Annotated in this window: 194 protein-coding genes, 3 tRNA genes and 6 pseudogenes (1 of these 203 cut by a window edge); 67 read left to right on the top strand and 136 right to left on the bottom strand. The window is 73.6% G+C overall.

The features are described 5' to 3' along the window. Positions 1–427: 427 nt before the first annotated feature. The 8 genes and pseudogenes from ACIA6B_RS19425 to rimP form a co-directional block, all read right to left on the bottom strand. Positions 428–1468, bottom strand: coding sequence for a bifunctional oligoribonuclease/PAP phosphatase NrnA (locus ACIA6B_RS19425; RefSeq protein WP_396775465.1), 1041 nt, complete (start codon positions 1466–1468; stop codon positions 428–430). 35 nt (positions 1469–1503) lie between these two features. After that, positions 1504–2010 (bottom strand): 30S ribosome-binding factor RbfA, encoded by a 507-nt coding sequence (gene rbfA / locus ACIA6B_RS19430; protein ID WP_396775080.1) that lies wholly within the window; start codon positions 2008–2010, stop codon positions 1504–1506. Between the two features lie 260 nt (positions 2011–2270). Continuing rightward, the gene (locus ACIA6B_RS19435) at positions 2271–2564 is read right to left on the bottom strand and encodes a DUF503 domain-containing protein (protein ID WP_107156020.1); all 294 of its coding nucleotides are present in this window, start codon (positions 2562–2564) and stop codon (positions 2271–2273) included. Positions 2565–2692: 128 nt separating this feature from the next. Continuing rightward, positions 2693–3736, bottom strand: coding sequence for a TRM11 family SAM-dependent methyltransferase (locus tag ACIA6B_RS19440; protein ID WP_396775082.1), 1044 nt, complete (start codon positions 3734–3736; stop codon positions 2693–2695). Positions 3737–3816: 80 nt separating this feature from the next. Then, positions 3817–6831 (bottom strand): translation initiation factor IF-2, encoded by a 3015-nt coding sequence (infB, locus tag ACIA6B_RS19445; RefSeq protein ID WP_396775083.1) that lies wholly within the window; start codon positions 6829–6831, stop codon positions 3817–3819. A gap of 93 nt (positions 6832–6924) precedes the next feature. After that, positions 6925–7261, bottom strand: a pseudogene (locus tag ACIA6B_RS19450) (YlxR family protein). Between the two features lie 15 nt (positions 7262–7276). Continuing rightward, positions 7277–8320: a transcription termination factor NusA gene (gene nusA, locus ACIA6B_RS19455; RefSeq protein WP_396775085.1), complete on the bottom strand. Its 1044-nt coding sequence runs from the start codon at positions 8318–8320 to the stop codon at positions 7277–7279. Next, entirely contained in the window at positions 8317–8976 is a 660-nt protein-coding gene (rimP, locus tag ACIA6B_RS19460) for a ribosome maturation factor RimP (protein WP_396775087.1), read from the bottom strand. Before rimP ends, nusA begins: the two co-directional genes overlap by 4 nt. A gap of 264 nt (positions 8977–9240) precedes the next feature. Between rimP and ACIA6B_RS19465 the strand changes: the two genes are divergently transcribed. The 6 genes from ACIA6B_RS19465 to ACIA6B_RS19490 all read left to right on the top strand — a co-directional run bounded on the left by ACIA6B_RS19465 (position 9241) and on the right by ACIA6B_RS19490 (position 14988). Then, positions 9241–9705 carry a hypothetical protein gene (locus ACIA6B_RS19465; RefSeq protein WP_396775467.1) on the top strand — a complete coding sequence of 155 codons (465 nt, stop codon included), beginning with the start codon at positions 9241–9243 and terminating at the stop codon, positions 9703–9705. Between the two features lie 206 nt (positions 9706–9911). Continuing rightward, positions 9912–10382: a ferritin-like domain-containing protein gene (locus tag ACIA6B_RS19470; RefSeq protein ID WP_396775469.1), complete on the top strand. Its 471-nt coding sequence runs from the start codon at positions 9912–9914 to the stop codon at positions 10380–10382. A gap of 69 nt (positions 10383–10451) precedes the next feature. Then, a complete protein-coding gene (locus ACIA6B_RS19475; protein WP_281935567.1) occupies positions 10452–11033 on the top strand; it encodes a PadR family transcriptional regulator in 582 nt (193 codons plus the stop codon). Between the two features lie 23 nt (positions 11034–11056). After that, positions 11057–11779 (top strand): ABC transporter ATP-binding protein, encoded by a 723-nt coding sequence (locus tag ACIA6B_RS19480; RefSeq protein WP_396775089.1) that lies wholly within the window; start codon positions 11057–11059, stop codon positions 11777–11779. Next, on the top strand, positions 11776–14454 hold the full coding sequence (locus ACIA6B_RS19485; RefSeq protein WP_396775090.1) for an FtsX-like permease family protein: 2679 nt from the start codon (positions 11776–11778) through the stop codon (positions 14452–14454). The genes ACIA6B_RS19480 and ACIA6B_RS19485 overlap by 4 nt, the downstream gene beginning before the upstream one ends. A gap of 66 nt (positions 14455–14520) precedes the next feature. After that, a complete protein-coding gene (locus tag ACIA6B_RS19490) occupies positions 14521–14988 on the top strand; it encodes a nitroreductase family deazaflavin-dependent oxidoreductase (RefSeq protein ID WP_396775092.1) in 468 nt (155 codons plus the stop codon). Positions 14989–15137: 149 nt separating this feature from the next. Here ACIA6B_RS19490 and ACIA6B_RS19495 read toward each other — a convergent pair whose 3' ends face one another. Together ACIA6B_RS19495 and map are read right to left on the bottom strand one after the other, a co-directional pair. Continuing rightward, positions 15138–15851: a VIT1/CCC1 transporter family protein gene (locus tag ACIA6B_RS19495; protein WP_396775094.1), complete on the bottom strand. Its 714-nt coding sequence runs from the start codon at positions 15849–15851 to the stop codon at positions 15138–15140. Beyond that, positions 15848–16705 carry a type I methionyl aminopeptidase gene (gene map / locus ACIA6B_RS19500; protein ID WP_396775096.1) on the bottom strand — a complete coding sequence of 286 codons (858 nt, stop codon included), beginning with the start codon at positions 16703–16705 and terminating at the stop codon, positions 15848–15850. Before map ends, ACIA6B_RS19495 begins: the two co-directional genes overlap by 4 nt. Before the next feature lie 93 nt (positions 16706–16798). Here map and ACIA6B_RS19505 point away from each other — a divergent pair, with 93 nt between their 5' ends. Next, the gene (locus ACIA6B_RS19505; RefSeq protein ID WP_396775098.1) at positions 16799–17113 is read left to right on the top strand and encodes an STAS domain-containing protein; all 315 of its coding nucleotides are present in this window, start codon (positions 16799–16801) and stop codon (positions 17111–17113) included. 1 nt (position 17114) lies between these two features. Here the strand turns inward: ACIA6B_RS19505 and ACIA6B_RS19510 are convergent, their stop codons facing one another. Then, a complete protein-coding gene (locus ACIA6B_RS19510) occupies positions 17115–18341 on the bottom strand; it encodes an aromatic acid exporter family protein (protein WP_396775100.1) in 1227 nt (408 codons plus the stop codon). A 147-nt stretch (positions 18342–18488) separates the two neighbouring features. On the opposite strand from ACIA6B_RS19510, the gene ACIA6B_RS19515 reads away from it, so the two are divergent. Beyond that, positions 18489–20687, top strand: coding sequence for a hypothetical protein (locus tag ACIA6B_RS19515; RefSeq protein ID WP_396775102.1), 2199 nt, complete (start codon positions 18489–18491; stop codon positions 20685–20687). Here ACIA6B_RS19515 and ACIA6B_RS19520 read toward each other — a convergent pair. The 4 genes from ACIA6B_RS19520 to ACIA6B_RS19535 form a co-directional block, all read right to left on the bottom strand. Then, the gene (locus tag ACIA6B_RS19520; protein WP_396775104.1) at positions 20684–24343 is read right to left on the bottom strand and encodes a SpoIIE family protein phosphatase; all 3660 of its coding nucleotides are present in this window, start codon (positions 24341–24343) and stop codon (positions 20684–20686) included. The two genes, ACIA6B_RS19515 and ACIA6B_RS19520, sit on opposite strands and share 4 nt — an antisense overlap. 174 nt (positions 24344–24517) lie before the next feature. After that, positions 24518–25285, bottom strand: coding sequence for a 3-oxoacyl-ACP reductase (locus ACIA6B_RS19525; protein ID WP_396775106.1), 768 nt, complete (start codon positions 25283–25285; stop codon positions 24518–24520). A gap of 5 nt (positions 25286–25290) precedes the next feature. Beyond that, positions 25291–26637, bottom strand: a complete 1347-nt coding sequence (locus ACIA6B_RS19530) for an aldehyde dehydrogenase family protein (RefSeq protein ID WP_396775471.1) — start codon at positions 26635–26637, stop codon at positions 25291–25293. 151 nt (positions 26638–26788) lie between these two features. Beyond that, positions 26789–28153, bottom strand: a complete 1365-nt coding sequence (locus ACIA6B_RS19535; protein ID WP_396775108.1) for a glutamine synthetase family protein — start codon at positions 28151–28153, stop codon at positions 26789–26791. A gap of 87 nt (positions 28154–28240) precedes the next feature. Between ACIA6B_RS19535 and ACIA6B_RS19540 the strand changes: the two genes are divergently transcribed. Next, positions 28241–29425: a PQQ-dependent sugar dehydrogenase gene (locus ACIA6B_RS19540; RefSeq protein WP_396775110.1), complete on the top strand. Its 1185-nt coding sequence runs from the start codon at positions 28241–28243 to the stop codon at positions 29423–29425. Positions 29426–29457: 32 nt separating this feature from the next. Here the strand turns inward: ACIA6B_RS19540 and ACIA6B_RS19545 are convergent, their stop codons facing one another. Beyond that, positions 29458–29709: a flavin reductase gene (locus ACIA6B_RS19545; protein ID WP_396775112.1), complete on the bottom strand. Its 252-nt coding sequence runs from the start codon at positions 29707–29709 to the stop codon at positions 29458–29460. A 236-nt stretch (positions 29710–29945) separates the two neighbouring features. Here ACIA6B_RS19545 and ACIA6B_RS19550 point away from each other — a divergent pair, with 236 nt between their 5' ends. Both ACIA6B_RS19550 and ACIA6B_RS19555 read left to right on the top strand, forming a co-directional pair. Continuing rightward, on the top strand, positions 29946–30740 hold the full coding sequence (locus ACIA6B_RS19550; RefSeq protein ID WP_396775114.1) for a helix-turn-helix domain-containing protein: 795 nt from the start codon (positions 29946–29948) through the stop codon (positions 30738–30740). Next, a complete protein-coding gene (locus ACIA6B_RS19555) occupies positions 30727–30927 on the top strand; it encodes a DUF397 domain-containing protein (RefSeq protein ID WP_396775117.1) in 201 nt (66 codons plus the stop codon). The genes ACIA6B_RS19550 and ACIA6B_RS19555 overlap by 14 nt, the downstream gene beginning before the upstream one ends. Before the next feature lie 159 nt (positions 30928–31086). On the opposite strand, the gene ACIA6B_RS19560 is transcribed toward ACIA6B_RS19555, so the two are convergent. Next, entirely contained in the window at positions 31087–32658 is a 1572-nt protein-coding gene (locus ACIA6B_RS19560) for an amino acid permease (RefSeq protein WP_396775118.1), read from the bottom strand. Positions 32659–33006: 348 nt separating this feature from the next. Here ACIA6B_RS19560 and ACIA6B_RS19565 point away from each other — a divergent pair, with 348 nt between their 5' ends. Together ACIA6B_RS19565 and ACIA6B_RS19570 are read left to right on the top strand one after the other, a co-directional pair. Further along, a complete protein-coding gene (locus ACIA6B_RS19565; protein WP_396775120.1) occupies positions 33007–33885 on the top strand; it encodes a glycosyltransferase family 8 protein in 879 nt (292 codons plus the stop codon). A 34-nt stretch (positions 33886–33919) separates the two neighbouring features. Further along, a complete protein-coding gene (locus ACIA6B_RS19570) occupies positions 33920–35284 on the top strand; it encodes a DNRLRE domain-containing protein (protein ID WP_396775121.1) in 1365 nt (454 codons plus the stop codon). Positions 35285–35347: 63 nt separating this feature from the next. On the opposite strand, the gene ACIA6B_RS19575 is transcribed toward ACIA6B_RS19570, so the two are convergent. The 4 genes from ACIA6B_RS19575 to pcaF form a co-directional block, all read right to left on the bottom strand. Next, positions 35348–35848 carry a DUF456 domain-containing protein gene (locus tag ACIA6B_RS19575; protein WP_343442911.1) on the bottom strand — a complete coding sequence of 167 codons (501 nt, stop codon included), beginning with the start codon at positions 35846–35848 and terminating at the stop codon, positions 35348–35350. 91 nt (positions 35849–35939) lie between these two features. Further along, a complete protein-coding gene (locus ACIA6B_RS19580) occupies positions 35940–38084 on the bottom strand; it encodes a putative bifunctional diguanylate cyclase/phosphodiesterase (protein WP_396775123.1) in 2145 nt (714 codons plus the stop codon). Between the two features lie 6 nt (positions 38085–38090). Beyond that, a complete protein-coding gene (locus ACIA6B_RS19585; RefSeq protein ID WP_396775125.1) occupies positions 38091–38909 on the bottom strand; it encodes an SAM-dependent methyltransferase in 819 nt (272 codons plus the stop codon). Between the two features lie 116 nt (positions 38910–39025). Continuing rightward, positions 39026–40231 carry a 3-oxoadipyl-CoA thiolase gene (gene pcaF / locus ACIA6B_RS19590; RefSeq protein ID WP_396775127.1) on the bottom strand — a complete coding sequence of 402 codons (1206 nt, stop codon included), beginning with the start codon at positions 40229–40231 and terminating at the stop codon, positions 39026–39028. A 112-nt stretch (positions 40232–40343) separates the two neighbouring features. Here pcaF and ACIA6B_RS19595 point away from each other — a divergent pair, with 112 nt between their 5' ends. The 4 genes from ACIA6B_RS19595 (at position 40344) to ACIA6B_RS19610 (ending at position 44629) form a co-directional block, all read left to right on the top strand. After that, complete coding sequence (locus tag ACIA6B_RS19595) at positions 40344–41309, top strand: glutathione S-transferase family protein (protein ID WP_396775129.1); 966 nt, start codon at positions 40344–40346, stop codon at positions 41307–41309. Then, positions 41302–41964, top strand: coding sequence for a DUF998 domain-containing protein (locus ACIA6B_RS19600; RefSeq protein ID WP_396775130.1), 663 nt, complete (start codon positions 41302–41304; stop codon positions 41962–41964). Before ACIA6B_RS19595 ends, ACIA6B_RS19600 begins: the two co-directional genes overlap by 8 nt. 236 nt (positions 41965–42200) lie before the next feature. Continuing rightward, positions 42201–43496, top strand: coding sequence for a dicarboxylate/amino acid:cation symporter (locus tag ACIA6B_RS19605; RefSeq protein WP_396775473.1), 1296 nt, complete (start codon positions 42201–42203; stop codon positions 43494–43496). A 65-nt stretch (positions 43497–43561) separates the two neighbouring features. Beyond that, on the top strand, positions 43562–44629 hold the full coding sequence (locus tag ACIA6B_RS19610; RefSeq protein ID WP_396775132.1) for an NADH:flavin oxidoreductase/NADH oxidase: 1068 nt from the start codon (positions 43562–43564) through the stop codon (positions 44627–44629). A gap of 40 nt (positions 44630–44669) precedes the next feature. On the opposite strand, the gene ACIA6B_RS19615 is transcribed toward ACIA6B_RS19610, so the two are convergent. The 5 genes from ACIA6B_RS19615 to ACIA6B_RS19635 form a co-directional block, all read right to left on the bottom strand. Further along, on the bottom strand, positions 44670–48161 hold the full coding sequence (locus ACIA6B_RS19615) for an ATP-binding cassette domain-containing protein (RefSeq protein WP_396775133.1): 3492 nt from the start codon (positions 48159–48161) through the stop codon (positions 44670–44672). A gap of 90 nt (positions 48162–48251) precedes the next feature. Beyond that, positions 48252–48845 (bottom strand): TetR/AcrR family transcriptional regulator, encoded by a 594-nt coding sequence (locus ACIA6B_RS19620; protein ID WP_396775134.1) that lies wholly within the window; start codon positions 48843–48845, stop codon positions 48252–48254. 10 nt (positions 48846–48855) lie between these two features. Then, the gene (locus ACIA6B_RS19625) at positions 48856–51006 is read right to left on the bottom strand and encodes a YhgE/Pip family protein (RefSeq protein WP_396775136.1); all 2151 of its coding nucleotides are present in this window, start codon (positions 51004–51006) and stop codon (positions 48856–48858) included. Next, positions 51003–51845 carry an ATP-binding cassette domain-containing protein gene (locus ACIA6B_RS19630; protein ID WP_396775138.1) on the bottom strand — a complete coding sequence of 281 codons (843 nt, stop codon included), beginning with the start codon at positions 51843–51845 and terminating at the stop codon, positions 51003–51005. The genes ACIA6B_RS19625 and ACIA6B_RS19630 overlap by 4 nt, the downstream gene beginning before the upstream one ends. Positions 51846–51935: 90 nt before the next feature. After that, positions 51936–52775, bottom strand: a complete 840-nt coding sequence (locus ACIA6B_RS19635; RefSeq protein WP_396775140.1) for a GNAT family N-acetyltransferase — start codon at positions 52773–52775, stop codon at positions 51936–51938. A gap of 136 nt (positions 52776–52911) precedes the next feature. On the opposite strand from ACIA6B_RS19635, the gene ACIA6B_RS19640 reads away from it, so the two are divergent. Next, entirely contained in the window at positions 52912–53499 is a 588-nt protein-coding gene (locus tag ACIA6B_RS19640; RefSeq protein ID WP_396775142.1) for a PadR family transcriptional regulator, read from the top strand. Between the two features lie 307 nt (positions 53500–53806). Here ACIA6B_RS19640 and ispG read toward each other — a convergent pair whose 3' ends face one another. The 8 genes from ispG to ACIA6B_RS19680 all read right to left on the bottom strand — a co-directional run bounded on the left by ispG (position 53807) and on the right by ACIA6B_RS19680 (position 60531). After that, positions 53807–54982 carry a flavodoxin-dependent (E)-4-hydroxy-3-methylbut-2-enyl-diphosphate synthase gene (ispG, locus tag ACIA6B_RS19645; RefSeq protein ID WP_396775144.1) on the bottom strand — a complete coding sequence of 392 codons (1176 nt, stop codon included), beginning with the start codon at positions 54980–54982 and terminating at the stop codon, positions 53807–53809. Positions 54983–54991: 9 nt separating this feature from the next. Further along, complete coding sequence (locus tag ACIA6B_RS19650; RefSeq protein WP_396775146.1) at positions 54992–56239, bottom strand: M50 family metallopeptidase; 1248 nt, start codon at positions 56237–56239, stop codon at positions 54992–54994. Beyond that, on the bottom strand, positions 56236–57450 hold the full coding sequence (gene dxr / locus ACIA6B_RS19655; RefSeq protein WP_396775148.1) for a 1-deoxy-D-xylulose-5-phosphate reductoisomerase: 1215 nt from the start codon (positions 57448–57450) through the stop codon (positions 56236–56238). Before dxr ends, ACIA6B_RS19650 begins: the two co-directional genes overlap by 4 nt. A gap of 33 nt (positions 57451–57483) precedes the next feature. Next, positions 57484–58116 carry a Uma2 family endonuclease gene (locus ACIA6B_RS19660; RefSeq protein ID WP_396775150.1) on the bottom strand — a complete coding sequence of 211 codons (633 nt, stop codon included), beginning with the start codon at positions 58114–58116 and terminating at the stop codon, positions 57484–57486. A 92-nt stretch (positions 58117–58208) separates the two neighbouring features. Beyond that, on the bottom strand, positions 58209–58400 hold the full coding sequence (locus tag ACIA6B_RS19665; RefSeq protein WP_396775152.1) for a hypothetical protein: 192 nt from the start codon (positions 58398–58400) through the stop codon (positions 58209–58211). Positions 58401–58410: 10 nt separating this feature from the next. Beyond that, complete coding sequence (locus tag ACIA6B_RS19670) at positions 58411–58758, bottom strand: Scr1 family TA system antitoxin-like transcriptional regulator (protein WP_396775153.1); 348 nt, start codon at positions 58756–58758, stop codon at positions 58411–58413. Then, positions 58662–59912 (bottom strand): PP2C family protein-serine/threonine phosphatase, encoded by a 1251-nt coding sequence (locus tag ACIA6B_RS19675; protein ID WP_396775155.1) that lies wholly within the window; start codon positions 59910–59912, stop codon positions 58662–58664. The genes ACIA6B_RS19670 and ACIA6B_RS19675 overlap by 97 nt, the downstream gene beginning before the upstream one ends. Positions 59913–59985: 73 nt before the next feature. After that, positions 59986–60531 (bottom strand): GNAT family N-acetyltransferase, encoded by a 546-nt coding sequence (locus ACIA6B_RS19680; protein WP_396775156.1) that lies wholly within the window; start codon positions 60529–60531, stop codon positions 59986–59988. Positions 60532–60582: 51 nt separating this feature from the next. Here ACIA6B_RS19680 and ACIA6B_RS19685 point away from each other — a divergent pair, with 51 nt between their 5' ends. After that, the gene (locus tag ACIA6B_RS19685; RefSeq protein ID WP_396775157.1) at positions 60583–61425 is read left to right on the top strand and encodes a YhjD/YihY/BrkB family envelope integrity protein; all 843 of its coding nucleotides are present in this window, start codon (positions 60583–60585) and stop codon (positions 61423–61425) included. A 66-nt stretch (positions 61426–61491) separates the two neighbouring features. On the opposite strand, the pseudogene ACIA6B_RS19690 reads toward ACIA6B_RS19685, so the two are convergent. Continuing rightward, positions 61492–61662, bottom strand: a pseudogene (locus ACIA6B_RS19690) (translocation protein TolB); the annotation flags it as partial. Positions 61663–61746: 84 nt separating this feature from the next. Next, a complete protein-coding gene (locus ACIA6B_RS19695; RefSeq protein WP_396775159.1) occupies positions 61747–62166 on the bottom strand; it encodes a 50S ribosomal protein L7/L12 in 420 nt (139 codons plus the stop codon). Between the two features lie 68 nt (positions 62167–62234). On the opposite strand from ACIA6B_RS19695, the gene ACIA6B_RS19700 reads away from it, so the two are divergent. Continuing rightward, complete coding sequence (locus ACIA6B_RS19700) at positions 62235–63833, top strand: phytoene desaturase family protein (protein WP_396775161.1); 1599 nt, start codon at positions 62235–62237, stop codon at positions 63831–63833. Between the two features lie 53 nt (positions 63834–63886). Here the strand turns inward: ACIA6B_RS19700 and ACIA6B_RS19705 are convergent, their stop codons facing one another. Together ACIA6B_RS19705 and ACIA6B_RS19710 are read right to left on the bottom strand one after the other, a co-directional pair. Further along, the gene (locus tag ACIA6B_RS19705; protein ID WP_396775475.1) at positions 63887–64522 is read right to left on the bottom strand and encodes a TMEM175 family protein; all 636 of its coding nucleotides are present in this window, start codon (positions 64520–64522) and stop codon (positions 63887–63889) included. 109 nt (positions 64523–64631) lie between these two features. Further along, positions 64632–66212 carry a Rieske 2Fe-2S domain-containing protein gene (locus ACIA6B_RS19710; protein ID WP_396775163.1) on the bottom strand — a complete coding sequence of 527 codons (1581 nt, stop codon included), beginning with the start codon at positions 66210–66212 and terminating at the stop codon, positions 64632–64634. 271 nt (positions 66213–66483) lie between these two features. On the opposite strand from ACIA6B_RS19710, the gene ACIA6B_RS19715 reads away from it, so the two are divergent. Beyond that, the gene (locus ACIA6B_RS19715; RefSeq protein ID WP_107155975.1) at positions 66484–66708 is read left to right on the top strand and encodes a DUF2631 domain-containing protein; all 225 of its coding nucleotides are present in this window, start codon (positions 66484–66486) and stop codon (positions 66706–66708) included. Positions 66709–66789: 81 nt separating this feature from the next. On the opposite strand, the gene ACIA6B_RS19720 is transcribed toward ACIA6B_RS19715, so the two are convergent. The 8 genes from ACIA6B_RS19720 to ACIA6B_RS19755 all read right to left on the bottom strand — a co-directional run bounded on the left by ACIA6B_RS19720 (position 66790) and on the right by ACIA6B_RS19755 (position 75645). Next, a complete protein-coding gene (locus tag ACIA6B_RS19720; RefSeq protein WP_396775165.1) occupies positions 66790–68004 on the bottom strand; it encodes a DivIVA domain-containing protein in 1215 nt (404 codons plus the stop codon). 22 nt (positions 68005–68026) lie between these two features. Continuing rightward, a complete protein-coding gene (rlmN, locus tag ACIA6B_RS19725; protein WP_281935651.1) occupies positions 68027–69172 on the bottom strand; it encodes a 23S rRNA (adenine(2503)-C(2))-methyltransferase RlmN in 1146 nt (381 codons plus the stop codon). A 104-nt stretch (positions 69173–69276) separates the two neighbouring features. Beyond that, positions 69277–70554, bottom strand: coding sequence for a phosphatidate cytidylyltransferase (locus ACIA6B_RS19730; RefSeq protein ID WP_396775168.1), 1278 nt, complete (start codon positions 70552–70554; stop codon positions 69277–69279). A 260-nt stretch (positions 70555–70814) separates the two neighbouring features. Beyond that, positions 70815–71372, bottom strand: a complete 558-nt coding sequence (gene frr, locus ACIA6B_RS19735; RefSeq protein WP_396775169.1) for a ribosome recycling factor — start codon at positions 71370–71372, stop codon at positions 70815–70817. An 82-nt stretch (positions 71373–71454) separates the two neighbouring features. Beyond that, positions 71455–72222, bottom strand: coding sequence for a UMP kinase (gene pyrH / locus ACIA6B_RS19740; RefSeq protein WP_036345766.1), 768 nt, complete (start codon positions 72220–72222; stop codon positions 71455–71457). 152 nt (positions 72223–72374) lie between these two features. Continuing rightward, positions 72375–73202 (bottom strand): translation elongation factor Ts, encoded by an 828-nt coding sequence (gene tsf, locus ACIA6B_RS19745; RefSeq protein WP_396775171.1) that lies wholly within the window; start codon positions 73200–73202, stop codon positions 72375–72377. Positions 73203–73343: 141 nt separating this feature from the next. Then, entirely contained in the window at positions 73344–74231 is an 888-nt protein-coding gene (gene rpsB, locus ACIA6B_RS19750) for a 30S ribosomal protein S2 (RefSeq protein ID WP_396775173.1), read from the bottom strand. 283 nt (positions 74232–74514) lie between these two features. Continuing rightward, the gene (locus ACIA6B_RS19755; RefSeq protein WP_396775175.1) at positions 74515–75645 is read right to left on the bottom strand and encodes a hypothetical protein; all 1131 of its coding nucleotides are present in this window, start codon (positions 75643–75645) and stop codon (positions 74515–74517) included. Between the two features lie 224 nt (positions 75646–75869). On the opposite strand from ACIA6B_RS19755, the gene ACIA6B_RS19760 reads away from it, so the two are divergent. The 6 genes and pseudogenes from ACIA6B_RS19760 to ACIA6B_RS19785 all read left to right on the top strand — a co-directional run bounded on the left by ACIA6B_RS19760 (position 75870) and on the right by ACIA6B_RS19785 (position 81515). After that, positions 75870–76229, top strand: coding sequence for a YraN family protein (locus tag ACIA6B_RS19760; protein ID WP_396775177.1), 360 nt, complete (start codon positions 75870–75872; stop codon positions 76227–76229). A gap of 1 nt (position 76230) precedes the next feature. Beyond that, a complete protein-coding gene (locus tag ACIA6B_RS19765; RefSeq protein WP_396775179.1) occupies positions 76231–77751 on the top strand; it encodes a YifB family Mg chelatase-like AAA ATPase in 1521 nt (506 codons plus the stop codon). Beyond that, a complete protein-coding gene (locus ACIA6B_RS19770; protein WP_396775181.1) occupies positions 77748–78956 on the top strand; it encodes a DNA-processing protein DprA in 1209 nt (402 codons plus the stop codon). The genes ACIA6B_RS19765 and ACIA6B_RS19770 overlap by 4 nt, the downstream gene beginning before the upstream one ends. Positions 78957–79162: 206 nt before the next feature. Next, positions 79163–79577, top strand: a pseudogene (locus ACIA6B_RS19775) (site-specific integrase); the annotation flags it as partial. Between the two features lie 212 nt (positions 79578–79789). Continuing rightward, a pseudogene (locus ACIA6B_RS19780) lies at positions 79790–80290 on the top strand (tyrosine-type recombinase/integrase); the annotation flags it as partial. 43 nt (positions 80291–80333) lie between these two features. Beyond that, positions 80334–81515 (top strand): aminotransferase class V-fold PLP-dependent enzyme, encoded by a 1182-nt coding sequence (locus tag ACIA6B_RS19785; protein WP_396775183.1) that lies wholly within the window; start codon positions 80334–80336, stop codon positions 81513–81515. Here the strand turns inward: ACIA6B_RS19785 and ACIA6B_RS19790 are convergent. Further along, a complete protein-coding gene (locus ACIA6B_RS19790) occupies positions 81449–82225 on the bottom strand; it encodes a murein hydrolase activator EnvC family protein (protein WP_396775185.1) in 777 nt (258 codons plus the stop codon). The two genes, ACIA6B_RS19785 and ACIA6B_RS19790, sit on opposite strands and share 67 nt — an antisense overlap. A gap of 132 nt (positions 82226–82357) precedes the next feature. Between ACIA6B_RS19790 and ACIA6B_RS19795 the strand changes: the two genes are divergently transcribed. Next, positions 82358–83008, top strand: coding sequence for an SAM-dependent methyltransferase (locus tag ACIA6B_RS19795; RefSeq protein WP_396775187.1), 651 nt, complete (start codon positions 82358–82360; stop codon positions 83006–83008). Then, a complete protein-coding gene (locus ACIA6B_RS19800; protein WP_396775190.1) occupies positions 83005–84111 on the top strand; it encodes a sulfite oxidase in 1107 nt (368 codons plus the stop codon). Before ACIA6B_RS19795 ends, ACIA6B_RS19800 begins: the two co-directional genes overlap by 4 nt. Positions 84112–84147: 36 nt before the next feature. On the opposite strand, the gene ACIA6B_RS19805 is transcribed toward ACIA6B_RS19800, so the two are convergent. The 12 genes from ACIA6B_RS19805 to proS form a co-directional block, all read right to left on the bottom strand. Continuing rightward, a complete protein-coding gene (locus ACIA6B_RS19805) occupies positions 84148–84471 on the bottom strand; it encodes a DUF2469 domain-containing protein (protein ID WP_007075222.1) in 324 nt (107 codons plus the stop codon). Beyond that, complete coding sequence (locus ACIA6B_RS19810; protein WP_396775192.1) at positions 84468–85316, bottom strand: ribonuclease HII; 849 nt, start codon at positions 85314–85316, stop codon at positions 84468–84470. The genes ACIA6B_RS19805 and ACIA6B_RS19810 overlap by 4 nt, the downstream gene beginning before the upstream one ends. After that, positions 85310–85777 (bottom strand): NUDIX hydrolase, encoded by a 468-nt coding sequence (locus tag ACIA6B_RS19815; RefSeq protein WP_396775194.1) that lies wholly within the window; start codon positions 85775–85777, stop codon positions 85310–85312. Before ACIA6B_RS19815 ends, ACIA6B_RS19810 begins: the two co-directional genes overlap by 7 nt. 46 nt (positions 85778–85823) lie before the next feature. Beyond that, positions 85824–86456, bottom strand: a complete 633-nt coding sequence (gene lepB, locus ACIA6B_RS19820; protein ID WP_396775196.1) for a signal peptidase I — start codon at positions 86454–86456, stop codon at positions 85824–85826. After that, a complete protein-coding gene (gene lepB, locus ACIA6B_RS19825; RefSeq protein ID WP_396775198.1) occupies positions 86453–87334 on the bottom strand; it encodes a signal peptidase I in 882 nt (293 codons plus the stop codon). The genes lepB (ACIA6B_RS19820) and lepB (ACIA6B_RS19825) overlap by 4 nt, the downstream gene beginning before the upstream one ends. Positions 87335–87505: 171 nt before the next feature. Beyond that, positions 87506–87865 carry a 50S ribosomal protein L19 gene (gene rplS, locus ACIA6B_RS19830; RefSeq protein WP_091064199.1) on the bottom strand — a complete coding sequence of 120 codons (360 nt, stop codon included), beginning with the start codon at positions 87863–87865 and terminating at the stop codon, positions 87506–87508. Between the two features lie 143 nt (positions 87866–88008). Continuing rightward, positions 88009–88797, bottom strand: coding sequence for a tRNA (guanosine(37)-N1)-methyltransferase TrmD (trmD, locus tag ACIA6B_RS19835; protein ID WP_396775200.1), 789 nt, complete (start codon positions 88795–88797; stop codon positions 88009–88011). Positions 88798–88810: 13 nt separating this feature from the next. After that, a complete protein-coding gene (gene rimM / locus ACIA6B_RS19840; RefSeq protein ID WP_396775477.1) occupies positions 88811–89347 on the bottom strand; it encodes a ribosome maturation factor RimM in 537 nt (178 codons plus the stop codon). Between the two features lie 2 nt (positions 89348–89349). Further along, positions 89350–89583 (bottom strand): RNA-binding protein, encoded by a 234-nt coding sequence (locus tag ACIA6B_RS19845; RefSeq protein WP_013732101.1) that lies wholly within the window; start codon positions 89581–89583, stop codon positions 89350–89352. Between the two features lies 1 nt (position 89584). Next, a complete protein-coding gene (gene rpsP / locus ACIA6B_RS19850) occupies positions 89585–90061 on the bottom strand; it encodes a 30S ribosomal protein S16 (protein WP_107155951.1) in 477 nt (158 codons plus the stop codon). Between the two features lie 240 nt (positions 90062–90301). Continuing rightward, the gene (locus ACIA6B_RS19855; RefSeq protein ID WP_396775203.1) at positions 90302–90949 is read right to left on the bottom strand and encodes a DUF402 domain-containing protein; all 648 of its coding nucleotides are present in this window, start codon (positions 90947–90949) and stop codon (positions 90302–90304) included. Between the two features lie 75 nt (positions 90950–91024). Next, a complete protein-coding gene (gene proS / locus ACIA6B_RS19860) occupies positions 91025–92431 on the bottom strand; it encodes a proline--tRNA ligase (protein WP_396775205.1) in 1407 nt (468 codons plus the stop codon). Positions 92432–92523: 92 nt separating this feature from the next. Between proS and ACIA6B_RS19865 the strand changes: the two genes are divergently transcribed. Further along, on the top strand, positions 92524–93099 hold the full coding sequence (locus ACIA6B_RS19865) for a TetR family transcriptional regulator (protein WP_396775207.1): 576 nt from the start codon (positions 92524–92526) through the stop codon (positions 93097–93099). A 241-nt stretch (positions 93100–93340) separates the two neighbouring features. Here the strand turns inward: ACIA6B_RS19865 and ACIA6B_RS19870 are convergent, their stop codons facing one another. From ACIA6B_RS19870 to ftsY, 11 genes are all read right to left on the bottom strand, one after another. Further along, positions 93341–94420 (bottom strand): amidohydrolase family protein, encoded by a 1080-nt coding sequence (locus ACIA6B_RS19870; RefSeq protein WP_396775209.1) that lies wholly within the window; start codon positions 94418–94420, stop codon positions 93341–93343. A 20-nt stretch (positions 94421–94440) separates the two neighbouring features. Continuing rightward, the gene (locus ACIA6B_RS19875) at positions 94441–95022 is read right to left on the bottom strand and encodes a Uma2 family endonuclease (RefSeq protein ID WP_396775211.1); all 582 of its coding nucleotides are present in this window, start codon (positions 95020–95022) and stop codon (positions 94441–94443) included. Positions 95023–95091: 69 nt separating this feature from the next. Next, on the bottom strand, positions 95092–96648 hold the full coding sequence (ffh, locus tag ACIA6B_RS19880; protein WP_281935704.1) for a signal recognition particle protein: 1557 nt from the start codon (positions 96646–96648) through the stop codon (positions 95092–95094). Between the two features lie 202 nt (positions 96649–96850). After that, positions 96851–97507 carry a response regulator gene (locus ACIA6B_RS19885; protein ID WP_396775214.1) on the bottom strand — a complete coding sequence of 219 codons (657 nt, stop codon included), beginning with the start codon at positions 97505–97507 and terminating at the stop codon, positions 96851–96853. Further along, entirely contained in the window at positions 97504–98631 is a 1128-nt protein-coding gene (locus ACIA6B_RS19890) for a sensor histidine kinase (RefSeq protein ID WP_396775216.1), read from the bottom strand. Before ACIA6B_RS19890 ends, ACIA6B_RS19885 begins: the two co-directional genes overlap by 4 nt. Positions 98632–98652: 21 nt before the next feature. Beyond that, positions 98653–99012: a hypothetical protein gene (locus tag ACIA6B_RS19895; protein WP_396775218.1), complete on the bottom strand. Its 360-nt coding sequence runs from the start codon at positions 99010–99012 to the stop codon at positions 98653–98655. 133 nt (positions 99013–99145) lie between these two features. Further along, positions 99146–101461 (bottom strand): [protein-PII] uridylyltransferase, encoded by a 2316-nt coding sequence (locus tag ACIA6B_RS19900; protein WP_396775220.1) that lies wholly within the window; start codon positions 101459–101461, stop codon positions 99146–99148. A gap of 17 nt (positions 101462–101478) precedes the next feature. Then, positions 101479–101817 (bottom strand): P-II family nitrogen regulator, encoded by a 339-nt coding sequence (locus tag ACIA6B_RS19905; RefSeq protein WP_013284578.1) that lies wholly within the window; start codon positions 101815–101817, stop codon positions 101479–101481. A gap of 25 nt (positions 101818–101842) precedes the next feature. Beyond that, the gene (locus ACIA6B_RS19910) at positions 101843–103252 is read right to left on the bottom strand and encodes an ammonium transporter (protein ID WP_396775222.1); all 1410 of its coding nucleotides are present in this window, start codon (positions 103250–103252) and stop codon (positions 101843–101845) included. A gap of 164 nt (positions 103253–103416) precedes the next feature. Next, complete coding sequence (locus tag ACIA6B_RS19915; protein ID WP_343442988.1) at positions 103417–104280, bottom strand: aminoglycoside phosphotransferase family protein; 864 nt, start codon at positions 104278–104280, stop codon at positions 103417–103419. An 8-nt stretch (positions 104281–104288) separates the two neighbouring features. Continuing rightward, positions 104289–105470 carry a signal recognition particle-docking protein FtsY gene (gene ftsY, locus ACIA6B_RS19920; RefSeq protein ID WP_396775225.1) on the bottom strand — a complete coding sequence of 394 codons (1182 nt, stop codon included), beginning with the start codon at positions 105468–105470 and terminating at the stop codon, positions 104289–104291. Positions 105471–105616: 146 nt separating this feature from the next. On the opposite strand from ftsY, the gene ACIA6B_RS19925 reads away from it, so the two are divergent. The 5 genes from ACIA6B_RS19925 to ACIA6B_RS19945 all read left to right on the top strand — a co-directional run bounded on the left by ACIA6B_RS19925 (position 105617) and on the right by ACIA6B_RS19945 (position 110561). Next, a complete protein-coding gene (locus ACIA6B_RS19925; protein ID WP_396775226.1) occupies positions 105617–107329 on the top strand; it encodes an alkaline phosphatase D family protein in 1713 nt (570 codons plus the stop codon). Positions 107330–107342: 13 nt separating this feature from the next. After that, positions 107343–107768 (top strand): MarR family winged helix-turn-helix transcriptional regulator, encoded by a 426-nt coding sequence (locus ACIA6B_RS19930; RefSeq protein WP_281935723.1) that lies wholly within the window; start codon positions 107343–107345, stop codon positions 107766–107768. A gap of 110 nt (positions 107769–107878) precedes the next feature. Further along, positions 107879–109474, top strand: coding sequence for an MDR family MFS transporter (locus tag ACIA6B_RS19935; RefSeq protein WP_396775228.1), 1596 nt, complete (start codon positions 107879–107881; stop codon positions 109472–109474). After that, the gene (locus tag ACIA6B_RS19940; RefSeq protein WP_396775230.1) at positions 109471–109959 is read left to right on the top strand and encodes a universal stress protein; all 489 of its coding nucleotides are present in this window, start codon (positions 109471–109473) and stop codon (positions 109957–109959) included. Before ACIA6B_RS19935 ends, ACIA6B_RS19940 begins: the two co-directional genes overlap by 4 nt. 65 nt (positions 109960–110024) lie before the next feature. Next, positions 110025–110561 carry a DinB family protein gene (locus ACIA6B_RS19945; protein ID WP_396775232.1) on the top strand — a complete coding sequence of 179 codons (537 nt, stop codon included), beginning with the start codon at positions 110025–110027 and terminating at the stop codon, positions 110559–110561. A 13-nt stretch (positions 110562–110574) separates the two neighbouring features. Here the strand turns inward: ACIA6B_RS19945 and ACIA6B_RS19950 are convergent, their stop codons facing one another. The 3 genes from ACIA6B_RS19950 to ACIA6B_RS19960 form a co-directional block, all read right to left on the bottom strand. Then, complete coding sequence (locus tag ACIA6B_RS19950; RefSeq protein WP_107156108.1) at positions 110575–111195, bottom strand: HAD family hydrolase; 621 nt, start codon at positions 111193–111195, stop codon at positions 110575–110577. Next, positions 111192–114791: a chromosome segregation protein SMC gene (gene smc / locus ACIA6B_RS19955; protein ID WP_396775234.1), complete on the bottom strand. Its 3600-nt coding sequence runs from the start codon at positions 114789–114791 to the stop codon at positions 111192–111194. The genes ACIA6B_RS19950 and smc overlap by 4 nt, the downstream gene beginning before the upstream one ends. A gap of 243 nt (positions 114792–115034) precedes the next feature. Next, complete coding sequence (locus ACIA6B_RS19960; RefSeq protein ID WP_107156252.1) at positions 115035–115229, bottom strand: hypothetical protein; 195 nt, start codon at positions 115227–115229, stop codon at positions 115035–115037. 379 nt (positions 115230–115608) lie between these two features. Between ACIA6B_RS19960 and ACIA6B_RS19965 the strand changes: the two genes are divergently transcribed. Together ACIA6B_RS19965 and ACIA6B_RS19970 are read left to right on the top strand one after the other, a co-directional pair. Continuing rightward, on the top strand, positions 115609–117027 hold the full coding sequence (locus tag ACIA6B_RS19965) for a CAP domain-containing protein (protein ID WP_396775236.1): 1419 nt from the start codon (positions 115609–115611) through the stop codon (positions 117025–117027). A 78-nt stretch (positions 117028–117105) separates the two neighbouring features. Beyond that, entirely contained in the window at positions 117106–117978 is an 873-nt protein-coding gene (locus tag ACIA6B_RS19970; protein ID WP_396775238.1) for an endo alpha-1,4 polygalactosaminidase, read from the top strand. A 52-nt stretch (positions 117979–118030) separates the two neighbouring features. On the opposite strand, the gene ACIA6B_RS19975 is transcribed toward ACIA6B_RS19970, so the two are convergent. From ACIA6B_RS19975 to rsmD, 10 genes are all read right to left on the bottom strand, one after another. After that, the gene (locus tag ACIA6B_RS19975; RefSeq protein WP_396775240.1) at positions 118031–119536 is read right to left on the bottom strand and encodes an MFS transporter; all 1506 of its coding nucleotides are present in this window, start codon (positions 119534–119536) and stop codon (positions 118031–118033) included. A gap of 209 nt (positions 119537–119745) precedes the next feature. Beyond that, positions 119746–121953 (bottom strand): MMPL family transporter, encoded by a 2208-nt coding sequence (locus tag ACIA6B_RS19980; RefSeq protein ID WP_396775242.1) that lies wholly within the window; start codon positions 121951–121953, stop codon positions 119746–119748. Between the two features lie 235 nt (positions 121954–122188). Further along, positions 122189–123046, bottom strand: a complete 858-nt coding sequence (gene mutM / locus ACIA6B_RS19985) for a bifunctional DNA-formamidopyrimidine glycosylase/DNA-(apurinic or apyrimidinic site) lyase (RefSeq protein ID WP_396775244.1) — start codon at positions 123044–123046, stop codon at positions 122189–122191. Then, positions 123039–123848 carry a ribonuclease III gene (gene rnc / locus ACIA6B_RS19990; RefSeq protein ID WP_396775246.1) on the bottom strand — a complete coding sequence of 270 codons (810 nt, stop codon included), beginning with the start codon at positions 123846–123848 and terminating at the stop codon, positions 123039–123041. The genes mutM and rnc overlap by 8 nt, the downstream gene beginning before the upstream one ends. After that, positions 123845–124804: a phosphate acyltransferase PlsX gene (locus tag ACIA6B_RS19995; RefSeq protein WP_396775478.1), complete on the bottom strand. Its 960-nt coding sequence runs from the start codon at positions 124802–124804 to the stop codon at positions 123845–123847. The genes rnc and ACIA6B_RS19995 overlap by 4 nt, the downstream gene beginning before the upstream one ends. A gap of 132 nt (positions 124805–124936) precedes the next feature. Beyond that, positions 124937–125110, bottom strand: a complete 174-nt coding sequence (gene rpmF, locus ACIA6B_RS20000) for a 50S ribosomal protein L32 (protein WP_107156117.1) — start codon at positions 125108–125110, stop codon at positions 124937–124939. A 5-nt stretch (positions 125111–125115) separates the two neighbouring features. Then, complete coding sequence (locus tag ACIA6B_RS20005) at positions 125116–125679, bottom strand: YceD family protein (RefSeq protein WP_396775248.1); 564 nt, start codon at positions 125677–125679, stop codon at positions 125116–125118. Positions 125680–125806: 127 nt separating this feature from the next. After that, positions 125807–126304 (bottom strand): hypothetical protein, encoded by a 498-nt coding sequence (locus tag ACIA6B_RS20010; protein WP_107156119.1) that lies wholly within the window; start codon positions 126302–126304, stop codon positions 125807–125809. 232 nt (positions 126305–126536) lie between these two features. Further along, positions 126537–127013 (bottom strand): pantetheine-phosphate adenylyltransferase, encoded by a 477-nt coding sequence (coaD, locus tag ACIA6B_RS20015; protein ID WP_107156120.1) that lies wholly within the window; start codon positions 127011–127013, stop codon positions 126537–126539. Continuing rightward, positions 127010–127573 (bottom strand): 16S rRNA (guanine(966)-N(2))-methyltransferase RsmD, encoded by a 564-nt coding sequence (gene rsmD / locus ACIA6B_RS20020; RefSeq protein WP_396775250.1) that lies wholly within the window; start codon positions 127571–127573, stop codon positions 127010–127012. The genes coaD and rsmD overlap by 4 nt, the downstream gene beginning before the upstream one ends. Before the next feature lie 248 nt (positions 127574–127821). On the opposite strand from rsmD, the gene ACIA6B_RS20025 reads away from it, so the two are divergent. Beyond that, positions 127822–128775 (top strand): cell wall anchor protein, encoded by a 954-nt coding sequence (locus tag ACIA6B_RS20025; RefSeq protein ID WP_396775252.1) that lies wholly within the window; start codon positions 127822–127824, stop codon positions 128773–128775. Between the two features lie 317 nt (positions 128776–129092). Here ACIA6B_RS20025 and recG read toward each other — a convergent pair whose 3' ends face one another. Further along, positions 129093–131294, bottom strand: coding sequence for an ATP-dependent DNA helicase RecG (gene recG, locus ACIA6B_RS20030; protein WP_396775254.1), 2202 nt, complete (start codon positions 131292–131294; stop codon positions 129093–129095). Beyond that, positions 131291–132904: a DAK2 domain-containing protein gene (locus ACIA6B_RS20035; RefSeq protein WP_396775256.1), complete on the bottom strand. Its 1614-nt coding sequence runs from the start codon at positions 132902–132904 to the stop codon at positions 131291–131293. Before ACIA6B_RS20035 ends, recG begins: the two co-directional genes overlap by 4 nt. 256 nt (positions 132905–133160) lie before the next feature. Between ACIA6B_RS20035 and rpmB the strand changes: the two genes are divergently transcribed. Beyond that, the gene (gene rpmB / locus ACIA6B_RS20040; protein ID WP_013284551.1) at positions 133161–133352 is read left to right on the top strand and encodes a 50S ribosomal protein L28; all 192 of its coding nucleotides are present in this window, start codon (positions 133161–133163) and stop codon (positions 133350–133352) included. Positions 133353–133534: 182 nt separating this feature from the next. Further along, positions 133535–134788, top strand: coding sequence for an ATP-grasp domain-containing protein (locus ACIA6B_RS20045; RefSeq protein ID WP_396775258.1), 1254 nt, complete (start codon positions 133535–133537; stop codon positions 134786–134788). 9 nt (positions 134789–134797) lie between these two features. Here the strand turns inward: ACIA6B_RS20045 and ACIA6B_RS20050 are convergent, their stop codons facing one another. Together ACIA6B_RS20050 and ACIA6B_RS20055 are read right to left on the bottom strand one after the other, a co-directional pair. Further along, a complete protein-coding gene (locus ACIA6B_RS20050) occupies positions 134798–135265 on the bottom strand; it encodes a GNAT family N-acetyltransferase (protein WP_396775259.1) in 468 nt (155 codons plus the stop codon). 96 nt (positions 135266–135361) lie between these two features. Further along, the gene (locus tag ACIA6B_RS20055; protein WP_396775261.1) at positions 135362–136300 is read right to left on the bottom strand and encodes a thiamine-phosphate kinase; all 939 of its coding nucleotides are present in this window, start codon (positions 136298–136300) and stop codon (positions 135362–135364) included. A 157-nt stretch (positions 136301–136457) separates the two neighbouring features. Here ACIA6B_RS20055 and ACIA6B_RS20060 point away from each other — a divergent pair, with 157 nt between their 5' ends. Both ACIA6B_RS20060 and ACIA6B_RS20065 read left to right on the top strand, forming a co-directional pair. Continuing rightward, positions 136458–136691 carry an Lrp/AsnC ligand binding domain-containing protein gene (locus ACIA6B_RS20060; RefSeq protein WP_013284547.1) on the top strand — a complete coding sequence of 78 codons (234 nt, stop codon included), beginning with the start codon at positions 136458–136460 and terminating at the stop codon, positions 136689–136691. Next, complete coding sequence (locus ACIA6B_RS20065; RefSeq protein ID WP_396775263.1) at positions 136692–137327, top strand: DUF3515 family protein; 636 nt, start codon at positions 136692–136694, stop codon at positions 137325–137327. 16 nt (positions 137328–137343) lie between these two features. Here ACIA6B_RS20065 and ACIA6B_RS20070 read toward each other — a convergent pair whose 3' ends face one another. Beyond that, positions 137344–138447: a D-alanine--D-alanine ligase family protein gene (locus ACIA6B_RS20070; protein WP_396775265.1), complete on the bottom strand. Its 1104-nt coding sequence runs from the start codon at positions 138445–138447 to the stop codon at positions 137344–137346. A gap of 280 nt (positions 138448–138727) precedes the next feature. Beyond that, positions 138728–138952 carry a hypothetical protein gene (locus ACIA6B_RS20075; protein ID WP_396775267.1) on the bottom strand — a complete coding sequence of 75 codons (225 nt, stop codon included), beginning with the start codon at positions 138950–138952 and terminating at the stop codon, positions 138728–138730. Positions 138953–139228: 276 nt separating this feature from the next. Between ACIA6B_RS20075 and ACIA6B_RS20080 the strand changes: the two genes are divergently transcribed. Both ACIA6B_RS20080 and ACIA6B_RS20085 read left to right on the top strand, forming a co-directional pair. Beyond that, entirely contained in the window at positions 139229–140074 is an 846-nt protein-coding gene (locus ACIA6B_RS20080; protein WP_281935775.1) for a helix-turn-helix transcriptional regulator, read from the top strand. A gap of 4 nt (positions 140075–140078) precedes the next feature. Beyond that, positions 140079–140276, top strand: a complete 198-nt coding sequence (locus tag ACIA6B_RS20085) for a DUF397 domain-containing protein (RefSeq protein WP_107156132.1) — start codon at positions 140079–140081, stop codon at positions 140274–140276. 55 nt (positions 140277–140331) lie between these two features. On the opposite strand, the gene ACIA6B_RS20090 is transcribed toward ACIA6B_RS20085, so the two are convergent. From ACIA6B_RS20090 to ACIA6B_RS20110, 5 genes are all read right to left on the bottom strand, one after another. After that, on the bottom strand, positions 140332–141366 hold the full coding sequence (locus ACIA6B_RS20090; protein WP_396775268.1) for an ROK family protein: 1035 nt from the start codon (positions 141364–141366) through the stop codon (positions 140332–140334). Positions 141367–141433: 67 nt separating this feature from the next. After that, the gene (locus ACIA6B_RS20095) at positions 141434–142225 is read right to left on the bottom strand and encodes a putative protein N(5)-glutamine methyltransferase (RefSeq protein ID WP_396775270.1); all 792 of its coding nucleotides are present in this window, start codon (positions 142223–142225) and stop codon (positions 141434–141436) included. Between the two features lie 185 nt (positions 142226–142410). Beyond that, positions 142411–143529 (bottom strand): cystathionine gamma-lyase, encoded by a 1119-nt coding sequence (locus ACIA6B_RS20100; protein WP_396775271.1) that lies wholly within the window; start codon positions 143527–143529, stop codon positions 142411–142413. Further along, complete coding sequence (locus tag ACIA6B_RS20105) at positions 143526–144533, bottom strand: NAD(P)H-dependent glycerol-3-phosphate dehydrogenase (protein WP_396775273.1); 1008 nt, start codon at positions 144531–144533, stop codon at positions 143526–143528. The genes ACIA6B_RS20100 and ACIA6B_RS20105 overlap by 4 nt, the downstream gene beginning before the upstream one ends. Then, positions 144530–145255 (bottom strand): 1-acyl-sn-glycerol-3-phosphate acyltransferase, encoded by a 726-nt coding sequence (locus tag ACIA6B_RS20110; RefSeq protein WP_281935786.1) that lies wholly within the window; start codon positions 145253–145255, stop codon positions 144530–144532. Before ACIA6B_RS20110 ends, ACIA6B_RS20105 begins: the two co-directional genes overlap by 4 nt. A gap of 96 nt (positions 145256–145351) precedes the next feature. On the opposite strand from ACIA6B_RS20110, the pseudogene cofC reads away from it, so the two are divergent. The 4 genes and pseudogenes from cofC to ACIA6B_RS20130 all read left to right on the top strand — a co-directional run. After that, positions 145352–145888 (top strand): annotated as a pseudogene (gene cofC / locus ACIA6B_RS20115) (2-phospho-L-lactate guanylyltransferase); the annotation flags it as partial. Between the two features lie 111 nt (positions 145889–145999). Beyond that, positions 146000–146197 carry a cold-shock protein gene (locus ACIA6B_RS20120; RefSeq protein ID WP_396775480.1) on the top strand — a complete coding sequence of 66 codons (198 nt, stop codon included), beginning with the start codon at positions 146000–146002 and terminating at the stop codon, positions 146195–146197. Between the two features lie 53 nt (positions 146198–146250). Beyond that, positions 146251–148551: an RNA degradosome polyphosphate kinase gene (locus ACIA6B_RS20125; RefSeq protein ID WP_396775275.1), complete on the top strand. Its 2301-nt coding sequence runs from the start codon at positions 146251–146253 to the stop codon at positions 148549–148551. Positions 148552–148591: 40 nt separating this feature from the next. Then, the gene (locus ACIA6B_RS20130) at positions 148592–149473 is read left to right on the top strand and encodes an NUDIX domain-containing protein (protein ID WP_396775277.1); all 882 of its coding nucleotides are present in this window, start codon (positions 148592–148594) and stop codon (positions 149471–149473) included. 9 nt (positions 149474–149482) lie between these two features. Here the strand turns inward: ACIA6B_RS20130 and ACIA6B_RS20135 are convergent, their stop codons facing one another. The 4 genes from ACIA6B_RS20135 to leuC form a co-directional block, all read right to left on the bottom strand. Beyond that, the gene (locus ACIA6B_RS20135) at positions 149483–151372 is read right to left on the bottom strand and encodes an endonuclease/exonuclease/phosphatase family protein (RefSeq protein ID WP_396775279.1); all 1890 of its coding nucleotides are present in this window, start codon (positions 151370–151372) and stop codon (positions 149483–149485) included. Between the two features lie 133 nt (positions 151373–151505). Next, a complete protein-coding gene (locus tag ACIA6B_RS20140) occupies positions 151506–152138 on the bottom strand; it encodes an HU family DNA-binding protein (RefSeq protein ID WP_396775281.1) in 633 nt (210 codons plus the stop codon). A 160-nt stretch (positions 152139–152298) separates the two neighbouring features. Continuing rightward, positions 152299–152886: a 3-isopropylmalate dehydratase small subunit gene (gene leuD, locus ACIA6B_RS20145; RefSeq protein WP_357301238.1), complete on the bottom strand. Its 588-nt coding sequence runs from the start codon at positions 152884–152886 to the stop codon at positions 152299–152301. A gap of 15 nt (positions 152887–152901) precedes the next feature. Continuing rightward, positions 152902–154344, bottom strand: coding sequence for a 3-isopropylmalate dehydratase large subunit (gene leuC / locus ACIA6B_RS20150; RefSeq protein WP_396775283.1), 1443 nt, complete (start codon positions 154342–154344; stop codon positions 152902–152904). 49 nt (positions 154345–154393) lie between these two features. On the opposite strand from leuC, the gene ACIA6B_RS20155 reads away from it, so the two are divergent. Further along, positions 154394–155080 carry an IclR family transcriptional regulator gene (locus ACIA6B_RS20155; protein ID WP_091084913.1) on the top strand — a complete coding sequence of 229 codons (687 nt, stop codon included), beginning with the start codon at positions 154394–154396 and terminating at the stop codon, positions 155078–155080. A gap of 81 nt (positions 155081–155161) precedes the next feature. Here ACIA6B_RS20155 and ACIA6B_RS20160 read toward each other — a convergent pair. The 4 genes from ACIA6B_RS20160 to ACIA6B_RS20175 all read right to left on the bottom strand — a co-directional run bounded on the left by ACIA6B_RS20160 (position 155162) and on the right by ACIA6B_RS20175 (position 156547). Next, positions 155162–155234 (bottom strand) — tRNA-Glu (locus ACIA6B_RS20160). Positions 155235–155417: 183 nt separating this feature from the next. Continuing rightward, positions 155418–155490 (bottom strand) — tRNA-Glu (locus ACIA6B_RS20165). A gap of 74 nt (positions 155491–155564) precedes the next feature. Continuing rightward, positions 155565–155636, bottom strand: a tRNA-Gln gene (locus tag ACIA6B_RS20170). 107 nt (positions 155637–155743) lie between these two features. Then, positions 155744–156547, bottom strand: a complete 804-nt coding sequence (locus tag ACIA6B_RS20175; protein ID WP_396775286.1) for a fumarylacetoacetate hydrolase family protein — start codon at positions 156545–156547, stop codon at positions 155744–155746. Positions 156548–156718: 171 nt separating this feature from the next. On the opposite strand from ACIA6B_RS20175, the gene ACIA6B_RS20180 reads away from it, so the two are divergent. Together ACIA6B_RS20180 and ACIA6B_RS20185 are read left to right on the top strand one after the other, a co-directional pair. Continuing rightward, positions 156719–158155, top strand: coding sequence for a hypothetical protein (locus tag ACIA6B_RS20180; protein ID WP_396775288.1), 1437 nt, complete (start codon positions 156719–156721; stop codon positions 158153–158155). 33 nt (positions 158156–158188) lie between these two features. Then, positions 158189–159070: a 3-methyladenine DNA glycosylase gene (locus ACIA6B_RS20185; RefSeq protein ID WP_396775290.1), complete on the top strand. Its 882-nt coding sequence runs from the start codon at positions 158189–158191 to the stop codon at positions 159068–159070. A 203-nt stretch (positions 159071–159273) separates the two neighbouring features. Here ACIA6B_RS20185 and ACIA6B_RS20190 read toward each other — a convergent pair whose 3' ends face one another. From ACIA6B_RS20190 to ACIA6B_RS20230, 9 genes are all read right to left on the bottom strand, one after another. After that, positions 159274–160458 carry a cellulose binding domain-containing protein gene (locus ACIA6B_RS20190; protein ID WP_396775292.1) on the bottom strand — a complete coding sequence of 395 codons (1185 nt, stop codon included), beginning with the start codon at positions 160456–160458 and terminating at the stop codon, positions 159274–159276. 84 nt (positions 160459–160542) lie between these two features. Next, a complete protein-coding gene (locus tag ACIA6B_RS20195) occupies positions 160543–161118 on the bottom strand; it encodes a GNAT family N-acetyltransferase (RefSeq protein ID WP_396775294.1) in 576 nt (191 codons plus the stop codon). 85 nt (positions 161119–161203) lie between these two features. Next, on the bottom strand, positions 161204–161629 hold the full coding sequence (gene arfB, locus ACIA6B_RS20200; protein WP_396775296.1) for an alternative ribosome rescue aminoacyl-tRNA hydrolase ArfB: 426 nt from the start codon (positions 161627–161629) through the stop codon (positions 161204–161206). Positions 161630–161639: 10 nt separating this feature from the next. Then, on the bottom strand, positions 161640–161936 hold the full coding sequence (locus ACIA6B_RS20205) for a hypothetical protein (RefSeq protein ID WP_396775298.1): 297 nt from the start codon (positions 161934–161936) through the stop codon (positions 161640–161642). 88 nt (positions 161937–162024) lie between these two features. Continuing rightward, on the bottom strand, positions 162025–162885 hold the full coding sequence (locus tag ACIA6B_RS20210) for a S1C family serine protease (protein ID WP_396775300.1): 861 nt from the start codon (positions 162883–162885) through the stop codon (positions 162025–162027). Positions 162886–162931: 46 nt separating this feature from the next. Beyond that, positions 162932–163891: a VWA domain-containing protein gene (locus tag ACIA6B_RS20215; RefSeq protein ID WP_396775301.1), complete on the bottom strand. Its 960-nt coding sequence runs from the start codon at positions 163889–163891 to the stop codon at positions 162932–162934. After that, a complete protein-coding gene (locus ACIA6B_RS20220; protein ID WP_396775303.1) occupies positions 163888–164916 on the bottom strand; it encodes a DUF58 domain-containing protein in 1029 nt (342 codons plus the stop codon). The genes ACIA6B_RS20215 and ACIA6B_RS20220 overlap by 4 nt, the downstream gene beginning before the upstream one ends. After that, positions 164913–165959, bottom strand: coding sequence for an AAA family ATPase (locus tag ACIA6B_RS20225; protein WP_396775305.1), 1047 nt, complete (start codon positions 165957–165959; stop codon positions 164913–164915). The genes ACIA6B_RS20220 and ACIA6B_RS20225 overlap by 4 nt, the downstream gene beginning before the upstream one ends. 192 nt (positions 165960–166151) lie before the next feature. Continuing rightward, positions 166152–166673, bottom strand: a complete 522-nt coding sequence (locus ACIA6B_RS20230) for a hypothetical protein (protein WP_396775307.1) — start codon at positions 166671–166673, stop codon at positions 166152–166154. A 296-nt stretch (positions 166674–166969) separates the two neighbouring features. Between ACIA6B_RS20230 and ACIA6B_RS20235 the strand changes: the two genes are divergently transcribed. Next, positions 166970–167953, top strand: coding sequence for an endonuclease/exonuclease/phosphatase family protein (locus ACIA6B_RS20235; RefSeq protein ID WP_396775482.1), 984 nt, complete (start codon positions 166970–166972; stop codon positions 167951–167953). 18 nt (positions 167954–167971) lie between these two features. On the opposite strand, the gene cimA is transcribed toward ACIA6B_RS20235, so the two are convergent. Next, on the bottom strand, positions 167972–169564 hold the full coding sequence (gene cimA, locus ACIA6B_RS20240) for a citramalate synthase (RefSeq protein ID WP_396775308.1): 1593 nt from the start codon (positions 169562–169564) through the stop codon (positions 167972–167974). Positions 169565–169839: 275 nt separating this feature from the next. On the opposite strand from cimA, the gene ACIA6B_RS20245 reads away from it, so the two are divergent. Together ACIA6B_RS20245 and ACIA6B_RS20250 are read left to right on the top strand one after the other, a co-directional pair. Beyond that, positions 169840–170304 carry a PRC-barrel domain containing protein gene (locus tag ACIA6B_RS20245; protein WP_396775310.1) on the top strand — a complete coding sequence of 155 codons (465 nt, stop codon included), beginning with the start codon at positions 169840–169842 and terminating at the stop codon, positions 170302–170304. Between the two features lie 64 nt (positions 170305–170368). Continuing rightward, positions 170369–171100 (top strand): tyrosine-protein phosphatase, encoded by a 732-nt coding sequence (locus tag ACIA6B_RS20250; RefSeq protein WP_281935824.1) that lies wholly within the window; start codon positions 170369–170371, stop codon positions 171098–171100. 75 nt (positions 171101–171175) lie between these two features. Here the strand turns inward: ACIA6B_RS20250 and ACIA6B_RS20255 are convergent, their stop codons facing one another. Further along, positions 171176–172273 (bottom strand): branched-chain amino acid aminotransferase, encoded by a 1098-nt coding sequence (locus ACIA6B_RS20255; protein ID WP_396775313.1) that lies wholly within the window; start codon positions 172271–172273, stop codon positions 171176–171178. Positions 172274–172464: 191 nt separating this feature from the next. Then, positions 172465–173496 carry a 3-isopropylmalate dehydrogenase gene (locus ACIA6B_RS20260; protein WP_396775315.1) on the bottom strand — a complete coding sequence of 344 codons (1032 nt, stop codon included), beginning with the start codon at positions 173494–173496 and terminating at the stop codon, positions 172465–172467. 219 nt (positions 173497–173715) lie between these two features. Here ACIA6B_RS20260 and ACIA6B_RS20265 point away from each other — a divergent pair. Beyond that, a pseudogene (locus tag ACIA6B_RS20265) lies at positions 173716–174579 on the top strand (FAD:protein FMN transferase); the annotation flags it as partial. A gap of 341 nt (positions 174580–174920) precedes the next feature. Then, a complete protein-coding gene (locus tag ACIA6B_RS20270) occupies positions 174921–175277 on the top strand; it encodes a hypothetical protein (RefSeq protein ID WP_199199609.1) in 357 nt (118 codons plus the stop codon). A 73-nt stretch (positions 175278–175350) separates the two neighbouring features. On the opposite strand, the gene serA is transcribed toward ACIA6B_RS20270, so the two are convergent. The 5 genes from serA to ACIA6B_RS20295 all read right to left on the bottom strand — a co-directional run bounded on the left by serA (position 175351) and on the right by ACIA6B_RS20295 (position 183411). Beyond that, complete coding sequence (gene serA, locus ACIA6B_RS20275) at positions 175351–176949, bottom strand: phosphoglycerate dehydrogenase (RefSeq protein WP_396775317.1); 1599 nt, start codon at positions 176947–176949, stop codon at positions 175351–175353. Between the two features lie 291 nt (positions 176950–177240). Further along, complete coding sequence (ilvC, locus tag ACIA6B_RS20280; protein ID WP_107156163.1) at positions 177241–178254, bottom strand: ketol-acid reductoisomerase; 1014 nt, start codon at positions 178252–178254, stop codon at positions 177241–177243. Positions 178255–178311: 57 nt separating this feature from the next. Continuing rightward, entirely contained in the window at positions 178312–178827 is a 516-nt protein-coding gene (gene ilvN, locus ACIA6B_RS20285; RefSeq protein ID WP_107156164.1) for an acetolactate synthase small subunit, read from the bottom strand. 62 nt (positions 178828–178889) lie between these two features. After that, positions 178890–180812: an acetolactate synthase large subunit gene (locus ACIA6B_RS20290; RefSeq protein WP_396775320.1), complete on the bottom strand. Its 1923-nt coding sequence runs from the start codon at positions 180810–180812 to the stop codon at positions 178890–178892. 181 nt (positions 180813–180993) lie between these two features. Further along, entirely contained in the window at positions 180994–183411 is a 2418-nt protein-coding gene (locus ACIA6B_RS20295) for a putative bifunctional diguanylate cyclase/phosphodiesterase (protein ID WP_396775484.1), read from the bottom strand. A gap of 129 nt (positions 183412–183540) precedes the next feature. Here ACIA6B_RS20295 and ilvD point away from each other — a divergent pair, with 129 nt between their 5' ends. After that, complete coding sequence (gene ilvD, locus ACIA6B_RS20300; protein ID WP_396775322.1) at positions 183541–185388, top strand: dihydroxy-acid dehydratase; 1848 nt, start codon at positions 183541–183543, stop codon at positions 185386–185388. A gap of 45 nt (positions 185389–185433) precedes the next feature. Here the strand turns inward: ilvD and ACIA6B_RS20305 are convergent, their stop codons facing one another. The 8 genes from ACIA6B_RS20305 to ACIA6B_RS20340 form a co-directional block, all read right to left on the bottom strand. Beyond that, positions 185434–187551, bottom strand: a complete 2118-nt coding sequence (locus ACIA6B_RS20305) for a DEAD/DEAH box helicase (protein ID WP_396775324.1) — start codon at positions 187549–187551, stop codon at positions 185434–185436. After that, positions 187548–188849, bottom strand: a complete 1302-nt coding sequence (brxD, locus tag ACIA6B_RS20310) for a BREX system ATP-binding protein BrxD (protein WP_396775326.1) — start codon at positions 188847–188849, stop codon at positions 187548–187550. Before brxD ends, ACIA6B_RS20305 begins: the two co-directional genes overlap by 4 nt. Then, positions 188846–191581, bottom strand: coding sequence for a BREX-2 system phosphatase PglZ (pglZ, locus tag ACIA6B_RS20315; protein ID WP_396775328.1), 2736 nt, complete (start codon positions 191579–191581; stop codon positions 188846–188848). Before pglZ ends, brxD begins: the two co-directional genes overlap by 4 nt. Then, complete coding sequence (locus ACIA6B_RS20320; RefSeq protein ID WP_396775330.1) at positions 191578–195354, bottom strand: phage resistance protein; 3777 nt, start codon at positions 195352–195354, stop codon at positions 191578–191580. The genes pglZ and ACIA6B_RS20320 overlap by 4 nt, the downstream gene beginning before the upstream one ends. A 639-nt stretch (positions 195355–195993) precedes the next feature. Then, on the bottom strand, positions 195994–197469 hold the full coding sequence (locus tag ACIA6B_RS20325) for an HNH endonuclease (protein ID WP_396775331.1): 1476 nt from the start codon (positions 197467–197469) through the stop codon (positions 195994–195996). Between the two features lie 67 nt (positions 197470–197536). Further along, positions 197537–201055 carry a BREX-2 system adenine-specific DNA-methyltransferase PglX gene (gene pglX / locus ACIA6B_RS20330; RefSeq protein WP_396775333.1) on the bottom strand — a complete coding sequence of 1173 codons (3519 nt, stop codon included), beginning with the start codon at positions 201053–201055 and terminating at the stop codon, positions 197537–197539. Beyond that, entirely contained in the window at positions 201052–205161 is a 4110-nt protein-coding gene (gene pglW / locus ACIA6B_RS20335; RefSeq protein ID WP_396775335.1) for a BREX system serine/threonine kinase PglW, read from the bottom strand. The genes pglX and pglW overlap by 4 nt, the downstream gene beginning before the upstream one ends. Positions 205162–205279: 118 nt before the next feature. After that, positions 205280–207298: a DNA/RNA helicase domain-containing protein gene (locus tag ACIA6B_RS20340; protein ID WP_396775337.1), complete on the bottom strand. Its 2019-nt coding sequence runs from the start codon at positions 207296–207298 to the stop codon at positions 205280–205282. A gap of 185 nt (positions 207299–207483) precedes the next feature. On the opposite strand from ACIA6B_RS20340, the gene ACIA6B_RS20345 reads away from it, so the two are divergent. Further along, positions 207484–208206 (top strand): hypothetical protein, encoded by a 723-nt coding sequence (locus ACIA6B_RS20345; RefSeq protein WP_396775339.1) that lies wholly within the window; start codon positions 207484–207486, stop codon positions 208204–208206. A gap of 212 nt (positions 208207–208418) precedes the next feature. On the opposite strand, the gene ACIA6B_RS20350 is transcribed toward ACIA6B_RS20345, so the two are convergent. Further along, on the bottom strand, positions 208419–208661 hold the full coding sequence (locus tag ACIA6B_RS20350) for a hypothetical protein (RefSeq protein ID WP_396775341.1): 243 nt from the start codon (positions 208659–208661) through the stop codon (positions 208419–208421). Positions 208662–209075: 414 nt separating this feature from the next. Here ACIA6B_RS20350 and ACIA6B_RS20355 point away from each other — a divergent pair, with 414 nt between their 5' ends. Then, the gene (locus ACIA6B_RS20355) at positions 209076–209594 is read left to right on the top strand and encodes a hypothetical protein (RefSeq protein WP_396775343.1); all 519 of its coding nucleotides are present in this window, start codon (positions 209076–209078) and stop codon (positions 209592–209594) included. A 9-nt stretch (positions 209595–209603) separates the two neighbouring features. Then, positions 209604–210458 carry a hypothetical protein gene (locus tag ACIA6B_RS20360; RefSeq protein ID WP_396775345.1) on the top strand — a complete coding sequence of 285 codons (855 nt, stop codon included), beginning with the start codon at positions 209604–209606 and terminating at the stop codon, positions 210456–210458. A 71-nt stretch (positions 210459–210529) separates the two neighbouring features. Here ACIA6B_RS20360 and ACIA6B_RS20365 read toward each other — a convergent pair whose 3' ends face one another. Then, positions 210530–211492, bottom strand: coding sequence for a trypsin-like serine protease (locus ACIA6B_RS20365; protein ID WP_396775348.1), 963 nt, complete (start codon positions 211490–211492; stop codon positions 210530–210532). Positions 211493–211636: 144 nt separating this feature from the next. Here ACIA6B_RS20365 and ACIA6B_RS20370 point away from each other — a divergent pair, with 144 nt between their 5' ends. Both ACIA6B_RS20370 and ACIA6B_RS20375 read left to right on the top strand, forming a co-directional pair. Next, positions 211637–212521 carry an inositol monophosphatase family protein gene (locus ACIA6B_RS20370; RefSeq protein WP_396775350.1) on the top strand — a complete coding sequence of 295 codons (885 nt, stop codon included), beginning with the start codon at positions 211637–211639 and terminating at the stop codon, positions 212519–212521. After that, entirely contained in the window at positions 212467–213750 is a 1284-nt protein-coding gene (locus ACIA6B_RS20375) for a hypothetical protein (RefSeq protein ID WP_396775352.1), read from the top strand. Before ACIA6B_RS20370 ends, ACIA6B_RS20375 begins: the two co-directional genes overlap by 55 nt. A 63-nt stretch (positions 213751–213813) precedes the next feature. Here the strand turns inward: ACIA6B_RS20375 and ACIA6B_RS20380 are convergent, their stop codons facing one another. The 4 genes from ACIA6B_RS20380 to ACIA6B_RS20395 form a co-directional block, all read right to left on the bottom strand. Continuing rightward, complete coding sequence (locus ACIA6B_RS20380) at positions 213814–216255, bottom strand: glycoside hydrolase family 2 protein (RefSeq protein ID WP_396775353.1); 2442 nt, start codon at positions 216253–216255, stop codon at positions 213814–213816. Next, positions 216252–217094, bottom strand: a complete 843-nt coding sequence (locus tag ACIA6B_RS20385; protein WP_396775486.1) for a carbohydrate ABC transporter permease — start codon at positions 217092–217094, stop codon at positions 216252–216254. Before ACIA6B_RS20385 ends, ACIA6B_RS20380 begins: the two co-directional genes overlap by 4 nt. 35 nt (positions 217095–217129) lie before the next feature. Then, positions 217130–218143 carry a carbohydrate ABC transporter permease gene (locus ACIA6B_RS20390; protein WP_396775355.1) on the bottom strand — a complete coding sequence of 338 codons (1014 nt, stop codon included), beginning with the start codon at positions 218141–218143 and terminating at the stop codon, positions 217130–217132. Positions 218144–218225: 82 nt separating this feature from the next. After that, on the bottom strand, positions 218226–219509 hold the full coding sequence (locus ACIA6B_RS20395; RefSeq protein ID WP_396775357.1) for an ABC transporter substrate-binding protein: 1284 nt from the start codon (positions 219507–219509) through the stop codon (positions 218226–218228). Between the two features lie 375 nt (positions 219510–219884). On the opposite strand from ACIA6B_RS20395, the gene ACIA6B_RS20400 reads away from it, so the two are divergent. Then, a complete protein-coding gene (locus ACIA6B_RS20400) occupies positions 219885–220904 on the top strand; it encodes a LacI family DNA-binding transcriptional regulator (protein ID WP_281935863.1) in 1020 nt (339 codons plus the stop codon). A gap of 18 nt (positions 220905–220922) precedes the next feature. Here ACIA6B_RS20400 and ACIA6B_RS20405 read toward each other — a convergent pair whose 3' ends face one another. Then, complete coding sequence (locus tag ACIA6B_RS20405) at positions 220923–223481, bottom strand: EAL domain-containing protein (RefSeq protein WP_396775487.1); 2559 nt, start codon at positions 223479–223481, stop codon at positions 220923–220925. Between the two features lie 299 nt (positions 223482–223780). Between ACIA6B_RS20405 and ACIA6B_RS20410 the strand changes: the two genes are divergently transcribed. Beyond that, on the top strand, positions 223781–224191 hold the full coding sequence (locus tag ACIA6B_RS20410) for a PH domain-containing protein (protein ID WP_396775359.1): 411 nt from the start codon (positions 223781–223783) through the stop codon (positions 224189–224191). Here the strand turns inward: ACIA6B_RS20410 and ACIA6B_RS20415 are convergent. Next, the gene (locus ACIA6B_RS20415) at positions 224185–225111 is read right to left on the bottom strand and encodes a 2-hydroxyacid dehydrogenase (RefSeq protein ID WP_281935867.1); all 927 of its coding nucleotides are present in this window, start codon (positions 225109–225111) and stop codon (positions 224185–224187) included. The two genes, ACIA6B_RS20410 and ACIA6B_RS20415, sit on opposite strands and share 7 nt — an antisense overlap. Before the next feature lie 142 nt (positions 225112–225253). On the opposite strand from ACIA6B_RS20415, the gene ACIA6B_RS20420 reads away from it, so the two are divergent. The 3 genes from ACIA6B_RS20420 to ACIA6B_RS20430 all read left to right on the top strand — a co-directional run bounded on the left by ACIA6B_RS20420 (position 225254) and on the right by ACIA6B_RS20430 (position 229960). After that, positions 225254–227059: a SpoIIE family protein phosphatase gene (locus ACIA6B_RS20420; RefSeq protein ID WP_396775361.1), complete on the top strand. Its 1806-nt coding sequence runs from the start codon at positions 225254–225256 to the stop codon at positions 227057–227059. A 63-nt stretch (positions 227060–227122) separates the two neighbouring features. Further along, the gene (locus ACIA6B_RS20425) at positions 227123–228298 is read left to right on the top strand and encodes a PQQ-dependent sugar dehydrogenase (RefSeq protein ID WP_396775363.1); all 1176 of its coding nucleotides are present in this window, start codon (positions 227123–227125) and stop codon (positions 228296–228298) included. Positions 228299–228352: 54 nt separating this feature from the next. Beyond that, positions 228353–229960 carry a metallophosphoesterase gene (locus ACIA6B_RS20430; protein ID WP_396775366.1) on the top strand — a complete coding sequence of 536 codons (1608 nt, stop codon included), beginning with the start codon at positions 228353–228355 and terminating at the stop codon, positions 229958–229960. 314 nt (positions 229961–230274) lie between these two features. Here the strand turns inward: ACIA6B_RS20430 and ACIA6B_RS20435 are convergent, their stop codons facing one another. Beyond that, positions 230275–230686, bottom strand: the 3' portion of a protein-coding gene (locus tag ACIA6B_RS20435; RefSeq protein WP_396775368.1) for a transketolase-like TK C-terminal-containing protein. It continues 1937 nt past the right edge of the window; only the last 412 of its 2349 coding nucleotides appear in the window; the start codon falls outside the window, past its right edge — the gene reads right to left on this strand; its stop codon occupies positions 230275–230277.

Genomic DNA, 230686 nt, shown 5'->3' on the forward strand with positions numbered 1-230686 from the left:
GGTCAACGCACCCGGGGGGTGCGGGCACCGTCAGGCGCACAAGACAAGTTCTGGCTGCTCGCGGGGCGGGGGCCTCAATCGCGGCGCCGGAAGTGAGTGCAACGACCGGAGACCCACCGTCATTCCCGGGCGGGGGCCGGCGGCGGGGGCCGCTTACCTTCCTCGGCCGTGCACCGGGATACAACGCCGCCACCCCGTCGACGATTCCGCCGCCAGCGTGCCGCCCACCACCCCGAAACCGGACATCCCACCCCACGCGGGAGCGCCCCGACACCCCGGCCGCCGATCTTGCAGATACGGACCGCCCAATCGGTGCGAAACCGACGTTCCAGGGGCAGCAAACGCAAGATCGACGCAGGGAAGGTCGGGGGCGGGGTGGGGCGGGGCGGGGTGGGGCGGGACCGGGCGGGGCGGCGGGACGGAGTGGTCAGGCGGGTGGGGCGGTCAGCACGGCGGGGGTGAGTGCGGCGCGGATGCTGCCGATCACGACGTCGAGCGGGCCACGACCGGTGAAACCGGCCGCGAAGCGGTGTCCGCCGCCGCCCAAGCCGACCGCCACCCGACTCACGTCCACCGCGCCCTTGCTGCGCATCGAGACCGCCCACTCGTCGTCCCCGGACTGCTTCAGCACGCAGCTCACGTCCGCCTCGGCGGTGCAGCGGACCGAGTCGATGAGCGCCTCCAACACGTACGCCGGCTGGTCGTGGCGGACCAGGTCGTCGTGGGTGGCGTACGTCCAGACCAGGCCGTGCCCGTCGGCGGCGGCGGGTTCCAACGTGGCCCGGCCGAGCACCTCGCCGAAGAGGCGGACGGCGCCGAACGGGCGGGTGTCGAAGACCCGCCGGGAGATGTCGCCGGGGCGGATGCCGGTGGCCAGCAGGCGCGCGGCCATCTCGTGCACGGCCGGCGTGGTCGCCTCGAACCGGAACGAGCCGGTGTCGGTGGTCAGTGCCACGTAGAGGCCGGTCGCCGTGGCCGCGTCCAGCGGAACGCCGAGCCGGTCCAGCAGCCCCAGCGCCACCACGGAGGTGGCCGCCGCATGCGGGTCCACCAGGTTGACGTCACCGAAGCCGGTGTTCGAGGCATGGTGGTCCAGCACCAGCGACGTGCCCGCCCCGTCCAGCCGGTCGGCCAGGTCGCCGAGCCGGGACGCGCTCGCCGCGTCGAAGCAGATCACCAGGTCCGGTGCCGGATCCGCGTCGTCCTGCGGCACCAGCAGCTCGACGCCGGGCAGCCAGCGGAACGGCTCCGGCACACCGGCCGGCCCGGGGAACGTCGCCTGGAGGTGGCGTACCCCGAGTCGGCGCAGGCCCAACGCGAAGCCGAGCATGCTGCCGAGCGCGTCCCCGTCCGGGTTGACGTGGCAGATCAGCAGCACCCGCGCGTCCGGGTGGAGGCCCCGCACCGCCGCGACGGCGGCAGACCAGTCGGCGTCGGTGGGACCGGCGGGGGCCGGCGCGCCGCTCACGGCGGTGACCGGCCCGCCGCCCGGGACGGCCTCGGTCACCGGCGGTCGCCGCCGCGCGGCGCGTCGCCCGCCGGGGAGCCACCCTCGGCGTCGGCGTCGTCGTCACCCTCCGCGTCGGCGTCGTCCTCCTCGACGCGGTACGGCTGGGCGTCGCCCGCGTACGCGGCATTGGCGGCCAGCCGCTGCACCTCAGCGTCGGCGGAGCGGGCGGCGGTGAGCAGGTCGTCGATGTGCTTGACCTGGTTCTGCACGTCGTCGAGCACGAAGGTGAGCGTCGGCGAGTGCCGCAGGCCGAGTGCCTTGCCGACGGTGCTGCGCAGCATGCCCTTGGCGCTCTCCAGCGCGGCGGCGGTGCTCGCCTGGGCCGCCGCGTCGCCGAGCACGGTGTAGAAGACGGTGGCGTCGCGCAGGTCGGCGGTGATCCGGGCGTCGGTAATCGTGATCATGCCGAGCCGGGGATCCTTGATCTGGCTCCGCACCACCGACGCGACCAGTTCGCGGATGCGCTCCGCGTGCCGGCGTACCTTGGCCGGATCCGACATGTCCCCCACCTCCAGATCACTGTCACCTCCGGCTCCGGATCGCGTCGCGACCGGGAGCCGCCGGCCGGAAACGGACAGCGCCGGGCGCCGCCGGGTCCGACCGCCCAACGTCGAAGAACATTACCCGCGCCCCGCCGGGCGACGCGCGGCGCGGCCGGGCCGCCGCCGTACGCCACGCGGGGCGGGCCGCCGCCGAACGCCACGCGGGCCGGGGCGGGCCGCCGAACGCCACGCGGGCTGGGGCCGCCACGCGGGCCGGGTCAGTCGTCCGCGCCGTGCAGACGGCGGCGCACCGACAGCAGTTCGGTCTCCGGGCGGGCGGCGACCATCCGCTCGCAGGAGTCGAGCACCTCGCGGACGTGGGCCGGCTCGGCGGCCACCACGGCCACCCCGATCTCGGCCCGGCCGTGCAGGTCGAGCGCGCCGACCTCGGCGACCGAGACCTCGAACTTGCGCAGCGCGGCGACGATCGGCCGGACGTAGGACCGCTTGGCCTTCAGGGACCGGGAGTCACCCGGCAGCAACAGGTCGAACAGCGCGGTTCCGGTATACACGGCGAGCAACGGTACGCGCCGGGACGCCGCCGGTCATCCGGATAAGACGTGACCACCGCCGGTCACCTGGATAAGACGTGACCACCGCCGGTCACCCGGATGAGACGTGACCGCCGCCGGTCCCCCGGTCATGGCGCGACCGCGACCAGCACGTCCCGCTCGATGGCCTGGTCGACCCGGTGGACCAGGTCACGCCAGCCGGGCCCGTCGACGACGCGCAGGCCGGCGTCGGTCAGCACCGCCTCGGCCGCGGCGCGCGGCGCCACGTGGGTGTTCCAGGACAGCCCCAGCGCGCCGCCCGGCCGCAGCAGCTCCCGCCACACCGGCACGGCGGCGGTGAGCAGCTCCAGCGGGCTGCGGGACAGGCCCTGGCCGGTGCGGCTGCCGTGCGCCACCCCGTACGGGGCGTCGGTGACGAGCACGTCGGCGCAGCGGGGACGGAGCACCTCGCGGGCCCGGGTGGTGTCGGTGTTCAGCACGACGATCCGCTGGGTGGCGCCGGCCCGGTGCGCGTCCTTCGACGGCGAGAGCACCGCCTCGAAGCGGCGGGCGACCAGCTTGCGGTCCCGGCGCACCGACGTGGTCTCCGCCGTGTGCTTGAGCCGCTTACGGCGCAGCCAGGTACGCAGGAACGCCGCGTACGCCTCCACGTCCTGGCTGTCGCGTTCGATGCCGATGCCGTCGTGGCCGTACATCAGCGCCTGGTTGAGCGTGGTGCCCCGGCCGCAGAGCGGGTCCAGCACCACCAGCCCGCCGTCGAGCATCCGGGGCGCGGCGGCGGAGGCGAGCAGCGTGACGTTGAGCAGCAGCCGGGTGAACTGCTCGTTGGTCTTGCCGGCGTACTTCGGGATGGTGATCAGGTCCGAGTCGTACCGGGCCAGCGGGTGCAGCGGCACTGGCCGGAGCAGGTCGTCGCCGACCCGCTCGAAGAGCGCGTACGCCGCCGACAGGTTCGCCAGGTGGGCCAGGTCCCGTGCGCCGAGGCCGGGTGCGGGCGCGGTGAACGTCAGGTACTCCACTCCGCCGAGGCGGGTGACCTCCGCGTCGGACGGCGGCGCGTCGAGCACGCCCGAGCCGGCGAACACGGCCAGTTCGGCGCGGGCCAGCCGGGCCGCCGCGTCGGCGTAGACGCGGTTGGCAGAGGGGGCGAGAAGCAGTGCGTACCCGATCACGCCGGAGATTGTCTCAGCCTGCGGAAACGGCGACGGCCGGGGCCCGAAGGCCCCGGCCGTCGACCGGTCGTGCACACCACTCAGGCGCGCGGCTTCTCCCGCATCTCGAAGGTCTCGATGATGTCGCCGACCTGGACGTTGTTGTAACCGCCCAGCGTCAGACCACACTCGAAGCCTTCGCGGACCTCGGTCGCGTCGTCCTTGAACCGCTTCAGCGAGCTGATCGTGAGGTTGTCCGCCACGACCGACCCGTCCCGCAGCAGCCGCGCCTTGGCGTTGCGGCGGATGAGGCCGGACCGGACGATACAGCCGGAGATGTTGCCGATCTTGGACGAGCGGAAGACGTCGCGGATCTCCGCGGTGCCCAGCTCGACCTCCTCGTACTCCGGCTTGAGCAGCCCCTTGAGCGCGGCGTCGATCTCCTCGATGGCCTGGTAGATGACCGTGTAGTACCGGATCTCCACGCCCTCGCGGTCGGCGATCTCGCGGACCTTGTTGGCGGCCCGCACGTTGAAGCCGATGATCGTGACCGCCTCGGACGAGGCGCTCGCGAGCATGACGTCGCTCTCGGTGATCGCGCCCACGCCCCGGTGGATGATCCGAAGCTGGACCTCCTCGGGGATGTCGAGGTTGAACAGCGCGTCCTCGAGCGCCTCCACGGAACCGGAGACGTCGCCCTTGAGCACCAGGTTGAGCGAGGTCTTCTCGCCCTCCTTGAGCTGCTCCATGAGCGTCTCGAGGGTGGCCCGGCCACGGGAGTTGGCGAACGACGCCGCCCGCCGCCGTGCCTGCCGCTGCTCGGCGATCTGCCGCACGGTGCGGTCGTCCTCGGCGGCCAGGAAGGTGTCACCCGCACCCGGCACCGTGGTCAGACCCAACACCATGACCGGACGCGCCGGCCCGGCCGTGTCGACCGGCTTGCCGTTCTCGTCCAGCATGGCCCGCACCCGGCCGTGCGCCCCACCGGCGACGATGGAGTCACCCGCCCGCAGCGTGCCCTTCTGCACCAGCACGGTCGCCACCGCGCCGCGGCCCTTGTCCAGGTGCGCCTCGATGGCCACACCCTGCGCCGGCCCGTCGATCGGAGCGGTCAGCTCCAGCGACGCGTCGGCGGTCAGCAGGACGGCCTCGAGCAGTTCCTCGATGCCGATGCCCGGCTTGGCGGCCACGTTGACGAACATGGTGTCGCCGCCGTACTCCTCGGCGACCAGGCCGTACTCGGTCAGCTGCTGGCGGACCTTGTCCGGGTTCGCCTCCGGCTTGTCGACCTTGTTGACCGCGACCACGATCGGCACGTCCGCCGCCTTGGCGTGGTTGAGCGCCTCGATGGTCTGCGGCATCACGCCGTCGTCGGCCGCCACCACCAGGATCACGATGTCCGTCACCTGGGCGCCACGGGCACGCATGGCGGTGAACGCCTCGTGACCCGGGGTGTCGATGAAGGTCACCGCGCGGTCCTCGCCCTCGTGCGGGACGTGGACCTGGTAGGCGCCGATGTGCTGGGTGATGCCACCCGCCTCGCCGGCCACGACGTTCGCCTTGCGGATCGCGTCGAGCAGCTTGGTCTTACCGTGGTCGACGTGACCCATGACGGTCACCACCGGCGCACGGCTGACCAGGCGGTCCGCCGCGACCTCGGCGTCGAGGTCGATGTTGAACTGCGCGAGCAGCTCGCGGTCCTCGTCCTCCGGGCTGACGATCTGCACGTCGAAGCCGAGGTGCTCACCCAGCAGCAGCAGGGTCTCGTCGGAACAGGACTGGGTCGCGGTCACCATCTCGCCCAGGTTGAACATCTCCTGGACCAGCGAACCCGGGTTGGCGTTGATCTTGTCGGCGAAGTCCGACAGCGAGGCGCCACGGGACAACCGGACGACCTGACCCTGACCGCGGGGCGCACCCGAGGACATGGTCGGGGCCGACAGGTTGTCGAACTCCTGTCTGCGCTGCTTCTTGGACTTGCGACCGCGGGTCGGCCGACCGCCGGGACGCCCGAAGGCACCCGCCGCGCCACCGCCACGGCCGCGACCGCCGCCACCCGGACGGCCACCGCCGCCACCGGGACGGAAACCGCCACCGGGCGCGCCGCCACCGCCGCCGGCGCCACCGCCGGGACCGCCACGGAAGCCACCGCCACCGCCGCCGCCACCGGGGCCACCGCGGTAGCCACCGCCACCGCCGCCGCCACCGGGACCGCCGCGGAAGCCACCGCCACCGCCGCCGGGACGGCCCGCGCCGCCGCCGGGGCCGCCACGACCGCCACCGGGACCGCCGGGGCGACCGGTGGTCGGACGCTGGCTCGGCATGGACGCCGGGCTCGGCCGCGGCGGCATGGACGCCGGGCTGGGCCGCGGCGGCATGCCGGCCGGGCTGGGACGGGGACCGCCCGCACCGGCGGCCGGGGGACGCTGCTGGCCGCCCTGGATGCCGAACGGGTTGTTGCCGGCGCCACGCGCCGGCGGGCGACCGCCCGGCCGGGCACCGGGGCCCTGACCCTGGCCCTGACCCGGACCGCCGGGACGCGCGGCCGGGGAACCCGGACGCGGCGGCATGGCGTTCGGGCCGGGACGCGGGCCGGGACGGGGACCGCCCTCGGCCGGGGGCTCCCGGCGGGGGGTCTCTCGCTGCTGCTGGCGGGCGGCCTGGGCGGCCTTGACCGCGGCCTCCTGCTCAGCCTTCAGCGCGGCGGCGCGTGCCTCCGCGGCCGCCACTTCGATGTCGTGCGCGCTCGCCGGCTTGGCGACCGGGGTCGCCGGCTGCGGCGGGCCGGGGACCGGGCCCTTGGGCCGCGGTCCAGGGGTCGGCGCGGCCGGCCGCCGGGGCGGCATCGGACGGGCCGAGACCCGGGGGGCACCCGGGGTCGGGGTGGGCGTGGGGGTCGGTGCCGGGCCGCTGGACGCGGCAGCCGGCGGGGCGGCGGGCGCCGGCGAACCGGCGGACGCCACGAACGCGTTCCGCAGCCGTCGGGCGACAGGCGCCTCGACGGTGCTGGAGGCGGACTTCACGAACTCGCCCATCTCCTTGAGCTTGGCGAGAACGGTCTTGCTTTCGACCCCGAGCTCCTTGGCAAGCTCGTGTACGCGGGCCTTTCCTGCCACTGCACTCCTCACTCCGAGGTCGTGCGGGCAGCACCCGCAGCGACCTCACTCGTGCACTTGAAGCCTGGTCATTTCTGCGACTTCATCGTGTGCTCATGTCGGTCGTCCTACCTTGCTAGCGACCCGCGACCGGTCGGGTTTGACCGCTCGTCGGGGGTTGCGCGTCGACGTGCTCGGCAAGCGCGCCGTGGTCGGGGACCCCGGCGACGCGCAGTGCCCGCCCGAAGGCGCGGCGCCGCACCGCCTGTGCGAAGCAGGCCGGATTGGGGTGCATGTTCGCTCCCCGACCCGGCAGTCTGCGGGCCGGATCGGGCCGGAGACTGGTCTGACCAGCCTCGTCACCGACCGCGACGACCCGCAACAACTCGCTGGCCGGCGCTCGTTTCCGGCAGCCCACACAGGTGCGCTCCGGCAGCTCGCGTCGTGCCACTGAGAAAGTCTACCCCTAGCTGCTCGAGATCGCGCCGCCCGGCTCCGGTACCTGATCGGCTCCGCTGCGGCCGGCGGCGCCGGAGGACTCCGCGTCGGAGCGGATGTCGATGCGCCAACCGGTCAGCCGGGCCGCCAGGCGGGCGTTCTGCCCTTCCCGGCCGATCGCGAGCGAGAGCTGGAAATCCGGCACGGTGACCCGGGCGGCACGGCTGGCCAGGTCGACCACCTCGACCCGCAGGGCCTTGGCCGGCGACAGCGCGTTGCCGACAAAGGTGGCCGGGTCGTCCGACCAGTCGATGATGTCGATCTTCTCGCCGTGCAGCTCGCTCATCACCGCGCGGACCCGCTGCCCCATCGGGCCGATGCAGGCGCCCTTGGCGTTCACGCCGGGCGTGGTGGAGCGTACGGCGATCTTGGTGCGGTGACCTGCCTCACGTGCGATCGCGCCGATCTCCACCGTGCCGTCGGCGATCTCCGGCACCTCCAGCGCGAAGAGCTTCTTCACCAGCGCCGGGTGCGACCGGGACAACGTGATCTGCGGCCCGCGCATGCCCTTGGCGACGTGCACGACGATGCAGCGGATCCGCTCGCCGTGCTGCGGGTCCTCCCCCGGCACCTGCTCGGACTGCGGCAGCACGCCCTCCAGCTTGCCCAGGTCGACGCTGATGATGCCCTTCTCCTTGCGGGCCTCGTGCGCCTGCACCACGCCGGTGACCAGGTCACCGTCGCGGCCCGCGTACTCGCCGAAGTGCACCTCGTCGGTGGCCTCCCGCAGCCGCTGGAGGATCACCTGCTTGGCGGTCATGGCGGCGATCCGGCCGAAGTCGTGCGGGGTGTCGTCCCACTCCCGGGTGACCGTGCCGTCGTCGTCCATCTCCTGCGCGTAGACCGAGGCGGCCCCGCTCTTACGGTCGATCTCCACCCGGGCGTGCGGCTCGGCGCCGTCGGTGTGCCGGTACGCGGTCAGCAGCGCGGTCTCGATCGCCGCGAGGATCGTGTCGAACGGGATCTCCCGCTCGCGCTCCAGGGCGCGCAGCGCCGCGAGGTCGATGTTCACCTCTCCTCGTCCTCCAGATCTTCGTCGTCGGTGTCGGTGTCGGTGTCGTCGTCGAGGTCGGCGTCGGCCAGGTCGTCCAGGCGGGAGAACTCCACCTGGACCCGGCCGGGCCCGAGCTCGGCGTACGGATGGGCGGCGGAGCCGGCGTCGGTCTCCAGCGTCACGCGCTCGTCGTCGGCGGCCGTGACCCGGCCGGTGAGCTGCCGGTCCCCGGCGTCGCCGCGGACGGTGACCTTGACCAGCCGGCCGACGTTGCGCCGCCAGTGTCGGGGCAGGGTGAGCGGGCGGTCCACGCCCGGCGAGCTGACCTCGAGCTGGTACTCGCCGGCGACGATGTCGCCACCGGCCTCCTCGGCGGCGTCCAGCGCGGTGGAGACGGCCCGGGAGACGTCCGCGACGGCGTCCAGGTTGATCCCGCCGTCGGCGTCCACGATCACCCGGACCACGTGCCGGCGTCCGGCCCGCGAGACGGAGAGATCCTCCAGGTCGTAGCCGGCGGCGGTGACCACCGGCTCGATCACCTCGCGCAGCCGGGCCCGGCGGGCGGCGAGGTCGCCACGGGGTGCGCCGCCCCGCTCCGGACCGCGGGGGCCGTCGGACCGGCGGGGCCGCCCGGCGGGCCCGGACGACCGGGTGGCACGGCCACGCTGCGTCATTCCGCGCACCTCTCTGCTGTTGCCACGGCCCCTCGGGGCCGGGTTCGTCCGGGCCGGCGTGCGCGGTCGACCCGCAATGCCGGCACGCCACCGGGGCGTTCGCGCCCGGTGGCTGCGCAGAGCGTAACGCCTGGGCCGGGTGGCGGCCCGGGCGGCGCACCGAGGAGGCTGCCCCACGGGGTGGCGGGGATGGTGTTGACTTGTCCGGTGGGGACCGGCAGAACACCATCCGACCAGGGCGGAGCGGGGCATTCCCGGCGTCGCCTGCTGCGTGCCGGCGCGCTCGTGGCGCTCGGTGGCGCGGCCGTGCCGCTGACTGGTTGTGATCCTTTCGACCGCGACGACGAGCCACCGCCGCCGGACGCGCTGGAGCCGCTGGCGGCCGAGGCGCTCGCGTTGGAGGCACGGCACCGGGCCGCCGCCGCGACCGCGCCGACGCTGGCCGCGCGGCTCACCCCGATCGCCGACGCGCACCGGGCACACGCCGACGAGTTGCGCCGGGTGATCGGCCGGCCGGCGCCCTCGGGGACGACGCCCACCGGCCCGACCGGCCCGGCGTCCGGGACACCGGCCGGCGCTCCGGACGCCCTGCTCGCCGAGCTGCGCCGGGCCGAGCAGCGGGGCCACGCGAACGCCGCCAAGGCCGGCGCGACCGCGCCCGCCGACCGGGCGGCGCTGCTCGGCTCGATCGCCGCGGCCCGGGCCACCCACGTGGAGGCGCTGGCATGAGCGAACGCACCGAGCAACGCGAGGGCCGTGAGCGCATGCCCGACCAGCACCGCATGAGCGAACGCACCGAGCGCAGCGAGGGCCGTGAGCGCATGCCCAGCCAGCACCGCATGAGCGAACGCACCGAGCAACGCGAGGGCCGTGAGCGCATGCCCAGCCAGCACCGCATCAGCGAACGCACCGAGCGCAGCGAGGGCCGTGTGGCCATGCCCGCCGGGTACCGCGTGGACCCGAGCAACGGACCGGGCAACGGCCCGGCCCGGGCGCTCGGTGACGCGCTCGCCGCCGAGTACGCGGCGGTCTGGGCGTACGGGGTGATCGGCGTGCACCTCACCGACGCGGCCCGCTCGGCCGCCCGTGCCGCCGAGGCGGCGCACCGGGCCCGCCGGGACGCGCTGCTGCTCCAGCTCGCCGAGGGGGCCGGGCAGGTGCCGGCGGACCGGGCCGGCTACGCGTTGCCCTACCCGGTGACCGACCGGACGACCGCGCTCAAACTGGCCGTGGAGGTCGAGGAACGGACGGCCGGTCACTGGCGGGCCGCGCTGCCGCACACCACCGGCGCGGACCGGAACACGGCACTCGCCGCGCTCACCGACTGCGCGCTGCGGGCCACCCGCTGGCGGCGTACGGCGGGGGTGAGCCCGGTCACCGTGCCGTTCCCGGGTCGACCGGCCTGAGCGCGACGGTGGTCACCGGGTGGAGCCTTCCGGTTGCGGCGCGCATACCAGGTATGCATACTCCAGGCCATGTCCATCCGCCACGGCCTGCTCGCCCTCCTCGAACGTGGCCAGATGTACGGCTACCAGTTGCGTGCCGCGTTCGAGGAGTCGACCGGCTCGACGTGGCCGCTCAACATCGGGCAGGTCTACACCACGCTGGCCCGACTGGAACGTGACGGTCTGGTGCGCCCGCTGCCGGAGAACGAGAGCGGGCAGCGGCCGTACGAGATCACCGACGCCGGGCGGGCCGACCTGGCGCTCTGGTTCGCCACGCCGATCAGCCGGGCCGACCGGCCCCGGGACGAACTGTCGATCAAGCTGGCGCTGGCGCTGACCACACCCGGGGTGGACGTCCGGGCGGTGGTGCAGACCCAGCGCAGCGCCACCATGCGCGCGTTGCAGGAGTTCACCCGGTTGAAGTACACCAGCGACAAGCCGGAGGATCTGCCCTGGCGGCTGGTGCTGGACGCGATGATCTTCCAGGCCGAGGCCGAGGTGCGGTGGCTCGACCACTGCGAGACCAGCCTGGTCCGCCACCGCCCGACGGCGGGCCGGCCGGTCGCCCACCCCGAGGCGGTGGACCGGGCCGGTGACGAGGCCCGCCGGTGACGGGACACGGGAGGCCCGCGACGATGAGCGGAGTGCTCGAACTACGCGACGTGCACCGGACGCACGGCGCGGGCGAGGCCGCCGTGCACGCGCTGCGCGGCGTCAGCCTCACCGTGGCGGCCGGCGAGCTGGTGGCGGTGATGGGCCCCTCCGGGTCCGGCAAGTCCACCCTGCTGGCGCTGGCCGGTGGGCTGGACCGGCCCTCCGGCGGTGAGGTGCTGGTCGAGGGCGAGGCGCTCGGCGGCCTGCCGGCCCGCGAGTTGGCCCGCCTGCGCCGCCGCCGGATCGGTTACGTCTTCCAGAACCTCAACCTGCTGGGCAGCCTGACCGCGGTGGAGAACGTGGCGCTGCCCCTGGAGCTGGACGGCACCGGGGTGCGGGCGGCCCGCCGGCTGGCCCTGGCCGCGCTGCGCGAGGTCGACGTCGCGGGGCAGGCGGACCGCTTCCCCGACCAGATGTCCGGCGGTCAGCAGCAGCGGGTGGCGATCGCCCGGGCCCTGGTCGGCGAGCGCCGGCTGGTCCTCGCCGACGAGCCGACCGGCGCGCTGGACTCGCAGGCCGGCGAGGCGGTGCTGCACCTGCTGCGCCGCCGGGTGGACGACGGCGCGGCCGGGGTGCTGGTCACCCACGAGGCCCGGCACGCCGGCTGGGCGGACCGGGTGGTCTTCCTCCGCGACGGGGTGCTCGTCGACTCGACCGCGCCGCTGGTCGGCATCGAGCACCTGCTCAGCGGCAGCGAACGGTGAGCCCCGGCCGGCTCGCCGCGGCCCGGGGGTCGTGGCGCACCGCGCTGCGGATCGCCCGCCGGGAGGCCCGCCGCTCCCGCCGCCGCACCCTGCTGGTGCTGGTGATGATCGCGCTGCCGGTGCTGGGACTCAGCTTCGCCGCGGTGAGCTACGACATGTCCGAGCTGACCCGCTCGGAACAGCTCGACCGCCGGCTCGGCGCGGCCGACGCCGAGCTGCGCTGGAACAACCTGACCCCCGTGACGCAGGACCGGTGGGGCGACAACTCCTGGCCGGTCGAGGGCGACCCGGTGCCCCGGACCCGCCCGGTCACCGCCGACGAGCTGCGGGCGCTCCTGCCCGCCGGCAGCCGGGTCCTCCGGGTCCGGCGGTGGATGCCGTTCGAGACGCCACTCGGCCGCCGGACGGTGTCGTTCGAGGCGCGCGCGCTCGACCTGACCGACCCGCTCGCCCGTCCGCTGGCCACGCTCCGGGCGGGCCGGGCGCCGGTGCGCCCGGACGAGATCGCGGTCAGCCCGGCCGCGCAACGCCGGCTGGACACCCGTCCCGGGGAGCCGGTACGCACCACCGACGGCACGCCGTACCGGGTGGTCGGGGTGGTCGAGTTCCCGGACAACCTGGGCGAGGTGGTGACGCTCTCCGGTGTCGCCCCGGACGGCCCGCCCACCGACGAGAGCTGGCTGGTGGACCTGCCCGGGGCGATGGACGAGGCGCTGGCCGACCGGCTGAACGCCCGCGGCATCCAGGTGTCCACCCGGTCCCCGCTGCCCGGCCGGCAGGAGTTCGACACCGGCGCGCCGGTGCCGGACGCCGAGGAGGCCGGCGTCTCGGTGCTGGTCGGCGGCCTGGGTCTGCTGGAGGTGGTGCTGCTGGTCGGGCCGGCCTTCGCGGTCGGCGTACGCCGGCGGCGGCGGGATCTCGCGCTGGTCGCGGTGGCCGGCGGGGACGCCGCCCACCTGCGCCGGATCGTGCTCGCCGACGGGGTGGTGCTCGGCGCCGGCGGGGCGGCCCTCGGGCTGCTGCTCGGCGTCGGGGCGGCGTTCGCCGGCCGGCCGCTGGTCGAGCAGTACCTGATCCACGAGCGCCTCGGCGCGTACCGCGTCTTTCCCAGCGCGCTGGCCGCGATCGCCGCGGTCGCGGTGCTGGCCGGTGTGCTGGCGGCGCTCGCGCCGGCCTGGACCGCGGCCCGGCAGGACGTGGTGGCCGGCCTGGCCGGCCGGCGCGCGGCGCCCCGGCCGCGCCGACGCTGGTTGCTGCTCGGCGCGCTGCTCACCGTCCTCGGCACCGCCCTGGCCGCGTTCGCCGCCTCCCAGACCTCGCCGACCGGGGTGCTGGCCGGCGTCACCCTCGGCGAGCTGGGGCTGGTCTTCTGCACCCCGACGCTGGTCGGGCTGCTGGCTCGGGCCGGTCGGCTGCTGCCGCTGACGCCCCGGCTCGCGTTGCGCGACGCCAGCCGCAACCGGTCGTCGGCTGCGCCGGCCATCTCGGCCGTGATGGCGGCGGTCGCCGGCAGCGTCGCGCTCGGCGTCTACGTGGCCAGCGACGACGCCCGGCAGCGGGCGGCGTGGCAACCCGGCCTGCCACCGGGGCACGCGCTGGTCCAGTTCGCCGACCGGGATGGGAACCCGCAGCCGACGCTCGCCGCCGTCACCGAACGGGTCCGGGCCGTGCTGCCCGCCGCTGGCGTGGCGGGACTCGCCATTCCCGAGTGCGCCCGGCCGGCCGCCCCGGACGACTACTGCGTCGCCCTGGCGGTGCGTCCGCCCGAGGAGCGCTGCCGGTACGAGCCGTTCGAGATGGCTCCCGCCTCGGCCCGCGACGATCCCCGCTGCCGACAGCCGTTCCGGGAACCGAACGACATCTCGCTGCCGGCCATCGTGGACGACGGTGACGTGTTGGCCGCGCTCACCGGCGCGCCGGCCGACGAGGTGGCCGCCGCGCGCCGGACGCTCGCCGCGGGTGGCGTGGTGGTCACCGACCCTCGCCAGGTGGTGGACGGACGGGTCCGGGTGGAGGTGAGCCACAGCTCCGGCGCCCCGTCGGCGGCCCGCCTGCTGCCCGGGTACCCGCTGCGCGGCGGCCTTCCGGTGGACCGGCTGGTCATCTCCCCCACCGCCGCGCGGGCGCTCGGCCTGGTGGCCGCGCCGTTGGGCTACCTGCTGGACACCACCGACCCGCCCACCGACGGGCAGCGCGAGCGGCTGGTCGACGAGCTGTCCGCGGGGGTGCCGGCGTCAGTCCAGGTGTCGACCGCCGACCCGCCGACCGACCAGCGTCCCCTGCTGCTCCTGCTGGCCGCCGCCTCCGGGGTGATCACGCTGGGCGCCGCCGCGGTCGCCACCGGCCTGGCCGCCGCCGAGGGCCGTCGGGACCTGTCCACGCTCGCGGCGGTCGGCGCCGATCCGCGGGTACGCCGGGTGCTGTCGCTCTGCCAGGCCGGGGTGATCGCGGTGCTCGGCTCGGCGCTGGGCATCGTGGCCGGGCTCGGCTCGGCCGCCGTCGTGCTGGCCTCGCTGAACCAGCGGTACGCGCAGTCCTGGCCGGTGCAGCCGCCGTACCCGATGACCGTGCCCGGTCTCACGATGGCGGTGCTGGTGGTGGTGCCGCTGGTGGCGATGCTCGGCGCGGCTCTGCTCACCCGCTCGCGCCTGCCCGTCGAACGCCGCCTCGACTGACCGCCGGCCGGCCGTCGGGGTGGCTCAGGGGGTGACGACGGCCGGTGGGCGCGGCACACTTGGCGAGTGTCCGCCCTGGGATCCCTCGCCCGCCACCTCGGTCACCAGCGGTGGTTCGCCGCCACCATGCGCGTGCTCGTCCCCGCCGACCGGCTGGTCGGCCGGTTGACGAAGGGGCGGGTGGTCGCGTTCGGTTTGGTGCCCACGCTGGTGCTGACGTCCACCGGCCGCCGCTCCGGCCGGCCCCGCAGCAACCCCCTGCTCTACGTGCCGGACGGCGACGCCTTCGTGGTGATCGGCTCCAACTGGGGGCAGCAGCACCAGCCGTCGTGGACGTTCAACCTGCTGGCCCAGCCGTCCGCCGAGGTCGACGTCCGGGGCCGCCGGATCCCGGTGCGCGCCGAGCAGGTGACCGGCGCCGACCGGGACCGGCTGTTCGACCGGCTGGCCCAGGAGTGGCCGGCCTACCGCACGTACGTCGAGCGGGCCGGTGGCCGCGAGATCAAGGTCTTCCGTCTCGTCCCCACCACCTGATCCGTCCCCACCCGCCCGCACCCCCTCCCCCGATCCGCGCTGATTCACGGAAAGCGTGGTCATGTCGCGCCCGATACCCACGCTTTCCGTGAATCAGCGCGCGGAGGTGGGGGTGGGGGGTGGGGTGGGTGGGGTGGGTGGGGTGGGTGTCAGCTGACGCCGCCGACGCCGATCAGGGTGCCGATCAGGTAGGTGGCGCCGGCCGCCAGCGCGCCGAGCAGCAACTGCCGCAGGCCGCTTGTCCACCACGAGCGGTAGGTGAACCGGGCCACGATCGCGCCGGCGACGAAGAGCCCCACCCCGCCGACGGCGAGCGCCAGCCAGAGGCTGGTGAACCCGAGCAGGTACGACAGCAACGGCACCAGCGCGCCGATCGAGAAGCAGACGAACGACGAGATCGCCGCCGCCCACGGGCTGGGCTGGTCGTCCGGGTCGACGCCCAACTCCTCCCGGACGTGCACGCGCAGCGCCTCCTCCGGGTTACGCCGGACCGCCTCGGCGACCTGGGTGGCCAACTCACGGGGCAGGCCGCGGGCCACCCAGGCGTCGGCCAGCTCACGCGCCTCCGCCTCCGGGTGCCGCTCCAGCTCACGCCGTTCCTTGGCCACCTCGGCGGCGACCTGCTCGTTGGCGGACCGGACGCTGGTGTACTCGCCCAGGCCCATCGAGATGGCGCCGGCGACCAGGCCGGCCGCGCCGGTCAGCACGACGCTGCGCGGCGACACCCCGCCACCGCCGACGCCGGCGATCAACGCGATGTTCGTGACCAGCCCGTCCATCGCGCCGAAGACGGCCGGCCGCAGCCAGCCGCCGGACACGTCCGCGTGGTGCGCCTCGCGCAGCGCCGCCGGGGTCTCGGTCACGGCAGCGTCAGGATCTCGTAGCCGTCGTCGGTCACGACGATGGTGTGCTCGAACTGCGCGGTCCACTTCCGGTCCTTCGTGACGGCCGTCCAGCCGTCGTCCCACACGTCGTACTGGTGGGTGCCGATGGTGATCATCGGCTCGATGGTGAACGTCATGCCGGGCTCCATCAGGTCGGTGGGGCGCGGGCTGTCGTAGTGCGGCACGTAGAGGCCGCTGTGGAAGGCCTCGCCGATGCCGTGACCGGTGAAGTCGCGGACCACGCCGTAGCCGAACCGCTTGGCGTACGACTCGATCACCCGGCCGACGACGTTGATCTGCCGGCCCGGCGCGACCGCCTTGATGCCGCGCATCATGGCGGTGTGGGTCCGCTCGACCAGCAGCCGGGCCTCCTCGCTCACCTCGCCCACGCAGAACGTCGCGTCGGTGTCGCCGTGCACGCCGTTGAGGAACGCCGTGACGTCGACGTTGATGATGTCGCCGTCCTGGAGCACCGTCGTGTCGGGGATGCCGTGGCAGATCACCTCGTTGAGGCTGGTGCAGCAGGACTTGGGAAAGCCCCGGTAGCCGAGCGTCGACGGGTAGGCGCCGTGGTCGCAGAGGAACTCGTGCACCACCCGGTCGATCTCGTCGGTGGTCACCCCGGGCTTGCAGTGCTCCCCGGCGAGCTGGGTGGCCCGGGCCGCGAGCCGGCCGGCCACGCGCATCTTCTCGATGGTCTCCGGTGTCTGCACGTGCGACCCGCGCCACTCCTGCGGGCGCTTCTTGCCCACGTACTCCGGGCGCGGGATGTGGGCGGGAACCGCTCGCCACGGGGAGAGCGTGCCGGGGGTCAGCGGCGCACGGACGGTCATGTCGTCAGCCTATCGCCGCCTCCGACGACGGCCTCGCCACGGCTCGGTGGGGAGGTTGTTGCCGCGCCGCAAACGCTGTGCCATTGTTGCTGCGTGGATCAAGGGGGTGCGCCGCCCGTCTTCTCCGTGACGGCGCAGGGTGACGGCGACCACCGTCATGTGCTGGTCACCGGCGAGGTCGACATGGCGACCGCCGACACCATGTTCCAGACCGCGCTGCGCGAGCCCGCCACCCGGCTCCTGCTCGACCTGCGGGCGGTCACGTTCTTCGACTCGGCCGCCATCCACGCGGTGGTCCGGCTCGCCCAGCGGTTCCCGGCCGCGCTCACCGTGCTGCCGTCGCGGCAGGTCCGGCGCGTGCTGGAGATCTCCGGCCTGGGTGAGCAGGAGTGGCTGGCCGACGCCTGACTCAGGGCTGCTCGCCCGCGCCGTGCGCGGGCGGCGGCCCCGACGCCGCCGGCGGGTGACGCGGCTCCGGTCCACCGGCGTCCCTCGTGGCGTCGGGGGCGAGGTTCCGCCGCAGTTCCTCGGCGTCCTGCTTGCTCACCCCGCTCGCCCGGATCGTGTTCACGGCGATGATGCTGATGTCGTTCGCCACGTTGACGCCGCCGATTCGCAGGTCGGCGGTGAGCGCCTCCTGGGCTCGGCGGATCGCGGTCAGCGCCGCGCGCTGCGAGCGGGACGGCCGGCCGGAGGACGGCGACCACTCCACGCCGACGTGCCGGACGGCTTCGGCCAGGTCGTCGACGGCCGCCGCGAGCGGCGCGGGGACCGGCTCGTCGCGGCGGAGCGCGGTCTCCAGGTTGAGGGCGAGGTCGCGGGTCTGTAGCAGGGACCGCATCATCAGCCCGGCCCCGTGTCGCCAGCCCTCCAGCGAGTTGTGGTTGTGCCACCGCAGGGGCGAGATGCGGACGACCTCGACGGCCGCCGACAGCGCCGTCTGCAGGTCCGAGGTGTCGACGCCGCGCAGGGTGTCGAGAGCCTGTTTGGCCACCTCGGCGTCGCGCGTGCGGGCGGCCTCCGCCAGCCGTTTCAGTTCGGTGGCGATGTGGTCGAGCAGGGGCCGGCCGGCCCGCCGGATCCGGTGGATCGGGTGCAGGGGCAGCACCACCAGGGCGACCAGGATCCCCACCACGCCGCCGACGACGCCGTCGACGAAGCGGGGCAGCGCGAGAGCCGTGTTGGCCGGTGAGAGCACGGCGATCACCATGGCGCTGCCGCCCACCTGGGTCACGAATGAGCCCTCGCCGCTCAGCAGCACGGCGAACAGGATCGACACGGCCACGATGGCGCCGATCTGCACGTGCCCCTGCCCGACCCAGGAGACGAGCAGATCACCCAGGGTGATCCCGACCGCCACCCCGGCGACCAGGAACAGCGTGCGGCGGAAGCGCTGACCCACCGAGCTGGCGATGGTGCCGACCGCGACGGCGGGCGCGAACAACGGCTGCGGATTGTCCAGCACGTCGTTGGCGATCCACCACGCGCCGGCCGCGGCCACCCCCGACTGGACGGCCACGAGCAGGCTCAGCCGGAGTCGTACCACCCGGTCGTGGGCCGTGGCGGAGCCGGTACGCCGGACCGCCGCCCAGGTCGCGCCGACCGGATCGTGGGTGCGACGCCGGGTCGTGCTCACCCGGATCCTCTTCTCATCACCGAACACGCTACGGCCTGTGTTCCGCCGAGCCCGGCGAAACGCGCTATCGACCACCGCCTCCGACCCGACATGACTCGGCCGGGACCGGGTACGCACCCGCGTCCTCGACACGGGAGCGGTGACCGGGTGGCGATGATCGAGCTACGGGTGCACGGGGTGGGAGGTCGCAGCTCCGACCGGATTCTGGGCGAGCGTGCCGCCCACCTCGTCGCCGGCGACGCCGAGGCGGGTTTCTACCGGCCCGGAGCCGGACCGGAGGACCCGGCGCCCCCCGGGGCCGCGTGCCTGGAGGCGTACCGGTGGAACGGGCTGACCGGCGGCACGGCGGGGCGGACGTTCTCGCTGGTGCTGCTGATGCCGTTCATGCTCGGCAACGTCGCGCTCTGGGCCCTGCCGTTGACCGGTCGCGCGGGCGCGCCGGCGCGGGCCCTGGTCCGGCTCCTGTCCGTCTCGCTGACCACGATGTACGTGCTGGCAGTGGTCGGCGTGGCGCTCGATCTGGTCGCCTGGCAGTGCCTGAGCTATCCGCGCTGCTACGAGAACCGCCGCTTCGTCTCCTGGCTGGCCGGTCTGCCCGCCGGCTGGGAACTCGCCATCCTCGCCCTCCTCCCGCTGGCGGCGATCGCCGGACTGTGGCGCCTGGGTCGCCGGACGTGGCAGCTTCCGGAGACCGCCGCGCCCGACGACGGCGACTCCGAGATCGAGAGCCTGGACGACCCGGCGTTCTGGGACAACCGCAGCCTGGTCCGGCATCTGCGCGCCGTGCATCTGGTGGCGGCCCTGGGGACACTCGACATCGCCGTGCTCAGCGCGCTGGTGCCGCACGACCGCCGGCCCACCGGCTATCTCCTGTTCGCCGCCGTGCTGGTCGTGCTCGCGGCCTCGTTGGTCACCTGCTGCCTGCCCGGCATCGAACGTCGCACCAGCACGCCCCGCTTCGACACGGCGACCCGAACGCTGGCCCGCTCGTCAGGAGTCCTGACCGCCGCCGTTCTCGCCTACTCACTCGTACCCCGCGACTCCTGGGCCGCCGCGGACAACCTGCCCGGCTACGACGTGCTCGTCGCCATCGTCTACGTGAGCCAGATGGTGCTGCTCACCGGGCTCGTCGCGCTGGTCGTGGTGACCCGCCGGCACCACGTCACCGGCTCCACCGTCCTGCGCGGGCTCGCGGCGCCGGTGCTCATCCTCGTCGCGATCGGGTTCGCGGTCTCCTACTCCTCGGGCGTGGTCTACCTCTCCGCCGACTACCTCGACCGAGGGTCCAGCCCCACGCCCGCGCGTCCGACGCCGCCGGGCGCGCCGCCCCTGACCCCGCCGGTGGCCTTCCGCTGGGCGGCACTGGGGTTCTTCCTGGCGGTGATCCTCGCGGCGGCCGTCGTCCTGACGCGCCGACTGTGGCGGCGGTCGGCACGCCGGACCGCGGCCATGCGGTTCGTGCGGGCCGAGTACGCCGAGGCGGACAAGGCTCCCCCGGTCCGGGTACACGCCGCACGCGACGCGATCGTGTCGGCGCAACTCGCCGACAAGCTCGGGCCGCTGGCCCCGGCCGCCTACGCCACCCTGGCGACGATCTCGCTCGGCGCCGCCGGGTCGGCGATCCTGCACGACGGTCCCGGCGACCTGGCCCGCCTGCTCGTCGGCGAGTCACTCGCCCGGCCCGTCATCTTCGTCACCGACCTCGGCGCCTACCTGATCGGCGCCTTCGCTCTCCTGCTGGGTGTCTTCGGCCTGTTCGCCTACCGGTCGAGAGGCATCCGCCTGATCGGCATCCTGTGGGAGCTGGCGACCTTCTGGCCCCGGGGCGCCCATCCGCTCGCCGCGCCCTGCTACTCGGAACGGGCGGTGCCCGACCTCACCCGACGGGTCCGGTACCTCATCGCCGCCGGGCACACCGTCGTCCTGGCCGGGCAGAGTCACGGCAGCGTGCTCGCGGCGGTGACCGCGCTGCAACTGCCCGCGTCCGCGCGTTCCCGGGTCGCGCTGCTCACCTTCGCGTCCCCGCTGCACCGGCTCTACGCCCGCGTGTTTCCCGCGTACGTCAACGACGCGATGCTGCGCCGCATCGGCGGAGACCTCCGATGGCGCTGGATCAACCTGTGGCGCCGGACCGACCCGGTCGGCGGGGTGATCTTCCCGCCGGACGGCGGGTCACCTGACGATCCCGCCGCCGGCGTCGACCGTCTGGTGCGCGACCCCGCGGGGCTGACCGTCGCGCCCGGCGACACCGTGCCACCGCCGATCGAACGGCACCTGTTCCGTTTCGACGACACCTACCACGCGGCCGTGCGCGACCTCGCCGCCCGGCTGCCCCGGGCCGGCTAGTCGGTCAGCCTGCGCCGCAGCGTCAGCTCGGTGCCGTCCCCGGTCCGGGTGACGCTCATCTCCCCGAGCGCCTGGATCAGCCCCAGCCCGCGGCCCCGGAACCCCGACCCGCTGGACTCGCGCCACCGGCCGCTGTCCCGGACCGTCGCGGTCACCGTGCGACCGGCGATGGTGACGTCGACCTCGATGGACTCCTCGACCGGGTCGACCGGGTGCTCGATCGCGTTCGCGGCGGCCTCCGAGATCGCCACGGTCAGGTCGAACAGGTCGGTCTCGCCGACCCGGTGGGCGACGAGGAAGTCCTCCAGGCGCTTGCGCAGCACGCTGAGTCGGGTCGGGTCGGCCGGCAGCCGCAGCGCGAAACGGTTCCGCTCGGCCGCCTCCAGCGCCAGCACCGCCACGTCGTCGTGCCGGGGCCGCCCGGCGACGCGCTCCACGACGGCGTCCACCAGGTCGGCGACGTGCTCGCCGCCGGCGGCGGCGTCGACCCGTAGTTGGCGGAGACCGACGTCGATGCCCTCCTCGCGGTCCTCGATCAGACCGTCGGTGTAGAGCAGCAGCCGGCCGCCGGGCGCGAGCTCACCCTCGGCGGTCGGATAGGTGGTGCCGGGGATCGCCCCGACCGGCGGTCCGAGGGCCCGGTCGTGCAGGAACGCCACATCGTCTCCGCGAATCAGCAGGGGCGAGGGATGACCCGCGCTGGCGTACCGGAGGCGGCCGGTGCGCGGGCAGAAGGTGAGGCAGACCACGGTGGCGAAGGAGCCGCTGCCGGTGGAGTGCACCAGCCGGTCGAGCCGGGTCAGCGCCTCGCCCGGGTCGTAGCCCTCCAGCACGTACGCCCGCAGCGCGTTGCGGAGCTGGCCCATCGCGGCGGCGGCCCGCACCCCCTTGCCGACGACGTCGCCGATGACCAGCACCAGCTCGTCGTCGGGGGTGCCCACCACGTCGTACCAGTCGCCGCCGACCTCCACGTCGGCGCTGCCCGGCAGGTAGCGGCTGGCCACCAGCGCGCCGGGCAGTTGCGGCAGCGTACGCGGCAGCAGGCTGTGCTGGAGCGTGGTGGCGATCCGGTGCTCGGCCTCGTAGAGCTGGGCGTTCTCCAGCCGTACGCCGACCAGCCGGGCCAGCTCGGTCAACGCCGCCTGCTCCGTGCCGCCGTCCTCCCGACGCCACACCCGCAGCTCGCCGAGCTGCTCGCCGGTGGTGCCGGTGAGCGGCAGCACCGCGGACGGTTCGGCCGGCAGGTCCCCGCCGGTGTCCTCCTCGTGGCGGGCGCCGGTGGCGGCCACCAGCACCCGGCCCGCCTCGGCCAGGCCGATCGCGTGTTGGGCGGCCACCCGCACCACCTCGGCGGTGGACCGGGCGGTGTTGATCGCCACCGCGGCGTCGGCGAGCGCCCGCAGCCGGCGGATGATCTGCCCGCGGAGCTGGCCCAGCTCGACGTTGGCCCGGACCCGGGCGACCAGCTCCTGGCTGGAGAAGGGCTTGGTGAGGTAGTCGTCGGCGCCGGCCGACAGGCCGGCCACCTCCTCCGCCGCGCCGGCCCGCGCGGAGAGCAGCACGATCGGCACCCCCCGGGTGACCGGATTGGCGCGCAGCGCGGCGACCAGCCCGAAGCCGTCCAGCCGGGGCATCATCACGTCCGTCAGCACCAGGTCGAACGGGCTGTCCACGGCCAGTCGCAACGCCTCCACGCCGTCCGGCACGGCCACCACCTGGTACGCCGGGGAGAGCAGCCGGCTGACGTGCTCCCGCAGGTCGGGGTTGTCGTCGGCGACCAGGACGCGGCCGGAGCCGCCCGGCGTGCCGGACGGCTCGGGCAGCCCCACCGGCCGGGCCACCTCGTCGGTCCAGAGCGCCGTCTCGGCGACGTACAGCCGGGTCTGCTCCGGCTCGGTGAGCGGCACCGGCGCGAGCGCGGACACCCGGTCGGCGGGCAGGTGCGCGTAGCCGAACGGCACGGTGACGGTGAACGTGGTGCCCCGTTCCACGACGCTGTGCGCGGTGACCGTGCCGCCGTGCATCTCGACCAGCTCGCGGACCAGCGCGAGCCCGATGCCGGTGCCCTCGTGGGTACGCGAGCGCGCGCCGGCCACCCGGTGGAACCGTTCGAAGACCTGCGGCAGCTCCTGCGGCGCGATGCCGACGCCGGTGTCGCTCACCTCCAGCACGGCGGACCCGGCTCCGGCGCGCACCCGGACCACGATGTCGCCCTCGAAGGTGAACTTCACCGCGTTCGACACCAGGTTGAGGACGATCTTCTCCCACATGTCCCGGTCGACGTAGACCGGCGCCGGCAGCGGCGGGCAGTCGACCACCAGCCGCAGCCCGGCCCGCTCGGTGGCCGAGCGGAACGTGCTGGCCAGCCGGGAGGTGTAGTCGGACAGGTCGGTGGGTTGGTAGCGGGCGGCCAGCCGGCCGGACTCCAGCCGGGAGAAGTCGAGCACGGTGTTGACCAGCTTGAGCAGGCGCAGCCCGTTGCGGTGCATGACGGTCAGCCGGTCGAGGTAGCGGTCGGGCAACTCCCGGTCGGCGAGCATGTCCTCCAGCGGCCCGAGGACCAGCGTCAGCGGGGTCCGGAACTCGTGGCTGACGTTGGCGAAGAAGTTGGTCTTGGCGCGGTCGAGCGCGGCCAGCTCGGCGGCGCGGGCGCGCTCCTGCTCGTACGCCCGCAGCTTGCCCACGGCGCGGGAGACCTGCGCGGCGACCAGGTCGACGAAGTCGCGGTAGTCGTCGCCGAACGGCAGCCGGCGGGACACGCCCAACAGCAGCGCGCCGGCCGGCTCGTTCGTCGCGGTCAGCGGCAGCAGCAGCGCCCGGTCGGCGGCGTCCGGCGGCACCGGACCGGGCAGGTCGGCGGTGGCGACCCAGCGCGGCTCGGTCAGTGGCTCGCCGACAGGCAGGCCGGCCCGGCCGGCGACGGTGGTCGGATCGACGCCGGCGCAGCCGGCCAGCGCCGGGGCGCCGTCGGCGTCGTGCAGCCACAGCGCGCTGAACGGCACGTCGTCGCGGTGCGCGTCGAGCACCCGCGTCACGGCCCGGCCCAGCTCCAGCGTGTTCGGCACGTCGCCCAGCTCGTTGCCCAGCTCGGCCAGGGCCCGCAGCCGGCGCTCGCCGAGCACCCGCCCGGTGGTCTCGTTGACGAAGCAGAAGATGCCGTTGACGGTGCCGTCGGCCTCCCGGATCGGGTCGTACGAGACGTCGAAGTAGACGTCCTCCAGGAAGCCGTGCCGGTTGATCACGAAGGGGTGGTCCGCACCCCGGTAGGGCACGCCGGTGCCGCGTACGCCGTCCAGCAGCGGGCCGAGCACGTCCCAGGTCTCCGCCCAGTGCAGCCGGGCCGACTGCCCGATCACGGCCGGATGCTTGTCGCCGATGGTGGGCCGGTAGGCGTCGTTGTAGAAGGCCAGGTGCTCGGCGCCCCAGAACACCACCATCTGGGCGCGGGAGGCGAGCATGGTGCTCACCGCGTGGCAGAGCGCGGCGGGCCAGCCGTCCGGGGTGCCGAGCGGGGTGGTGGACCAGTCGAAGCCGCGCAGCCGCTCGCCCATCTCACCGCCGGCCGCGAACGCGGCGCTCAGCAGCGGCGGAAGTGACGAATCGCCGGCCGCCGAGGACGGCCGACCGGCGTCCCCGCCCCCCTGGGCCGAGCTCATGCAGCCTCCCGCTCCGGCCTTTTTGTCCCCGACGGCCGGCGCCGCTGCGCCGACCGTCCCCGGCTACTACCCCGCCGGTGGAGCAACGTAACGCATTCGGCACGCCGGACGCTGGTTACCTCCGGCTCATCCTGTCGTAACCGGCGGGCCCGGGCGACCCCGGGTTGACCAGCCTCACAGCGGCGTGACGTACGCGCCGGTGATGCCGCCGTCGACCACGAACTGCGCGGCGGTCATGAACGAGGCGTCGTCGCTGGCCAGGAACGCCACCGCGGCGGCGATCTCGGTCGGGTCGCCGAACCGCCCCATCGGCACGTGCACCAGCCGGCGGGCGGCCCGCTCCGGGTCCTTCGCGAACAGCTCCAGCAGCAGCGGGGTGGCGACCGGGCCGGGGCACAGCGCGTTGACCCGGATGCCCTCGCGGGCGAACTGCACGCCCAGCTCGCGGGTCATCGCCAGCACCCCGCCCTTGCTCGCCGTGTACGCGATCTGCGACGTGGCCGCGCCCATCAGGGCCACGAACGAGGCGGTGTTGATGATCGAGCCCTTGCCCTGCCGCCGCATGTGCGGGATGACGTGCTTGCAGCAGAGGTAGACGCTCGTGGTGTTGACCCGCAGCACCCGCTCCCAGGCGTCCAGCCCGGTCTCCAGGATCGAGTCGTCGTCCGGCGGCGAGATGCCGGCGTTGTGGAACGACACGTCCACCCGGCCGTGGCGGGCCACCACGCCGTCGAACAGGTCGCGGACCGCCGTCTCGTCGGCCACGTCGGTGGCCACGAACTCGCCGCCCACCTCGTCGGCGGCCCGGGTGCCGGCGTCGGCGTCGATGTCCACGCAGACCACCCGCGCGCCCTCGGCGGCGAAGCGCCGCACGGTGGCCAGCCCGATGCCACTGCCCGCGCCGGTCACCACCGCCACCCGGTCGGAAAGCCGTCCCTGCACTGTGATCACTCCTCGGTGCCGATGAACACGTTCTTGACGTCGGTGAAGGCGTGCAGCGCGTCCGGACCCAGCTCCCGGCCGAGACCGGAGCGCTTCATCCCGCCGAACGGGGTCCAGTAGCGCACCGAGGAGTGCGAGTTGACGCTCAGGTTGCCGGCCTCGACCCCCCGGGCGACCCGCACGGCCCGACCCACGTCCCGGGTCCAGATCGAGCCGGAGAGGCCGTACTCGGTGTCGTTGGCGAGCCGGACCGCGTCCGCCTCGTCGTCGAACGGGAGCACCGAGACGACCGGGCCGAAGATCTCCTCGCGCCAGTGCCGGTCCGCCGCGGAGTCGGCGAGCAGCACGGTCGGGGCGTACCAGAAGCCGGGGCCGTCCGGGCGGGAGCCGGTGAACGCCACGGTCGCGCCGTCGACGTACCCGGCGACCCGGTCCCGGTGCGCGGCGGAGATCAGCGGCCCCATCTCGGCCGTCTCCCGGGCCGGGTCCTCCACCCGGAACGCCCGCACGGCCGGTTCGAGCAGTTCCAGGAAGCGGTCGTACACCTGGCGCTGGACCAGGATCCGGGAGCGGGCGCAGCAGTCCTGGCCGGCGTTGTCGAAGACCGCGGACGGCGCGGTGGCCGCCGCCTTCGCCAGGTCCGCGTCGGCGAAGACGATGTTCGCGGACTTGCCGCCCAGCTCCAGCGTCACCCGTTTCACCTGGTCGGCACAGCCGGCCATGATCCGGGTGCCGACCTCGGTGGAGCCGGTGAAGCAGATCTTGCGGACCGCCGGGTGGGTGACGAACCGCTCGCCGACCACGCTGCCCCGGCCGGGCAGCACGGTGAACACGCCCTCGGGCAGCCCGGCGTCGAGCGCCAGCTCGGCCAGGCGCAGCGCGGTCAGCGGCGTCAGCTCGGCCGGTTTGAGCACCACCGTGTTGCCGGCCGCCAGTGCCGGGGCGAGCCCCCAGCCGGCGATCGGCATCGGGAAGTTCCACGGCACGATCACGCCGACCACGCCCAGCGGCTCGTGGAACGTGACGTCGAGCCCGCCGGGCACCGGGATCTGCCGGCCGGTCAGCCGCTCCGGCGCGCCCGCGTAGTAGTCGAGCACGTCGCGGACGTTGCCGGCCTCCCAGCGCGCGTTGCCGACGGTGTGCCCGGAGTTGCGCACCTCCAGTTGGGCCAACTCCTCCAGGTGCGCGTCCACCTCGGCGGCGAACCGCCGCAGCAGCCGCGCCCGGTCCCCCGGCGCCACCCGACGCCACCCCTCGTACGCGGCAGCCGCCCGCGCCACCGCGGCGTCCACCTCCGCCACGGACGCGGACGCCACCTCCGCGATCGCCGTCCCGCTGACCGGCGAGATCACCTCACCCACGCACGCCCCTCCCTCGCTCCTCGCCTCGTCGATTCGCCTCGTCGATCTTGCAGATGATGCCCGGACAAAAGCCTCTCATGCCGCGAAAAGCGGGCCGCAAGTGCAAGATCGGCGAGGGACGGGGGTGGGGGTGGGGGTGGGGTCAGAGGCGTTCGAAGCCACGGGTCAGCTCCCAGTCCGTGACGGCGGCGTCGAAGGCGGACAGCTCGACCTTCGCGTAGTTGGCGTAGTGGGCGACCACCTCGTCGCCGAACGCCTCCGGGGCGACCGTCGAACGCTGCCAGAGGTCGAGCGCGTCCCGCAGCGTGCCGGGGACCCGCTCGGCGGCCGGGTCGTCGTACGCGTTGCCGGTGCACTCCTCGGCCAACTCCAGCTCGTGCTCGATGCCGTACACCGCGCCGGCCACCAGCGCGGCGATCGCCAGGTACGGGTTGACGTCCGCCCCCGGCACCCGGTTCTCCACCCGCATCCCCTGCCCGTGCCCGACCAGCCGCAGCGCGCAGGTGCGGTTGTCGGTGCCCCAGCGCAGCGCGGTCGGCGCGAACGAGCCCGGCTGGTACCGCTTGTAGGAGTTGATGTTCGGGGCGAAGAGCAGACTGAACTCGCGCATCGTGGCGAGCAGCCCGGCCAGCACCCGCTGCCCGGTCACGCTCAGGTGCGCCGGCCCGTCACCGAGCATCGCCGACGACCCGGACGCGTCGCGCAGCGAGAAGTGGATGTGGCAAGAGTTGCCCTCCCGCGCGTTCGGCTTCGCCATGAACGTGATCGCCATGCCCTCCTGGGCGGCGATCTCCTTCGCCCCGTTCTTGTAGACGACGTGGTGGTCGGCGCAGGCCACCGCCTCGTCGTACCGGAAGGCGATCTCGTGCTGGCCGAGGTTGCACTCGCCCTTCGCGCTCTCCGGCGTCAACCCGGCGGCGGCCATCTCGGTGCGGATGCGGCGCAGCAGCGGCTCCACCCGGGCGGTGCCGAGCAGCGAGTAGTCCACGTTGTACTGGTTCGCCGGGGTCAGGTCGCGGTAGCCGCGCGACCACGCCTCCTCGTACGAGTCGCGGTAGAGCACGAACTCCAGCTCGGTGCCGGCGTACGCGGTCAGCCCGTGCGCGGCCAGCCGGTCGAGCTGCCGGCGCAGGATCTGCCGGGGCGAGGCGACCACCGGGCCGGAGCCGTCCAGCCACTCCAGGTCGGCCAGCACCATCGCGGAGCCGGGCTGCCACGGCGTCCGGCGCAGCGTGTCCAGGTCGGGCTTCATGGCGAAGTCGCCGTAGCCGCGTTCCCAGCTCGACATCGCGTACCCGTCGACGGTGTTCATGTCGACGTCCACGGCGAGCAGGTAGTTGCAGCCCTCGCTGCCGTTCTCCAGCACGTTGTCGAGGAAGAACGGCGCGTGGATCCGCTTGCCCTGGAGGCGGCCCTGCATGTCGGTGAGGGCGAGCACCACCGTGTCGATCTCGCCCTCGGCGACGGCGACCCGCAACTGCTCCAGCGAGAACGGCGTTCTACTCATCAGGGGGCCTCCATCACCAAGGTCTACTGGCAAACCGGATCACCGTCAATGCCCCGGTGGGACCGGGTGCGAAACCGGGGAGAACACATGCGTCGTCGGATCGTCGCGGCCACCGTTGCCGTCCTCGCGATCGGGTTGGGCGCCACCGACGCCCGCGCCGACCGGCAGCCCGCCGCCGCCCCCGACCGGCCCGCCGTCGAGACGGCGCCGCAGCCGGACCTGGTCGACCTGCGCCCCGCCGACGTGGAGCGGCACGTCAGCCGCCCGCAGCGGCCGGCGACCGGCTACGACCTGGCGAACCCGCAGGTGGTCGCCACCGGGTTGGTGGTGCCCTGGGGGCTGGACTTCCTGCCCGACGGCAGCGCCCTGGTCGCCCAGCGGGACCCGGGCACCATCCTGCGGGTCCGCCCCAGCGGCCCGGCCCGGCAGGTGGCCCGGATCGCCGACGTGGTCGCCGGCGGCGAGGCGGGCCTGCTCGGGCTCGCGGTGTCCCCCACCTACCGGCGGGACGGCTGGGTGTACGCCGCCTACACCACCGCCACCGACCTCCGCGTGGTCCGGTTCCGGCTGGCCGCCACGCCGGTCCCGCAGGTGCTGCTCAGCGGCATCCCCCGGGCCACGTTCCACGACGGCGGGCGGATCGCGTTCGGCCCGGACGGCATGCTCTACGCCGGCGTCGGCGACGCCGGGGTCCCCGCCCGCGCCCAGGATCTGACCAGCCGCAACGGCAAGATCCTGCGGATCCGCCCGGACGGCGGCGTGCCGGCGGACAATCCGTTCCCCGGCTCGCCGGTCTACAGCTACGGCCACCGCAACGTGCAGGGGCTGACCTGGGACCGGCACGGCCGGCTGTTCGCCACCGAGTTCGGGCAGAACACCTGGGACGAGGTGAACCGGATCGTGCCGGGCGGCAACTACGGCTGGCCGATCGTGGAGGGCGTCGCCGGTGACAGCCGCTTCCGGGACCCGGTCGTGGTCTGGCCACCGGCGCAGGCGTCCCCGAGCGGCGCGGCGTTCACCCGGGGCACGCTCTACGTGGCCGCGCTGCGCGGTACCCGGCTCTGGGCGGTGCCGGTCGACCCCGACGGCACGGTCGGCGTACCGGTGGCGGAGCTGGTCGGGACGTTCGGCCGCCTGCGTACCGTCGCGGTCGCCCCGGACGGCGCGCTCTGGGTGACCACCAGCAACCGCGAGCCGCGCAACGTCCCACCGGCGGCCGACGACGACCGCGTCCTCCGCTTCCCGCTCACCCACCGTCAACCCACACCCTGACCCCGGGGGTACGCGGACAGCCGTCCTCGGCGTCAGTCACGCGCCCGCGCCCAGGCCAGGAATCGGCGGTGCAGGTCCGGCACGTGGTCCGGGTTCAGCCGGGCGAGGTGTTCGTGCGCCTCGGCCATCAGGCCGCCCAAATGGAACAGCAGCCCGAGGCGGTCGCCCCGGTACTCGACGAGCAGCGACAGCCGCGCCGGCTGGCAGGGCCACTCCGCGCCACAGTTGCGGCACCGCCACAGCGGGCGCGTGGGCACGTGCGGCACCCGTCGGCGACCCGTCATCGTCGGCCTCCTCGTGGTTCGGGTGGAGGGGGCCGCCCGGCGCATCGTCGGGACCGGGCGGCCCCGGGCTGGAACCCGCCCGCGCCCCTCTGCGGCGAGCGGATCCGCCTACGTGACAGTCTGCTGAGCACACCACTACGGTCGGAAGGCATCGAGCCTGGTCACGACGCACCTGTGCGGGCGTGGCCCGGCCAGCGGAAGTCGAGTGCACCTCGGATCAGATCTGTGGAGGAACTGTGGAGGAACCGACAGCGAGCCTCATCCGAACCCAGCTCCGGCGGATGCGTTCCGCATCCGGTCTCACCCAGGAGGATTTCGGCCGACAGGTGCACTACTCGGCGTCGATGGTCTCGGCGGTGGAGACCGGCACCCGCCCTTTGGACCGCGCATTTCTGGCCCGCGCCGACGAGGTGCTGAAGAGTGACGGCCTGCTGACGTCGCTGCTGCGGATGGCCGAGCGGGACAGCCAGCCGTCGTGGTTCAAGCCCTGGCTGGAGGCGGAACGCTCAGCCCGACAGCTCCGATACTTCAATCCGTGCCTGATCCCCGGCCTGTTCCAGACCGCGAACTACGCCCGCACGGTGTTGCGGTTCGACACCACCAGGCCGCCCGAGGAGGTGGAGAAGCAGGTGGCGGCGCGGATGGCACGGCAGGAGATCCTCACCCGCGAGCGTCCCCCTCTCGTCGTCGCCGTCACCGACGAGTCCACACTCCGCCGCCGGGACGCTGTCATGGCCGAGCAACTCGCCCACCTGGTGCAGATGGCCGAGCTGCCCCACGTCCACCTGCACGTCATTCCGGCCGACGCCGGCCTTCACGTCGGCCTCTCCGGGCCGCTGGCGCTGGCACACCTGACAGAGGGCGGCTGGGCCGGGCACATGGAGAATCAGCTCGCCGGCTCGGCCGTCGACGGGGAGGACGCCACGGCGACGCTTCTGGCAAAGTGGGAAGGGGTGCGCAGCGCAGCGTTGCCGCACGCCCGGTCGGTCGCCCTGATCAAGGAAGTCGAGAGTCAGCATGGACCTCAGTAACGCGATCTGGAAGAAGTCCACCCGCAGCGGCACGAGCGGCGGCGACTGCGTCGAAGTGGCCGCCAATCTGCCGGGCGTGGTGCTGGTCCGCGACTCGAAAAACCGCGACGGCGGCACCCTCCACGTCACCCCGTCGTCGTGGCGCTCGTTCATCACCCTGACCCGACAGTTCCCCGCCGCCCCCTGATCCCAGCCGCATGGGTGGAACGTCACGGGTGTCAAGAGCCCGCTTTGACACCCATGACGTTCCACTGACCGCCACGCAGCCCGTCGGGTGGAACGCTGTGGGTGTCTGGCGCGCGTTTTGACAGCCATGGCGTTCCACCGAGCGACGCGGCGCGCACGGTCAGGAGGGTGGGGTGGGGGTTGCGGCGGGCGACTCCTCGACCGTTCGGCGGGGGCCGGTGAACCAGGTGCGGGCCGAGGCGTACCACCAGATCGCTACGCCGAGCAGCACGCCTCCGATCGCCAGCGGTGCGTAGTTCACCGCCGTCCAGGAGAAGTCGGGGTGGCCCGGCACGCCGGCCGGGACGATCGGCAGCACGAAGTAGACCGAGATGACGGCGATCTCCACCACCGCGATCCAGCCGAGCAGCCGGTAACGGCGGCCGAGCGTCCACGGGCCCGGGACGAACCGGTCCCCCATCCGCAGCCGCAGGAAGATCGGGATGATGAAGGACAGGTAGAGCCCGATCACCGCCACCGACACCACCGCGTAGAACGCGACCGGGATGCCGCCGCGCTGGTAGAGCGCGGGCAGCGTGAGCACCAGCCCGGCCAGCGTGGCGCCGATGATGGCGTTGACCGGCGTGCCGTTGCGGTTGACAGTCGACCAGAGCCGCCAGCCCGGCACCGCCCGGTCCCGGCTGAACGCGTACGCCATCCGCGACATCGAGGTCACGCAGCTCATCCCGCAGAAGAACTGCCCGATGGTGGAGATGATGATGACCACCTTGAAGAAGAACGGGGTCAGCGCCGTGGAGAAGATCGCCCCGGAGAAGCCGCCGGCGTCGTTGATCGCGTCCACGTCGGTGGCGGCGAACAGGAACGCGAGCAGCAGGATCCAGCCGCCGACGGCGGAGTAGAAGATCGATCGCCACAGTCCCTGCGCGGCGGCCTTGGACGCGCCCCGGGTCTCCTCGGAGACGTGCGCGCAGGCGTCGAAGCCGGTGATCGTGTACTGCGTGAGCAGGAAGCCCAGCGGCAGCACGTAGAACCAGAACGTCAACCCGCCGGTGTCCCCGTCGCCGAAGCCGGAGTTGTTGAACCGCTCGGTGAACACGAACTGGAAGCTCTGGTGCTCGTCCGGGACCAGGACCAGGATCAGCACCACCACGGCCGCGCCGGCCACGTGCCACCAGACCGAGACGTTCTGGAGTACGTCGATGATGCGGTGCCCGTAGATGTTGATCAGGCCGTGCAGCGCGAGGATCACCACGAACAGCCCGAACGTCTGCTGGCCGGTGCCGGCCCAGCCGTCGACGAGCGCCGACAGCGTCAGGTTGAGGAACGTGGCGCAGCCGTAGTCGACCGAGGCGGTGACCGCGACCAGCCCGATCAGGTTGAGCCAGCCGGTGAACCAGCCGTGCACCGGCCGACCCATGGTCGCCGCCCACCAGTAGATCCCGCCCGCGGTTGGGTAGGCGGAGACCAACTCGGCCAGGCAGAACCCGATGACCAGGATGAACATCGAGATCAGCGGCCAGCCCCAGGACACGGCCACCGGGCCGCCGTTGTTCCACGCCTGACCGAACGTGGTGAAGCAGCCGGCCAGGATCGAGATGATCGAGAACGAGATGGCGAAGTTGGAGAAGCCGCTCCACTTGCGGCGCAGCTCCTGTTTGTAGCCGAGTTCGGCGAGTCGTCGGGCGTCGTCGTCCATCGGCTGCTCGGCGGTCGGCGCGGGCGTCGTGGCCACTGCACACCTCCTCGGGCGAGTGCTCGCAGTCTGCTCCCGCCGATCAAGGTGGTCAATACGCGTACCGGTTAAATGCGTTGTCCCGGCTCCCGGCCCGGGGCATCCTTGGAGCTGTGACCAGGCCCGACCCGACGGGCCGGCACCGGGCGCTCGGCAACGCCCGGTCCGCGGCGGCGCGCGGCGTCCACCTCTCTCTCACTGAAGTACGGCGTCTCGCCGTACCCCCGGACGCCCGCGCCGCCGCTCCCTACCGGTCGACGGACGCCGTCAGGCCGGGAAGGCCACCTCCCCCCGAACCGGCGTAGGGCCTTGGGTTGTCGACAGAAATGCAACGTTGTAAATTGACAGGTGTCCACCCCGACCGAGGAGGTAATCCTGGACTGCGCACTGGCCTTCGATGCCACCTACGCCCCGCACGCGGCTGTCGTGATGTCCACCGTGGCCGCCCAGATGCCGACCGAACCGCTGCGGTTCTGGCTGGCCGCCGACGACGACGTCACCGAGCAGGCCCGGGCCTCGCTGACCCGGGCGGCCCGGCACGCCACCGTCACCTTCCTGACCGTGGAGCCGCCCCCGATCCGCCTGCCCGGGTCCCGCGAGCCCCACCTGAGCTACCTCTCCGCCGCCATGTATCTGCGGCTGCTGATCCCGCACGCCCTGCCCCCGGGCGTCGATCGGCTGCTCTACCTCGACTCCGACGTGCTCTGCACCGGCTCTCTGGCGCCGTTGCGCGACGTGGACCTGGGCGACACGCCGGTCGGCGCGGTCCGGGACGCGTTCACCCGCCGCCTCATCGACAACGGCGGCCTGCCCGGCATCTACGGCTACCGTGACCTCGACGCCCAGGCCCCGTACCTGAACTCCGGGGTGCTGCTCATCGACGTGCCGCGGTGGCGGGAACTCGAGATCACCGCCGCGGCGCTCGACTACATCGCCCGCCACGCCCACGAGGCGCGTTTCCCGGACCAGGACGCGCTCAACCACGCGGTCTACGGCCGGTGGACCCGGCTCCCCAAGCGCTGGAACCACATGATGGCGTGGCGGCTCGACCCGAGCGTCGGCGGGAGCATCACGGACGCGTCCATCATCCACCTGGCCGGCCCGGTGAAGCCCTGGCATCCGGCCTTCCCGGACGGCGTGTTCCGGCAGCTCTACCGCAGGCACCGCCGGCGCACCGACCTGGTCGCGGCCCGGGGGGCGGGGTCACTCACCGCCTCCCGCCGGTGACGGTGGATTGACCCGGGCGACGCTGTAATGGCGCATGAGAATCCTCCGCGCCGTCACCCTCGTAGCCCTCGTCCTCGCGGTGACCCTCGTCGCACCGCCGGCCGCCGCCGAGGTCACCACCCACATCTTTCCGGCCAGCCGGGACACCTACGTCAACGCCAACGCTCCGAACACCAACTACAACGACCGGGGCCAGCTCGTCGTCGCCGGCGACCCTGACCGGATCACCTATCTGGCCTTCGTGGTCACCGGCCTCACCGAGCCGGTCCTGCACGCGACGCTGCGGATGGAGACGCTGAACACCAGCTACGCGGGCAGCACCAACGGTGGTCAGGTGTTTCCGTCCGGCAGCGCGTGGTCGGAGAGCACCCTGACCTACGCCACCCGGCCCGCCCCGATCGGCCCCCCACTCGCCCCGGTCGAGCGGGTACGACCCAACTTCATCCAGGACATCGACGTCACCGACTTGGTTCAGGGTAACGGAGTGATCAGCTTCGGCATCCTCTCCGACAACCCCGACGGCGTCTACTACCAGAGCCGGGAGAACAACAGGCCCGGCCCCGCGCTGCTGGTCTACACCGGGGTGCCCGGCACGGACGACACCGTGCTTCTCGCCGCCGGGGACATCGCCGACTGCCGCAGCGACCGCGACGAGCAGACCGCCGAGGTGCTCGACACCGAGGTCGGCGTCGTCGCGGCGCTCGGTGACACGGTCTACGAGAAGGGCACCCCCGAGGAGTACGCGGCCTGCTACGCCCCCACCTGGGGTCGGCACAAGTCCCGCACCCGTCCCGCCGTGGGCAACCACGAGTACCTCACCCCCGACGCCGCCGGCTACTTCCGATACTTCGGCGCCGCCGCCGGGCCACCGGACAAGGGCTGGTACTCCTACGACATGGCCGGCGGCCAGTGGCACGTCGTCGTCCTCAACTCCAACTGCGCGGAGGTCGGCGGCTGTCACGCCGGTTCCCCGCAGGAACGGTGGTTGCGGGCCGACCTGGCGGCCAGCACCGCCCGATGCACCGTCGCCTACTGGCACCAGCCGCTGTTCGCCTCCGGCGGTCGCGGCAGCGCCGCCTACCGGCCGCTGTTCCAGGCCCTCTACGACGCCCACGTGGAAGTCCTGCTCAACGGCCACAACCACCAGTACGAACGGTTCGCCCCGCAGACCCCGACCGGGGCCGCCGACCCCCACCGGGGGGTACGCCAGTTCATCGTCGGCACCGGCGGCCGATCGCTCCAGCCGGAGTTTCCGACCGTCGCGCCCAACAGTGAGGTCCGCAACGGCTGCGTCTTCGGGGTCCTCCGCCTGACGTTGCTGCCCGGCGAGTACCGCTGGCGGTTCGTACCGGTCGCCGGCCAGACCTTCGACGAGGTCGGCACCGGCATGTGCACCTAGTCACCGGCCCCCGAGGGGTTCGCGGTCCCGGGGCCGGGCCGCGCGGGTGGCGAGCGCCGTGGCTCAGGCGAACAGCAGGCCCGCCACCCAGAGCGCGGCGATCACCATGCCGGCCATGAACTCGACAAGCATGGACAGGCCGGCCGCCTTGAGCGCCTGCACGGTGGCCGGCCAGGCCAGCCGGTTGCTGCCCAGCCGCAGCAGCTCCGCGCCCCAGATCCCGGCGACGAAGCCGATCGGCAGCCCGATCACCGGGATGACGAAGAACCCGACCACGCCGAGCAGCGCGCCGGCCAGCAGCGACCGGGTGGGCACGCCGGTCCGCTTCAGGTTCCGCCCCGGCCAGAGGTACTTGACCACGGTGCCACCGGCGGCGACCACGGTCGCGGCGGCGAGCACCGCCCACCGACCCGGGCCGGCGTCGCCGAACAGCGCCCACACCAGCACGCCGCCCCAGCACAGCGGCAGCGCCGGCAGGCCGGGCACCACCACGCCGGCCAGCCCGGCCAGGATCGCCAGCGCGGCGACCACCGACACCACGGCCTGCGAATCGGTCAGACTCACGAGTTCTCTCTTCTCTGCGCGGGCGATGCGTAAACCGAGATGTTAAGCGGGGGCCCCTCCACTACCGGAGGCGTTGAGCGGGGGCCCTTCCTTACCCCGCCAGGCGGGCGCGGATGGCGTCGGCGGGCATCGGGGCGCCGAACCAGCGACCCTGGCCGGTGTCGCAGCGCAACGCCCGCAGCCGCTCGGCCTGCACCTCGGTCTCCACCGCCTCGGCCGTCACCGACAGCTCCAACGCGTGCGCCAACCGGACCAGCGCGTCGACGATCCGCTCGTCGCGGTGGTCGGCGACCGCGCCGTCACCACGGATGCCCTCGACGAACGGGCCGGCCAGCTTCACACAGTGGATCGGCAGCCGGCGCAGGTACGCCAGGTTCGAGTAACCGGTGCCGAAGTCGTCGATGGCCAACCGCAACCCGAGGTCGGCGAGCTGGTGCAGGGCCCGCAGCGGCTCACCCGCGCTGCCCATCACCGCGCTCTCGGTCAGTTCGAGCTGGAGCAGCTCGGCCGGGAGGCCGGTGTGCTGCAACGCCTCCGCCACGGTCTCCACGATGGCCGGGTCGTCGGCCTGCCGGGCGGCCAGGTTGACGCTGACCACCGGTGTCGACTCGTCGAAGGCGCGCCGCCACGACTCGGCGTCCCGGCACGCCTGGCGCAGCACCCAGGCGCCGAGCCGGACGATCAGGCCGGTCTCCTCGGCCAGGCCGATGAAGCGGTCCGGCCCGAGCAGCCCCAGCTCCGGGTGCTGCCAGCGGACCAGCGCCTCGACCGCCACCATGGTGCCGTCCAACAGCGACACGATCGGCTGGTAGTGCAGCACGAACTCGCCCCGGTCCAGCGCGGCGGGCAGGTTGGCGGCCAGCGCCGACCGGGCGATGTCGGCGGCGCTGCGCTCCGGGTCGTACACCGCCCAGCGGCCCCGCCCCTCGGCCTTGGCCCAGTAGAGCGTGGTGTCGGCGGCCTTCATCAGCTCGCCGGCGCTGGTCTCCGCCGCCGGGCAGTCCACGATGCCGATGCTGGCCGAGACCGCGAGCTGCTGGTCGGCGACGTGCACCGGGGCGGAGACCGCCGCGAGCGCCAGCTCGGCCACCTCCACCGCGTCGTCGAGACCGCCGCCGGAGTCGACCAGGATGACGAACTCGTCGCCGCCCATCCGGGCCACCAGGTGCCCACGGCCGGCCACGCAGTCGCTGAGCCGGCGGGCGATCACCTGGAGCAGCCGGTCACCGAGGTCGTGACCGAGGCTGTCGTTGACCGCCTTGAACCCGTCCAGGTCGATGAAGCAGAGCCCGACGCGCTGCTCGGGACCGGCCGCGGCGAAGACGCCACCGAGCGTCTCGAAGAACAGCGTCCGGTTGGGCAGGCCGGTCAGCGGGTCGTGCAGCGCCTGGAAACGCAGCCGCTGCTGAAGCTCGTACCGCTGGGTGATGTCCTCGATCATGGCCACGGTGAACCGGGGCCGGCCGTCGTCGTACCGGATCAGCGACACGGCCAGGTCGGTCCAGACCACGCTGCCGTCCTTGCGGTAGTAGCGCTTCTCCACCCGGGCGCTGTCCCGTTTGCCCTCGATCAACTCCTGGTAGAGCTCCCACATGCCGGCCGCGTCGTCGGCATACGCCAGCGCGGAGACGTTCATCTGCCGCAGCTCCGCGACCGTGTAGCCGAGCATGTCCGCGAAGGACTGGTTGACCTCGATGATGTGCCCGTCCACGCCGGCGATGCCGATGCCGATGGCCGCGCCGGTGAAGACCGCCCGGAACCGCGCCTCGCTGTCCCGCAACGCCTGCTCGACGGCGTCCCGGGCCTGCCAGGCGGAGCGGGCGATCCGTTCCTGCTGGCTGAACACCCGGTCCCGCAACGCCCGGCTGAACCCGGCGGCGACCGCGCCCTGCAACGAGGCGATCCGTTCCCGCAGCTCGGGCAGATCCTCGCGGGCCGGCAGCACCCAGGGCAGGAACCGGTCGCCGAGCGCCTGCACCGACCAGTCGAGCACGCCGGGCTCGGTCAGGTGCGCCTCCACCAGAGCCCGCCCCACCTCCTCCGCCGGCCGGGCGGAGAAGGTGGGCGCCCGCAACGCGCGGGCCAGCCGCTCGGTGAGCGACACCAGCAGGCGCTCGGTCTCGGCCGCGCTCAGCGGCACGAACCCGATGCGCCGCACCGCCCGGGCCCACTCGGCGGCGTACGCCGAGGCGCCGGGGCGGCTGAAGTCATCCCCGACGGGCTCCGGGGCGGGCACGTCGGCTCACCCGGCAGCGCGGTCGTACCGGGCGACGCCGCCGAACGCCCCGAAACGTTCCGGGTGCTCGTCCACGTCCGAGGGCGAGTCGGGCCGCCAGAGCGGCATGTGCACCACACCCGGTTCGAGGATCGTCCAGTCACCGAAGAAGCCGGTGATCTCGGCCCGCGAGCGGAGCGTGATCTCGGTGGCGGTACGCGCCGACAGCCGCTGCGCGTCCAGCATCTCCTGCGGCTGGTCCTCGAACGTGGAGTGCGAGATGACCAGGAAACTGCCCGGCGCGGCGGCGGCCCGCAGGGTGGCCAGGATGTCGGCCGGGCGGTCCGCGTCCGGCACGAAGTGCACCACGCCGGCGAGCAGGATGCCCAGCGGGCGGTCGAAGTCGATCAGGCCGCCGGCCCGGGCCTGGTCCAGGATCAGCTTCGGCTCGCGCAGGTCGGCCAGGAGCGCGGTGGCCCGGTCGTTGCCGGCCAGCAGCTCGTGGCTGTGCGCCACCGCCACCGGGTCGATGTCGACGTAGACGATCCGGGCCTCGGGGTTCGCGGCCTGGGCGACCTCGTGCACGTTGCCGACGGTGGGGATGCCGGAGCCGATGTCGAGGAACTGGTCGATGCCGGCGTCGAGCAGCACCCGCACCGCCCGGCGCAGGAACTCCCGCCCGGAGCGCATGGTGGCCGCCAGGTTCGGCGTCATGGCCGCGATCTGCTCGGCGAGCTGCCGGTCGATCTCGAAGTTGTGCGCCCCGCCGAGGAAGTAGTCGTAGACCCGGGCGGCGCTGGGCCGGCTCAGGTCGATCCCGGCGGGGGGTCCGTCCGACGTCTGCATCGCGCGATCTCCCCGGTCGTCACCCGCCCTAACGGGCGGATCATGTGGTCCAGCCCACTCTATGCGCGCCGGACCGGCAACGGGAGATCCACTTCTGGCGATGCCGCCGTCCGGGCTCAGCCGGCCGACTCCAGCAGCAGCGAGATGCCCTGCCCGACGCCGACGCACATGGTCGCGAGCGCCCGCCGGCCACCCCGGCGGCGCAGCTCCAGCGCGGCGGTCAACGCCAGCCGGGCGCCGCTGGCGCCGAGCGGGTGGCCCAGCGCGATGGCCCCGCCGTTCGGGTTGACGTGCTCGGCGTCCTCCGGCAGGCCCAGCTCCCGCAGCACCGCCACGGACTGCGCGGCGAACGCCTCGTTCAGCTCGATCACGTCGACGTCGGCCAGCGTGAGGCCCTGGCGGTCGAGCAGCTTCCGGGTCGCCGGGACCGGCCCGATCCCCATGATCCGTGGCGGGACGCCGGCCGCCGCCGCGCCGCGTACCCGGGCCAGCGGGGTGAGGCCGTGGCGCTCGACGGCCGCCGCGGAGGCGACCAGCAGCGCCACCGCGCCGTCGTTGACGCCGGAGGAGTTGCCGGCGGTCACCGTGCCGCCGTCCCGGAACGGGGTGGGCAGCGCGGCCAGCTTCTCCGGCGTGGTCTCCCGGGGGTGCTCGTCGACCTCGACGAGCTTCGTCTCGCGTCGGCCGGCCGGCACGGTGACGCCGACGATCTCCTCGGCCAGCCGGCCGTCGGCCTGCGCCTTGGCGGCCCGCTGCTGCGAGCGGTACGCGAACGCGTCCTGCGCGGCGCGGTCCACGCCGAACTCGGCGGCCACGTTCTCCGCCGTCTCCGGCATCGAGTCGATGCCCCAGCCGCGCTCCATCAGCGGGTTGACCAGCCGCCAGCCGATGGTGGTGTCGTAGACCTCGGCGGCGCGGGAGAACGGGGTGGTCGCCTTCGGCATCACGAACGGCGCGCGGCTCATGCTCTCCACGCCGCCGGCCACCACCAGGTCGGCGTCCCCGGCGACGATGGCGCGGGCGGCGGAGGCGAGCGCGTCCAGGCCGGAGCCGCAGAGCCGGTTGACGGTGCTGCCCGGCACCTCCGCCGGCAGGCCACCGAGCAGCGCGGCCATCCGGGCCACGTTGCGGTTGTCCTCGCCGGCCTGGTTGGCGCAGCCGAGAATCACGTCGTCGGTGCGGGCCCAGTCGACCGACGGGTGCCGCGCCACCAGCTCGCGGATCACGTGCGCGGCGAGGTCGTCGGGGCGGACCCCGGCGAGGGCGCCGGCGTACCGGCCGATCGGGGTGCGGACTCCGGCAACGAGGTAGGCCACGGTCATCGCGCGCACGTCCTTCGGGGGTGGGAAGGGGTCGGTCGGCGGCGGCCCGGCGGGTCGCGCCGGGGTGCCACGGCGCCAGGATATCCGCGCCCGGAGCGGATAGGTTGGCGGCATGGCCGGGGCCCAGTTCAGCGCAGAGACCAGTGGCGGCGGTTCCTTCGTCCGCCAACCCAACCGGTTCACCGGGCGGGTCACCCCGCACTCCACCTCGCCGGCCGGCGGCGGGCCGGACGAGCAGGGCCGCTGGCCGCTGGAGCCGGGCCGGTACCGGCTGATCTGGTGCCGGGCCTGCCCGTGGGCGCACCGGGCCCGGATCGTGCGTGGCCTGCTCGGCCTGGACGAGGTGATCTCGCTGGGCACCGTGGACCCGATCCGGGACGAGCGGGGCTGGCGGTTCGCGCTGGACCCGGACGGCTTCGATCCGGTGCTGGGCGTCGGGTTCCTCTCCGAGGCGTACCTGGCCACCGACGGTGACTACACCGGCCGGGTGACCGTGCCGGCGCTCGTCGACACGCTGACCGGGCGCGTGGTCACCAACGACTATCCGCAGCTCACGCTCGACCTCTCCACCGAGTGGCGGCGGTTCCACGCGCCGGACGCGCCGGACCTCTACCCGGTCGAGCTGCGGCCGGAGCTGGACGCGCTGATGGCGGAGATCCACTCCGACGTCAACAACGGCGTGTACCGGTGCGGCTTCGCCACCTCGCAGGCGGCGTACGACGAGGCGTACACCGCGCTGTTCGCCCGGCTGGACGCGCTGGGCGAGCGGTTGGCCGGGCGACGCTACCTGATGGGGGACGCGATCACCGAGGCGGACGTGCGGCTGTTCACCACGCTGGTCCGCTTCGACGTGGCGTACCACGGGCACTTCAAGTGCAACCGGCAGAAGCTGACCGAGATGCCGGTGCTGTGGGCGTACGCGCGGGACCTGTTCCAGACGCCCGGCTTCGGCGAGACGGTCGACTTCGACCACATCAAGCGGCACTACTACGCCACCCACGACATGATCAACCCGACCCGGATCGTGCCGCTCGGTCCGGACCTGGCCGGCTGGACCACGCCGCACGGGCGTGGCTGAGCGCGCGTCGCGCCGGGTCGCCGCCGCCGGGGCCGCCGCCTGCGTGCTGGCCGGGGCGGTCGCGGTGACGGTCGCCGTGGTCGCCGGTCCGGGCCCCGGCCCGACCGGGTACGTCAGCGAGGCCGGTGTCGCCGACAGCGGGTACGCCGGGGCGTACCGGATGGGGATCCTGGCGCTGGCGGCGGCGCTGCTGCTGCTCGCCGGCGCGCTGCCGGCGGTGGCGCGGGCGGCGTCCGTGCTGCTCGGCGTCGGCGCGGTCGCCACGGTGCTCTCCGGCACGGTGACGTGCAGCGCCGGCTGCCCGCTGCCGCCGTTCGAGGCCGCCACGGTGGCCGACCTGGTGCACGGCGGGGCCAGCATCGCGGCCACCGCGGCGGTGGTCTTCGCGATGCTGGCGCTGGTCCTCTCCCCCGCGGTCGGCGGCGCGCTGCGGCGGGTCGCCGCGGTCGGCGCGGCGGTGGCGCTGCCGCTGGCCGGCGCGGTCGGGCTGGCCATGCTGCTGGTCGGCCGGGGCACGCTGGTGGGGGTGCTGGAGCGGCTGCTGCTCACGGTGACCGCCGCGTGGGGGCTGGGCACCGCCGTGGTGCTGGTAAGGAGGGGGCCCCGCCTAACGCATTCGGTAGAGGAGGGGCCCCGCTTAACACCGAGGTGTTAAAAGAGGGCCTCTCCTTCCCCAAACGCCGGTTGTAAGGGGCGTCACGAGGAACGGTCCTTCCGGCGGGGCGGGCGCGGGAGTAGCGTGGTTCGGCGATGACCAATGTCTGGTGCCTCACCGAGCGCCTGTACGTCGACCTCCGACGGCAGGCCAGCGGCGTCTGTCCGGCGTAGCTCCGCTCCCCGACGCCCGCCCTTCCCTCTCCAGACCTTGGACCCGTCCTCATGGCTTCCGCCCTGCGCAAGATCCCCTTTTCCGTGCAGATCCTGCTCGGCCTCGTGCTCGGCGTGGCGCTGGGCTTCCTCGCCCGCGCCAACGACCTCGCCTGGCTGACCAGCACGCTCGACACCGTCGGCGGTCTCTTCGTCCAGCTCCTCAAGCTGGCCGTGCCGCCACTGGTCTTCACCGCCATCGTGGTCAGCGTGGTCAGCCTGCGCGGCGTCGCCAACGCCGCCCGGCTGGCGCTCAAGACGCTGCTCTGGTTCGGCATCACCGCGCTGATCGCGGTGAGCATCGGCATCGGCCTGGGCCTGCTCACCGACCCCGGTCGCGGCGTGAACCTGGACCCGGCCGGCGCCAACGCGCCGAAGACCACCGGCTCCTGGATCGACTTCCTCACCGGCATCGTGCCCACCAACCCGGTCGGCGCGTTCGTCGAGGGCAACGTGCTCCAGATCGTCTTCCTCGCCCTGGTGGTGGGCGCCGCCGCGCTGCTGGTCGGCGAGCCCGCCGAGCCGTTCGTGCAGCTCAACCGCGCGCTGCTGTCGATCGTGCAGAAGGCGCTGTGGTGGGTCATCCGGCTCGCCCCGATCGGCACCCTGGGCCTGATCGGCAACGCCGTCGCCTCGTACGGCTGGGACCTGCTGGCCCCGCTCGCCAAGTTCACCACCGCCGTCTACGTCGGCTGCGCGCTGGTGATGTTCGTGGTCTACCCGGTGCTGCTGGTCGCCGCCGGCCGGCTCAACCCGCTGCGCTTCTTCGCCGGCGCCTGGCCCGCCATCGAGCTGGCCTTCGTGTCCCGTTCCTCGGTGGGCACCATGCCGGTGACCCAGCGTTCGGTGGAGCGCCTCGGCGTCCCCCGCGAGTACGCCTCCTTCGCGGTGCCGTTCGGCGCCACCACGAAGATGGACGGCTGCGCCGCGATCTACCCGGCGCTCGCCGCGATCTTCGTGGCGCAGGTGTTCGGCGTGGACCTGGGCGTCACCGACTACCTGCTGATCGCGTTCGTGTCGGTGGTCGGCTCGGCCGCCACCGCCGGCCTGACCGGCGCGATCGTGATGCTCACGCTGACCCTGAGCACGCTGGGCCTGCCGCTGGCCGGCGCCGGTCTGCTGCTGGCCATCGACCCGATCCTGGACATGATGCGGACCGCGACGAACGTGGCCGGACAGGCCGTGGTGCCGACCATCGTGGCCGCCCGCGAGGGCACGCTCGACCGGGCCGCGTACGAGTCGGCCGGGAAGCGCGACCTGATCGAGCCCGCCGAGCCCGCCGAGCGCGAGAACGAGCGGCTCGCCCCCGTACCCGCCTGATCCACGCCCGACGGGTGCGTTCCCGGCCGGGAACGCACCCGTCGCCCTGACCGGAGGAGAACCGCATGAGCGCCCTGTTCACCCCGCTCGCCCTGCGCGGCGTCACACTGCCCAACCGGATCGCGCTGGCGCCCATGTGCCAGTACAGTGCCGGGCCCGACGGGCTGCCCACCGACTGGCACCGCGTCCACCTCGGTTCCCGTGCGGTCGGCGGGGCCGGGCTGGTGCTCACCGAGGCGACCGCGGTGGTGCCGGAGGGGCGGATCAGCCCGCAGGACGTCGGGCTCTGGTCCGGCGCGCACGTCGACGCGTGGCGGCCGGTCACCGCGTTCGTCGCCGGCCAGGGCGCGGTGCCGGCCGTGCAGCTCGCGCACGCCGGGTTCAAGGCGTCGACGTACCGGCCGTGGGCGGAGCGGCGCGGCGGCGTGCCGGACGCCGAGGGCGGCTGGACGCCGGTCGGACCGGGCGTCGACCCGTTCGTTCCCGACTACCGCACCCCGACCGCGCTCGACGGGGCCGGCGTCGCGGCGGTGGTGGACGCGTTCGCGGTCGCCGCCGGGCGGGCGGTGGACGCCGGCTTCGCCGCGGTGGAGATCCACGCGGCGCACGGCTACCTGCTGCACGAGTTCCTGTCCCCGCTGACCAACCGGCGCACCGACGGCTACGGCGGGGACCGGGCCGGCCGGATGCGGCTCACCCTGGAGGTGGCGCGAGCGGTCCGCGCCGCGGTCGGTGAGGCGGTGCCGGTGCTGACCCGGATCTCCGCCACCGACTGGACCGACGGCGGCTGGACGATCGAGGACAGCGTGGCGCTCGCCGGTGAGCTGGCCGCCGCCGGCGTGGACCTGGTCGACGCGTCCTCCGGCGGGGCGGCGGCGAAGGCGTCGATCCCGGTCGGCCCCGGCTACCAGGTGCCGCTGGCGGCCCGGATCCGCCGCGAGGCGGGCGTGCCGACCGGCGCGGTGGGCCTGATCGTCGAGCCCGAGCAGGCCGAGCAGATCGTGGCCGGCGGCGAGGCCGACCTGGTGCTGCTGGGCCGGGAACTGCTGCGCGACCCGTACTGGCCGCGCCGCGCCGCCGCCAAGCTGGGCGCCACCCCGGCCTGGCCCGACCAGTACGCCCGCGCGTTCTGACCGCGCCGGGCCCCGACCCGGTCGGGTCGGGGCCCGGCGGTCAGCCGGCCAGGTGGTTCCAGCGGGGTTCCAGGTCGGACCACGCGCCCTGGTCGGCGACCACGCCGTCGACCAGCACCACCACGTGGTCCGCGCGGACCAGCGCGGCCCGCTTGGCGGTCGAGCCGACCACGGTCACCCCGTGCTCGCGCAACGCCGCCCAGAGCGCCAGCTCCGTGGTCACGTCCAGCGCCGACGACACGTCGTCCGCGACGAGCAGTTCGGTACGCGGGGCGAGCGCCCGGGCCAGCGCCAGCCGCTGGAGCTGGCCGCCGGAGAGCCGGGTCCCCTTGTGCCCGATGAGCAGCCCGAGCCCGCCTCCGGCGGCGGCCAGGTCGTGGTCGAGCTGGGCCGTCGACACCGCGCTCGCGGCGTCGACCGGGTGGCCGAGCGCGATGTTCTCGGCCACCGTGCCGGAGAGCACCCGGGGTAGCTGACCCACGTAGCCGACCTGGTTGGGCCGCAGGAACAGCTCCGGCTCGGTGACCGGCTCGCCGTTCCAGCGCAACGCGCCGACGTGGTGCACGATCCCGGCGAGCGCACGCAGCAGCGACGACTTGCCGGCCCCGACCGGGCCGACCACCAGCACCAACTGCCCGCGTTCGACCACCAGGTCGACGTCGCGGACGGCGAGCGTGCCGTCGGAGTGCAGCGCGCCGAAGCCGGCCAGTTCCAGCCGGCGCAACGGGTGCCGGGGCGGCGGCTCCGGCGCGGGCGCGGTGCCGGCGACCAGGTCCAGCCCGGGCACCGGCTCGGAGTAGTTGGCCGTCCCGGTCATCGCCACGGTCCGCCGCGTCCACACCCGCGCCGACGGGTACTGCGAGACCAGCGCCGCGGTGGTCCACGCGAACCAGCGGGCCGCGCCCAGCGTGGAGACCGCGACCAGGGTGGCGCCGGCGGAGAGCCCGCCGGTCAGGTAGAGCGCCCAGGCCCCGATCGGCAGCAGCCCGCTGACGACCGCCGGGGTGGAGCGGGCCCACACCTGCATGGCGATCTCCCGGCGCTGCCGCTCGCTGCGCACCGCGTCCAGCCCGGCGAGGTGGGTCAGTACCGGCCGGGTGGCGCCGGCCAGCTTCACCGTGCGGGCGGCGGAGAGCGCGGAGACCAGCGCGGTGGCGAACGCGGCGCGGGCGGCGACGGTGCCGGCGGCGGTGCGTTCCAGCCGGGGCCCGAACAGCGTCGCCGCCAGCCCGGAGACCACCATCGTGCCGACGAAGAACAGCGCCGGCACGAAGCTGCCGGTCACCAGCGTCATGGTGAGCACGATGGCCAGCGAGATGAACTGGTCCATCAGGTTGTCGGCGAGCTGCACCACCCGGTCGGTGTCGCCGCCCTGCGCGACCACCTCGGCCGGGGTGTGCCCGCTGACCCGGCGCGGGCCGGTCTGCCCGTGCACCAGTCGGGCGCTGATCCGCAGCATCTGCCGGATCCACCACTGCGGGAACCACAGGTTGGTGAGGTAGGGCAGCGGCAGCACCAGCAGCAGCGCGGCGGCGATGCCGAGCGCCGGCAGCCACGGGTCGCCGCCGGCGACCAGCTCGGCCCAGAGCCAGGGCAGCACCGAACCGTCCAGCCCGAGCAGCGTCAACACGACGAACAGGCCGATCGCGGCCAGGCCGTACCGGGGATCGTTGAAGCCCAGCCGGAGGATCTCCCGCATGGTCCGCGCGGGCGGCGCGGGCGGCGCGGGCGGCGGTTCGGCGCGCGGCATCCCGGCGCGACGCGGCGCGGGGGCCGGCGCGACGACCGGGGCCGACTCGTCGGCCCAGCCGGGCGCGTCGAGCAGTTCCACGCCGCCGCGCCGCGCGGCGGTGCCCGCGTACGCCCCGGCGTGGCTGGTGGCGAGCAACTCGGCGAAGCGGGCGGACTCGCGCATCGGGCCGGCTTCCAGCACCGCGCCGTCGGCCATCACCACCACCTCGTCGCAGCGGCGCACCGAGGAGAGCCGGTGCGCGATGACGATGCCGATCCGGTCGGTGAGCAACCGCTCGGTGGCCTCGCGGACCCGGTTCTCGGTGACCGGGTCGAGCCGCGCGGTGGCCTCGTCGAGGATCACCACGTGCGGGTCCCGGACCAGGATGCGGGCGAACGCGACGAGTTGCTCCTGGCCGGCGGAGAGCACGTGCCCGCCCTCGCCGAGCCGGGTGTGCACCCCGTCCGGCAGCTCGGCGATCCAGCCGGCCAGGCCCAACTCGGCCAGCGCCCGCTCGGCGACGTCGAGCAGCTCCGGGTCGTGCAACGCGACGTTCTCGGCGAGCGTGCCGGCGAGGATCTCGGTGCGCTGGGGCACCACGGCGATCCACCGGCGCAGCTCCTCGACGTCCAGGTCGACCAGGTCGGTGTCGCCCAGGAAGACGGTGCCACGGGGCACCTCCACCGCCCGGGTGAGCACCTTGGCCAGCGTCGACTTGCCCGAGCCGGTGCGCCCGACCAGCGCGTACGAGCGCCCGCGGACGAAGTCGAGCCGCACGTCGCGCAGCGCCGGGCCGCGCTCCTCGCCGGCGGCCGGGTAGCGGAAGGTGAGCCCGCGCACGCTCAGGTCGCCGTCGGTCGGGGCGGCCCCGCCGGCCGGCTCCTGCCGCGCGCCGGCCAGCAACTGCACCCGGGCCCACGCGCCGAACGCCTGTTGCAGGTGCGGCACCCAGCGGGCGATGTGCTCGACGGTGGCGCCGAACGCGATGGCGAGCAACCAGACGGCGGTGAGCCGGGCGGCGTCGACCCGCCCGGTCGACAGCGCCCACGCGCCGGCCAGCACCACACCGGCGATGCCGGCCCGGACGCCACCGGCGGCCACCGAGGTGACCCGGGCGGAGAGCCGGAACACCCGGCGGCAGCGGGCGACCACCTCGGCCGCGCGGCGGGCGTAGAGCCGCAGCACGTACGGCCGGGCCAGGCTGGTGCGCACGTCGTCCTGCCCGTGCACCGCCTCCTCCATCACGGCCGCGAGGTCGGACCAGGCTTCCTCCTCGGCCATCCGGGCCGGGGCGATGCGGGCGGTGGGCCGGCGCAGCGCGACCGCGAGCAGCGTGGTGAGCAACACCATCCCGACGCCGGCCGGCCACCAGACGACGAGCGCGCTGACGGTGGCGAGCACACAGACGGCGATGCCCTGCGCCAGCCGTACGCCGGTGTTCCGCATCTCGGCGGCGACCTGGTAGACGTCGTTGTCGATCCGGTCGAGCAGCTCGCCGACCGGCGTGGTCTCCAGGGCCGGCAGGTCCTGCCCGAGGGCGACCCGGCAGAGCCGGCGACGCACGTCGGCGGACCAGTCGGCGGTGAGCCGGGCCATGATCAGCCCGATCAGCAGGTCGGTGACGACGGCGGCGACGAGCGCCACGGCCAGCGCGACGAACCAGCCGGACGAGCGGTGCACGAGCACCGGCCCGGCCAGCGCGGAGGCGGCGGCCTGGCCACCGGCGCCCAGCACGATCAGCAGCAGAACGGCCGCCATCCGCCGGGGTGCGGTGGCCCAGAGGTCTCGGAGCAGGCGCATAGGACGGTCCTCCGGACTCGGACGGGTGGGGGCGGTGCACCCAGCCTTCCCGGCGGCCCGGTGTGGTTCAACCGAATTACCGCGTTCCGGTCAGGTCCGGGCGACCCGGCGGACGATGCCGAGCAGCGCCTCCTGCACGTCGGTGATCGGCCGCTCGGGCTGGAACACCAGCCAGTCCACGGCCACCACCAGCCCGACGCCGAACAGCGCCGAGCTGGCCGTGCGCACGTCCAGGTCGGCCGGGAGGTCGCCGCTGTCCACCCCGGCCCGGACCGTCTCGGCGATCACCTCGATCGCCTCGCCGCGCAGCAGCCGCAGCGTCTGCTGCCACTCCCGGTTGGTGCGCCACATCTCGGAGAGCAGCAGTTGGGCGAAGGCCCGGTAGCGGCGGATGTAGTCCAGTTCGGCGCGAACCAGCGCGGCGAGCGCCTCGCGCGGCGACAACCCGTCGACCGCGGCCCGGAACTCGGCGGTGAGCAGGCCGATGCCGTGTCTCAGCAGCTCCTCGAAGAGGACCGTCTTGGACTCGAAGTTGTAGTAGACGGTCCCCTTCGCCACCCCGGCGCGGGCCGCGATGTCGTCCACGGTGGTCGCCGAGAAGCCCTGCTCGGCGATCAGGTCCACCGCGGCCACGAAGAGTCGTTGGCGGGTGTCCTCCCGCCGGCGGGTCCGTCCGTCCGTCACCGGCCCATCCTCACATGGTCAGTTCGGGGTGCAGCTTGGCCGGGGTGAGCCGGCGGGAGCGCCGCGCCGCGCCGACGCCGAGCGCCAGCGCGCCCAGCCCGAACGCGAGCAGCACCGACGCGGCGGTGACCACCGGGCCGGCCGGCCCGCCGTTGATCGTGTGCCGCAGGCCGCCGACCACGTACGTCATCGGCAGCCAGGGATGGACGGCCTGGAAGAAGCCGGGCGAGGTCTGCACCGGGTAGGTGCCGCCGGACGAGGTGAGCTGGAGCATCAGCAGCGCCAGCGCGGCCAGCCGACCGGCCGGGCCGAGCGCCACGCCGAGCAGTTGCATGATCGCGGTGAACGCCAGCGAGGTGAGCGCGAGCAGCCCGAACGTCGCCGCGCCGTGCGTCGGGTGCAGCCCGAGCGCCAGCGTCACCACGGTGTAGAGCACGGCGACCTGGGCCAGACCGATCCCGGCGGCGGGCAGCCAGCCCGCGAGCACCACCCGCCAGCCGGGCGCGCCGGACATCACGTGGCGCCGGTTGACCGGCCGCAACAGCATGTACGTGATCATCGCGCCGACCCAGAGCGCCAGCGCCAGGAAGTACGGGGCGAAGCCCACGCCGTACGAGCCGGCCGGGTGCTGCGAGTCACGGATCAGGCCGACCGGGTCACCGAGCACGTCGGCGCGACCGGCCGCGTCGTCGTACCCGGGTAGTTTCTTCTCCCCGGCGGCGAGCCCGTCGGCGAGGTCGCCGGCGCCGCCCTCCAGCTTGGTCAGCCCGTCGACGAGCGAGGTGCTGCCGGTGCCGAGCCGGGCCAGGCCGCCGTCGAGCGCGCGGGCGCCGGTGGACAGTTGGTAGAGGCCGCCGCGCAACTGGTCGGCGCCGGTGGACGCGTCGCCCAGCCCGTCGCGGAGCTTGGCGCTGCCCTGGGCCAGCGTGCCGAGCCCGCTGGCCAGCTTGTCGACCTTGGCGCGGGCGGCGGCGACGTCGTCGGCCAGGTGCGGCGCGGCGGCGGCCACCTCCCGGGCGGTCTTCGCGACCTCGGTCATCTGCTTCTTCAGCGCGGCCAGGTCGGCCCTGTCCACGGCGGACGCCAGCGCCTCGGCCCGGGTGACGGCCCGGTCGGCGGCCGTGCGGGCGGCGGCGAAGTTCGGGTCGTCGGCCAGCTCGGGGTGTTCCTTCGCGACCGCGTCGAGCCGGTCGGAGATCTCCTGCGCCAGCCTGACCACCTCGTCGGCCTTGGCGGGCAGCGCGTCCAGGCCGGCGGCGAGCTGCTGCGCGCCGGTGGCGACCGCGGTGGCCGCCTGCTGGATCTTGTCGGCGTTGCGGCGCAGCACCGGCTCGTACCTGTCGGCGGCGGCGTCGACGGTGGCGGCGGCGGCCTTCGTCTCGGTGGCGGCCCGGCCGGCGCCGTCGGCGAGCTGGGCGGCGCCGGTCTGCAACTGGTCGAGCCCCTTGGCCAGCTTGTCGGCACCCTGGACGGACGTGTTCAGCCCGCCGGCGAGCCGCCCGGCGCCGTTCTCGGCGTCGCCCAGCCCGTCGGCGAGCTGCCCGGCGCCCCGCTGGGAGGCGTCGAGCCCGTCGGAGATCTTCCCGGCCCCGTCGGCGGCGCGGCCGGTCTCGGCCTTGGCGTCGGTGAAGCCGATCAGCATCTTGTCGAAGTACGAGGCGGCGGTGCTCTCCGCGGCGGCGGCCCGGATCTCGCTGAACGCCGAGCGGGCGAGCAGCCCGGAGAGGTAGTTGGTGGCGTCGTCGTTGACCACCTTCAGCTCGCCCTGCCGGGCCGGCCGGTCCGGCTCGGGGCTGGCCGCGAGCGTGGCCGAGAACTCGGCCGGGATGGAGAAGACCAGGTGGTAGCGGCCGTCGCGGAGGCCCTTCGTGGCGTCGGCCTGGTCGGTGACGGTCCAGCCGAAGACCTTGCGGTCGATCAGTTCGTCGGCGAGGTCCCGGCCGGCGTGCACCTCGCTGCCGTCGGCCGCCTTCGCCGGCCGGTCGGCGTTGACCAGCGCGACCGGAATCCGGTCGAGGTTCCCGTACGGATCCCAGAACGCGTAGAGGTAGAGCGCGCCGTAGAGCAGCGGGACCACGGTGAGGACGGCGAGCGCGGCGCGCGGCAGCCGGCCCCGGGTCATCCGGCGCAGCTCGAACAGGGCCAGTCGCAGCACGCTCATGCGGTCACCTCGACGGTCGGAGCGGAAGCGGTCACCCCGGGACCGGTCGGATCGGGAGCGGTCGGATCGGGAGCGGTCGGATCGGGAGCGGTCACCCCGGGACCGGTCGGACCGGGACCGGTCGGACCGGACGCGGTCGCCACGGGAGCGGTCGCCCCGGGACCGGGCAGGGCGGGGGTGGGCAGCGCCGGGTCACCGATGCGGTGCACGGTGGCGGCGACGCCGGGCTCGACGGCCCGGGCGCTGGCGACCACCGCGTACCCCTGGTCGGCGAGGCGTTCCAGCGCGGCCCAGATCCACTCCCGTTCGGGGCGGTCGGCGCCGGCGTCCACGTCGTCGGCGACGATCAGGCTGGGGCCGCCGAGGCTGGCCAGCACCAGCCCGAGCACCTGCCGGTCGACCGGGGTCAGGTCGCGGCCGTACCGGTCGGGGTCGAGCGGGGCGTCGGTGAAGCCGGCGCCGGCGATGGCGGTGGCGTAGGCGTCGCGGCGGTAGGCGCGGCGGGCCCGCAACGCGGCCACCGGGACGAGTTGCCGGCGGCGGCGCGGCACCGGCCCGAGCAGCAGCAGCCGTTCGGTGATGTGCTCGGCGACGGTGAGCGTCGGGTCGGGCTCGTGCACGCCGGCCACCTGGCCGAGCGCGGCCGGGCCGCGACGGCGCAGCTCGCCGTGGCTGTGCGGGAAGCGCCCGGCGAGCGCGAGCAGCAGCGAGGTGCGACCGCTGCCGGGCGGGCCGGTGACCGCGTGCAGCTCACCGCGGGCCGCGGTGAGGTCGACGTCCCGGTAGACCCAGCCCCGACGGGTCCGTAGTCCCAATCCGCTGGCCTCGACGATTACCATGGCACCCTTCTAGACTGACTGGTCAGTACAAAAACATGACCAGCATAGCGCCGGGTGTCCGGTTCGGGGCAAGGCGAGGCGGGGTGATCCTCAGAACAGCACGGTGGCGAGCGTGCCGACCGGGCGGAAGCCGCACCGCTCGTAGACGCGCCGGGCCGGCTGGTTGAAGTCGTTGACGTAGAGGCTGACCGTGGGCGCGACCCGGGCCAGCGCGTCGCGGACCACCGCGGCCATCGCGGCGACCGCGATGCCCCGGCCACGCCACTCGGGCGCCACCCAGACCCCCTGCACCTGCGCGGTGCGCCGGGTCACCACCGCCAGCTCGGCCTTGAAGACCACCCGGCCGTCGACGAACCGGGCGTAGGCCCGGCCGGCGCGCACCAACTCGGTCACCCGCCGCCGGTACCCGCGCCCGCCGTCCTCGGCCAGCGGCGAGACGCCGACCTCCTCGGTGTACATCGCCACCGCCGCCGGGAAGAGCCGGTCCACCTCACCGACGCGCACGCGACGCACGTGCGGGTCGGGCGCCACCGGCGGCGGCGCGTCCGTGGCCAGCAACGGCTGGTTCGGGCGTACGTCCCGGGCCGGCCCCCAGTGCGCGGAGAGGCGGTCCCAGAGGCCGAGCACCGCGTCGGCGCGACCCACGATCGAGGAGCAGAGCCGCTCCTCCTCGCCCAACTGCTCGGCGAACGCGGCCACCGCCGACTCGGACGCGAGCACCGGGGTCAGGTTGCCGCCCAGCCAGCAGATCGACTCCAGGTTGCGGCGGGAGCCGTAGCCGAGGATCCGCGCCTCGGCCCGCCACCAGGCCAGGCCGCGCGCCGCGACCCGCTCGGCGACCTGCGCGCCGGCGTAGGGGTCGAGGTCGAGCAGCCGCTCGACCGAACGGCGCTCCGACTCCCCCAGTTGGCGTACCGGCATCGTGAGCACGGTTACCAGCCTGCCAGATGCAGCCCGGAGCCGGTGGGCCGACCGGGCACTCACCCGCTCCCATCATGTCTTGTCGGCGATGCGTTGCCGATATATCGTTGATGCATCAGTGATACTCCCAACGAAGGAGAGTCCGATGGGTTTCCGTCGACACGTCCACACCATGCACGACGAGATGCACCGGCACGGCGGCTTCGGCTTCCCGCCCGTACCCCCGGGTCCGCCGCCGTTCCCACCCGGGCCGCACGGCCACGGGCGCGGCCGGGGCGGCCGGGGTCGCGGCCGGCGGCCGAACGTGCGCGGCGCCGTGCTGGCCCTGCTCACCGAGCGGCCGATGCACGGCTACGAGATGATCCAGGAGATCGACGCCCGCACCGGCGGGGCCTGGCGGCCCAGCCCCGGGTCGATCTACCCGACGCTGCAACTGCTGGAGGACGAGGGCGTCATCGCCACCGCCGCCGACTCCGACGGTGGGCGCAAGCGGTTCGCCCTCACCGAGCAGGGGCAGGCCGAGGCCGCCCAGGCGGCGGAGGCCCCGCCCTGGGCGGAGTTCGCCGAGCAGACCGTCAACAGCTGGCACGACATCCGCGACGCGGGGACCCAGGCCATGAACGCGCTGCGGCAGGTGATGACCACCGGCACGGACGACCAACGCGCCCGCGCCGCCCAGGTGCTCGACGAGACCCGCCGCAAGCTCTACGCCATCCTCGCCGAACCCGAGTAACCCCGCCCGCCTCCTCCCCCTCCCGCGCCCCCGCCCGCGCGCCCCGCCCCCGCCCGCCCCCGCGCGCCCCCGCGCGCCCCGCCCGCGCGCCCCGCCCGCGCCCGCGGCCCGCGCGCCCCCGCCCGCGGCCCGCCAGATTCACGGAAAGCGTGGTCATTCCGCCCGCTATAGCCACGCTTTCCGTGAATCAGCGGGGATGCCGGGGTGGGGATGCCGGGGTGGGGTGGGGGTGGGGGGTGGGGGGTGAGACGCGCGTGCGGCCGGCCCCGACGGGGGACGGCCGCACGACGCGACGCGGACAGGTGGGTCAGTGCACCGTGACCGTGGCGCCGCCGGGCACCAGCTCGCGCAACTCTTCGGGGATCTCGGCGCCCATCTCGTCGGCGATCCGCAACGCCTCCTCGATCAGCGTCTCCACGATCTGTGCCTCCGGCACGGTCTTGACGACCTTGCCCTTGACGAAGATCTGGCCCTTGCCGTTGCCGGAGGCGACGCCCAGGTCGGCCTCGCGGGCCTCGCCCGGACCGTTCACCACGCAGCCCATGACCGCGACGCGCAGCGGCACCGGCAGCCCTTCCAGGCCGGCGGTGACCTCCTCGGCCAGCTTGTAGACGTCGACCTGGGCCCGGCCGCAGGACGGGCAGGAGACGATCTCCAGGCCGCGCTCGCGCAGGCCCAGCGACTCCAGGATCGCGGCGCCGACCTTGATCTCCTCCACCGGCGGGGCGGAGAGCGAGACCCGGATCGTGTCGCCGATGCCCTCGGCCAGCAGCGCGCCGAACGCCACCGCCGACTTGATGGTGCCCTGGAACGCCGGGCCGGCCTCGGTGACGCCCAGGTGCAGCGGGTAGTCGCACTTCTCGGCGAGCAGCCGGTAGGCGCGGATCATCACCACCGGGTCGTTGTGCTTGACCGAGATCTTGATGTCCCGGAAGCCGTGCTCCTCGAACAGCGAGCACTCCCAGAGCGCGGACTCGACGAGCGCCTCGGCGGTGGCCCGGCCGTACTTGGCCAGCAGCCGCTTGTCCAGCGAGCCGGCGTTCACACCGATCCGGATCGGCGTGCCCGCGTCACCGGCCGCCTTGGCGATCTCCTTGACCTTGTCGTCGAACTGCCGGATGTTGCCCGGGTTCACCCGCACCGCGGCGCAGCCCGCGTCGATCGCGGCGAAGACGTACTTCGGCTGGAAGTGGATGTCGGCGATCACCGGGATCTGCGACTTGCGCGCGATCGCCGGCAGCGCCTCCACGTCGTCCTGCGACGGCACGGCTACCCGGACGATCTGGCAGCCGGACGCGGTCAGCTCGGCGATCTGCTGGAGCGTGGCGTTGACGTCGGCGGTGAGGGTGGTGGTCATGGACTGCACCGAGACCGGTGCGCCACCACCGACCGGCACCGAACCGACCATGATCTGGCGGCTGGCCCGGCGCGGGGCCAGCGGCGGCGGCGGTACGGGGGGCATACCGAGACTGACAGCGGTCACTTCAGGCACTCACCTTGAGAAGAGCGTGATCGGGTTGACCACGTCCGCGGTGACGGTCAGCAGCGTGAACACGCCACCCACCAGGATCACCGCGTACGTGAGGGGCATGAGCTTGAGGTAGTCGACGCGCCCCGGGTCGGTGCGGCCGATCCGGGCGTAGAGCCAGGAGCGGGCGCGCTCGAACCAGGCGATGGCGATGTGACCGCCGTCCAGCGGGAGCAACGGCAGCAGGTTGAACACGCCGATGAAGAAGTTCAGCGACACGAAGAGCATGAAGAACACCAGCCAGGCGTTGTTCTCCACGGCCTCGCCACCGAGCCGGCTGGCCCCGACCACACTGATCGGGGTGTCCACGTCGCGCTCCGCGCCGGTGATCGCGTTCCAGAGCGCCGGCACCTTCTGCGGGATGCGCTGCATGGCGTGGAAGGTCTGCACCGCCATGTTGCCGGTGAAGTCGGCGGTGGCGCCGAACGCGGCGACCGGACCGTACTCCACCCGGGTCGGCGTGCTGGGCCGCAGCGCCACGCCCAGCGCGGAGACCGCCGAGGTGGCGCCCTTGGGGTCGTTCAGCGGCGGGCGCTGCACCGACGCCAGGTCGACGGTGGCGGTGGCCGGGGTGCCGTCGCGCAGGTAGGCGACGGTCGCCGGGCCGGGCTGTGTGCCGCGGACCACGTCGAGCATGTCGCCCCAGGTGGAGACCGGTCGGCCGTTCACCGCGGTGATCCGGTCGCCGTCCTTGAGCTGGGCCTGACCGGCCGGGCTGGCCGGGTCGCCGGCCTGGCAGGCGCGGGGGGCGTTCTCCACCACCACGCACGGGGCGAGCGCGATCACCGCCGGCTCGGCCCGGAAGCCGGCCTCGGTGGTGGGGAACTTCGGGTTCGGCAGGCCGGCGGAGACCGCGATGATCCAGAGCGCGACAAGCGCGATGGCGAAGTGCATCGCGGAGCCGGCGGACATCACGATCGTCCGCTTCCACACCGGGTAGCGCCACATGGCGCGTTTCTCGTCCCCGGGCTCGACGTCGTCGTCCTGCGGGGTCATTCCGACGATCTTGCAGAAGCCGCCGAGCGGGATGCCCTTGACGCCGTACTCCGTCTCACCCCGCCGGAACGACCAGAGCGTCGGCCCGAAGCCGACGAAGTAGCGGGTGACCTTCATCCCGAACGCCTTGGCGGTCAGCATGTGCCCCGCCTCGTGCAGGCTCACCGAGATGAGGATCGCCAGGGCGAACAGCACCACCCCGAGCAGATAGCTCATCGAGCTCCTTCCACCGACCCGACGATGATCTCCTGGGCGTGCGCCCGTGCCCACGACTCGGCGGCGAGCACGTCCTCGACGGTACCTGGTTCGTCGAAATCGGGAGCGTCCTCCAGCACCCGCCCGAGGGTGTCCACGATGCCGAGGAACGGCAGCCGGCCCGCCACGAACGCGGCCACGCACTCCTCGTTGGCCGCGTTGTAGATCGCCGGCCGGCACCGCCCCGCCTCGCCGGCCGCCTTGGCCAGCGCCACCGCCGGGAAGGCGGCGTCGTCGAGCGGGGTGAACTCCCAGGTGTGCGCCGTGGTCCAGTCGACCGCGGCGGCGGCGTCGGGCACCCGGTCCGGCCAGCCGATGCCCAGCGCGATGGGCAGCCGCATGTCCGGCGGGCTGGCCTGGGCGAGCGTGGAGCCGTCGACGAACTCGACCATCGAGTGGATCACCGACTGCGGGTGCACCATCACCTCGATGTCGGCGTACGGCACGTCGAACAGCTCGTGCGCCTCGATGACCTCCAGCGCCTTGTTGACCATGGTGGCGGAGTTGATCGTGACGACCGGGCCCATCTGCCAGGTCGGGTGCGCCAGCGCCTGCTCCGGTGTGACGTCGGTCAACTCGTCGCGCCGCCGGCCCCGGAACGGCCCGCCGCTGGCGGTGACCACCAGCCGGCGCACCTCGCCCCGGGCGCCGCCGCGCAGGCACTGCGCCAGCGCCGAGTGCTCGGAGTCGACCGGAACGATCTGCCCCGGCCGGGTCACCGCGGCCTTGACCAGCGGGCCGCCGGCCACCAGCGACTCCTTGTTGGCCAGCGCGAGGGTACGCCCGGCGCGCAGCGCGGCCAGCGTCGGCGGCAGGCCCAGCGAGCCGACCACGCCGTTGAGCACCACGTCACACGGCCACTGCGCCAACTCGGTCATCGCGTCCGGCCCGGCCACGATCTTGGGAAGCTTGAAGTCGCCGGAGGCCCAGCCGCGCCGGCTCGCCTCGGCGTAGAACGCGAGCTGGAGATCCTGCGCGGCGGAGGCCCGCGCCACCCCGACCGCCGCCACGCCCAACTCCAGCGCCTGCGCGGCCAGCAGCGCCACGTTGCCGCCGCCGGCACCGAGCGCGACCACCCGGAACCGGTCCGGGTTGCGCTTGACGATGTCGATGGCCTGGGTGCCGATGGAGCCGGTCGAGCCGAGCAGCACGAGGTCTCGGGGAGTGGTCACGCGCCCCATTGTTCCCCAGCGCCGCCCGCCGCCTCACCCGGCCTGTTCCGGCGCCTCCTCGCCCAGGAGATCGCCGGGATCGACGGTGAAATCGAACGGCTGCCGCATCACGAAGGGAGTGCCCGCCGCCGCAGCGGCCAACGGTCGGTAGTCGCCGTCGACCAGCTCGAACAAAGCGATGGTGGGCACGCGGTTACGCAGGTCGACCCGGAGGAAATACGGCACGCCGACGGCGGCGTACTCACGCGGACGGTCGATCACGTCCTTCCGCCGATTACCCGATGAGACGATCTCACCGAGCAGAACCGCGTGGCGGATGTCCATCGTCGTGCGTCCGCCCCCTGGCACATCGAGGATGACGATGTCGGGGATGAAGAGATCCCGGCCCGATACGACGTTGCTCTCCTGATAGAGCCAGAGCTTGGCGCGTTTGGCGGCCTGCTTCAGCAGATAGGCCAGATCCAGTTCGGCGTCCTGGTGGTCATAGCCGGCATGTGGTGTCACGATCACGCTTCCGCTCAGGACCTCGACCTTCGGGCCGTTGGTCTCCGGTAGGAGATCAAGAGCGAGCTGCGCGGTCCACGGCTCATCGTGCCAGCGGAGCACGTCGAACGACGGCTCGGCGGGCTGCGGTGCCGGCTCGGGCGCGAATGCGGCCTGGGCCATCGGGCTCACCCCCTCGGCGGGTAATCGTGCTACCACCCACCCTAGCGGCGCTGCCCCGTCTCGCCCTGCTCGCACACGGTGTCCGTCACGGCCTACCCGGGGATGACGCCGTCGCGCCGAGAGGCGTAAAGGTCGGCGAGAAAGCGGTCCAACTCGTCGTCCGACTCGAACAGCTCGGGACGAGCCAGTTCGTCAAGGCAGGCGACCGGTTCAACTCCCTGGCGAAGTGCGAGTTCGTCCGCCGTGAGCCCGGATTCCGCATCGGTCGGCCTGACCGCGCTCACCTTCGCCGCCTCACCGGATCGTCCGCTCTGCCGTGATCATGAAGGAGTGGAGGAAGGCCGTCCAGGCCGTCGGGTGGAAACGGAGCGCCGGGCCGACGTGCGCCACCTCGCCGCCGTCCGGTGTGCGGGCCAGGATGAACGGGCCGGCCAGCCCGGCGTGCATCCCCGCGTCGGCGGGCACGACGTGCACGGTGGCGTTCGGCTGCTCGGTCACCCGCAGCAGGTGCTCGAACTGTCCGCCATCACCGCCGGCTCCGCCGGCTAGACCTCGGGCGTGGCCACCGGGCCGGGGCGGTCGCCGCCACCGGACGCGGTGAGGTGCTCCAGGTGCCGCATGGGCAGGTGCGGCGGCTGCCACTCCAGGAACAGCGCGGTGGCGTCGTCGTCCAGCTCGTCCCGCTGGTATGCGAGGACGGCGCGGATCAGACGACGCATCGTCTCCGGGCTGGGCAACCTCTCGTTGAGGGCACGCTCGACGAAGTCGACCAGCCGGTCCAGCCCGAAGCGCTCCTTGTTGTCGCCGCGGGCGTCGGTGATGCCGTCGGTGTAGGCGAGGATGCGGTCGCCCGGGTGCAGCGCCTCCTCGTGCACCCGGGGTCGCTTCCCCGACAGGTTGCCCAGACCGAGCGGCAGCGCGGTCGGGCCGGGCAGCGCCCGGACGGCCCGGCCGTCGCGCAGCAGCATGGCGCCCGGGTGGCCCGCGTTGATGATCCGGAGCAGACCGGTACGCCTGTCGAGTTCGGCGAGCAGCGCGGTCGCGAACGTGCCGGGGTGCTCGGCGCGTACCCACCTGTCGATGCTGATCGCCGTGTCGACCAGGTCCAGGCCGGTACGCCGGGCGTTGCGGTACGCGCTGACCACGAGCGAGGCCAGCGCGCTCGCCTTGATGCCGTGCCCGCAGGTGTCGAAGAGCCCGACGCTGAGCACGTCGTCGTTGAGCGCGTAGTCGAAGATGTCCCCGCCGACGTCGTAGCAGGGTTCGAGGATGGCGGTGATCACCAGGTCGTCGGTGGCGAACGTCAGCGGCGGCAGCAGCCCCCAGACGATCTCGGCGGCGACCTGCATCGGCAGGCGGCGGCGGATCCGTTCCACGACGTCGCCGTAGAGGCGGCGGTTCACCAGAAGCTGGGCGACGTTGACCGCGAGTTCCCAGGCCGGCCGGTCCGACGCGGGGTCGTCGGCGGCCGGCGACACCACCTCCAGCACCCCCAGCCGTTCGCAGCCGAGTAGCAGGGGCACCCAGAGCCGGTCCGGGTGGGCGGGCGCGCGCTGCACCTCAAGGCTGGTGAACGCCCGACCGGCCAGCGTCGTCTCGATCGTCAGCTCGCCCCGGGCCGGGCCGGCGCCGGGCATGGGGACGAGCGACGACTGCGTGTAGTCGGCGAGGTAGATCACGATCTCGCGGGCGCCGATGGCCGGCGCGGCGCTGCTCACCAGGAGCGACAACTCGTCCGGCCCGCCCCGGGACGCGTGGAGTTGCAGCCAACGCGCTGCCTCGCCGCCGTCGACCACCGCACCTCCCCCGCGTCTCCACCACCGTAGGAGTCCGACGGCGAACTGCCAACGTACGGGCACCCGACTTCGGTCAGGCGGGCCGGTCCAGGACGAACGTCTCCAGCTCCGCGCCGCCGTACCAGTCGGTGCGCACGCCCAGGTGCGTCATGCCGAGCCGCCGGGCCACCGCCGTCGACGGCTCGTTGCCGGCCATCACCACCGCGTACACCCGGCCGGTGCCGGTGGCGAACTCCCGCTCCAGCACCGCCCGGGCCGCCTCGGTGGCGTAGCCGTGGCCCTGCGCGTCGGGGTGCAGGTGCCAGCCGACCTCCAGGTCGTCGGTGGGCGTGACACCGTCCCGGCCGGGCAGCGGCTTGAGCAGCACGCTGCCGGCCGCGCAGCCCGTCGCGTGCGGTTCGATCGCCCACAGGCCCCACCGACCGGCGTACGGCGCGTTGCGCTCGCGCCAGGAACGCACCCGCTCCAGCGCGTCGCCGGGTCGGGTCAACCGCCCCTTCCCGCCGCCCAGCCAGCGCATCACCTCCGCCCGGGAGTAGATGTCGTAGACCCGGGCGAGGTCGTCGGGTGACTCGGTCCAGTCCCGGACCACCAGCCGCCCGGTCGAGGCGATCATCATGACGCCGGATCGTAATGCGTGGCCGGCGACCGCACGGGGAACGAGGGGGCGATGGGCGACGGCTGGCAACGCACGAAGCGGATCACCTCGGCGGCGTTCCGGCCGGTCCGGGGCCGGGATCTCTCGCTGCACGCCGCCGCGATCACGTTCTACGGCGCGATCGCCGTGGTGCCGGTGGCGCTGCTGGCGATCTGGCTCACCGGGCTGCTCGCCGGCGCCGACCGGGTGCGCCGGCTGACCTCGTACGCGATCGACACGCTGCCCACCGAGATCGGCGCGCACCGGGCGGTGGCCGCGCTCGTCGAGGCCGGGTTGGGGCTGACCCCGCTGCTGGCGCTCGCCTCGCTGCTGCCGGCCTCGCTCTACGGCGAGGGGCTGCGCCGGGCGTTCGTCTCGGTGGCCGAGCCGCGCGCCGAGTCCGGCGCGCTCGTCGGCTGGCGTGGTCGGGTGCTGCTGCTGCCGCTGCTCGCGCCCGCCCCGGCCCTGCTGCTGTCGATCCTGCTAGCGCTGCCGCTGACCACCCGGCTGGTCCGGCAGGGCGGCTGGATCGGCGCGCTCGGTGTGGTGCTGTCGTTCCTGGCGGTGTGGCTGGTGCTCACGCCGGTGCTGGTGTGGGTGTTCCGGGTGGTCGGCCCGGCCTCCCCGGACTGGTTGTCCACGCTCGGCATGGGCTCGTTCACCGCCGCGAACCTCTCCGGCTTCCTGCACGGGTTCGTGCTGTTCTGCTCGCTGCCGCTGAACCTGGGCGTGCCGTTCGGCGGGTTCGACGAGATCGGCGGCGGGGTGGCGGTGCTGCTCTGGCTCTACCTGTTCCACGTGATCGTGCTGGCCGGCTACTCGGCCACGCTGGCGTTGAGCCGGTGGCGGGCCGCCCGGGAGGCGGCCCGCGCCTGAGCCGGTCAGCGCCGGAACGGGCCGCGCACCTCGTAGGTGATGCCGCCGGTGCCGGCCTTCGCGCCGCCCGGTCAGCGGCGCCGCGCCGGCCTCCACCAGCGAGTCGTCGTACGCGAGGTCGAGCCGCTCCCGCGCCGCGTCGTACGCCCACACCCGGTTGTCGCCCTTGGTGGTGAACCAGCGGGTGTCGTCCGCGTACCAGCAACCCTCGCCGCCGGCGAACGACTTCGCGGATGACCTCCCCGAGACGATGGCTCCCCGCCGACAGTAGACCCGTCGTCGCATCGACCGCTGCCGCTGCGCGGTGAACGCCGGATGACGTCAGAGTCGGTCGACGTACCGCTTCGCCTCGGCCAGCGACCAGTTCGTGTGCTCCCGCACCAGCTTGACGGCGTGGATCTTCTTCCCGGCACGTACCAGTCGGGTCGCCTCGGCGCGCACGCCGCCGCCCGGGTCGACCGGGCCGCCGGGTGGGGCCGGCAGCGGGCCGCCCGCCCGCAACGCGTCGACCGCCTGCTTCGCCTCCAGCAGCGGCAGCCCGGTCTGCTGGCGCAACAGCCGGACCGCCTCGACCGTGCGCCCCGCCCGGGCCAGCCGGAGCACCTCCCCCTGCCCACCGCCCGCCGCCGGGTCCGGGGCGACCAGATCCCGGGGACGGCCGGCGGACCGCCGGAGCGCGAACCAGAGCAGGAGCAGGACGACGAGCACGGCCGGGAGCGCGAACGGGACTGCCTCGGGCATGCCGGCCACGGTAGCGCCCGGCCGCGAACCCTCCCGCCGGGGTCGGCCCGGCAGTAGGCTCCGTTCCCATGACTGACGGGACCGAACTGCCGGCACGCGCCGACGTCGTCGTGGTCGGCTCCGGGCACAACGGCCTGGTCTCGGCGATCCTGCTGGCCCGCGCCGGCCTCGACGTGCTGGTGCTGGAGGCGGCCGAGGTGATCGGCGGCGCCACCCGCACCGAGAACCCGTTCCCGCGGGTGCCCGGGCTGCGTCACTCCACCGGGTCGTACCTGCTCGGGTTGATGCCGCCGGAACTGCTCGCCACGCTCGACGTGACCGTTCCGGTGCTGCGCCGCGACCCGCACTACTTCCTGCCCACGCCCGGCGGCCCCGGCGCGCCGTACCTCCTCGCCGGCAGCGACGTGGCGGCCACCCGGCGGCAGCTCACCGAGATGTTCTCGGCGGCGGACGTGGCGGCCGACGACGCGCTCCAGGCCGAGCTGGCGCAGCTCCGCGAGGACCTCGCGCCGGCGTGGCTGGCCGAGCCGCTGCCGGTCGACGAGACCGCCGAGCGCTACGTCCGGCCGGCCCTGCGACAGGTCTTCGTCGACCTGGTCCGCGGCTCGGTCGCCGACCACCTGGCCCGCTTCGACTTCCGCTCCGAGCTGCTGGTCAGCATGTACGCGGTCACCGACGGGCTGTCCGGGCTCAACGCCGGCCCGGACGACCCGGGCACCGGGCACAACTTCCTGGTGCACAACATGTGCCGGCTGCCCGGCGCGGACGGCACCTGGATGATCGCCGAGGGCGGCATGGGCACCGTGTCGCGCACGTTCGCCGACGCGGCCCGGGGCGCGGGCGCCCGCATCGTCACCGGCGCCCCGGTCACCGCCATCACGCTGGACTCCGGCGCCGCGTCGGGCGTGGTGCTGGCCGACGGCCGGGAGGTCGGCGCGTCAGTGGTGCTGGGCGCGTGTGACCCGTACCGGCTGATGGACCTGCTGCCCGACGGCGCGCTCCCGGCGGAGCTGGGCGCGCGGATGGCGGCGGTCCGCCGGCCCGGCACCACGCTCAAGCTCAACCTGGCGCTCACCGGGCTGCCGCGCTTCTCCTGCCTGCCGACCGACGCGCCGAGCCCGTTCGGCTCGACCATCCACCTGCTGCCCGGCTCCGACTCGCTGGTCGGCGACGGCGGTGAGTCGCCGATGACGGCGCTGCGCGGCATGTGGGCGGACGTCCAGGCCGGGCGGCTGCCGGACGAGCCGACCATCGAGTGGTACGTGCACACCACCGTCGACCCGTCGCTGCAGGACCCCGCCGGGCACCACTCGTCGGCGCTGTTCGTCCAGTCGGTTCCCTACGAGCTGGCCGGCACCACCTGGGACGCGGCGCTGCCCGGGTACGTCGAGCGGCTGGTCGCGATCTGCGAGCGGTACGCGCCGGGCACCGCCGACCTGGTCGCGGACGCGGTGCCGCTGCCCCCGCCCGGCATCGAGGCCCACTTCGGCATCACCGGCGGGCACATCCACCACGTCGACAACACGGTGTCGTTCACCGACCGGATGCCGTACGCCACCGGCGTGGACGGCGTCTACGCGGGCAGTGCCGGCTGCCACCCGGCGGGCAGCGTGATCGGCGCCGCCGGCCACAACGCCGCCCGTCGCATCCTCGCCGATCTGAAGTAAGGAGGGGCCCCCGGTTAACGCCTGCGGTATAGCAGGGGCCCCCTTTCAACACCTCACGGCGAGGCGGCCTCCTGGCCGGCGCGCGGCAGGTCGCCGGGGCCACGGATCACGTAGAGGCCGATCAGCAGCAGGTACGCCAGCAGGCTGAGGATCGGGTCGACGAACACGACCGCGAACGCGACCAGGTACAGCAGCGGGCCGAGCCGGAACCGGCGGGCCACCGCCCGGGCCAGCCGCGGGTCGAGATCCGGGTGCAGCAGACCCCGGCGGCGGGCCCACCACCAGCTCAGGTTGAAGAACACCGCCTCGCCGAGCACCGTGCCGACGTACAGCGCCGCGGTCAGCCGCTGGTCGCCGGCCGAGCCGCGCAGATTGTCCGCCAGCAGGTTCGCGGTGAACGGGATGGCGGCCACGAACATCAGCAGCAGCAGGTTCAACACCAGCAGCATCTGGTCGACCCGGCAGACGTAGCGCCACATGTTGTGGTGCGTCAGCCACACCTGGCCGACGACCGCGAACGTGATCACGTACGCCAGGTAGGCCCGCCACTCGTGCGCCAACGCGGCCGGCAGCCCCCGGCCGTCCGGGGTGTCCGGACCGAACTGGAGCAGCTCGACCGCCATCAGCGTGAGCACGATGGCGATCACCGCGTCGCTGAACGCCTCCACCCGGGAGGCGTCCCGCGCCATCTCGCTGCTGCGCCCGAACCGGTACGCCGGCTCCCGGTCCGCCCCCGTCACGCCGCCCCTCTCACCAGGAGATGGTCGCGCGCCGGGGGCGGCGGGCGGGGCGAAAGCGTCAGATGACCGGGTTACCGGCCGGCGCCGGCGTCTCCTCGTCGGCCCGGTGGGCGCGGATCTTGTGCCCGACGCTGGTCAGGCACCGACCGCTGGGCAGGTCGAACTTCCACCCGTGGAGCTGGCAGGTGAGCTGGTCACCGTCGACGATGCCGAACCGGCTCAGGTCCGCCTTCAGGTGCGGGCAGCGCCGCTGCACCACCCAGCCGTCGACCGTGATGTCCTCGGCGTCGACCGCGCGCTCGTGCTCGTCGTACCAGCCCTCGGCGTACTGGAGGCGCTCCTCGGAGAGGCACTTGAAGAACGCGTAGACGAACTCGTTGTACTGGCCGATCCGGGCCGCCGAGAACCGGCAGGAGAGGAAGAGCGAGTTGACCCAGTCGACCTCGCCGATGTGGAACAGGTGCTCGATCAGCGCCCGTTCGGTGCGGAACCGGTAGCGGACCTTCTCGTCCGCGTACGGCCGGACCTCCTTGCCCGGGAAGTCCACCACGATCGACTCGACGTCGGCGCCGTCGTAGCTCACCAGGTCGAAGCGGACCGGGCCGCCGACGCCCTTGGCCAGGTAGATCGACTCGTCGAGCAGCGGCTCGATCCGGCGCTTCATCTCGGCCAGCACGTCGATCTCCGGGTGCCGCCAGGACGCCTTCTCGGCCTCGATGACGCCACGCTTGCGCTCCCGCATCTCCTCCAGGTGGGCGACCTTGTTCGCGAAGAACTCCTCCACCGGCTGCGGGTGGGTGGTGGTCGCGCCCTCGGTGGTGATCTCGGTGACGCTGCCCGGCAGCAGCACGATGCCGTTGTGGCCGCCGACCTTCGCGTACTCGGCCAGGAAGACCGACTGGTCGGGGAAGATGTTGCCCTCGTCGCCGAAGATGTCGTTGAACTGCCACAGCTCGTCGTCGAGGAAACAGGGCGGGCCGGCGATCGGGAAGACGTGGTCGGCCTTCAGGTCGTCGATGTAGCGCCAGGTGCGGTCGAACTGCCGGTCCCGCTTCTGCTTGCCGAACGCGGTCTTCGCCGACTGCGGCAGCTCGTAGACCATCGGGTACCAGATCGCGCCGGAGAACTGGAGCATGTGCGCGTGCACGTGGCCCAACTCGGCGAAGACGGTCAGGTCGGTGGGGCGGGCGTCGTTCTGGTTGAGCAGCCGGACGCCGTCGTACTCGACCCAGAGCGACGAGTCGCCGATCGGGCCGTCGGTCGGGCTGGTCAACGCCTGGATCATGATCTTGAGGCCGCGGGGCAGCTCCACCACCTGCTCGTTCGGGGCCTTCAGGAACGTCGTGAAGCCCAGCTCCCGCAGCTCGTCCTCCATCTCGGAGGTCGGGTACTCGGGCAGCAGGACGGTGGCGTCCTTCGAGACGAAGTCCCGCAGGTGCTTCGCGTCGAAGTGGTCCCGGTGCAGGTGCGACACGTACAGGTAGTCGACCTGGCCCAGCGTCGCCCAGTCGAGCTGGGAGTTGTCGGGGAAGGGGAACCACGAGGCGAAGTAGGCGGGATTGACCCACGGGTCGCACAGGATGCTGCCCGCGGGCGTGTCGATCCGCATGCTGGCGTGGCCCGTACCGGTCACTCGCACCGTAGTCCCCCTCAAAAAGGCATCAGGCGTACGACAAGACGCTACCGGAGACAGTGTGGTCGCCGTCCCGCGACGCCCACAGTGCCGGCCGGCCCCCGCGGAACAGGTCCAACGGCCCGGGCCGATCCGCCCACCCGTCGCGCCGGCCGTCGGTCGCCCGTGCGGGTCGTCCCTGCGGGTCGTCCGACCGCGTCGGGTCGGACCCTGCGCCGGGCCCGGCACGCGGCGTGCCAGACTAACCGGAGATCCGATCGCGAGGGAAGGACCGACAGTGGCAGGAGACGAGCCGGTAACCGCGCCAGACCAGCACAGGCCCGGGCACCGCAGGTCCGGACGGATCGGTGCGGTGGTGTCGGCGGTGGCCCTGGTGTTGATGGCGCTCTGCGGCACCGAGGAGGGCCGGGTGGAGCACATCTGGCTGTTCGGGATCGCCGCGCTGCTGCTCGCCATCGTCATCGGCGACGCCGTGCTGCGCCGCAACGGCCTGCGGTCCTGACACCCGGCGCCAGCGGTACGCGGAAGGGCCCGTCCCCTCGGGGACGGGCCCTTCGTCGTCGGGTGCGTCGTCGGGCGCGGCTCAGCGGCCGAGCAGGATGTCCTGCACGTCCTTGAGCGCGGCGTCGACCTCCGCCTCGAAGTAGCCGCCGGGCACCAGCCCGAAGCGCAGCGTGTCCAACTCCTTCGGGTTCACCGGCATCGGGTTGCGCCCCTGCATGCCGCCGAGCAGCGTGTCGAAGAACCGGTCGACCTGGTCCGGGTCGTACCCGCTGCCGAACCGACGGACCTGGAAGCCGCGCCGGATCTGGTCGACCCGGTGCAGGTCGCTGCCGGGCGGACCGGCCATCGGCGGGCCCACCATCGGCGGGCCGGCGGCCGGCGGCCCGACAATCGGCGGGCCCGTCATCGAGGGGCCGCCCCCATAGCCCTGGTCCGGCGGGCCGTAGCCCGGGTCCGGCGGGCCGTAGCCCTGCTGCGGCAGCGCCGGCGGGCCGGCCGGGCCGCGCCCACGCAGCTCCCGCAGGTCCCGCTCGGGCATCCGGATCTCCGCGGTCATGTCGGCCCGACCGTGCCGGCCGGCCTCGAAGCCGTCGAAGCGGTCGCTCGGGCCGCCGTACCCACCCGGTCCCTTGTCCTGGCCGTAACCGCCCGGACCGGGGTCCTGGCCGTAACCGCCGGGGCCGGTGTCCTGGCCGTAGCCACCCGGACCGGGGTCCTGACCGTAGCCACCCGGACCGGACGGCAGGCTGCGCGGCGGCGGTCCGCCGTGCCCCATCGGGGCGCCCGGCCCGGGGCCCATCGGGCCGGGACCGGCCGGACCGCGCGGCGCGTCGTAGCCGCCCCGGGGGCCGTCGTACCCACCGGCGAACGCACCGGTCGGCTCGTCGTAGCGGTTGCCGTAGCGGTCGACGGGCGGGCCGGCCTGGGCCGGCATCTGCCGGGGCGGCATCGGCGGCTGCGGCACCGGGGACAGGCCACGGTCGTCGCGCATCGGCGGGCCGAGCCGGTCGGCCATCCGGGGATCGCCACCGCGCCCGCCGGGGGCGCCGGCGCGCTCCTCCAGCTCGGCGAGCTGCCGCTCGACCCGGTCGAGGTGCAGGTCGACCTGCCACTCGTCATAGCCGTTGAACCGGACCCGGAAAACGACGTCGTGGACCTCCTGGGACGCGACGGGCGCACCGACCGGCTGGCCGTCGAGGGTCGCCTCGACCCGGTCCAGGAAGGCGTCTACCTCGTCGACCTTGTATCCCCGACGGAGCGCCTTCCGCCGGAAACGCTGACCCTGACTCGCCACTATGTCTCCTGGTCTCGTACCGCTACGCCGTTGCCGCGCGGGGGTCGCTGTCGGTGTCCTCGGCGGCGGCGAGCTGCCCACACGCCCCGTCGATCTCGCGTCCCCGGGTGTCCCGCACCGTGGTGGACACGCCGGCGTCGCGCAACCGCCTGACGAACTCCCGCTCGACCGGCTTCGGGCTGGCGTCCCAGCGGCTGCCCGGGGTCGGGTTGAGCGGGATCAGGTTCACGTGGGTCAGCTTGCCCGCCAGCAGCCGCCCGAGCAGGTCGGCCCGCCACGGCTGGTCGTTCACGTCCTTGATCATCGCGTATTCGATGGACACGCGACGCCCCGTCGTGGCCGCGTAGTCCCACGCCGCGTCCAGCACCTCGGACACCTTCCAGCGCTGGTTGACCGGGACGAGTTCGTCGCGCAGCTCATCATCGGGGGCGTGCAGCGACAACGCAAGGGTCACGGAGAGGTCTTCGCTGGCCAACCGCCGAATGGCCGGCACCAGCCCGACGGTGGAGACGGTGATGTGCCGCTGGGACAGGCCGAGCCCCTCCGGGGCCGGCGCGACCAGCCGGCGGATCGCCGCCACCACCCGCGCGTAGTTGGCCAGCGGCTCACCCATGCCCATGAACACCACGTGCGACAGCCGCGGCGGCGAGCCGGCCACCGCGCCGGAGGCGGCCACGCCGGCCAGGTAGACGGCCTGGTCGACGATCTCCGCGGTGGAGAGGTTACGGGTCAGCCCGGCCTGGCCGGTGGCGCAGAACGGGCAGGCCATGCCGCAGCCGGCCTGGCTGGAGATGCAGACGGTGACCCGGTCCGGATAACCCATCAGCACGCTCTCCACCAGCGAGCCGTCGTGCAGCCGCCAGAGCGCCTTGCGGGTGGCGCCGTCGTCGCAGGCCAGCTCGCGGACCGGGGTGAGCAGCGTGGGCAGCAACGTGCCGGCCAGCCGCTCCCGGGTCGCCGCCGGCAGGTCGGTCATCCGCTCCGGGTCACGGACCAGGCGGCCGAAGTAATGGTTCGACACCTGCTTGGCGCGGAACGCCGGTTCGCCCAGCTCCGTCACGAGCGCCTGCCGGCCCGGCAGGTCGAGGTCGGCGAGGTGACGGGGAGGCATCGCGGGCCGGCGGCCGCGGGCGTCGGGGTCTACGGAGATCAGCGGGAGGCTCGTCATGGCGCGTCCAGTCTGACACGCGCCGAGCCGGACGCACCTGTCCACCGGCGCCGAATCGCCCCCGACCGGCCGGTCGGGGGCGTGGCGACGACGTGATCCATCCCTCAGCTCACCACCGGCACGAAGACCGCCAACAGCAGGTACGCCGTCGGCACCGCGAACAGGATCGAGTCGAGCCGGTCCATCAGGCCGCCGTGGCCGGGCAGCAGGTTGCTCATGTCCTTGACGCCCAGATCGCGCTTGATCATCGACTCGGCGAGGTCACCGAGCACCGCCGCGCAGGACATCGCCATCCCGAACAGCGCGCCCCACCACGGGGCCACGTCGAACAGCAGCCACAGCAGCAACGCGCTGCCCGCCGCAGCGGCGGTGACCGAGCCGGCGAAGCCCTCCCACGACTTCTTCGGGCTGATCTTCGGGGCCATCGGACGCTTGCCGAAGGCCACCCCGGCCGCGTACCCACCGGTGTCGGAGAGCACCACCGCCACCAGCGTGACCAGCACCCGCAGGTGACCGTCGTCGGGCGCGGCGGCGAGCAGGGCCGCGAAGCCGGCGAGGAAGGGCACGTAGACCGCGATCAGCGTGGCCGCGGTCAGGTCACGCTGGTAGTTGCCGGGGCCGTCACCGAGCCGCCAGATCATCGTGCCCAGCACGGTGACCAGCAGCCCGAGGCAGAGCGCGTCCGGGCCGGCGAACCAGGCCAGCCCGACCATGATCACGCCACCGGCGACCAGCGGCACCAGCGGCGGGTGGGCGCCGCTGCGGCGGACCGCCCGCGCCATCTCCCAGATGCCGATCGCCACCGCGGCGGCGAGCACGGCCAGGAACGCCGGCAGGAAGAAGAAGAGCGGCACCACGATCGCCGCGCCGAGAGCCGCCCCGACGCCGATCGCCGCCGGCAGGTTGCGGCCCGCCCGGGACGCCGGCGGCGCGGTGGTCGGGGGACGGTCCGCGCTCGCCCGTCGACGCCCCTTCGACCGGCGGCCGGCCGGCGGTTCGGGCGCGGGCTCGTCGCGTACCGCGGGGTCGTCACGGACCGTGGGCGCGTCGCGGACCGGTGCGAGCTGCGCGGTGGGGTAGTCGTCGTCCGGCCGGTCGTCGCCCGCCGGGCCGCGGTCGCCGGACCCGGGCTCGTCCCGCCGGCCACGCGGCGCGGCCGGGGAGCCGTCGGGCGGCCACGGCGCGTCGTGGTGCCGCTGATCCAGCGGGTACGCGTCGGTGACCGGCCCGGCGTACGCCTCCGCGTCGGGAAAGGCGTCCGGGCCGGGGGCGGGACGCCGCCACGGACCGGGCTCCAGGCCGGTCTCCGGCCAGGGCAGGGCGGGGGCCGAGCGGTCCCAGCCGCGCGGCTCGGTGCCGCCGTAGGGGTCGGGGTGGGACATCACGCACCGGCAGACGGTACGAAAGCCACCACATGACGCAAGACCAAGACCATCCCCTACCGGCGTGAGACTTCCTGTTGACCGACCGACGACCGGACGATTCCCGCCGTTCACCCGGTGGTGGTCGCCGAATCGTGCCGAGCCTACTGCAACCGCCCGGCGTCGAGGGTGGACGCCGCCGGGCACGACGACGGCACCGGGCCGCCGCCCGGGGTGCCGGGCGACGGCGGCGCGGTGCCGTGACGGAGTGCGCGGGCCGTTCAGACCTCGAGCAGCTCGCTCTCCTTGTGCTTGATCATTTCATCCACGGTGGCGACGAAGCGCTGGGTCAGGTCGTCCAGGTCCTTCTCCGCGCGCCGGCCCTCGTCCTCGCCGACCTCGCCGTCCTTGACCAGGCGGTCCAGCTCTTCCTTGCCCTTGCGGCGGATGTTCCGGACGGCGACCTTCGCCTCCTCGCCCTTCTGCCGGGCGACCTTGATCATCTCGCGTCGCCGCTCCTCGGTCATCTGCGGGAGCACGATGCGCAGCTGGTTGCCCTCGTTGTTCGGGTTCACCCCGAGGTCCGAGTCGCGGATCGCCTTCTCCATCGCATTGGTCTGCGAGGTGTCGTACGGCTTGATGATCACCATGCGCGGCTCGGGCACCGCGATGGACGCCATCTGCGGCAGCGGGGTCGGGCTGCCGTAGTAGTCGATGACGATCCGGGAGAACATGGCGGCGTTGGCACGACCGGTGCGGATCCCGCCGAATTCCTCCCTGGCGTGCTCGATGGCACGCTCCATCTTCTCCTCCGCCTCGAGGAGGGTGTCGTCGATCACCGGTCTCCTCGCCTCCTTCTGTCGCTCGTCGTGGGCTGTGCTGGGGCTGTGGCAGAGGACCGCTGCCGGTCCGGGTGGCCGGTCAGGCGGTGATCAGCGTGCCGATCTTCTCACCGCCGACGGCGCGGACGATCGTGTCGTCACCCTGGGCGCCGAAGACCAGCATCGGCAGGCCGTTCTCCATGCAGAGGCTGAACGCGGCGGCGTCGGCGACCCGCAGGTTGCGGCGCAGCACCTCGGAGAAGGTGATCGAGTCGAGCTTGCTCGCCGTCGGGTCGATCCGGGGGTCGGCGGTGTAGACCGCGTCCACGCCGTTCTTGCTCATCAGCACCACGTCCGCGCGGATCTCCAGCGCGCGCTGGGCGGCCACCGTGTCGGTGGAGAAGTACGGCATCCCGGCGCCGGCGCCGAAGATCACCACCCGGCCCTTCTCCAGATGCCGGATCGCGCGCAACGGAATGTACGGCTCGGCGACCTGGGCCATGGTGATCGCGCTCTGCACCCGGGTCTCGATGCCCTCCTTCTCCAGGAAGTCCTGAAGCGCGAGGCAGTTCATCACCGTGCCCAGCATGCCCATGTAGTCGGCGCGGGCGCGGTCCATGCCGCGCTTCTGCAGCTCGGCGCCGCGGAAGAAGTTGCCGCCGCCGACCACCACGGAGACCTGCACGCCGCGACGGACCACGGTGGCGATCTGCCGGGCGATGCCCTGCACCACGTCCGGGTCGACGCCGATCGCGCCGCCGCCGAAGACCTCGCCGGACAGCTTCAGCACCACCCGACGGGACCGGCCGGGCGGAGGGGCGGTCGGGTCATCCGCCGCCAGGCTCCGGTCACTCACAACCTGCGTCATCCGCCCCGCCCCTTCTCCCCGCGCACCGCGCGAGCGTCGCGTACCTGCCCTTGCCGACCCTATGTGACGAGGAGGCCGCGGTGCCTGTCGCGTACACCGGCGGCCTCCTCGTCCACGTTCTCGCTGCCCGGGCCCGCAGCCCGGGTGGCGGCTCAGGCCTGGCCGACCTCGAACCGCACGAAGCGGGTCACCTCGATGCCGGCCTCGGCCAGCACCTGCTTGACGGTCTTCTTGTTGTCGGCGACCGCGGCCTGCTCCAGCAGGACGAAGTCCTTGAAGAAGGCGTTCACCCGGCCCTCGACGATCTTCGGGAGCGCAGCCTCGGGCTTGTTCTCCTCGCGGGCGGTCTGCTCGGCGATGCGCCGCTCGGACTCGACCGTCTCGGCGGGCACCTCGTCCCGGGTGAGGTACTTCGGCCGCATCGCGGCGATCTGCATCGCGACGCCACGGGCGTCCGCGTCGCCCGCCTCGTCGGTCTTGCCGGAGAACTGCACCAGCACGCCGACCGCCGGGGGCAGGTCCTGGCTCTTGCGGTGCAGGTAGACCGCGGTGGTGCCGTCGAGCTTGGCGAAGCGGTTCAGCACCAGCTTCTCGCCGATCTTGGCGGACTGCTCCTGGATCAGGTCGGCCACGCTCTTGCCGTCGATGGTGCTGGCGAGCAGCTCCTCGGCGTTGGTGGCGCCACTGGTCACGCCGTGCTCGACCAGCTGCTGGGCCAGCGCGATGAAGGCGTCGTTCTTGGCGACGAAGTCGGTCTCGCAGTTGAGTTCGAGCAGCGCCTGGCCGGAGTGGGCGATGAGACCGTTGGCGGCGGTGCGACCGGCCCGCTTGCCCACGTCCTTCGCGCCCTTGACGCGCAGGATCTCGACGGCCTTGTCGAAGTCGCCCTCGGCCTCGGTCAGCGCCTTCTTGGAGTCCATCATGCCGGCGCCGGTGAGGTCCCGGAGCTTCTTGACGTCCGCGGCGGTGAAGTTGGACATGACTCTCTCTTCGGTGTCTGTGACTACTGCGGTGGGATGGTCTGACTGCCGGTTACCCGGAACCGGGCCGGTGTCGCCCGGTGTGTCCGCCGCGCCCCGCTGGCCGGCGCAGAACCGGCCAGCGGGGACGCGACGGTGCGATCACTCCGCGGCGGCGGTCGCCGGCTGCTCGGCAGCGGCCGGGGCCGGCTGCTGCTCGGCGGCGGGCTGCTCGGCGGCGGCGGGCTGCTCGTCGGCCTTCTTCGGCTCCTCGAGCAGCTCGCGCTCCCACTCGGCCAGCGGCTCGTCGGCACCGACCTGGCCCGCCTCGGGCTTCTCGTCGCCGCCCCGGCCACGGCCGGAACGCGCGATCAGACCGTCGGCGACGGCCGCGGCGACGACCTTGGTCAGCAGCTCGGCCGAGCGGATGGCGTCGTCGTTACCCGGGATCGGGAAGTCGACCTCGTCCGGGTCGCAGTTGGTGTCCAGCACCGCGATCACCGGGATGCCCAGCTTGCGGGCCTCGTCGACGGCGATGTGCTCCTTCTTGGTGTCGACGATCCAGACCGCGGCCGGGAGCTTCTGCATGTCCCGCAGGCCACCGAGGGTCTTGGTGAGCTTGATCTTCTCGCGGGAGAGCTGGAGGGTCTCCTTCTTGGTGTAACCGGCGGCGGTGCCGCTCAGGTCACCCAGGGCCTCAAGCTCCTTCATCCGCTGGAGCCGCTTGTACACGGTCTGGAAGTTGGTCAGCATGCCACCGAGCCAGCGGTGGTTGACGTACGGCTGGCCGACCCGGGTCGCCTGCTCGGCGATGGCCTCCTGGGCCTGCTTCTTGGTGCCGACGAACAGGATGCTGCCGCCGCCCGCGACGGTGGTGCGGATGAACGAGTACGCCTTCTCGATGTAGTCGAGGGTCTGGCGCAGGTCGATGATGTAGATACCGTTGCGCTCGGTGAAGATGAAGCGCTTCATCTTCGGATTCCAGCGCCGGGTCTGGTGCCCGAAGTGCACACCGCTCTCCAGCAGCTGACGCATGGTCACGACGGCCATGGTGGGTACTCCTACTTTGTCCCTGGTTGTCCGTCCGGCCGGCGGCCGGACGCCTGGCGCCCGGTCGCCGGCCAGGGTGGGCCCGGACGAAGGACCGGGACCAGGGAGGCCGTCGCTCCACGGAATGACCATGGAGAGGGCACGCGAGGTCGACCGCGCGAGGCGGTCGCCAGTTGACCAGTGTACGCGCCGTCTCCGCCCCCCGGCCCCGGGGTGCGCGGTCGCCGGCGTTCAGCGGGCCGCGAGCACGCCAGCGGTCAGCGGGCCGCGAGCACGGCGGCGGTCAGCGGGCCGCGAGCGCGGCGGCGACGAAGAGCACCAGGCCCACGGTCAGGTACGCGGTCGGCGGGCGGAGCCAGCCGCGGCTGCCCTCGGCCAGCGCGAGCCCACCGGTGCGCAGGCCGTACAGCCCGGCGCCGAAGATCGGCAGCCCGACCACCAGGAACGTGCCCACCACGACGTGCGACGTGGAGACCGGGTCACCCACCAGCCCGTGCAGCAGCACCCGCAACGCGGGCACCTCCAGCACCAGCACGAGTGCCGCCAGCAGCACCGCCAACGCCGGGCGGCGGGTCCGGTAGACGCCGTCGCCGGGCGGCGGCCCGTCCGGTCGGGGCATGACCGCCGGCATCGGGCCGGTCGGCATCTCCAGCGGGTTCACCGGCGCCGTCGGCTCGGCCGGGGCGGTCGGGCGCTCGCCGATGGTCAGCGAGGTGGCCGTACCCGGGCTCGGCCGACCGCCCACGGAGATCTGCGTCCCGCCGCCCGTGGCGGGCTCCGCCGACCGGCCGGTCTCCACGATCGGGTAGCCGCCGAGCGGGCCCGGACGGGCCGGATCGCCGCTCCCGGCGGGCGCGTCCGCGCCGAACCCCCCGAACGAGCCCGGACCGGCCGAAACGGCACCCCCGGCCGGGGCGTCCGCACCGAATCCCCCGAACGAGGCGGGTCGGGCCGGGTCGACGCCCCCGGCGAGGGCGTCGGTCCCGCGCGACCCGAGCGGGTCCGGCGCGCCACGCGACGCGGTGCCGAGCGGGTCCGGCGCGCCACGCGACGCGGTGCCGAGTGCGTCGACGCCGCTGCGCGACACCGCGCCGAGCGGGTCGTCCCCGTGCCCGGCCGCCGCCTCGCGTGCCGCCCGCCGGCCGGCCCGCCCCGGCAGCTCCCCGGAGACCTCCGGGTCGTCCGGTCGCTGTGACCGCCAACCACTCGTGTCGTCGACCAGCGGATCGGCGGCGGAGTACCGACCCGGGTCCGCGTACCGGCCCTCGCCCGCCCGCTGCTCCGGGGCGCGGTAGTCGTCGTCGCGGTAGCGCGGCTCGCCCGCGGCGCGCCAGTCCGACTCGTACCCGCGGTCACCCCACCGCGGTTCCTGCTGATCCTCGGGATAGCTCCGTCGTCCGTCCACGACGGGCACGGTATGCGACCGGCACCAGCCACGCCATTCGGGTCGGTCGGAGCGTCACCGCAGCTCATCCCCACACCGCCCGGTCGTCGTACGGTCACGGGGAGTGTCCTCGCGGATCGTCCCCTTAGCAGATCGGGCGCGAGATCGTCCGCCCGTCCACAACCTCACCCTCGTCCACAGACCGGCGGCGGCAGCTCCGCACGACCACGCCCGCCGGTCGCATCCTGACCGGCATGACGAACCGGAACCAGGCCGTCGGCGCCTACGGCGAACGGTGCGCGCTGCGGCATCTGATCGAGGCCGGGCTACGCCCGATCGCCCGCAACTGGCGCTGCCCCGACGGGGAGATCGACATCATCGCCTGGGAAGGGCCGGTCCTCGCCTTCTGCGAGGTGAAGACGCGGCGCACCGAGCGGTACGGCTCCCCCGCCGAGGCCGTGGTCCGGGCCAAGGCACGCCGGCTGCGCGGCCTGGCCGCCCGCTGGCTCGCCGAGACCGGCACCACCGCCGACGAGGTCCGTTTCGACGTGCTCTCGGTCCGGTTGCCGGCCGCCGGCCACGCCCGCGTGGAACACCTCCGGGGCGCGTTCTGACATGGGCTACGCCAAGGTTCTCAGCGTCGGGCTGGCCGGCGTGTCCGGGCAGGTGGTCGAGGTGGAGGCCGACCTCGCGCCCGGCCTGCCGGCGGTGCTCATCTCCGGCCTGCCGGACACCGCGCTGCACGAGGCCCGCGACCGGGTTCGCGCCGCCATCGTCAACTCCGGCCAGAAGTGGCCCAACCGGCGGATCACACTCAACCTGCTCCCCGCCACCCTGCCCAAGTACGGTTCCGCGTTCGACCTCGCCATCGCCGTCGCCGTGCTCGCCGGTTCCGGCGAACTACCACCGGTCGCCCTGGAGGGCACCGTCGTCCTCGGCGAACTCGGTCTCGACGGCACGGTCCGCCCGGTCCGGGGCGCCCTGCCCATGGTCGCCGCCGCTGCCCGGGCCGGCTGCCCGCGCGTCGTGGTGCCGGCCGGCAACGCCGCGGAGGCCGCCGTCATCCCCGGCGTACGGGTGCACGGGGTCGACACGCTGCACCGGCTCGTCGCGCACGTCCGCGGCGGGGTGCCACTGCTCGCCTCACCGGAGCCGCCACCGGCCGGCGCGCCCACCGGTCCCGACCTCAGCGACGTCGCCGGGCAGCCCCTCGGCCGGCGGGCACTGGAGATCGCCGCCGCCGGCGGCCACCACCTCGCCCTGCTCGGCCCGCCCGGGGCCGGCAAGACCATGCTCGCCGAACGACTGCCGTCGATCCTGCCCGCGTTGGACGACGAGGCCGCCCTGGAGGTGACGGCGCTGTACTCGATCGCCGGCCTGCTGCCGCCCGGCGGCGGGTTGCTGCGCCGCCCACCGTTCCAGGCGCCGCACCACACCGCCACGGTGCCCGCGCTGGTCGGCGGCGGCGCCGGGCTGGCCCGACCCGGCGCCGTGTCGCTGGCCCACCGGGGCGTGCTCTTCCTCGACGAGGCGCCGGAGTTCAGCAAGGGCGCGCTGGAGGCGTTGCGCCAGCCGCTGGAGAGCGGACGGGTCCGGGTCGCCCGCACCCGGGGCGCCGTCGAGTACCCGGCCCGTTCCCAACTGGTGCTGGCCGCCAACCCCTGCCCCTGCGCGAAGCCGTCCGGCGACGCCGACTGCGAGTGCGCCCCGCAGGCCCGGCGGCGCTACCTCGGCCGGCTCTCGGGACCACTGCTCGACCGGGTCGACGTGCAGGTGCAACTGCTGCCGGTGACTGCGGCGGAGCTGATGGAGACGGTGGCCGTGAGCGAGTCCTCGTCGACGGTCGCCGCCCGCGTCGCCGCGGCCCGACGGGCCGCCGCCGACCGGTGGGCCGGCACCGGGCACCGGCTCAACGCCGAGATACCGGGGCCGCTCCTGCGCCGTCCACCGTGGCGGCTCCCCGCCGACGACACCGCTGAGCTACGCGCCCGGCTGGACTGCGGATCGATCTCCGCACGCGGCTTCGATCGCGTCATCCGGATGGCCTGGACCGTAGCCGACCTGGACGGGCGAGCGCGCCCGGACCGGCAGGACGTGCTGGAGGCCCTCCAACTCAGGACGGGAGCGGGCGCATGAGCACCGGGGAGGAGGGGCTGCTCGCCCGGCTGGCGTTGACCTGGCTCGCCGAGCCCGGCACCTGGACCGTGTACCGGCTGGTGGACTCGATCGGCCCGATCGCCACGCTGGACCTGCTGCTCGACGGCGGCGCACCCGAGGACCGGCTCCGCGCCACCGTGGCGGCCCGCCGCGCCGGCGGTGACGCACGCGGCGTCGCCGCCGAGGCGCTGGCCCGCGCGGAACGGCTCGGTGCCCGCGTCATCTGCCCGGAGGACGCCGAATGGCCGGCTCGACTCGCCGACCTGAGCCGGCTCCGGCTGCCCGACGCCCGCCGGCGGGTGGACCTGGAAACCGCCCCGCCGCTGTGCCTGTGGCTGCGCGGCGCCCGGCGACTGGACGAATCCCTGGAGCGTTCCGTGGCCGTGGTCGGCGCCCGGGCGGCGACCACGTACGGCCTGCACGTGGCGACCGAACTCGGCTACGGTCTCGCCGACCGGGGCTGGACCGTGGTCTCCGGGGGTGCCTTCGGCATCGACGCGGCGGCGCACCGGGGCGCGCTGAACGCCGGCGGGGTGACCGTGAGCGTGCTGGCGTGCGGGATCGATCGGCCCTACCCGATGGGTAACGCCGCGCTCTTCGACCGGATCGCCGAGTCCGGGTTGCTGCTCGGCGAATGGCTGCCCGGGGCGGAGCCCCTGCGTCCCCGGTTCCTCATCCGGAATCGCGTGATCGCCGCCGGAACCGTCGGCACCGTGCTGGTGGAGGCGTCCGCCCGCAGCGGGGCGACCCAGACGACGAGACGGGCGCTCGCCCTCAACCGCCCGACCATGGTCGTTCCGGGTCCGGTCACGTCGGCCATGTCCGTCGGCGCCCACGAGATCCTCCGCGAGGAGCCGCGGGCCCGCCTGGTCACCGGCGTGGCACACGTGCTGGAGGAGGTGGGTCGGATCGGCGCTGACCTCGCCCCGCTCGTACGCGGGCCGAGCCGGCCCACCGACCAACTCGACGACGAGGCCACGCTGCTGGTGGAGACGTTTCCGCGCCGCGGCGTGATCGGTTTGGAGTCGCTGGCCGCCCGGGCCGGCGTGGACATCCGGACGGCCATGCGGAAGCTGTCGCTGCTGGAGGAACTCCACCTCGTGGTGCGCCGCGACGGCGGGTACGCGTTGGCTCCCCCGGCGGCGACCGACAGGCGGACGGACGCCCGAAGCGGAGAGGGGTGAGCACGCTGCGCTCCCCGATCTCCAGCTCCGCGACGAGACCCCGGATCGCGGTCAGCCGGCCACGGTGGACGGACCGTACGGCGGGCTGCGGCGGGCAGCGGCGGGCAGCGCGCGTCCGCCTGCCGGTACCCGAGCGGCTCACCCGGTGCCCGTAGGCTCATCCCGACCACGGGGCTCCGCCGGTGCGGATCGACGACGAGGTGGGCATGAGCGGACGACGCGGCGGCACCCGCGACCTCCACGCGGCGCTGCCCGCCGCCATGCGTGCGGCGGTGGACGACTTCGCCGACCACCTGTCCCGGGTGCGGAACCGCTCCGCGCACACCGTCCGGGCGTACGTCACGGACGTGGTCTCGCTGCTGGACCACGCGGCGCGGATGGGCTGCGCCGACCTGCCCGAACTGGACCTCGCGGTGTTGCGCAGCTGGCTGGCCCGGCAGCGGACCATGGGCACCGCCCGGACGACGCTGGCCCGGCGGGCCGCCGCCGCCCGGACCTTCAGCGCCTGGGCGCACCGGGCCGGCCTGCTCCCCGGCGACGTCGCCGCGCCGCTGGCCAGCCCTCGGGCCCGCCGGGACCTGCCCACCGTCCTGCGCGCCGATCAGGCCGCCGCCCTGATGGACGCCCCGGCGCGGGCCGCCGAGGCCGCCGACCGGGACACGGGACTGCCCGCCGAGACCGAACCCGACGTCGACGCGGGCGACAGGGCCGGGGCGGACACCGGAGCCGGGGCGGACGACAGGGCCGGGGCGGGCGACGGGGCCGGGGCGGGCGACAGGGCCGGGGCGGACACCGGAGCCGGGGCGGTCGACGGGGCCGGTCCGCCGGAGGCGGTGCTGCTGCGGGACCGGCTGCTGCTCGAACTGCTCTACGGCACCGGGGTGCGGATCAGCGAGGCGTGCGGCCTGGACGTCACGGACGTCGACCAGGCCCGCCGGGTGGTACGCGTGCTGGGCAAGGGCGGCCGGGAGCGGGCGGTGCCGTACGGGGTCCCGGCGCAGCGCGCCCTGGACGCGTGGCTCGACGCCGGCCGGCCCGCCCTGGTGGTGCCCGGCTCGGGCCGCGCGCTGCTGCTCGGCGCCCGGGGCGGACGGCTGAACCCGACGACCGCCCGGCGGATCGTGGCCGGCTGGACCGCCGCGGCCGGCGTGCCGCGGGTGACCCCGCACGGGCTGCGCCACTCGGCCGCCACCCATCTGCTCGAAGGCGGCGCGGACCTGCGCGCCGTGCAGGAGCTGCTCGGACACTCGTCGCTGGCCAGCACGCAGATCTACACACACGTCTCGGTCGAGCGGCTGCGGGCGGCCTACCGGCAGGCGCACCCACGGGCCTGACGGAACCGGCCGGTGGTGATCCACGGCGGGCTACCATCGACGGATGACGGTGCCGCAGCCGCCCGAGCCGATTCCCGGGGCTCGGCTGCTCTTCTCCCTCGACCCGTCCGTCAGCCACCTCAACCACGGCTCGTACGGTGCCGTGCCGGTCGTCGTGCAGCGCGCCCAGCAGCGGCTGCGCGACGAGATGGAGACCAACCCGATGCGGTTCTTCGGCCCGGGCCTGGTCGACCGGATCACCCACGCCCGGCGGCACCTGGCCGCCTTCCTCGGCGCCGACCCGGACGGCACCGCCCTGGTCGGCAACGCCACCACCGGCGCGGCCGTGGTGTTGCAGTCGCTGGGGCTGCGCCCCGGCGACGAGGTGCTGACCACCGACCACGGGTACGGGGCGGTCGCCCTGTCGGTGGCCCGGGAGTGCGAGCGGACCGGGGCGGTGTCCCGGACCCTGCCGGTGCCGTTGACGGCCACCGACGAGGAGATCGTCGAGATCGTCCGGGCCGGGCTGCGCCCCGGGCGTACCCGGTTGCTGATCGTCGACCAGCTCACCTCGCCGACCGCCCGGCTGTTCCCGGCGGCGGCGCTCGTCGCGGTGGCCCGGGAACGGGAGGTGCCGGTGCTGGTGGACGCGGCGCACGCGCCGGGCATGCTGCCGGCCACGGTGACGTCGGTCGGCGCCGACTTCTGGGTCGGCAACCTGCACAAGTGGGCGTACGCGCCGCGCGGCACCGCCGCGCTGGTGGTGGCGGAGCCGTGGCGGGAGCGGATCCAGCCGCTCGTCGTCTCGTGGGAGCAGGGCAGCGGGTTCCCCACCCGGGTCGAGTGGCAGGCCACCGACGACTACACCGGTTGGCTGGCCGCCCCGGTCGGCGTGTTCACGCTGCGCAGCCTCGGCGTGGACCGGGTGCGCGCGCACAACGCGGCGCTGGCCGCGTACGGGCAACGGGTGGTCGGGGACGCGCTCGGGGTGGCGCCGGAGCGGCTGCCGGCCCCCGGCGGACCGGCGGTCGCCATGCGTCTCGTGCCGCTGCCGCCCGGCGTCGCGACGACGCTGGACGCGGCCCGGGCGCTGCGGTCCCGGATCGCGGAGCGGCTGGCCGCCGAGGTGTCGGTGGCCGGCTGGAACGGCCGGGGCTACCTGCGGCTGTGCGGCCAGGTCTACAACACCCCGGAGGAGTACGACCGGCTGGCGGTGCGGCTGCCCGCGTTGCTCGCCCAGGGCTGAGCGCCCGGGTCGGGCGGCGTGGCCGGCGTCGGGTCGAGTGGGAGGAGTCGAACCCGGCCCAACCCGAGCAGGGCGAGCGGGTCCAGGTAGTCGTCACCGTGGCGCAGTCCCCAGTGCAGGCAGGCCGCGGCGGCACAGCCGGGGTGCCCGGCGAGCAGTTCGCCGACCGGGGTGCCGGCGGCGACCCCGGTGCCGGCGGCGAGCCGGGAGCGGACCGGCTCGTAGGTGGTGCGCAGCCCGTCGCCGTGCCCGACGGTGAGCACCGGCCGGCCGGCCACCACGCCGCCGAAGAGGACCGTTCCCGATCCGGCGGCGCGCACCTCGGCACCCGGTGCGGCGGCGAGGTCCACGCCCCGGTGCCCGGGCAGCCAGGGCCGGGGTGGCGGGTCGAACCGCCGGGCCACCCGGGGTGGGCCCGGCAGCGGCCACCGGAAACGTGCCGCCGGCCCGGTTCCCGGCGCCCCGGCCGCCGACGCCGGTGGACTTACCGGCGATGCGGCTCCGGCCGACGGGAAAGCCCGGACCGCCGGTGGCGCGGCCCCGACGGGAGACACGGCCGCGACGGGAGACACCGCCGCGGCCGGTGCTGGAGCCGCCGGACGTACGGCGCCGGCCGGGGCCGGGCGACGCGACGGCTCGGCGGCCGGGCCGGGCGTGAGGAACAGCACCAGCAGCACGGCCGAACCGGCGCGACCGATCGGGGTAGCCATGCCGCGCACTCTGCCCGCGCCGGCCGGCGTCCGGCCACCGCTCGCGGACGACGCTGTGGACGGACACCCGCTTGTGGACGACGCCCGAACTCGGGACGGATCTGCTAGGGCGGATCCGCCTATGCTGGCCGCGTGACGAAGGACTGGCACGCCTGGCACCGCGACTACGACCAGCCCGACTCGGCGCTGTCCCGGCGGCTCGCCGAGGTGCGGCACCGGATCGTCGAGGCGCTCGACGCGGCGCCGCCCGGCCCGCTGCGCGCGATCAGCCTCTGCGCCGGCCAGGGACGCGACCTGATCCCGGTGCTCGCCACCCATCCCCGTGGCCGGGACGTGACCGCCCGCCTGGTCGAGTTGGATCCGCGCAACACCGAACCGGCCCGCCGGGCCGCCGCCGAGGCGGGGCTGACCGGCGTGGAGGTCGTCACCGGCGACGCGGCCCCGACCGACCGCTACGCCGACCTGGTCCCAGCGGACCTGGTGCTGGTCTGCGGCATCTTCGGCAATATCGACGACGACGACATCCGGTCGACGGTGCGACACTGTGCGTCGCTCTGCGCCACCGGCGGCACGGTGCTGTGGACCCGGCACCGGCGGGAGCCGGACCTGGTGCCCGTCATCTGCGACTGGTTCGCCGAGGAGGGCTTCGTGCCGGTGGCGGTGAGCAGCCCGGCCGACGGGGTGGGGGTCGGCGCGCACCGCTTCACCGGCCCGCCCCGGCCGCTCGCCCCGGGGGTGCGGATGTTCGAGTTCGTGGGGTACGACGAGTTGGAGCAGCGATGACCTCTGTGGACGACGTCAGCCGCCTCTCGCGGGTCGCCGGGCCGGACGAGGCGATCAGCGTCGAGGAGCTTCAGCTCGCCGCGCGCAACCACGGCATCCCGCTGGAGGCGTTGCGGTACGACGTGACGCCGGCGGGCCTGCACTACCTGCTCATCCACTACGACATCCCGGACGTGGACCCGGCCGGGCACACGCTGACCGTGTCGGGGGCGGTCGAGCGCCCGCTCCGGCTGGACCTGGCGACGTTGCGCGCCCGGCCCCGGGTCACCCGGCAGGTCACGCTGGAGTGCGCCGGCAACGGGCGGGCGTTGCTGCGTCCACGGCCGGTCAGCCAGCCCTGGCTGGTGGAGGCGGTGGGCAACGCCGAGTGGACGGGCACCCCGCTGGCTCCGCTGCTGCGCGAGGCCGGCCTGTCCGCCGACGCGGTCGACGTGGTGTTCACCGGCGCCGACCACGGGGTGGAGCGCGGCGTCGAGCAGGACTACCAACGCGCGCTGCCGGTGGCCGACGCGCTGCGCGAGGAGGTGCTGCTGGCGTACGAGATGAACGGCGCTCCGTTGCTGCCGCAGCACGGGGCCCCGCTGCGGCTGATCGTGCCCGGCTGGTACGGCATGGCGCACGTCAAGTGGCTGCGCGACATCCAGGTGACGACGGAGCCGTTCGACGGTTACCAGAACGCGGTGGCCTACCGGCTGCGGACCGACGCCGTCGACCCGGGCGTGCCGGTGACCCGGATCGAGCCCCGCGCGCTGGTGCGTCCGCCCGGGTTCCCGGATTTCATGTCCCGCACGCGGGTGCTGCGGCCGGGGCCGTGCACGGTGGACGGTCGCGCCTGGTCGGGGCACGCGCCGGTGACGTCGGTCGAGGTGACGTTCGACGGCGGCGACACCTGGACGCCGGCGCGTCTGGACGAGCCCACCGGGGGCGGGTGGGCGTGGCGCCGGTGGTCGGTGGCGTGGACGGCGACTCCGGGGCGGTACGTGCTGGGGGCGCGGGCGACGGACGCCTCGGGGCGGACCCAGCCGGTCGAGCAGCCGTGGAACCGGGGTGGGTTCGCGAACAACCTGGTGCAGCGCGTCGAGGTGGTCGTGCCGGCGGAGTGAGCCGCGCCCGAAGGCGGGCGGTTCGGCCCGCCCGGCTCAGCCGCCGAAGCCCGAATCCGCGGGAAGCGAGATGTCGGGCTTTTCGAGCTCTTCCACATTGACGTCCTTGAACGTCATTACTCGGACGTTCTTGACGAAACGGGCAGGACGGTACATGTCCCACACCCAGGCGTCGTGCATCTCGACCTCGAAGTAGACCTCACCGTCGGAGTTGCGGACGTGCAGGTCCACCTGATTCGCCAGGTAGAAACGGCGCTCCGTCTCCACCACGTAGGAGAACTGACGGACAATGTCGCGGTACTCCCGGTAGAGCTGCAGCTCCATCTCGGTCTCGTACTTCTCGAGATCTTCCGCGCTCATCGCACTCCGCCTTCCATGACCACATCTTCCCCCACCGACACCGGAGGTCGAGGCTGCTCGCCCAACGCCACGCCGACGGTACCCCCTGGCGGGCCGGAGTGCTCCATCGGCTCGTCCCGACCCCCGGCCCCACGACCGGTGAGCGGCGCCGTCGGCTCCCCGCCGGCCGGGCGGCGGGCCCGCGGCGGCCGGCCGTCCCGCCCGGAGACGGCCGCCACGTTCACGTACGAGAACCGGTGTTCCCGGCAGGGCCCCCGCTCCCGCAGCGCCGCGCTGTGCTCCGCGGTGATGTAGCCCTTGTGCTCGGCGAAGCCGTAGCCCGGGAAGCGCCCGTCCAGCTCCACCATGATGCGGTCCCGGGTGACCTTGGCGAGCACGCTCGCCGCCGCGACGCAGGCCGCCACCCGGTCCCCCTTCCAGACCGCCAGCCCCGGCACGTCGAGCCCGTCCACCCCGAAGCCGTCGGTCAGCACGTAGTCCGGCCGGGTGTCGAGCGAGGCGAGCGCGCGACGCATCGCGGCCAGGTTGCACACGTGCAGCCCACGCGCGTCGACCTCCTCGGCCGGGATGATCACCACGGCGTACGCCAGGGCCCGGGCAACCACCTCGTGGTAGACCCGCTCGCGGGCCGCCGGGGTGAGCAGCTTCGAGTCGGCCAGCTCGTCGATCTCACCGCGCCGCCCCTCGGGCAGCACCGCGGCGGCGGCCACCAGCGGCCCGGCACACGCGCCCCGGCCGGCCTCGTCGGCGCCCGCCACGTGCCGGAAGCCGCGCCGTTGCAGCGCCCGTTCCAACGCGTAGAGGCCGCCGTCGCGGCGCACCACGGTGCGCGGTGGGGTCAGCACGTGCCACCTCCGGTCAGCACCCGGCCGAGCCGGTCGGGCAGGTCCGGCGGGTAGTAGCGCTCGGTGGTGGCGGCCAGCTCGGTCACCACCCACCAGCGGTGCCCGTGCACGCTGGCCCGCTCGAAGTCGTCGAAGCCGGCGGTGTCGACCTCCCACCCGGGCACCCGGACGAGGAAGAACTCCTGCTCCTGGCGGTACCAGACGCCGTCGAACGGGAACTCGACGGTCTCCGACCAGACCGGCGCGCCCAGCTCGGCCGGCGTCAGCCGGAGGCCGGTCTCCTCGGCCAGCTCCCGCGCCGCGCCCTGCGCCGGGGTCTCCCCCGGGTCGAGCCCACCGCCGGGGGTGAACCAGTAGCGGTGCCCCGGCCGGCCCGGATCGCTGCCCTCGAACAGCAGCACCCGGCCGGCGGCGTCGATCAGCAGCACCCGGGCCGCGCGACGAGGGGTGTAGACGGTCACCGCACCAGCCTGCCAGACGCCTCCGACGAGCGACCACGCGCTCCGGTCAGGGATTGGGGATGCCGTCGAACTGCTTGGGCACGGTGAGCCAGGTGGCCCGGTCGACCGGCCAGAAGATGGTGAAGGCCCGGCCGACGACCTCGCCCTCCGGGATGGTGGCCTCGGTGATGTCCTCACCGGACTGCTGCCAGTGCTCCAGCGAGTCGCCGGAGGCTTCCCGGTGGTCGCCCATCACCCACAGCCGACCCTTCGGCACGGTGATGTCGAAGTCCTGGTCGGCCACCTTGTTGCCGGGGAAGACGAACGGCTCGTCGATCGGCTTGCCGTTGATGACCAACCGTTCCTGGCCGCCGGTGCGGTCGCAGCAGACCACGTGGTCGCCCCCGACGCCGATCACCCGCTTGATGAAGTCCTCACCGTTGGGGTTGCCGCTCCACTCGGTGGGCGCCTTGAAGACGATCACCTCGCCACGGTGCGGCGAGCGGAAGTCGTAGACCAGCTTGTTGACCAGCACCCGATCGTCGATCGCGAGGGTGTTCTCCATGGAGGGGGACGGGATGAAGAAGGTCTGCAGCACGAAGGCACGAACCAGCACTGCGACCAGGATCGCCACACCCAGGAGGATGGGCAGTTCCTTCCAGAAGGAGCTGCGCGGCTTTTCGGTCTGCTCGTCAATCACGGGAGGAGCCTACGTCCACCGGTGCGGCGCAGTCGCCCCGAACCCGGGAGAACGGCCAGCGTGGCCGCGACCGGAAGAATCAGGACGACACCCCCCAGCGGGTCGGGATCGACCGGGACCGGACGGGCCGGCGCGGCGTCCGCGCGGGGCAGGTCCGCGAACGTCTTGGGTACGGGCAGGCTGGTCCACCGCTCGGACGGCCAGACGATCATGAAGGCCCGGCCTACCACGTTGTCGATCGGCACCGGACCCTGGCAGCGGGCGTCCTGCGACACCAGCCGGTGGTCGCCCATCACGAAGATCTGCCCCGGCGGCACCACCACCTCGGTGAACTGCCGGGAGCGGCACTCCTTCGGGTTGGGCGGCAGGTCGACCGGGGAGTCCTCGGAGACGTACGCCTGTTCCTCCAGCGGCGTGCCGTTGACCACGACGCGGCCGTTGTCGCAGCACCAGACCTTGTCGCCCGGCACCCCGATGACGCGCTTGATGAAGTCCTTCTCGCCGGGGCGGCTGACCCCGACCAGGTCGCCGAGCGTGCGGCCGACCTTGCCGGCGAGGTTGGTGGGCGGGGCGGGCGCCTCCTGGGCGACCCAGCGGTCGGTGCCCCGGAACACCACGACCTCGCCGCGGACCGGGTCGCGCATGTCGTAGACGACCTTGTTGACCAGCACCCGGTCGCCGATGAGCAGCGTGTTCTCCATCGACCCCGACGGGATGAAGAAGGCCTGGAGCAGGAACGTGCGGATCAGCACCGCGAGGCAGAACGCCACGACGAGCAGCAGCGGCAACTCCTGCCAGAGCGGCATCTGCCGGCGGGAACGGCGGGACCGCCGGCGCCAGGGATCGACGGTGCCGTCCTCGTCAAGCATCTGCACCATGCCACTCTCCGGATCGCCGCGAAAACGACACTACCGCCCGGGAGTCTCCTCGAAGACCCCACGGGCGGCAGTGGACCGCTTCGCGCCGTCCGGCTGCGCCCGTACCGACCAGGGTAATGCGATCCGGTCGATACGACATCCGCGCAGCTCGGGCGGCGTGGCGAAAGTGGATCAGTTCGCCGGCTGCTTCTCCCGCAGCTCCTTGATCTTGGCCTTCTTGCCGCGCAGCTCGCGCAGGTAGTAGAGCTTGGCGCGCCGCACGTCACCGCGGGTCACGATCTCGATCCGGTCGATGCCCGGGCTGTTCAGCGGGTAGGTCCGCTCCACGCCGACACCGAAGCTGATCTTGCGGACCGAGAAGGTCTCGCGCAGGCCGTCACCCTGGCGACGGATGACCACGCCCTGGAAGATCTGGACCCGGGACCGGCTGCCCTCGACGACCCGCGCGTGCACCTTGACGGTGTCACCGGCACGGAAGTCGGGCAGGTCGGCGCGCTTCGACTGGGCGTCAAGGGCGTCCAGGATGTTCATCGCTGCGTCCTCGTGAGGCTCACGGCGCATCGTCAGTCGATGCGCGAACGGGTGATTCTGACCCCCGGGTGGTGACCAGCGACGCCGGCCCCGGTCGAGGGTCCTCGCAGCCGCCCACGGCGTGGACGGATGCGGCAACCCCTCTACTTTGCCACATGCCCCGGCGGGGACCGAAACCCACCCCGGTCCAGCGCGGCCCGGTCCCGCTGGTCCAGGCTCTCCGGAGGCAGCGCGCCGACCAGGTCGGGGCGGCGGGTCGCGGTGCGCCGCAGCGCCTCGTCGCGTCGCCAGCGCGCGATCCGGGCATGGTCGCCGGAGCGCAGCACCTCGGGCACGTCGAGGTCACGCCAGGTCGCCGGCTTCGTGTAGAGCGGCGCCTCCAGCAGCCCGTGCGCGTGCGACTCCTCGTCCAGCGAGCCGGCGTTGCCGAGCACCCCGGGCAGCAGCCGGGTGACCGCCTCCAGGATGACCAGCACGGCGACCTCACCGCCGAACAACACGTAGTCGCCGAGCGAGACCTCGGTCACCGGCATCCGGGCCGCCGCGTGGTCGAGCACCCGCTGGTCGATGCCCTCGTACCGGCCGCAGGCGAAGAGCAGGTGCGACTCGGTGGCCAACTCGTGCGCCATCGCCTGGGTGAACGGGACGCCGGCCGGCGACGGGACGAGCAGCCGGGGCAGCGTGTGGCCGTCCGGGCTCAGCTCGTCGGGGGCCAGCGCGTCAAGCGCCTCACCCCACGGCTCCGGCCGCATCACCATGCCGGGACCGCCGCCGTAGGGCGTGTCGTCCACCGTGCGGTGCACGTCGTGGGTCCAGGTCCGCAGATCGTGTACGGCCAGCCGCAGCAGCCCGTTCGCCCGGGCCTTGCCGATCAGCGAGAGGTCCAGCGGGGCGAAGTACTCCGGGAAGATCGAGACGATGTCGACGCGCATGCGGTGGCTCCAGTCAGAGGTCGAGCAAACCGCCGGGCAGGTCGACGACGACGCGACCGCCGGCGAGATCCACCTCGGGCACGATCGCCTTGACGAACGGAACGAGCACCGGACTTCCCGCCGGACGCCGCACCACCAACAGGTCGGAGGCGGGGGCGTGGTCGATGCGGTCCACCTCGCCGAGCCGCTCCCCGTCCCGGGTGACCACGGCGAGCCCGACCAACTGGTGGTCGTGGAACTCCTCCGGGTCGTCCGGCTCGGCGACGTCCGCGCTGTCCACGCCGACAAGCGTGTTGCGCAGCGCCTCGGCGACGTCGCGACCCAGGACGCCGGCGAACGCCACGAGCAGGCGGCCCTGGTGCCAGCGCGCCGACTCCACGGTCAGTGTCGGCGGCACCCGCCAGGCGCCGGGCTCGGCCGGCACCACCCCCGGTTCGGTGACCAGCACCGAACCGGGGGCGAAGCGTGCTTCGGGCTCATCGGTCCGCACCTCCACGGTGACCTCACCGCGGATGCCGTGCGGTTTGCCGATCCGGCCGACGACGAGCAGCATCAGTACGAGTCGACGATGTCGACGCGTACCCCACGTCCGCCGATGGAGCCGATCACCTGGCGCAGCGCCTTGGCGGTCCGTCCGGACCGCCCGATCACCGTGCCGAGATCCTCCGGGTGCACGCGGACCTCGAGCCGCTTGCCCCGACGGGAATCGACCATCCGCACCCGGACGTCATCCGGGTGGTCGACGATCCCCTTGACCAGGTGCTCCAGGGCGGGACGCAGCGCCATGTCAGGCCTGCTCGCCGGACTCGGCGCCGGTCTGCGCCTCGGCCTTCGGCTCCTCCGCCTTCGGCGCCTCGGCCTCGGGCTTCGCGGCCTCCGTCTTGGCGGCCTTCTTGGCCGGCTTGGCCGGGGTGTCCGCCACACCGGCGGCGGCCTTCGCCTCGGCCTCGTACGCCGCCTTGCGGTCGGCCCGCTCCGGGGCGACCTTCAGCGGCGGCGGGGCCGGCAGGCCCTTGAACTTCTGCCAGTCACCGGTCAGCTCCAGCAGACGCTGCACGGCCTCGCTCGGCTGAGCGCCGACGGACAGCCAGTACTGGACCCGCTCCGACCGGACCTCGATCACCGAAGGGTCCTCCTTCGGCTGGTACACACCGACGAACTCGATCGCGCGACCGTCACGCTTGGTGCGCGAGTCGGCGACGACGATGCGGTACTGCGGGTTGCGGATCTTGCCCATCCGCAGGAGCCGGATCTTTACGGCCACAGTTGTTTCGCTCCTGTTGCGATCTCACCGGCCCGTCTGGGCGGTGTGGCGGGTGAGCGCCGACCGGCACAGTGGGGTTTGGGCCGGAGACTGCTCGGTGAACTGGCGACGCGCCCGGGTTAGAGGGCGCCGGACGCGTGCCGGATACCAGCGGACCATTCTGCCAGATCCGACCCGGAACGCTCGCACCGGACCCGGACCGAGCGCCCCGGACCGGCCCGGCCGTGACGAAGGACACCGTCAGCGCGCCGGCGGGCGGTCCCAACCGGGCGGCAGCCCGTCCGGAACGTCCCACTCCGCGGGCGGCGTGAAGTCGCACCACGTCCCGTCGAACGGGAACGCGCCCGACTCGGCGATCCGGATCACCCGTTCCCCCTCGGCGCGCACCGCCTTCTCGTCGGTCACCCAGTAGTGCTCCGGGAAGGCGAGCCGCTCGGCGAACTCGTCCTCGTCCTTCCACTCCCAGGTCAGGTCCGGGTGGATCACCACGTCGAGGTCCTGGTCCACCATGTCGACCCCGGCCACCGCGCCGTCGTCCCAGCGGACGCCGGGCTCCTCCAGGTTCACGTACCAGTTCTTGAACCGGCCCCGCTCGTCGGAGAACCACCACACCGAGTGGGCGGCGCCGGCGGGCAGGAACTTGAGCACCGACGGCCCGTTCCAGGTGCCGACCGCCAGGGCGTACGAGGAGACGATCCACTCGGCGAACGGCACCGCGCGCATGCCCGCCCCGGCTGCGGTCACCTCGTGCGCCACCGGCGCGGCGCGGGGCACCCAGAGCAGCAGCCCGCGCTCGTCGTCGGAGACGACGCGGGCCGTCCGGACCCACCCGATCCGCCCGTGCCGCACGTTGCGGTGCAGGACCAGCCGGCCGGGTTCGAAGCGCACGCTCACCATCCCTGACTTGTCAAGAGGGGGCCCCGCCGCTACCGAATGCGTTAAGTGGGGCCCTTCCTCACACCCTCAGTAGGCGCGGGCGAGGATGGCGACCAGGTCGGGCTCGTCCTCGGTGTCCGGCACCGAGCCGTCGGCGCGGAGCAGGCAGCGGACGGTGACGCCCTGCGCGTTCGCCTCGGCCTCACCGGGCACGCCCACCGCCGACCAGGGCACCATGGCCCAACCGGTGGCGGACGCCTCGATCGCCTCGGCCAGCGTCGACACCTCGACGGTGCGGGACCGGCGGAACTCCAGCGCCTGGTCGTGCAGCGCCCGCTGGTCGGCCTCCAGCGCGGCCAGCACCGCGCCGACCACGTCGGCCACCGGCGTGGGGGCCTTCGAGCCGTCGGTACGCCGGACCACCACCGCGTTGCCGGTGGCCAGATCGCGCGGGCCGACCTCGACGCGGACCGGGTAACCGCGCAGCTCGGCGTCGACCGCGCGGCGGCCGAACGCGGTGTCGGTGCGGTCGTCCAGCGCCACCCGGACCCCGGCGTCGCGCAGCGCGTCGCGCAGCTTGGTGGCGGCCTCGCTCACGCCCTCGCCGTCCTTGACGACCATCACGTACGCCTGGACCGGCGCCAGCTTCGGCGGCACCCGCAGCCCGTTGTCGTCGCCGTGCGCCATGATCAGCCCGCCGAGCATCCGGGTCGAGGTGCCCCAGGAGGTGGTCCAGGCGTGCTCCCGGCCGCCCTCGGCCGACGAGTAGCTGATGTCGAACGCCTTGGCGAAGTTCTGCCCCAGCTCGTGGCTGGTGCCGAGCTGGAGCGCCTTGCCGTCGCCCATCATGCCCTCGCACGTGTACGTGGCGGTGGCTCCGGCGAAGCGCTCCCGGGCGGTCTTCAGGCCGACCACCACCGGGATGCCCAGCACGTTGACCATCAGGTCCTCGTACGCCTCGTGCAGGATCCGCCGGGCGTAGGCGCGGGCGTCGTCCCGGGAGGCGTGCGCGGTGTGCCCCTCCTGCCAGAGGAACTCACTGGTACGCAGGAAGATCCGCGGGCGCAGCTCCCACCGGACCACGTTCGCCCACTGGTTGAGCAGCAGCGGCAGGTCCCGGTACGAGTCGATCCACTTGGCCATGAACTCGCCGATGACCGTCTCGCTGGTGGGGCGCACCACCACCGGCTCGGCGAGCTGCTTGCCGCCACCGTGGGTGACCACCGCCAGCTCCGGCGAGAAGCCCTCGACGTGCTCGGCCTCACGCTTGAGGTAGCTCTCCGGGATGAAGAGCGGGAAGTACGCGTTCTCCGCGCCGGCTGCCTTGATCCGGGCGTCCATCTCGGCCTGCATCCGCTCCCAGATGGCGTAGCCGGCCGGTCGGATGACCATGGTGCCCCGAACCGGGCCGTTGTCGGCCAGCTTCGCCTTGGCGATCAGGTCCTGGTACCAGCGGGGAAAGTCCTCCGCGCGGGGAGTGAGCACGCGTGCCATGACCGCACATCCTATGCGTCGCGCGGGTCGCCGCTGCGCCGGGGAGCCCGACCCGCGCCGTGTCGACCCGGCGGCCGTAGACTTCGACGTCGATGGGTGACGCACGGAACGCGATCGTGGAGGCCGCCCGGGCGCAGACCGTGGCCTGCGGCTGGGACGGCGTACGGATGGGCGCGGTGGCCAGGGCCGCCGGCGTCAGCCGACAGACGGTCTACAACGAGTTCGGCACCAAGGCCGGCCTGGCCGAGGCGCTGGCCCGACGCGAGGTGGACCGCTTCGTCGGCGACGTCCGGGCCGCGCTCGGCGAGCACGGCGCCGACGTGCGCGCCGCCGCGTACGCGGCGATCCGCCGCACGCTCGCCGCCGCCGCCGACAATCCGCTGGTCAAGGCGATCCTGACCAGCGCCCGGGGCGGCTCCGACGAGCTGCTGCCCTATCTGACCACCCGCTCCGAGTTGGTGCTCACCGAGTCGACCGCGGCGCTGCTGGAGTGGGCCGGGTGCCACCTGCCCGACGCCGACCCGGCGGCCCAGGCGTTCGCGGCGGACAGCGTGGTGCGCCTGGTGGTGAGTCACATCGTGCTGCCCCGGGCCCCGGTCGACGAGACCGCCGGCAAGCTGGCCGACCTCGCCGTCCACCTCTTCCTGGCCGCCGCCCCACCGCGCTGACCCACCCCCACCCCACCCCACCACCCACCTCCACGCCACCCCCGCGCCCGGCCCTAATTCACGGAAAGCGTGGCCATTCGACGCGGAATAAGCACTCTTTCCCTGAAACAGCAGCCACGCGGACGGGCGGGCGGACGAGCGGGCCACGCGGACGGACGAGCGGGCCACGCGGACGGACGGGCGAGCCACGCGGACGGACGGGCGGGCCGCGCGGACGGGGGCCGCGCCGGCGGATGCGGTGTCAGCGGATCACGCGACCGCGCAGCACGATCCGGCTGGGCGTCCGGACGACCCGCAGGTCGCGGCGCGGGTCCGCGGCGTATACCACCAGGTCGGCGAGGCCGCCCTCGACCAGGCCGGGGAAGCCGAGCCACTCCCGGGCCCGCCAGGAGGCGGCGGCCAGCACGTCCTCGGCGGACATGCCGGCCTGCTCGTGCAGCAGCATCATCTCCTCGGCCGCGAGCCCGTGGTCGATGCCCCCGCCGGCGTCGGTGCCCACGTAGATCGGCACGCCGGCCTCGTGTGCGGCGCGGACCACCTCGGGGAAGCGGTCGCGCAGGGCGAGCATGTGGTCGGCGTACCCGGGGAACTTGGGTCGGGCCTGCTCCGCGATGTGGCCGAACGTCCGAATGTTGATCATCGTGGGGACCAGCGCGGTGCCCTGCCGGGCCATCAGGTCGATCAGGTCGAGGCTCAGCCCGGTGCCGTGCTCCACCGAGTCCACCCCGGCCCGCACCATGATCTCCACGGCCGACTCGGAGAACGTGTGCACCGCGGCGCGTACCCCGGCGGCGTGCGCGGCGGCGACCGCCGCGGTCATCGTGTCGGCGTCCCAGGCCGGCGCCAGGTCGCCCACGCCCCGGTCGATCCAGTCACCGACCAGCTTGACCCAGCCGTTGCCGGCGGCGGCCTGCGCCGTCACGGTCGCGGCCACCTCGGCGGCGCCGACCTCCACGCCGATGTCGCGCAGGTAGCGCTTCGGCGGCGCGACGTGCCGGCCGGCGCGGGCCAGTCGCGGCAGCTCCGGCTCGTCCTCCAACTCGGGGTACGGGTACGGCGAGCCGGCGTCGCGGATCGCCAGCACGCCGGCGTCCCGGTCGATCCGGGCCAGTTCGCGGGCCTGGTCGAGCCCGGTGATCGGCGCACCGCCGCGGGCGATGCCGATGTGACAGTGCGCGTCGGTCAGGCCGGGAAGCACGAAGCCGCCGTCGGCCACCGTCTCGGCGCCCGGCACCGGTTCGAAGGTGACCCGGTCGCCGACCAGCCAGACGTCCCGGACCTCGTCGTCGGGAAGGAACACACCGCGCACATGCAGAGCCATGCGCACAGTCCTACCCGATCTCAGTCGTCCTCGTCGGCCAGCAGGTCGTTGCGTCGTGCGGTCAACGCCGGCAGGTCGACCGAGACCTTCCACGGCCGCTCGGTGACGAACAGGTCCTCGGTGTGGGTCAACTGCTCGTACTCACGGGCAGCGCCGCCGAGCGTGTACTCGGTGAGCGCGATCCGCTCGTGCTGCGGGTCCACCACCCAGTAGGAGCCGACCCCGGCGCGGGCGTAGACCCTCGCCTTGTCGTAGAGGTCGCGGAAGTGCGACGTCGGCGAGACGACCTCCACCGCGAGCAACGCGTCCTCGATCGGCACCGGTGACCGGCCGGCGTGCTTACGTCGGATGACCACCACGTCGGGTCGCGGCTCGTTACGCCGGTCAACCCGCATCGACAGGTCGATGGTGACGAGGAACTCGGGCGGGCAGTTGATGCGGAGTGCGAGCAGCAGCTCGACACACAGCTCCTGGTGCAGGGCAGTGGGGGACGGCACGATCAACCTTCCGTTGATCAGTTCGTACGGAAGGTCCTTGGGCAGGTCGCCCAGGTCGTCGACCGTCCACTCGTGCCGCTCCGGCAGGATCGGGGCCGCGGTCATTGACATCTCCTTCCAGGGGGACGGGCATCACCCTAGGAGATGATGATGTCGCCCACCGTCACCGACACGCTAGCGGGGACCCTTCTCCCCGCCCTTGCCCAGCTTGTTGAAGTCGATCTTCGGCAGCTTGAAGCCCGGGGGCAGGCCCTGCCCACCGGCCAGGTCGCCCGGGTCCAGGCCCGGCGGGAGCTGCGGCATGCCGCCGGGGAAGCCGCCCGGCATCCCGGCGCCGGTACGCGGCCGACCGCCGCCGCCCTTGGTGCCCTTGCGCTTGTTCTTCGGCGACTTGGTCGCCTTGCGCCGACCGCCGCCGGGCAGGCCCATCATGCCGCCCATCTGCTTCATCATCTTCTGCGCGTCGGCGAAGCGGTTGAGCAGCTGGTTGACGTCCATCACGGTGACGCCGGAGCCGTTGGCGATCCGGGCCCGGCGGGAACCGTTGATGATCTTCGGGTTGGTGCGCTCGCCCGGCGTCATCGACCGGATGATCGCGGTGACCCGGTCGAAGTGCTTGTCGTCAAGCTCGGCGATCTGGTCCTTCATCTGACCCATGCCGGGCATCATGGCCAGCACGTTGGCGATCGGACCCATCCGCCGGACCGCGATGAGCTGATCGAGGAAGTCCTCCAGCGTGAAGGTCTCCCCGCCCATCAGCTTGGCGGTCATCTTCTCCTTCTGATCGGAGTCGAAGGCCGCCTCGGCCTGCTCGATCAGCGTGAGGACGTCGCCCATGCCGAGGATCCGGCTGGCCATCCGGTCGGGGTGGAAGACGTCGAAGTCCTCCAGCTTCTCGCCGGTGGAGGCGAACAGGATCGGCTGGCCGGTGACCTCCCGGACGGAGAGCGCGGCACCACCGCGGGCGTCACCGTCGAGCTTGGAGAGGACCACGCCGGTGATGCCGACACCGTCGCGGAACGCCTCGGCGGTGCGGACCGCGTCCTGGCCGACCATGGCGTCGATGACGAAGATGACCTCGTCCGGCTGGACCGCGTCGCGGATGTCCGCCGCCTGCCGCATCATCTCGGCGTCGATGCCGAGCCGGCCGGCGGTGTCCACGATGACGATGTCGCGGGCGGCGCGGCGGGCGTGCTCGATCGAGTCGCGGGCCACCTGCACCGGGTCGCCGACGCCGTTGCCGGGCGCCGGGGCGTACACCTCGACGCCGGCCCGGCCGCCGAGCACCTGGAGCTGCCCGACGGCGTTCGGGCGCTGGAGGTCGGCGGCGACCAGCAGCGGCTGGTGGCCCTGGCCCTTGAGCCAGCGGGCCAGCTTGCCGGCGAGCGTGGTCTTGCCGGAGCCCTGGAGGCCGGCGAGCATGATCACGGTCGGCGGGTTCTTGGCGAACTGGAGCCGCCGCCCCTCGCCACCGAGGACGTTGATCAGCTCCTCGTTGACGATCTTGACGATCTGCTGGGCCGGGTTGAGCGCCTGGGAGACCTCGGACCCGCGGGCCCGCTCCTTGACGTTCGCGATGAAGCCCTTGACCACCGGCAGGGCGACGTCGGCCTCCAGCAGCGCCATCCGGATCTCGCGTGCGGTGGCGTCGATGTCGGCGTCGGTGAGCCGCCCCTTGCCGCGGAGCTTGGTGAAGATCCCGGACAGGCGGTCACTCAAGGTGTCAAACACGCGAACATCCCGTTTGTCGTCATCGGCGGGCACAGTGCTGCCGGGCCGGCTGTCCAGCCCACCGTTAGGGTAGCCCGCCGCCCGCACCCCCGCTCCGACCCGGCCGGGCCACCGAGTCGCTCCTGCTCTCGGCGCGACAGGCGCGGGCGCGCAGAGGTCCGTCCGCCGCGCGCTCCGACGGGCCCCGGCCGGCCCGACCGGGTCAGGAGACGACCAGGCCCGACTGGTACGCGAAGACCACCAGTTGCGCCCGGTCCCGGGCGCCGAGCTTCACCATCGCCCGGCTGACGTGGGTACGCGCCGTCGCCGGGCTGACCACCAGCCGGTCCGCGATCTCGGCGTTGCTCAGCCCCTCCCCGACCAGCCCCACCACCTCGCGTTCCCGGTCGGTGAGCGACCCGAGCCGGGGATGCGGACGCGGCACCCGGGCCGGCCGGGCGGCGAACTCCCGGACCACCCGCCGGGTCACCGACGGGGACAGCAGCGCCTCCCCGTCGGCGACCAGGCGGATCGCCCGCAGCAGGTCGACCGGGCGGGTGTCCTTGGTGAGGAAGCCGCTGGCGCCGTGCCGGAGCGCGTCGAAGACGTACTCGTCCAGCTCGAACGTGGTCAGCACCACCACCCGGGTACCGGCCAGCGTCGGGTCGCCGACGATGCGACGGGTCGCCTCGATGCCGTCGACGCCGGGCATCCGCACGTCCATCAGCACCACGTCGGGGCGTTCCCGGCGGGCCACGGCCACGGCGGCGAGTCCGTCCGCGGCCTCCCCCACGACCGTCAGGTCGTCCTCGCTCTCCACCAGGGCCCGCAGTCCGATCCGGACCAGGTCCTGGTCGTCGGCGAGCAGCACCCGGATCATGTGACCTCCCGCGTGGGCAGCGTGGCGTGCACCCGGAACCCGCCGGCCGGGGCCGCCCCGGCGCTGAACGTACCGCCGAGCGCGGTGACCCGTTCGCGCATGCCGGCCAGACCCGAGCCGGCGGACCGGGCGGACCGGGCGGAGGGCCCTCGGCCGGTGTCGGTGACCTCCACGGTGACCTGGCCCGGCGCGTACCCCACGCGGACCGCGGCGGTGGCCGGCCCGGCGTGCCGCAACACGTTGGTCAGCGCCTCCTGCACCACCCGGTACGCGGCCAGGTCCACCGCCGCCGGCAGCGCACGCGTCACGCCGGCCACCTCGACGGTGAGCGGCACGCCGGCGCCGGCCAGCCGTTCCCGCAACTGCGGGAGCTGGCTCAGCCCGGGCGCCGGGGCGCGCTCGTCGACGGACTCCTCGCGACGGACCACGGTGAGCGTGACCCGCAGCTCGTCCAACGCCTCCTGACTGGTCCGGCTGATCGCGGTGAGCGCCGCCTCGGCCTGCTCGGGCTTGCGGGCCAGCAGGTGCAACGCGATCTCGGCTTGAAGGTGGATCGCGGCGAGCCCGTGGCCCACCACGTCGTGCACCTCCCGGGCCACCCGCAGCCGCTCCGCGTCGGCCAGCCGGCGGGCCCCGTCCGCCCGGCTCCGCGCGGTGGCCTCCCGGCCGAGCCGGACGGTGACCCCGATCGCGACCGGCACCACCACCCACGCGACGACGGGCATCAGACCGAGCGGCCCCGGTGGCCGAACCCCGACGAAGACGTAGACCAGCAGCGCGGCCAACGCGACCGCGCCGGCCACCGCCACGTCGCGGAACGGCCGGTGCGCGGCCACCGCGTAGACCGCGGCGAAGAACGACAGCAGGATCGGGCCGTACGGGTAACCCAGCATCAGGTACGCCGTGGTCGCGGCGGTGACCACGGCCAGGGTCGCCACCGGCCACCGCCGGCGTCCCGCCACCGCGAGCGCGGCGACCACCACCAGCGGATAGGCGCCCAGGTCGGCCCGGACGTCCTGGTTCAGGCCGGCCGGCCCGGTGCCGGCCAGCCCGATCGCCAGCAGGGCCAGGGCGAGCAGGCCGTCGAGGGACCAGCGGCCCCGGCGCCGACGCTCGCGGTCCATCTCGCTCCCCCCGTCCACGGCTCAGCCGATGTCCCGCCGGCGCAGCAGCGCCGCGCCGACCGCCGCGAAGCCCACCAGGTACGCGGCCACCACCACCGCCGCCGGTCCGCCGCCGACGGTGGCGGCGACACCCGGGGTGCCCCCGGGAGCGCCCAGCGCGGCGGCCAACGCCCCGGCGTTCGGGCCCGGCAGCCCCGCGACCGCGAGCACGGCACCGAGCATGGCCCACATCGTCGCCACGAGCCACCCCGCGCCGACGCCGACCGCGAGCAGCTTGCCCGCGTACGCCTCGCCGGGTCGGACGGTCAGGTCGAGATGCCGCACGGCGGTCAGGCCGCCGTACCGTTTGGTGAGCGCTTCGGTCTGCCCGGGCGGGTTCATGCCGTTGAGCGTCCCGTCGACGGCCCTCCGCCGCGTCGGCCCGGCGGCGGCTGCCGGCGTACGTCAGCGGGCGTAGCGCGAGATGTTAGGCGGGGGCCCCGCCTCTACCGGAGGCGTTAACAGGGGCCCCTCCTTACACGGCGGCGAGGAGGGCGGCCTCGATGCGGGCTCGCTGTTCGTCCGGCAGGCCGGTGCCGACCAGGTAGAACGTGTCCACCACGTCGCCGCCGAGGGTGGCGATCCGGGCGGCGCGCACCTGGGCGCCGGCCTCGTCGAGCGCGCAGGTGACCCGGTAGAGCAGGCCGGCCGCGTCCGCCGCCCGCAACTCCAGCAGCACGGCGTCGGTGGCCGCCTCCCGGTGCCAGACCACGCGGGGCGCGGCGCCCCGGCTGCGGGCCGCGAGCGCCCGGCCGCGCAGCCGCTGGGTGACCGAGACGTCGCCGGCCACCGCCCGGCGCAGGTCGGCGCTGAGCGCGATCGGGTCGGGGGCGAGCCCGTAGCGCGGCTGCACCCGGCACTCGACCAGGGCGCGACCGTCCACCGTGGCGGCGTCCGCGGAGATCACTTCCAGTCGGTGCAGGGCCAGGCACCCGGCCACGGTGGCGAGCAGCCCACGCCGGTCGGCCGCGGCCACCGACACCCGGTCCTCGCCCAGGTGTACGACCGGCAGCGGGCCGGCGACCAGCGCCGGGTCGGGGGCCGGCGGGGCGGGCACCACGCCGGTGTCCAGCGTGGTGCGTACCCGGGTGACCAGGTCGGCGATCAGCCGGCCCTTCCAGCCGGACCAGGCGGCCGGGCCGGTGGCGGCGGCGTCCGCCCGGACCAGCGCGTGCAGCAGTTCCAGCGTGCCGGCGTCGCCGACCAGTCCGGCGACCCCGGCGATGGTCTTCGGGTCGGACAGGTCCCGCCGGGTGGCCACCTCGGGCAGCAGCAGGTGCAGCCGGACCAGCGTGCCGATCAGCGCCGCCTCGGCCGGGGGCAGCCCGATCCGGGCGGCCACCGCCTCGGCCAGCGGCGCTCCGACAGTCGAATGATCTCCGGAGGTGCCGACGTGCTCATGCCTGCCGGCCCGCCCGGCGGCACCTCCGCCGGGTAGTCCCTTGCCGATGTCGTGCAGGAACGCGCCGAGCAGCAGCAGGTCGGGGCGCTCCACGTCGCGGGTGTGCCGGCTGGCCTCGTACGCGGTCTGCACCAGGTGCCGGTCGAGCGTGAACCGGTGCACCGGATTGTGCTGGGGCAGGCTGCGCATCCGGGTCCACTCGGGCAGCCAGCCGTCGATCAGCCCGTACCGGTCGCAGGTCTCCCAGGCCGGCACCAGGCCGGGGCCGGCGCCGAGCAGGGTGATCAGCGCGGCGCGGGCGGCCGGCGGCCAGGGCGCGGGCAGCGGCGGGCAGTACGCGGCCAGCCACTCGCAGGTGGCGCGTGCGATGGGCAGCCGGGTGGTGGCCGCCGCGGCGGCCACCCGCAGCGACAGGCAGGGGTCGGGGCGGGCCCCGATCGCGGTCCGGGCGAGCACCAGTTCGCCGTCCTGCTCGACGACGTCCCGGGCGACCGGGCGGCGCACCGGCCGGCCCGAGGCGGCACGCTGCCGGCCGGAACGGAGTCGGTCGGCGGCCCGCCAGGCGTCGTCGAGGGCGTGGCGGACGGTCCGCGCGTCGCCGGCGATCAGGCGCAGCAGCGCGTCGCCCCCGTCGACGCCGAGGAGCTTCGCGACGCCGTCGCGTTCCTGTGCGACCAGGCGGTCGACCCGGCGACCGACCTGCTGGTGCAGGGCGTCGCGGGTGTCCAGCAGCCGCCGGTGCGCGGCGTGCACGGCGGGGCGGAGCGCGTCGGTGACGCCGGCGGTGGCGATGGCCCGCAGGATGCCGACGTCGCGCAGCCCACCGGCGGCCTCCTTGAGGTCGCCTTCGAGCAGGAAGGCCAGCTCGCCGTGGGCCTCCCAGCGGGTCGCGGTGATCTCGCGCAGCCCGGGGAGCTGCCGGATGGCGGTGCGCCGCCAGTGGTCGGTAGCGGTGCGGGCGAGCTGCTCGGTCAGGGCCGGGTCGCCGGCCACGTGGCGCGCGTCGAGCAGGCCGAGAGCGACCTTGACGTCGTCCTGGGCCACCGAGAGCGCCTCGGCGACGGTGCGTACCGAGTGGTCGAGCCGCAGGCCGGCGTCCCAGATCGGGTACCAGAGCGCGGCGGCCAGCTCGTCGACGCCGGGCACCCCGGCGTGCAGCAGCACCAGGTCGAGGTCGCCGTAGGGGGCGCACTGGCGGCGACCGAGCCCGCCCACGGCGACCAGCGCGACGCCGGGCCGGGCCGGGAAGATCCGGCGCAGCCAGGCGTCGAGCGCGTCGGCGCGGGCGGCGCGGGCCGCCGCGCCGACGCCCCCGGGCAGGCCGGTGACCTCGTTGACCACGGGTGCGCCGTCCCCGCCCGGGGCGGTGGCCGTGGTCAACGAGGTCACGTCGGCGGATTCCGTGGTCAGAGCGCGTCGAGTCCGCGCTCGCCGGTACGCACCCGGACGACCTCCTCGACGCCGGTCACCCAGACCTTGCCGTCACCGATCTTGCCGGTCCGGGCGGCGCCGACGATGGCGTCCACGATCTTGTCGACGTCCATCTCGTCGGTGAGCACCTCGACCCGGATCTTGGGCAGGAACTCGACCGTGTACTCCGCACCCCGGTAGACCTCGGTGTGCCCCTTCTGCCGGCCGTAGCCCTGGACCTCGCTGACGGTCAGCCCGGCCACGCCGAGGGCGTGCAGGGCCTCCTTCACCGCGTCCAGCTGGTACGGCTTGATGACCGCGGTCACCAGCTTCATGTCCAATCCCTCCATCCCAGGAACGTTAACCGGCGACCTTCTCGCCGACCGGCGCGGCGGACGGGTCCGCCTCGTCGGTGGGCTCCGGGCTCGGCTTGCCGCCGCCGATCCCGGCCAGGGCGAACGCGCTGGTGCTGCTGCCCGTGGTGGGCGACAGGTCGTACGCGCTCTCCGCGTGCTCGGCGACGTCGATGCCGTCGACCTCGGCCTCGGCCGACACCCGGAAGCCGATCGTCTTCTGAATGGCGAAGGCGAGCAGCCAGGCCACCCCACCCGACCAGACGGTGACGATCAGACCGGCCAGCGCCTGCCGGCCGAGCTGGGTGATGCCACCGCCGTAGAAGAGGCCGTCGGAGGCGCCGACCACGTCGCCGATCGCGCTGTTCACCGAGTTGGTGGCGAAGAACCCGAGCCAGAGCGAGCCGATCCAGCCGCCGACGAAGTGCACGCCGACCACGTCGAGCGAGTCGTCGTAGCCGAGCTTGTACTTCAGGCTGATGGCGAGCGCGCAGACCGCACCGGCGACGAGCCCGAGCAGGACCGCCGCCCAGGGGGCGATGAAACCGCAGGCCGGGGTGATCGCGACCAGGCCGGCGACCGCGCCGGAGGACGCGCCGACCATGGTCGGACGGCCGTCCTTGATCCGCTCGACCAGCAGCCAGCCGAGCACCGCCGCGGCGGTGGCGAGCTGGGTGTTGAGGAACGCCAGGCCGGCTACCGAGTCGACGGTCAGCTCGGAGCCGGCGTTGAAGCCGAACCAGCCGAACCAGAGCAGACCGGCGCCGAGCGCGACGAGCGGGATGTTGTGCGGCTTCATGCCCTCGCGGGGCCAGCCGACCCGCTTGCCGAGCACCAGCGCCACGCCGAGCGCCGCCGCGCCGGCGTTGATGTGCACCGCGGTGCCGCCGGCGAAGTCCAGCGCGTGGAGCTTGGCGCCGATGATGCCGCCGCCCCACACCCAGTGCGCGACCGGGAAGTAGACCAGGGTGGCCCAGCCGAACGCGAAGAGCAGCCAGCCAGAGAACTTGGCCCGGTCGGAGATCGCGCCGCTGATCAGCGCGACGGTGATCACCGCGAAGACCATCTGGAACGCCATGAACACGTAGAGCGGGATGCCGATGCCGCTGGGGTTCTCCGCCGTGGCGCCCCAGAGGTCGGTCTCGGCGAGGAACGTCTTGGTGCCGAGGTAGGCGCCCGGGTCACCCCAGAGCCCGTTGACGTCGCTGCCGAACGCGACGCTGAAACCGTAGAACCACCACAGAACAGAGATGAGCCCGATGGCCGAGAAGCTCATCATCATCATGTTGAGCACGCCCTTGGACCTGTTGAGGCCGCCGTAGAACAGCGCCAGGCCGGGGGTCATGAGCAGCACGAGAGCGGTCGAAACCAGCAGCCAAACGGTGTTGCCGCCGTCGATCGTCGGTGCTTCAGGCACGCTGGCCTCCTAAGGGTTAACTTCCTCCTTCGCGGCTTCCGGGGCAGCGTCGCCCGTACGCCGGTTGCGCGGAAGCTTGGTCGGCCGCTGTTTCCTGTACCGACACCGCTCGATTTCCGACGCGTGACGGGTTGTTTCCGGCGTGTGAAGAACGCCGATCTTGCTCAGCGCAGCGCGTACTCCAGGTGGTGCCGCTCGTAGTCGAGCAGGCGCAGGTCCCGCATCGGGCGGCGGAGATGGCCCTTGTGCACGATCCGGACGAACGCCGGCTCACCGGCGGCGGCCATCCGCCGGATGCCCTCGACGTGGTCGACGATGCGCTTGCGGATGGTGCGGATGAGCCGGTGCCGGTCGCGGGGGATCAGCCCGTACGCGTCGGCGAACAGGCGCAGCCGGCGCGGCCGGTCGGGGCGCTTCCAGCCGAGCGTGATCGAGTCCCGGTCGGCGAAGATCGGCACCCAGGTCCAGGCCGCGTACGCCACGTCGTAGATGCGGGCGCCGGGCGAGGCGAGGTCGAAGTCGATCAGCCCGAGCGTGCCGTCGGGACGCCAGATCACGTTGTGCGGCGCGGCGTCGTGGTGGCAGATGACCTCGGTGTCCGGCGGGGGCGGGCCGAACGAGCGCCAGACCGCCCCGGGCGGCGGGGTGAAACCGTACTGGGCGTCGTGGAACATGCGCAGCATGGTGGCCACCGTGACCAGCGCCTCGTCGGTCACCCAGTGCGGGGCCAGCGGGTACTCCCCGCACTCCCCCTCCAGGTACGACAGCACCTCCCGGTTGCGCTCGTCCATGCCGAGCGCGCGCGGCGCGCCGGTGAAGCCGACGTATTCCAGGTGGCGCAGCAGCGCGTGCACCGAGGGGGTCCAGGGGCCGGCGTTGCGCCGGACCGTGTCGCCCACGCGGACCACGGTGCTCACGTTTCCGCCGTGCAGCGGGATCTCCTGCGAAGTCACGTACGGTCTCCCGAGGCGCGGCGCGGGGTGGTGGGGGTCGCGCCACCCGGGGTAGGCGCGATCGTCGGTGGTCACGGCAGGGGTTACGCGTCCCGGCCGAGCGGCTCGGTGCCGAGCAGCGCGTCGACGAACTGCGCCGGGTCGAACGGGGCCAGGTCGTCCTTGCCCTCGCCGAGCCCGACCAGCTTGACCGGGATGCCGAGCTTGCGTTGCACGGCGATCACGATGCCGCCCTTGGCCGTCCCGTCGAGCTTGGTCAGCACCACGCCGGTGACGTTGACCGCCTCGGTGAAGACCCGGGCCTGCTCCAGGCCGTTCTGGCCGGTGGTGGCGTCCAGGATCAGCAGCGTCTCGTCGATCGGGCCGTGCTTCTCCACCACCCGCTTGACCTTGCCCAGCTCGTCCATCAGGCCGATCTTGTTCTGGAGCCGGCCGGCGGTGTCGATGAGCACGGTGTCGACGCCCACCTCGATGCCGCGCCGGACCGCGTCGAACGCGACGCTGGCCGGGTCGGCGGCCTCCGGGCCGCGGACCGTCTCCGCGCCCACCCGGCCGCCCCAGGTCTCGAGCTGGTCGGCGGCGGCGGCCCGGAACGTGTCGGCCGCGCCGAGCAGCACGGTGCGGCCGTCCGCGACCAGCACCCGGGCGATCTTGCCGCAGGTGGTGGTCTTGCCGGCGCCGTTCACGCCGACCACCAGCACCACCGCCGGCACGCCGTCCTTCGGCGTGGTCCGCAGCGACCGGTCCAGGCCGGGGTCGAGCGCGTTGACCAGCTCGGTGGCGAGCAGCGTGCGCAGCTCGTCGCCGGTGCGGGTGCCGAGCACCCGGGTGCGCTCCCGCAGCCGGTCGACGATCTCCCGGGTGGAGTCCACGCCGACGTCGGCGGTGATCAGGCTGTCCTCGATCTCCTCCCAGGTGTCCTCGTCGAGCCGGTCGCGGCTGAGCAGGCCGAGCAGGCCCTTGCCGAACGCGTTCTGCGAGCGGGACAGCCGGGAGCGCAGCCGGACCAGCCGGCCGGCGGTGGGCTCGGGGACCTCGATCGGGGGCGCCTCGACCGGCGGCGCCTCGACCACCACGCCGGTGCTCAACTCCGCCTCGGGCGCCTCCACCGGCGGGCCGGCCAGGTCCTCCTCGGTCCGGGTGTCGACCTCCGTGCGCGGCAGCGGCGGCTCGGGGCGCCGGCGCAGCCGGGGCACCACGAGGCTCAGGCCGCCGATGATGAGCACGCCGAGCAGGGCGAGAGCGACGAGGAGGTATTCCTTCATGCCGAAATCCTGTCAGATGCCGGCGACGGCGTCCCACTCACCGCCTCGGCACGCGAACAACCTGCGGGTACGCTCGCGTTCGGAAGGCGTACCGCAACCGCCGGCCGGGTAGGAACGCCCACACGATCTTGTCGGAGGTAGACGCCGTGCCCGGTTCCCGCCTGCTCATCGGCCCACTCCTGCGCCGGGTCGTCGACACGCGGGCGACGGTCTGGGTGGAGACCAGCGCGCCCGCGGTGGTCACCGTCCGCACGGCAGACGGCGCCACCGGCAGCGCGCCGACCTTCTCCGCGTACGACCACCACTACGCGATCGTGGTGGTGACCGGGCTCACGCCGGACAGCGTCACCGAATACCAGGTGCTGATCGACGACGAGGCGGCCTGGCCGCTGCCGGACAGCGCGTTCCCGCCCAGCGTGATCCGCACCCGCGCGGCCGACGACGCCGACCAGCCGGTGCGCCTGGTGTTCGGCTCCTGCCGGGAGACCACCCAGCACTCCACCGCGCGCAAGCTGCCGCCGGACGCGCTCGACGCGTACGCCCGGCGGGTGATGGCAGCGCCCGAGGAGAACACGCTGCCCGACCTGCTGGTGCTGCTCGGCGACCAGGTCTACGCGGACGAGACCTCACCGACCGTGCGCAAGCTGCTCAAGCGGCGCCGGCGGCGGCCGAAGGACGCCCCGGCGACGCAGGTGGTCAGCTTCGACGAGTACACGAAGCTGTATCTGGAGTCCTGGCGGGATCCGGAGATCCGCTGGCTGCTCTCCACCGTGCCGAGCGTGATGATCTTCGACGACCACGAGGTCATCGACGACTGGAACACCTCGCAGTCCTGGCGGGCGGACATGCGGGAGCAGCCGTGGTGGGCCGAGCGGATCCGCAGCGGCCTCGCCTCCTACTGGGTCTATCAGCACCTGGGCAACCTGAGCCCGGACGAGATCGCCGCCGACCCGGTGTACGCCAAGGTGGTGGCCGCCGAGGACGCCACGGGCGTGCTGCACGAGTTCGGCGAGCGGGTGGACACCGAGGCCGACCTGGCGCACGACACCGAGCGCTGGCGGGCCGTGCAGTACCAGTGGAGTTACGCGCTGGACCTGGGGCGCACCCGCCTGGTGATGCTGGACAACCGCTCCAGCCGGGTGCTGCTGCCGGGCAGCCGGGCGATGCTGCCGCCGGGCGAGTGGTCGTGGTTCCTGGACCAGGCGCACGGCGCCTACGACCACCTGGTGGTGGGCACCTCGCTGCCGTGGCTGCTGCCGCCGGGCATCCACCACGTGGAGGCGTGGAACGAGCGCCTGGCCGACTCCGGCCGGCCCTGGGTGGCGCGGCTGGCCGAGCAGATGCGCCGGGCCTGGGACCTGGAGCACTGGGCGGCGTTCCGGCGTTCGTTCGAGGCGCTCGGCGAGCTGTTCGCCCGGCTGGGCAGCGGCGCCGCGGCGCGCACCGGCGCCCGGGTGGGCGCCGGTCCGGCGTACCCGCGGCCGGCGTCGATCAGCGTGCTCTCCGGGGACGTGCACCACTCGTACGTGGCCCGGGCCCGGTTCGCCGACCGCGGCGTGCAGACGCCGGTGCACCAGCTCACCTGCTCGCCGATCCACAACCAGGTGCCGGCCGCGATGCGCCCGCTGATGACGCTGGGCTGGAACCCGGGTCCGGCCGGGGCGACCCGGGCGCTGGCCCGGTCGGCCGGGGTGCGCCGGCCGCCGGTGCGGTGGCGCAAGCTGGCCGGGCCGTACTTCGGCAACGCGGTGGCCACGCTCACCCACCGGGGGCGGTCGGCCGCCGTGGTGATCGAGGGCACCACCAGTGCGGGCGAGTTGCGGCCGGTGGCGCGGCAGCAGCTCAGCGACGAGGACTGACTATCCTCTGATCATGGACGAGACGCTGCGCGCCGTGGAACACGAGTTGACCGCGCTGCTGCGCCGCGGCCGGGCGCTGTCCTGGGAGATCGCCCGCGAGGTCCACCCGAACCTGGAGCCGAACGCCTACGGGTTGTTGCTCTGGCTGCGCCGTTCCGGTCAGATCCGGCTCACCGACCTGGCCGTGAAGCTGGGCATCGGCAAGGGCACGCTGAGCCGGCAGATCGGCGGCCTGGAGACGCTGGGCCTGGTGCGTCGCGACCCGGACCCGACCGACCGGCGGGCCGCCCAGCTCAGCCTCACCGAGGAGGGCACCCGGCGGTTCGACGCGGCGCGGTCCGCCCGGCTCGGGCAGATCCGGCGGTCGCTGGAGAGCTGGCCGGCCGAGGACGTGGCGGCGTTCGCCCGGCTGATGCACCGCTTCAACGAGACGTTCTGACCTGCTCCGGCGGGAATAGGAGACGCGCCACTCGCGGTTGTTGCTCAAGGCAACCAAACCGTACGGTTGCCCGAGGCACCCATCTCCCCCCCTTTCGGAGGCAACCCACGATGACCCAGGCGACCGTGTCCACCCGGGCCCCCGCCGTCGGCATGTCCCACCGGCAGATCCTGGAGGCGCTCTCCGGCCTGCTGCTGGGCATGTTCGTCGCGATCCTCTCCTCCACGGTCGTCTCGAACGCGCTGCCCCGGATCATCACCGACCTGCACGGCAGCCAGTCCGCGTACACCTGGGTGGTCACCTCGACGCTGCTGGCCACCACCGCGACCACCCCGATCTGGGGCAAGCTCGCGGACCTGACCAGCAAGAAGATCCTGGTGCAGCTCGCCCTGGCGGTCTTCGTGCTGGGCTCGGTGCTGGCCGGGCAGGCCCAGACCACCGGCGAGCTGATCGCCTGCCGCGTGGTGCAGGGCGTGGGCGCGGGCGGGCTCACCGCGCTGGCCCAGGTGATCATGGCGACGATGATCGCTCCCCGCGAGCGCGGCCGGTACAGCGGCTACCTCGGCGCGGTGATGGCGGTCGGCACCATCGGCGGCCCGCTGATCGGCGGCGTGATCGTCGACACCGACTGGCTCGGCTGGCGCTGGTGCTTCTACGTCGGCGTGCCGTTCGCCGTGCTCGCGCTGATCGTGCTCCAGAAGACGCTGCACCTGCCCGTGGTGAAGCGGAAGGTCACCATCGACTGGTGGGGTGCCACGCTGATCACCGCCGCCGTCTCGCTGCTGCTGATCTGGATCACCCTGGCCGGCGACCGGTACGACTGGATCTCCTGGACCAGCGCGGCCATGGTGGCCGGCGCGGTGCTGCTCGGGGTGCTCGCGGTCCGGGTCGAGCAGCGCGCCGCCGAGCCGATGATCCCGCCGCGGCTGTTCCGCAACCGCACCATCACGCTCGCCGTGGTGGCCAGCGTCGCGGTCGGCGTCGGCATGTTCGGCTCCTCGGTCTTCCTCGGCCAGTACTTCCAGATCAGCCGCGGCGAGAGCCCGACCATGGCCGGCCTGATGACGCTGCCGATGATCGGCGGCCTGCTGGTCGCCTCGACCGTGGTGGGCCGGATCATCACCAGCACCGGCCGCTGGAAGCGCTGGCTGGTGACCGGCTCGCTGCTGCTCACCGCCGGCTTCGCGCTGATGGGCGGCATGCGGGTGGACACGCCGTACTGGCGGCTCGCGATCTTCATGGCGCTGATCGGCCTCGGCCTCGGCATGACCATGCAGAACCTGGTGCTGGCCGTGCAGAACACCGTCGGCACGCACGAGCTGGGCGCGGCCAGCTCCGTGGTGGCGTTCTTCCGCAGCCTCGGCGGCGCGGTCGGCGTCAGCGCGCTCGGCGCGGTGCTCGGCCACCGGGTCACCGGCTACCTCGCCGACGGGCTCACCCGGCTGGGTGTGCCGGCCGCCGGCTCGGGCGGTGGCGGCGCGCTGCCGGACGTGCACACGCTGCCCGCCCCGATCCGCGCCGTGGTCGAGTCCGCGTACGGGCACGGCGCCGGGGACATCTTCCTGGCCGCCGCCCCGTTCGGGCTGCTCGCCCTGCTCGCGGTGGTGCTGATCCGGGAGGTGCCGCTGCGCCGCACCAACGCCGACCCGGCCCCGACCGGGATCGCGCCGGAGGTGGCCCCGGCCGCCGCCCCGGTGGCCCGATGAGCGCGCCGGAGCGTGAACGGTACGGCCCGCAGGGCCGGCCGCTGCCCTACGAGCGGGGCACCGACGGGCCCCGGGTGGTGCTGGTCGGCGTGGACGGCAGCCGCACCTCGATGCGGGCCGCCTCGTACGCCGCCGGGCTGGCCCGCCGGCAGGGCGCCGGCCTGGTGGTGGTGTTCGTCAGCTCGCCGGCCCCGTACAGCGGCATCATGTCCGGGGTGGTGGCCGGCGCGGTGCAGCAGACCCACGACGAGCTGGCCGACGAGCTGCGCGCCGAGTGCCGGCGCGGGGCCGAGGAGCTGGCCCTGCCGGTGACGTTCCTGAGCCGGCGCGGCGACGCGTACGCCGAGCTGTGCCGGGCCGCCGACGAGCACCGGGCCGACCTGGTCGTGGTCGGCTCCTCCGAGCAGGCCGGGCACAAGCTGGTCGGCTCCGTCGCCACCCGCCTCGTGCGCGCCGGCCGCTGGCCGGTCGTCGTGGTGCCCTGAGGTGCAAGGAGGGTCCCCGGTTAACGCCTCGCGTTGTACCCGGGCCCCCTCCTAACATCGCCGGGATGACAACCTGGACCGCACCCGAGATCAACCGCCGCCACGAGCCCTTCGTCGCCGACGAACGCGCCATGCTCCAGGGCTGGCTGGACAACCACCGCGACACCCTGCGCCTCAAGTGCGCCGGGCTGACCGCCGAGCAACTGCGCGCCCGCAGCGTCGAGCCCTCCGGGCTGACCCTGCTCGGCCTGGTCCGGCACATGGCCGACGTGGAGCGCTGGTGGTTCCGGGTCCGTGCCGCCGGCATGGAACTGCCCGACATGTACGACTACGACAAGGACCCGGACGCCGACCTCAACGACATCGCCGACGCCGACCCGGCCGAGGCGCTCGCCACCCTGGCCGCCGAGATCGAGGCGGCCGACCGGGCGGTGGCCGACCTGCCGTTGGAGCACACCTTCCCGCACCGCCGCCGCGACGGCGACGGGTTCCACGAGATCAGCCTCCGCTGGGTCTACGTGCACATGATCGAGGAGTACGCCCGGCACAACGGCCACGCCGACCTGATCCGGGAACGCATCGACGGCGTCACCGGAAGCTGATCCGCACCCCGGTTCAGTACGCCAGCGCGGCGCGCAGGTAGCGCAGGTCGGCCGGCCCGCTCCACCGGTGCGCGGAGAGGCCGGCGACCCGGGCGCCGGCCACCGCGCGGTCCTGGTCGTCGACGAAGAGCACCCGGCCCGGCGGCGTGTCCAGCGCCGCGCAGGCGGCCTGGAAGTACTCCTTCGCCGGTTTGTGCACGCCCACCACCGAGGAGTTGACCACCACGTCCAGCTCGTCGGTCAGCTCCAGCGCGGCCAGGTCGGCGTCGAGCAGGTCGGTGGCGTTGGTGCCCAACCCGACCCGGATGCCGGCCGCCCGCACCTCGCGGACGAACGCGAGCACGTCGGGGTCCACCTCCCCGCGGTAGCGCTGCCACGCCTCGACCGCCGCGCGGGCCCGGGCCGGGTCGCCGACCGACGGGGTCAGCGCGTCCGCCACGCTCGCCATCCACGCGGCGTGGCTCATCCGGCCGGTGAGCACCGGTTGGAGCAGCCCCCAGGACATCGCGATCTCGCCGAGGACCCCCTCGGTGAGCCCGTACTCCCGCTCGACGCCGGCGGCCACCGCCGGGTCCCAGCGGCGCAGCACGCCGTCGAAATCCACCAGGAGCGCCGTGGCGCGTTCCCGACTCACTCGTCTGTCTCCTGCCCGTCGTCCTCGGCCCGGTTGAGCCGCTGGCTGATCACCTGGGTCACGCCGCTGCGCATCGTCACGCCGTAGAGCGCGTCGGCGATCTCCATGGTCCGCTTCTGGTGGGTGATGACGATCAACTGGCTCTTCTCCCGCAACTGTGCCATCAGCGTGATCAGCCGGCCCAGGTTGACGTCGTCGAGCGCCGCCTCCACCTCGTCCATGATGTAGAACGGGCTGGGCCGGGCGCGGAAGATCGCCACCAGCATGGCCACCGCGGTCAGCGACCGTTCGCCGCCGGAGAGCAGCGAGAGCCGCTTGATCTTCTTGCCCGGCGGCCGGGCCTCGACCTCGACGCCGGTGGTGAGCAGGTCCTCCGGGTCGGTGAGCACCAGCCGGCCCTCGCCACCGGGGAAGAGCACGGTGAAGACCTGCTCGAACTCGCGGGCGGTGTCCTCGAACGCGCTGGCGAAGACCTCCAGGATTCGGTCGTCCACGTCCTTGACCACGGTGAGCAGGTCCCGCCGGGTGGCCTTGAGGTCCTCCAGTTGCTCGGAGAGGAACTTGAAGCGCTCCTCCAGCGCGGCGAACTCCTCCAGCGCGAGCGGGTTCACCTTGCCGAGCAGGGCCAGTTCCCGTTCCGCCTTGGCGGCCCGCTTCTCCTGCGCCGGCCGCTCGTAGCGGACCGGCTCGGGCACCGGCCGGCCGTCCTTCTCGGCCTGCGCGACGTCCGCGTCGGTCGGTGGCACGAGCTGCGCCGGGCCGTACTCGGCGATCAGCGTGGGCACGTCCAGACCGAAGTCCTCGGCGGCCTTCGCCTCCAACTGCTCGATGCGCATCCGCTGCTCGGCGCGGGCCACCTCGTCCCGGTGCACCTGGCTGGTGAGCCGCTCCAGCTCGGCGGCGAGGCGCTTGGCCGCGCCGCGTACCTCGGACAGCTCGGCCTCGCGGGCGGCGCGCTCGCGGGCGACGGCGTCCCGGTGCTCCTCGGCCCGGGCGAGCGAGACGGTGAGCCGGGTGAGCGCCTCGCGGGCGCCGCCGACCACGGCGCGGGCGATCTCCGCACCGCGGGTGCGGGCCGCGCGGCGGGCCGCCGCGCGCTCCCGCGCGGCGCGTTCGGCGGTCGCCTGCCGGGCCAGCGAGTCGGCCCGGCCGGCGATCGAGGAGACCCGCTCCTCGGCGGTACGCACCGCGAGCCGGACCTCCATCTCGTTCTGCCGGGCGGGCGGCACCATGGCGGCGAGCTGGTCGCGTTCCTCGGTCGACGGTTCGGCGTCGATCGGGGTGACCTCGGCCAGCCGCAGCCGCTCCTCCAGCTCGGCCAGGGCCGTCAGGTCCCGCTCCCGGGCCGCCTCGGCGCGGGCCCGGGATTCGCCGAGCCGGTCCGTCTCCGCCTTGGCCGACCGGGCGGCGGCGCCCAGCTCGGCGAGGCGGCGGGCGGCGGCGTTGCGGTGGCTCTCCGCCTCCCGTTTCGCGGCGGCGGCGTGCTGCACGGCCTCCTTCGCGGCGGTCACCTCGGCCCGCGCCTCGACCAGTTGTTCCCGCAGCTCGGCCGCGGTGTGCTCGGCGGTGGCCCGGTTGGTGCGGGCCTCCTCGACCGCGGCCTGCACCTCGATGAAGCTGGGCGCCTTGGCCGACCCGCCGGCCGCCGCGTACGCCCCGACCACGTCGCCGTCCGGGGTGACCGCACGCAGCTCCGGGTTCGCGGCGACCAGCTCGGCGGCGGCGGCCAGGTCGTCGACGAGCGCCACGTCCCGCAGCGCCCGGTGCACGGCCGGGCGGATCCCGGCCGCGCACTCCACCAGGTCCGGGGCCCAGCGGGCGCTCTCGGGCAGCTTCGGGCGCAGCGCGTCCGCCGAGCCGTCCATGCCGGGCCCGGCAGGGCTGCCGACCAGCAGCCCGGCCCGCCCGGCGTCGGAGATCTTGAGCAGCCGCATCGCCTCGACGGCCTCGTCCACGCCGGTGACCGCGACCGCGTCGGCGAGCCCACCCAGCGCGGCGGCGAGCGCCGCCTCGTCGCCGGGGGCCACGGTGAGCAGCCCGGCGAGGCTGCCGAGCAGGCCGGGCACCTGGTCGGCGCGGGCCAGCAGCGCCCCGGCGCCGTCCTTGCGGCGCAGGCCGAGCGCGAGCGCCTCCTCGCGGGCCTTCCAGGTGGCGGCGTCCTTCTCGGCGGCCCGCTCGGCGTCGACGAGACCGCGCACGGTCGCCTGGGCCCGCTCGTGCGCGGCCACCGCCTCGGCGTGCCGGGCGTCCAGGTCGGCATTGTCCCGGTCCGCCTCGGTGGACTGCTCGGCGACCGCGTCCAGGTCGGCCTGCGCCTTCTCGGCGCGGCCCAACGCGTCGGCGTGCGCGGCGGCGAGTCGTTCGATCTCCTCGCCGGCGCTCGTGGTCCGCGCCCGGGCGGAGTTGACCTGGCCGGTCAGCCGGGCCAGCCCCTCGCGCCGGTCGGCGATGGCCTTGGCGGCGGCCACCAACTCCCGCTCGGCGGCGGCGAGCTGCCGTTCCAGCTCCTGCCGGTGCTCGACCGCCTCGGCAAGCCGGATCTGGTCGTCGGTGAGCGCGGCGCGCAGTTCCTCCTCCTGCTCGCGGACCCGCCGCGACTCCGCCTCCAGTTGCTCCGGGTCGCGGCCGGGCCGCTCGTCGTCGCCGGTGGCGCTGAGGTGCCGCAGGCGCTCCCGGGCGAGCTGTTCGATGGACCGGAACCGCTCCTGCAACGCGGAGAGCTTGTACCAGGTGTCCTGGGCCGCCGCCAGCAGCGGGGCGTCCTCGGCCAGGGCCGCCTCCAGCTCACCGAGGCGGCCCTGCACCTCGCCGTGCTCGCCCTCGATCTGTTCGCGCCGCTCGCGCAGCGCGGTCTCGTCAGCGATCTCCTTGTTTAGGGTGGTCCGCAGCGTGTGCAGGTCGTCGGCGAGCAGCCGGAGCCGGGCGTCGCGCAGGTTGGCCTGGATGGCGGCGGCCCGCCGGGCCACCTCGGCCTGCCGGCCCAGCGGCTTGAGCTGGCGGCGCAGCTCGGCGGTGAGGTCGGTGAGCCGGTTGAGGTTCACCTGCATCGCGTCGAGCTTCCGCAGCGCCTTCTCCTTGCGCTTGCGGTGCTTGAGGACGCCGGCCGCCTCCTCGATGAACGACCGCCGGTCCTCCGGCTTGGCGTGCAGCATGCCGTCGAGCCGGCCCTGCCCGACGATGATGTGCATCTCCCGGCCGATGCCCGAGTCGGAGAGCAGCTCCTGGATGTCGAGCAGGCGGCAGGAGTCGCCGTTGATCTCGTACTCGCTCTCGCCGGAGCGGAACATCCGGCGGGTGATGGAGACCTCGGTGTACTCGATCGGCAGCGCGCCGTCGGTGTTGTCGATGGTGAGGGTGACCTCGGCCCGGCCCAGCGGGGCCCGTCCGGCGGTGCCGGCGAAGATGACGTCCTCCATCTTGCCGCCGCGCAGCGCCTTCGCGCCCTGCTCGCCGAGCACCCAGGCGATGGCGTCGACGACGTTGGACTTGCCGGAGCCGTTCGGACCGACCACGCAGGTGATCCCGGGCTCCAGCTTCAACGTCGTGGCGGAGGCGAAGGACTTGAAGCCCTTCACCGTCAGGCTCTTGAGATGCACCTTCTCGATCCTCGTCCGGTGGCCGCCGTACCGTCGCCGGAGCCGCGGACCTGGTGAACCCGCAGACTAACCCGCGACCGGGACGCCGCCGGCACGCGACCCACCCGGTTTCCGCAGGCGCAATTCCGAAACGCCTCGCAAGATCGATAATTGCGGAAAGGGTACGCACATGGCTGCGCGCCGGCACTGAAGTGTCGGCGCGCTTTTCGGTGTGGTGCGATTCAGTTTTCCGGCGACTGGAACTCAGGTCAGCGCGGGCTCGGCGAGACGGAGGAGGTCGTCGGCCTCCGCTGCCGCCGCCGCGAGCCGATCGTTCTCGGCGCGCAGACGCGTGATCTCGAATTCCAGTGCCTGAACCCTGGCACGCAGTCGGGTGACCTCGTCGAGCAGACGCCGGTCGGACGCTGCACCTACGTGGCCGTAGAGGGCCTTCGCCATGCTGAACTCCTCGATATGCGCTGCCGGAAAGGCCGGCCAACGCGCGCCCATGATGTTCGCGGCTGCCATTCCCGCTGTGCATCGGGACATGGCTGGGCGCGACTGGCGACACCTATATATTGAGCCGAACCCCCCTCCTTCGTCAAGTTGCCGCAGGCCGTAGATCATCTCCACGTCGGCCGGGCCACTCACCGGGGGGCTGCCACAAAGGGCGCGGACACGCTCTGTCCGGACGCCTTCACTGTACGCCCGGGTGTCCACCGAACACCTCCCCCTTCCCGCCCGGTTCGCCTTAACTCTTTCTTAGCCACGTTGCCGCTGCTCGGGCCGCGCCCGTAGCGTCACCCCGGCCCGCAACCGACCCGTGGAGGCGACAGGCGTGTACCGCTGGACCGACCCGATCGACCCGGACGACGCCTCCCGGCGCCCCGAGCCACCGACCGACCAGGGTCCGGCGTGGCTCACCGACCGGCCCGAGCCGCGGTCGTCGTACCTCTTCGGGGACGAGTCCGGGCAGCCACCTGCCGGCCACCTGCCGCCCACCCTCGACGCGGACCGCTACGGCGACACCGCCCGCCCCGGCCACGGCCCGGCCGACGCCACCGGGGCGCACCCGGGCTGGGGCCACCCGGCCGAGCCGGCGTACCGCCCGCCCGCCGGCTACGGCCACGGCGACCAGCCGGGGTACGGCCCGGCCGCGCACCCGGGTCACGGCCCCGCCGCCGCGTCCGGCTACGACCAGCCCACCGGCTACGGCCAGCCCGGTTACGACCAGGCCGGTTACGACCAGCCGGGCTACGACCAGCCCGGTTACGACCAGCCCGGTTACGACCAGGCCGGTTACGACCAGCCCGGCTACGGGCCCGCCGCCGCGCCCGGCCGCGGCCAGGCGCAGCCGGCGTACGACCCCCGGGCGCCGTACGCGCCGGGCGACAGCTACCCGGCGGGCCGGGACCGCTGGAACGGCGAGGAGCCGGCCGGCGGGTGGGAGCAGCCCACCGCCGCCTGGCAGCCGGTGACCGACACCCCGGCCGACGACGACCGGCGCCGGCCGAAGCGGCGACTGTCCCGACCGTTCGTGATCGGGGGCGCCGCCGCCGCGGCCACCCTCGTGGTGAGCCTGGGCGTGGGCGCGGTGCTGCTGCCCGGTGACGACGGGCCGGCCGAGCGGGCCGCCGTGGACGCGCCGGTGGCCGCCGCCCCGTCGCCGACCGGGGAGTCCGACGCCACACCCGCCGCGGACGCGTCCGCCTCCGGCTCGGCGTCCGCCAGCCCGTCCACCGCGCCGACCACCGCCAAGCCGAGCCCGACGAAAAAGGTCGCGCCGAAGCCGAGCCGGACCACCGCCCCGTCGCGCCAGCAGCAGCGCAGCAGCGCGCCGAGCGGCACCACCGCCCGGACCACCTCGGGCGGGCTCAGCGCCGAGTTGCAGCAGGTCGTCGACCTGGTCAACCAGGAGCGGGCCAAGGCCGGCTGCAAGGCGCTCGGCGTCGACACCAAGCTGACGCTCGCCGCCCAGCGGCACAGCCAGGACCAGGCCGACCACAAGACCATGACGCACGACGGCAGCGACGGCAGCGACGTCGGGCAGCGGCTCGACCGGGCCGGCTACGCCTGGCGGGCGTACGGCGAGAACGTCGCCTGGAACCAGCAGAGCCCGGCCGCGGTCATGGACGCCTGGATGAACTCCCCCGGGCACCGGGCCAACATCCTGAACTGCTCGTTCACCGAGATCGGGGTGGGCGTGGCGCGCAGCAACGGGCCGTACTGGACGCAGGACTTCGGCACCCCGCGCTGACCGGCGCGTCGTGACCGGGTCGGCGCTCGTTGACCGGTCGGGGGCGGCGTCGGGCCGCCCGCGTCCGGGGAGCTGTCGATGCGGATCCGGCCGGCGTACGCCGTGCCGCGCTCCCGGCCGGTCCGCGTCCGCCGACGAGGGCCGCGCCGGGGCGTGGCGCTGGCGTTGACCGCGCTGCTGCTCGCCCCGCTCCCGGGCTGCCGGGACCAGCTCGCCCCGCCGCCCGGCGCCCCCACCTCGTGGCCGGCCGCGCTGGCCCGCCGCTGGACGTGGCAGTGGCAGCTCACCGGCCCGGTCGACGTCTCGGTCGCGGCGGACGTCTTCGTCCTCGACCCGGTCGCCACCACCTCGACCGAGACCGCCGCGCTGCGCGCCCGGGGTCGCCGGCTGGTCTGTCAGGTCCGGGTGGGCACGTACGCGACAGGCGACCCGGACGCCACCCGCTTCCCGGCCGCGGTACGCGGCGCGGCGGTGCCGGGGCGGCCCGGTAGCCGGTTCCTGGACGTCCGGCGCTGGGACGCGCTGGAGCCGGTGCTGGCCGACCGGTTCCGGCTCTGCCGGGGCAAGGGCTTCGGCGCGGTGGCGCTGTCCGACGTGGACGGCTTCCGGCACCGCTCCGGCTTCCCGCTCGGCTTCGACGAGCAGGTGCTGGTCAACCGTCGGCTGGCCGGGCTGGCCCGGCGGTTCGACCTCTCCCCCGGCCTGGTCGACGACGTGACGCAGGTGGCCGCGCTGGCGCCCGACTTCGACTTCGCGGTCAACCAGGAGTGCGTCCGCCGGCGCGAGTGCGCGAAGCTGCTGCCGTTCGTCGACGCGCGCAAGCCGGTCTTCCACGTCGAGTACGTCGGCGAGCCGGCCACGTTCTGCGTCACCTCGGTCGGCTACGGCTTCGCGTCGATCCGCAAGGACCGCGCCCTCGACGCCTGGCGCGCCTCCTGCCCGCTGCCGTGAACGCGGCACCGCCCCCGCCCGTCGTGGGCGGGGGCGGTGGGCGTGTTCGGGGTCAGCCGGCGCTCGCGCCGGTGGTCGAGGTCGGGCTGCCGGCGTCGCGCTGCGACGGCAGGTCGGGGTGCTCGGCGCTGAGCGGGGTGGCCAGGTCCTCCAGGGACTTGCCTTCCGCCTTGACGCCGAGCGCCAGTTCCACCAGACCACCGATGATCATGATGGTGGCGCCGATGACGAACGCGATCACGGTGTCGCCGACCTGGCCGCTGCCGACCAGCTTGGCGAAGAGCAGCGGGCCGGTGACGCCACCGGCGGCGGTGCCGATCGCGTAGAAGAACGCGATCGCCATGGCCCGGGTCTCCATCGGGAAGATCTCGCTGACCGTCAGGTACGCCGCGCTGGCCCCCGCCGAGGCGAAGAAGAGCACCACGCACCAACAGGCGGTCATGGTCACCGCGCTGAGCACGCCGGAGTGGAACAGCCAGGCGGTGCCGAGCAGCAGCACGCCCGAGCCGATGTACGAGCCGGCGATCATCGGCACCCGGCCCACCGTGTCGAACAGCTTGCCGAGCAGCAGCGGGCCGAGCAGGTTGCCGACCGCGATCACCGCGAAGTAGTAGCCGCTGTTGCCGGGCGGGACGTCGAAGAAGGTCTCCAGGATCTGGGCGAAGCCGAACGTGATCGCGTTGTAGAGGAACGCCTGCCCGATGAAGAGCGAGAAGCCCAGCGTGGCGCGCTTCGGGTAGCGGCGGAACAGCGTCTTCGCGATCTCCAGGAAGTTCGTGCTCTTCCGCTGCCGGATCTCGATGTAGTTGTCGGCCTCGGCGAGGTCCCTGCCGGTCTCCCGTTCCACCTCGGCCTCGACGGAGTCGACGAGGTGGTTCGCCTCGTCCGCCCGACCGTGGATGAACAACCAGCGTGGGCTCTCCGGCACGTGCCGGCGGACCAGCAGGATCACCACGCCGAGCACCGCGCCCATGCCGAACGCCACCCGCCAGCCGAGGTTGGTCGGCAGGCCGTTGAGCAGCGGTACGGTCAGCAGCGCGCCGATCGCCGCGCCGAGCCAGAACGTGCCGTTGATGATGATGTCGATCCGGCCGCGGTGGCGGGCCGGGATCAGCTCGTCGATGGCCGAGTTGATGGCCGCGTACTCACCGCCGATGCCCATGCCGGTGAGGAACCGGAACAGGAAGAACCACCAGGTGTCGAACGAGAGCGCGGTGAGCGCGGTGGCCACCAGGTAGAGCCCCAGCGTCAGCAGGAACAGCTTCTTGCGGCCGAACCGGTCGGTGAGCCAGCCGAAGAAGAGCGCGCCGGTGCACGCGCCGGCCACGTAGAGCGCGGCGGCCAGGCCGGTGACCTGGCTCTGCGTGATGTCCAGACCGCTGCCCGGCTCGGCCAGCTTCCCGGACAGGTTGCCGACGATGGTCACCTCGAGACCGTCGAGGATCCACACCGTCCCGAGACCGATCACGATCATCCAGTGCCAGCGGGACCACGGCAGCCGGTCGAGGCGGGCCGGGACGTTGGTCCGTACGGTGCCGGTCGACACGTCGGTGCTCATGACGCCCGCCGGAGGGATTCGGGAGCCGGGGCGGAGGTAGGCGCCTCCGGCGAGAGCTGTTCGTCCATGGCCGCCCAGATGCCCCGGGGCCACCAGCACTAATCCTGCCTTCGGCTTTCCCGGTCGGATGGGAACCGGCTGGGAATCGGATGGCAGTCGCATGGGAGTCGCGGCGGGGGGCCGGATCGGACGATCCGGCCCCCCGTCGGTCAGCGGGCGCCGACCAGTTCCGGCGCCGGCGCGGGCGGCGGCTCGGCCGGCGGGCCGGCCACCCGGCGGCGCAGGAACCGCGGCGCCCACCAGTTCGCGTCACCCAGCAGCGTCATCACCGACGGCAGCACCACCGCGCGGATGATCGTGGCGTCCAGCAGGATCGCCGCCGCCAGCCCGATGCCGAGCTGCTTGAAGTCGATCATGCTGAGCGTGGCGAAGATCGAGAAGACCCCGACCATCACGATCGCCGCGCTGGTCACCACCGGCGCCGAGGAGGTGATCCCGTACGCCACCGCCTCCCGGTTGGGCATGCCCCGGTCCACCGCCTCGCGGATCCGGCTGACCACGAAGACGTGGTAGTCCATGGAGAGCCCGAACAGCACCACGAACAGGAACAGCGGCAGCCAGGTGACGATCGCGTCCATCGAGGTGAACCCGAGCAGCCCCTCCGCCCAGTCGCTCTGGAAGACCAGCACCAGGAGCCCGTACGCGGCGCCGACGGAGAGCAGGTTCAGCAGGATCGAGGTGAGCGCCACCACCACCGACCGGAACGTCCAGGCCATCACCAGGAACGTCAGCGCCAGCACGAACGCCGCGACCACCGGCAGCTTCGCCCAGATGTGGTCGGCGTAGTCCTCGCTGGCGGCCACCCCGCCGCCGACCGCGTACTCCACGCCGGGCACGCCGTCCAGGGCGGCCGGCACCAGGTCGTCGCGCAGCTCGTGCAGGGAGCGGGACGCCTCGTCCGAGCGGCTGGCGAACGGCGTCGCCACCTCCAGCACCGACACCCGCCGGTCCGTCGACACCCGGATCTCCGGGCCGTCCCCCTCGGCCGGCGCGAAGAGCGGGTCGGTTGCGGTACGGGCGGCCAGCCCGGTGAGCGCGGCCCGCACCCGGTCGGCCTGGTCGGCGGGCGCCCGCACGGCCACCGTGTGGCTGGTGCCGTTGCTCGGGAAGGCCGCCGCGAGCCGGTCGTACGCCTGCATGGCCGCCGTGGTGCGCGGCACGTCCTCGGTCCCGGGGAACTTCAGCTTCATGCCCAGCGCGGGCGCGGCCAGGGCGAGCAGCAGCGCCACCGACACCAGCAGGGTGGCCACCGGCGCGCGCAGCGCGGGCCGGAGCACGGCCGGCCAGAAGCGGGGACGCCGCCCGGGACGCGGGGTGGTGAGCCGCCACAGCAGCGGCACCCGGGGCCGGTCCACCCACCGGCCCAGCTTGGCCAGCAGCGCCGGCAGGACGGTCAGCGAGCCGAGCACCGCCACCGCGACCACCAGGATCGAGCCGACCGCCAGCGACGAGAAGATGGCGTCCTGGGCGAGCAGCAGGCCGGCCATCGCGATGATCACGGCGGTGCCGGAGACCACCACGGCGTGCCCGGACGTCTCCGCCGCGACCTCGACCGCGTCCAGTCCGGACCGCCCCTTCGCCCGTTCCTCACGCTCGCGCCGCACGTAGAACAGCGAGTAGTCGACGCCCACCGCCATGCCGATCAGCAGGATCACGCTGGCCGTGGTGTCGGTGGCCGGCACCAGGTGCGAGGCGAGCGTGGAGAGGCCCATCGCGGCGGCCACCGAGGAGAGCGCGAGCAGCACCGGCACGCCGGCGGCGATCAACGCGCCGAACGCGATGATCAGGATGGCCAGCGTCACCGGCAGGCTGAGCAGCTCGGCCCGCTTGAAGTCCTTGCCGAGCGTGTCGTCGAGCGCCTTGTCGATCGACGGGCCGCCGACCTCCTCCACCCGCAACCCCGGATGGGCGGCCTGCACACCGGCGGTGGCGTCCCGCAGCGGTCCCACCCGGTCCCCGGCGGTCTCCGGGTCGCCGGACATGGTGACCGGCAGCAGCAGCGCGCTCCCGTCCCGCGACGGCATCGGCGTACCCACCGACGCGACGCCCTCGACCTGCCGCAGCCGGGCCGCGGCGTCGGTCGCGGCGGCCTTCGCCGCGGCCGGGTCGAGCGGGCCGGACCGCGCGGTGATCAGCACGTTCTCGGTGGCGGCCCGGTGGAAGCCGCCGTCGTCGACGATCAGCTCGGCCCGCCCGAACTCGCCGATCGCCTGATCCGCGTCGGTGGCCTCGTTCAGCCCGGCGGCGTTGCCGCCGACGAAGCACACCGCCACGAACACCACCCACAGCGCGATGGCCCGCCACGGATGCTCCGCACTCCACCGTGCCAACCGCACGGTCACCGGTCGCCTGCCCATATCCGGGTCCCCCTCCAGCCGTCGGCCCCGTGCCGACGTCTGGAGACGCTAGGCAGCCGACGGAGCCCGGACATCGGGGAACGGCCCCGGCTCCTCCCCGATAGGGCTGGCCCTACCCGGCGGCCGGAACCGGCCGCGCCGGTCCGGCGGAAAGGGACATTTCAGGGTACGTCGCGGCGGGCCCCCGGGCCCGGTCCGGCGCAGCACACCGGCGCAACCCCGAGCCGGCTCGGGGTCATCCCCGGAGCGTGCCCCGGGGACGCGGCTGGCAGCGCGGGCAACTGTAGGAGGAACGGTTCATGAACGCCTCCCGCCGGATCGGCGCGCCGCAGCGCGGGCAGGGCTCGCCCTCCCGGCCGTACGCGTTCAACGACCTGTCGAAGTAGCCGCTCTCGCCGTTGACGTTCACGTACAGCTCGTCGAAGCTGGTGCCGCCCTGCTTGATCGCCTCGCCGAGCACGTCCCGCACGTGGCCGAGCAGCCGCAGCGCCGCCGGCCCGGTCAACGCGTCGGTCGGCCGGGCGCCGTGCAGCTTCGCCCGCCACAGCGCCTCGTCGGCGTAGATGTTGCCCACGCCGGAGATCAGCGTCTGGTCGAGCAGCGCCCGTTTGATCTCCGTACGCCGGCGGCGCAACGCGGCCACGAACGCGTCGTCGGAGAACTCCGGGTCCATCGGGTCCCGGGCGATGTGCGCGATCTCGGCCGGCAGTTCCGCCCCGCCGTCGGAGACGGACAGCCCGCCGAACGTGCGCTGGTCGACGAAGCGCAGCTCCGGGCCGTCGTCGGCGAACCGGAACCGGACCCGCAGGTGCAGCTCGTCGGCCGCGCCGACCGGTTGCAGCAGCAACTGCCCGGACATGCCCAGGTGGCCGATCACCGCGTCCCCGCTGTCCAGCGGCAGCCAGAGATACTTGCCCCGGCGGCGGACGTCGGTGATCGTCCGGCCGGCCAGCACGTCGGCGAAGTGCGCGCCGCCCGGCGCGTGCCGGCGTACCGCCCGGGGATGGCGCACCTCGACGGCGCTGATCCGTCGGCCGACCACCCACTCGGCCAGCCCCTGCCGGACGGTCTCGACCTCGGGCAGCTCAGGCACGGCCGGCGCCCGCCTCGGCGTCCTCCGGGTCGGCCGCCGCCCCGGCCTCGGCCGCCGCCCGCGCCTCGGCCTCCGCCCGCGCGGTCGCCTCCGCCTGCTCGGTGAGCATCCGCCAGGCCGACTCGGCGGCCCGCTGCTCGGCCTCCTTCTTGCTGCGCCCCTCCGCGCCGCCGTACCGGTTGCCGGCCACCACCACCCAGGCGGTGAACGTCTTCAGGTGGTCCGGTCCGGTGCCCTCGATCCGGTACTCCGGCACGCCCAGCCCCAGCGCGGCGGTCAACTCCTGGAGGCTGGTCTTCCAGTCCAGCGCCGCGCCCCGCCCGGCCGACTCCGCCATCAGCGGGTCGAAGAGGCGGTGGATCACGATGGCGGCGGTGTCCAGGCCGTACTGGAGGTAGATGGCGCCGAGCAGCGCCTCCAGCGTGTCGGCCAGGATGCTCGCCTTGTCCCGACCACCGGTGGCCTCCTCGCCCTTGCCGAGCAGGAGGTACGCGCCCAGCCCGTCCGGGCCGAGGCCACGCGCCACGTCGGCCAGCGCGCGCATGTTGACCACGCTGGCCCGCAGCTTCGCCAACTGCCCCTCGGGCAGGTCCGGGTGGTTGTGGAAGAGCGCGGTGGTGATCACCACGCCGAGGACCGAGTCGCCGAGGAACTCCAGCCGCTCGTTGGTGGGCAGCCCGCCGTTCTCGTACGCGTACGAGCGGTGGGTCAGGGCGCGTTCCAGCAGCTCCGGGTCGAGCGACACCCCGAAGGCCGCCTCGAGGAGGCCGACGGGAGCACGCCGCCGCTTGTCGTTGGTCATGGTGCTACCTCGGTGTCGTTGCGGTCAGGTGCGGGATCGTGCGGGATCTCGGCGAGCAGGGCGCGGACCGTGCCGGCGGCGTCGCGACGCCAGAGGTGGGCGGCCAGCGCGATGCCCGAGGCGACGTCGTCGGGGCCGGCCGCGCCGTGGCACACCACCACGGTGCCGGCCACCCCGAGCAGGGCCGCCGCGCGGGGCGCGCCGCCGCTGACCGGCGGCCCACCGGCCATGGCGTACGCGCCCTCGATGGCCTTCAGCAGGACGTTGCCGGTGAAGCCGTCGGTCACCACCACGTCGGCGCGACCGCCCAGGGAAAGGTCGAACCCCTCGACCAGGCCGACGTATCGGGCGCCGCAGGGCAGTGGCACGGCGGCGAGCGCCGGGTCGGCGGCGCGGCGCAGGCGGTCACCCTTGCCGGCCTCGTGGCCGACGGAGAGCAGGCCCACCCGGGGTGCGACGACGCCGTGCGCCACCGCCGCGTAGGCGGCGCCGAGAACGGCGTGCCGGGCCAGCGTGGCGGGGCCGGGTTCGAGTGTGCCGCCGACGTCCAGCAGGACCACCGGTCCGGCGACGGCCGGCAGCGTGGCGACCAGCGCGGGTCGGCGTACCCCGGTCCAGCGGCCCAGGCCGAGCGCGGCGGCGGTGACGGTGGCCCCGGTCGAGCCGGCGGAGACCACGGCGTCGGCGAGCCCGTCGTGGACGGCCTGCACGGCCGTGCGTACCGTGCTCTCGCCGCGTGCGGCGGTCGGATGGTCGGCCATGCCGACGGCGGCCCGCACCGCGCGGACCGTGACCCGGGCGCGGTGCGCCGGGTCGAGCGCAGCGATCAGCCCGTCGGCCACCTCGGTCGGGCCGACGAGCATCAGGCGCAGGTCAGGGTCGGTGCGCACCGCCCGCAGAGCGCCGTCAACCACGACGGCGGGAGCATCGTCCCCGCCGAGGAGGTCGACGGCGATCCGCGCGGTGCCCGGCTCCGTCGGCCCGCCGGCCGGGGAACGGCCGGCGGCGGAGGGAGCCGGGGCACCGGGCGTGAGCCGTGGTGCGCGCGCCGCCCGACCGGTGGTCGGGGGCGTCACTCGGCGTCCAGGTCAGACCTCGAGAACCTGGCGGCCGTTGTACGTGCCGCAGACGGAGCAGGCGGCGTGCGGCAGCTTCGGCGACTTGCACTGCGGGCAGGCAACGGTCGACACCGCCGTGGCCTTCCAGTTCGCCCGGCGGGCGCGGGTGTTGCTGCGCGACATCTTGCGCTTGGGGACGGCCACGGTTCCTACTCCTCTGTACGGGTCAGTTGCGACAGGCCCGCCCAACGCGGGTCGACCTGCTGGTGACTGTGGTCGGCCGGCAGATCGTCCCAGTGCACCCCGCAGTCGGGGCACAGGCCTGGGCAGTCCTCCCGGCAGAGCGGGTTGGTCGGCAGCGCGAGCACCACCGCATCCCGCAACGCCGGCTCCAGGTCGATCAGATCGCCCTGCATCCGGCCCACCTCGTCCTCGTCGGTCGTCTCGTCCGTGGTGCTGTCCTCGTACGCGTACAGCTCCTGGACGTTCACGACCACCGAGTCGTCGATCTCGCGCAGACAGCGACCGCACTCGCCCTTGACGGGACCGGCGACGGTCCCGGAGACGAGCACGCCCTCGGACACCGACTGCAACCTCAGGTCGAGGTCGAGGTCCGCGCCGGCCGGCACGCCGATCAACTCCACGCCGAGGTCCGCCGGTGCCGTCACGACCCGCCGGAGCTCACGCAACGCGCCAGGTCGACGCGGCAGGTCTCTCGTGTCGAGGACCAGCGGCGACCTGGGGTCGAGTTGGCTTGGCGAATGTTTGGGCATAGTCAGACTCCGGCCGGTGAGAGGCCGACAAAAAAGGTTACCTGGGAGACCGGCGGACCGTCGAACCGGGGGCGTGTCCGCCCCGGCCCGGCGGCGGCCGGCTGTCGGCGACCGGCCCGTGCGCCGCTCAGAAGGGTAGCGGGCGGTCGGCCTCGTCCCCCGCGAAGGTGCCGATCTCGCGCAGCGCGTGCATCTTGTCCCGGCCGCGCTCTATCGAGGCCAACGCCCGGGTCAGGAACTGCTCGAAGTTGGCCAGCGCGGTGTCGACGTAGTCGTCCACCTCCTCGCGGAGGCGCTGCGCCTCGGCCCGCGCCTCGCCGATGATCCGGGCGCCCTCGTGCTCGGCGGAGACCGTGATCTCGTTCACCGAGACCAGGCGGGCGTGTTCCGCCTCACCCTCGCTGATGATCCGGTCGGCCTCGCGCTTGCCGGCCTCCATGATCTTGTCCCGTTCCTCCAGCAGCGCGGCGGCCCGGCGCAGGTCGGCGGGGAGCTCGGCGCGCAACTCGTCGAGCACGGCGATCATCTCACCGCGGTCGACCATGCAGTTGTTGCGCGACATCGGGACGGAGCGGGCCTGCTCCACCATGGCGATCAGTTCGTCGATGCGATCGAGCGGGTCCACCGGCGCCTCACTCCTGTCTTCGTCGGCCGCCCTCCATGATGCGGCCTGCGCCCGGTTCCGGCGCTGCCCCCATCATGTCGCGCCCCGCCACTCCCGCCCCACCCCGCCCACCCGGCGCGTCGCCCCCCGCCCCACCCTCGCCGTTGATCTTGCACTTTCCGCCCCGACATGTGCCGCGAAAGGGACAACTGCCAGGCCACAAGTGCAAGATCGGCGGGGATTGGGGGCGGGGTCAGGGGCGGAGGCGGGCGACGAGTTGCTCGCGGACCAGGTCGGGGACGTGGGCGGAGATGTCGCCGCCCCACTTGGCCACGTCCTTGACCAGGCTGGAGGAGAGGAAGGAGTAGAGCGGGTTGGTCGGCATGAAGAGCGTCTCCACGCCGGCCAGGCCGATGTTCATCTGGGCCATCTGCAACTCGTAGTCGAAGTCGCTGACCGCCCGCAGGCCCTTGATCAGCACGCTCGCCTGCTGGTCCCGGCAGAAGTCGACGAGCAGGCCGCGGAACGACTCCACCCGGACGTTGTCGTACGAGGCGGTCACCTCGCGGAGCATCGTGATCCGCTCCTCGACCGTGAACAACCCCTGCTTCGACTGGTTGACCAGCACGCCGACGATCACCTCGTCGAAGAGCCGGCTGGCCCGGCCGACGATGTCGAGGTGACCGTTGGTGACCGGGTCGAACGAGCCCGGGCAGACCGCACGTCTCATGATCGGCGACCGTACCAAAGGGTGGTCTCGCCGTAGCGGCGACTGCGCTCCGGCGTGACGCCCTCCACCCAGTCGACCGGTCCGGATCGGCGGGACCGCTCGACGACCACCAGGGCGTCCGGGGCGAGCCAGTCGCCGTGCACCAGCGCGGCCAGCATCGCGGTGACCTCCGCGGCCGGCACCGCGTACGGCGGGTCGGCGAAGACCACGTCGTACGGCCCGCCGTCCGGCCCGGCCGCCAGCACGCCGGCCACTTTGCCGGTGACCAGGCGGGCGGCCGGCGCGGCCCGGAGGGTGGCGATGTTCTCCCGGATCACCCGGGCGGCCCGGGCGTCCGACTCGACCAGCAGCACGTGCGCCGCACCCCGGGACAGCGCCTCCAGCCCGACCGCGCCGGAGCCGGCGAACAGGTCGACGAAGCGCGCCCCGGCCAGGTCGAGATCGGCCTGCACGGCGCTGAACAGCGCCTCCCGCACCCGGTCCGAGGTCGGTCGGGTGCCGGCGCCGGGCGGCGCGGCGATCCGCCGCCCACCGAACGCGCCGGCCACGATCCGGGTCACCGTCGTTCCCTCCGCATGCCCCGACGCTACGCGACCGCGGACACGGGACGGGCGGACCACCGGGAGCGACGGTTCGTGACCCCCCGTACATCTATGATCTCAAATTCATAACGGACCCTTTACGACCCGTAGATCTCGGTAACGCCCACAGTGTCGATCTCGCTAGGGTCTGCCCGGTTGCCGAGTGGACGCGTGACTCCGGTCCGTCCGCCGCACCCTCTCCGCACCTCCCCTCATCAGGAGAAGACGTGAACCGTCTCAACCTCCGGCGTGCCGCCGTCCTCACCGCCGGCGCGCTGATCGGCCTCGCGGGCGTCGCCACCACGGCCGCCCCCGCCGCGGCCCACCACCCCGAACCGTCCGGCAGCTTCTGCGCCACCAAGGACGGCACGGTCACCGTCACCTGGTCGGTGATCAGCAGCGAGCGCGACATCTCCGGCCGGATCACCAAGCTGGAGTCCACCGTGCCCGGCGACATCACCGGCGGTCTGACCGTCGGCGCGGAACTGAAGAAGCAGAGCGAGGGGCCGCTGACCGGCACCCAGACCCACACGTTCACCGGTGCGATCCCGGAGCTGAAGCTGACCGTCGGGGCGCACTGGGAGCGGGGCCGGCAGTCGCACGACGGTGAGCGCACCGTGGTGGCCCGGCCCAGCCGCGACTGCGAGGTCGTGGCGAGCCCGTCGCCGTCGCCCAGCTCGCCGTCGCCCAGCGGCACGCCGGAGCCGACCCGGTCACCCGAGCGGCCCACCCCGACGCCGTCCGCGTCCGTCTCCACCCCGCCGAGCCCGTCCGCGACGCCGTCCGCCCCGGCCGAGCCGGCCGAGCCGATCTTCAAGCTGGACCAGGACTGCGACTCGATGACCTTCATCGTGGAGAACCCGGCCAAGGGCATCCCCTTCACCGCCACGCTGACCACCGAGAAGGGCGTCACCAAGAAGCTCACCTCAGCGCCGGGCAGGACCACCTCGGTCGAGTTCGACGCCTACCGGGGCCTCAAGGTCACCGTGAAGTACGACGTCGTTGAGGACGCCGAGACCGTCCCGTACTCCCAGCCGGAGGACTGCTCCGGCCAGGGCGGCGGCCTGCCGGTGACCGGCCCGGCCGCCGGCGCGATCGCCGGTGGCGCCGCGCTGCTGCTGGCCGCCGGCGCGACGCTGTTCGTGGTGGCCCGCCGCCGCCGGATCCGCTTCACCGCCTGACCCGCCCGCACCCCCGGGGCGCGTCGACCACCCGGTCGGCGCGCCCTCGCATCCCCAGCGCCTCACGGCCTCACGCGCCTCACCCGCCTCACCCGCCTCACGCGCCTCACGCGCCTCACCCGCCTCACGCGCCTCACCCGCCTCACGCGCCTCACCCGCCTCACGCGCCTCACCGCCTCAGCGCGCCTCACGCGCCTGTTTCACGGAAAGAGTGGCCTTCGGGGCCCAGTTAGCCACTGTTTCCGTGAAACAGGCGGCCGGGACGTCGCGCCCCCGCGTCCTCGCGCCGCGTACTCCACACCGGGTTGACCGGTGGGTCAGCCCTTCTCCAGGTATTCGGCGCGCTCCTCGTCGACCAGGGCGGCGACGGACGCGGCCAGCGCCGGGTGCCGGGCCAGCTCCGGATCCTCCTCGACCAGCTCGATCGCCTCGGCGCGGGCGTCCCGGATCAGCTCCGTGTCGCGCAGGAGCGACAGCAACCGCAGGTGTGAGCGCCGGCCGGACTGGGACGCGCCGAGCACGTCGCCCTCCCGGCGCTGTTCCAGGTCGAGCTCGGCCAGCTTGAACCCGTCGGTGGTGGAGGCCACCGCGTCCAGCCGCTCCCGGGCCGACGAGCCCTCGGCCGCCTCGGTGACGAGCAGGCAGAGACCAGCGGCCGACCCCCGGCCCACCCGGCCGCGCAACTGGTGCAGCTGGGAGACGCCGAACCGGTCGGCGTCCAGCACGATCATCACGGTCGCGTTGGGGACGTTCACGCCCACCTCGACGACCGTGGTCGCCACCAGCACGTCCAGGTCGCCGGCGGCGTACGCGCGCATCACCGCGTCCTTCTCGTCGGCCGGCAGCCGCCCGTGCAGCACCCCGATCCGCAGCCCGTGCAGCGGCCCGTCGGCGAGCAGCGGGGCCACCTCGGTCACCGCCAGCGGCGGCCGGCGACCGTTGTCGTCCTCCCGCGGCGCCTCCTCGTCCGAGACCGGGCCGTCCCCGATCCGGGGACAGACCACGTACGCCTGGTGGCCCTTGCCGACCTCCTCGCGCAGCCGACGCCAGGCCCGGTCCAGGAAGGCCGGCTTCTCGGCGGCCGGCACCACGTGCGAGGCGATCGGCGAGCGGCCCTGCGGCAACTGGGACAACGTGGAGGTCTCCAGATCGCCGTAGACGGTCATGGCGACCGTGCGCGGGATCGGGGTGGCGGTCATCACCAACACGTGCGGCGGCTGCTCGGCCTTGGCGCGCAGCGCGTCCCGCTGCTCCACGCCGAAGCGGTGCTGCTCGTCCACCACCACCAGGCCCAGGTCGGCGAAGTCGACACCCTCGTAGAGCAACGCGTGCGTGCCGAGCACGATGCCGGCCCGGCCCTCGGCCACCTCGGCCAGGGCACGGCGTCGGGCCGCTGCGCCCAGCGAGCCGGTGACCAGCTCCACCCGGGTGGCGTCGTCGGCGGCGCCCAGCTCGCCCGCGGTGCCGAGCGGGCCGAGCAGCTCCCGGATGCCGCGGTGGTGCTGGGCGGCGAGCACCTCGGTCGGGGCGAGCAGCGCGGCCTGACCGCCGGCGTCGACCACCTGGAGCATGGCGCGCAGCGCCACCACCGTCTTGCCGGAGCCCACCTCGCCCTGGAGCAGCCGGTGCATCGGGTGCGCGGTGGCCAGGTCGGCGGCGATCTCCCGCCCGACCACCTGCTGACCGGGGGTCAGCTCGTACGGCAGCCGGGCGTCGAACGCGTCCAGCAGGCCACCGGCCCGGGCCGGTCGGGCCCGCGCCGGCCACGCCGCCGCCCGGTGCTTGCGCTGCGCCAGGGTGAGCTGCACCGCGAACGCCTCGTCCCACTTGAGCCGGCGGCGGGCCCGGTAGAGCGCCTCCTTGCTGGACGGCCGGTGGATCTCCCGCAGGGCGGCGTCGATGCCGACCAGGTTGCGGGTGGCCCGCAGGGTGGCCGGCAGCGGGTCGTCCGGCGGGGTGAACGTGTCCAGCACCACCCGGACGCAGCGGGCGATCACCCAGGTCGGCACCGCCGCCGCGGCCGGGTAGACCGGGATCAGCGCGCCGGCGAACTCCTCGACCTCCTCGCTGGCCGCCGCCTCGCTGTCACCGCCCTCGCCGAGCAGGACGTACTCCGGGCCGTTGAGCTGCCGCTTGCCCCGGAACTCGGTCACCTTGCCGGCGAACAGCCCCCAGCGGCCCGGTCGCAGCTCCCGCTCCCGCCACGCCTGGTTGCCGAAGAAGGTGCAGGTCAGCACGCCGCCGGAGCCGTCGCCGACGGTCACCTCCAGCAGGTTGCCGCGCCGCTGGCGCATCGGGCGGACCGTGGTGCGCTGCACCTGGGCCAGCACGGTGACCTGCTCCCCCACGTCGAGCGAGCGGATGTCGGTGTGCTCGCCGCGCTCGTCGTAGCGGCGCGGGAAGTGGTAGACCAGGTCACCGGCGGTGTGCAGGTCGAGGTGACCGGCAAGCGCCTTCGCGGTCTTCTCCCCGACCAGCTTCTTGAGCGGGGTGTCCACCGTCGACGGTTCGCTCGTCATTCGACCCCCAGCAGGAGCGGGTAGTGCGGCTGGCCGCCCTCGTACGCCTGCACCTCGACGAACGGCCAGGCGCGCTCGACGTGGGCGCGGACGCGGTCGGCCAGCCCGGCCGGGGCGTCCGCCCCGCAGAGCAGCGTGACCAGCTCGCCGCCGCCGCCGAGCATCCGGTCGACCACGGCGGTGCAGGTGTCGGTCAGATCCTGCCCGATCAGGTGCACCTCGCCCTCCACCAGGGCCAGCACGTCACCCGGCCGGCACGGCCCGGCGACGGTGAGCGCCTCCCGGCCGGCGTGGCAGACCTCGGCGTAGCGGCAGGCGCCGGCGGCCTCGGCCATCGCGATCACGTCGTCCTCGAAGCGGCGCTTCGGGTCGCGGACGGCGAGCGCGGCGAGCGCCTGCACCGGGGAACGGGTGGGCACCACGCTGACCTTGACGCCGAGGCGGTGCGCCTCCCTGGCCGCCGCGCTCGCCACCGACTGCGTGTTCGGGTCGTTCGGCAGCACCACCACCCGGGCCGCGTCGGTGGCCCGGATCGCGTCGAGCAGCTCGCCGGTGGACGGGTTGGCCGGCACCACCACCGCGCCCTCGGCGGCGAACAGCTCGGCGATGCCGGCGCCGGTGGCGACCACCACGGCGGCCCGGCCGCCGGACGGCGTCGGCGGCGGGCCGGGCGCCGGAGCCGGGTGGTCGGCGAACCGGGTCACCGTGATCCGGTGCGGCCGGCCGGCGACCACGCCCGCCTCAACGGCGGCCCCGACGTCGTTGACGTGCACGTGCACGTTCCAGGTGCCGTCGCCGTCCCCGACCACGGCCAGGGAGTCGCCGAGCCCGGCCAGCTCGCCGCGCAGCCGCGCGACCGCCTCCTCGGTGGCGTCGAGGAGGTACTGCACCTCGTAGGCGTACGCGTCGGAGCCGGTCTCCCGGACGGCAGCCCCGGGCCGGTGCGGCGCGGCCGGCGCGGGGGCCGGCCGGCCGGGGCTCTCCCCGGTGATCACCTCGACCAGCGCGTCGAGCAGCAGGCACAGCCCGCGCCCGCCGGCGTCGACCACGCCGGCGCGGGCCAGCTCGGGCAGTTGCTCCGGGGTGCGGGCCAGCGCGTGCGTGGCCGCCTCGGCGGCGGCCCCGGCCACCGTGCGCAGGTCGTCGCTGTCCGCCCGCTGGGCCGCGCGGGCCGCCGCGGCGACCACGCTCAGCAGCGTGCCCTCGACCGGCCGGGCGACCGCGGCGTAGGCGGCGGTGGCGGCGTCGGCGAGCGCACCGGCGAGCTGCCGGCCCCGGACCGCCGGCGCGGCGGCGAGCGCGTCCGCGAGGCCGCGCAGGATCTGCGAGAGGATCACCCCGGAGTTGCCCCGCGCGCCGAGCAACGCGCCGCGGGCCATCAGCCGCAGCGCGTGCCCGTGCGGGGTGTGCCCGTCGTCGGGGAGGGTGCCGAGATCCATGGCCAGGGCCTGCTGGGCCGAGGTGAGCGTGAGCACCAGGTTGGTGCCGGTGTCGCCGTCCGGCACCGGGTAGACGTTGAGGCCGTCGATCTCGCCCTGGTGCCGCTGGAGGGCGGCCAGCCCGCTCGCGCACCAGCGGCGCACCGCGGCGGCGTCGAGGGTGTCCAGCACGTCGGGAAGCCTACTGGCGCACACCGACACGCGCCGGGGTCGTCCGGCGTGTCCGCCTGCCCGGTCGACCGGTCGGCCCGGCCCGGCCCGCTCCCGGTCCCGGGCCGGCCACGCGTCGACCCGGCCGGCCGGTACGCTCCGGTGGGCTCGGCGAAGGGCCGATTGGGCGTACCGACCGGCATCGGGTAACCTGGCCAGGTTGCCCGGGCTGCGCCTGGCGGCGACCTCATGAACGTTTCAATCCCAGGAGTATCCCGTGGCTAGCGTGTGCGACGTCTGTGGCAAGGGACCGGGCTTCGGCCACAACGTGTCCCACTCGCACCGGCGGACCAACCGCCGCTGGAACCCGAACATCCAGTCGGTGCGTACCCCGGCCGGTGGCGGCACCACCAAGAAGTTGCAGGTCTGCACCTCGTGCATCAAGGCCGGCAAGGTCACCCGCGCCTGACGCGGAGCACCACCGGAACATCGTCGGTCGCCGGCGGACCCCTCGGGTCCGCCGGCTTCTGTCGTGTCCGCCGGTCCGCGGCGACCGCTGACCGACCGTACGGCGACCGGCTGGTCCCCGCCGGTTAGGGTGCTGCTGCGCCGGCCGTCCGGCTCCGGCGCGGACCGTGGGGAGGACGACCGGTGGACCTCGATCTGGGCCGCGAGCAACTGGTGGTGGTGGGCGGGTCGTTCGGCTCGTTGCGCTGGTTCGACCAGGAACTGCCGGCCGGCAGTGTGGTGCTGGTCGAGGAGCCGGACGTGATCCGCCGCCGCGACCTGGCCCGGTTCGCCGAGGAACTGCCGCTGATCGGCCGCCTGGTGGCCGCGGAGTACCAGACCGGCCTGGACGTCGACGCCCTGCTCGGTCGCGAGCCCGGCCTGGCCGACGCGCGCCTGGTGCTGCCCGGCCTGGAGTACGCGGTCGCCGCCACCGCCCGGCTGGCCGACCGGCTCGGCCGGCCCGGCGCCGGGGCGGTCGCCGCGGACATCTTCTCCGACAAGCACCGGATGCGGCTGCTCGCCGACGAGATCGGCCTGGCCAACCCGGCCTACGAGCTGGTCGACGACGCGGGCCGGGCGGCGGAGTTCGCCCGCGCGCACGGCGGCCGGTGCGTGCTCAAGCCCACCCGCCGCTCCGGCAGCCTCGGCGTGCAGCTCATCACCGACCCGGCCGAGGTGCCGGCCCGCTGGGCGGCCAGCGCCACCCCGCCGGAGCCGGCCGAGGCCACCGCGGGCCTGCCCACCGGCGTCCTGGTCGAGGAGTTGCTGGTCGGCTCCGAGCACAGCGTGGAGCTGCTGGTCGCCGGCGGCGAGGTGATCTTCGCGAACGTCACCGACAAGCGGGTCGCCGGTGGCCGGCACCCGGTGGAGACCGGGCACACCGTGCCGTCCGCGCTGCCGTCGGCCGAGCACGACGCGCTGCGGTCGGCCGCGGTCCGCCTCGCCGCGGCGGCCGGCTTCGGCAGCGGCATGCTGCACAGCGAGTGGATCCTGGTCGACGGCGTGCCGACGCTCGTGGAGTGCGCCGCCCGGATGCCCGGCGACATGATCACGGCGCTCATCTCGATCGCCTACGAGCGGGACGTCATCGAGGCGTACCTGCGGGTGCTGTGCGGCGAACGGCCGGCGTTGCCGCAGCGGCCGACCGGCGCGGCGGCGATCGAGTTCCTGACCGCCCCGCCCGGCCGGGTCACCGCGGTGGACGGCCGGCGGGCGGCGCTGCGCGTGCCGGGCGTGCTCGACGTCCAGGTCGAGACGAGGGTCGGGCAGACCGTGCCCGAGCTGCTCTCCTCGGCGCACCGCAGCGGGCACCTGATGACCTGGGGCGCGACGCCGGACGAGGCGGCGGTCGCCGCCCGTCGGGCCGCCGCGGAGATCCGGATCACGGTCGGCTGACGGCGGCGGTCAGAGCGTCCGTCCGAACGACAGGCAGCCCGGCGCGTCCCGGTAGTAGCCGAAGTTCGGGATCCGCTCGTAGCCGGCCGAGGCGTACATGGCGAGCGCCTCGGGCTGCTTGTCGCCGCACTCCAGCACGATCCGCTTCCGGCCGGCGTCGCGGGCGGACCGCTCGATCGCGGCGAGCACCGCACGGGCCACGCCCCGGCCCCGGGCGGCCGGCGCGGTGTACATCCGCTTCAGCTCGGCCTCCTCGCCGTCCGCGCCGTGGCTGCGCCAGCCGCCGCAGCCCACCGGTCGGCCGTCCAGGTACGCGACCAGGAACGCGCCGGCCGGCGGGACGAACTCGGCGGCGTCGACGGGCGTCTCGTCGCCGTTGCCGCCGTACCGCCGGCCCAGGTCGGCCAGCGCCGCCTGGATCAGCTCCTGCGACTCGGGCGCGTCGAAGCGCCGCGGAAGGATCTCGATCTCGCTCACCGTGCCAGGCTACGACCGGCCCCGGCATCCGGCCGGCGCCGGTCGCCTCGCTCGGACGCAGATCACTACGGGCCCTGGCGGGAGGGCCTGGCCGGTTCAGCGGAAGTGGTCCCAGCCACGCGGGCCGTCGTAGTCACCGCCGTCCACGGTGACCCCGGCGCCCTCGGTGACCCGGCCGACCGGACGCCAGCCGTCCGGCAGCGCCGCGTCGGCGGGGAACGTGGCCGCCAGGGCGTGGTCGTCGCCGCCGGCCAGGATCCAGGAGTACGGGTCGACGCCGAGCGCCTGCGCCGCGTCGCGCATCTGTCGGGGCACCTCGAACGCGTCCCGGCTCAGGTCGACCGCCACCCCGCTGGCCGTGGCCACGTGTCCCAGGTCGGCGAGCAGCCCGTCCGAGACGTCGATCATGGCGGTGGCGCCGGCCGCGGCAGCGGCCGGCCCGGCGGCGTACGGCACCTCGGGGCGGCGGAACGCCTCGACCAGCAGCCGGGGCGTACGGAAGCCGCGGGACAGCACGGTGCAGCCGGCCGCCGCCCAGCCGGTACGCCCGGCGAGCGCCACCACGTCGCCCGGTCGTGCCCCGGAGCGGACCACCGGCGCGCGGCCGGCCAGGTCACCGAGCGCGGTGACCGCGACGGTCAGCGTCGGGCTGGCGGACATGTCCCCGCCGACCACGCTCGCGCCCACGCCGGCCGCCTCCGCGCCCAGCCCGTCCGCCAGTTCCTCGGCCCAGGCCGGGTCCAGGTCGGCCGGCATGCAGAGCGCGACCAGCAGCGCGGTCGGCGTCGCGCCCATGGCGGCGACGTCGGCGAGGTTGGCCGCGGCGGCCCGGTGCCCGACGTCCCGCGCCGAGGACCAGTCCCGCCGGAAGTGCCGCCCCTCGACGAGCACGTCGGTGGAGGCGACCACCCGCCGGTCCGGCGCCGCCACCAGCGCCGCGTCGTCGCCGGGGCCGAGCAGGCAGCTCTCCCCGTACGACAGCCGGGCGGTCACCCGGTCGATCAGTCCGAACTCCCCGACACCCTCGACCGTCATGCCGTCCCCTCGTTCCGCTCCGTCGTCGCGCACGTTCCGCACCCGTCCCCCGCCCCCGACCTGCCCGCCCACCGGCGACCGATAGGGATCACGCCCGGTCGGTACGGTAGTTTCACCCTTCGGGCCGCCCCAGGCGGCGACGGACGGAGGTCGAGTCGTGGTACAGGCGTACATCCTCATCCAGACCGAGGTCGGCCGGGCGCGTGACGTGGCCGGTCTGATCGCGGACCTTGCCGGCGTGGTGCGGGTCGACGCCGTCACCGGGCCCTACGACGTGGTCGTGCTCACCGAGGCGAACACGGTCGACGAGCTGGGCAAACTCATCGTCAGCAAGGTGCAGATGGTGCCCGGCATCACCCGCACGCTCACGTGTTCGGTGGTGCGGCTGTAAGTGGACGAGACGGAACCCACCACGCGCCGGGACCCCGGCACCCGACGGGCCGCGCTCTGGGCCACGGTGATCGCGGTGCCGGTGACCCTGGCGGTGGCCGGCTTCACGTTCGCCAAGCTCGCCCCGGATTCTCCGGACGCCGCGCCGAGCGCGTCGGCGAGCCCCCGGACGCAGTCCACCGCGCCGGTCGAGCTGCCCGCGCCGGCGCTCGCCCAGCGCCCCGGGGTCGTCTGCCGCGCCCTGGTCTCGCAGCTTCCCGACAGCGTGCGTGACCTGCGGCAGCGCCCGGTCACCGCGGGTCCGGAACAGAACGCGGCGTACGGCGATCCGGCGCTCACCGTGGCCTGCGGCGCGACGCCGCCGGTGCGGCCCTGCCCGTCGCCCACCGGCGGCGCCACGCTGCCCGCCGGGTGTTTCCCGGACACCGACGAGGTGTTCCGGGTCAACGGCGTCTGCTGGCACCCGGTGACCGGGGCCGGCGCCACGGTGCTGACCACCGTCGACCGGGAGGTGCCCGTCCAGGTCCGGGCGCCGGAGACGTACCAGCCCGCGTTGCAGTGGGTGGTGCAGATCTCCGACGCGATCGTCAGCGCGGTCCCCTCGGCGAAGCAGGCCCCCTCGGGCTGCGCCGGGTGACGCCCGTGCCGGCCCGTCAGCGGCCGGCGCGGCGGTGCAGGGCGGTGCGGATCAGGCGGTTGACCAGCTTCGGGTACTCCAGCCCGCTGGCCGCCCACATGCGCGGGAACATCGAGGTCGGCGTGAAGCCCGGCATCGTGTTGATCTCGTTGAGGAAGACCTCCTGCGCCGGGGTGACGAAGAAGTCGACCCGGGCCAGGCCGGAGCAGTCCAGCGCGGTGAACGCCCGGGTGGCGTAGTCGCGCACCTGCCGGGTCACCGCCTCGGGCAGCTCCGCGGGGACGTCGTACTCGGTCACCTCGTCGGCGAAGATGTACTTGGCCTCGAAGTCGTACCAGTCGCGGTCGCCGATCATCCGCACCTCGGCGAGCACCGACGCCTCGGGCGCGCCGCCGGCCTCGCCCTCCAGCACGCCGCACTCGATCTCGCGGCCCACCACGGCGGCCTCGACCAGCACCTTGCTGTCGATCTCGCGGGCAGTGGTCAGCGCGGCGTCCAACTGCGCCCAGTCGTCGACCTTGGTGATGCCGAACGAGGAACCGGCGCGCGACGGCTTGACGAAGACCGGCAGGCCGAGGCGCTCCTTGTCCTCCTCGCTCAGCGACATCCCGGCGCGCAGCACCGCGTACGGGCCGACCGGGATGCCCTCGGCCACGCAGAGCTTCTTGGTGAACTCCTTGTCCATGGCGGCGGCGGACGCGAACACGTTCGCCCCGACGTAGGGGAGGTCGGCCATCTCCAGCATGCCCTGGATCGTGCCGTCCTCGCCGTACGCGCCGTGCAGCACCGGGAAGACCACGTCCACGTCGGCCAGCGCCACCGGACCCTGGGCCGGGTCGAGCACCATCAGGCCGCCGGCGGCCGGGTCGGCGCGCAGCAGCAGTTCGGCGCCGGAGCCGGCGGTGATCTCGGGCAGCTTGCGGTCGGCGATGGCGAGCCCGGCCGGGTCGCCGCTGGCGAGCACCCACTGGCCCCGTCGGGTGATGCCGACCGGGACGACCTCGAACTCGTCCGGGTCCAGGGCGGCCAGCACGCTGCCGGCGCTGACGCAGGAGATGCCGTGTTCGGGGCTCCGGCCGCCGAAGACGATCGCCACACGGGTCTTGCCTGGGGTGGTCATGGTCACCTCATCGTTCGCGGCTGCGGCTGGCCGTGCTCGCCGGTGGCGCTCACCCGGTTGACCTTACTGTGCGTCGTCGGCAGCGGTGGCCGATACCCGGGGAGAGCGCAACCGGGGTGGCAACCGGTCAAGGTGACATATACGGGGAGTAACGGCGCGGGGGGGGGGGGGGGGGGGGGGGGGGGGGGGCCCGCCCCCCCCCCCCCCCCCCCCCCCCCCCCCCCCCCCCCCGGCTCCCCGACCCCCGTTGCCGCCTCCACGGGGTCGGGCCCGGTGTGGTTCAGGTGGCCGGACGCCGGAGCCGGCGACCGACCGCGATGACCTTGACCCGTTGCCGTCCGGCCCGCACCATGCCCAGCGCCATGAACGCGCAGGCGATCCGCTCGGCCGCCTCGCGGCTGTTCGCGCCGACCACCTGTCGGCGCCGTTCCGGGCTGGTCCGTTCGTCGCGTCCGGGGCCGTCGGTGGGGCGTACGTCGGTGAGGACCACGAGGAACCGGGTCATTCCGGGCCACCCCCGCCCCCGGGGCGGCAGGCCGTCACCGTCATCGCGATTCCTCCCCGTCTGGCGGGCCGGTGTAGGGGCACGCGGCGATCGGGTCGTGGGGGAGTGAACCCGACCGCCGCGCACCCCATCCCCTCCGGTCGCTCACCACCACCGTCGCCACGACAACCGGTGGTGAGGACGCCATCACAGGTTGACAGGTGGACGGGCGTGAATGCAACTCTCATCGACTTTCTCTCATGCCCATTTTCCCACCGGATATGAGACCATCGATACATGGCGCCGAAGACCGCCCGAGCCCGACGGCTCGGCATCGCCCTGCGAACCCACCGGGAGGCCGCCGGCCTCACGCTGGAGACCGCGGCCGACGAGATCAACAGCACCCGCAGCACGCTGTCCCGCTACGAGAACGCCCAGACGCTGATCAGCCCGGCCACCGTGCGCGCGCTGCTCACCAGCTACGGCGTGGGGCCCGACGAGATCGCCGCGGCGGTCCAACTGGCCAAGGACGCCCGCAAGCCCGGCTGGTGGGTGTCCTACTCGTACCTGCTGGATCGCCGCACCATCGACTTCATCGCGCTGGAGGCCGAGGCCACCGGCATCGCGAACTTCGAACCGTCGGTGGTGCCGGGCCTGCTGCAGACCGCCGACTACATCCGCGCGGTGATGCGCGGCGGCCCGCACACGCTCAGCGACGAGCAGGTGGAGCAGCGCGTCCACCTACGGCTCGACCGCCAGCAGCGGATCACCGCGGCGGAGCCGCCGATCCTCGACGCCATCATCGACGAGGGCGCGCTGCTGCGCCCGGTCGGCGGCCGGGCGGTGATGGCCAGCCAGCTCCAGCACCTGCTCAAGATGACCGAGCTGCCGAACATCACGGTGCAGGTGATCCCACTCTCCGCCGGCTACCACCGGGGCACCCGGGGGTCCCTGCACATCCTGGAGTTCGCCGACCCGGAGGACCCGATCATCGCGTCGGTGGAGACCGTCGCCGGGCAGATGGTCCTGGACCGGCCGGGCGACCTGCGTACCTGTACAAAGATCATGGAGCACCTGCGGACCGTGGCGTTGAGCCCGGCGGCCAGTCGGGACCAGCTCCTCCGTCTGCTCAACGAGAGGTGACCGCATGAACGGCACGACCCCCAGCCACCCGACGCCGCGGTGGCGCAAGAGCAGCCACAGCGGCGACGAGGGCGCCTGCGTGGAGATGGCGCCGCTGCCGGAGACCGTCGCGGTCCGCGACTCCAAGGACCCGACCGGCCCGGTGCTGGTGTTCCCGCCCGCCGCCTGGGCCGCCTTCACCGCCGCGCCGCCCCGCGCCTGACGACACCACGCCGCGCCGGGCGCTGTCAGCGGGGCCCCCGCCTCTACCGGAAACGTTAAGCGGGGGCCCCGCCTTTCACCCGATCGAGGGCGGCGATCGCGACGCCCCGCGCGCCGGCCATGTCGCGGTCGGGCACCAGGGCGAACGTCGCCACCGCGCGTTGCTCGTCGCGGAGCACCGTGTGCTCGGCGACGGTGGCGAGGAACCAGTCCCGGAACTCCGGCGCGGCCTCCACCACGCCGCCACCGACGAAGTACGCGTGCGGGTCGGTGAAGTTCGCCGCGATGGTGAACAACCGCCCCAGCGCCCGGGCCTGCTGACCGAACACCTGACGGGCCAACGGGTCGCCCCGCTCGCCGAGGTCCCGGAGCAGCCTCGCCGCCCGGCCGGGCTCCTCCGCCGCCAACGGATGCTCCGGGTGCCGGGCCAGCCAGTACGGCAGCAGGTTGCGCCGGATCGCGGTGAGCGAGGCGACGCTCTCCGCGTCCCCGGCGAAGCCGCAGGCACAGACCGGCACCGGCTGGCCCGGTTCGAGCAGCCCGTCCAGCGGGATGTGCACGTGCCCGAACTCGCCCGCCATGCCGGCCGCGCCGCCGACCACCCGGCCGGCCTCGACCACGCCCCCGCCGAGGCCGGTGCCGACGATCGCGGACACCGACGAGCGGGCCGCCGCGTCCGCGCCGAAGTGCACGTGGTGGGCGTAGAGCGCGGCGGCGTTGCCGTCGTTGGCGTACACCACCGGCAGGCCGAGCCGCCGCTCCAGCGCGCTGCGCACGTCGTAGCCGCGCCAGGCGGGCTGCGCGAAGTTGGTCGACCCGCGCGACGAGATCACCCCGGTGGCGCTGGCCGGGCCCGGCGTGTCCAGCCCGACCGCGCGGACCAGCTCGCGGGGCACCCCGATGTCCGCGAGCACCCCGTCGAACGCCCGCGCGAGCGCCTCGACGGCCGCCTCCGGGCCGTCGCCCACCTCGCTCGGGATCTCCCGCAGCCCGTCCACCAGGAACCGGCCGTCGACGGTCAGCACGGTGGCGTTGTTGCTCGTGCCGCCGTTGTCCAGCCCCACCACCACCGGTATTCCTGTGCTGCCCACCGCCACCGCCTCGCCGTCGAGTCTGAGCCGAGGTTAGTTCCCGGCCGGCCCACCCGCCACGGCGACGTCAGCCGGGGCGGCGGGCGGTCACGGCGGTGGCCTCCCACTCCTCGTCGCGCACCACCGTCGGGTCCAGCCCGGCGGCGGTGAACACGGCGCAGAGCGCGGGTGCCTGCTCCTCGCTCACCTCGACCGCGAGGTGCCCGCCCGGGGCCAGCCACTCGGCCGCGCCGGCGGCCACCCGGCGCAGCACCGCCAGCCCGTCCGCGCCCCCGTCCAGCGCCACCGGAGCCTCGTGCAACCGGGCCTCGGCCGGCATCATCGCCACCGCGTCGCTCGGCACGTACGGGGCGTTCGCCACCACCAGGTCCAGCCGGCCGCGCCAGCACGCCGGCACCGGGTCGAACAGGTCACCCCGGTAGACCGGCACGCCCAGCGGGTCGAGGTTGCGCCGGGCGCAGGCCACCGCCACCGGGTCGACGTCGGCGGCGCCCAGCCAGCGCGGCGCCAGCCGGTCGTGCAGCACCACGGCGGCGGCGCCGGAGCCGCAGCAGAGGTCCAGCACCGCCGGCGCCGGCCCGGTCACCGCCACGGCGGCGTCAACGAGCAACGCGGTACGCCCCCGGGGCACGAACACGCCGGGGTGGACGACGATCCGCCGCCCGCAGAACTCGGCCCAGCCGAGCAGGTGCTCCAGCGGCAGGCCGGCGACGCGACGGTCGGCCAGGCGGGTCAACGCGCCGGCCGAGTCGGCGGCGGCGATCAGGAGATCCGCCTCGTCCTCGGCGAAGACGCAACCGGCGGCACGCAGCCGGCGGACGAGGGCGGGACGGTCGGGAGTGAACACGGTGGATGCCATGGCAAGCCTCTCGGGGAACGCTCGTCGGCGCCCCCGGCGTCGCCTCAGCCCCGGGGCGACACGGACTCGGAGGGAGCGCCGGTCCTCTGCTGGTGGATCGGACTCACCTCCTCGCGTCGGGGCCGCACGGGCCGTGGCTGCCCGTCACGATAGCCCAGCGGTCGACAGGTCGTCAGCCCGGCGCGTCAACGCGCGGCGGCGTCCAACGCCGCGGCCACGTCGGCGACCAGGTCGGCGGCGTCCTCGATGCCGCAGGAGAGCCGGACGAAGCCGGGCGCCGTGTCGTCGCCCCACTGGGCCCGCCGGTCGGCGGTGGTGTGCAGCCCACCGAACGAGGTGGCAGCCGCCACCAGGCGGGACGCGTCCAGGAACCGGGCCACCCGGTCGGCGTCGCCCAGGTCGAACGAGAGCACGCCCGGGACGCGCCGCATCTGCGTCGACGCCACCCGGTACGCCGGGTCCGCCGGCCGCCCCGGCCAGCGCAGGCCGGTCACGTCCGGTCGGCCGGCGAGCAGTTCGGCGAGCGCCCCGGCGTTGGCGGTCTGCCGTGCCAGCCGCAGGTCGACGGTGGCCAGTGAGCGGTGGGCCAGCCAGCAGTCGAACGCGCCGGGCACCCCGCCGGTGGTGGTCCGCCACCCGGTCACCGCGTCGCGCAGCGCGGCGTCGCGCGTCGCCACGTAGCCGAGCAGCAGGTCGGAGTGGCCGGTGAGCGCCTTGGTGCCGGAGGCCACCACCACGTCCGCGCCGAGGTCCAGCGGGCGCTGCCCGAGCGGCGTCGCGGTGGTGTTGTCCACCGCCAGCAGCGCGCCCGCGGCGTGCGCCGCCCCGGCCAGCGCCGGCACGTCGGCCACGTCGAGGCCCGGGTTCGCCGGCGTCTCCAGCAGCACCAGCCGGACGCCGTCGAACGACGGGTACGGCCCGGCGGTCGGCACGAGGACGACGCGGACCCCGATCCGCTCCAGCGTCTCGGTGGCGAACGCGCGCACCGGGAAGTAGCCGTCGGCGGGAAGCAGCACGGTGTCACCGGGACGCAGCACGGCCAGCAGCAGCCCGGTGATGGCCGCCTGGCCGCTGGCGAAGGCCCGGCAGTCCCCGCCCTCCAACTCGCCGATCGCCGCCTCCAGCAGCCGGCGGGTGGGATTGTCCGGCCGCCCGTACCCGTCGGGCGCCGCCGCCGGCCCGCGCCACGGGTCGAGGTGGTAGGGCGCGGCGAACACCGGGCCGGGCAGGAACGGCTGGCCCGGCACCGCCTCCGGCAGGCCGGCGTGGACGCTGCGGGTGCCGTCCCCCCAGCCCGCGCTCACTCGTACGACTCCGGCTTGGCGGTGCGGCTCATCAGCGCGTCCACGGCCAGGCGGGGGTCCATCCCCTCGTGGCAGATCCGCTCGATCTGCTCGGTGATCGGCATCTCCACCCCGTGCGCCCGGGCCAGGTCCCGGATGGCCAGGCAGCTCTTCACGCCCTCGGCGGTCTGCCGGGTCGCCGCCTGGGCCTGCTCCAGCGTCTCGCCCCGGCCCAGGTGCTCGCCGAACGTGCGGTTGCGGGCCAGCGGCGACGAGCAGGAGGCGACCAGGTCGCCCATGCCGGCCAGCCCGGCGAACGTGATCGGGTCGGCGCCGAGCGCCACGCCCAGTCGGGCGGTCTCGGCCAGGCCACGGGTCATCAGCATGGCGCGCGTGTTGTCGCCGAAGCCCATCGCGGTGGCGATGCCGTAGGAGAGCGCGATGACGTTCTTCACCGCGCCGCCCAGCTCGCAGCCGATCACGTCGTCGTTGGTGTACGGGCGGAAGTAGGGCGTCCGGATCGACGCCTGCACCAGCGCGGTACGCCGGCTGTCGGTGCCGGCGACCACGGTGGCGGCGGGCTGCTCGGCGGCGATCTCCGGGGCCAGGTTGGGCCCGGAGACCACGACCACCCGGTCGGCCGGCACCCCGGCCGTCTCCATGATCACCTGACTCATCCGCTTGGTGGTGCCCAGCTCGATGCCCTTCATCAGGGACACCAGCGTGGCGTCGGGGGCCAGGTACGGCGTCCACTCGGCGAGGTTGCCGCGCAGCGTCTGCGAGGGCACCGAGAGCACCACCACCTCGGCCCCCTCGATCGCCTCGGCGGCGTCGCCGGTGGCGGTGACCCGCTCGGGCAGGCGCACGTCCGGCAGGTACTCCGGGTTGCCCCGCCCGTCGCGGATCGCCTCGGCCACCGCGGCGCGGCGGGCCAGCACCGTCACGTCCCGCCCGGCATCGGCGAGGATCTTGGCGAACGCGGTCCCCCAGGAACCGGCGCCCAGCACCGCGACGTGCCCGCTCATTCGGAGACCTCCGGGGTGCCGGTGCGGGCCGGGCGCTGCCACAACGGCGGCGGTGTGCCGCCCCGGATCTCGGCGACCAGGTCCCGGATCCGCAACATGATGGTGTCCGTCATCTCCTCCAGGATCGGCCGGGTCGGCGTGGCGCCCGCCCACCGGCCCAGGTCGACCGGCGGCCCGGCGACCACCGTCACCGGCGTACGCGGGCGCAGCCCGAACCGGGCCGTGCGCGGGTCGAACATCCGCTCCGGGCCGATCATGGCCACCGGGATCACCGGGGCGCCGGTGGCCAGCGCCAGCCGGGCCGCGCCGGTCTTGCCCTTCATCGGCCACAGCTCCGGCTCCCGGGTGGTGGTGCCCTCCGGGTAGATCACCACGGCGCCTCCGTCGTCCAGCGCGGCGATCAGCTTGTCCAACGACTTGACCGCCTCGACGCTGCCCCGCTCGACCGGGATCTGCTTGCACCGGTGCAGGATCCAACCGATCACCGGCACCCGGAACACGCTGGCCTTGCCGAGGAACTGTGGCCAGCGCCCGGCGTCGTAGATGAAGTGCGCGGAGACCAGCGGGTCGGCGTGCGAGATGTGGTTGGGCACGATGATGACGCCACCGTCGCCCCGCAGGTGCTCCATGCCCCGCCAGGTGCGCCGGGTCCAGACGGTCAACACCGGCTTCACCAGCACCACGGCGAACCGTTGCCAGAATCCCAGCCTCCGCGGTGCCACAGTGCCTCCTCGTTCCGCCCCACGCGCCCCGGGGAAGAATCATGCCTGCTCGCCACCGGTCCGGCCAGTGAGGGTACCGCCGGCCGCGCTGGCAGGATGGTCGGTGTGCCTGAGCCCAGCTGGACCGTGGTGACGCCGGTGAAGCACCTCGGGGTGGCGAAGAGCCGCCTGCGCGGCGCGCTGCCCGGCGTACCCCATGAGGAACTGGCGCTGGCCCTGGCGGCCGACACGGTGCGTGCGGCGCTGGCCTGCCCGGCGGTCGGGCGGGTGCTGGTGGTCACCGACGACCCGCGGGTGACCGCCACCGTGACCGCGGCGGGCGCCCGGGTCGCGGGCGACCCCGGCGGCGGGCTCAACGCCGCCTTCCGGCACGGCGCCACGGTGGCCGGGCCGCGCGCCCCGGTGGCCGCCCTCACCGCCGACCTGCCGGCGCTGCGCCCGGCCGAGCTGGCCGCGGCGCTGCGCGCGGCCGAGGGGGTACGCGGATTCGTCGCCGACGCCCCGGGCACCGGCACGGTGCTGCTGGCCACACCGCCCGGGGTGCCGCTGGCGCCGGCGTTCGGGCCCGGCTCGGCCGGTGCGCACGCGGCCGGCGGCGCGCTGCCGCTGGCCGGCGACTGGCCCAGCCTGCGGCGGGACGTGGACACCGCGGCCGACCTGGCCACCGCCGCCGGGCTGGGCCTGGGGCCGCGCACCGGCGCGCTGCTGGACCGCGCCGCCGACCCGGTCCGGTACGGTGCTGGCATGCAGGGCACGGTGGCCACCTACGACGCGTCGACGCGCAGCGGCGTGCTGCTGCTCGACGACGGCACCGAGTTGGCGTTCCCGGCCCGCGCCTTCGACGCCTCCGGGCTGCGGCTGCTGCGGCTCGGGCAGCGGGTGCGCGTCGAACGGGACGCGGCCGGCGAGATCACCCGGGTGACGTTGCCGACGATGGCCTGAACAACCTGGTCGAGTTCATTTTCCGTTCACCCTCGTCAGGGAATCATGGGGTGGTGAGCACCCCTCGCGAGCACTCCGACGGTCCGCCGCCCATCCTTGACCCCGGCACGCCCCGCAACGGCCGCCCGACGCGCGGGGCGGACGGGCGGTTCCGGCCGTCCCGGCCGCCCGAGGAGCGCCTCGGGGCCGACCCGGACGCGGCCGGCGCCGCCGGGCTGGACGAGCCGCTCGACCCGGTCGAGGGGCCCGGCCCGGTCGCCGGCCCGCGGGACGAGCCGCCGGCCGCGGAGCCGCTGCCGGAGGACCGCTTCCTCAACCGGGAGCTGTCCTGGCTCGACTTCAACGCCCGGGTGCTCGCGCTCGCCGAGGACCCCCGGACGCCGCTGCTGGAGCGGGCGAAGTTCCTGGCCATCTTCGCCGGGAACCTGGACGAGTTCTACATGGTGCGGGTGGCCGGGTTGAAGCGCCGGCTCTCCGCCGGCCTGCCGGTTCGCGGCGGCGACCGGCTGCCGCTGCGCACCCAGCTCGACCTGATCACCGAGAAGGCCGCCGACCTGGTCGCCCGGCACGCCGCCTGCTTCGTCGACGACGTGCTCCCCCGGCTCGCCGAGGAAGACGTCCGCATCCTGCGCTGGAGCGACTTGGACGACGCCGAGCGGGAGCGGCTGCGCACCTGGTTCCGGGAGCACATCTTCCCGGTGCTCACCCCGCTGGCGGTCGACCCGGCGCACCCGTTCCCCTACATCTCCGGCCGGTCGCTGAACCTGGCCGTCTCGGTGCGCGACCCGGACGGCGGCTCCGAGCTGTTCGCCCGGGTCAAGGTGCCGAACAACGTGCCCCGGTTCGTCCGGGTCGCCCGGGACCGGCCCGGCGTCCGCTTCCTGCCGGTGGAGGACCTCATCGCGGTCCACCTGGGCCAGCTCTTCTCCGGCATGCAGGTGGTCGAGTGCCACCTGTTCCGGGTCACCCGCAACGCCGAGGTGGAGGTCGACGAGGACCGCGACGAGGACCTGCTCCAGGCGCTCGAACGGGAGCTGGCCCGGCGCCGGTTCGGCCCGCCCGTGCGGCTGGAGGTGGCCGCCTCGATCTCCGACCACATGCTGGAGCTGCTCGTCCGCGAGCTGGACATGGACGACCACGACGTGCTGCGGGTCCGCGGCCTGGTCGACCTCTCCGCGCTCTGGCAGGTGTACGGCGAGGCCGACCGCCCCGACCTCAAGGACCGGCCGTTCGTGCCGGCCACCCATCCCCGGCTGACCGAGGGCGAGGTGCCGCGCAGCGTCTTCGCCACCCTGCGCGACGGGGACGTGCTGGTGCACCACCCGTACCACTCGTTCGCGACGAGCGTGCAGCGCTTCGTCGAGCAGGCCGCGGCCGACCCGAACGTGCTCGCCATCAAGCAGACGCTGTACCGCACCAGCGGCGACTCCCCGATCGTCGACGCGCTCGTCGACGCCGCCGCCGCCGGCAAGCAGGTGGTGGTGCTGGTCGAGGTGAAGGCGCGCTTCGACGAGGTGGCCAACATCGGCTGGGCGCGCACGCTGGAGCGGGCCGGCTGCCACGTGGTCTACGGCCTGGTCGGCCTGAAGACGCACTGCAAGACCGCGCTGGTGGTGCGGCAGGAGGGCAACCAGATCCGGCGCTACTGCCACATCGGGACCGGCAACTACCACCCGAAGACCGCCCGGCTCTACGAGGACTTCGGCATGCTCACCGCCGACCCGGAGATCGGCGCCGACCTGACCGACCTGTTCAACGTGCTCACCGGCTACAGCCGGCAGACGGCCTTCCGGCGGTTGCTGGTCGCACCGCAGGGCATCCGCAGCGGCCTGATCGAACGGATCGAGCGGGAGATCGAGCATGTCCGGCTCGGCATGCCGGGCCTGGTGCAGTTCAAGGTGAACGCGCTCGTCGACGAGGAGATCACCGACGCGCTCTACCGGGCGTCCCGGGCCGGCGTGCACGTGGACCTGCTGATCCGGGGCATGTGCACGCTGCGGCCGGGCGTGCCGGGGCTCTCGGAGAACATCCGGGTCCGGTCGATCCTCGGCCGGTTCCTGGAGCACTCGCGCATCTTCCGGTTCGGCAACAACGGCGACGCCGAGTTCTGGATGGGCTCGGCCGACCTGATGCACCGCAACCTCGACCGCCGGGTGGAGGCGCTGGTGCAGGTGAGCGACCCGGTGGCCCGCGCCGAGCTGGACCACGTCCTGACCGCCGCGTTCGATCCCGAGGTGGACGCGTTCGAGTTGGCCGCGGACGGCACCTGGCACCGGCGTACCGGCGACGGCGACGGGCCGTCGACCCATCTCCAGGAACTGTTGCTGCGTCGGGTCGGCGGCCGGGCGGACTGAGCGGCGCGCGACACGTGGCGGCCGGGCATACGGTGATCGGATGAGCGACGACGAGCCGGTGCGGATCCGGGCGGCGGGCGGGGTCGTCTGGCGTCCCGGCCCCGGCGGTGTCGAGGTCTGCCTGGTGCACCGCCCCCGGTACGGCGACTGGTCGCTGCCGAAGGGCAAGCTGGACGCCGGCGAGCACCCGCTGGTGGCCGCCGTCCGGGAGGTGGCCGAGGAGACCGACGTGCGGGCCGTGCCGCAGGTGCGCCTGCCCACGGTCCGCTACCGCAGCGAGGGTCGCGCCAAGGCGGTCGACTGGTGGTCGATGCGGGCGGTCGGCAGCGGCGGTTTCCAGCCCGGCACCGAGGTGGACGACGTGGCCTGGTTTCCGGTCGACGCGGCGGCCCGCCGGGTCAGCTACCCGCACGACGCGGAGGTGATCGCCGCGTTCGCGGCGCTGCCGCCGGTCACCACGACCGTGCTGCTGGTCCGGCACGCGCACGCCGGCAAGCGGGGCACCTGGTCCGGTCCGGACACCGGCCGGCCGCTGGACGCCGAGGGGCGGGCCCAGGCGCGGGCGCTGGTCCCGCTGGTGGCCCTGGTCCGCCCGGCCCGCCTGCTCTCCGCCTCGGCCCGCCGGTGCGTGCAGACGCTGGACCCGGCGGCGGCCCGGCTCGACCTGCCGATCGAGGTCTGCGGCGACCTGGACGAGCCGGGGCCGGGCCAGCAGCCCGAGGAGTGCGCGTTGGCCGCCGCCGCGCGGTTGGCCGCGTTGGCCGCCGCCGGGGAGCCGGTCGCGGTGTGCAGCCAGGGCAAGGTGATCCCGGGCGCACTGGAACGGCTCACCGGCCACGCCGACGACTACACCACCGCCAAGGGCGGCGGCTGGCTGCTCCCCTTCGCCGGCGACCGCCTCCTGCTCCCCGACCGCTTGTAAGGCGGGGGCTCAGGGCAGCACGAGGGTGACGCGCACCGGGAGGTGGTCGCTGGCCTCGGTGCGCGGGGCGCGCGCCTCGGCGGCGGTCACACCCGGCGAGACGAAGACGTGGTCGATCTGGGTCCGCGGGTCGTCGGCCGGGCTGGTCCGCAGCGGTCGGGCCACGGCCAGCGCGTCGACCAGACCGGCGCCGGTGAACTCGGCGAACGCCGGGTCGGCCGGCTCGGTGTTCAGGTCACCGCCGAGCACCAGCGGCCGGCCGGCCGCGTATTCGCGGGCGAACGTGGCCGCCTCGCGGGCCTGCTCCACCGGGTCCCGGCCGGGCGGCGGTTGCAGGTGGGTGGCGACCACCGCCAACTCCCGCCCGCCGAGGTCGAGCGTGACGCCGAGGACCTGCGCGCCGGTCGGCGCGCCGTGCGCGGGCAGCGGCCGGGTCCGACCGGAGCGCGCCGGGAACCGGCTGAGCACCGCGTCGCCCCAGACCGGGTCCGCGGCGGGCGCGAAGACGTACGGCATCCGCAACCGCGCCGCCAGCAACGCCAACGTGTCGTGGCCGCCGTTGAGCCACCACCCGCGGTCCACCTCGCTGAGCAGCACCACGTCCGCCCCGCGCAACGCCCGGGCCACCCCGTCGAGGTCCAGCCGGCCGTCCAGGCCGAACCCCATCCGGATGTTGTACGCGGCCACCCGGACCGTGGCCGGCGCAACGCCGGGCCGCGGGGCGGACAGCGGCGTGTGGTGGACCACGGGCACGAGCGCGGTCGCCAGCACCAGGGCGGCCACGCTCCACCGCCGGGCCCGCCCGGCCAGCTCCGCCGGGGACCAGGACGGCCCGGCAACGGCCACCAGACCGACCAGGAGCGCCGTGGCGACCGGCACCCACCCGTTGGGGTACCCCAGGTCGTAGGCGGCGTAGTAGGCGACCGTGGCCACCGCGAAGACCACCGCCCCGCCGACCGCCGCCCGACCGCGCCGCGTCGCGGCCCGCCCGTCCGGCACGTCGCCACCGGGCGCGGCCGTGTCGGTGGCGGCCAGGCAGCCGCCGAGACCGACGGCGGTGAGCAGGTACGCCGGCCCGAGCCGCCCGGCGGCGAACAGCACCGCCCCGGCGAGCAGCGCGACCGGCCAGAGCACCCGGGCCGGCCGGGCCAACCGGGCCGGGGGCCGGTACAGCGCGGTCACCTGGAACAGCGCGACCGCCGACGCGCCCCACGGCACGACGCCGACCGGGGCGCGGGACAGACCGGGGAAGCCGGCCGGGCCGACACCCGAGGCGGTCGCCCACACCGCCGGGGCGAGCGCGATCTGGTTGGCCAGCAGCAGTGCCGGACCGCAGAGCAGCCACGCCCGGCGGCCGGCCGCCGACGGCTCCCCCGACGCCGTGCCGGGCGGTGGCGCGGGCACGGTCGCGGCCAGGAACGCCGCCACCAGCGCCACGCTCAGCGTCCAGCCGAGCGCGCCGCCGCGCCAGACCAGGTCCTCGGTGCCGAGCAACGCGTGCCCGGCGGCGGCGCCGGCCAGGCCGAGTGCCAGCCCGGGCACCGGCCGGTCGACGCGGGCGGCGGTGGCGGCGAGCCAGGTCAGTCCGGCGAGCAGACCGGCGCACGCGAGCCAGAGCTGGGCGTCGCCACCGGGCGCGGCGGTGAGCGCCAGCCGGGCGGCGGCGAGCACGCCGGCCGCGGCCAGGCCGACCGGGCGGGCGCCGAGCCGACGGACCACGGTGGGCGCGGCCAGCGCGAGCAGGAACCAACCGAGCGCGAACGCGCCGAGCAGTTCGGCGGGTGTCTCGGCGGCGCGGCCGAAGAGCGTGATGACCGACGGCAGCCAGACCCGCAGGACGTCCAGGAAGACCGCGACGCCCAGGGCGAGCGCGACGGTGGAGAGGTGACGGTGCCGCACGGGCGCCTCTTCTCGTGACCGAGGGGGTTTCGGCACGGCGATTCTGCGGGCCGGCACGGCGGGCGGTCAACGCGTACCGACGAAACGAGGGCGCCCACCGCGAACGGTGGGCGCCCTCGATCGGGCCGTCCGGTCAGCGCCGACTGGCGGCCTTCTTGGCCGGCGCCTTCTTCGCGGGCGCCTTCTTCGCCGCCGTGGTCTTCTTGGCCGTGGCGGACTTCGCCGCGGTCGTCTTCTTGGCGGCGGGCGCCTTCTTCGCCGTGGCGGACTTCGCCGCGGTCGTCTTCTTCGCCGCCGTGGCCGTCTTGGTCGCGGTGGCCTTCTTCGCCGGCGCGGCCTTCTTGGTCGCGGCGGTGGTGGTCTTGGTGGCCTTCGCCGCCGTGGTCTTCTTGGCGGCCCCGGTGGTCTTCGCCGCCGTGGTCTTCTTCGCCGCCGCCGTGGTCTTGGTGGCGGCGGTGGTCTTCTTCGCGGCGGTGGTGTCCTTCGGAACCTTGCCGCTGGCGACCATCTCCTTGAAGCCCGCACCCGCCCGGAAGGTCGGGACGGAGGTCTTCTTGACCTTCACCGCCTCGCCGGTCCGCGGGTTGCGCGCTGTTCGGGCCCCACGGACGCGCTTCTCGAACGCTCCGAAACCGGTGATCGCCACCTTCTCGCCCTTGGTGACCGCCGCCTGGACCTCAGCGAGAACCGCGTCGAGCGCGGCCGTCGCCGTCTTCCGGTCCCCCAGGCGAACGGCGAGCGCCTCGATGAGCTCGGCCTTGTTCACGACTTCCTCCCGATTGTGCAACTGACTCGACGCGAGCCATTCTGCGCGCACCGTATGCCCTGTGCTGCCTGGACACAAACATTCGGTGGAAAAAAGCCCTTGTGTCGCAACGGATTCGCCCCCACCGGCCGGGCCGGTGGGGGCGAAAGGGGTTCGGAGGTCAGGCGATCGAGGGCAGAAACGCCGGCCGGGCGGCCTCGTACGCGCCGATCTCGGCCTCGTGGCGGAGGGTGAGTCCAATGTCGTCCAAGCCCTCCATCAGCCGCCACCGGCTGTGGTCGTCAAGCGGGAAGGCCCAGGTGGCCTGCCCGGCGTGGACCTGGCGGGCGGTGAGGTCGACGGTGACCGCGGTGGTGGGCTCGGATTCCACCAGATCCCACAGTTCCTCGACGGCCTTCAATTCCAACTCCACCGGAAGGAGGCCCTCCTTGAGGGCGTTGCCCCGGAAGATGTCACCGAAGCGGGGCGAGATCACCGCCCGGAAGCCCCAGTCCCGCAGCGCCCAGACCGCGTGCTCGCGGGACGAGCCGGTGCCGAACTCGGGGCCGGCGACGAGAATCGAGGCCCCCGCGTAGGCGGGGTTGTTGAGCACGAACGACGGGTCCTCCCGCCACGCGCTGAAGAGACCGTCGGCGAAGCCCGTCCGGGTCACCCGCTTGAGGTACACGGCGGGGATGATCTGGTCGGTGTCCACGTTGGACCGGCGCAGCGGCACGGCGGTGCCGGTGTGTGCGGTGAACTTGTCCATCTCTCGGCTGCCCTTCTACAGGTCGGCGGGGGCGGCCAGCCGGCCGACCACGGCGGTGGCGGCGGCGACCGGCGGGGACACCAGATGGGTACGTCCGCCCCGGCCCTGGCGGCCCTCGAAGTTCCGGTTGGAGGTCGACGCGGAGCGCTCCCCCGGCTTCAGCGTGTCGGGGTTCATGCCGAGACACATGGAGCAGCCGGCGAACCGCCACTCGGCGCCGGCGTCGGTGAAGACCTGGTGCAGCCCTTCGATCTCGGCCGCCTCCCGGACCGCGGCGGAGCCGGGGACCACGAGCATGCGTACGCCGTCGGCGACCCGGCGTCCGCGCAGCACCTCGGCGGCGGCCCGCAGATCCTCCAGCCGGCCGTTGGTGCAGGAGCCGACGAAGACCACGTCCACCGCGAGGTCGCGCAGCGGCGTGCCGGGAGTGAGGTCCATGTACTCCAACGCCCGGCGGGCGGCCACCCGCTCCGGCTCGGTGACGAACTCCTCCGGGTCCGGCACGGCCGCGCCCAGCGGCACGCCCTGACCCGGGTTGGTGCCCCAGGTGACGAACGGGGTGATCCGGCCGGCGTCCAGCGTCACCTCGGTGTCGAACGTCGCGCCGTCGTCGGTGGGCAACGTCCGCCAGAACTCCAGCGCCGCGTCCCAGTCGGCCCCCTGGGGCGCGTGGGGCCGCCCCTTCAGGTACGCGAACGTGGTCTCGTCCGGCGCGATCATGCCCGCCTTGGCGCCCCACTCGATGGACATGTTCGCGATCGTCATCCGTCCCTCCATGGAGAGGTCCCGGATCGCCTCGCCCCGGTACTCGACGATGTGGCCGCGCCCGCCGCCGGTGCCCACCTGCGCGATCAGCGCCAGCACCAGGTCCTTCGCGGTGACGCCGGGGGCCAGCTCGCCGACGACGTTCACGGCCATCGTCCTCGGCCGGGCCTGGGGCAGCGTCTGGGTGGCCAGCACGTGCTCCACCTCGCTGGTGCCGATGCCGAACGCGAGCGCGCCGAACGCGCCGTGGGTGGCGGTGTGCGAGTCGCCGCAGACGATCGTCATGCCCGGCTGGGTGAGGCCGAGCTGCGGGCCGATGACGTGCACGATGCCCTGGTTCTCGTCGCCGAGCGGGTGCAGCCGCACGCCGAACTCGGCGCAGTTGCGGCGCAGCGTCTCGATCTGGGTGCGGGAGGTGGGGTCCGCGATCGTGAGCAGGTCGCCGCGCCGGGAGCGGAACGCCGGGTCGTCGTACCCGGTGGGGGTGTTGTGGTCCTCGGTCGCGATGGTCAGATCGGTCCGGCGGACGCCGCGACCGGCCAGGCGCAGGCCGTCGAACGCCTGCGGGCTGGTCACCTCGTGCAGCAGGTGCAGGTCGATGAAGAGCAGGTCCGGCTCGCCGTCGGCGGAGCGGACCACGTGCGCGTCCCAGACCTTCTCGGCCAGGGTCCTCGGTTGAGTGACTCCCACCATCTGGACATCCTAAATTCTGGGAGGTAAATTTCGGCTTGTGGGACACAGTATGAGCGGTGTCGGCGTTCTCGACAAGGCGGTGGTCATCCTGGCCGCCTGTGTCGACGGCGCCAGCCTGGCCGAACTCGTTGAACGCACCAAGCTGCCCCGGGCCACCGCGCACCGGCTGGCGCAGGCGCTGGAGATCCACCGGATGCTGGTCCGGGACACCCAGGGCCGATGGCGCCCCGGGCCACGCCTGGGCGAGCTGGCGAACGCGGCGCCGGACGTGCTGCTCACCGCCGCCGAGCCGCTGCTCGCCGCGCTGCGCGACGCCACCGGTGAGAGCGCCCAGCTCTACCTGCGCCGCGCCGACGAGCGGATCTGCGTGGCCGCCGCCGAGCGCGCCAGCGGCCTGCGGGACACCGTGCCGGTCGGTTCGGTGCTGCCGATGGTCGCCGGCTCGGCGGCGCAGATCCTGCTCGCCTGGGAGCCACCGGAGGCGGTCATGCCGCTGCTGCCCCGCTCCAAGTTCACCGGCCGCACGCTGGCCGAGGTGCGCCGGCGAGGCTGGGCGCAGAGCGTCGCCGAGCGGGAGGCGGGCGTGGCGAGCGTCTCGGCCCCGATCCGCGACCGCACCGGCCGGGTGATCGCCGCGATCAGCATCTCCGGCCCGATCGAGCGCCTCGGCCGCCGCCCCGGCGAACGCCACGCCATGGCCGTCGTCCGGGCCGGCCAACGTCTCTCCGGCCTCTGACCCCCGCCGGGCGCGCAAGGATCCCGGCGAAACGGCGAACGGCCCGCCTCGCGAGAGCGAGACGGGCCGTTCGGTGAGCTGTAGCCCCGACCGGATTCGAACCGGCGCTACCGCCTTGAGAGGGCGGCGTCCTGGGCCACTAGACGACGGGGCCAGGCACTTTTCCTGCTTCACCACCCTCGCGGGCGGTGCGGGAGTAGTCTAGCGGCACCGCTTCCGGCACCGCCGCGGGGGGTCGCCCCCGCGAGGCGGCCGAGCCCACCGGGCCGAGCAGCAGCGAACCGGGGCCGGACAGCAGAACAGCCCGCCCCGAGAACGGGACGGGCTGACGGTGCTGTAGCCCCGACCGGATTCGAACCGGCGCTACCGCCTTGAGAGGGCGGCGTCCTGGGCCACTAGACGACGGGGCCAGAACTTTCGTGCACTCCAGCAGTGGCAACTGCCGGAATCCAGCGACCGGGATTCTCACGAACCCGCGGTTGCGCTGGGGTACCAGGACTCGAACCTAGACTAACTGAACCAGAATCAGTCGGGCTGCCAATTACCCCATACCCCATTGGCCCCTTGCGGCGCCGGGAATGAACTTTACCCTCCCGCCGCCAGCAGGCCAAATCCAACCCCCCGAAACCGCATCTGAGCTGCGGAAACAAGGCATCGGACGGATCAGGCGACCGGAACGACCGGGTTGCTGAGTTCCCCGATCCCCTCGATCCGCACGGTGACCGTATCCCCCTCGGTGAGCGGGCTAACCCCGGCCGGAGTGCCGGTGAGCACCACGTCGCCGGGCAGCAGCGTCATCACGTGCGAGATGTACGACACCAGACCCGGCACGTCGAACACCATGTCCTTGGTCCGGCCGAGCTGGCGCACCTCCATCTCCTCCGGATCGCGTCCCACCTCGCAGCGCACCTCCAGGTCGCGGACGTCCAGCCCGGTGGTGATCCACGGCCCGATCGGGCAGAACGAGTCGAAGCCCTTGGCCCGGGTCCACTGCCCGTCGGACCGCTGGAGGTCCCGAGCGGTGACGTCGTTGGCGCAGGTGTAGCCGAAGATGGCCCGTTCGGCGGCGGCCCGGTCGGCCCGCCGCGCGCCGGGGGCGCCGATCACCACGGCGAGTTCCGCCTCGTGCTCCACCTGCTTGGCGAAGATCGGCAACCGGATGGCGTCCCGGGGGCCGATCACCGAGGTGGACGGCTTGAGGAAGAGCAGCGGCTCCTTCGGCACCTCGCTGCCGTGCTCGGCGGCGTGCTCGGCGTAGTTGCGACCGACGCAGACCACCTTGCTCGGCAGGATCGGCGACAGCAGCCGGACGTCGGAGAGCGCCCAGCGGGCGCCGGAGAACTGGATCTGCCCGAACGGGTGGCCCTCGATCTCGGCGATGGTCAGGCTCTGCGGCCCGGCCTCCGGCTCGCCCTCGACGACCCCGAACGACATTCCCTTGGCATGAGCGAAACGAGCGATACGCACCGGGCCAATCTATCCCGCGCCGGCCGGCCAGCCGCCGGACACCGCCAGGTGATCCCGGCCTCGGCCGGCGCGCCAGGATACGCCGGGGGCCGCCGATCGGGAGGAAAATGCCGGCTTCGTACCCGCCCGGCGGGCCCCGGCCCATAGCTTCGGGTCCGGAGGTTCGTTGGTATGCCTGCATCGAGACGACACCACAGGACCCTGGCCGTGCTGGTGAACTGCCTCGGCGTGCTCGCCGCGGTGCCGGCGCTGCCCCCGGCGGCGCCCCGGGCGGTCGCCGCGCCCGCCCGGTCGGCCCCGCCACCGGCCCTGGCCGCCGCGCCGGTCCGCCCGGTGGCGGCGGCCACCCCGATCCCGACCGGCGTGCCGGCGGCGCCCCCCGCGGTGCCGACCACCGGCCCGGCGCCGGTGCAGCCGTCGATGCCACCGGTGAGCGTGGCCGTCGGCGCCGCCGGTACCCCGGCGCCGGGGTACCGGATCGAGGTCCGCAACGCCGGCCCGGCGCCGGTCGAGACGATGGTCCGGCAGGAGCTGCCGACCGGGTCCCGGGCCACCACGGTCACCGGCGGCGGGCAACGCACCGGCCCGGTCGGGGCGACCACCGGCGAGGTGACCTGGCGGCTGCGCCTGCCGGCGCGGAGCACCACCACGCTGCACACCGCGCTCGCGGTCACCGGCCAGGATCGTTCGGTGACGGCTCCCGCCTGCGTCTACGGCACCGACGGCACCCGCCCGTACGACTGCGCCACCGCGACCTGGGTGGGCGCGGCCACGGCCCCGACGGCGCCGGCGACGGCCGCCCCGACCTGGCGCCGCCCGCCGGTGCTGCTGGCCGCGCTCGCCGCGCTGCTGGTGGTCGTCGGCGGGGCGCTGTGGTGGACGTGGCGCCGGCGGCGGGCCGCCCCGGCGGCGGGCGTTCCCAGGTCCGCCACGGGCCCGACCGGCCCGGTGGGCGCCGCCGGAGCCGGTGCCGTCCCGCCCGGCCCGCCGGTCGGCCCCGCGACGGGCGGGCCGACGGACCGGGGCACGGTCTACCCGCGCCCGGCGCTGCCGACGCCCACCGTCCGGCGTCGCCGGCCGCCGGTCTGGTTGACGGTCGGCGTGGCGGCGGCGGTGCTGGCCGGCGTGGTCGGCGCGGCGGCCTGGACCGCCACCCAGCGGGTCGCCGCGATGGACACCACCAAGCAACCGACCAGCGGCGCCTGGGTGGGCAGCAGCGTGACCGGAGCGCTCGGCGTGCCGCTGCGCGAGACCGCGTTCGAGTTCACCGTCTACCGGATGAACTGCGGCGCGGGCGTGGTGCCGGCGGCGCCGGCCGGCGGGCGGCCCTGCCTGGCCACGGTCGGCGTGCGCAACCTCACGTCGGAGCAGCAGACCTGGCACGGGCAGTTGCAGCGCGCGTACCTGCCGAGCGGCAACTGGGTGGCCGCGGACGAGGACGCCACCCGGGTGGCGAACCTGGGCCGGGACGTGTTCGCCCAACCGGTGGCCGCCGGCCGGCGGGTGCTGCTGCCGCTGGTGTTCACCGTGCGCGGGGCCGAGCCGCCGAAGCAGTTGGAACTGCGCAGCGGCGTGTTCTCCGCCGGCGTGCGGGTGGACGTGGACTGACCGGGGGCCGGGCGGCGGTCGTACGCTGGGGGCGTGACCGCCGCCCTCGCCCCCGCCGCCGTGCTCGACGCGGCCGACTGGCGGGCCCGCCGGCGCGACCACGAGGAACGGGTCGACGCCTGGCTGACGGCGCACCTGGCCCGTCGCCGCACCGGCGTGCGGCACCCGGTGGAGGACTTCCTCTTCACCTACTACTCGCACCGGCCGGCCCAGCTACGCCGCTGGCACCCGGGGGCGGGCGTGGTGCTGCGCGACGCCGACCCGGCCGGGTTCGGCCCGGACTACGCCGCCGGCCCCGCCGGGCTCGCGCTCGACACCGACCGGGTACGCGCCCGTCGCGCCGAGTCCATCGCCTGGATCCGGACGCTGCTGGCGGCGACCGCCTCCCGTCCGGCGCACCTCGGCTGCTTCGGCATGCACGAGTGGGCGATGGTCTACCGGCAGACCCAGGAGCAGGTGCGGCACAACGCCTGGCCGCTGCGGCTGAGCCCGGCGGCGACCGCGGCGGTGGTCGAGGAGCGCGGCGTGCGGTGCAGCCACTTCGACGCGTTCCGCTTCTTCACCGCGCCGGCCCGGCCGCTGAACGTGCTCCAGCCGACCCGGGAACGCCAGCACGCGCTGGAGCAGCCGGGTTGTCTGCACGCCAACATGGATCTCTACAAGTGGGCGTACAAACTCTCCCCGCTGGTGGCCTCGGAACTCGTGGCCGACTGCTTCGCGCTGGCGCGGGAGATCCGGACGCTGGACATGCGGGCCAGCCCGTACGACCTGGCCGACCTGGGGCACCCGCCGGTGCGGGTGGAGACGCCGGAGGGCCGGGCCGAGTACGCCGCCGCCCAGCGCGGTTTCGCCGAGCGGGCCGCCGGCCTGCGGGCCCGGCTGCTGGCCGCGCTGGACCACGTCGTCCCGGCCTGAGAGCCGCTCGTTCCACGGCCGCGGCGGCGCGCTCCCGCGCCGGACCGACGCCGGTGCGCGCCGGGCGTGTCGCGCGCCGGGGACAGGTCCGCCGCGCACCGTATACCTCCTGGTCATAAATATGCCCAGGAGGTATACGGACGCCACGCAGAGTGCTTCTCCGCCCCGTCACGCCGGGTGACCAGCGAGGCGGACCACGAGCGTCAGCCCAGCGTGCAGGCCGGCTGCGGCGGCGGGTTCGGAACGGCGCCGTTGGCCAGCAGGCCGAACGTGGCATCGGCGCCCGGGGCGAGCGCGCCGTTCCAGGTGGCGCTCCGGGCGACCACCGCGGTCCCGCCCTGCGCCACCTGGGCACTCCACGCCTGGGTGATCTGCTGGCCGCCGGTGAGCGCGAAGCGGACCACCCAGAAGGGGATCGACACGGCGCCGGTGTTGCGGACCGTCACCTCGGCCTGGAACCCGCCCGGCCACTGACCGGCGATGCGCCAGGTGGCCGTGCAGCCCCCGACGGTGGGCGTCGGCGACGGGCTGTCGGTCGGGTGCGTCGGACCGGTCGGCGTCTGGCTCGGCGTCGGCGTCGGCGACGTCGGGGTCGGGGTCGGGGTCGGCGAGGTGGTCGGGGTCGGCGAGGTGGTCGGGCTCGGCGGGATGGTCGGGGTGGTCCCGCGCAACGCGGCGGTCAGCGCCGGGTACCACCGGTCGGACATCTTCTGGTCACCGGCGGCGTTGGGGTGCACCCCGTCGTACGTGTCGGTGGCGGTGTTGAAGCCGGTCCACTGGTCGACCACCACGATCGGCGAGGCGGCGGTGGTCTTCCCCGCCGCCCAGCCGTCGATGGCGGCGTTGAGCGCCACGGTCCGCTGCCCGCACTCCGGGCAGCTCGCCGGGTTCATCGGGATGATCTTCGCGACCAGCACCGCGGTGGCCGGGTTGGCGGCCCGCATCTGGTCCACCAGCTTCGAGTACGCGGCCAGGATGGTGCTCGGCGCGATGTTGCTCCACACGTCGTTGGTGCCGAGGTGCATGAGCACCACGTCGGGGTGGGTGGCGGCGAGCCAGCCCGGCAGCAGGTTCTGGTTGGCGATGTTGGTCGCCAGGTAGCCGCCGTGCCCCTCGTTGTCGCCGTCGTAGGACACGCCGCAGCCCTGGGGGCCGAGCGTGCCGACGAAGTCGACGTCGGGGTAGCCGGTGGACTGGAGGCGGTTCCAGAGCACGGCCCGCCAGCAGCCGGGCGACCCGGTGATGGAGTCACCGAGCGGCATGACCCGGATCGGGGCGGCGGCTGCGGCGGCCGGTGGGGTGACGGAGACGAGGGTGAGACCGAGGGCGAGGGCGGGCAGCAGCGCGGTGACCGCGGTCAACGCGGCGCGCAGGCGGATTCGGGGCATGCGTACGGGACTCCTGTCACGTGACGATGGTCGGTGACGGCCCTGACGCTCCCGTACGCATTGAAGCGCTTCGACGCCTGCGATTCAACCCCCGGGGTGGCCCCGGTGGCGGGCCCACTCGGGCGCGAGGATCGACATCACGGTGGCGTCCACCCAGTCGTCGCCGTCGCGCAGCACCTGCCGCAGCGTGCCCTCGGGCACGAAGCCCACCTTCTCGTAGGCGCGACGGGCCCGCGGGTTGAACGCGAACACCTCCAGCCCGACGCGGTGCAGGCCGAGCTGCTCGAAGCCGTACCCGACGACGAGCCGGACCGCCTCGGTGCCGAGGCCGCGGTCCCGGCCGGCCGGGCCGATGAGCGTGCGGAAGTTGCAGCCCGCGTTGGCCCGGTCCCACTCGTTGAGGACCACCTCGCCGACGCAGACGTCGGTGGCGCGGTCCACCACGGCCAGGTCGAGCCGGTCGGTCTGGCTGTTGCGGGTGCCGTACCAGGCCCGCAGCCGGGCCGGTTCGACGCCTTCGCCGGGCGGGCTGCCGGTCAGGCGCGCAACCTCGGGGTCGGCCAGCACCGTCGCGAGCGCCGCCAGGTCGTCGTCGTGGAACGGGCGCAGCACCACCCGTTCCCCGGTGAGCGTCGGCTTGACGGCGAAGTCGGTCGGCATGGAGCGGATTCTGCGGGCCACCCGGCCGGTGGCTCAACCGGATTACTCCCGCCGTGGCCGGACCGGGCGGCTCCGGGCAGGCCGATCAGTCGCCGTCCACCCGGCGGTCGCGCTTGCGCTGGGACTGCCGCTTCTTCTCGGCCAGCCGGCGTTCCTTCGCGCCCCGGGACGGGCGGGTCGGCCGGCGCGGCTTGGGCGGCGGGGCGACCGCCTCGCGCAGCAGCGCGGTCATCCGCTCCCGGGCCGCCTCCCGGTTGGCCAACTGGGCGCGGTGCTCGCTGGCGGTGACCGTCAGCACGCCGTCGACCAGCCGGCCGGCGAGCCGGCCCAGGGCCCGGTCCCGCAGCGCGGGCGGCACGCTGGGCGAGCCGGCCAGGTCGAAGCTCAGCTCCACCCGGGAGTCGGTGGTGTTGACGCCCTGCCCGCCCGGCCCGGACGACCGGGAGAACCGCTCCCGCAGCTCGGCGGCGGGCACCACGAGCCGGTCGGTCACCCGGAGTCCGTCGTCCACGCCCCCGAGGCTAGCGCCCCGGACGGTGGCTCGGGGTCGGGGTGCCGGTCGGGGCCGGGCCGGCCCGCTCCTGACCGCCGCCGGACGCCGCGTACGCGGCGGCGCCGACCAGCAGCAGGGCGATCACGGCCAGCTTGACGGCCACGCCGCGGATCGCGCCCCAGGCGTTGCGGCGCGCGCCCGGCACGCTGGTGCGGACCGTCTGGTAGTCCTTCCAGCCGCGCTTGGCGCGGGCGTACGACGCGCCGACTCCGGCACCGATGACCAGGCCCACCAGGAGGAGGGCCGCGATGACAGCTTGCTCCACCTCCGCCAGTATCCATACTCAGCGTAATATTTCCATGGTCCGATGGTCCCAGGCCGGATATCCGACAGTTCCGGCTTGTCCGCGCAGCTCAGCCGCCCCGGCCGATGATCGTGTCGGCGGTCTGCTGCACCTGGTCGATCGGGATGGCGAAGCCGATGCCGATCGAGCCGTTCCCGTCGATGGTGGCGATGGCGGTGTTCACGCCGACCACCTCCCCGCGCGCGTTCACCAGTGGCCCGCCGGAGTTGCCCGGGTTGATGGAGGCATCCGTCTGCACCGCGGTGTGCCGGCCGTTGCCGATCCGGACCTGCCGGTTGAGCGCGCTGACGATACCGGCGGTGACCGTGCCGGCGAGCCCGAGCGGCGAACCGACCGCGAGCACCGGCTCGCCCACCCGGGTTCCGTTCGGCTTCGCCAGCGGCAGCGGCGGCAACCCGGCCGACGCGGGCACCTTGAGCACGGCCAGGTCGCTGTCCGGCGCCCGGCCCACCACCTCGGCGGCGATCCGGCGCCCGTCCGAGGTCTCCACCGTCACCGGGCCGGCGCCGCCCCGGGCCAGGATGTGGTCGTTGGTGACGATGTGCTGCTCGTTGTCGATGGCGAAGCCGGAGCCGGACGCGCCCGCGCCGGACTTCCCGCCGACCATCACCGACACCACCCCGGGCACCGTCTTGCCGGCGGCGGTGACCAGCTCGGCCGGCACCGGCGCGGCGGAGGCCGCGGACGGGCCGGGTGCGTCCCGGTCGGCCGCCCAGGTGCCGGCCGCCGCGCCGGAGACGGTGGAGAGCGCCACCACCGCCGCCGCGCTCAGCAGCCGGCCCGACCAGCTCCGTCGCCCCGCCGGCCGGGCGGATCCGGGTACGCCGTCGGGACCGCGTCCGTCCGGATCCAGCTCCGGGGAGACGAACCACGGGCCGCGCGGCTCGCCGAGTCCGGTCTGCACTGCCATGCCTGGCTCCTCACGTGTCGTGCGTCGTCCGGTCCGGATGTGCGGGTCAGGGCAGCCGGGAGAACCAGCGCAGCGAGCCGGCGGCGGCGCCCATGGCCAGGACCAGCCCGAACCCGATGAAGCGGGCCGAGATGTCCTGCCGTTGGGTGCGGTAGCCGACCGAGGTGCCGATGTCCTCGTAGACGTCCTTCAGCTCGCGGCTGGTCGACGCCTCGTGGAAGCCGCCGCCGGTCGCCTCGGCGACCGCCTTGAGCGTCTGCCCGTCCACCGGCACCTGGATCGCCCGGCCGCCCCGGTCCACCGACCCGCCGGGCGTGCCGAACGAGATGGTGTGCACCGGCACCTTGGCGGCCACCGCCTGGTCCGCGGCCTCCATCGGGTCCATTCCGGAGGTGTTCGCGCCGTCGGAGAGGATGATGATCCGGGCCGGCGGCGGGTTCTTGGCGGCGCTGGCGTCCAGGCTCTTCACCGCCCCGAGCGAGGTGCTGATCGCCTCGCCGATGGCGGTGCCCTGCACGCCGGTGATCCCTTCGGCGAGCCGCTGGATCCCCTCGTGCAGCGCCTCCCGGTCGGTGCTCGGCGGCACCAGCACGGCCGCGCTGCCGGCGAACGCGACCAGGCCGACGTTGAACTCGTCCGGCAGCCCGTCGACGAACTTCCGGCCGGCCTCCTTGGCCGCGGTGAGCCGGTCCGGGTCCACGTCACCGGCGAGCATCGAGGTGGAGACGTCGACCGCGACCATCACGGTGGCCCGTTCCCGGGGCACCCGCACCTCCGCCTCGGGCCGGGCGAACCCGACCACCAGCAACGCCAGCATGGCGAGGAAGAGTCCCGCCGGCACGTGCCGGCGCCAGGCCGGCCGGCGCGGCGCGACCCGGTCCAGCAGGCGCAGGTTGGTGAAGCGGACCGCGTACCGGCTCTGCCGGCGCTGGCGTACCAGGTAACCGGCGACCAGCGCGACGACCACGAGCAGCAGCCAGAGTCGCGCGGGTGACTGCCAGCTCATGCCGCACCGCCCCGGGCGGCGGCCGGCGCGGTGGCCAGCCGACGCTGCTCGTGCACGTGCCGGACCACGTCCGCACACCAGTCCCGGTCGGTGCGCAGCGTCAGGTGGGTGGCGCCGGCCCGGCGCAGTGCCCGGCGCACCTGGTCGCGCTGCCCGGCGGCGGCGTGCGCGTACCGCTCGCGCAGCGCCGGGTCGCCGGTCCACACCTCGCGGTGCCGCCCGCTCTCCGGGTCGATCAGGGTGATCAGCCCGACGTCGGGCAGCTCCAGCTCGCGCGGGTCGGTCACCTCCACGGCGAGCACCTGGTGCCGGACCGCCAGCCGGCGCAGCGCGGTCGCCCACGGCGGGGGCGCGTCCGGGTCGTCCGGCAGGTCGTCGAGGAAGTCGGAGACCACCACCACCAACCCGCGCGAGGTGGCGACGCGCTGCACCCCGGCCAGGCCGTCGGCCAGGCCCGGCGTCGGGTCGTCGGGGCCGCCGTCGGCCCGTCCGGCCGCGGGCGGGTCCGGCGGCTCACCGGTACGCGGGGCGCCGAGCAACGCGCGGAGCAGCCCGAGCAGATGGGTCCGACCGCTGCGGGCCGGGAACCGGCGCAGCCCGTCCCGGCCGAGCACCTGGGCGCCGAGCCGGTTGCCCACGCCGGCGGTGAGGAAGCCGACGCAGGCCACCGCCGCCACCGCCAGTTCGCGTTTGTCCAGTGTGGCGGTGCCGTACTCCATGCTGGGGCTGGCGTCGACGAGCAGCCAGGTGGTCAGCTCCCGGTCCGCGTCGACCTCCCGCACGTGCGGAACGGTGGTGCGGGCGGTGACCGCCCAGTCCATCCGGCGCACCTCGTCCTCGCCGGGGCGGTACTCGCGACTGCCGGCCGCCTCGCTGCCGGGGCCGGGCAGCAGCCCCCGGTACCGGCCGTGCAGCAGGCCGTCGAGCCGCCGGGTCACGGTCAGCTCCAACCGGCGCAGCCGCTGGTCGGGGGCGAGGTCGGCGAGGCCGGGACCGGCCGGCGCGGGAGCGGTGCGGCGGGTCACGCCGCCGCCAGGTCCGCCGCCGGCGCGGGACCGGTCACCAGCCGGGGCGGGGGCACCGCCTCGACCAGCCGGCGCACCACCTCCTCGCCGGTGACGCCGTCGGCCACCGCGTCGAAGGAGAGCACCAGCCGGTGCGCCAGCACGTCCACCGCCAGGTCCCGGATGTCCTCGGGGAGCACGTAGTCCCGGCCGTGGATCAGCGCGTGCGCGCGGGCGGCGGCGACCAGGCCGAGCGTGGCCCGGGGGCTGGCCCCGTACGCCAGCAGTGGCGCGACCTCGGGCAGGCCGAAGCGGCCCGGGTCCCGGGTGGCGAGGATGAGCCGGACCACGTACTCGGCGAGCGCGTGGTGGACGAAGACGTCGGCGGCGCGGCGTTGCAGCTCGCGCAGCCGGACCGGGTCCAGCACCCGGCGCGCGGTGGGTCGCTCGGTGCTCATCCGGTAGAGGATGGCCAGCTCGTCGGCGTCGCTCGGGTAGTCGACCACGACCTTCATGAGGAACCGGTCGCGTTGCGCCTCGGGCAGTTGGTAGACGCCCTCCGACTCGATCGGGTTCTGGGTGGCCAGCACCAGGAACGGGTCGGGCACCGGCCAGCTCCGCCCGGCGATGGAGACCTGCCGCTCGGCCATCGCCTCCAGCAACGCGGACTGCACCTTGGCCGGGGCGCGGTTGATCTCGTCGGCGAGCACCAGGTTCGCCATGATCGGTCCCAGCTCCACGTCGAACGCCTCGGTGGAGGCCCGGTAGATCCGGGTGCCGACGATGTCCGACGGGACCAGGTCGGGCGTGAACTGGATCCGGGAGAACGTGCCGCCGACCACTGTGGCGAGTGTCTGCGCGGCCAGCGTCTTGGCCACTCCCGGCACGCCCTCCAGCAGGCAGTGACCGTCGGCGACGAGCGCGGTGAGCAGGCGGTCGACGAGCCGATCCTGCCCGACGATCACGCGTTTGACCTCGAAGAGGGTCTGGTCCAGCTCGACGCCGCTCGCGTCCGCATCGACCGGGCTGGGCACGCTGGCCAGGGTGTCCGAGATGTCCGTCACGGTGCTTGCTTCCCGGGCCGGACGGCCGACAAACGTCGGATTATCCGGCCCAGGCCGTCCCGGTCCGGGGCGGACCGGGAGGACCTCCCCGACCGGGCGGGAACGGCGCGAACCGCCGTCCGGAGCCCCGGACCGGGACGGAACACGACACCGGCCCCCGCCGTGGCGGGGGCCGGTGTCCGGCGGGGCGGGTCAGTTGGTGACCACGAGGTGGAACGGGCGCGGCGAGACGATGCCGGCGGAGTTGCGGGTCTGCACGAAGACCCCGTTCGGCGTCAGCAGCCGCGGCGCGACGGACACCTCGCCGGCCGGCGGGACGGTCGTCGAGTCGTTGGTGCCGACGGTCGCCACGTACGCCTTCTGGCTCACGTCGTAGTCGAGCAGCACCTGGAACTGCCCCGGCGTCACGCCCGGCCCGGGCGGGAACCGGAACGCGGAGACCACGTTGCCGGAGTGCTGGAGCAGCACGCCGGTGGACGACACCACCGCCCAGGCGACCTGCCCGGGAGCCGGCGGGGCCAGCGTGGCCCGCATGGCGGCCCGGGCGGCCTGCCGCTCGGCGGGGCTGACCTCCGGCTGCTGCCCGACGGCCCGGGTGGGCTGGCCGGCCCTCGACTCCGGCTGGGCGGCGACCGCGATCCCGCCACCGGCCACGGTGAGGGCGAGCGCGGCGAGCGCCACCACCGTCGCCTTCCGCTTGAAGAATGTAGCCATGACTGATCTCCCTCTTTTGACCGTGGTGATGAAACGGCGCGAGCAATTGCGGGACATCGGGTTCCCGCAGTGGAGAGCACGGCCGCTGAGCTGGCCTTACTACGGAGCATTGGGATGTCTCAACCAGGTGGAACCTAACACCGGAAAATGGGGCGGTCAATAGTGTTAATCGCGTGTCCGACGCGCCTCGAAAGCCGTCCCGGAATTGTGAGAAGCCAACGCTCGACCATTCACGAAATTGCTTCGCGGGACACCGGACCGACCCGTCCCCCGGTACGCTCACCGCCGTGATCATCATGGACGCTCCCCCGCGCGGCGGCGCCCGACGCAGCCGGTGGGGGACGGTGGCGTGCTGGCTGGCGGTCGCGCCGGTGGCCGCCTGGGCGGTGCTGCGGCTGGCCAGGCTGGAACGGGGCCCGCTGGTGCTGACGACCGCCTTCACGCCGTACGTCGCCGCGGTGGCGCCGGTGGTCGCGGTGCTGGCGCTCGCGCTGCGGCGCCGCGCGCCCGCGGTGGTCGCGGCGCTCGCCACGCTGGCGCTGGTCGGCGCCGTCGCGCCGCGTGCGGTCGCCGACGACCAGCCGCCCGCCGACGGACCGACGCTTCGGCTGCTCACCGCCAACCTGCGCCTGGGCTCGGCCGACCCGGCCCGGCTGGTGGCCCTGGTCCGCGCGCACCGGGTGGACGTGCTCACCGTGCAGGAGCTCAGCCCGCAGCTCGCCGCCGACCTGGACCGGCTCGGCCTGGCCGCGCTGCTGCCGTACCGGTCGCTGAGCCCGGAGGTCGGCTCCACCGGCTCCGGCCTGTACGCCCGCCATCCGCTGCACGACCCCGGCTACCGGCGTCATCGGCGATACTTCCTCACCCAGGCGTACGCCACGCTGACGGTGCCCGGCGCGCCGCCGCTGCGGGTGGAGTCGGCGCACCCGGGCGCGCCGTACATCCTCGACGCGGTGCCGCAGTGGTGGACCGACCAGCGCGCCCAGCCGCCGGCCACCCCGAACGCCGGGCTCAGTGTGCTGGCCGGCGACTTCAACGCCACGCTGGACCACGCCACCGTGCGCCGCCTGATCGCGACCGGCTACACCGACGCCGCCGACGCGGTCGGGGCCGGGCTCGCCGGCACCTGGGGCCCGTACGACGGCGACCCGATCCCGCCGGTCACCATCGACCACGTGCTCGTCGACCGGCGCATCGCGGTCCGCGCCGTCGACGTCTGGCCGGTGCCGGGCAGCGACCACCGGGCGGTGCTGGCCGAGCTGCGCCTGCCGGCGGCGTGAGCGGGCGGGCCCTCCGCCTCAGGCGTTCAGCCGGGCCCCCGCCTTGTCCAGCCCGTAGGTGAGGGCGTCGACGAGCGCGTGCCAGCTCGCCTCCACCACGTTGGGGTGCACGCCGACGGTGGTCCAGTCCCGGCCCGCGCCGGCGGTCTCCACCAGCACCCGGGTCACCGCGCCAGTGCCGTGGCTGCCCTCCAGGATGCGCACCTTGTAGTCGGCCAGCTCGAACTCCCGCAGCTCCGGGTAGTGCCGGGCCAGCCCGGACCGCAGCGCCTCGTCGAGCGCGTTGACCGGGCCGTTGCCCTCGGCGGTGGCGATCACCCGCTCGCCGCGTACCCGGATCTTGACGGTCGCCTCGGAGACCACCGCGCCGTCCTCGCGGTGCTCGACGAGCACCCGGTACGACTCCAGCGCGAACGGCCGGGCCGGCGCGGCGTCCGGCAGCTCGGAGCGGACCAGCAGCTCGAACGAGGCGTCGGCGGCCTCGAACGACCAGCCACCGGCCTCCAGCTCCTTGACCCGGCCGGTGACCCGGGAGAGCGCCTCCGGATGGCCGGCCAGGTCCAGACCCAGCTCGCGGCTCTTGAGCTCGATGCTGGCCCGGCCGGCCATCTCGGTCACCAGGATCCGCATGTCGTTGCCCACCACGGCGGGGTCCACGTGGTTGTAGAGCAACGGGTCGACCTTGATCGCGCTCGCGTGCAGCCCCGCCTTGTGGGCGAAGGCGGCGGCCCCGACGTAGGCCTGGTGGGTGTCGGGGGCGATGTTGGCGATCTCGGCGATGGCGTGCGAGACCCGCACCATCTGTTCCAGGCAGCCCTCCGGTAGGACGGGCATGCCGAGCTTGAGCTGGAGGTTGGCGACGATCGCGAACAGGTCCGCGTTGCCGGGGCGCTCGCCGTACCCGTTGGCGGTGCCCTGCACGTGCCGGACGCCGGCCTCGACCGCGGCGATCGTGTTCGCCACCGCGCAGGCGGTGTCGTTCTGGGCGTGCATGCCCAGCCGCTCCGGCGCCACGCCGGTCCGCGCCACCAGGTCCTCGATCGCGGCCGTGACCTGGGAGGGCAGCATGCCGCCGTTGGTGTCGCAGAGCACGAACCGCTCGGCGCCGGCGGCCATCGCGGTCGCCACCACGGCGGCGGTATAGCCGGGGTCGTGGCGGAAGCCGTCGAACGTGTGCTCCCCGTCGACGAACACCCGCCGCCCCTGCGCCACCAGGTACTCGACGGTGTCCCGGACCATCGCCAGGTTCTCCTCGGCGGTGGTGCGCAGCGCCCGCTCGACGTGCCGCAGGTCCGCCTTGGCGACCAGCGCCACGGCCGGGGTCCCCGCGTCGAGCAGCCCGCGCACCTGCGGGTCGTCGGAGACCGCCAGGCCCGCCTTGCGGGTGGCGCCGAACGCGACGAGGACGGCGTGCCGCAGGTCCAGCTCCGTGCGGGCCCGGCGGAAGAACTCGGTGTCCTTGGGCACCGCGCCCGGCCAGCCGCCCTCGATGAAGCCGACCCCGAGGTCGTCGAGCAGGCGGGCCACCGCCAGCTTGTCGACCACCGAGTAGCTGAGCCCTTCACGCTGGGCGCCGTCGCGCAGCGTCGTGTCGTACACCTGGAAGGTCATCGGAGTCCTCTTCTCGTGCCTGGGAGAGCAACAAAAAGACCCCCCGCGAAATGCGGGAGGTCGGCGCGCTCGGCGAGGGAAGCCGGCGCGCTAGCTGCTAATGATCAGGACGGAGCTGGTCACGACCGGTACTCTGCCACCTCCGCCGCGTGCTGGGAGGAGTAATCCACATTCCGGGACACCGCGTCGCCGGGTTGGTGCCCGGGCCGGGTGGGTAACTCCGGCGGGGACAGCGTCGCTGCGACGGCCACCGCCGTCGGGACGGGAGTGGGCAGATGGAGAGACTCGACCCGCACGCCACGCACGGCGGCACCGAGCCGGTCGTCGACGACGGCGCCGGCACGGTGGCCGGCGGCGCCCCGGCCGGCGCGTTCGACCCGTGGCGGTACCGCGACGAGGCCGGGGTGGCCAGCGCCGACCTGACCGGTTACCACGTCGAGGCCACCGACGGCGGCATCGGGAAGATCGACCGCGCGAGCCACACGGTCGACGACAGCTACCTGGTCGTCGACACCGGTCCGTGGATCTTCGGCAAGAAGGTGATGCTCCCGGCCGGGACCGTCAACCACGTCGACCACGACGCGCGCACGGTCCACGTCGACCGGGAGAAGGACCAGATCAAGGCCGCCCCCGAGTACGACGAGGCGAGTCACGCCGAGCCGGCGTACCGGGACCGGCTCGGCGGCTACTACGGCGAGAACTACTCCGCGCTGCCGCCGGACGGCCCGGCCCGGAGCTGAGACAGCACCGGCCACGGCCGGCGGGGGCACACCGATGCCGCCGCCGGCCGTTACCGTGTCAGGGGTGGATGCCCCGGAGACTCCCTTCCCCGCCCTGTTCAACTTCCGTGACGTCGGCGGCTACCCCGCCCGCGACGGCCGCGCCGTCCGACGCGGTCGGCTCTACCGCTCCGACTCGCTACACCGCATCGACGAGACCGACCGGGCCGCGTTCACCGCGCTCGGCATCCGCACGGTGATCGACCTGCGCCGGCCGACCGAGGTGGCGCGCGACGGCCGGGTGCCCGACTACGACGGGCTCGTCTACCGGCACATCCATCCCGAGCACGCGGACTGGGCCGCCCAGCAGTTCGAGTCCTCCGGCGTCGACCTGGCCCGCTACCTGGCCGACCGGTACGCGGACCTGGCCCGCACCGGCACGGCGGGGCTGGCCGAGGCGGTCGGCCTGATCGCCGACAGTGCCAACGCCCCGGTGGTGGTGCACTGCGTCGCCGGCAAGGACCGCACCGGCATCGTCTGCGCGCTCACGCTGGCCGTGCTCGGCGTGGCCGACGACGACATCGTCGCGGACTACGCGCTCAGCACCGCCGCGTCCGAACGGTTCAGCGCCTGGGTGCGGGCCACCCTGCCGGACGCGGAGGAGCTGCCGCCGCCGTTCCTGGGCTCCCCCGCCGAGGCGATGGAGCTGTTCCTCGCCGAGCTGCGCGCCGGGCACGGCTCGGTCGAGGGCTACCTGACGCACGCCGGTGTCACGGAGGCCCAGCTCGACGCGCTCCGCACCCACCTTCTGGAATAACACGTCGACCAAAGGAGTCGGCGTCCGGCCCGGACCCGGGCGGACGCCAACTCCCTGAGCACGCCTCCCGGGGCGTCAGAGCACCCGGGTGACCCAGTTGTGGGGGTCGGCGGCCCGGCCGCGCTGGATGTCGACCAGCTTCTGCCGCAACGCCATGGTGGTGCGGCCCGGCTCGCCGCCGCCGATGAGGAACTCGCCGTCCGGGAAACGCACGCCGCCGATCGGGGTGATCACGGCGGCGGTGCCGCAGGCGAAGACCTCGCGCAGCCGGCCGCTGGCCGCGTCCGCCTGCCAGTCGGCGAAGCTGACCGGGCTCTCCCGGACCGCGTGCCCGGCCTCGGCGGCCAGCGACAGGATCGCGTCGCGGGTGATGCCCGGCAGGATCGTGCCGCCCAGCGGCGGCGTGACCACCGTGCCGTCGTCGTAGACGAAGAAGACGTTCATGCCGCCCAGCTCGTCGACGAACCGCCGCTCCACCGCGTCCAGGAAGACCACCTGGTCGCAGCCGGCCTCGATCGCCTCGGCCTGGGCCGCCAGCGACGCGGCGTAGTTGCCGCCGCACTTGGCCGCGCCGGTGCCGCCGGGCGCGGCCCGGGTGTAGTCCGGCGAGACCCAGACCGTCACCGGCTTCACCCCGCCGGCGAAGTAGGCGCCGGCCGGCGACGCGATGACGCAGTAGAGGTATTCGTTGGCCGGGCGCACGCCGAGGAAGACCTCGCTGGCGAACATGAACGGCCGCAGGTAGAGGCTGCCGTCCTCCTGCTCCGGGATCCACTCCCGGTCGATCTCGACCAGCCGGCGCAGCGACTCCACGAACATCTCCGGCGGCAGCTCCGGCATGGCCAGCCGGCGGGCGGACGCCACGAAGCGGGCCGCGTTGGCCTCCGGGCGGAACATGGTCACCGCCCCGTCACCGGTGCGGTACGCCTTCAGGCCCTCGAAGATCTCCTGCGCGTAGTGCAGCACCGCGGCGGCCGGGTCCATCGGGATCGGGGCGCGCGCCTCGATGCGGGCGTCGTACCAGCCCTTGCCGTCGGCGTAGCGGATGGTGACCATGTGGTCGGTGAACACCCGGCCGAACCCCGGGTTCGCCAGCAGGGCGGCCCGGTCGGCGGCGGATACCGGCGCGGCATTCGGACGGATCTCGAAATCGAGCTTGTCACCACCGCTCATCGCGCTGACCTCCCTGCGGGTCCACGGCATGCGGGGGTCGCACACCGACGTCACTGGTGCCAGAAACTTACCCCGAACGGTCGTTCAGCGGATAGCTCCGGCCCCGCACATCGACGATGCCAATCGGGGGGAGCTGGCCCGGAAGCGGGTCTGGCGGCCCGGAACCGGGCCGCCAGGAGGGATCGGCCCGGTCAGGCTACCGCGTGGGCGGCGAGCCGGTCGCCGACCTCGTCGGTGCGCAGCGGCGTGCCGGGGGTACGCCCGGACAGCTCGGCGGCGACCGCGGCGGTGACCCGCGCGGCGGCGTCGGCGTGGCCGAGCTGGTCGAGCAGCAGCGCGGCGGAGAGCACGGCGGCCACCGGGTCGGCGACGCCCTTGCCGGCGATGTCCGGCGCGGAGCCGTGCACCGGCTCGAACATCGACGGGTACCGCCCCTCCGGGTTGATGCAGCCGCTGGCGGCCAACCCGATGCCGCCGGTCACCGCGGCGGCGATGTCGGTGAGGATGTCACCGAAGAGGTTGTCGGTCACCACCACGTCGTACCGGGACGGGTTCGTCACCAGGAACATCGCGGCGGCGTCGACGTGCTGGTACTCCGTGGTCACGTCGGGGTGCTCGGCGGCCACCTCGGCGAAGGCGCGGGACCACAGCGAGCCGGCGTGGGTGAGCACGTTGGTCTTGTGCACCAGCGTGACCTTGCGCCGCTCCCGGCGACCGGCCCGGGCGAACGCGTCCCGGATCACCCGCTCGACGCCGTGCCGGGTGTTCAGGCTCTCCTCGGTGGCCACCTCGGCCGCGGTGCCCCGGTGCAGACTTCCGCCGGCGCCCGCGTAGAGCCCCTCGGTGCCCTCGCGGACCACCACGAGGTCCACCTCGCCGGGCTTGACGGCCGCCAGCGGGCCGGACACGCCGGGCCAGAGCCGGGACGGCCGGAGGTTGACGTACTGGTCGAAGGCGAAGCGGAGCTTGAGCAGCAGGCCGCGCTCCAGCACACCGGGCGGCACGGTCGGGTCGCCGACGGCGCCGAGCAGGATGGCGTCGTGACCGGCCAACTCGTCGAGGACGCTGTCCGGGAGCACCTCGCCGGTGCGGTGCCAGCGCGCGGCGCCGAGGTCGTACTCGGTGGCCTCGATGCCGGGCAGCACGGCGTCGAGGACCTTGCGGGCCTGCCCGACCACCTCGGGACCGATGCCGTCGCCGGCCACCACCGCGATGCGTGCCACCTGGCGCTCCTCACCTCGTCGTTCTGCGCAACGGTACGTCGCCGTCCCGCCTCCCGGTACGAGTCTTCCACGATCCGGGAAGCGCGATGCACAGGAGGCTCCCAGCCGGCATTCATGGTGCCGTCATCTCCACTGCTTAGGGTCGAGTCGACCGGGTCGACGGGCGCCCGGCACCGGCATCGCCGCGACGGGGCGGCGGCCAGCGAGGGGGCGGGTGTCATGCGGATCGACCAGCGGCGGGCACACTGGGCGGACGAACAACCCCGGACCCGCTGGGTCGACCAGACCGGTTTCCGCCAGCCCCGCCCCGACCTGCGCCTCGGCGCCCGCAGCCACCGGGTGGAGCGCGACGGCACCGCCCCCTACGACCGGATCAGCGTCCGGCACACCGTCAGCACCTCCACGGCGGAGTACACGCTGCTGCTCAACGCGCCGGACTGGTTCGGTCACCGGGGCGTCGGCGAGGCGCTCCGCGACGCCGTCGCCGAACTGCGCGCCGTCGACCTCACCTTCGGTCCGAACCAGCCGGGCAGCCTGGTGTCGCGGCTGCGGCGCGACGAGATCAGCCCCGACTCGTACCCGCCGCTGGCCGACCTGGTGGACCGCTGCGCCGCCATGCGGGCGGCGACCGACGGGTGGTTCGACGCCTGGGCGGTGCCGGGCGGCTTCGACCCGGGCGGCCTGCTCGGCGGCTGGGCGGTGGAGCGGGCCGCGGCGCGGTTGCGCGCCGCCGGCATCCACGACTACGCCGTGCTCAGCGGCGCCGACCTGACGGTACGCGGCCACGCCGCGCACGGCGGCCCGTGGCGGGTCGCGGTGCACCACCCGACCGAGGCGCGCCGGTCGCCGCTGGTGCTGGAGATGACCGCCGGCGCGGTCGGCACCTCCGGGGTCACCGGGCGGCGGGGGCACGTCGTCGACCCGCACACCGGGGAGCCGACCGAACGACTGGTCGCCGCCACCGTGGTCGGCCCGGACCTGGCGATCGCCGACGCCTACGCCACCGCCCTGTACGCCGCCGGCCCGGCCGGCCTGGCCTGGTTCCGCGACGGCTCGGACTACCGCGCGCTCTTCGCGCACCAGCCCTCGACGCGCGGTCGCGCCCCGCTCGCATCCGGGGCGTGGGACCGCGATCGGCCCCCGCGGTCTCGGCAATGACCGTGGGGGCCGGTCAGCGACGAATGCGCGTGGCTCGCGCAATCGAGGGGTGCGGGCCGACAGGCCGGACGCCCGACCGCGTCACCCGAAGACGGGCCGGGACATCGACTCAGCCGGAAACCGCACCGGTACGCTAGCGAATCGACGCAACTCGACGCAAGAGTCTCCACAGCGGACGCCCTCGCGCCGGTGTCGACAATCAGCAGGTGAACCCTCGGGGCGGGGCGGAAGTGACGCGAGCCGCCCGGGATGGCACGCTGTCCGCCGTGAGTTTCGATCTGAGCGTGTGGGCCCTGCCGAACGGGGCCACCCCGGAGCAGGTGCGAGCGGCCGTGCGGCAGTGCCGCGAGGGATGGCACGGCGAGCAGCACCCCGACCCGCGCGTGGTCGGCTTCTACCGGGCGATCACGGCGAGCTACCCCGACCGGCCGGCCCGACCGGGCACGCCGTGGGAGGTCGCACCGCTGCACGCCGCCGCCGACCACGTCGAGATGAACCTGCACCCCGCCTGCCCGGACCAGGTCCTGCTGGACATCGAGCGGCTGGCCGGCGAACACGACCTGATGCTCTTCGACGCGCAGGACGGCTCGGTCTACCCGCCGCCCGCCCGCGTCCGGTCCTGACCGATGCGACCGGCGTCACCGCACGGCGAAGGGCCCGGCCGAAGCGGCCGGGCCCCGATCCGTCCGGTGCGGACTACTCGTCGCGCAGGTCGGCCGCGCTGGCCGCGACCGCGCCGATCGAGTCGGCCGCGGAGGTGAGCAGGTCGGCGCCGAGCGCCTGGTCGACGGTGAGCGTCATCAGCGTCTCGCCGCCGGCCTCCCGCCGGGCCACCTGCATGGCCGCGATGTTGACGCCGGCCTCGCCGAGCAGCGTGCCGACCGTGCCGACCACGCCGGGCCGGTCGACGTAGCGCAGGAAGACCAGGATGCCCTCCGCGCCGATCTCCACGTCGAAGCCGTCCACCTCGGTCAGCTTGAGCACGTCCCGGGCCCCGGTGTGCACCGCCGTGCCGGAGACCCGGACGGTCCGCCCGTCCGGCAGCGCGCCGCGCACCGTCACCAGGTTCGGGTGGTCCACCGCCTCGGTCGGCGTGGCCAGCGTGACCTCGACACCCCGCTCGGCGGCCAGGTGCGGCGCGTTGACGTAGGTGACCTGCTCCTCCACCACGGAGCTGAACAGCCCCTTGGTGGCGGCGAGCTTGAGCACCGACACGTCGTGGCTGGCGATCTCGCCGCGCACCTCGACGGTGACGCTGGCGGCCACGCCGCCGGCCAGCGCGGTGAACGCCCGGCCCAGCTTCTCGGCCAGCGGCAGCAGCGGCCGGACGTCTTCGGCGACCACGCCGCCGGCCTGCACGTTCACCGCGTCCGGCACGAACTCGCCCTGGAGCGCGAGCTTGACGCTCTTCGCCACCGCCAGACCGGCCTTGTCCTGCGCCTCGTTCGTGGAGGCGCCCAGGTGCGGGGTGGCCACCACGTTGTCGAACGCGAACAGCGGCGACGAGGTGCAGGGCTCCTTGGCGTACACGTCGACGCCGGCGCCGGCGACCCGGCCCTCCGCGATCGCGTCGGCGAGCGCCTGCTCGTCGACCAGCCCGCCCCGGGCGGCGTTGACGATCCGGACGCCCGGCTTGACCACCGCCAGTTCCTTCTCGCCGATCAGGCCCACCGTCTCCGGCGTCTTCGGCAGGTGGATCGAGATGAAGTCGCTCTCCCGCAGCAGCTCCTCCAGGCCAACCAGACGCACTCCGAGCTGCGCGGCGCGGGCCGGCTGGATGTACGGGTCGTACGCGATGAGCCGGGTGCCGAACGCGGCGATGCGCTGCGCGAACAGCACGCCGATGCGACCGAGGCCGACCACGCCCACGGTCTTGCCCTGGATCTCCACGCCGGTGTACTTCGACCGCTTCCACTCGCCGGCCTTGAGCGCGGCGCTGGCGCTGGCGGTGTTGCGGGCCACCGCGAGCAGCAGCGCGACCGCCTGCTCGGCGGCGGAGACGATGTTGGAGGTGGGAGCGTTGACCACCATGACGCCACGCGCGGTGGCGGCCGGCACCTCGACGTTGTCCAGGCCGACGCCGGCCCGGGCGACCACCTTGAGCCGGGGCGCCGCCGCGACCGCCTCGGCGTCGATCTGGGTGGCGCTGCGTACGATCACCGCGTCGGCCTCGGAGAGCGCGGAGAGCAGGGCCGGACGGTCGGTGCCGTCCACGTGGCGCACGTCGAAGTCGTGCGCGAGCACCTCGATGGCGGCGGGGGCGAGTTCTTCGGCGATCAGTACGACAGGATTCATCGGTCCTCGTAGACGCTCGGTATCGGTTGGCCTGGGGCGTCGGGGCGCCTCGCTGCGCCCTGCGCCGATCCGTGCCATGGCCGTCGGGTGCCGCGTGGAGCACCACACCAAGGATGGTAGGTGTCGGCCCGCCCTCCGGGTCCCGGACCACGGGGTGAGGGCCCTCACACGCGGTCGTCACGTGCCGGACATCGCCGGTTCACGTGCCGACGGCGACGACCCGCGGCCCGACGCCGGGGAGAGCGTCGGGTCGCGGGTCGCACGGTGTGCCCGCTCGGGCGGTGTGCCCGGTCAGGCGGTCTCGGTGATCGGGCGGTCGACCCAGCTCATCATGGCGCGCAGCTTCTGCCCGGTCTCCTCGATCGGGTGGGCCGCGCCCTCGGCCCGCCACTTGGCGAAGTTCGGCCGGCCGGCCTCGTCCTCGGCCACCCACTCGCGGGCGAACTCACCGGACTGGATCTCGCCGAGGATCTTGCGCATCTCGTCCTTGACCCGCGAGTCGACGACCCGGGGGCCACGGGACAGGTCACCGTACTCGGCGGTGTCGGAGATGCTGTAGCGCATCCGGGCGATGCCGCCCTCGTACATCAGGTCGACGATCAGCTTCAGCTCGTGCAGGCACTCGAAGTAGGCCACCTCGGGCGCGTAGCCGGCCTCGGTGAGCACCTCGAAACCGGTCTGCACCAGCGCCGCCGCGCCGCCGCAGAGCACCGCCTGCTCGCCGAAGAGGTCGGTCTCGGTCTCCTCGGTGAAGGTGGTCCGGATCGCGCCGGCCCGGGTGCCGCCGATCGCCTTGGCGTACGCCAGCGCCAGGGCGAACGCGTTGCCGCTGGGGTCCTGCTCGACGGCGACCAGGCAGGGCACGCCCTTGCCGTCGACGTACTGGCGGCGAACCAGGTGACCGGGGCCCTTCGGGGCGACCATCGCCACGTCCACGTCGGCCGGCGGCGTGATCAGGCCGTACCGGATGTTGAAGCCGTGGCCGAAGAAGAGCGCCTTGCCGGCGGACAGGTTCGGCGCGATGGCGTCGGCGTAGAGGCCACGCTGGGCGGTGTCCGGCGCCAGGATCATGATCACGTCGGCCTCGGCCGCCGCCTCGGCCGGGCTGAGCACCCGCAGGCCCTGCTCCTCGGCCTTGGGCCGGCTCTTCGACCCGGCGGGCAGGCCGATCACCACGTCGACGCCGGAGTCACGCAGCGACAACGCGTGCGCGTGGCCCTGGCTGCCGTACCCGATCACGGCGACCTTGCGACCCTGGATCAGGCCCAGGTCGGCGTCGTCGTCGTAGAAAACCTCAACGCTCATTGACTTCCCTTTCGTACGGCGGTGCCCGTCGGCCCGTCGAGAAACTGGTGGTACGGATCAGGCGGCGCGCAGCGCCGGGCCGGCGGTGATGGCACGGGAACCGCGCCCGATGGCCACCGTGCCGGACTGCACCATCTCCTTGATGCCGAACGGCTCCAGGTCGCGCAGCAACGCGTCGAGCTTGTCCGGCGTGCCGGTGGCCTCGATGGTCAACGTGTCCGGCGCGACGTCGACCACCCGGGCCCGGAACAGGCCGACCGTCTCCAGCACCTGGGCGCGGGCGCTGCGGTCCGCGCGGACCTTGACCAGCAGCAACTCCCGGGCCACCGAGACCTGCGCGTCCAGCTCCACGATCTTGAGGACGTTGACCAGCTTGTTGAGCTGCTTGGTCACCTGCTCCAGCGGCGAGGACTCGGCGTTGACCACGATGGTGATCCGGGAGACGTCCGGGTTCTCGGTCTCGCCCACGGCGAGACTGTCGATGTTGAACCCGCGCCGGGAGAACAGCCCGGAGACCCGGGCCAGGACACCCGGCTTGTTCTCCACCAGCACGGACAGCGTGTGCAGTGTCATGGCTGTGCCTTCCTTGTCATGCCCTCATGGCCCTCGCTGCGCTCGGTGCATTCGGTCATGACTTAGATGTCGTCCTCGTCGAAGACGGGGCGCACGCCCCGCGCGAACATGATCTCGTCGTTGCTCGTGCCGGCGGCCACCATCGGCCAGACCATCGCGTCCTTGCCGACCACGAAGTCGATGACCACCGGCGCGTCGGTGATCGCCATGGCCGCCTCGATGGTCTTGTCCACGTCGGCGGCGTTCTCGCAGCGCAGCCCGACGCAGCCGAGCGCCTCGGCGAGCTTGACGAAATCCGGGATGCGGTGCTTGTGCGTGCCCAACTCGGTGTTGGAGTAGCGCTCCCCGTAGAACAGCGTCTGCCACTGCCGGACCATGCCGAGGTTGCCGTTGTTGATCACGGCGACCTTGACCGGGATGCCCTCCAGCGCGCAGGTGGCCAGCTCCTGGTTGGTCATCTGGAAGCAGCCGTCGCCGTCCACCGCCCAGACCGTGGTCTCCGGCCGACCCACCTTGGCGCCCATCGCGGCCGGCACGGCGTAGCCCATGGTGCCCAGGCCGCCGGAGTTCAGCCAGGTGTTCGGCTTCTCGTACGAGATGAACTGGCTGGCCCACATCTGGTGCTGGCCGACGCCGGCCACGTAGATCGCGTCCGGACCGGCGATCTCGCCCAACCGCTTGATCACGTACTGCGGGGAGAGCGTGCCGTCGGCCGGCTCCTCGAAGCCGAGCGGGTACCGCTCGCGCAGGTCGTCGAGCTGGTGCCACCAGTCCGCCAGGTCGGCGGCCGGGTGGGTGGCCTGCTCGGCGGTGACCGCCGCGATCAGCTCGTCGATCACGTGCCGCGCGTCGCCCACGATCGGGACGTCGGCGTGCCGGTTCTTGCCGATCTCGGCCGGGTCGACGTCGGCGTGCACCACCGCGGCGTCCGGCGCGAACGAGTCCAGCTTGCCGGTCACCCGGTCGTCGAAGCGGGCGCCGAGCGCCACGATCAGGTCGGCCTTCTGGAGGCCGTAGACCGCGGCGACGGTGCCGTGCATACCCGGCATGCCGAGGTGCTGCCGGTGCGAGTCGGGGAACGCGCCGAGCGCCATCAGCGTGGTGACCACCGGGATCCCGGTCAGCTCGGCCAGCCGGCGCAGCCCCTCGGTGGCGCCGGCCTTGAGCACGCCACCGCCCACGTAGAGCACCGGCCGGCGGGCCGTGGTCATCAGCCGGGCCGCCTCGCGGATCTGCTTGCCGTGCGGGTGCAGCGTGGGCCGGTAGCCGGGCAGGTCCAGCGTCGGCGGCCAGGAGAACGTGGCCGACGCCTGGAGGACGTCCTTGGGGATGTCGACGAGCACCGGGCCGGGCCGGCCGGTGGAGGCCAGGTGGAACGCCTCGGCGAGGACCCGGGGGATCTCGTCGGCGGTCTGCACCAAAAAGTTGTGCTTGGTGATCGGCAGCGTGATGCCCTGGATGTCGGCCTCCTGGAAGGCGTCCGTGCCGATCGACGGCCGGGCCACCTGGCCGGTGATCGCCACGATCGGCACCGAGTCCATGTAGGCGTCCGCGATCGGGGTGACCAGGTTGGTCGCGCCCGGGCCGGAGGTGGCGATGCAGACGCCGACCCGGCCGGTGGCCTGCGCGTAGCCGGTGGCCGCGTGCCCGGCGCCCTGCTCGTGGCGGACCAGGATGTGCCGGACGGTGGAGTCGTAGAGCGGGTCGTACGCGGGCAGGATCGCGCCGCCCGGGATGCCGAAGACCACGTCGACGCCGAGCGCCTCCAGCGAGCGCACGAGCGAGCCGGCGCCGGAGACCTGCGCGGTGGCGGGCTGCCGTACCGGTGTGCCGGCCGGATCCGCGCCGGCCGGGACGGCCCGGCTCGCGGCGGGGGCGGCGGCGGTGCGGGCGGCGGGGGCGTGGTCGGCGTCGCCGGTCGCGCCGGTGCCCGTGCGGGCTCGTCGGGCGGAGTGGGCGAGGGTCTCTGGCGTGGGTCTCGTCATGGCGGTTCAGGCCTTCGGCTGTGAGTGGGTGACGCGGTTGTCAGGATGGGACGGCGGGCGCCCCGGCGATGGTCCGACGGCAACAAAAAAGCCCTCGTGCAGGATGCACGGGGCCAGCGCACTCTCGGGAGGAGAGTGCGCTCAGGTAAGTACTCGCAGCGACCGGTTCGACGACATGCGGCTAAGCCTGACGCATCTCACGCGATGAGTCAACTGATCCCACATTTTGGTTCACGGACGTGGGCGTGTCGGTCGTCGACACTCCCTCCGCGCCGGCCGCCACCTGCGGCGACGCCTCCACGGCGGGGCGCTGGGCGGGCGGGTTGTTGCGCAGCCGAGGCAGCAACGGCGACGGCGTACGCGTCGGCGGGGACGGCGGCGCGGGCGGGATCGCGGCGGGCCGGTTGCCGGGCGCGGTGGCCGCCTCCAGCATCGCCTCCAGGTGCTCGGCCGGCACCCCCCACCCGAAGAGCGCGCCCTGGCCGAACCGGCAGCCGGCGGCCACCACGGCGGCCAGCTCGGTCGGGTTGGTGACCCCCTCGGCGATCACCTCCAGCCCGAGCTGGTGGCCGAGGCGCATGACGATGTCGACCATCGGGGCGAACGCCGGCCCCTCCCGGCCCACCGGCCGCACCGGCTCGTGCTCGGCGACCAGACTGTGGTCGATCTTGAGGATGTCGATCGGCAGCCGCCGGAGCTGCCCCAGCGAGGAGTAGCCGGCGCCGAAGTCGTCGAGCGCGATCCGGACGCCGGTCAGCCGCAACGCGGTCAGCCGCCGGATCAGCTCGTCCAGGTCGGTGGCGACCGCGTGCTCGGTCACCTCCAGCACCAGCCGCTGGGGCGGCACGTGGTGCGCGCGCAACGCGTCGGCCACCTGGACGACGTACTGCGGGGCGTGCAGCTCGCGCGGCGAGACGTTCACCGACACCCAGACGTCGTGCCCGTCGGCCAGCCAGCGGGAGAGCTGGTAGCACGCCTGGTGCAGCACCCACGCGCCGAGTTTGGCGATCATCCCGCACTCCTCGGCCAGCGGGATGAACTCGTCCGGCCGGACGTTGCCCAGCTCCGGGTGGCGCCAGCGGAGCAGCGCCTCGGCGCCGACCGGCCGGACCGAGGGCAGCGAGGCCACCGGCTGGAAGACCAGCCGCAGCTCGTCGCGCTCGATCGCGCCACGCAGCTCGTGCTCCAGCCGGGTGCGCCGGCTCAGCAACTGGTCGTACGTGGCGTCGTAGCGCTCGATCCGGTTCTTGCCGCGTTGCTTGGCGTAGCGCAGGGCCAGGTCGGCGTTGCGCAGCAACAGCTCGACGTCGTGGTCGCCGGCGCTGCCGGCCACCCCGATGCTGACCGAGAGGAAGACCGGCCCGTCCGCCTCCTCGTACGGGCGGCCGAGCACCCCGAGCAGCCGCTCGGCGACCGGCCCGGGCTCGGCCGAACCGTGCATCAGCACCGCGAACTCGTCGCCGCCGAGGCGGGCGGCCAGGTCACCCGGCCGCAGGTTGCCGCGCAGCCGCCGACCCACCTCGCCGAGCACCGCGTCGCCGACGTCGTGCCCGCGCATGTCGTTGACGTTCTTGAAGCCGTCCAGGTCGAGCCCGAGCAGCACGCAGGGCACCCCCGTCTCGGCGCACCGGTGCAGGGCCCGCAGCAGCCCGCGCCGGTTGGCCAGGTCGGTGAGCGGGTCGGTGTGCGCCAGCTCGCGGAAGTGCGCCTCCCGCTCGGCCAGCCGGACGGCGTAGCCGCGCACGTCGTTGAGGGCGAGATACTGCCGGGCGACGAGCGCGAACCCCTCGACGCTGCCGGTCACGATGCCGTACCCGTCGAACCGGCCGCCCTGGGTGAGGTGGTACATCGCGGAGGCGGCCATGGCGAACATCGGCACGAACGCGTACTCGCCGTCGCGGCGGATGAGGTCGACGTCGAACCGCGTCGCGTCCGCCCGGCGCCCGGCGACGGCGGTGGCCACCAGACCGGCCGCGGTCAGCACGGCGCCGGCCAGCAGCATGCGCGGTCCGCCCTGGCACAGCCCGGCCGCCACGCCCAGCCCCCCGGCGGTCACCGCGATCGCGCCGCCGCCCAGCAGCGTCAGCCAGCCGCGCGGCGGGGCGGCGCGCAGCACCAGGATCAGCGTCAGCCCGGTGGTGAGCGCGGCGCTGACGGTGGCCAGCAGGATGGGCAGGCAGGCGACCGGGGTGGCGTCGCCGAGCAGCCGGGTCGGCGCGCTGAACGCCACCCAGCCGACGAACCACAGCGCGGTCGCCATGATCACCCCGTCGAGCAGCAGCCGGGCGGTGGCGGCCCGGGTCGCCGCCGCGCCGGGCAACCGCAGCAGCGCGGCGCCGAGGCCCACCGCGGCCACGGTGGTGGACGCCGCGACGAGCGTGGCCCAGCCGGTGCGCTGGCCCTGCCGGTGCGCCCAGTGGTCCCCGGCGAGCAGCAGGCCGCCCAGGCCGAGGAGCAGGCTGAGCAGGGCGGTCCCGCCGGCCACGGCCAGCAGCAGGTGGGCCTGCCGACGGGGACCGGTGCGGCGCCGGGCCGACGCGGCGAGCAGCGCGACGGCGCCGGCCGCGGCGCAACCGCTCAGCGCCGCGACGGCGACCATCCCCGGGGACGACTGCACGCGTCCAACTCTGCCGGATCCGTGCCCTCCGTGGGGGACCGGGTGTGCAACTGTTGGGACACAGGGTGTACGCCCGGAAGTCGCCGGGCCGGCGGTGTCAGACTGGTGGACATGCCTGAGCTGCGGTCGAGGACATCCACCCACGGTCGGACGATGGCCGGCGCCCGGGCCCTCTGGCGGGCCACCGGGATGACCGACGACGACTTCGGCAAGCCGATCGTCGCCATCGCCAACAGTTTCACCCAGTTCGTACCCGGTCATGTCCATCTCAAGGACCTCGGCGGCCTGGTCGCGGACGCGGTGGCCGAGGCCGGCGGCGTGGGTCGGGAGTTCAACACCATCGCCGTCGACGACGGCATCGCGATGGGCCACGGCGGCATGCTGTACTCGCTGCCCAGCCGCGAGCTGATCGCCGACGCGGTGGAATACATGGTCAACGCGCACTGCGCGGACGCGCTGGTCTGCATCTCCAACTGCGACAAGATCACCCCCGGGATGCTGCTCGCCGCGCTGCGGCTGAACATCCCGACCGTGTTCGTCTCCGGCGGCCCGATGGAGGCCGGCAAGACGGTGGCGATCGAGGGCGTCGTCCACTCCAAGATCGACCTGATCGACGCCATGATCGCCTCCTCGAACGAGGCGGTCAGCGACGACCAGCTCGGCGAGATCGAGCGCTCGGCGTGCCCGACCTGCGGCTCCTGCTCCGGCATGTTCACCGCCAACTCGATGAACTGCCTGACCGAGGCGATCGGCCTGGCGCTGCCCGGCAACGGCTCGACGCTGGCCACCCACGCCGCGCGCCGGTCGCTCTTCGTCGAGGCCGGCCGCACCGCCGTGGAGATCGCCAAGCGCTGGTACGACGAGGACGACGCCTCGGTGCTGCCGCGGGCCATCGCCGGCCGGGCCGCGTTCGAGAACGCGGTCGCGCTCGACGTGGCCATGGGCGGCTCCACCAACACGATCCTGCACCTGCTCGCCGCCGCCCGCGAGGCCGAGCTGGACTTCGGCGTGGCCGACATCGACGCCGTCTCGCGGCGGGTGCCGTGCCTGGCCAAGGTCGCCCCGAACTCGCCGAACTACCACATGGAGGACGTGCACCGGGCCGGCGGCATCCCCGCCATCCTCGGCGAGTTGGACCGCGCCGGCCTGCTCCACCGCGACGTGCGCGCGGTGCACTCCCCCAGCCTCGACCGGTGGCTGGCCAACTGGGACGTGCGCGGCGGCTCGGCCACGCCCGAGGCGGTCGAGCTGTTCCACGCCGCGCCCGGCGGGGTGCGCACCACCGAGCCGTTCTCCACCACCAACCGCTGGTCGTCGCTGGACACCGACGCGGCCGGCGGCTGCATCCGCGACCTGGCGCACGCCTACAGCGCCGACGGCGGGCTGGCCATCCTGCACGGCAACCTGGCGCCGGACGGCTGCGTGGTGAAGACCGCCGGGGTGCCCGAGGAGTGCCTGACGTTCCGCGGCCCGGCCAAGGTCTTCGAGTCGCAGGACGACGCGGTGACCGCCATCCTGGCCAAGCAGATCGTCGCCGGCGACGTGGTGGTGATCCGCTACGAGGGTCCGAAGGGCGGCCCCGGCATGCAGGAGATGCTCTACCCCACCTCGTTCCTGAAGGGCCGGGGGCTCGGGCGCGCCTGCGCGCTGCTCACCGACGGCCGGTTCTCCGGCGGCACCTCCGGCCTGTCCATCGGGCACGTCTCCCCGGAGGCGGCCTCCGGCGGGCTGATCGCGCTGGTCCGCGACGGCGACGAGGTCGTCATCGACATCCCGGGCCGCTCCATCGAGCTGAACGTGCCCGCCGACGAGCTGACCGCGCGCCGGGTGGCCGAGGAGAAGCGCGACCGCCCATACACCCCGACCGACCGGCAGCGCCCGGTCTCGGCGGCGCTGCGCGCGTACGCCTCGATGGCGACCTCGGCCAGCGACGGCGCGTACCGCCGCGTCCCCGAGTGAAAGGCGGGGCCCCGCTTAACGCCTCGTGCATAGGCGGGGCCCCGCTTAACACCTGCTGTCGATGAAGCGGACCGGTTCCGCCAGCACGGCGGCCGCCCCGGCGAGGTCGACGAGGCGTGCGGCCACGGTGGCGTTGGCGAGCCGCTCCGGCAGAGCGGCACCGAACTTCAGGCCGGCCACGGCGCGCCGATCGGTCTCCGGAAGGCACAATCGCTCGCCGGCGTCGGCCACCAGTGGCCGCCACTGGTCACGCGTGACGCTCTCGCGCAGCCGGATGGCGTAGTCGTCGAAGCGTTGCGCGGGGTCGACCACCTCGCCGAGGGTGGCGGCGAGAGTCGCGTTTCCCCGGAGACCGGCCCAGGTCCACCAGTACAGGTCCTCGTTGGAACGCACGACGCAGGTGCCACCCGGATGCACCAGGGAGGAGCGCTCGTCGCGGACCACCGCCAGTCGACTCGACGCTCGCGTGGTCAACCGCACGGGTGGATCGTGGCCGAGCAGGACCTCCCGCATGGCTCGGGTCAGTGGGTAGCTCGACCCGAGCCAGCCCTGCGACGTCCACCGCGCCCGGCCGCCCCCGTCCGCCGGCTCCACGAAGCACCGCCGTCGCCTCCAGTCGACGTAGGTGACCCGCCAGCTCCGCCCGCCCAGCAGCAGTCGGCGGTCTCCCCGCACCTCCTCGGTAAGCAGGCTGGGGTCGATCCGTCCCAGTTCCTGCCGGCCCTGAAACACGGCGAACTCGGGCGGGCCGGTGAAGACGGCCGTCAGCTCCATGAAGTGCCGCCGGCCGAACCGGCGTTCGGCTTCGGGACCGATGAACAGCAGCCCACCGTCGCTGTCCAGGTAGCCCTGCTCCACCAGATGCCGGACGACGGGCTGGGCGCTCCGATCGAATGGTGGCAAGCCGTTCCATGCCAGGGGCCACAGCCGGTCGCCGACCCGACCCTCCTGCAGACACAGCGCGAGCATCTGCTGGGCGACGATGTGACGAGGCTCGGGCGGTGGGTGGATAGGCTCCACCCAGCCGTGGCCCCAGAGCGACAGCAGGGCGGCGGCCCTGGTCAGCTCCGTTGCGCTGCGGCAGAGGAAGAGGCAGTTGCGTGAGCTGCCCGGCCTACGCCCGCTGCGGCCGAGCCGTTGCAGGAAGGACGCCACGGTCGCGGGGCAGTCGACCTGGATCACCCGATCGAGGTCACCCACGTCGATGCCGAGTTCCAGCGTGCTGGTGGAGACGATGACGCAGTCCCGGGCCTCGGCGAACGCCTGCTCCGCCCGACGGCGCGCATCGAGCGAGAGCGACGCGTGGGAGAGGAAGGTGGTGACGCCACGCTCGCGGAGCAGTTGAGCCAGTTCCTCGACCGTCTGCCGGGATTCGCAGAAGACCAGCCGTTTCTCGCCGCGGTGCAGGGCGGCGATGACGACGGCAGCGTTGGACAGGGACCCGACGTAGTCGAGTTCGACCTGCCCGGGCGGCGGCGCGGCGGCGAGGTGGGGGTCGGTGTGACGGTCGGGCGCGACGACGGTGCCGGGGCGGCTGCCCGCCCCGGAGCCCTGCAACCAGGTCAGCAGCTGATCCGGGTTGCCCACCGTGGCGGAGAGCCCGACGCGCTGCAACGGGTGGCCGGTCACCCGGGTCAACCTCTCCAGCAGCGCCGACAGATGCCAGCCACGGTCGTCCCCGGCGAAGGCGTGCACCTCGTCCACCACCACGGCCCGTAGACCGCCGAGGAAGAGCCGATGGTCCACGTTCGCGCTGACCAGCATGGACTCAATCGACTCCGGCGTGGTGAGTAGGATGTCGGGACGTTGCCAGAGCGCCCTGCGACGGGCCGTCGCGCTCACGTCGCCGTGCCACAGCGCCACCGTGCGCCCCAGCCAGCCGGCGTACCTCTCCAGCCGGGGATGCAGGTTGTTGAGCAGGGCCTTCAACGGGCACAGGTAGAGCACCGAGGTGCCGGTCCAGTGTTCGCTCGCCATCCTCGTCAGCAGCGGGAAGATCGCCGCCTCGGTCTTGCCTCCGGCGGTTGCGGCGAGCAGCAACGCGTCCTCGCCGCGCGTCACGGGTACGAGCGCTGCACGCTGCAGTGGACGCAGGTCAGGCCAGCCGAGGCTGTTGACCACGTGGTGCAGCAGCACCGGATCCAGTGGGAGATCCTCGCTCACGTCGACAGCTCGACGTCGTCGGCTGCGGCGAGGTTGCGTTCGACCTCGGTCAGCTCGTCGGGTCGCACCGTCAGCTCGTAGTGCTGGCGCGGGTTCCAGTCGGGGAACTGGTCGACCCGGTCGAGGACGTCGGCGACAAGCTTCTTCAGGTAGACCCGGGGCGCCACTCCGACCCGGCCGCCGAGCCGTCCGGCCACCGCCCGGGCGAGTTCGCCGAGGTAGCCGTCGTCCACGGTCGCGGGCACCCGTTCTCCGCCATAGATGTCGCGCACCCGCACGCCGAGTTGGACCAGCGACTCCTCGGTGAAACCGGGCAGCCGGAGTTGGGTGGCACGGGGGTTGTCCCAGCGCGGTTCCGACCCGAAGTCCGTGGCGAGCCGCTGGGCCAGCGGGGCGAGCCGCTGGACGCCCTGCGGGCCGTCGAAGAACGCCGGCGTGCCGGTGACCACCAGGAACAGCCCCGGGAAGCGACCGGCGTAGATGTCGTCGACGAGTTGACGCAACGCGTTGAGCGCCTTGTCGCGGGCGTCCGCGCGGACCCGTTGCAGGGTCTCGACCTCGTCGAGCACCACCAGCAGACCGGGATGGCCGCTGTCACGCAGCACGGTCAGCAGGCCCCGCAGGAAATTCAACGCCCCGAAGTGGTCGAGGTCGCCCTTGACGCCGGCGGCCCGCCGGGTGGCTGCGGCGACGTGGGGTTGGCCGCCCAGCCAGGCGGCCAGTCCCCCGGCCGTGACGCCGTCGCCCTCCGCGAGGGCGGTGCGGTAGCCGCGCAGCGCCGCGGCGAAGGCGGGGGTGCTCCGGGAGATGTCCGCCAGCCGGGTTTCGAGCAGTTCACCGACCGCCCGGTCCAACTCCTCGGCGTCCGCCTCGGTCGCCGTGCCGGCCGCGAGGACGTCCTCCTCCAAGGCGAAGATCCAATTGTCCAGTACGGGCCGGAGCGCGCTCGGCGGGAACTGCTCGGTCGCCAACTGCTCGACGAGCCGTCGGTAGACCGTCTCCATCCGGTGCAGTGGTGTCTCCAGCTCGGAGATCTGCACCTCGGCTACTGCGAAGCCGCGCCGCTTCGCCCGCTCGCCGAGCCACCGGGTGAAGAAGGTCTTTCCGGCGCCGTACTCCCCCCGGACGGCCTTGAAGACGCTGCCCGCGCCAGCGACCCGGTCCAGATCCTCGTCGAGCGCCGAGGTGAAGCGGTCGAGGCCGACCGCGAGCGCGTCCAGGCCGTTGGCAGGCACCACGCCTCGGCGCAGCGCGTCGATGATGTCGCGGCGACGGCGGGCGCTGACCTCCGCCGTCACGACGGCCCCAGGACGAACTGCTCAATCATCAGGGGGATGTCCAGTTTCGCGGTTCGCCCGTCCGGGTCCAGGCTGAGCACCGGGTAGCCCTCAACCTGCAACAGCCGCCGGAGCGCGGTGAAGGTGGCGGAGATGCGGTGTGCCGGCACGGCGGCCCGGGTGGCCAGCGTCTCGAGGGTGGCCCGGCCGTTACCGGCGAGCAGTGCGGTGACCATCGCCGCCACCCGCTCGTCGGGAATGGGCGCCCGGCTTCCCCGCCGGTCGGCGTAGACCGGGCTGGCCAGCAGCGCCTCGACGAGCGCGGACGCTGGATCCACCGGCGGCGGGGCGGCGAGCGGCGGCGGCGTGGCCGCGAGCGGCGACGGCAGGTCGAACAGGCTCTCGTCCTGGACGGTGGGGCGGGCTCGACGGCTCGGACGGACCGCCGCCGGCCGAGGAGCGGTGGCGGCGGGTCGGGCATCGCGGGCGGTCTGCCGGAACGGCTCGCGCCACCAGTCGGGGCTGGCGACCGGTGCCCCGGCCCACCCGGGGATACCCTGGTCGTCGCCCGAGGCGAAGAGTAGTAGCGGAACGACCGCCTCCGCCGGGCTCGCGCCACCGTGGTAGCCGGCCTTGCGCGGGCCGTACCGCAGTTCCTCCCGCCAGGGCAGGATCACCTGCCCGCCGGCAAGCGCCACCCGGCTGCCCTGGAAACACAGCTCTCCGTCGCCCGGTTCGCCGGTGGCCGGGCGCCAGCGGTTCTCGCTGCTGTCCGAGCGGCCGAGCACGGCGTCGGAGCCACGGTCGACGACGTGTCCGTGGTCCGAGACAAGCACCACGACCCGGTCCAGGGCGATGGCGAGCAGGTCGCGCAGACCTCTGACGGTGTCGGTGCTCCATTCGACGGTGCCCGGGTCGCTGCGGTCGAGCGCGTCGTCGATGGTGTTGATGACGGCCGCGACCAACGGCACCGCCGGGTCCTCGATCGCGGCGGCAACCTCACGGTCGACCGCCAGCCCGGCCGGCGTCCGCAGGTCCGCCTTGTGCAGCAGTACGCCGTCGGGGAAGCGGGCCGCGAACCCACTCCGCTCGTCGGTGCGGTCGCCGACCCTGATCGTGCCGCTGAACAGGCTGCACCGGTTGACGACGGTGACCGTCGGCAGTGCGGCGAGGACGCCGGTCCGCTGCCCGCCGTGGGGGGTTAGTTCGGTCCAGGCGCCGCCGCGCGCCAGCGATTCGGCGATCTCGATTCCGGCCGCCGCGCCCATGCCGTCCAGAAGCAGCAGCAGGACCTGCCGGCCGTGGTCCAGGATCGGCTGGACCACCCGGGCCAGCACGTCTTCGACGCGCAGCAGGGCGCCGGGGTCGCGCTCCGCGCCGGTGGTGTCCTGCAACAGTTCGGCGAACTCACGGTCGTGGCGGGCCCGCCGGGCGTGCACCGCAATGTGTAGCCCTCGGTATGCCTCGGCGACCTGCAGGTCCACGTCGCCGTCGAAGACGTCGAGCCGCGCCCGGTCGACCCAGCCGTCGTCGCGGATCTGCCGGTTCACCGCGTCGAGCATGGTGGCAGGCGGCGGCTGCTCCGGGGCGGCCAGCCAGCGCAGGAGCCGGACCGCCATCCGGGCGGTCTCCACCCGCGTCCGGTTCGCCGAACGGTGGGCTTCCACCTCAGCCAGCCGCTCCTGCGCCCGTTCGATCAGGTCCCCGGCGGGCGCCGCCGCTGCGGTCCCCGGCAGGGCGAGCCGAACCGCGGCGCCGAAGGCTCGCATCCGCTGGGTGAAGCCGGCGGGAAGCAGGTTCGAGGCGACGAGCCGGCCGGCGACGCCGATCTCTGCGGCGATGTCCTCGGCGCGACGCAACATCCGGTGCGCGTCGGACCGGACCGCCTCGTCGTCGAGGGCCCGGTAGATCCAGGCTTCGGCGGCTTCGGTGAAGGCCCACGCCTGAGTCCCGGTGAGCCGGGTGCCGGCGAAGCGCGGCTCCAGCCGGGTTCTGGCCACCGCGAGTTCCACGTCCGAGGATTCCGCGGAGTCGCGCGGCCAGAGCACCCCGACCAGCAGGCCGAGCGGGATAGCGTCGACCCCGTGGCCGGCGCGCACGGCGGCGAGCACCGGTACGGCGACCGGGCCGGCGACGTCGACCAGGAACGCGCCGAGCCCATCGATCCATTCGGCCGGCATGTCCCCGAGACGCATCTGCGCCGGGGCGTCGGTGCTCCAGTGCAGCAGTCCGGCGGCGTCCAACCCGTCGGGTTCGAGGCCGAGCACCGTCCCGGCCAGGTGCCGCAGCGCGTGGTCGCGGGTCAGGATCATGCCGGTCGGGGGTGGCCAGCCTTCGGCGGGTGCCAGGTCGGTCAGCGCGTCGGCGACCCACCGGCCGGTGCGTACCAGCGTCGAGTCCGGCCGCACCTGCCCGCCGAACGTCTGACTGACCAGGTCCCACGGATCGACGCTGCGTGCCTGCTGCAGGCTGACGTGGGCCAGCAGCCCGTCCCCCAGCTCGCCGTCGGTGAGGTCGGTCAGCAGGACGAGCTTCTCGTGTGGCGACCGGTCCGCCAGCGCGGCGCGCGCCGCGAGCGGGGTCGCACAGGGTACGACCCGCACGGCTCGACCGCCGACGGTGAGGACCGGTTCGTCGGTCCACTGCGGCCGGGCGAGCAGCACGATGGCGTCGCTGTCGTCCCGCTCGGCGAGCCACGACTCCACCTTGCGTCGCACCGCCGCCGGGCGGACGGCGGCCCGTGGCACGTTCATGCCCGACGCTCCGGCGCGACGACGCGCCAGGTGATCGCAACCGGCCCGCCCGCGGAGACCGCCGCCCGAATCTCGGCCGCCACCTTCTCCAGCGCCGCGACGTCGTGCACGACCGCCTCCCGGGTGATCGCCGGCACCGGCACGACGGAGGTGCCGTTGCCCGGCACGGGAATCACCGCCTTTCCCCCGGTCGGGCGGTTCGGACCTCCCCCGGGAACCTGGCCACCCGGCGGGGGCAGCCCCGGCGGATCCGGCACCACCGGCGGCTTCGGCTGCGCGGCCAGCAGGTCGACCGACGCGTCGACCGCGCGTCGCAGCGCCTCGATCAGGTCCGTGCCGTGCTGCTCGTCGCGTCCGGCGGCGTGAAGCTGGTCGACGATGTACCGGGCCCGCTGGTCGTCCTGGGTCAGGGCCCGCCGGCTGATCGCCTCGATCACCGACCACTGGGCCCGGTTCAGCGCCTCGACGAGCCGGCCGGCCTGCTTGAACACCTGGCTCGCGGCCTGGCCGTCCAGCCCGCCGAGGCGTCGCTCCCCCTCGGCGACCACGGCGACGAGCACCACGTCGTCGCGCTCCTGCGCGACCTCCGCAAGAAGCCGCGCGACCCGGCGGGCGGCGGCCAGCCGGCCGGTCTCGGCGTCCGGGTCCAGCCCGAGCCGTTCGGTGTTCTCCGTCAGCTTCTCGACGAGTTGGCCGGCGGGACCGGCATAGCTGGAGGCGACCCGCCGCATCGTGCCGGCCAGAGTGCCAAGGTTGGCCGGGTTGCGGAACAGGGGCAGTACCTCGCCGAAGAAGGGCTGGCCAAAGCTGACCGCCGCCTTCCACGTCTCGTCGTCCGGCATCGGTGGGTGACGCAGTTCGAAGCGGTCCTCCACCCCGTTGACCGCCGCGACGCTGATCTTGCCGCCGTTGTCGTACCAACTGAGCTGCTGCTCGAACGCGAAGAGCGCGATGATCAGGTTTTGCAGCTCCCGGTCGAAACCCCGGGCCTTGGGCAGGTCGAGCAGCTTGCGCAGGGCGTGTACCGGCCAGCGGTCCCGGAAGTCCTGTTTGGCGGCTTCCTGGAGCAGGTGCCGGCTCCAGAAGCAGGTGCTGATGTCGAGCACGTACCGGTGGTCGATCACCTCGCCGAGCTGCAGCGGGTTGCAGATCCGGCGCAGCGTCTTCTGGTCGGCCGGGGAGTCGATGGAGACGCCGTGGGTGGGGTCGGCGGCGGCGCGCTTGGCGTACTCGAACACCTTCGTCAGGTCGGCGCGGGCGAGGGGCTTCTCGTCCACGGGCAGCGCCGGGGTGCCGGGGTACGACCAGTCCAGCAGCTCGCCGGTGAGGTTGCGGAACGCGTCGGCGAGCGTGCCGCCCCTCGGGTCGCCGACGCGCAGCCCGTCGGCCAGGGTGTGCAGCACGCCGACGCTGTCGGCGTGCACGTCCGACGCCTGCGGGTTGGCCGCCCCGTACGCCTGCTTGAGCGCGGTGATCAGGCCGTCGCGGAGCTGGGTCTGCCGCTGGAGCAGGTAGACGCGGCCCTGTTGCCGGTCGGCTTGGGGCCAGTCGGCGGCGAGCGTGTTGAGTCGCTCCCCCGCGCCGCCGACACCGAGCAGATAGTTGATCTTCGCGAGCTGGGCGACCCGGCTCATCATGTCGTCGGTCAGATACAGCGGCAGCCAGAACACCGTGTTGGAGCCGCGCGGCAGCTCGTCGATGCGGGCCCGGTCGGCGTTGCGGGGGAAGTCCTGCGGGTCGAACGGATAGTCGATGACGATCCGCCAGGACTCGCCGGGGGCGATCAGGGCGGCGACCGGCATGGTGAGCGGGTCGCGGACGTTGCCGAACTTGACCTGGACGATGTGCCGCCGCCCCCGCCACTCGCGGGGGTGCTGCAACTCACCGTGGCTGCCCTCGCTGCCGGTGAGTCCCATCTCCCCGCTGATCAGCTCGCGGAGCAACTGCTGCCGTACGCCGGCCGAGGTCTCGTTGTGTGGCACCAGATCCAGCAGCTTGTCGAAGTCGACGGTGTGCAGCTTGAGCGACACCACCGGGTCGTGGTCGTCGGTCAGGTGCAGTTCGCCGGCGTCCTGCGAGATCTTGCGCAGCCGGGTGAGCACCATGGTGTTCTCGTAGCCCGGGATCGGCGAGGTGATCGAGCCGAAATTGAGCGCGTGCAGCTTGGCCGCGGTCAGGTTGTGCAGCGCCGGCACCTCGGGCACCAGCGCGCCCAGCAGGATCGTCTTGACCAGCTTGTCGTCGAGCTGGAACTGGGTGTGGCCGGCGGCCCGTTCCTCGTCGATGCCGTTCAGGGCGAGCAGCAGCGGGCGCAGCTTGCGCAGGTAGAGATTGCGGGCGGCGTCGAACTGTTGGCGCAGCTTCGGGCGATCGGGCAACTCGCCGTGCAGCACCAGCGGTTCGAAGAGCGCGGCGACTCCGATCAGGTCGTTGACCCGCAGCGTGTCCCGCCGTTCGACCAGCAGCTCCGTCATCACTTTCAGCGCGGTCCGCTCGCGTTGCAGCGCCTGCGACAACGCGACCAGGGTCGCCACGAGGGCCGGCGAGAACGGGTAGAGCTGGCGGAACGCGGTGGCGTCGGATCCGATGCCGGCGTCGCCGTACTGCGCGCCGAGCAACAGCGTGTCCCACACCTCGCGGTTGTGCCGCACGGCGGCGAACGCATTGTCGATGACCGCCCGCGCCGCCTCGTCGCGGGGGTGCAGCAGCCGCTTCTCGGTGATCTCCGGCAGGTTGGTGTCGGCGAGCACAATCTCCCCGAGCCGGCCCTGGACGCTGCGCATCACGTGCGCGAGCGCCTCCCGTTCGGTGCCGCCGACCTGCGGTCCGAGGAACTCCTCCAGGTTGCGTTGCCGGGCGACGAAGGAGATCAGCGGCAGCGGCCGGGCCGCGTCGGCGGACTCGACGAGCTTGTTGAGCTTGGCGCCCTCGGTGTTGACGAACGTGTAGTCGGCGATGCGACCGGACAGCCAGAGGATCAGCTCGTCGAGGAAGAGGACGATCCCGTCGTACCCGAGGGACTTGGCGTGCCGGGTGATCACAGCGAGGCCGGTGTCCAGGTCGAGGTATTCGACGCTGTGCACCGCGCCGCTGAAGAACGCCTGGGTGAGCGCGCTGACCAGTGCGTCGCGGTCCTTCGTGCCGGGCGGCTGCGCCGCGGCCTCCGCGTACCGCTGCGCGGTCCACCCCTCGGCCCGGGCGCGCATCGCGGCCAGGCCGACGCCGCCCGCGCCCGCCGCGGCGGCACCACCTCGCAGCGCCGCGAAGAACCTGTCGTCGCCGAGCGTCCGCCGCAGGCCGGCGGCGTTGTCCAGGAGCGCGTCCGACCGGTGTACGGCGGGGACCGGCGCATCCGGGTGCGCGACGGTGACCTGACGGAGGTAGCCCTCGAGGATGGCCTGCTCGACCGAGCGCGCGTCGAGCATGTGCAGGGTGAGGGTGAGGAACTGTCGGCCGGGCAGCCAGGAGTCGGCGGCGACCACCGGGCCTTCGAGCCCGCTGATCTTTCGGGCGTCGGGGTTGTGCGCCAGGATCTCCCGCAGCACGGCCATGAAGTGCGACTTGCCGGAGCCAAACGAGCCGTGCAGGAACAGCGCCTGGGAGCGGCCGGTGGTGACCGCGTGCCCGATCCGCTGCAACGCGGTGGCGAAGTTGTCGCGTAGCTGGTCGGTCACGACGTACCGGTGCAGGTCGGCAACCTCGGCCGCCTTCACCACGAAGTCGCCTTCGCCGACGGACGTCGGGATGTCGATCAGGTCGCGCAGCAGCGTCACCGGTGCTCCTCCAAGCCTCCCCAGGGTGCCCGACACGCTACCCATCGACCTGATTGCCGGACACCGCGCCGATTGGTCGGGATCCTGCCCGACTGACGGACCTTGCCGTGGAACGCGGACGCCCCGTCGGCCGATCGTCCGAGAAACCGCAGATCAGCGCGCCCGCCGCTGGTGCCCGGCGGGCGAATCGGAAATGAGAATGAGTCGGATTTTCGACAGAGCCGCACCTGGCGAGGGCGGGTCACGACACCAGGATCGCCAGAAGCAGCACGAACAGCAGCAGCCAGCCGAGCGCGATCCAGAGGCCACCGGCGTCGTCGTTCTCCGTCGTCATGGTCGAACGCTGCCGGTAGTGCGAACGCACCCACGTGCCGTCGCCGCGCTGGTGACGGCGCACCCGGGTGCGACCGACATCGTGGTGACCAGAGGCCGGGCCCCTGTCGCGGCGGTAGTGCGGACGCACCCAGCGCCCATTGCGGTAGTGACCCCTGACGTGATGCACCGGACACAGGTAGCAGCCGCAAAAGGTCACCGACAACGTCGAGTGAGATCATCGAGCATGAATGTTCTGGGCGCCGAATTTCATGCGTTCATGGGAATAAGTTCGCTGCTGCCGACCCCGGTGCGCGCTGCGGCTCCTCATTTCGGAAGGCCACAGAAGCGTCGGTGGTGCCTCAGGTGCCTTCGGTCGATGTCATGCTGCGGGTGCCGGCGCAACTCACCGATCGGCGTGTCGTCGCTCGTCCGCCGCACGGTGAACTCCTCGTCGATATAGAGGGCGAAGAAGTCGAACAGGGTGTGGTGGTTGGGGCAGAGGCAGAGCAGGTTGCTGAGCTCGTCCGTCCCGTCGTGCGGCTTGCCCAACCCGCGGATGTGTGCCGCCTCGCTGTAGTAGCCGTCACGCGTCTCCAGCCGGAGACCACAGATCTGGCACCGATGGCCGTGTAACCGCTTCACGTCCCTGGCGTGCCTGCTGCTGCGGACGATGCGGTCGACCTTCACGGCTCTTCTCTCGACCGGACCACCCGAGCTCGGCACGCCGGGCGTGAGGAAGCTCAGATCCAGCGCGCCTGTCGCGGTGTCGTACCCGGCGAGCCCGACCTGGGCCAGCAGTGCCTCCCGGTCGAGGTCGGGTGCCAACGCCCGGGACAGCATCGCCACGGCCCTGCCCCGTACCTCGACATCGTCGAGCAGTTCCGCGATGGCCGGCGCGAACCCGGGTGCGGGGATGCCCGGCTTACGGCGCGTCGGCCAGCCGTGGAAACCAGAGGCGTCAAACTCCCAGGCCTCGGGCGCGGGTCCTCCCCACAGCCCGCTCTCTACCAACTGATCCGTCGGGACTCGTGCGCTCCTCCCCGGTGCAGGTGCCATTCCGTACCGGTCGAGGAGCATCGTCAGGCTGCCGGCGTCGGCGCTTCTGCCGGACCCGTTCGCATCGGCAGCGGTCCGGCCGACGGCCCACAGCAGCGCCAGCAGAAGGTTCCGGCCCGCCGGATCCTCCGCGTCGCCGCGAGCCACATCGATCAGCTTCTGCATGGCCCTGAAGAAGTGTTTTCGGCTTGTTCGCGGCGACGCTGGCGGGTCGGACGGCGACACGGCCCCAGTCAGATCCGGCAGGAGCGACATGATCGAGGTGTAATCGGCGGCACCGATCAGCGTCAGGCTGCGCAGTGGGACCGGCAGTCCGAGGGCGCGAAGCACGGGCTCGGCGGGCACCGGCCGGTTGAACTGCTCGACGTCGCCCAACGCCATGACGTGTTCCCAGGTTCGCCCCTCGTCGTCGGTTTGCCACACCCGTTTCGCCACTGCCGGGTTCCGGAACAGGTGCAGGATGCGGGCTCGGGCGTAGAGGCCCTTCTCGGCGTAGAAGAGGACGTGATCACCGACCCGGCGGTCACGAAGGGCACGCACCTTGGCGTTGTTCACCTGATCGGTGGGCGTCGAACCCCACAATCGGGCGATGTTGTCCGGGTAGAGGCGCCGCAGCACCGGAAGGTCAGGTCCCAGCTCCGATGTGATCTCGGCAAGCCGGATACCTCGGATAACGGACCGTTCGTAGTTCTGCGGGCCCCGGTCCCGTTGTCCGCCCCGAGGCTGCAGCAGCAACTGCGGCATGCGGTCCGCTCTCCCGCCAGGCACAGCATTCCCTTTCCGCTTCGGCACGACTACCGCCCCCTCCCCCTCACTCACTACGGCCGCCGACCTGGTCACCCAGTCCACGCAACGCCACGAGGGCCGCCCGGTCGACACCGAACTGGGACAGCTCAGTGTCGACGAGGTCGGTGAAGAACTGGGCCGGCGAGCCGGGGAAGTCGGGCCGCTCGCCGGTGTGCCACTGATGCAGCCACGGCTCCAGCTCCACGATCCCGGCCAACAGCGGCAGCAGGCGCTCCGCCGGCCACGCCGCCTGGAGCTTGCGGTCCAGGTAGACGGTCGCCAGCGCCTGGGCCTGCGCGAGGTGGTCCCACCCGGCCCACCCGAGCAGCTCCGTGCCGTCACCGTCGCGGCCCGCCTTCGGGTACGAGACGAAACGCTCCTTCGGCACGTCGAGCTTGCCGCGAGCCCGCCAGTACGACGGCTTGGCAAAGTCCGCCGACGTGTACTTCGGCGGCACCTTGATGTCGACGTCCTCGCCCGCGTCCTCCAACCGCTGCTGCGCCCAGGTCCGCTCCCACTGCGCCCGCTTGCGCAACCCGGACGGCTTGTAGCGGTAGGCGGGCAGGAACGGCACGTGCTCGTCGGCGACCAGCTTTGCCAGCGTCTTCGTCAGGTCGTAGTCGTCGCGGCCGGCCCACAGCTCCAGCACCGCGCGGAAGTCGTCGTCGTGGCGTACCCGGTCGGCGAGCTGCGCCACCGACTGCGGAATCGGCCGGTCGCCCCACAGCTCGGGCACCTCCAGCCGGTCGAGCAGCCAGTCGCGCAGCGCCTTGGCCTGCATGGCGGCCCAGCCCTCGCTGGCCCACCGCCGCTTGCACTCCGGCCGCTCGATCAGCGCGATGTTCCGATCCGACTCGATCGCCTCGATCCGCCGCTGCACCAACGCCCGGTAGTCGTCCGGCCAGTGCGCCGGCAGCTCCGTGATCGGCGTCGACCCGTGCCGCGCGAACCACTGCGTCTCGACCTTGCCGGCCGCCATCCGCCGCGCCAGCACGATCTCGAACGCCCGCTCCCCCAGCGCGAGCCGAGGTGGTTCGGCGGATGTCAGATCGTCGTCACGCAGCCCGTAGAGGCGGTAGACCTCCCAGTCCAGCTCCTCCTGCACCGCGATCATGCGCGCCCGCGTCTCGTCGTAGTCGGCGTGCGCCGCCGCCAGCCGCTCCCGGGTCGGCACGCTGGACCCCGCGACCGCCGCCGGGGTCAGGCCGGCGAGCCGCCGCGCCAGCGAGTCGAGCAGCCGCGCCCGCTCCAACGGGTACGCCGCCGGCAGCGGAAACTCCTGAAGCTTCGTCCCGGTGAACTCGTAGCGATCGGACCACGGCTCGGCACTGACCCTCGCCCCGTCGCCTCCGATCGGGTCACCCCCCTTGGGGTAACTGACCTGCTTGAGCCAAAAGCAGGCGGTGGAGCTGTTCAACACCCCGAGCAGCCGAAGGTGATCGTCCTCCGTCGCTCCTTCCGGCAACTTGATTACCGGTGCCGATTGCTTGAAGACCTTCCCACCCCGGTCCAGCACGAAGTGGTTGTGCGTCGCCACGAAGGCAAAGACAACCGACAGCGGGGTTCGGTATGCGGAAGCGGTGTGCTGGTGATATTCCCACCAGCTAAGGCCAGCGTCAGCCATGCTGCCCTGAAACGTCCGCCGCGCCGCAAGCATGGCACGCCAAGGCCACAACTCGATCGAGAGACCTGCCTCGTCCAGGGACGTGTCGTAGGGGTACCAGATCGTGTCCTCGGGAGAGGAATCCCAGTCCCGTACGGCTTCGCCGATCAGCAGCGGGCGCAGGGCTTCAGGACTGGCCGCGGTTCGGAGCTTCCGACCTAGCGGTCGCATGAATGCCTCATCGGCCCCGGCTCTGATGGCACGTCCGACAGGAAGATCGATGATGTTTGACATCTTGACCGTCCCCGCCTCGATGGCGGCGGTCAGGTCACCTGCCCCACCTCCGCTGAGGCTCCACGGGTGCCGAGCCAGCTTGACACGCGGCAGGTCGATCACCGTCACCCAGTCGGAGGGGACAGTGGGATCATCAACGCCTGCCCTGATCGCGGACCACACCAACCCCGCAGCGGGGTCTTTCGGCTGGGCTGGCTCCCCTCGGACGCCCAGGACAGTAAGAACAGTCGAGGAGAGCCCGCGGTCTCGGGGGCGGCCGATCAGGATTACGGTCGGCGTGCCGTGGCCAGGGATGTATGCGCCCGAGGTGTCGATGACCTCAGTAAGTTCAACCTTGGAGGCGAAGTAGTCTTCGATCAGCTTCTTTCCGAACTCACGCTTCATGAAGCCGTTGCCGGTGATCTGGCCGACGTGGCCGGCACCATCCCCTTGCTCGTCCGCCTGCCTTGCCAGGTCGAAGAAGCGCCTGGCGAAGGGGACGGTGAGCGCATACTGCCGGTGACACACGTCGGGATAGATGTCGCGGTACAGCCTGTTGCGGGCCGGGTCCGCAACCGTGATGTACGGCGGGTTACCGACCACCACCGTGTACTGCCCCTCGCGCAGGTAGTCGGCGAGCAGGTCTGCGTCTTCGCTGACGTAGGCGAAGGCGTTCCGCCCCTCAAGCACAGCCAGTAGGTCGCCTTGCGCTCGGGACGAGCGTCCCCAGTGCAGCAGCGAATCACCGGTTGCTACTCGAACAGACCAGGAAGGGATTCGTTCCAAGGACGTCAGGCCGCACTCCTTCATCGCGGCGGCCAGCAAGCGGAACCGGGCGATCGCCACCGCGAACGGGTTGATGTCCACGCCGGTGACCTGGCCGAGCACCCGCTCGACCAACTCCCGAACATCCGTGGCCGGCTCTCGCTTGCGCCACAACGTCACCAGCCGGCCGAACGCGCCCAGCAGGAAGTGTCCCGAGCCGCAGGTCGGGTCGATGACGGAGGTTTCCGGCAGGCCGAATTCGCGGACCGCCGGGTCGAACGTGCGGTCGAGGATGAACTCCTCGACGAACTCCGGGGTCTGCAACAGCGCGTACGTCTTCTTCGCGTGCGTCGACAGGTCCTGGTAGAGGTCGCCGAGGAAGCGGGTGTTCAGGTCCTCGACCCGCAGCGACACCAGGCCCGGCCCGCGCCGGAAGAACTCCGACAGCTTCTCCGCCGCCTCACCGGAGATGTCGAACCGCCACACCGGGTTGTGCTCGTCGAAGATCTTGCCGGTGGCGCGCAGCCCGCGCAGGTAGTCGAACGCCTCGCGCAGCCAGTGTCGGTCGTTGTGCCGGGGGTTGTCGATGAGGTGCTGTTGGCGGTGCTGCATGGCCCGGCCGACCGGCGCGGCCGGCTCCGGGCCGCCGATCCAGAGCGGCTCGACCAGCTCGTTGTCCTCGCAGAAGCGGACGAACACGCAACCGAGCACCCAGGCCACCGCCGCCTGGTCCAGGACGTCGTCGAGCCAGGTCTCGAACGTGCCCGCCGTACGCCGGGCCTCAGTCGCCTGGCCGTGTTCCTTGCGCAGCGACGACTCCAGCTCGGAGTCCTCGGCGACCTGCCCGCGCAGGTCGTCGGTGAGGGCGGTGACCTGGTTCTGCAACGCCTTCAGCGGGATCATCGGGGAGCGGTCCTCTCCAGGGTGGGGGTGTCCCACTCGTCCGGCAGCCACAGTGACTGGCTGGCCGGCGACGTGAGTGGGAGTTGCTGCCCGTCGAGCACCACCGGCTCGGTGCGGCGCACCGGCACCAGCAGCAGCCGGGCGGCGGGACGGGGGCGGGTGGGGTCGGTCAGTTTCTGGATCAGCCGGAGCTGCTGGTAGCGGGCCAGCGGCCCGGCCTCGGTGATCAACACCGACTGGTCCGCCTCGGCGAGCGCGGCCTCGACCGCCGGCATCACCTCGTGCTGGAACAGCTCCACCAGCGACCGGAAGTCCGCGTCGGTGGGCGAGCCGGTGTCGGCGGCGACGATCGTCTCCCAGGGGAAGCCGAGCGCCCGCAACCGCTCCAGCATGATCGCGGTGACGTCGACCTCGGTGAGGTCGTAGCGGTCCAGCAGGGCCTGGCGGGCCCGGCCCGGCCGCCGGATCGAGGTGAGCAGCACCAGGAAGCCGCGCCGGTCGATCACGTCGGCGAGCTTGCGTCGCGCCCGGGCGGCGGCGCCCGGCACCAGGATCGGCCCGACCGTGCTGACCGAGCGGGTGCCGGTCAGCGACGAGGTACGGTCCGGCGGGACGTAGCGGCCGGTGCCCGCATCCCAGAACAGCGGAATCTCCCGCAGCAGTTCGTCCAGCTTCGGCCGGGTCGGCAGCTCCTGCGCGCGGGGGAACCGGGCGCGCACTCTGGCGCGTACCGTCTCGGGGTCGAGCTTCTGGCCCACCAGCGCGCCGGCGGCCAGGCGCAGCGCGCGTTCGGCAGACATCCGTTCCGCCGGGTAGAGCTGGCCCTGCGCGTTGACCGCGGCATCACCGCCGCTGCCGGCGGCGGCGAGCTGAAGCAGCCGGGCCTCGCTCAGCGGCGGCATGCCGGCCGGCGGCGTCTCCAGCGCGCGCAACTCCTCCACCGCACGGCTCCGACTGGGAAGCGGGTCCGCGCCGGCCAGCGCCGCGGCCCGCCGGCCGAGGCGGGTCACGTAGCCGAGCAGGTCGTCGGCGGTGCGCTCGATGCCCGGGTCGTCCGGTTCCCGACCGATGAGGACGGTGTCGCCGCCGCGCAGCCGCTGCATCGCCAGCCGCGCGTCGCCGCCCCGGGCCAGCTCGGTCTCCACGGCTGCGCGGACCAGACCGATCGCCTGCGCGGTCCGCTTCGGCTCGGTGGTGTAGGAGCCCCGGGTGACGTTCAACGCCTCGGCGATCTCTTCGCTGGAGGCCACCCCGCCCCGCGCGTCCAGCAGCGCCACGATCTCGTCGCGGACCAGGACGAGCGCCGGGTTGAGCGACCAGTCCCGGCTGAGGATCCGCTTCACCAGACGGGACACGTCCGGCTGCTGCTTGCCGACCACCCGGGCCGCGTCCGCCTGGGACGGCCAGCGCAGGAAGTGGCCGTCGTCGTCGGTCGCCTGGCCGAGGAGGATCTGCACCGCCGTCCGGTGCCACGCGGTCCGGCCGGTGGACGCCGGCAGCAGGGTGGCGCAGAGCGCCTCGACGTGTTGCGCAGCCGGCCGGGCCGACGGCGGCGGCTCGGCGGTGGAGAGCAGGTCGCGCAGTGCCCGGCTGCGGGCCAGGATCTCCTTGCGCGTGGCGTCCGGCACGCCCCGGGCGCGGGTCAGCGCGGACGGCTCGGCGTCCAGCAACTCTCCGACCGTACCGATGCCAAGACGTTCCAACGCCGACCGGGCGCGGGCGGTCAACTCGGCCGCCTCCAGCGACGAGGCCCGGCTCAGCGGCGCCGGCCCGCCGGTGTCGTCGGTGGGCGCCTCCGGCTCCGGGATTTCCCGGAAGACCGCCCGCCAGGCGTCGGTCATCTCGTCGAGGGTGTCGAAGCGGTCGGCGGTGTCTCGGGCCAGCGCCTTGGCGAAGTAGGCGACCAGACGGTCCGCGACCGAGGGGTCGAAGACCGCCGGGTCGAGGGTGACCTCGTCGCTGACCGTGGCCGGGTTCGCGCCGTTGCCCCACCGGGGCAGCGTTCCGGTGGCCATCTCGTAGAGCGTCACGGCGGTGGCGAACCGCTCGGCGGCGGCGTCGTAACGCAGCCGGCGCGGCGGCCCGAGGAACGGGTCGAGATAGGCGGTGGTGCCGGCGGTGAGTTGGTCGGCCGGGACGGCCGCGAGCGAGAAGTCGAAGATGCACAGGTGCGGCTGCTTGTCCTTCGGCCGGGGCCGGGAGGCCAGGTTCGCCGGCTTGATGTCCCGGTGCCACACCCCCTGCCCGTCCAGGAAGGCCACGATTTCCAGCAGGTCGCGGCCGTAGCGTTCCAGCAGGTCCAGCGCCAGCCGGCCGCTGCGCAGGTCCTCGGCCAGGGTGCGCTCGCCGGCGTTCTCCAGCAGCAGCGCCGTCCGGCCGCCGACCTTGACGGGCCCGCTGAGCAGCGCCGCCACCCGAGAGTCGCGGAGCCGGTCCACGGCACGTGCCTCGGCGGCGAACCGCTCGGCGTACTGCTCGTCGCGCGCGACCTTCAGCACCACCTGCCGCCGGCCGGCCGCACCGTCCTCGGTCACCAGCAGTGCGACCGCCGTGGAGCCGCCGCCCAGCCGGCCCACGACGGTCAGGCCGCCATCGAGCACGTCACCCCGGTGGGCGTGCAACGGATCCACCACCGGCTCGGGCTCCGGTGCGGTCAGCTCCTCCCAGACCAGTTCCAGGCCGGCGAGGAAGTCGGTCACCCGCCGCATCCGCTGACCCGGGTCGCCCCTCGTGGCGTCGTAGACGATCTCGACCAGCGCGTTCGGCATGCCGTCGGCGACCGCGTCCAGCCGCAGGCCGCCATCGGACACCGCGGTCACCAGCTCCTCCGCGGAGGCCGCCGGCTCCGCACCGGCGAAGACCCGGAACGCGAGCGCGCCGAGGGAGAACATGTCGAGCTGATGGCCCGGCAGGTCGTCGAGGGTGGACGCCTCGGGTGCCTGGTAGCGCCGAACCGAGTCGTCGAAGAACAGCTCCAGCGACGCCGGGTCGGTGGGCGACCCGAGCGACGTCATCCGGGTGCCGGGCAGCCGCCCGCCGGTCTGCCAGTCGGTGACCACCAGCGTGGGCCGGGCGCTGTCCGGGTCGCAGACGAACACCGCACGGGGGTTCATCGAGCGATGCGACAGCCGGCGTGAGTGGGCGTGCCCGACGATCTCGGCGAGGTCCTGCACGAGCTGCAGACGCTGGGCCAGTTGGAGTTTGCCGTCCCGCTCTGCCAGCCACTGGTCGAGGCGCTGCCACTCGGTCCGGTGGTCGAACACCACTGCCGGGCCCCACGGATGGTCGACCAGGTCCAGCGCGCGGGCGATGCCCGGGTGGTGGATGCCCTGCAACAGCCGGAACTCGCGTTCGGCGGCCCGCCGGATCGCCGGCACGTCCTCCTCCGCCGCCCGGCTGGTCAGATAGAACCGCACCCGCCGCAGCAGCGAGGTGTCGACGGTGTGGTCGGCGAGGAAGTCCTGCCAGCCGAGGCCCTCCGCGAAGGGCCGCTGGTGCAGCATGAGCTGGTTGACCCGACGCTCGGCCACCGACGGCCGGATCTTGGCACCGCGCACCAGCTCGACGATCTGACGGGCGCGTACCGCGTCGACGAGGTGACGGGAGTCCGCCGGCGGGGCCAGCAGCATCTGCTTGAGGCTGGGCAGCTCACTGTTGTTGCCGTCCAGTCCGTAAACGTGTTGGCGCCCGATGTCGTCCAGTTCGCAACGCATGTTGCGGGCATGCAGGAAGACCGCCGCATTCACGTAGGGGGCGCGGATGCCGGGCGGCGCGTAATGGGCGATGACACTGCGCAGCCGTTTGGCCTTGCGGTTGGTCAGGATCAGCGGGCTGTCCAGTGCGGCCCTGCCGCGATGCCAACGCTGCCCGTCGCCCGCGATCCGGCCCTGCCAGTGCTTGAGTTCGAGCACGTAGAGGCCGCTGCGGGTGAGCACCAGGGCGTCGATCTCGTTGATCGAGCCGTCGGTCCCGACGAACTCGACGTTGGCCCATACGTGATACGGCTCGGCGTCCGGCAGGTACGACGCCAGTTCCCGTAGACCGTCCTGCTCGTGCAGGTAGGCACTCGGGTTGATCTGCTCCCAGCGCGGTGAGTCCTCACGCATGCCGCACCGAGCGCACCTGCGCAGTCATGACGGCCACTCCCCACGTATTCAGATGTGTTGGGTCCCGTGCACGGTACCCGCTGGGAAACGCTCACAACGTCGACTATCCGACACTCCTTCACCAGTCGCCGCGAGGTCTATCCGGACCGGTACTCGTGTTGCGTAGGTTCTGGCCGGATGGTCGATCCAATATGGAGGGCAGCTTGTCGGCCGGTGCGGCGACGCGATGCACACCGTCGGCCACGAGCGCGCGCGGTACCTGCGCAGCGGGCACCAGCGAAGCCAGGAAACGCTGTGTCTCCGGGTCCACCGAATGGATCAGCGTTCCGCGCATCCCCCGCGTGAGCAGAACCTTGTAGGTAATGCGGATGAGACGGTCCGCGTCCCGCGTCGCGACTCCCCGTACCCGGTCGAAAATGGCGTGGTCATGGGACTCCGCCGGCTGACTGACCAGTCTGCCGTTCCGGAACACCAGATCCGGGCCGAGGATGACACCCGACCAGTCATACTCGAAGCCCTGCGCGGTGTAGATGCATCCCACCTGCTCGAATCCGGCCGGTTCAATGGCCCAGAAGGACCGCGACGGGATGCCCCGGGGTGGATTTTTGCCGAAGGCGTTCCACGGCTTCGACCAGGATCCGATGCGTACGTCCGGGACGAGTTCCCGGCCCCGCGGTTTCTCCGTCCACGGCCAGCAGAAGCCGGCCGAGATGCGCGCGGAGGCGTGCTGGTCGTGAACATTGCGCAGCAACATCTCCATCTGGTCCGGCGAGGCGGCGAGGGCGAGGCGGAAGCTGCCGTCCTCGATCCACCGGTAGGGGCGCTCCCCGGCGAGGCCCAGCAGGTGCCGCACCCATCGTTCGAAGCGTGGGCTGCCGCCACAGCGGAACTGCGCCCCGAGGTGAACGAAGTCGACCTCGAAGTCCAGCCGCTCCGCCGCACCGCGGATCACGTCGACGCTACCCACCTCGTTCGGGCGCACCACCTGGTCGTCGTCCAGCAGGAAGACCGGCACCTTGGCGACCTCGATCAGTTCCCGGACCTGTGATTTCCGTCCCCGGCGGTCGCCGCGGGAGGACTGGTCACGGATTCGGTGCGCCTCGTCGCAGATCAACACATCGAGGCTGTCCGCTGGCTCGTCCATGAAGTCCCTGAAGTAGTGGAACAGCTCCGCGATTCGCTGTTCCGGGCTGCGCGGGTCGCTCCTGGCGTACCGCCGCAGGCTGTCCCGGAACGCCTTGGAGCCCGTCGCGTGAGCGACCTGGCGGCCTTCCCGTGCCAGATCGACGAGGAGGGTCAGCGCGATGGCGCTCTTGCCGCTGCCCGGCCCACCCGAAACCACCACCACCCGCTTGCGTCGGCCCTGGTCCGCCCAGCGGACACCACGCATCACCAGCTCGTACGCTGCGCGCTGCTCATCGAGCAGGACGAGATGCCGCCGGCTTGCCACCTCGTCCGCGCCGACGGTGAGGAGTTGGTGGCTGGGGCTCACCCTGGCCGACAGCAGCGCGTGCGCGGCTGCCTCATCCCGCCAGGGACCGAATCGCCCACGCAGATAGCGGCGCATCTCGTCGGTGCGGTCCCCGGTGAACACCATGCGCTGATGGGTCCGCCGATCGCCGTCGCCAGTCGGCAGCTCCGGGATCTGCCGCCGGGTCGCGTTGTGCAGGTACGCCAGACCATGGACAGCATCCGGCCGATCCAGGAACATCGGCAGGAAGTCGGTCAGGTAGGAGCAGTAGTTCTGTACCTGCACCGCGGGATGCACCTGGGGCTCGGCCATCCCCGGCACACGCACCAACTTCTCGATCTCGTCGTAGCTGGTCGCTGTGCTCCACTGCTTGAGTTCCACGACGAGGTAGGCCGGACGTCGGGAAAGCGGCTCCATGCCGGCGAGGATGACGTCGATTCGCTTGCTACTGCGAGGAAGCTGGCACTCCACGAGCGCGTCGAGGTCCTCCAGGCCCGCGTCAACGAGTTGCACGGCCAGCGCAGGCAGGCTCTGCTGCCAGGACGACCGTTCGCTGTCGGAGACACGGAAGCCGACCCGAGCCAGATGAGCAGACACCCGCTCGATCAAGTGTCCCTCGTCGGCCAGTTCCAGAATCTGCTTGGGACTGGTCTGAAAGGCGAGCAAGAGAGGTGCCCCCAGAGACGGAGATCTCGTGCGGTGGGGGCACGTCCCAAGGGATGCCCGTCGTTCCGCTGAGCCGCCAATGACTTTAGCGACACCCTTCGGTGCGCGGCTACCCGCTCGCACGGCCACCGACGGCGTAGGCGTAGCCCCACAGGGACGCCCCCGGACCGGTAGGGTCCGGCGACGTGGAGACGACGGTGAGCTACGCGCGACTGATCCGACCGGCGATCGACCGGGTCTACATGGGCGCCCGCCTGAAGGCGCGCCCCCGGATGGCGGCGTTCTACGCCGAACGCGGCCACGAACTCGGCATGGAGAACACGCTCTTCTCCGGCGTGCTGGCCCGGCCGCTGCCGGCCGAGGCGCTCGCTGACGGCCTCGTCTACACCGGCGTCGACCTGAGTCGGGAGCTGGCGCAGGGCGTCTTCGTCCAGGACGACGAGGGCGCCTTTCACCTGACCGAGCGAGGCCGGGAGTTGGCGTCGTTCGGTCAGCGCGCCAGCGGCGAGGCCGCCGAGGAGCTGTGGGGGACGCGGCCCGAGGTGCTGCCCGGCCTGAGCATCGTGCCCCGGCTCGCGGACCTGGTCGGCCGGGTGCTGGCGCACGCGCAGGCCACCGGCGGGCCGGCGTTCCGGGCCATGTCCCCGCCGTACGAGCCGGCGGACGCGTCCCCGGCGCTGCTGCTCGTCACCCGGCTGGGCTCGCTGCGGCACCACCGGGCGGACGCGCACCGGGCCGCGTGGCGGGCCGCCGGGCTGACCGCCGAGGAGATCCGCGCGCTGCCGGACGGGCCGGAGCGCGCGCCGATCGAGGCCGACACCGACCGCCGCGACGAGCCGGCGTACGCGGTGCTCACCGACGCCGAACGGTGGGAACTGCTGGCCGGCCTCGCCGCCCTGCCCAACTGACCGCCCAACCGGCGTACGCCGTCGTCGTGGCGGGTGCACGGTGTGGCCGTCGCGCCACGTCGTCGGCCAGGTGGGTAAGGCAGTCGTCGAGCGCCGCCAGGCTCGGCCGGGTGGGCAGGTCGTCCGGGTGCACCGGGGCGTCGCGCGGTCGCACCGCCCATCCGGAGCCGGGCAACCGGCGCCACCGCACTGCGGGCAGGCGGTCACGTCGCTCATCGCAGCGGCCTCGGCGCGCAGGCCCCGTCGTGGTCGACCCGGCGCGCGCAGCGGCGGCGGTCGGGCAGCGAGAGGTCGCAGAAGACCCGATGGCGTACGCCCTGCGCGTCCTCGAAACTGACGGTGACCTCAGCGGCGTCCACTTCGGACAGGAGGCTCACCGAGCGGGCCAGCGTGCCGGCGAAGTGGCGGGCGGCGGACAGGTCGGCGGCGGTGAACGGCAGATGCGTTAACGGCATTGGCGCAACACCGCCCTGGACCACCTTCACCGCCCACACCAAGCACACCCGTCGACACCCAGCCGGTCGGTGGAACGCCATGGGTGTCTCCGGCCCCGTTTGACACCCATGGCGTTCCACCCACCCGGCCCGGGCGCGACGAGTGGAACGATATGGGTGTCTCCGCGCTCGTTTGACAGCCACGGCGTTCCACTCGCGGCGTGGGACGCGCAGTCAGCTAACGGACGGAAGAGCCGGTAAGGGCCGAACCGTTGACCCGGACGCCTCCGTCCGGCAGCCCGATCCGGGCCGGGCGGATCGTCCGGCACCCGACCCGGGCAGCTCTTTCCATGCGTACGCGCCCACGATCACGCCGCTTTCCGGCCCGGCCCGCAGGTAACTTCTCGTACCACCGCCTTCACGAGGAGTGTCCGCATGTCCGAGGAGACCTGGCTCGCGGCCCGCCTGATCCCCACGTCCGGCATCAACGGCGCGGAGGAGCAGGAACGCCGGGCCACATCCGCGCTGCTGGCGGTGATGAGCGCGGTACGGGAGTTCGGGCGGGTGCTCACCCAGTCCCTCGGCGCACCGGCCGGCACGGTGCAGACCTTCATCGAGGTGCCGTTCAAGCTCGGCAACCAGCAGCTCTTTCCGGACGGCCTCATCCGCGTCACGCGGGGGCAGCGACAGTGGACCGCGCTGGTGGAGGTGAAGACCGGCAGCAACGCGTTGCGGACCGAGCAGGTGGAGGCGTACCTGGACATCGCCCGCGAGCAGGGCTTCGACGCTCTCGTCACGATCTCCAACGAGATCGCCCCCGTGCCTGGCCAGCACCCGACCACGATCGATCGCCGGAAGCTGCGCAAGGTCGCGCTCTACCACCTGCCCTGGACGGAGATCCTGACCCAGGCGGTGGTCCAGAAGGAGTACCGCGGCGTCGCCGACCCGGACTAGGCGTGGGTCTTGGGCGAGCTGATCAGGTACCTCGAACACCCGCGTTCGGGCGCACTGGAGTTCAGCGACATGGGACCGGCCTGGGTCCCCGTACGCGACGGGGTGTCGGCCGGGACGCTGCGGGCCGGCGACGTCGGCGCGGCGGAGGTGGCCGGCCGCTTCGACGCCCTGATCCGGTACGCCTGCCTGCGCCTCGGCCGGCAGTTGGGCACCGACGTCACGCCCGCGCTGAGCCGCCGTGACCTCGCCGACCCGGCCGCACGCACCCAGTCGCTGGTCAACCAGCTCGTCACCAACGGAACCCTGACCGGAAGCATCCGGATTCCGGGCGCGGTCGGCCACCTCCACGTCACCGCCGACCTGCGGGCCGGGCAGATCGTCTGCCATGTCGACGTGGACGCTCCCCGCACCGGCCGACCGACCACCAGGGTGAACTGGCTGGTCCGCCAACTCAAGGACGCGCCGGAGACGGTACGGATCGAGGCGTTCGCCATGCACGCCCGCGGGGGTGGCGCGACGGACCTGCTGCGTCAGGTCCGCGCCGAGCCCAGCATGCTGATCACCGACCCGGCCCGTGAGCTGCGGGCGTTCCGGGTCGCGCAGAGCACGGCGGCGGGCACCAAGCGGGGCAGCGGGCGGGGTGCCTTCATCGACTCCGTGCTGCGCGCCATCGACGACTTCTACGAGCAGATCATCCAGAACCTGAAGCCGTGGATGCCCGCGCCGCCGCGCCTGCGTACGTCGGACGACGTCACGCCGGTGCAGCCGGTGGCCGCGAGTCTCGTCTCGACCGCCATCTCCTCCCAGGACAGCCCCGACCTCGACACCGCGTCTGTGGCGGGCGACAACCAGCCGATGCGGTGACCCCGCCGCTCCTCCCCCGGCGGAACGGGCCCGGCGGAAGGAGCGGGGAGGAACGCGACAGGCCCGCGTGGTCAGCTCACGCCGGGGATGTCCGTCAGGCCTTCGATCCACCCGGCGACCACCGACGTCTGGATGGCGTAGCCGTAGGAATAGTCCGGCGCGTACGCGTAGTAGATCCCGTAGACGCGGTCGCCCGACCAGACGCCCGCGCCCGAATCTCCCTTCACCGGAATTCCGTCGATGGGAGTCAGCCGCATGTGGTCCACGGCGGACCCGTCCACCGACAGGGAGCAGACCCGGAGCGAGGGAGTCGGCGCCGACGAGGGGACGGATGGCTGATCCTGACCCCAGCCCCGCACCGCGACGGTGATGCCGGTCTTCAGGAGCGAGTTGGCGTTGTACCTCGCGATGAGGTTCACGTTGCGCACGGACCATCGCAGATGCAGCACCGCGACGTCGTACTTGTCGTTGGGTGCCCAACCGATGACCGGGACCCCCTCGCCGTACTTCGGCCTGCGGTCGCCGGTCCAGATCTGGAACCTGTCGGGGTCTTCGCCGTCGAAGCAGTGCTTGGCGGTGAGCACCCAACGCTGACCGATCAGCGTCCCGGTGCACTTGTATCTCGCTCCGGAGTCGGCCCAGATGTTGACCTGGCCGCGGAGCACCCCGCTGGTGGTGCCCCCGAAGATGGCCGCTGCCGGCGTCGAGCCGGCGAGCACCAGCGCGACAGCGAGGCCGGCCGCCGCAGCGGCGAGGACGCCGGAACGGAACATTCGTCCGATCATCAACAGGGCTCTCCCATTCGCAGAAATCGTCAGCCCGGTGACCGTAATCGATGTCGCATCCGGGCGGCAGAAACGGTGGATGACAATGCCGTTTCGAGGTGATGACGCGCTCCGCGCAGCCCGCCGGGAGCCGACCAAGCCTGACCGTTGAAGGGCCGGCGAGCCGGCGTAGACCAAGTTGTTGAGCTTTCGCTTTCCAACCACCGATCGTTCCGGGACGAGCAGCAACTCAACCCGACGCCGGCCCATCGAGGCGAACCCCGCCGCGGCGATCTGGCGGTTGGTGCTGGCGCTCCGCTGACCGCGCCTGACGGTACGGGCGAGGGGAAGAAGGTGGGAGGATGGGACTCCACCACTGACAGGCTTGTCTCACGCAGGCGTGTAGGAGTGTCGATGAACCTTGAGCGGATGTGGTCCGGGCTGGCGACGGAAATACTCCGCACGCTTGCCGCCTACCGGTCCCGATTGTCGGAGATCGACGTGCAGGAGAAGGCCGATCGCACTCTGCTCACGGAGGCCGACCTCGCAGTCGAAAAGTTGATCATCGATCGGCTCCGCGCCTTCGATCCGGCAGCCCGCGTCCTGGCGGAGGAGTCCGGAAGCGGTAGTTGGCGGCCCGGCGTCGACGAGGAGCCCGAGCGGATCTGGATCATCGATCCGATCGACGGCACGGCGGAGTTCGTCCGACCGCAGAGCAGTGAGTTCTGTTCGGTCGTCTGCCTGCTGGAGCGGCGGGAGCCGGTGGCCGCGCTCATCGTCGCCCCCGAACTCGGCACCGGCCGCGCGCCGGTGGTCGTGCACGCGTCCCGAACCGCCGGCACGATCGTGGTCAACGGCCGCCCCGCAGCGCTCAACAACGGCCCGGAGCCCGCACTCGTCGCATCTCTGACCCGGAGTGCGACCTCCGAGGCGCCGCTTCACGAGTTGGCCATGACCAGGGCGGGATACCGACTGAAGACCCGCACCACGTCACAGACGCTCGACATGCTCCGGACCGCGCTGGACCTCACCGACCTGGTCGAGGGCACACCACGCTTCGACCTCTTCTATCGCAAGCGACAGAAGGTCTGGGACGGCTTGGCGGGCTTGTGTCTGGGTGAAATCGTCGGTCTAATGTCTACGGACATCGATGGAAGCAAACGTCTGCCAGTGTCCATCGAGACGCTCGCTCAGCCAGAACCGACTTTCGCCAGCACCGTGATGGGTCGCCCGGAGGCAGTCAAGTGGTTCGTGGAGGTGGCGCGGAACTCCCGCACCGCAACACCGAGGTCCTCGTAGACGTCACATCGATCATCGGTGCCGATGACTTCGTTGCCGCCCAGAACCGCCGCGCGCAACCCGGCGATCCGTTCGCGCGACAGGCGTTCGTCGAGCTGATCCAGTCACTGATCTTCATGAACCGGGTGTGGGTCGCCCACCCGGTCCTCGCCCGACCCACCGCTGCGGACTTCGGCACCAGGCCGCTCCTGCTCCAGGCGTTGGCAGAGGCGGAGTTGCTCCATCCGCTGCACCTTGGGGCCGACGAGAGCCAAGCCGCTCGGACCGCCGAGGAATCCGCTCTTCAGGATCTGCAGAGCTGGCAGGGAAGCCGGGCGCTCGGGCAGTTCATCGAGCAGGCGCTCGTCTGCGACGACGCCATGCCCGGCGCCCGTAACTCACTGTCGAAGCGCATCCACGGGTGGTCCACGTTCCAGGCCACCCATGTCCGCGTCGCCGGTCATCACGCCGATCGGATCGGGACCTCCGACGGGGTGGAGGACGACCCCTTCGGTGAGTGGGCGAGGGCAGCCTCGATCGTCCTCCGGGGACCACTTCAGTCGATGGCCCCACCGGGTGAGGAGGTCTACGTAGCGGCCACCCTTGCCCGAGGGCTCAAGTACCGGTCGAGAGCGGACGCCACCGGCCTTTCATACCAGGCACACCCCCTCCGAAGGGACTTCCTCCTCACCTTCGACCTGTCCCGCGAGGGCGCGGCCGAGGGGGTCGTACTCGACGTCATCAAGGCCATTCGCGGCATCCACCAGTCGCTCGCCACTGCCGCGAGCGAGAGCGACACCCATCAGGTGCGGCTGCTCGAACTGGAACTACCGCTTCTCGGTGGGCGGCTCTGGCAGGCCTCGGAGACCGGCAGGCTGGACGACAAGGCGTGGGTCGACCTGGTCGTCAGCCGCATCAGTGATTATCGGCAGAAGGCGGCCGATCTACGAGAGGCCGTCGCCAGGTGCGTCACCGACGAGGACTACCTACGCCTCGTACGGGACATCGACGAGGCGAAGAAGCAACTGCTCGAACGCCTCGGGTTTCGCAAGATCGCACTGTCGGCGGTGGAGCAGGAACTTGTCAACGGCGTGGCGTCCGTCGCCGAGTCGGTGCCCGGCATTCCGAAGGTTTCGGGAATGTGGATCGGTGCTCGGGTGATCGGCAAGCAGATGGCTGCCACCGGCACGCCGGTACAGCGATTCCTGTACAAGGAGTTCTATCGGGCGTGGAAGCGGGCCGGACGCTGACAGATGCATCGGTGTTAAGCGGAGCCCCCTGCTATGCGGAATGCGTTAACAGGGGGCCCTCCTTCAGCCGTTGACGCAGCGCAGCACCGGGCGGCACGTCAGCGCCGCCGCGTCGAGCGGGCTCGCCGCGCGCACCGTGAACACGGCGCTCTCCCCCGGCAGCAGCGTGACAAGCGCGGTGTCGACCTGCGCGGACGGGTCCAGCCGGTCGGGAAAGAGCGTCAGGTCGCGCAGCACGGTCCGGGCGGTCACCCGGACCCGCTGGCCGCCGTCCACCGGCTCGACGGTCGCGTCCCACTCCGCCGCCGGCCAGGTGATGTCGCGGTCCTCGGCGAAGAACCACAGCGCCCGCTCCGCGGTGTCGCCGGCGTCCGCGACAAGCAGCTCACGGCGGGCCTCGTCCGGCCGCGCCAGCTCCGCCGGCAGCGCCAGCACCACCGAGGAGTACGCCGGGACGTCGAGGTCGACCGAGGTCTTCGCCCTCGGCTCCCCGGTGACGGTGAGCCGGGTGACCGTGGCCGGCCCGGTCCACCCCTGCCCGGTCTCGTTGACCGCGACCAGCGCCAGCCCGCCGTCGCGCGGCTGCACGGTGAGCAGCCGGTCGGCGTAGGCGCGGCGCAGCGCGTACCACAGGGGTTTGCGCCGGCCGTCGCCGTCGACGGCGGCCCAGGAGGTGACCGGCCAGCAGTCGTTGAGCTGCCACACGATGGTGCCGGTGCAGACCGGCCGGTGGGACCGGAAGTGCTCGACGCCGAGCTGGATGGCGCGCGCCTGGTTGAGCTGGGTGTAGTAGTGCCAGTCGTCGAAGTCGGCGGGGGGCGGCAGGTGGGCGTCCAGCCCGCGCTGGAGTTTCCGGTCCCCGTCGATCGCCTTCTGGTGGTGGCTCATGCCGGGCGAGTCGTGCGCGAGCGGCTCGTCGGAGAGGGACCGGCGCAGCGTCGCGTACGCGGGCGGGGCCTGGTAGCCGAACTCGGCGACGAAGCGGGGCACGTACTCGCGATATTTGGTGTAGTCGTCGTCGTTCCAGACGTCCCAGATGTGCGTGGTGCCGTGCGCCGGGTCGTTGGGGTGCCGGTCCTCGGTGCCGGACCAGGGGCTGCCCGGCCAGTACGGGACGGTCGGGTCCAGCGCGCCGACGATCGCGGGCAGCAGCTCCAGGTAGTAGCCGCGGCCCCAGGTGCGGCCGGCGAGCGGCTCCTGCCAGTCCCAGTCGTGCCAGCCCCAGATGTTCTCGTTGTTGCCGGTCCAGAGCACCAGCGACGGGCGGCCGGCGAGGCGGGCCACCTGTTCCCGCGCCTCGGCCTCGACCTCGGTGCGGAACGGCTCCTCCTCCGGGTACGCCGCGCAGGCGAACAGGAAGTCCTGCTGCACCAGCAGCCCCAGCTCGTCGGCCAGCTCGTAGAAGTCGCCCGACTCGTACCGCCCGCCGCCCCAGACACGCAGCAGGTTGACGTTCGCCCCGACCGCCTGGTCGAACCGCTGCGCCAGCCGCTCGCGGGTGACCCGGTTGGGGAAGGCGTCGTCGGGGATCCAGTTGACCCCCTTGACGAAGATCGGCAGGTCGTTGACGTGCAGCGTGAACGGGGTGCCGTGGGCGTCGGGCGTGGTGTCGAGGCGGACCGAGCGGAAGCCGATCCGGCGGGACGCGGCGTCGAGGTCCCGCCCGTCGGCCGCGTGCAGCGTGACGTGGAGGTCGTGCAGCGGCTGCTCGCCGTACCCGACCGGCCACCACAGCGCCGGGTCCGGCACGGTGAGCGCCAGCACGGCGGTGCGTTCCCCGGCCGGCACGGTGACCTCGGCGGTGACGCCGGCGACGTCGGCGCGTACGGTCAGCGGCTCGTCGCCGGCCCGCGCCACGTCGACGTGCAGCTCCACCCGGCCGACGCCGTCGGCGACGGTGACCAGCGGCCGGACCGACGCGAGCCGGGCGGTGGACCAGGCGTGCAGGCCGATCTGCTGCCAGATGCCGGCGGTGACCACTGTGGGTCCCCAGTCCCAGCCGAAGTTGCAGGCGGTCTTGCGGATGAACTGGAACGGCTCCGGGTACGCGTTGGGCCGGTCGCCGAGCCGGTCCCGGTGCGCCTGGGCGTAGCGGTACGGCGAGTCGAAGCGTACGGCCAGGGTGTTGTCGCCCGGACGCAGCAGCGCGCGGACGTCGAACCGGTAGGAACGGTGCTGGTTCTCGGTGCGCCCGACCTCGACGCCGTTGAGCGTCACGGTGGCCACCGTGTCCAGGCCGGCGCAGACCAGGTCGACCCGGTCGTCATCACCCGGCTGCCAGGCGAACGTGGTCCGGTAGGCCCAGTCGGTGCGCCCGATCCAGAGCAGCCGGTTCTCGTTGTCGTCGAGGTACGGGTCGGGGACGAGACCGGCGGCGAGCAGGTCGGTGTGGACGCATCCGGGCACCGTGGCGGGCACCTCGACCCCGGCGATCTCCGGCGGCACCTGCGGGCCGGGCTCGGCCCGCAGCGTCCAACCCTCGTGCAGCAGCGTGGAACGGCTCACGACTTCACCGCGCCTTCCATGATTCCGCGGACGATCTGGCGTCCACCGATGAACAGCATCAGCAGCAGGGGGACGGTGGCGATGAACGCGCCGGCCAGCACCCGCCGGTAGATCACGTAGTTGCCGCTGGCCAGGTCGGAGATCGCCACCATGGAGGTCGGGTAGTCGGTGCCGCTCAACGTGATCAGCGGCCACTGGAAGTCGTTCCAGGTGGCCACGAACGTGAGCAGGCCGAGCACGGCCAGGGCCGGGCGGATCGCGGGGAGCACGATCGTCGCGTACACCCGCATGGTCGTGGCGCCGTCGACCCGGGCCGACTCGATCAGCTCGTCCGGGACGGTGTTCACGATGAACTGCCGCATGTAGAACACGCCGAACGCGGTGACCAGGCCGGGCGCGATGACCGCGAGCAGCGTGCCGTTCCAGCCGAGCTTGCCCATCACGATGTAGAGCGCGACGATGCCGAGCTGGTTCGGCACGGTCAGGGTGAGCACCACGAAGAGCATCAGCGCGCCGCTGCCCCGGAAGCGCAGCTTGGCGAACGCGAACCCGGCCAGCGAGCAGAAGAACAACACCGAGGCGGTGACCACCGTCGACACGATGACGCTGTTGACGAGCGAGGCGGCGAAGTAGACGTCCTGGAGGGAGAAGACCTCGTCCACGTTGGTCAGGAACCGGTCGCTCGGCACGATCGCCGGTGGCAGCTTCGCCAGCGCCTCGTCGTTGCTGGTGGCGATGACGAACATCCAGTAGAGCGGGAACGCGGCGAACAGCATGCTGACCGCGAGCAGCAGGTAGGTCCAGAACCCGGCCGGTGTCTCCTGCGGGGCCCGGGCCATCGCGCGCCGCCTACGCGGCGCGGTTGCGACGCTCGTCATTTGCGCCCTCCGGACAGTCGGTTCGTGAGCAGGTAGTTGATCCCGGCGACGACCAGGATGATCAGGAACAGCGCCCAGGACATCGCCGCGGCGTAGCCGAGGTTGAGGTCCTTCCAGCCGACCTTGTAGATGAGCTGGGCGATGGTCTGCCACTCGCCGTTCGGGCCGCCGGTGGCGGCCTGGGCGTTCGGGTCGAACAGCATCGGCTCGGTGAAGAGCTGGAGCCCGCCGATGGTGGAGAGGATCACGGTGAACACGACCACCGGCTGGATCATCGGCACGGTGATCCGCCAGAGCTGTTTCCACTGGCCGGCGCCGTCGATGGCGGCGGCCTCGTAGACGTCGCGCGGGATGGACTGCATGGCGGCCAGGTAGAGCAGCGCGTTGTAGCCGATCCACTTCCAGTTGACCATGGTGGCGATGGCGATCCAGGCGTGCAGCTTGTCGGCCCGCCAGTCGATCGGGTCGTCGGCGCCGCCGATGCCGAGCAGGCCGAGCGCCCAGTTGGCCATGCCGAAGTCGCGGGAGAAGAAGACGCTGAACACCATGGTCGAGGCCACGATCGGCGTCACGTACGGCAGCAGCACGCCGACCCGCCACCAGGTCTGCGCCCGCAGTTGCCGGTTGAGCAGCGAGGCGACCAGCAGCGCGAGCAGCAGTTGCGGGACGGTGGAGAGCAGGAAGATGCCGAAGGTGTTGTAGAGCGCGTTCCAGAAGTCCTCGTCGGCGAGGAGCCGGCTGAAGTTCTCGACGCCGGCCCAGTAGGGCAGCGTCGGGTCGTCCAGGCGGTAGTTGCGCAGCGAGACCACCGCGTTGAACAGCAGCGGGAACAGCCCGAACACGATGAAGAGCAGGAAGAACGGCGCGATCATCAGGTACGGCATGTAGCGCATGTCGAAGCGGTACAGCCGGTTGCGCCAGGTCAGCCGCCGCTCGTCGGCCCCGCGACGGCCGCGCTCCGGCGCGGGTCGGCGGCGCGGCGGCGCGGGCGCGGCACGGGTGCTGGACATCGGATCACTCCAGAGCCGAGGGGGGGATGGACGGGGTACGGCGGCGCCGGAGCGGTCGGCCCGCTCCGGCGCCGGTCGTGCGTCAGGACTTGGCGGCCTTGTCGGCCTCCTTGACCGCCTCGCTCCAGGCGGCGTCGGGCTTCAGCGACTTGTTCTCCACCCGGCGGATGACGTTCTCCACCGCGACCCGGGTCGGGCCGTTCTTCCTGCCCAGGTACTGCGGGGTGAGGCCCTGCGCCATCTTCGGGAAGATCTGGCCGACCGGGGCGTCGTTGAAGAACGGGTTCTTGAAGTCGGCGATGGCCGGGTCGGCGTAGAGCGCCGGCTGCGACGGCAGGTTGCCGACCTTCTTGAAGATCTCGATCTGCTGTTCCGGCGCGACCAGCCACTCCAGCAGCTTGTACGCCTCGTCGACGTGCTTGCCCTGCTTGGGGATGGTCAGGAACGAGCCGCCCCAGTTGCCGCCGCCGCCGGGCACCGCGGCGATGTCCCACTTGCCCTGGGTGCCGGGCGCGGTGTCCTTGATGTGGCCGAGCATCCACGCCGGGCAGGCCAGCACCGCGAACGCGCCGCTGGTGAAGCCCTTGTCCCAGTCGGCCTGGAAGCTGACCAGGTTGGCGGAGAGCCCACCCTGGACTGCCTTGACCGTGTAGTCGAACGCGACCTTCGGGCCCTGCTCCATCTGGAGCTGCTCCTGGTCGTTGTAGAAGCCGACCTGCTGCTGCCCGAGGATCGGGTTGAACAGGTTCGTGCCGGCGTCGATGAACTTCTTCTTGGTCCTGCCGGTGTACTGCTGGCCGACCTCCAGGAACTTGTCCCAGGTGGGCCAGAGCGCGGAGACCTGGTCGCGGTCGGTGGGCAGGCCGGCGGCCTTGAACAGGTCGGTGCGGTAGCACATGGCCAGGCCGCCCACGTCGGTGCCGAGACCGATCTGCGTCTTGCCGTCGGCGGACAGCGACTGCTTCCACTTCCAGGGCAGGTACTTGCTCTCGTACGAGCCGGCGCCCTTGTCCAGCAGGTTGACGAACTTGTCGGACTGGCTGCGGAACTGGACCATGAAGCCCTCGTCGATCGCCGCGATGTCCGGCGCGCCGTTGCCGGCGACGAGCTTCTTCTGCAGGTCCTCGTGCTGGGCGTTGTACTCGCCCGAGTTGAGCTGGATCTTGACGTTGGGGTGGTCGGCCTCGTACTTCGTCTTGAGGTCCTGGAGGCCGAAGTCACCCCAGAAATTGATCTTCAACGTGACCTGACCGTCGGCCGCGTCCGCGCCGCCGGTGGTGCTCCTGCCGCTACAGGCGGCGACCATGACCAGGCTGACGGCACCGACGGCGGCCGTACGCGCCCAGTGCGTCCAGGACCGTTTCATGTCATCCTCCGCGCCGAATGGGAACGCTCCCGAGATCGAGAGACGTTGACTGAACCGGATAAGTGAGGCCACCGTACGGTTCGCCCTTTGCACTGTCAACGGCCGGTTAACAACGAGGCCGTCCGGTAACCTTCCGGACCGGATGGGAGCGCGACCATGCGTGGTGGAGCGCTTTCCGGAGCAGTTTCGGGAGCGTCGGGAGGGTGGACACCGGACCGGATGCCCGTACGCTGAACCGCACAAGTGACCACCTGAGCGGTTCAGTCGCCGCCGCGCCGATCGGCCGACGGGCCCGGTGCAGTAGCGTCACTCCCCGCCGCCACCCGGCGGCCGGAAGGCGCCCGCGAGGGCCGGACACAGTGGAGGAACGCTGCGGTGAAGCGGCCGACCATCGCCGACGTCGCCCGGCGCGCCGGGGTCTCCAAGGGCGCGGTCTCGTACGCGCTGAACGGGCAGCCCGGCGTCTCCGAGGCGACTCGCCAGCGCATCCTGGCCATCGCCGCCGAGATCGGCTTCAGCCCGAGCAGCGCCGCGCGGGCGCTCTCCGGCGCCACCGCCAAGGCGGTCGGGCTGGCGCTGTGCCGGCCCGCCCGGATACTGGGCATCGAGCCGTTCTTCATGGAGCTGATCAGCGGCGTCGAGGCGGAACTCTCCGCCCGCTCGTACGCGCTCACGCTCCAGGTGGTCACCGACCAGGAGGCGGAGATCGCGGTCTACCGCCGGTGGTGGGCCGAGCGCCGCGTCGACGGCGTCTTCGTCTGCGACCTGCGCACCGACGACCGGCGGGTGCCCGCGCTGGAGGAGCTGCAACTGCCCGCCGTGGTCATCGGCGGCCCGGGGCACACCGGCACCCTGGCCAGCGTCTGGTCCGACGACGCGGCAGCCCTGGTCGAGACCGTGGAATACCTGGTCGCGCTCGGGCACCGGCGGATCGCCCGGGTCGGCGGGCTCCCCTCGCTGCTGCACACCGAGATCCGCACCGACGCGTTCACCGACGTGTGCCGGCGGCTCGGCCTGGACGAGGCGAGCACGGTCTGGTCCGACTACACCGGCGAGGAGGGCGCGCGGGCCACCCGCCGGCTGCTCAGCTCCGCCAACCGCCCGACCGCGGTGATCTACGACAACGACGTGATGGCCATCGCCGGGCTGTCCGTGGCGCAGGAGATGGGGCTGGCCGTCCCCGGCGACCTCTCCATCGTCGCCTGGGACGACTCACCGCTCTGCCAGCTCGTGCACCCGCCGCTGACCGCGCTGGGCCGGGACATCCCGGCGTACGGGTCGCACGCCGCCCGGCAACTTCTCGCCGTGATCGCCGGGGAGCCGGTGACCGAGTTGCAGGACGAGACCGCCCACCTGACGCCGCGTGGCAGCACCGCCCCGCCGCGCCAACGCTGAACCGGTTAAGTCGACTCCTCACCGGGACGCCGAGGGGAACTCCTCGAACCACGCCTCGACCCGCTCCGCGGTCGCCGGCCGGGCCAACGCGAAGCCCTGGCCGTACCGGCAACCGGCCCGGCGGGCGCCGGCCACCTGACCGTCCGACTCCAGCCCCTCCACCACCACCTCCACGCCGAGCCGGTCGCCAAGGTTCGCCACCACGTCGATCAGCGGACGCTGCCCGTCCCCGCCCGGCGCCACCAGGTGCGGGCCCACCTTGAGCAGGTCGATCGGCAACCGGCGGAGCTGGGCGAGCGAGGCGTGCTCGGCGCGGAAGTCGTCGAGCGCGGTGCGCACCCCGAGCGACCGCAGGCCGGCCAGCCGCGCCGTCACGGTGGGCAACTCCGCCCCCACCGCCGGCTCGGCCACCTCCACCACCAGCCGTTCCGGCGGCACGTCGTACGCCGCCAACGCGGTCGCGGTTCGCGCCACGAAATCCGTCGCCGCCAGCTCCCGCGGCGTGACGTTGACCGCCATCCACAGCTCGCGGCCCCCTTCCGACCAGGCGGCGAGCTGCCGGCAGGCCCGGTCCACCACCCACCACCCGACCTCGCCGAGCAGGTCGAGGTCGGCCGCCACCGGCAGCAACTCCGCCGGCAGCACCGTGCCCAGCGCCGGGCTGCGCCAGCGCAGCAACGCCTCGGTGCCGACCGGCATCCGGTCGGCCAGCGCCACCACCGGCTGGTAGACCAGGTCCAGCTCGCCCCGGGCCACCGCGCCGGGCAGCTCCCGCTCCAGGTCGAGCCGGCGGACCAGTTGCTCTTCCAGGTAGGCGTCGTACCACTCGATCCGCTCCCGGCCGAGCTGCGCCGCCCGCCGCCGGGCCAGGTCGGCCTGGCGCAGCACGTCCTCCGGGTCGCCACCGGTGGTCTCGGCCAGCCCGACGCTGACCCGGAGCGGGGTGCCGCCCTCGGGCCGGGGGTACGGCTCGGCGAGCGCCGTCAGCAGCCGCGTGCCCAGCGCGTACGCGGGCACCGGCCCAAGATCGGTGAGCACGGCGAACCCGGTGTCGCCGACGTGGGCGACCAGATCGTGCGGGCCACAGCCGGCGCGCAGCCGGCGCCCCACCTCGGCCAGCGCCGGCCCGTCCGGCGGGGCCGCCTCGTCGCCGTGCACGTCCACCAGGAGCAGCGCGCCGCCGCTGCGCAGGGACAGCGCCCGCACCAGCTCGGCCCGGGTCAAAAAAGCCGGCTCACCGCCGTCGTCGCCCACACCGACCAGCCGCCGCAGCCACGCCTCGCTGGCCGCGAGCCGCTCCACCCGGCGACGTTGGTCGGCGGCGGCCAGCAGCTCACCCACCATGATCGGCGGGATGACCGCCAGGCCCAGGGCCATCGCCGCCGGGGTGAACTCGCCCGCCGTGCCCAGGTGCACGCCGGCCGCGAGCGCGGCGATGCCGGCCGGCGCGGTGAGCCGGGGCCACGCGGCCGGCGCGGCCCCGTGGTGCGGTCGCTCCCCGGCCGAGGTACGCCGGGCGCCGGCGGCGATCAGCAACGCACCGGCCAGCACCGGCGGCGCGACTGCGGACAGCGCGCGATCCGGGGCGTCGTACGCGAGCAGCACCACCAGCAGCGCCAACCCGCCCAGCGTGAGCCCGGCCCCGGCGTGGCAGCACGCAGCGCCCGGCCGACGCCGGCGTTCGGAGACCGCCGCCATGGCGAGCACGGCCAACGCCACCGCCCCGCCGCCGGTGGCGACCCACGCGACCGGCGGCACCGGGCCGGCGGGCAGCAGCATCCAGCCGGCGAAGACCAGGCTGACGCCGAGCGCGAGCACGTCGACGGTGCGGCGCAGCCGTTCCCGGCCGGGGAGCCGGGACCGACCCGGCAGGCGGAGCAGCGCGGCGGCGTGCAGCGGCGCGGTGAGGCCGAGCCCGACCAGCGCCACCGGCAGCCGGTGCGCCGGGTCGCTCAGTGGCAGCACCGCGACGGTGAGCCCGGCGACCAGGACGGCCGCGTCGAGGATCGCGGCGACCCGCCGGGACAGCGCCACCCGGCGGGCCTGCCGCCCGGTCGCGGCGCCCGGGCCGGGTGGACCCGCCCGGCCGGTCGCCCCGGCCCGGCCCGGGGCGACGGCCCGCTCCGGCGGCCCGGAGCCGCCCGCCCCCGGTGTGCCGAGGCAGATCCTCGGCCGACCCGGAACGGCGCGCGGCGTCGATGTCGGATGGCCGGCGCCCGCCACCGCGTGCGGCGCCGACGCCGACGGGTCGGCGCCCGACACGCCCCGGACCAGCCAGGCCGACGCCGGATCGGCGAGGTGCGGAACGGCGTGCTGCCCCGACGCCGGATTCGCGGCGCCCGGCACGGCGGGCCGCGCCGGCGTCACCGGGTCGGCGCCCGCTGCGCGGCGACGCGTCCGGGCCGAGGGCAGCGGGCTGCGCGCCGGGACGGCGTGGCGAGTCGGCGCCGGGGTGGGCGGGACGCCCGCCAGCCAGGCGAGCCGGACACAGGCGAGGGCGGAGGCGCCGGCGACGGCGAGCGCCGCGGCGGCCGGACCGGGCACGAGCCCAGCGACACCCGCCAGCAGAAAGAACATGCCGATGAGCGAGACGGTCAGGTCGGGCAGCGGTGGCCGCCGGCGGGGTCCGGCGGAGGGGATGACGGGCACGGCGGTCGCCTTCGTGAGGGGGCACGGGGCGGTGCTGTTGCGGTGCGACGTGCGGGGTCGGGCAGGCACGGTCGCATCGGCGTGGACCGCTGCGGCCATGCCTAAGAACGATCCCGGAATCGGCCGGTGACGGCACGTTATTAGTGACGCGCGTCACAATCATGTTGAGCGGCCCGGCCCCGGGGGCGGCGCAGGGGCGTGAGCTGGCCGGATGCGATCATCGGAGCGTGAGTCGCGCCGACACCGTCCGTTTCCGTCCCAACCAGGCCATCCTGGTGGCCGCCATCGTCGCCTTCATCGGCGCGCTGCCGCTGGCCACCGCCCGGTGGTGGCTGCTCTGGGTGCTGCTGGTGCCGCTCGGGATCGCGCTGTGGGCGTGGCGGTCCGGCACCGACGCCGATGCCCGGGAGCTACGGCTGCGGGCACTCGTCGGGCAGCGACGGGTGCCCTGGGACCGGGTCGCCGAGCTGGCCGGCGACGCCCGCGGCCGGGCCGTCGTCCGGCTCGACGACGGGCAGGTGCTCGTGCTGCCCGCGGTACGCGCCAGCGAACTCCCCCGGCTGGTCGCCGCCACCGGGCAGCGCCTCCCCGACGACGGCGCCGGTCGGGAGCGGCCCGACGACGACACCGGTCAGTAGCCGTCCACCACCCGGTTCGTCAGCTCCTCCCCGGCCACGAAGCGACGCAGTTGCGCCCCCACCAGCCGGTACGCACGCGGCAGCAGACCGCGCACCGAGCCGGCCACGTGCGGGGTGAGCAGCACGTTCGGCAGCTCCCACAGCGGATGGTCGGCCGGGAGCGGCTCCGGGTCGGTGACGTCCAGCGCGGCCCGGAGCCGCCCCGACGCCAGCTCGGCGAGCAGCGCCGGCGTCCGGGCCACCGGTCCCCGCGCGGCGTTCACCAGCAACGCGCCGTCCGGCATCGCGGCGAGGAACCGCTCGTCGACCAGACCCCGGGTCTGCCCGGTCAGCGGCACCAGCAGCACCACCACGTCCGCGGCCGGCAGCAGGGCGGGCAGGTCGGCCACCCCGTGCACGTCCTCGTCGGGTCGGGCGGTCCGGGCGACGAGCGTGAAGCTCACCTCGAACGGGGCGAGCCGGGCGCGTACCGCCGCGCCGATCGAGCCGGCGCCGACGATCAGCACCCGCTTGCCGGCCAGCTCGTCGGTCGGGGCTACCTCGTCGTACGCCCATTCCCGGCGAGCCTGGGCGCGGGCCAGCGGCGCGAACCCGCGCAGCGCGGACAGGATCGCGCCGACCACCCACTCGGCGGTGGCCGAGTCGTGCACGCCGCGGGCGTCGCAGAGCGTCACGCCGGCCGGCATCCGGCCCGCCCACGCGTCCGCGCCGGCGGAGAGCAACTGCACCACCTCGACGTCCGGCAGGTCGGCCAGGAGCGCGCCGGCGTCCGGGCCGGCCAGGAACGGCGGCACCCAGAACCGCACCCCGGCCGGGGACGACGGGAGGCGGGCCGGATCGGTCAGCACCTCCACGGTGACGTCGGGCGGCAGTTCGCCGAGCAGGCGACGACCGTCGGGGTGCGGAATCCATGCCTTCACGACCGCCGACGATATCCGTAACCGCAGGTCGACGTCGCGGCGGCCGTGACGAACGCCCCGCCGGGGGTCGGACACCCGTGCGACAGGGTTTAATCGGGGGCGGGACGCCGGCCGGCGTCGCGGTGCGCACGACAGGGGGCCGATGAGCGAGGACGACCCGGAGCGGAAGGCGGCGCCGATTCCGGCGCTGACCGATCCCGACCGGCTGCGGTCCCTCGACGAGACACGCCTCGACGCGGTGCCGGACGAGGCGTTCGACCGGTTCGCGCGGCTGGTCGGCGACCTGCTCGACGTGCCGGTCGCGCTGGTCTCCCTGGTCGACGCGGATCGCCAGTTCTTCCCCGGCGCGACCGGGCTGCCGCAGCCCTGGGCCGATCGCCGGGAGACCCCGCTCAGCCACTCGTTCTGCCAGCACGTCGTCGACATCGAGGTGCCGATGGTGCTGCCCGACGCCCGGCTCTACCCCCGGGTGCGGCTGAACCTCGCCATCGAGGACCTCGGCGTGGTGGCGTACGCGGGCATGCCGCTGACCGATCTGGAGGGGCGGGTGCTCGGCTCGCTCTGCGCCATCGACAGCAAGCCCCGTGCCTGGACCAGGGAGCAGTTGCGGACGCTCGCCGACCTGGCCGCCGCCTGCTCGTCGGAGTTGCGGCTGCGGATCGCGGTCCGCAGCGCCGAGCAGGCCCGCCGCCGCGCGGAGGAGGCCCACGACCGGCTCGCGATGCTGGCCGGGATGAGCGAGATGCTCGGCGGCACGCTCGACGTGGCCACCGCGGTCGACCGCCTGGCGCACGCCATGGTGCCGCTGCTGGCCGACTGGTGCCTGATCACGCTGGTCGACCCGGCGGGCCGGCCGCGCAGCGTCTCCGGCGTGCACCGGGACGGGGAACGCCGCGCCGACCTGGCCCGCTTCGCCACGCTGCTGACCACCGGGCTCGGCCCGGAGTCGCTGATCCGCTCGGTGCTGCGCTCCGGTCGGCCGGTGATGCGCGGCGAGGCCGGCATCGGGGACGTGGCGCGCGGCACCACCCGCCCGGAGCTGGTGCCGCTTGCCGAACGGCTCGGCATCGGCTCGCACCTGACGGTGCCCATCACCGCCGTCGGCGACCGGGTGATCGGCGCCGTCACGCTTGTCAACCGCGCCGGCCGGCGCGGGTTCGACGCGAGCGACCTGCGGACCGCACAGGACATCGGGGTACGCGCCGGCCAGGCGGTCGGCAACAGCCGGCTCTACGGCGAGCAGCGGCACGTGGCCGAGGTGCTCCAGCACAGCATGCTGCCGGTGCTGCCGAGCGTGTCCGGGATGGAGCTGGCCGCCGGCTATCTGCCGGCGGCGGACCGGGTCGAGGTCGGCGGCGACTGGTACGACGCGTTCGTCCAGCCCGACGGCGAGCTGATCGCCGCCATCGGTGACGTCGCCGGCCACGACATCGAGGCCGCCGCCACCATGGGTCAGTTGCGCAACCTGGTCCGGGGCAACGCGTACGGGCGCGACGATCCGGTGGAGGAGCTGGTGGCCAACCTCGACCGGGCCATCGGTGGGCTCCGGGTGCCGACGGTCGCCACCGCCGTGCTGGCCCGGGTCCGCCCCGGCGACGGTGCGCTCCGGGTCCGCTGGTGCAACGCCGGGCACCCGCCGCCGCTGCTGATCCGCGCCGACGGCACGGTCTCGGTGGCGCAGGGAGGCGGCCCGCTGCTCGGTCTGGTCCGCCCGCCCCGGCGCACCGGCCGGACGCTGACGCTCGCTGCGGGCGACACGCTGCTGCTGCACACCGACGGTCTGATCGAACGCCGGGACCAGCCGATCGACGAGGGGCAGGCGGAGCTGCTCGACCGGCTCGCCGCCGACGGTCCCGACGTGCCGCTGGCCGCGCTCTGCGACCGGCTGCTGGCCACCGCGCACCGCCGCGAGGACGACGTCGCCGTGCTCGCCCTGCGCGCCGGCTGAGCGGCCGGCCCGCACCGCCTCGTCCGGCCCGGTTCGCCGCCGCGTGCGGCTAGGCTGGGCCGGGTGAGCCCGCGACTGCCGTACCCCCGAGTCCACCGCCTCCGGACGGTGCTGGCGGCGTCCTGCGCGGCGCTGCTGCTGGGCACCGCCGGCTGCGCGCTCGGCGAGCCCGAGCCGGACCCGGCCGGCGAGCCGCCCAACCTGCCGACGCCGTCGAGCACGGCCAGCCCCGGCGGGGCGAGCCAGCAGGTGGTGGCCACGGTGCTGGCGAAAGGGCTGGCGGTGCCGTGGGCGATCGCGTTCCTGCCCGACGGCGCGGCGTTGGTCACCGAGCGGGACAGCGGACGGATCGTCCAGGTCGGCCCGGAGTCGGGGCCGGACGGGCTGGCCGTCCGGCCGGTGCAGACGGTCCCCGGCGTGGCCGCCGGCGGTGAGGGCGGCCTGCTCGGCATCGCCGTCTCGCCGAAGTACGCGCAGGACCGGATGATCTTCGTCTACTACACGGCCGAGGCCGACAACCGGGTCGCGAAGCTGCGGCTGGGCCAGACGCCCACGCCGATCCTCACCGGCATCCCGAAGGCCGGCAACCACGACGGCGGCGGCCTGGGTTTCGGCCCGGACGGCTTCCTCTACGTGAGCACCGGGGACGCCGGGCGCACCGCGAACGCGCAGGACCCGAAGAGCCTCGGTGGCAAGATCCTCCGGATCACCCCGGACGGCAAGCCGGCCCCGGGCAACCCGACCGCCGGTTCGCCGGTGTGGTCCTCGGGGCACCGCAACGTGCAGGGCTTCGCCTGGATGCCGGACAAGCGGATGTACGCGGTGGAGTTCGGCCAGAACACCTGGGACGAGATCAACCAGATCAACCAGGGCGGCAACTACGGCTGGCCGCAGGTCGAGGGGCGCGGCGACGACAACCGCTACGTGGACCCGGTCGTGCAGTGGCGCACCGCCGACGCGTCCTGCTCCGGGCTGGCCGCCGTGGAGCGGCTGCTGGTCGCCGCCTGCCTGCGCGGACAGCGGCTGTGGCTGGTCGAGCTGGCCGGCAACGGGACCGTGCTGGGCCAGCCGCGCGAGCTGCTCACCGGCCGGTACGGTCGGCTGCGCGCCGCCGCCGTGGCGCCGGACGGCTCGATCTGGGTGAGCACCTCGAACCGGGACGGCCGGGGCCGGCCGGCCGCCGAGGACGACCGGATCCTGCGGCTGGTCCTCGCGGACGGCGGCGCCGGCCGGAGCTGAGCCGCTTCGGGCAGGTTTGCCAAGATCACTCACTGGGCAGGTCAGAATCTCAGCATGGACGGCCAGGACAACGAAGAGCAGCGCGCCGAGGACCCCACGTCCCGGGCGACCGGACGCGCCCGCCGCCTCGCGGCCTGGCGGCCGGGCCACCGGCTGCGCCGGGTCGGCGTGGCGCTGGCGCTGCTCGCGGTCGCGCTCGGCGGCATCGTGGTCGGCACGTACGCCGGCGGCCACGTCGGCACCGACATCGGCCCGTTCCGGGCGGAGCTGAAGCTCAGCCCGTCGCTGAGCGGCGGCACCACCGTCGACATCCCGCCGTTGGGCGCGTTGCTGCTGGACAGCCACGACGGGCCGGCGTACCTGACCGTCGAGGTGGGCTCCCTGGACCAGCGGCGCACCGAGGCGCTCATCGACGATCCGGCGAGCATCAGCCGGGCCAGCCAGTCGGCGGTGCAGGACGTCCGGGACGGCGTGATGCGGCTCGGCCTGCGGACGCTCGCCGCGGCGGTGCTGGCCACCCTGCTCCTGGCCGGGCTGGTCTTCCGCGACGTGCGGCGGACCGCCTGGGCGGGCGGGTTGGCGCTGGTCATCACCGCCGGCAGTCTCGGCCTGGGCGCGGCGACCCTGCGACCACAGGCGATCGAGGAACCGCGGTACGAGGGGCTGCTGGTCAACGCGCCCGCGATCGTGGGCGACGCGCGGCGGATCGCCAACGACTACACCAAGTACGCGGAGCAGCTCCAGCGGCTGGTCGGCAACGTCAGCAAGCTCTACACCACGGTCTCGGCGCTGCCGGTGGTGCAGCCGTCCCCGGGCACCACCCGGGTGCTGCACGTCTCGGACATGCACCTCAACCCGACCGGTTGGCAGCTGATCCGCACGGTGGTCGAGCAGTTCGGCATCGACGTCGTGATCGACACCGGCGACCTCACCGACTGGGGCAGCGAGCCGGAGGCGTCCTACGTCGGCTCGATCGGCCTGCTCAAGAAGCCCTACGTCTACATCCGCGGCAACCACGACTCGCCACGGACCGCCGCGGCGGTGGCCCAACAGCCGAACGCCGTGGTGCTGAACAACTCGACCACGACCGTGGCCGGGCTGACCATCGCCGGCATCGGCGACCCGCGGTTCACCCCGGACAAGGAGACCTCGCCGGCCGGCAGCGGACTCACCTCGGCGGTGGCCGACCAGGTGATCGGCGCCGGCGAACAGCTCGCCGCCACGGTGGAGAAGTCACCGCGGAAGGTGGACGTGGCGCTGGTGCACGACCCCGCGTCGGCCGGGCCGCTCTCCGGCACCTGCCCGCTGGTGCTCTCCGGGCACACCCACGCCCGTCAGGTGTCGAAGCTGCCGCAGGTGCCGGGCGAGCAGCCGACGACGCTGATGGTGGAGGGCTCGACCGGTGGGGCCGGGCTGCGCGGGCTGGAGGGTGAGAAGCCGACGCCGCTGGCCATGACGGTGCTCTACTTCGACCAGCAGAAGCTGCTCCAGGCGTACGACGAGATCACCGTGGGCGGCACCGGGCAGTCGCAGGTCAACCTGGAACGGCACGTCATCCGGGACCCGGCCAAGGGCGACGAGGTGCCGGTCACCCCGACGCCGACCCGCGGCGCCCCGGAATCGGGATCGCCGAGCGCCACCCCGGCCCCGACCCCCAGCTGACCCGTTACTTTTCGTGACGGCGGCATCGGGACGGGTGTCGGACCGCGTCCCCTTTGCTCTGCAGCCATCGACGCAGCAGGCACCGGGTGTCACCGTGCCGGCGACCGGCACCGCGCGACGGCCCCGACCCGCAGGCAGGTCGGGGCCGTGCTGCGGATAGGGCTGCAGAGCAAAGGCCGTGCGCGGTGCCACCATCGCTCCACTTGGCCAGCACGCTGCGCGACGACGCCCGCCGCTCACGCTCCGCCACCGCGCGGCCCGCTCCCTCCGCCACGACGGCGCGTGTCGCCGGCACCGCGCAGCCGTCCGCCGGGTCAGCGCAACGCGAGCGCGGCCAGTGCCGCGTTGACGATGCTGCCGGGCAGCAGGTCGTGCAGCTCGTACAGCTCCCGGACGGTGCCGGACTGACCGAACTCGTCCACCCCGAGCGGCACCGCCGGGGCGCCGACCGCCGAACCGAGCCAGGCCATCGCGTGCGAGGCCGCGTCCTGCACGGTCACCACCGGCACCCGATCGGCGAACGCCGACCGCAGCGCGCCGGGCACGCTCGGCACGGTGGCGGTCCGCACGCCCTGACGCAGCGTCCGCTGCCACGCGCGGTAGAGCCGGTCCAGGCTGGTCACGTCCACCACGTGCGCCGCCACGCCCTCCTCCGCCAGCTCCGCGGCGGCGGCCAGCACCTCCGGCAGCACCGCGCCGGAGGCGGCGAGCTGCACGACCGGGGCG

The organism is Micromonospora sp. NPDC051141 (assembly GCF_044455765.1).
Lineage (GTDB): Bacteria > Actinomycetota > Actinomycetes > Mycobacteriales > Micromonosporaceae > Micromonospora.

Bases quoted from the DNA above. Each gene is read 5' to 3' on its own strand.
- rbfA (WP_396775080.1), bottom strand. From the start codon at position 2,010: ATGTCGGATCCGGCCAAGGTACGCCGGCACGCGGAGCGCATCCGCGAA.
- rimP (WP_396775087.1), bottom strand. From the start codon at position 8,976: ATGACGCAGCGTGGCCGTGCCACCCGGTCGTCCGGGCCCGCCGGGCGG.
- ACIA6B_RS19470 (WP_396775469.1), top strand. From the start codon at position 9,912: ATGCCCGCCGGGTACCGCGTGGACCCGAGCAACGGACCGGGCAACGGC.
- ACIA6B_RS19475 (WP_281935567.1), top strand. From the start codon at position 10,452: ATGTCCATCCGCCACGGCCTGCTCGCCCTCCTCGAACGTGGCCAGATG.
- ACIA6B_RS19480 (WP_396775089.1), top strand. From the start codon at position 11,057: ATGAGCGGAGTGCTCGAACTACGCGACGTGCACCGGACGCACGGCGCG.
- map (WP_396775096.1), bottom strand. From the start codon at position 16,705: ATGACCGTCCGTGCGCCGCTGACCCCCGGCACGCTCTCCCCGTGGCGA.
- ACIA6B_RS19520 (WP_396775104.1), bottom strand. From the start codon at position 24,343: ATGAGCTCGGCCCAGGGGGGCGGGGACGCCGGTCGGCCGTCCTCGGCG.
- ACIA6B_RS19535 (WP_396775108.1), bottom strand. From the start codon at position 28,153: ATGAGTAGAACGCCGTTCTCGCTGGAGCAGTTGCGGGTCGCCGTCGCC.
- ACIA6B_RS19540 (WP_396775110.1), top strand. From the start codon at position 28,241: ATGCGTCGTCGGATCGTCGCGGCCACCGTTGCCGTCCTCGCGATCGGG.
- ACIA6B_RS19545 (WP_396775112.1), bottom strand. From the start codon at position 29,709: ATGACGGGTCGCCGACGGGTGCCGCACGTGCCCACGCGCCCGCTGTGG.
- ACIA6B_RS19555 (WP_396775117.1), top strand. From the start codon at position 30,727: ATGGACCTCAGTAACGCGATCTGGAAGAAGTCCACCCGCAGCGGCACG.
- ACIA6B_RS19570 (WP_396775121.1), top strand. From the start codon at position 33,920: ATGAGAATCCTCCGCGCCGTCACCCTCGTAGCCCTCGTCCTCGCGGTG.
- ACIA6B_RS19585 (WP_396775125.1), bottom strand. From the start codon at position 38,909: ATGCAGACGTCGGACGGACCCCCCGCCGGGATCGACCTGAGCCGGCCC.
- pcaF (WP_396775127.1), bottom strand. From the start codon at position 40,231: ATGACCGTGGCCTACCTCGTTGCCGGAGTCCGCACCCCGATCGGCCGG.
- ACIA6B_RS19595 (WP_396775129.1), top strand. From the start codon at position 40,344: ATGGCCGGGGCCCAGTTCAGCGCAGAGACCAGTGGCGGCGGTTCCTTC.
- ACIA6B_RS19610 (WP_396775132.1), top strand. From the start codon at position 43,562: ATGAGCGCCCTGTTCACCCCGCTCGCCCTGCGCGGCGTCACACTGCCC.
- ACIA6B_RS19615 (WP_396775133.1), bottom strand. From the start codon at position 48,161: ATGCGCCTGCTCCGAGACCTCTGGGCCACCGCACCCCGGCGGATGGCG.
- ACIA6B_RS19625 (WP_396775136.1), bottom strand. From the start codon at position 51,006: ATGAGCGTGCTGCGACTGGCCCTGTTCGAGCTGCGCCGGATGACCCGG.
- ACIA6B_RS19630 (WP_396775138.1), bottom strand. From the start codon at position 51,845: ATGGTAATCGTCGAGGCCAGCGGATTGGGACTACGGACCCGTCGGGGC.
- ACIA6B_RS19640 (WP_396775142.1), top strand. From the start codon at position 52,912: ATGGGTTTCCGTCGACACGTCCACACCATGCACGACGAGATGCACCGG.
- ACIA6B_RS19650 (WP_396775146.1), bottom strand. From the start codon at position 56,239: ATGAGCTATCTGCTCGGGGTGGTGCTGTTCGCCCTGGCGATCCTCATC.
- ACIA6B_RS19660 (WP_396775150.1), bottom strand. From the start codon at position 58,116: ATGGCCCAGGCCGCATTCGCGCCCGAGCCGGCACCGCAGCCCGCCGAG.
- ACIA6B_RS19680 (WP_396775156.1), bottom strand. From the start codon at position 60,531: ATGATGATCGCCTCGACCGGGCGGCTGGTGGTCCGGGACTGGACCGAG.
- ACIA6B_RS19685 (WP_396775157.1), top strand. From the start codon at position 60,583: ATGGGCGACGGCTGGCAACGCACGAAGCGGATCACCTCGGCGGCGTTC.
- ACIA6B_RS19695 (WP_396775159.1), bottom strand. From the start codon at position 62,166: ATGCCCGAGGCAGTCCCGTTCGCGCTCCCGGCCGTGCTCGTCGTCCTG.
- ACIA6B_RS19700 (WP_396775161.1), top strand. From the start codon at position 62,235: ATGACTGACGGGACCGAACTGCCGGCACGCGCCGACGTCGTCGTGGTC.
- ACIA6B_RS19705 (WP_396775475.1), bottom strand. From the start codon at position 64,522: ATGGCGCGGGACGCCTCCCGGGTGGAGGCGTTCAGCGACGCGGTGATC.
- rlmN (WP_281935651.1), bottom strand. From the start codon at position 69,172: ATGACGAGCCTCCCGCTGATCTCCGTAGACCCCGACGCCCGCGGCCGC.
- ACIA6B_RS19730 (WP_396775168.1), bottom strand. From the start codon at position 70,554: ATGTCCCACCCCGACCCCTACGGCGGCACCGAGCCGCGCGGCTGGGAC.
- pyrH (WP_036345766.1), bottom strand. From the start codon at position 72,222: ATGACGCAGGTTGTGAGTGACCGGAGCCTGGCGGCGGATGACCCGACC.
- tsf (WP_396775171.1), bottom strand. From the start codon at position 73,202: ATGTCCAACTTCACCGCCGCGGACGTCAAGAAGCTCCGGGACCTCACC.
- rpsB (WP_396775173.1), bottom strand. From the start codon at position 74,231: ATGGCCGTCGTGACCATGCGTCAGCTGCTGGAGAGCGGTGTGCACTTC.
- ACIA6B_RS19760 (WP_396775177.1), top strand. From the start codon at position 75,870: ATGACGAACCGGAACCAGGCCGTCGGCGCCTACGGCGAACGGTGCGCG.
- ACIA6B_RS19765 (WP_396775179.1), top strand. From the start codon at position 76,231: ATGGGCTACGCCAAGGTTCTCAGCGTCGGGCTGGCCGGCGTGTCCGGG.
- ACIA6B_RS19770 (WP_396775181.1), top strand. From the start codon at position 77,748: ATGAGCACCGGGGAGGAGGGGCTGCTCGCCCGGCTGGCGTTGACCTGG.
- ACIA6B_RS19785 (WP_396775183.1), top strand. From the start codon at position 80,334: ATGACGGTGCCGCAGCCGCCCGAGCCGATTCCCGGGGCTCGGCTGCTC.
- ACIA6B_RS19790 (WP_396775185.1), bottom strand. From the start codon at position 82,225: ATGGCTACCCCGATCGGTCGCGCCGGTTCGGCCGTGCTGCTGGTGCTG.
- ACIA6B_RS19800 (WP_396775190.1), top strand. From the start codon at position 83,005: ATGACCTCTGTGGACGACGTCAGCCGCCTCTCGCGGGTCGCCGGGCCG.
- ACIA6B_RS19805 (WP_007075222.1), bottom strand. From the start codon at position 84,471: ATGAGCGCGGAAGATCTCGAGAAGTACGAGACCGAGATGGAGCTGCAG.
- lepB (WP_396775198.1), bottom strand. From the start codon at position 87,334: ATGGTGCAGATGCTTGACGAGGACGGCACCGTCGATCCCTGGCGCCGG.
- rplS (WP_091064199.1), bottom strand. From the start codon at position 87,865: ATGAACATCCTGGACGCCCTTGACGCCCAGTCGAAGCGCGCCGACCTG.
- trmD (WP_396775200.1), bottom strand. From the start codon at position 88,797: ATGCGCGTCGACATCGTCTCGATCTTCCCGGAGTACTTCGCCCCGCTG.
- ACIA6B_RS19845 (WP_013732101.1), bottom strand. From the start codon at position 89,583: ATGGCGCTGCGTCCCGCCCTGGAGCACCTGGTCAAGGGGATCGTCGAC.
- proS (WP_396775205.1), bottom strand. From the start codon at position 92,431: ATGGCACGCGTGCTCACTCCCCGCGCGGAGGACTTTCCCCGCTGGTAC.
- ACIA6B_RS19865 (WP_396775207.1), top strand. From the start codon at position 92,524: ATGGGTGACGCACGGAACGCGATCGTGGAGGCCGCCCGGGCGCAGACC.
- ACIA6B_RS19870 (WP_396775209.1), bottom strand. From the start codon at position 94,420: ATGGCTCTGCATGTGCGCGGTGTGTTCCTTCCCGACGACGAGGTCCGG.
- ACIA6B_RS19875 (WP_396775211.1), bottom strand. From the start codon at position 95,022: ATGACCGCGGCCCCGATCCTGCCGGAGCGGCACGAGTGGACGGTCGAC.
- ACIA6B_RS19885 (WP_396775214.1), bottom strand. From the start codon at position 97,507: ATGATCCGGGTGCTGCTCGCCGACGACCAGGACCTGGTCCGGATCGGA.
- ACIA6B_RS19890 (WP_396775216.1), bottom strand. From the start codon at position 98,631: ATGGACCGCGAGCGTCGGCGCCGGGGCCGCTGGTCCCTCGACGGCCTG.
- ACIA6B_RS19895 (WP_396775218.1), bottom strand. From the start codon at position 99,012: ATGAACCCGCCCGGGCAGACCGAAGCGCTCACCAAACGGTACGGCGGC.
- ACIA6B_RS19905 (WP_013284578.1), bottom strand. From the start codon at position 101,817: ATGAAGCTGGTGACCGCGGTCATCAAGCCGTACCAGCTGGACGCGGTG.
- ftsY (WP_396775225.1), bottom strand. From the start codon at position 105,470: ATGAAGGAATACCTCCTCGTCGCTCTCGCCCTGCTCGGCGTGCTCATC.
- ACIA6B_RS19930 (WP_281935723.1), top strand. From the start codon at position 107,343: ATGGACGAGACGCTGCGCGCCGTGGAACACGAGTTGACCGCGCTGCTG.
- ACIA6B_RS19935 (WP_396775228.1), top strand. From the start codon at position 107,879: ATGACCCAGGCGACCGTGTCCACCCGGGCCCCCGCCGTCGGCATGTCC.
- ACIA6B_RS19940 (WP_396775230.1), top strand. From the start codon at position 109,471: ATGAGCGCGCCGGAGCGTGAACGGTACGGCCCGCAGGGCCGGCCGCTG.
- ACIA6B_RS19945 (WP_396775232.1), top strand. From the start codon at position 110,025: ATGACAACCTGGACCGCACCCGAGATCAACCGCCGCCACGAGCCCTTC.
- ACIA6B_RS19960 (WP_107156252.1), bottom strand. From the start codon at position 115,229: ATGGCGAAGGCCCTCTACGGCCACGTAGGTGCAGCGTCCGACCGGCGT.
- ACIA6B_RS19970 (WP_396775238.1), top strand. From the start codon at position 117,106: ATGCGGATCCGGCCGGCGTACGCCGTGCCGCGCTCCCGGCCGGTCCGC.
- ACIA6B_RS19975 (WP_396775240.1), bottom strand. From the start codon at position 119,536: ATGAGCACCGACGTGTCGACCGGCACCGTACGGACCAACGTCCCGGCC.
- ACIA6B_RS19980 (WP_396775242.1), bottom strand. From the start codon at position 121,953: ATGGGCAGGCGACCGGTGACCGTGCGGTTGGCACGGTGGAGTGCGGAG.
- rnc (WP_396775246.1), bottom strand. From the start codon at position 123,848: ATGACCAACGACAAGCGGCGGCGTGCTCCCGTCGGCCTCCTCGAGGCG.
- ACIA6B_RS20005 (WP_396775248.1), bottom strand. From the start codon at position 125,679: ATGCCCAAACATTCGCCAAGCCAACTCGACCCCAGGTCGCCGCTGGTC.
- coaD (WP_107156120.1), bottom strand. From the start codon at position 127,013: ATGAGACGTGCGGTCTGCCCGGGCTCGTTCGACCCGGTCACCAACGGT.
- recG (WP_396775254.1), bottom strand. From the start codon at position 131,294: ATGACGAGCGAACCGTCGACGGTGGACACCCCGCTCAAGAAGCTGGTC.
- ACIA6B_RS20055 (WP_396775261.1), bottom strand. From the start codon at position 136,300: ATGACGGTCGAGGGTGTCGGGGAGTTCGGACTGATCGACCGGGTGACC.
- ACIA6B_RS20070 (WP_396775265.1), bottom strand. From the start codon at position 138,447: ATGACCACCCCAGGCAAGACCCGTGTGGCGATCGTCTTCGGCGGCCGG.
- ACIA6B_RS20075 (WP_396775267.1), bottom strand. From the start codon at position 138,952: ATGACCCGGTTCCTCGTGGTCCTCACCGACGTACGCCCCACCGACGGC.
- ACIA6B_RS20080 (WP_281935775.1), top strand. From the start codon at position 139,229: ATGGCGCCGAAGACCGCCCGAGCCCGACGGCTCGGCATCGCCCTGCGA.
- ACIA6B_RS20085 (WP_107156132.1), top strand. From the start codon at position 140,079: ATGAACGGCACGACCCCCAGCCACCCGACGCCGCGGTGGCGCAAGAGC.
- ACIA6B_RS20095 (WP_396775270.1), bottom strand. From the start codon at position 142,225: ATGGCATCCACCGTGTTCACTCCCGACCGTCCCGCCCTCGTCCGCCGG.
- ACIA6B_RS20105 (WP_396775273.1), bottom strand. From the start codon at position 144,533: ATGAGCGGGCACGTCGCGGTGCTGGGCGCCGGTTCCTGGGGGACCGCG.
- ACIA6B_RS20120 (WP_396775480.1), top strand. From the start codon at position 146,000: ATGCAGGGCACGGTGGCCACCTACGACGCGTCGACGCGCAGCGGCGTG.
- ACIA6B_RS20130 (WP_396775277.1), top strand. From the start codon at position 148,592: ATGAGCGACGACGAGCCGGTGCGGATCCGGGCGGCGGGCGGGGTCGTC.
- leuD (WP_357301238.1), bottom strand. From the start codon at position 152,886: ATGGACAAGTTCACCGCACACACCGGCACCGCCGTGCCGCTGCGCCGG.
- leuC (WP_396775283.1), bottom strand. From the start codon at position 154,344: ATGGTGGGAGTCACTCAACCGAGGACCCTGGCCGAGAAGGTCTGGGAC.
- ACIA6B_RS20155 (WP_091084913.1), top strand. From the start codon at position 154,394: ATGAGCGGTGTCGGCGTTCTCGACAAGGCGGTGGTCATCCTGGCCGCC.
- ACIA6B_RS20180 (WP_396775288.1), top strand. From the start codon at position 156,719: ATGCCTGCATCGAGACGACACCACAGGACCCTGGCCGTGCTGGTGAAC.
- ACIA6B_RS20190 (WP_396775292.1), bottom strand. From the start codon at position 160,458: ATGCCCCGAATCCGCCTGCGCGCCGCGTTGACCGCGGTCACCGCGCTG.
- ACIA6B_RS20195 (WP_396775294.1), bottom strand. From the start codon at position 161,118: ATGCCGACCGACTTCGCCGTCAAGCCGACGCTCACCGGGGAACGGGTG.
- ACIA6B_RS20210 (WP_396775300.1), bottom strand. From the start codon at position 162,885: ATGGCAGTGCAGACCGGACTCGGCGAGCCGCGCGGCCCGTGGTTCGTC.
- ACIA6B_RS20215 (WP_396775301.1), bottom strand. From the start codon at position 163,891: ATGAGCTGGCAGTCACCCGCGCGACTCTGGCTGCTGCTCGTGGTCGTC.
- ACIA6B_RS20230 (WP_396775307.1), bottom strand. From the start codon at position 166,673: ATGGCTACATTCTTCAAGCGGAAGGCGACGGTGGTGGCGCTCGCCGCG.
- ACIA6B_RS20235 (WP_396775482.1), top strand. From the start codon at position 166,970: ATGGACGCTCCCCCGCGCGGCGGCGCCCGACGCAGCCGGTGGGGGACG.
- cimA (WP_396775308.1), bottom strand. From the start codon at position 169,564: ATGACCTTCCAGGTGTACGACACGACGCTGCGCGACGGCGCCCAGCGT.
- ACIA6B_RS20245 (WP_396775310.1), top strand. From the start codon at position 169,840: ATGGAGAGACTCGACCCGCACGCCACGCACGGCGGCACCGAGCCGGTC.
- ACIA6B_RS20255 (WP_396775313.1), bottom strand. From the start codon at position 172,273: ATGAGCGGTGGTGACAAGCTCGATTTCGAGATCCGTCCGAATGCCGCG.
- serA (WP_396775317.1), bottom strand. From the start codon at position 176,949: ATGAATCCTGTCGTACTGATCGCCGAAGAACTCGCCCCCGCCGCCATC.
- ilvC (WP_107156163.1), bottom strand. From the start codon at position 178,254: ATGAGCGTTGAGGTTTTCTACGACGACGACGCCGACCTGGGCCTGATC.
- ilvN (WP_107156164.1), bottom strand. From the start codon at position 178,827: ATGACACTGCACACGCTGTCCGTGCTGGTGGAGAACAAGCCGGGTGTC.
- ACIA6B_RS20290 (WP_396775320.1), bottom strand. From the start codon at position 180,812: ATGACGAGACCCACGCCAGAGACCCTCGCCCACTCCGCCCGACGAGCC.
- ACIA6B_RS20295 (WP_396775484.1), bottom strand. From the start codon at position 183,411: ATGGTCGCCGTCGCGGCGCTGAGCGGTTGCGCCGCGGCCGGCGCCGTC.
- ilvD (WP_396775322.1), top strand. From the start codon at position 183,541: ATGCCTGAGCTGCGGTCGAGGACATCCACCCACGGTCGGACGATGGCC.
- pglZ (WP_396775328.1), bottom strand. From the start codon at position 191,581: ATGAACGTGCCACGGGCCGCCGTCCGCCCGGCGGCGGTGCGACGCAAG.
- ACIA6B_RS20325 (WP_396775331.1), bottom strand. From the start codon at position 197,469: ATGCCGCAGTTGCTGCTGCAGCCTCGGGGCGGACAACGGGACCGGGGC.
- pglX (WP_396775333.1), bottom strand. From the start codon at position 201,055: ATGATCCCGCTGAAGGCGTTGCAGAACCAGGTCACCGCCCTCACCGAC.
- pglW (WP_396775335.1), bottom strand. From the start codon at position 205,161: ATGCGTGAGGACTCACCGCGCTGGGAGCAGATCAACCCGAGTGCCTAC.
- ACIA6B_RS20350 (WP_396775341.1), bottom strand. From the start codon at position 208,661: ATGCCGTTAACGCATCTGCCGTTCACCGCCGCCGACCTGTCCGCCGCC.
- ACIA6B_RS20355 (WP_396775343.1), top strand. From the start codon at position 209,076: ATGTCCGAGGAGACCTGGCTCGCGGCCCGCCTGATCCCCACGTCCGGC.
- ACIA6B_RS20365 (WP_396775348.1), bottom strand. From the start codon at position 211,492: ATGGGCCGGCGTCGGGTTGAGTTGCTGCTCGTCCCGGAACGATCGGTG.
- ACIA6B_RS20370 (WP_396775350.1), top strand. From the start codon at position 211,637: ATGAACCTTGAGCGGATGTGGTCCGGGCTGGCGACGGAAATACTCCGC.
- ACIA6B_RS20385 (WP_396775486.1), bottom strand. From the start codon at position 217,094: ATGGCCCGGGCCCCGCAGGAGACACCGGCCGGGTTCTGGACCTACCTG.
- ACIA6B_RS20390 (WP_396775355.1), bottom strand. From the start codon at position 218,143: ATGTCCAGCACCCGTGCCGCGCCCGCGCCGCCGCGCCGCCGACCCGCG.
- ACIA6B_RS20395 (WP_396775357.1), bottom strand. From the start codon at position 219,509: ATGAAACGGTCCTGGACGCACTGGGCGCGTACGGCCGCCGTCGGTGCC.
- ACIA6B_RS20405 (WP_396775487.1), bottom strand. From the start codon at position 223,481: ATGTTCTTTCTGCTGGCGGGTGTCGCTGGGCTCGTGCCCGGTCCGGCC.
- ACIA6B_RS20420 (WP_396775361.1), top strand. From the start codon at position 225,254: ATGAGCGAGGACGACCCGGAGCGGAAGGCGGCGCCGATTCCGGCGCTG.
- ACIA6B_RS20430 (WP_396775366.1), top strand. From the start codon at position 228,353: ATGGACGGCCAGGACAACGAAGAGCAGCGCGCCGAGGACCCCACGTCC.